Genomic DNA, 230,686 nt, shown 5'->3' with positions numbered 1-230,686 from the left:
CGCGACGGCCGGGGTGACGTACTCGTCCCGGTCGTAGAGGCCGACGTGCGTCGCGCCGTCGATCCAGTGCAGTTCCTTGGGGCCGGTGACCCGCTGGAACGCGGCCACGCTCATCCAGGAGGTCACCGCCTCTCGTCCGACGATCATCAACAGGGGGCGTGGGGCGAGCAGTTCGAGGGCGTGGAAGGCGTCGAAGCCGGTGATGCGGTCGACGCTGTTCCAGGTGAGCTCCTCGGCGGCGCGGGGGTGTCGGCCGCGTGGGGTGCGGTAGTACTCCCACCCCTCGTGGACGTGCGGCCCGCCGGCGCGTGCCTCGTCCTCGGTGCCGGGGAAGAGCGGGAAGGCCCGGACACCCTCGCCGCGGGCCTCCGCGGTACGCGCCGCCGCGGCCGCGGCCAGCATGCCCCGGAGAACGGCGGGGTCCTGGCCGCCGTCGGCGCCGTGCCGGAACTGGCGGGCGATGTCGACGGCGCTGACGGTGGCGACCGCCCTGATCCGCTGGTCGGTCGCGGCGGCGGCGAGGGCGTACCCGCCGGAGGCGCAGATCCCGAGCGCCGAGATCCGGTCGGGGTCCGCTTCCTCCCGGGTGGTGAGGAAGGAGACGGCGGCCCTGAGGTCCTCGACCCGCTGGGCCGGGTCCTCCAGACCCCGCGGCTCGCCCTCGCTCTCCCCCTGGTGGGCGGCGTCGAAGGCCAGGGTGACGAACCCGTGCTCGGCGAGGCGCCGTGCGTACACCCCGGCGGCCTGCTCCTTCACCCCGGAGCCGGGGTGCCCGACGACGACGGCGGGACGCGGCCCGGTGGTGTCGCCGTCGGGCGTGTACAGGTGGCCGGCGATCTTCAGTCCGGCGCTGGGGAAGGTGACGTGAGTCTGCATGGCCCCCACCGTCGCGCCGCCCGCACCCGGGTGCCAGGGAGGGCCTTGCCTGTGCAAGCCAGTACCAGGCACGGGGGGACGACGGGGCCGACACTGGACCCATGACCCCCGCCGCTCCTACTCCCGCTCCCGCCCCCGGCAATGAACTGGGCGAGTTCCTGCGCGCCCGCCGCGCCGCCCTGACCCCGGAGCGGGCGGGCCTGCCGGACGACGGCCGCCTGCGCCGCGTACCCGGCCTGCGCCGCGAGGAACTGGCCCAGCTGGCGCACGTGAGTATCGACTACGTGGTCCGCCTGGAGCAGGGCCGTACCCGCAGGGTCTCCCGCCCGGTCCTGGACGCCCTGGCCGACGCCCTCCAACTCGCCCCGGACGAAAGGGAGTACCTCCTCACCCTGGCCGACGTCGCCCCCACCGCCGCACCGCGCCGCCCGGGCCGTCCCGAGGTGGCCCCCGGCCTGCGCCAGCTGCTGGCGACGATGCCCGACGTCCCGGCGATGATCCTGAACCGCCGGATGGACGTACTGGCCTGGAACGCCGGGGCGGCCGCCCTCCTCACCGACTTCGCGGCGCTGCCCGGGCCCGAACGCAACCTCATCCGCCTCACCTTCCTGGACGAGGACGTCCGCGCCCGGTACGCGGACTGGCCGCGGGCGGCCCGCGCATGCGTGGCGGTCCTGCGCATGGAGGCGGGCCGCGCCCCCGACGACCCGGCCCTGGCCGCCCTCATCGCCGAACTGACCGACCGCGACCGGGACTTCCGCACCTGGTGGGCCACCCACCAGGTGCGCGGCCCTCGTCAGCTCACCAAGACCTACCACCACCCCCTGGCCGGCCCCCTCACCCTGGACGTCCACCAGTTCTCGGTCGACACCCACCCCGACCAGCAACTCATCGCCTACACCCCACCCCCGGACTCCCCGTCCCAGGAGGCCCTGCGCTTCCTGCTCCAGTGGTCGTCCACGGCCCACACCCGCTGACACCGGACGACCGGAGAGGGCCTCGGCGGACCGGTCACGTCCGGCCGACCGTGTCCTGGTCGTCGAGCGGCGTGGCCGGGGTCGGCAGGGGGAGGGGGTGGGCGGTGTTCGTGCGGGTGGTCAGGCGGCGGGCCAGGGGTTCGGTGTAGCGGGCGGTGAGGGGGCCCACGATGACGAGGATCAGGACGTAGGCCGTGGCCAGGGGGCCCAGGGAGGGTTCGATGCCGGCGGTGACGGCGAGGCCGGCGATGACGATGGAGAACTCGCCGCGGGCGACCAGGGTGCCGCCGGCCCGCCAGCGGCCCTTGGCCGGGATCCCGGCGCGTTTCGCGGCCCAGTAACCGGTGGCGATCTTCGTCAGGGTGGTGACGGCCGCCAGGGCGAGCGCGGGCAGCAGGACCGGCGGGATGCTCGACGGGTCGGTGTGCAGGCCGAAGAAGACGAAGAAGACGGCGGCGAACAGGTCGCGGAGGGGAGCGAGGAGGTGGTGGGCGCCCTCGGCCACCTCGCCGGAGAGCGCTATGCCGACGAGGAACGCGCCCACCGCGGCGGACACCTGGAGCTTCTGTGCGATGCCCGCGACCAGCAGGGTCAGGCCCAGGACCACCAGGAGCAGCTTCTCCGAGTCGTCGCTGGAGACGAAACGGGAGATGTGCCTGCCGTAGCGGACCGCGATCAGCAGGACCAGTCCGGCGACGCCGAGGGCGACGGCCAGCGTGAGGCTGCCCGCCGCGAGGCCGACGCCGGCCAGCAGGGCGGTGATGATCGGCAGGTAGACGGCCATGGAGAGGTCTTCGAGGACCAGGATGCTCAGTATCACCGGGGTCTCGCGGTTGCCGAGCCGCCCCAGGTCCCCGAGGACCTTGGCTATGACACCGGAGGAGGAGATCCAGGTGACGCCGGCCAGCACCACGGCCGCCACCGGGCCCCAGCCCAGCAGCAGGGCCATCGCGGCGCCGGGCAGCGCGTTCAGCGCGGCGTCGACCAGGCCCGCCGGGTACTGCGTCCTGAGGTTGGAGACGAGATCGCTGGCCGTGTACTCCAGGCCGAGCATGAGGAGAAGGAGTACGACGCCGATCTCGGCGCCGATCGCGACGAACTCCTCGCTGGTGCCGAGCGGGTAGAGCCCGCCCTCGCCGAAGGCGAGCCCGGCGAGCAGGTAGAGGGGGATGGGCGAGAAGCGGAGGCGTCCGGCGAGCCGGCCGAGCAGGCCGAGACCGAGGATGATCGCACCGAACTCGATCAGGAACACGGAGGAGTCGTGCACGCGGACTCACTCCCGCCCGAGTATCGCGGCGGCCGCGTCGACGCCCTCACGGGTGCCGATCACGATGAGCGTGTCCCCGCCGGCCAGCCGGAAGTCGGGTGTGGGGGAGGGCACCGCCTCGGCGCGGCGCAGCACGGCGACGATGGAGACGCCGGTGTCGGTCCGCATCCGGGTCTCGGCAAGGAGCCGGCCGTTCCAGTACGAGGTGGCGGAGAGTTCGATCCGCTCGGCCACCAGCCCCAGGTCGGTGGTGGACAGCAGGTTCGGGCTGTGGTGCGTCGGCATCAGCGCGTCGATGAGCGCCGCCGTCTCACCCGAGGACAGCCGCAGCGACAGGGCGCAGGCGTCGGGGTCGTCCCGGTGGTAGGCGCTCAGAATCCGTGATCCGTCCCGGTGCGCGACCACGGACACCCTGCCCTGCTCCCGCGTGGCGAGGTCGTAACGAACCCCGATTCCCGGCAACGGCGTCCTGCTCAGGCGTGGAGCCCCCAAGGCTGTCTCCCCCTGTCTCGTCGTGTCGTCCCGCTGTCTCTTTGCTCTTTCTTTAACAACACCTTAACGGGAACAGGGGGAGAGACGGGCCGGGGGCGGTTCAGGACGGGTACGGGACGTAGCAGTCCAGGGCCGGGTGGTACAGCACGTGCCAGGTGCGGCCCTCGACGACTCCGCTGGCCGGCAGGCCGTGGCAGGTCTGGATCCACTCGATCTTCTTCTGCATGACCGTGCCGTAGAACCCGTCGGGGGCGACTTTGGGCGGCTGCCCGCCCCACGCGTTGCTGAGGCACTGAGCCTGTCTGACCGCGGCTCCGGTGGCGCCGTACGTGAGCGTGGGCCGGTAGCCCGATGCCACGTAGGAGCAGCTCTGGCCGGAGGCGGCCGTAGCGGTGTGGGGCACCGCCGGGCCCAGGGCGACGGCCGCGCCCAGTACCGCGGCCGAGGTGAGCAGTCGGTTTCGTCTCATGCCCGCTCCTTCAGGGGCGACTCGACTTCTGCCCATGGTCGCGCGGGAGCGGTGGCCCCCGCGAGTCGGGAGCCCCCGGTCACCTGGAGCCGGGCATGCCCGCCGGCTCCGGTGCTTCCGCCGTCTCCGCCCTCTCCGCCGTCTCCGCCGTCTCCGCCGCCTCGGGGCGTGCCGAACGCCGGTCGCGTACGGCGGTGAGCGCGCCGAGCAGCGCCATGGCCAGGCACCCGAGCAGGACCACGGTGGACGACGCCTTCAGCATCGCCAGCCCGGACCCGGTGAGCAGCACGACCAGGGCCCAGCGCACCGTGGATCCCGCGACCCGGCTGGAGACCAGGGAGCCGAGCAGCACCCCGGGGACGGCACCGATCAGGAGCGTCGCCGCGAGCCCCAGGTCGGCGTCGCCGACGAGCAGGTGGCCCAGGGCGGCCGCGGCCACCATGGGGATGGCCTGCACCAGGTCCGTGCCGACGAGGTGGTTGGCCTTGAGCCGCGGGTGGGCGAGCATCAGCATCACGATGATCAGGGAGCCCGAGCCGACCGAGGTCATCCCGACGATCACCCCGCCCACCAGCCCGATGAGCAGCGTGGCCACCGGCCGTACGGGGACCCGGGCGTCCTCCCCGTCCTCCCCGGCCTCGCCGTCCGCTGCGCTGCGGCGGCGGTCCAGCCACATGCGGGCGAGCATGCCCACGACGGCGAGCATCAGGGCCGTACCGACGACGTACTTGACGCGCTGTTGCAGGTCGTCGCCGTCGCCGAGCGCGCGGAGCAGGAAGACACCGCCGAAGGCGGCCGGGACGGCGGTCGGCAGCAGCCAGCGCACGATGTCCCAGCGCACCGTGCCGGCCCGCTGGTGGACCAGCGCGCCGAACGGCTTCATGAACACGGACGCGGCCAGGTCGCTGCCGATGGCCGCGGTGGGATTCACCCCGAACACCATCACCATGATCGGCGTCATGAGCGCTCCGCCGCCCATGCCGGTGAGCCCCACGGCGAAGCCGACCAGGGCTCCCGCGATGACGATCGGAAGGGTGGAATCCATGGTGGGGGACCTTAGCCACCATTCCTATGGGAAACGTATGGAACCCCTCCGGTTTCAGTGCCCGCAAGCCGTCCCGCCCGACTGAAACCGGGCTGAAGCCGCGCTGAACCGCCGCGGCCGCACGCTCTGCGGCATGACGACGAACGAACACGAACACGAACTCGCGATCGCGGCCACCGGGCTGCGCAAGGCCTACGGGGACAAGACCGTCCTCGACGGCATCGACATCCGGGTGCCCGCCGGCACGATCTTCTCCCTCCTCGGGCCGAACGGCGCGGGCAAGACCACGGCGGTCAACATCCTGTCCACCCTGATCTCCGCCGACGGCGGCGAGGCCCGGATCGCCGGGCACGATCTCACCGCCGAGGCCCAGCAGGTACGGGCCGCCATCGGGGTCACCGGCCAGTTCTCCGCCGTGGACGGACTGATCACCGGCGAGGAGAACATGCTCCTCATGGCCGACCTGCACCACCTCTCCAAGCAGCGGGGACGGCAGGTCACCGCCGAACTGCTGGAGCGGTTCGACCTCACCGAGGCCGCGAAGAAGCCCGCCTCCACCTACTCCGGCGGCATGAAGCGCCGGCTCGACATCGCCATGACCCTGGTCGGCAGCCCGCGGATCATCTTCCTCGACGAGCCGACCACCGGCCTCGACCCGCGCTCCCGCCACACCATGTGGCAGATCATCCGCGAGCTGGTCTCCGGCGGCACCACCGTCTTCCTCACCACCCAGTACCTGGAGGAGGCCGACCAGCTCGCCGACCGCATCGCGGTGCTCAACGGCGGCCGGCTCGTCGCCGAGGGCACCGCCGAGGAGCTGAAGCGGCTGGTGCCCGGCGGTCACGTACGGCTGCGGTTCACCGACCCGGTGGCGTACGAGCAGGCGGCCACCGCGCTCCGCGAGACCACCCGCGACGACGAGGCCCTCACCCTGCAGATCCCCAGCGGCGGAAGCCAGCGCGAGCTGCGCGCCATCCTCGACTGGCTCGACGCCGCCGGCATCGAGGCCGAGGAGATGTCCGTGCACACCCCGGACCTGGACGACGTGTTCTTCGCCCTGACCGGCAACCCCGTGACCGCCACCGACAAGACCGACAAGACCGGCAAGGAGACCGTCCGATGAGCACCGCTTCCTACGCCCTCCGCGACAACCTCACCATGCTGCGGCGCAACCTCCTGCACGCCCGCCGCTACCCCTCCCTCACCCTGAACCTCCTGCTCACCCCGGTCATCCTGCTGCTGCTCTTCGTCTACGTCTTCGGCAACGTGATGAGCGCCGGCATCACCGGCGGCCACGCCGACCGGTCCGAGTACGTCGCCTACCTGGTCCCCGGCATCCTCTTCCTGACCGCGGCCATGACCTCGCTCGGCACCGCGGTGGCCGTGGCCACCGACATGACCGAGGGCATCATGGCCCGCTTCCGCACCATGGCGATCTCCCGCGCCTCCGTGCTGATCGGCCATGTCATCGGCAGCGTGATCCAGACGATGATGGCCCTGGTCCTCGTCCTGGGCATCGGACTGGCCATCGGGTTCCGGCCCGACGCGTCGCCGGTGGAGTGGCTCGCGGCGGCCGGCCTGATGGCCCTGGTCAGCCTCGCGCTGACCTGGCTCGCCGTCGGCATCGGTCTGATCAGCCCCAACGCCGAGGGCGCCAGCAACATCGGGACGCCGCTGGTGATGCTGCCGTTCCTGTCCAGCGCCTTCGTGCCGGTGGACGCCATGCCGGGCTGGTTCCGCTGGTTCGCCGAGTACCAGCCCTTCTCGCCCTTCATCGAGACCCTGCGCGGGCTGCTGCTGGGCAGCGGGATCGGCACGAAGAACGCGGTGCTCGCCCTCGCCTGGGGCCTGGGCCTGACCGTGCTCGGCTACCTGTGGTCCAAGGCGCGGTTCAACCGTGAGCCCCGGCAGTGAGCTCGTGCAGCACCTGCCGGGCCGCCGGCCGCAGCTGATCCCGCCCCAGGGCCGCGTACTCCGACCTCGCGTCGGCGTACGCGGCCCCGTCCGCGTTCTCGGCCGCCTCCCGGGACCTGGCCGAGGAGAGGGTGGGCAGGTCCCGCATCACCGGCAGCCGCTCCGCCAGCGCCAGCAGCCGTACCGCCGCCGTGTCGCCACGGGCCAGCCCCGCGTGGCCGAGCGCGAGCAGCACCGCGCCGTAGACCGGCAGTTCCAGCAGGTCCCCGGCACCGGAAACGTCGCCGGACAGCATCCCGAGCAGCCGTTCCCGCAGCTGCCCGGCCAGCTCGGCGACCGGCTCCAGCCGGCCGTGCTGCGCGTGCGCGGCGAGCGCGGCCGCCTGCAGGTGGAGAGACCACGAGTCCAGGAAGGGATCGTCCGCGGCCTGCGCACTGGCCTCCCGGATCCCGAGCGCCGCCTGCCGCCAGAGGCCGAGGCCGACCTCGGTCAGCCCCCGGGCCAGCGCGATCTCCGCCCGGGCCTGGAGCAGTTCGGGTGTGAAGGCCTGCGGGGAGTCCGGCAGCCGGTCAGGGGCGGCGCGGCCCAGCCAGTACTCCGCCTCCTCGATCTCCCCGCGCTGCAGACAGGCGGACACCAGCGCGTAGCGGACGCCGATCGCGTCCGACCAGGTACCGGCCTCACCGAGCGCGTCCGCGGCCCGGAGATGGTCGTACGCCTCCGCGCCGCGCTCCGTCTTGAGGCACAGCTCGCCGATCCGCCCATGGCTGAGCAGCATCATGATCGGGTTGCCGAGCGGCCCCACCGCGGTGACCATCCGGCGCGCGTACTGGAGGGCGCGCTCCGTCTCGTGCGCGGATTCCCACAGGTAGCTGGCGACGCCCGCCGCGATGCCCGCCAGCAGCGGCTCGCCGGCGTCGCACAGCTTCTCCAGCCGCTCGTACCGCGGCGGGTGCATGTCCGGTACCGCGCACAGCACGGCGGCCAGCGCCCGCGGCACGGTGTCCGCCGGGACCGGCGGCAGGCGGCGCAGTGTGACGAGCTGGCGTACGGCGTGCGGGCCGTAGCCCATGAAGAGACCGGCCGCGCATATCGCCGCCGCGCTCCGGGCCGCCTCCACGTCCTCGGGATGCTCCGGTCCCGGGCGGAAACGGGACAGCGGCCCGCCGGTCTCGGCGGCGAGGGTGACGAACCGGGAGTAGCTGTTGCCGACGGACCACAGGGAGGCCAGTACGGCGGTGACGGCGGCGGTGGCCGGCCCGTCGGCGCGGGCCAGGGCGTGCCGCAGCGCGAGGACGAGGTTGTCCTGCTCGGCGCGGACGCGGTCGAAGGAGGACAGCGCGTCGCTGCCGTACATCCCGGCGTGGTGCGCCCGGCCGAAGTCCCGGGCCCAGGCGAGGAACCGGCCCGTCACGGCCTCGCTCTCATCCGCCTCCGCCCGCCGGGCGGCGCCGAACTCCCGCAGCGTCTCCAGCATGTGGAAGCGCACCCCGGCAGGGCCCTCACCCACCTTGAGCAGCGACTGACCGGCCAGCTGCTCCAGCAGATCCATCGCGTCGCCGCCCCCGCCCCCGCCCCCGCCCCCGCCCTCGCCCCCGCCTTCGGTCTCGGCCTCGCCGAGCACGTACTCCGCCGCGGCCGCGTCGAAGCCGCCGGGGAACACCGACAGCGCACGGAGCGCCGCCCGTCCCTCGGGCTCCAGCAGGTTCCAGCTCCACTCGACCACGGCCCGCAGGGTGCGATGCCGTTCGGGCGCGTCCCGGGCGCCGCCGCGCAGCAGCGCGAAACGGTCCCGCAGCCGGTGCGCGATGTCGGCCACCGAGAGCACCCGCACCCGGGCCGCGGCCAGCTCCACGGCCAGCGGCAGCCCGTCCAGATGACGGCAGATCTCGGCGACCCGGTCGGCGGGCAGGTCCACGCCGGGCCGGGCGGCCCGCGCCCGCTGCCCGAAGAGCTCGACGGAGGTCGCCAGGGACAGCTCCGGCAGGGCGTACACGGACTCCGAGGTCAGGCCGAGCGGGGCCCGGCTGGTGGCGAGCACCCGCAGCTCCTTCGACCGCGACACCAGCGCCTGTACGAGAGCGGCCGCGCCGGCGAGCACGTGCTCGCAGTTGTCGAGGACCAGCAGCGCGGGGCCGGGCCCGAGCGCGGCGACGATCCCGCTCACCGCGTCCTTGCCGCCGCCCGGGAGCTGACGGCCCTCCCCGCCGCCGACGGCCGAGGCGACCTCGTCGGCCACGTCGTCGTCGGTGACACCGGCCAGCGTGACGAAGTGGACGACGGGCTGTTCGGCCGCCCGGCTCACCGCGTGCGAGAGCCGGGTCTTGCCGAGCCCGCCCGGCCCGACGACGGTGACCACCCGGGCGCCGCGCAGCAGCCCGGTCACGGCGGTGACGTCGGCGTCCCGGCCCAGCAGCGGGTTCGGCTCGTGCGGCACCCCGTGCCGGACCGGTGCCACGTCCGCACTCAGCAACTCCTGGTGCACAGCCCGGAGTTGCGGCCCCGGATCGCTCCCCAGCTCGTCCCGCAACCGGCGCCGGTAGCCGTCGTACCGGGTCAGCGCCGCGGCCCGCCCCGCGCCGGCGGCCTCGCAGCGCAGCAGTTCCGCCAGCACCTCCTCGTCCCGCGGGAGCTCCCGGTTCAGCTCGGCCAGCGGTGCGGTGGCCGCCGCCCGCCGACCCAGCCGGGCGAGGGCGAGGGCGTGGGAGCGCACCAGCGCCCGGTGCGCCCGCAGCCGCTCGGCCCGCAGCGCGACCACCGGGTCGTGCAGCTCCTCGTCCGCCCCGGCGCCCACGCTCCCGTCCCACAGCGCCAGCCCCGCCCCGGCCTCCGCCAGGGCGCCCTCGTGGTCCCCGGCCCGCGCCCGCTCGGCGCTCGCGGCCTCGTGCACGAGCAGCGCGGAACTGTCGACCTGCGTCTCGTCCAGCCCCAGCCGGTACCCCGTCGGCGTGCTCAGGACCAGCTCGGCACCCAGCTGCGACCTGAGCCGGGACACCAGGATCTGCACCGCCTTGCCCGGCCGCTCCGGCAGCTCGTCCGGCCACAGCCCCTCCACCAGCCGGCCGGTGCTGCAGCCGGTGCGCAGATCCTCCGCGAGCAGCGCCAGCAGCCCGCGCAGCCGGGGCGCGGTGATCTCCCGTCCACGACAGGCGACTCGGGGCAGGAGGGTCAGCTCGGGGGTCTCGGTCACCCGTGCAGACTAAGCGGGTCCGGCGAAGTCCGCTGCGGTTCTGCAGCGCCCCGAAGGGGCGCGGGGCTGTATCCATATGCGGCTCCGCCGCGTGGGCGCGACCAGCCACGACGGCGCCGCGGTCGGCACACGGCCTATCGCAGCACTTTCAGCGGAGCGCTCAGTTGCGAGCCGTGCGCCGGCCGAAGGTCCGCTCGAACGACACCGACGCGGCCTCCTCACGCCACTGCACCGCGGCCTTCGCGCTCGCGTCGAGCAGGGCCCGGCACTCCGCGCCCGGCGCACGCCCGCTGCCGGGGAGCTGCCCGGCGCAGGCGGCGACCGGGCGGTAGCCGTCGCGGGTGGGGTTGCCCTGCCAGAGGCTGCGGCCGGGAAGGAAGGCGTACTCCAGGGAGGCACGGGCCAGGTCCTTGAGCTCCGGGTACGTCAGGCCGTAGGTCTCGGCGGCGTACTGGTACTCGTGGCTGATGTCGGTGCGGGAGACGCCGGGGTCGTCGGTGGCCAGGACGACCGGCACCCCGTACGACCGGTAGGTGTTGAAGGGGTGCGCGGCGCCGCGCACCCCGAGGATCTGCGCGTTGCTGGTGAAGGGCACCTCGACGGCGATCCGCCGGGCGGCCATCGTGCGGGCCGTGCGCTGCCAGTCGTCCTCGTGGCGGAGGTCCACGCCGTGGCCGATGCGCTCGGCGCCGGCGATGTCCACGGCTTCCCGGATGTGGAACCGCAGGTCCTCCGGTGGCACCAGTCCGGGCCGCAACTCGCCCGCGTGCAGGGTGACATGGGCCTTCGGGTAGACCGTGTGCAGGTATCTCACCATGCGCATCTGCAGGGTGTAGTCGGCCAGCGCGACGGGCCCGTCCTCGGGCTGGACGAGGTTGACGGCGAGGAAGCGGGGATCGCGTTCGGCGAGCCGCATGCCGAGGGCCAGCTCGGTGAAGACGCGTTCGCGGGACTCGCCGCGGAAGGCCTGGTAGACGAAGCGCACGGTGAGCCGGCAGCCGGGGCGGGGGCGGTCGGTGCCGCAGCGGGCGGCGGCCCGGAACTCGGCGTCGGCGTCGTCCGTCGCCCGGCGCGCGTCGGCGACCACCTCGTCGAGCCGGCCGCCGTCGAGGAGCCTGGCGTGCAGGGCGGCGAGGTCGGGGTCCCAGCCGACCTCGTCGGCGAGCTGCTCGGCGCGGTCGGAGGCCGGGTTGACCATGGTCTCCAGATAGAACTGGTGCTGCGCCGCGACCGAGTCGGCGACCTGGGCGAGCACCTTGCCCGGGTGGAGCGCGGGCACCAGCCCGAACTTGTCGAACGTGGCGAAGAAATGGTCGTGGCCGCTCTGGTCCGGCGGGAAGTCGTACATGGACCAGGCCCGGAGGATCGCCTCGCGGAAGTCACGGTCGCTGCGGGCGTCGACGGCCGGCCGGGTGCCGGGGCCGCAGGGCGGTACGACGGCGGTCAGCGTCGCGGTGTCGACGCACAGCCCGTCCTCGGCGGCGAGCGCGATCAGGTACTCGGTCCTGACCGCGCCGAAGAGGTGGTTGTGCAGGTCGCCGCCCTTGGGCAGCTTCAGGAAGAACCTGCGCAGGGCTCGGGGGTCCGGGGCCGTCGTCCGCACCGACGCCAGGTACGCGTCCGTGCGGGCCTCGGCGTCCGTCGGCGGGCGTTGTCCCGATCGGGCCTCGGTCTGTGCGACCGCGGGCGGTGCGGCCGACAGACAGGCCAGCAGGCAGCAGCAGAGCAGGGTCAGGGCCGCGGCGAGAGCGCGGGCAAGAACGCGGGCGAGGACCGGGTGCCGGGCGGCGGCTGCGACGGCGGGCGCCGTGCGGCGGGGGCGGTCGGCGGTGCGGGTGCCGTCGTAGGTCGTCACGGACCGATGATCATCAAGTCGGTCCGGCCGGGACGGGACAGCCACGCGGCACGCACCGCGGAGCCACCCGAGCGGGCGCAGCGGTGCGTGCCCGGCGACCGTCCCGTGGGTCAGACGCCGGCCGTCCCGTGGGTCAGACGCCGGCCGGCGGGCGGTCCGCCGTGACGACGTAGTAGTCCAGCAGGCCGTCGCGGTAGGCCGGCAGGAAGTTGCGCGGCCACTGCACGGGCAGGTCGACGCCGGCCAGGAAACGGTCCAGGCCCGGCCAGACATGGGCGCCGATCGACTCGGCTCGTACGGCGGTCAGGCCGGCGGTGTCGAGGGCGTCGAGCAGGGACACCAGCGGGTGGGCCACGTCCAGGCCGGACGCGAAGCTCTCCAGCCGCGCGGCCAGTTCCCCGCCCGCGTTCTCGGCACCGGCCGGCAGGAAGAAGCTGGTGACGGCCAGCCGGCCGCCGGGGCGCAGCACGCGGGCGGCCTCGCGGACGAACGCGGGCAGGTCGCGGAAGTGCTGGGCGGCCTCCACCGAGTACAGCAGGTCGAACCGGCCGTCCTCGAACGGCATCCGCTCCGCCGCCCCGTGCGCGAAGCCGAGCCGCTCCGGCGCGCGGGCGAGCAGGCCGGCGTTGGCCCGGCGGGCCCGCTCCAACTGCTCGGGGTGGATGTCCAGACCGGTCACGGCGGCGAACCCGAACTCCTCCAGCGCGAGCGCGGCGCCGATCCCCAGCCCGCAGCCGACCTCGACCCCACGGGCGTTTGCCCCGTCGAGGGTGCCGAGCACGTGACGGTAGAGGTTGCGCTGGCTGCGGACCCGGTCCTCGGCGGTCAGCGGGCGGTCCAGCGGAATCCCGTCCCAGTGGCCGAAGTTGATGAATCCGCCCGCGAACGCCGGTGCGGAGCTGAGGTCCTGGGGTCCGTAGACGGCACGCACGGCGGGCGCGACGGCGAGGTCGCGGATGGGGTCCACGTGATCTCCTTCTCCACGATTTCTCCGGGACGAATGTGCCCGACCCGGACGTTCTCCCCCGGTCGGCGCCCGCTCAGTCCGCGTCGTGCTCGTGCTCGTGCTCGTGCTCGTGCTCGTGCCCGTGCCCGTGTCCGTGCTCGTGCCCGTGTGCCTCCCCCTGCTCCCCGCCGTCCGGCGAACCCCCCATCATCCGCAGCATCGCCGGGCCGCCGGTGCGCAGGAACCGTACGACCAGCGCTGCGGCCAGCAGCAGGAAGGCGATGTTGAGGTACGTGGTGTAGTTCCAGCTGATCCCGTCGTCGGGGATCTTCGCGTCGGCCTGGTCGGGGACCAGCCCCAGGCCCCCGAAGACGAGCTCCACGACATAGCCGGCCACCGCCATGGACACGAAGAAGGTGCCCAGCAGGAAGGCGGCCATCCGGGCGCCGTAGTACTTCCGGTAGATGTTGAGGATCGGCAGGATCAGCAGGTCGGCGTAGATGAAGGCGATGACGCCGCCGAAGCTGATGCCGCCCTTCCAGAGCACCACGGCCAGCGGCACGTTGCCGATGGAGCAGACGAACGAGGCGATGGCCACCAGCGGCCCGATCAGCGGTCCGGTCAGTTTGGCCGCGAGCGGATGGCCGGCCAGGAAGAAGCTCCGCCAGAAGTCGTCCGGCACCCAGGCGGCGATCGCCCCGGCGATCAGCAGGCCCGCCACCAGGTCGCGCAGGATCGCCGCCCACTCCATGACGAAGATGTGGGAGACGGACGTGAACCCGTCCCGGGAGAGCAGCCGGCGGACGAAACCGCCCTCGCCGCCCACGGACATGTCCATCGCCGCGTGCCCCTCCATGGAGCCCGCCAGCCCGCGTTCGGCCTGATCCCGCGCCCGGCGCAGCAGCCGCTCCCGCAGCAGGACGCGGAACAGCACGGCGAGGACGACGATCATGATCGGGCCGCCGACGAACTCCGCGGCGGTGAACTGCCACCCCATCAGCAGGGCCAGGATCACGCCCAGTTCGATCACGAGGTTGGTGGAGGCGATCTCGAAGGCCATGGCCGCGGTGAAGTCCGCGCCCTTGCGGAAGAGGGAGCGGGCGAGGGCGACGGCGGCGTAGGAACAGGACGAGGAGGCGGCGCCGAACCCCGCGGACAGCGCGAGCGTACGGGGCCGGTCGTCCCCGAGCAGCCGGACGACCGTCTCCCGGCGCACCACGGCCTGCACGACCGCGGAGAGCGTGAAGCCGAGGATCAGCGCCCAGGTGATCTCCCAGGTCATCGCCCCGGCGATGGAGAGCGCGTGCCCGACCGCATGCATGGTGTCCGCCCTTCGCAGCCGACCGCGACCATTTATATACCCCTGGAGGGTATGAGGCCAGTGGTGTCACGGCATCCGGGTGGTGGACATCTCCTGCCCGCGCGCCGGCGGCAGTAGACTCCGGCTGCCGTCCCGGCTGCCACGGCCGCCAGGGGCTTCGCAGGTCTTCGGGGGTCGTCGGGGGTCTTCGGGGGGAGAGTCGCATGCTCTGGTCTCGGTTGCGCCGCGGGCGGTCGGCCCCCAGGCTCCCGCTGCCCGGCCCCTGCTGGCACCGGCGGCACACCCTGCGTACGGAGCGACTCCTGCTCTACACCCCGGAGACGATGCTGGACTTCCTCGCCGCGGTGGCCGCCGCCTCGGACCCCGAGGCCCAGCGATGGCTCGGCTGGGGCGTACGCAACGTCGTCGACGCGCCCGCCCGTGAGGAGCTGCTCCGGCTGCGCCCCGGTGACACCGACGCGCTACGGGCGTCCAGGACGGCCGGGCGCCTGCTGGCCCAGCCCTACGAGCCCCGCCCCGGCGGGGAGGAGATGCTGATCGGCGTATGCCTGGACGACGGCAGATACGCCGGGGCCACGGGGCTGGCCCCCGGCACCGGGGAGGTCGGCGGATGGCTGGCGCCCCACGCCCGTGGCCTGGGGCTCGGCACCGAACTGTTCCGGGCCGCCGTGGTCCTCGGCCACGCCCACCTGGGGCTGCGGACGCTGCGGGCGGGATACGAGCCGGCGAACACAGCGAGCGGCCGGGCCCTGGCGAACGCCGGCTTCGTGGCGGCCGACGGACCGCCACGCCACACCCTCCCGGACGGCCGCGAGATCGACGCCCGCTGGCTCCAGCACACGACGACGGCCCCGCCCGTCCGCTGCCCGGGCGCCGCCCCGCTACCTGCGTGAGCCGCACCCCGGGCAGAAGGCCGCCCCTTCCGGCACCACCGCGGAGCAGGCGGAACACCGCTCGGACTGGGCCAGTTGATGCCCGCAGCCGGGGCAGAACGCGGCTCCGCGGGTCTCGGTACGGCAGTGCGGGCAGACCAACTGGCGGGGCGTGCTGGGGTCGTAGCCCTGTCCGGCCTGCTGCCCCGCGGCGTACGCCCGTTGCGAGGCCATGTCGTTGAGGCCGCGCTGCTGGGCCGCCATCGCCTCGGCCGCCGTGTCCGGAGCGCAGCGCAGACACAGCCCCTGGGCCGCGTTCCAGCAGCGGCCGCACACGTAGTCGGTGCAGCGCGCGCAGCGGTTGAAGTGCCCCTGGGCATTGTCGATCGCCCGCTGGAACGCCTCGTCGCGGGCCCGCCCGTAACCGGCCCCCGCCAGCCCGTCGGCCGCCGACGTCAGCCCGGTACCGGTACGGCCGAGCATCCCCCAGGCCACGTCGACCCCCTTCTTGAGCCAGGTGGCGGCCCGCTCTCCGGTGTACGGCTCGAAGGGCGAGCGCCAGGTGTCGTAACAGCGCGCGCAGGAGAACTCGAACTGGAACCCGGCACCGGTCCCGTTGCGCTCGCACAGGTCCCGGTAGTTGTTGCTGAAGTAGATCTCGGCGCTCATGTGGTCCCCCCACAGGTCAGGCCATCGGCACACATGCCGTACGACGCAGGGGAAACGGTACTGGTTCTGGCCAAAGGTGCCGAGATCAGGCCATGGCCTGAGACCGTGATCTCAGGCCATGGCCCTTGTACGGCCCTTGTGGCGGAACCGGCCGGAGTGGCTACCAGCCGACGGCGACCAGGAGCCACTGCGGGTTGGCGTGGGAGACGAAGGAGGACTGGCCCGCCACGTCGTCGTAGGGGAAGCCGTAGGCGAGGTGGTTGATGGCGTTGTCGTGCCAGAACTTGGCGTAGTAGTTCGCCGGTGCCGCCGTGTAGAACTGGGCCGGGTCGGACTGCTGAGAGGCCGGCAGGGTGGCGACGTGGCGGTTGAGGGCGGCGCACGTGTTCGGGTCGGCCGCCAGGGAGGCCGCGCAGCCGAAGATGTCGGAGGTGGCCGCGGTCACGCCCACCGACTGGGCGTACGACGTGAAGTAGTTCGCGTTGGCGCCGCCCGCGCGGAAGCTCGGGTCGCTGCCGGGCGCGATGATCCGGTACGGGGCCTGGGTCTGGGCCAGCACCTTGAACTGGCTGGGAACGGCGTCGGTGAAGCGCTGGAAGGTGGTGGCGCGGTCCTCGGCGAACGTCTGCCGGTTCTCGCCGACCTCGGTGTCGTAACCGTCCTTGGTGTGCAGGCGCATGGCCAGCTTCAGGCCGAAGGCGTCGACCCGGGTGGTGTTGCCGTTGAAGACGTTGTTGCCGACCGTGAACTCGATGAAGTCGTAGTACGCGCTGGTCGGCGAGCCCAGGTAGAAGTACATGCGGCCCGCGGAGTTGGCCGGCATGTCGAGGTAGGGCTGCTCGGCGATGGAGTGCGTCTGGCCGTTGAAGCTCCAGTACACCTGGCTGTCGGGGTACTTGCCGTTGGTGCGGTTGAGGATCTTCACCTCGACGGCGTTGTTCGCGGCGGGGATGTCGCTGGTGCCGCCCCAGAAGTCGTCCGGCGGGGTGGTGGATCCGGGGCCGTAGACCTGGAACTCCCACAGGGAGTAGCCGTACTGGGTGCCGCGCGCGGTGCCGTAGAGGCGGACGTAGCGGCCGCTGCCGGTGACGGCCAGGCTCTGGGTTCCGCCGGTGGCGGTGGTGGTGGAGTAGACGGTGGTCCAGGTGGTGGCGTCGGTGGAGGTCTGGATCTGGAAGGCCTTCGCGTAGGCGGCCTCCCAGTTCAGGGTGACGCTGCTGAGCTGCTGGACGGACCCGAGGTCGACCTGCAGCCACTGCGGGTCGGAGAAGGCCGACGACCAGCGGGTGCCGGTGTTGCCGTCGACCGCCGCGCTCGCGGGGAAGGACGCGTTCTCGGTCGAGGAGGCGGTGGCCGGCCTGCCCTGGGACAGCAACTGGTCGGCGGCGTGCGCGGCGGGCGCCGGTGCGAGCACCGCGAAGAAGGCGGCGATCAGGACGACGACCAGTCCGAGAGCCGTGCGCGGGCGTACGGCGCCGGCCGGTGGCCTGCGGGTGGGTGCGCCGACGGAACTCTGCATGCGGGTCTCCTCAAGCCGGTTCGGCGTGCGTGGGGATGGAGCAACAGCAGACATGAGAGCGCTCCCTCGGGTTGTAGACCCAGCACTGCCCGCCGTCAACAACTGAAGCCGAAATCAATCGGGTTGAGCCTCACGGACGGCGCGACGCAGATCCCGGCCCTCCTGCGGCGCGCGGCACGCCCGCCGAATTCAGCTTCCGACCGCTTGGGCGGCCCCAAGTCGCCGCGTTTTTACAACCCTTGACGCAACCGGTACGGACCTTTCCACGCGCCGCCACACTGCCGCTCGGGGAGGCGGGGAGGCGGGGAGGCGGGGAGGCGGGGAGGCGGGGAGGTGGGGCGGCGGGGCGGCGGGGCGGCGCGGCGGGGCCCGGTGTCTGCCGCCGCCGGCGTCGTCGTGCCGGTCGCCTTCCGGCGTCCGGTGTGACGCGGGATCAGTCCTTCTCGTCCTCGCCGCGCTTGTTCTTCCCCTTCTTGGGGTCCTGCTGCTTGTCCGGGCCGTTGCCGCCGCCGGTCGGCGGAGGGGTCAGGGCCGAGGGCGTGGCCGCCGGGTTCGTGGCGCTGGGCGGATCGGTCGGCGGTGTGTCCGCCGAGCTGTGGTCGGGGGAGAACCACGCGATGCCGACCAGCAGCGCCGCGAGGAAGACCACCACGGCCGCGACGGCGCCCACCGCCCTCGACCGCCGTACGCCGCCGAAGGCCCGGCCTCCCGTTCGCTGACGACGCCGCGCCCGGTGGGCCGGAGCGGTGCCGCCGGCGGCGGACGGGAAGGCGTAGGTGGTGACGGAGCCGGGGGGTGCGTTCGTTCCGGGCCACGCCTCCGCGAGCTCCCCGGAGGTGTTGGTACGCGGCTCCGGCCCGGGGCGCGGCGCGGCTGCCGGGAGCGGCTCGGGACGTCCCCGCCAGGAGCCTGCGGCGAACCATTCGGCCGTCTGCCGCGCCGTGGGGCGGTCCTCGGGCCGCTTGGCGAGGAGACCGAGCAGGTAGTTCTCGAAAGCGGGCGGCAGCCCGACGCCCAGCTCGCGCGGCGGCACGGGGGCCGTGTCGAGGTGGTGGTGGAGGACGGCGATCGGGCTGTCGGCGTGGAACGGCGGCTGTCCGGTGAGGAGCTGGTAGAGCACGCAGCCGAGCGAGTAGACGTCGGACGGCGGTCCGGCGGGCTGACCGAGGGCACGCTCGGGGGCGATGTACAGGCTGGTCCCGACGATCTGACCGGTCGCGGTGAGTGCGCCACCCGGGTCGTCCATGAAGCGGGCGATACCGAAGTCACCGATCTTCACGGATCCGACGGCGTCGAGGAGGAGGTTGCCGGGTTTGATGTCGCGGTGCACGATGCCCTGTTCGTGTGCGACGGCGAGCCCGGCGGCCGCCTGCGCGGCGATGCGGGCCACCTCCTCGGCCGGCAGGGTTCCCATCTGGGCGAGCACGCGGTGCAGACTGTCGCCCTCGACCAGCTCCATCACCAGGAACAGGCGGCCCTCCTGCTCGCCGAAGTCGACGACGCCGACCACGTTGGGGTGCCGGAGCCGGCCCGCGGTCTGGGCCTCCAGGCGGAAGCGGGCGGCGGCGGTGGGGTCGGTGTGCTGGGCGAGCAGGAGCTTGACCGCCACCGGTCTGCCGGACATCTCGTCGTAGGCCCGCCAGACCTCGCCCATCGCGCCTCGCCCGATGGCGGTCTTCAGCCGGTACCGGCCCGCTATCAGCACCTGTTCCTTCATCCTCACACAGTGAGACGACTCGACCGCTGTCGGCCATGTCCCGGTGAGAGGACGGATGTTGGTGGGTTGCCGCAGCCTCCCCACTCTACTGGCGGACGGACGGCGACCGACCGCGAATCCGCACTGGCGTGTGAGCTGATCCGGGACGTGAAAGGGCCGCCGAGACTTCCGGGATCATGCACTGCGCTGTCGTTGGCGCGGTGTCACCCTTGCGCCTGCGGCACACGAAGCGTGGCCGTCGGGGGATCTGCAGAGGCGGGCGAGTGCAGTGGGGGACTTTCTGGGGGCGGTCACGGCGTTTCCGACCGTGGTCTTCAGCTTCGCGCTCTTCGTGGTGGCGGTCTACTGGCTGCTGGTGCTCCTGGGGGGTGCCCACTTCCATGGGGCGCGCGGAGGACACCACGGCCACGGCCACGGGCATGGCGGGGGACGCCATGGCCACGGGGGACTGCAGAAGGTGCTGGGCCTGGGCGGGGTACCGATCACCGTGGCGGTGTCGCTGGTGGTCGCCTTCGCCTGGTTCAGCGCGCTCAGCGGCCGGGTCGTGTTCGGCAGCGGTCACGGGGGAGTGCTGCTGCCGGCCGCCCTGGCCGGCGGGTGGGCGGGGGCGCGGCTGCTCGCGTGGCCGTTGCGGCGGCTGATGCCGGCCCCCGCCCCGCCGCCCTCGCGCCGGGACTTCGTCGGCCTCGGCTGCGTGATCCGCACCGGACGGGTCGGCCCCGACTTCGGACAGGCCGAGGTCCGTGCGGCCGACGGCTCCTCCGCGGTCGTACAGGTCCGGCAGAGCCTCGACGACGCGGCAGGGCCGGGCGGCGTGCTCCGCACCGGGGCGTCGGCACTCATCTACGACTACGACGACGCGGGCGAGTACTTCTGGGTCATGCCCGCGGTGCCTGCCTCCGGCTGACGCGACAACACCCCGCGCTCGTCAGGGCGTTCCGCACGCCCGTCGTTCTCTCATCCATCCACGGCAAGGTCGTCCAAGGGAACAGCCATGTCTGTCGTCACTATCGGAATCGGCGTGCTCGTCGCCGTCCTGCTGCTCATCGGCCTGGGCACGCTGCTGCTCTTCGGCCGGCTGTTCCGCAAGGTGGTCCAGGGCGAGGCCCTGATCGTCTCCCGGCCCAAGAGCGTCGACGTCACCTTCACCGGTGCCCTGGTGCTGCCGATGATGCACCGGGCGGAGGTCATGGACATCTCGGTGAAGACCATCGAGATCATCCGCACCGGGCGGGAGGGCATGATCTGCAAGGACAACATCCGTGCCGACATCCAGATCACGTTCTTCGTGCGGGTCAACAAGACGGTGGAGGACGTCGTCAAGGTCGCCCAGGCGATCGGCACGGAGCGGGCCAGCCACCAGGAGACCCTGCAGAACCTGTTCAGCGCGAAGTTCGCCGAGGCGCTGCGGACGGTCGGCAAGCAGCTCGACTTCGCCGACCTCTACACCAAGCGCGAGGAGTTCAGGGACCGCATCGTCGCGGCCATCGGTACCGACCTGAACGGCTACCACCTTGAGGACGCCGCGATCGACCACCTCGAACAGACCCCGCTGAACCAGCTCGACGCGTCCAACATCCTGGACGCCCAGGGCATCCGGAAGATCACCGAACTGACGGCGCTGGAGCACATCCGCACCAACGACTTCCAGCGCAACGAGGAGATGGAGATCACCCGCCAGAACGTGGACGCGCGCGAGGCCGTCCTTGAGCTGGAGCGGCGGCGCGCGGAGGCGGAGATCCGGCAGCGCAAGGGCATCGAGACCCTGCGCGCCCAGGAGGAGGCGGCCACCGCGCAGGTCCAGGAGGAGGAGCGGCTCAAGGCGCACAGCGCCCTGCTGCGGACCGAGGAACTGCTCGGCGTCCAGCGGGAGAACCAGGTGCGGGAGATCGCGGTCGCCGAGAAGAACCGGGAGCGGGTCCTCGCGGTCGAGAGCGAGCGCATCGAGAAGGACCGGCTGCTGGAGGTCGTCAACCGGGAGCGGGAGGTCGAGCTCGCCCGGGCGGAGAAGGAGAAGCAGGTCGAGGTGGAGCGCCGGAGCGTGGCCGACGTGGTGCGCGAACGCATCGCGGTGGACCGCACGGTCGCGGAGCAGGAAGAGGAGATCAAGCGGGTCCGGGTCGTCCAGGAGGCCGAGCGCACCCGGCAGACCGTGATCATCGCCGCCGAGGCGGAGGCGCAGGAGCAGCTGGTCAAGGACATCAAGGCGGCCGAGGCCGCCGAGCAGGCCGCGCACCTGCGGGCCAGGGAGCAGCTGGTGCTGGCCGAGGCCGGGCAGAAGCGCGCGGAGCTGGAGGCCGCCGCCGACATGCGCCGGGCGGAGGGCGAGCGCGCCCTGGCCGGGGCGGCCGGCCTGGCCCAGGCGGAAGTGGCGGAGCGGCAGGCCATGGCCGAGGCGGCCGGCGTGCGGGCCCGGCTTGAGGGCGAGGCCGCGGGTCTGAAGGAGAAGGCGGAGGCCGTCGAGAAGGTCGGGTTCGCCGAGGCCGCGGTCGCTCAGAGCAAGGCGAACGCGGAGGCGGCGGGCATCCGGGAGCGGCTCCTCGGCGAGGCCGCCGGTCTCAAGGAGAAGGCGGCGGCGATGGCCGCGCTGGACGAGGTGTCCCGGACCCACGAGGAGTTCCGGCTGCGGCTGGCCGCGGACAAGGAGGTCCGGATGGCCGCGCTGGAGGTCCAGAGCAAGGTGGCCGAGGCCCAGGCGGCGGTGCTGGCCGCCGGACTGGAGAGCGCGGACATCGACATCGTCGGCGGCGACAGCGTGTTTCTGGAGCGGCTGGTCGGTGCGGTGTCCTTCGGCAAGGCCATCGACGGCGCGGTACAGGGCTCGGAGACGGTGCAGGCCCTCGGGGCGGACTGGCTGAACGGCGAGAAGAGCTTCAGCGGCGACGCGACGGAGGTACTGCGCTCACTGGCGGCCGGCGGCCCGTGGAACCTGGCCCTGCTGATGAAGCTGCTGGGCGGACAGGCGGCCGACGGCACCGCGCCGGTCGACCCCGTACAGCTCGCCAACGGTTCAGCCAAATAGCGCGACGACGGGGGCGCCCTCGAACGAAGGCGCCCCCGAAGGGGCGCGAGGCTGTATTGATATGCGGCTGCCGCCGCGCGGGCGCGACCAGCCACAACGGTGCCGCAGACAATCGACGGCGCAACGCGGCAACGGTTCAGCGAAATAGCGCGATCACGACAGCGCCCCGTAAGGGGCGCGGGGCTGTAATGATATGCGGCTGCCGCCGCGCGGGCGCGACCAGCCACAACGGCGCCGCAGACGACCGACGACGCAACGCGGCCAGGAGGAACGGAAAGCAACCATGGGCGTCGAGGACGGCACCTACCAGATCCTGCGGGCAAGGCTCGCCGACCGCGCCGCGGAACTCGGCCGACAGGCCGCCTCGCTGAACTCCCGGCGACAGGACGCCTTCGGCTCCCGCCCGCTGGAGCTGGCGGGCTCGGCCCGGCCGCGCACCGGCGGCGAGGGCACCGCATGCGGCGTGGTCGCCGTACGGCCCGACGTCCTCCTGCTGGGGACCTCGGCGCCCGGCCTCGACGCGGGCCTGCTGTCGCTGCACACCCCGGACGGCTCGGCCCTGGGGCCCGAGAAGGTCCCCGGCCTGCTCGACGACGAGCGGTTCCACCGCGACCTGGCCGAGCTGCTGCGCTACTACCGGGACGCGCGCCTCACCGATCTGCGGCGTACGGCGTCGGGGCGGCTGCTCGCCGTGTTCCGCACCGGCGAGAACGAGGGCGATCTACGGGTCCTGAGCTGGCAGTTGGCGGCGGACCGGGTCGAGTACCTGGGCAACCACGGTGAACGCGACCTGCCGCAGCCGCCCGTCTCCGAGTTGCCGTGGACGACCACCGGACGCGAGCACCACGCGGACGGCAGGATCCTGATCGAAGGCGGCGAGGGCGCGGTCTCGGTCGCCACCACCGGCGGCAGCCTCACGGTCCGGGCACACCCCGGCGACCGGCCGCTGTTCCAGGAAGCGGTCGACGAACCGCTGCAGAGTCTGGCCGACGCCACGGTCGCCTACGCCGCGACCGGCCCCCTGCTGCTCCTGCGGATCCGCCCCTACAACGAACCGGCGGACCGCTACCTGGTCGTCAACACCCGTACCGGTTCGGTGCGCCGCCAGGACTCCGTCGGCCGCGGTGCCAGGCTGCTGCCCGCCGAACAGGGCCTGATCTTCCCCGGCGGCTACGAGCTGGCGGACGGAAGTCATCGGGCCTTCCGCATCGGCGGCGGCGCGGGAGGCGCTGCCGCCGATGCGGGCGCCGGTTCCGCCGCGGACGAGCTGCGCTTCGACGCGGTGCTCCCCTCACCCAACGGCGAGGACCTGCTCTACGTCCTGCGCCGGCCGGGCCGTGCCCAGGTCCTGCTGCTGCCATGGAACACCGTCCGCCGCGAGGCCGCTAGCGCCCTGCAGGGCGCGGCGTACGCCCTGCTGCCGGACGGCACCCTCGTCCTGCTCAGACCGGACCACGAGCCCGTGCGCACGCACGAACTCCAGCTGTGGCAGACCCCTTTCCAGTCCGCCGAGTACGCCGCCGCCCAGCCGGTCGGCGACGGCCCGCTGGCCCGGATCGGCAACGCCGACCTGGTCGGAGGCATCGCCGACTGCCTGGACGTGGTCCGCAGCGCGACCGCCGCCGCACAGGAGAACCGGACGACGGCATCCCCTGAGCTGATCCTCGACGCCTGCGCCAAGGCGGCGGACCGCCACTACTGGCTGGCCGACACCGGCCTGCTCGAACCGCTCACCGAACTGCGGGACGCCGCCGAGCAGTTGGCCGCCGAGCAGGCCAGGGTCCGCCAGCTCGCCGCCCGCGCCGCGCAGGCGCTGGACGAGGCGCGTGCGGAGGCCGCCGCGCTGGTCCGCCGCTCCCACGGCGAACCGCCCGCCGACGCGGACGCCTGGACCGTACTCCTCGCCGAACTGCGCCGGGCCCAGGGCCGCACCCGCACACTGCGCGAACTGCCCCAGCTCGACCTGGCCGCACTGGAGCGGGTCGAGGCCGACCTGGCCGCCGAGCTCGCCGCGGCGACCGAGCGCGCCTTCGCCTTCTTCGCCGGTCCCGACGCCTTCGCCGCCCCCCTCGCCGCCGCGCGGCACGCCGCCGGGGAAGCCGCCTCGATCGCCACCGCCGCCGAGGCCGCACGGCTCGCCGACCGCCTCACCGAGCAGGCGGACGCCCTGGCCACCGTCACCGACCTGGTCACCGGCGCGGCCGATGCCGATCCGGGTGCGGGAACGGCCGTACTGCTGGCCATCGGCGAGGTCCTGGCGGCGGTCAACCGGGCCCGGGCGGTGCTGACGACCCGCCGCCGCGCCCTGCTCGACGCCGAGCACCGCGCCGCGCACGCCGCCGAGTCGGCGCTGCTCGCCCAGGCGACGACCGCCGCCCTGTCCGCCGCCGACACCCCGGCCGCCTGCGACGACCAGCTCGCCCGCCTGCTGCTGCGGGTGGACGCGCTGGAGGCCCGCTTCGCCGAGGCCGAGGACCTCGCCGCCGACCTGGCCCTGCGCCGGGAGGAGATCCGGCAGGCGTTCGCCGCCCGCCGCCAGACCCTGCTGGACGAGGCCGCCGCCCGCGCCGACCGGACCGCCGCCTCCGCCCGGCGGGCCCTGGACGCGCTGCGCCGCAGGCTCGCCGGGCTCGGCTCGGCGGTCGACATTCACGCCGCGCAGGCCGCCGACCCGATGGCGCTGCGCATCCGCGCCGCCGCCGGGGAGCTGCGCGACCTCGACGACCAGGTGCGCGCCCAGGAACTGGAGGACGGCCTGCTCGGCGCCGTCCGCACCGCCCTGCGCGAGCTGCGCGACCGGGCCGACCTGTCCGAGGACGGCGGCGCCACCGTCCGCCTCGGCCGCCACCGCTTCGCCGTCCGCCGCGAACCGGTGGAACTCACCCTCCAGCCGGACGGCGACGGCCTGGCCTTCGTCGTCACCGGAACCGGCTACCGCCGGTCCGTCGGCCTCCCCGAGCTGCTGGCCGGCCGCGAGTTCTGGACACAGCCCCTGGTCAGCGAGTCACCGACGCTCTACCGCGCCGAGTACCTGGCCGCCTCGCTGCTGTCCACGGCCACCGGTGAACCGGGTGAACCGCTGCTCGACCAGGTCCGCCGCGCGGCCGAGCGGGGCTACGACGAGGGGTACGAGCGCGGCGTCCACGACCACGACGCTGCGGCCATCCTCGACGCGCTGCTGCGGCTGCGGGCCGGCGCGGGCCTGTTGCAGCACCCCGCCGAGGTGCGCGCCACCGCCCAGCTGTTCTGGGCCCACGGCGCGACCGACGCCCAGCGGGCCGCCTGGCAGCGCCGCGCCCGCTCCCTGGCGCTGGCCCGCGTCCACTTCGGCCCCGCCGGCGCGGCGACTGCTTCCTCCGACCTCGCGGCCGAACTCACCGACGCGGTAACCGAGTTCACCGCCGCCACCGGCCTGCCCCCGGCGCCGCGGGCGGGCGACTACCTCCAGGCGGAACTCGCCGACCCGCACGACGGATTCGCCACCGGCATCGCCGCGCGCACCCTCCTCGACGGCTTCCGCCACACCGCCGCCGCCCCCCTCCTCACCGCGGACCTGGCCGCGCTCGACACCGACCTGCCCGCACGGCACCAACTCGCGGCCGCCTGGCTGGGCTCGTACGCGGACACCTATGTGGACGACGGCGAGGGCGTGCCGGAGGCCGTGGCGCACCTGTGCGCACCCGACCTGCCGCGCTACGAGATCACCGCGCCCGTCGGCGAGACCGTCGACGGCCTCCTCGGCACCCACCCCCGCGTCCACGAGGGCCGGCTGACCGTACGCATCGACGAACTCCCGCACCGGGCACGGACGTTCCGGGAGGTGCGAGCCCCGGCCTTCCGAGCCTTCCAGCGACAGCGCGCGGACGTCCTGGCCGCCGAGCGGGCCCGGCTGCGCCTGGACGACCACCGCCCCCGCCCGCTCGCCGGCTTCGTCCGCAACCAGCTCATCGACCGGGTCTACCTCCCCCTGGTCGGCGACAACCTGGCCAAGCAGCTGGGCACGGTCGGCACACTCGACACCACCGCCGTCCCCACCGACCACAGCGGCCTGCTGCTGCTCCTCTCCCCGCCCGGCTACGGCAAGACCACCCTGCTGGAATACGTCGCCGACCGCCTCGGCCTGCTCATGGTCCGCGTCGACGGTCCCGCGCTCGGCACCGGCACCACCTCACTCGACCCGGACCGCGCCCCCGACGCGGCGGCCCGCCGCGAGGTCGAGAAGATCGTCTTCGCTCTGGAGGCAGGCAGCAACGTCCTCCTCCACCTCGACGACATCCAGCACGTCTCGGCCGAACTGCTCCAGAAGTTCATCCCGCTGTGCGACGCGCAGCGCCGCGTCGAGGCCGTCAGCGACGGCGTCGCCCGCAGCTTCGACCTGCGCGGGCGCCGTTTCGCCGTCTGCCTCGCGGGCAACCCCCACACCGCGAACGGGCAGCGCTTCCAGATCCCCGACATGCTCGCCAACCGCGCCGACGTCTGGAACCTCGGCGAGGTGCTCACCGGCCACCAGGAACTGTTCGCCCTCTCCTTCCTGGAGAACGCCCTCGCCGCCAACCCGGTGCTGGCCCCCCTCGCCGGAACCGGCCCGGCCGACCTCGGCCTGCTGACCGCCCTGGCCGCCGGCGACCCGGGCGCACAGGCCGACCAGCTCACCCACCCGGTGCAGGACCTGGACCGAGTACTGGCGACTCTCACTCACCTGCGCCGAGTCCAGCGGACCGTCCTGGCCGTCAACAGCGCCTACATCGCCTCCGCCGCCCAGGAGGACACCGACCGCCTCGAACCGCCGTTCCTGCTCCAGGGCTCCTACCGCACCATGGCCCAGCTCGCCGCCCGGATCGACCCCGTCCAGAGCGACACCGAGGTCGAGGCCCTGCTCGACGACCACTACCTCGCCGAGGCACGGACCCTGGGCAGCGCCGCCGAGGCCAACCTCCTCAAACTCGCCCGACTCCGCGGCAGGTCCACCCCCGAACAGACCTCCCGCTGGCACGCACTGTGCGCCGCCTACCCCTCCGCCACCTAGCCGTCCGCCGACTGGTCCGGCTAGCCGTCCGCCGACTGATCCGGCCACCCCAGCAGCCGCGCACCGAACACCGCCGTCTCCAGGGTGTAGCGCTGCAGCGCGTCGTCCGGATCCAGTCCCGTGAGCCGTACGATGTGCGCGATGCGGTACGCCAACGCGCGCACACTCAGCCCGAGCCGCCGCGCCGCCTCCGCCGCGACATAGCGCGACTCCGCGTAGGCGGTGAGGGTCTCCAGCAGCAGCTGAGCCCCTCCGCGCGCCTTCCGCAACGGGCCCAACACCCCACGCACCAACTCCTCCAGGGCCTCCCGGTCGCGCAGCAGCACCGGCAGGACCAGCAGATCGGCCGCGTTCAGCAACTTCCCGTCCAGCCCCAGCTGGGCCGCCTGCTCCAACGCGTTCCGCGCCTCCTCGTAGGAGTGCACGACACCGCCGGGCCCGCTGTGCGGACGGCCCACCACGACCCGCCGCCCCTGCGTCAGCTCCGCGAACGCCCTGATCGCCGCGGGCTCACCCGGGCCGGCGGGCACGATGCACACCAGCCGCCCGTGCTTGACCGCGAGCAGGACCTCCTCCTCACCGAACCGGCCGAGCAACTGCCGCTCCAGCGCCCGCACCTGAGGGTCCTCCAGGTCGTAGCCATCCCCCTCGGCGACCGCGACGACATGCGCACACGCCAGATTGAGCCCGAAACGCTCGGCGTGCTCGGCCAGCCGCCCCAGGTCGCTGCGGCTGCTCAGCAGGTCCGCCACGAACTCCCGCCGCCCGGCCTCCTCCCGGCGCAGCCGCTCCCGGTAGGCCCGGCCGTGCCCCGTGGCGAGCGCGGCCACCGCCGCCCGCAGCGCCGCCATCGACGCCGCGTCCACCGGCTGCCCCTCCCAGACCCTGCCGGTAGCGGCAAGCCGCTCGTCCACCAGCTCGGCAAGCCCCCGCCCCTCCTCGGCGGCCCGGTCGCCGTACTCGCGAAGCGACTCCAACTCCGCACGTCGCAGCCGCCGCCCGCTCCTGGCCACGTCCTCCAGCAACCGCGCCCACGAACCGTCCTCGGCCCCGGCGGACACACCGGAACCCGCTCTGCCCGTAGCCAACTCCCGCTTCCTCCCCCACACCCTGCGACAGCGACCTGCCAGCGTACGCCGCACCGCGAACACACAACACCCGAGGTGACGTTCGCGCATCCGGCCGCGTCCGTCCACCGCCCCCCGGCCGTGGTCCGTCGCAGGGGCGACGCCCGCCCCGGCCGTCCTGTCCGTGTGCGACGGTCTTCCCGAGCCACGGCCTCAGGCCTCGCTGCGTTACCCGCAGCACCTCACCCGGGGCAGCTCGTCAGCTCGTTCGATCACCACGAGACCCCAGCCTTCCCGACGGACCGCGCCGAACGTGCCGCTCACGGCTCGGGGATCCATTCCACGGGAGGGGGTGTGCGGCTGTAGCGGGCTCCCCTGGTGCCGTAGTGGGCGAGGTGGAGGGTCTCACCGTCGATCTGGATCTCTTCCGGCGGAGGGTTGGGAACGGAGATCCGCGGGTGGGCGTAGGGGTGACCCTCGATGAAGAGAGGCTCCCGGTGACCGTTCTGGCCGTCCGCCCAGCTCTGGGCCCGCTCGCGGGTCCACGGGTTCTGCAGGGTCCGCGGGGCGGCCGGATCGTGGTCGTAGCCGTTGAGGCTGCGCACCAGAGCTTCGCTGTAGACACCCTTGACCCGGAAGTTCTCCAGGTCCTCCGCGCGTACGATCATCCTGACGTACCGGCGGCTGTTGCCTCGATGCCGGCCCACCGCAGGCCAGCGGCCCCAGCCGGGGTCCCAGCAGACGGGCGGGAGCCACAGCAGGGCACCTGCGCGGAAGTGCTTGGTGCCGTGCTGGATGTCGAGGCCGCTCTCGCCGTGCGTGGTTTCGCGCGCCACGTTGGCCACCAGGCACCAGCCCAGCAGCCCGTCCGGCGTCTCTTCTCCGGCGGGTCCCGTGTCTGTCACGCCGAGAATCCTGCGGCACGAGACGGGCCGCGATCCACCGCTTATCAGCTGAGCCGACCGGAACGCCCCCTCCGCTGGCCACCAGCCGCAGAGGACATCGCCCTGACGGCACGACGGGACGCCTTTGCGGACGGTGCAATCGTCGACGTGGGCGACCCTCGTCCGTGAGATCCTCGGCCGCCCCCCCCCGGATGCCCAGGACGGGCGGGGGAGAGGATGCGACGCTGGAGTGGGGGGCCTGCGAGTGGAGGTCCGAGTGCGTCTCATCCGGTCCGGGGCCCTCTCCTTCGGCCTGGCGACCATGTCCCGGTGCGGCTCGATGGATGCGACGCAGAATCGTGCGGTCAGTCTGTGAGCCCGCTGACCAGGGCACCGCTCACCGAACGTCGCCAGGCGGCCTTACCGCGCGGATCCGGCCCGCCGGGACCAGGACCGCGCGACAAACCCGGAAGGCAGGTGCGTCCCATGCGCACGTCGATCCGTATCGCCGGTGCCCTCACCGGCCTGACCCTCACCCTCGGTGGTGCGGTCCTCGCCGCTCCCGCGGCCCGGGCGGACATCCCCGCCTGCACGAAGATGGCCGAACTGGCCGGTGCCACCGCTTCCGACTCCGTCACGGCGGCCTGCAGCCGTGGCGTGGTCGGAGACCTGCAGAGTTGTGTGTCCGGGCTGACCGGGGCCGGAGTGGCGGGCGGCGCCGCGACCGGTGCCTGCCGGGCGGCGGCCCACGAACCGCGTTAGACGACCGCGCGCGGCAGCCGCCCCCCTCACCCCCCGGCCTGCCCGGACACAGCGCGGCCCAGGTGGGCAGTCTCGACGCCAAGGGACATCGACGCCGTCGCCCCGCTCCTGCCGACGCGGCCGGTCGAGGTCGGTGACGTCATGCCTCTCCGGGGCCGGGCAGTCACCGCCAGGGCGCGGCGCCCAGCCTCGCCTCGCGGGCCTCATGCGGAGCGCCCATGCTGAGTAGGAGGGCGCCGTCGTCCTGAGACTTGTCCTTCCCGAAGGCCGAACGAAGGCGCCTGAGAGGACGAGGAAGTCATGCGCATGCGAAGAATCCTGGGCCTCGCCCTGGCCGCGGCAACCCTTGCCGGCGTGAGCGCCGTCGGCGCTGTCAGCGCCGCGGCCGCCTCGTCTCCGAACATCTCCAGAGACGACTGCACGGCCGCCGGCGGACAGATCGTTTCACGCCCCTACGCGGGCTACTCCTGCGCGCTGCCCGACGGGACCACGCAGGCGATCACTTGACGGCGGTGAGAGCGGTGTTCAGGACGGCGCCTGAACGGCCTCGGCCATGTCGTCATACAGTGACCGACGTGGTCGTTCGCATGCCCTGGCTGTATTGATGCGGATTTCCCAGCGGCATTGACCACGAGGGTCGTTGACACTCGGCAGGTCTTGAACAGGCGCAGAAGAACGAGCAGTGTGACCGCCCCGCTGCCCGCATCGAGGTGCCGGCATCGCCGACCGGCACGCGGCCCACGGCCCTCTCCGGGGACCTACGAGACGGCGACGTAACAGCACGGCCAAGGAGCCGACCGGCACGGTGCACCCGCCGGTCGGCTCCGCCGTGCTCCTCTCCTCGACGATCCCGGGGACGACTCCGTCCTTCGGCCCATCAAGGGCACCGGCTGCAACGCCGAAAAGGACCAGGCGGAGTCGCCCCACCCTCGTGTTCCGGTACGCCTCCGCGCCCCAGGCCGCCCCGATCCCGGCCGACAGGCCCGGAGGAGATCCCGCATGCGCGTCTTCCTGCCCCTGACCGCCGCAACCGCCGCCGCGCTCCTGCTCGTCACGATCACCGGCGCGACTCCCGCCGCAGCAGACGCAGCAGACCGGAACCCCGACGACACACCACTGGTCAAGGTGTCCCACGGCGACCCGTACGCGAAGTGCACCATCGGAGCGAGGTCCCCCGACAGCGTCGTCTACCCGGCCACCGAGGTCGAGCCGTACCTGTCCGTCGATCCGCGCGACCCCAAGCGCGTGGTCACGGTGTTCCAGCAGGACCGCTGGAACGACGGCGGCGCCCGTGGCCTGGCGGCCGGCTGGACCACGGACGGCCGCACCTTCCACCAGAGCACGCTGCCGTTCAGCCTGTGCGCCCCCGGCGGCGCGGACTACGAACGGGCCACCGACCCCTGGGTGAGCACCGGACCGGACGGCACGGTCTACGCCGGCGGGGAGGGCGTCGACTTCACGAAGAGCACGCGCACCGCCCTCCTGGCAGTCACGTCCCGCGACGGCGGCCGCACTTGGCAGAACCTCACCACCACGCACGTAGACGAGCAGCCGTTCTTCAACGACAAGCCCTCACTCACCGCCGACCCGATCCGCAAGGGCACCGCCTACCAGGTCTGGGACCGCCTCGACAACGACCCACCCGGCCCCAGCTCCCTCGACGGTCCCGGCTACATCTCCCTCACCCGCGACGGCGGCCGCACCTGGAGCAGGGCCCGGCCGTTCGTCGACACCAGCGCCGTGCCCAACACCCAGACCATCGGCCATCTGATCGTCGCCGACCGGCGCACCGGCACCCTGTACGACTTCTTCGACCGGATCACCCACTCCGACGACCTGAGCACCGTCGTCGAGGCCCGCTACGAGGTGGTCACCTCGACCGACGCCGGAGAGACCTGGAGCGCCCCGGTCACCGTGGCCCGGGACACCTCCGTACCGGAGGTCGACCCGAACGATCCCACCAAGCTGCTGCGCGACGGGACCACCCTGCCGAGCCCGGCCGTCGACCCCGAGACAGGCGCGCTGTACATGGCCTACGAGGGCTCGGACTTCTCCGGCGGAAAGTTCGACTCCGTCCAGCTTGTGCGGTCCACCGACGGCGGACGCACCTGGGGGACCCCGGAGCTGATCAGCCCCAAGGGCGTTCCGGCCTTCTCACCGTCGATCGCGGTCGCCGAGCGGGGCACGGTCGCGCTCACCTACTACGACCTGCGCTTCCTCAAGCCCGGCAACACCACCACCCTGCCCACCGCCTACCAACTGGCCACGCTGCAGCACGGAAACCCGAAGCTCCGGACCGAACGACGGATCTCGCGGGTCTTCGACTGGCTGCAGGCACCGTTCTCCGGGGGCTACTTCCTCGGCGACTACCAAGGCCTGGCGGCAGACGGCAAGGGAGTACGGCCGGTGCTCACCGTGACCAACTCCGGTGCACCACAGAACCGTACGGACGTGTACACCAGCAGTCTCCGCACCGGCTGACCGACCCGGACGCCGTCGGCCCGACCGCCGACGGCTGCACTGGCCTCTCCCGGCCACGCTCGTGCGGGAGCGCCCCGCGGCGCGTGGCTGCGGGGCGCCTTGTGGGGTTCAGTCGACCGTCTCCCCGTCGTGCGTACCGCCCTTGCAGAGGTTGCCCGGCTCATTGATCGCGGGAATTCCGCCGCCCTGCCTGCACTCGGAAGGGGTGACGGAGGATGGGGCACCCTGTGCGGTGGCGGCGCCTGTGAGGCCGATTCCGGCGAGGGCTGCCGTGGCGAAGACGGCGGCGAGGATTCGTCGAATGCGCATGTGGTTCCCCTTTCACGCATTGCCTCGATTGGGGCACTAGCCAGCTTGATCTTCACCCATGTGGGTGGCACGTCATGTTGGGCCATTCGGGTGACAGTGCCGTCGGGTGCGGGGTCGGTCTCGGTGTACTCGAAGAGCACCTGCGCTGGCAGAAGCAGGAGCGGGCTTTCGTGTCCCTGCTCTCCGGCCACGGCATCCCGCTGGAGCGCATCGCGCTCCTGGTCGGCCACAGCAGCCAGGCCACCACAGAGGCGGTCTACCGGAAGCAGCACCGGCCCGTGATCACTGAGGGGGCCGAAGCGACGGATGGCATCTTCGCCGAAGACGCGACAGAGGCCAGGGAGTAAATCTACTCCCTGGCCTCTGACCAGCGTCGGGGTGGCGGGATTTGAACCCACGACCTCTTCGTCCCGAACGAAGCGCGCTGCCAAGCTGCGCTACACCCCGGTGTCGCTGCTTTGCTGCTTGTCGCGGCGACGTCGTTTACTTTAGCCCACCGGTGGCCGGAGACGAAATCCGGTTTAGGGGCGGCGTCCGACCGGGTTCGGGCGGGCGTGGTCCAGGGCTACCAGGAGGACTGCCAGGGCGTAGACGGAGAGCCCCAGGAGGAGGGCGTTGGCGAGGATGGCGCGGTAGCTGTGCTGCTCGGCGTCCAGGAAGGGATAGAGGTAGCGGCCCGGCGTGCCGGGGAGGACCAGCTCCGCCCGGACGAGGGTGAAGGTCAGGTACGCCAGGGGGTACAGCATCCACGCCGGCGTCTGGCGGAGGTGGAGGCGGCCCGGGGGTGTGAGGACGAGCCAGTCCAGGACTGCTGCCGCGGGGGCCGCCGTGTAGAGGAGCTGCAGGGCCAGCCACTGGCCGTGCCAGGCCGCCGGGAGGTGTGTCGAGCCCGTCATCGAGAACGGGGGTGTGGTGTGGCCCAGGAGCAGGTGGTAGACCAGGGCCGAGATCACGGCGTAGAGAAGTGCCGCGCCGGTCAGGGACGAGGGCAGGGGGCGGCCCGCCTGCCAGGCTCGGCGGGCCGAGGCGAGGCTGACCAGGATCAGGAGCACCGCCGCCTGGACTCCGAAGTAGCTCATGATCCGGTCCGGGCTGCCCAGCAGCAGCTCCAGGGCCACGCCCGCCGCTGCCAGCGTGGCCGTCACGAGGCGGAACACCGCGGTCACGGGGCGGCGGACGGGAGCGACCACCGCCGTCGCCGGAACGTATCCCGGCAGTAGTACGGGCGTGCCCGGGACCGCGGGGAGGTCGGGTATGTCCCTGGGTATCGGAGGAGTCGTCGTCATGCCCTCAAAGTAGGGAGAAAAGGGCATTTCTGGCGCGTTGGTCTACGCCGGGCGGGTTATCCCCCGGTTGTTTCGCCCGGGGCGGGGCGGGGCGGGGCGGGGCGGGGCGGCCGCGGCCGGGTCACCGCTACTCCCGGCCCACCAGTGTCAGCAGCGTCGCCTCCGGTGGGCAGGCGAAGCGGACCGGGGTGTAGCGGTTCGTGCCGCAGCCCGCGGAGACGTGGAGGTAGGACGTACGGCCCTCCGCCGTGTGCGTGGACAGGCCCTTCACGCGGTCCGCGTCCAGGTCGCAGTTGGTGACCAGGGCGCCGTAGAACGGGACGCAGAGCTGGCCGCCGTGGGTGTGGCCGGCCAGGACCAGGGGGTAGTTGTCCGCCGTGAAGGAGTCCAGGACGCGCAGGTAGGGGGCGTGTACGACGCCCATCGAGAAGTCCGCCGTACCGGACGGGCCGCCCGCCACCTGCGGGTAGCGGTCGCGCTTGATGTGCGGGTCGTCCAGTCCCGTCAGCTCCACCGAGACGCCCTCGATCTTCAGGGTGCCCCTCGTGTTCGTGAGGTTCAGCCAGCCCGCCCCGTCGAAGCCGTCCCGCAGGTTCTCCCAGTCGATGTGGATCGCACCGACGACCGGCGGGTTGCCGTTCAGGCCGTGCTTGCCGCTCACCTTCTCCAGCAGGTAGCGGGCGGGGTTGCGGGGCCTGGGGCCGTAGTAGTCGTTGGAGCCGAAGACGTACGCGCCCGGGAACTCCATCAACGGACCCAGCGCGTCCAGTACCTCCGGGATGGCTTCCGGGTCGGACAGGTTGTCACCCGTGTTGATCACGAAGTCCGGGCGCAGGCCCGCCAGCGACTGCAGCCACCGCTGCTTCTTGCGCTGGCCGCCGACCATGTGGATGTCGGAGACCTGGAGCACCCGCAGCGGGCGCATCCCCGGCGGGAGGACCGGGACCGTCACCCGGCGCAGGCGGAAGGAACGGACCTCGAAGCCGGCCGCGTACAACACACCCGCGGCGCCGAACGCCGCGACTCCCAGGGGTACTCCGTATCGAGCGCGCATACAGCCATCGTGTCAGACCGAGCGAGCGCTCAGAGACCGGGCGGTACGTGAAGCGGGTAAATCGGCGGGCGTTGAGCCTGCGGCACCTGCGACAATCGGTGCCATGACCACCACGCTCAAGTCGAAGCTGCAGGACGACCTCAACGCCGCGATCAAGGGACGCGACGAGCTCCGCTCGGCCACGCTCCGGATGACGCTCGCTGCGATCACCAACGAAGAGGTCGCGGGCAAGGAGAAGCGCCAGCTCTCCGACGACGAGGTGCTCAAGGTGATCGCCAAGGAGGCGAAGAAGCGCCGGGAGGCGGCCGAGGCCTTCGCCCAGGGCGGCCGTGCCGAGAGCGCCGAGCGGGAGAAGGCGGAGGGCGGGGTCCTCGCCGAGTACCTGCCGAAGCAGCTCAGCGACGAGGAGCTGGAGGGGATCGTCGCCGCGGCCGTCGAGGAGGCGAAGGCGGCGGGCGCCGAGGGGCCGCGGGCCATGGGCGCCGTGATGAAGATCGTGAACCCGAACGTGGCCGGCCTGGCCGAGGGCGGCCGCGTCGCCGCCGCGGTGAAGAAGCGGCTCCAAGGCTGACAGGCCTGAGGGCAGAGCAGGCAGTACGACGGTGGGGCCGCACCTCAGAAGAAGAGGTGCGGCCCCACCGTCGTACCAGGAGATCCGGGAGTACCGGGAGTACCCGAAGATCAGCCCCGGTTCCCGCCGTTCCCGTTGTTGCCGCCGTTTCCGTTCCCCTGGATGAAGCCGTCGGGGAGGGAGAAGGTCGGGGACGGGGTGGTGCCGCCGTCCGTCGTGCCGGCCGTCGTGCCGCCGTCCGTCGTCAGGCCGCCGATGAGACCGCCGATCAGGCCGCCGGTGTTGTCGCCCCCGTTGGTGTTGCCGTTTCCATTGCCGTTTCCGTTGCCCTTGTCGTTCTCGTCCGGGATGTCGACGAGGTTGAAGGACTCGGACGGCTTGCCCTCCAGGGCGCCCGTCATGGCGTCCTTCCAGATCGGGCCCGGGGTGTCGGCGCCGTAGACCTCGGAGTGGTAGACGCCGCCGATGGTGATGTTGGTCATCTCGATGTTCTGCTTGGCGCTGCCGACCCAGACCGCGCCCGCGAGGTTGGGCGTGTAACCGACGAACCAGGCGTTCTTGCGGGAGTCCGTCGTACCCGTCTTGCCGGCGCTCTCCCGGTCGTCCAGGCCGGCCTGCTGACCGGTACCGGAGTCGATCACGCCGCGCAGCAGGGTGTTGATCGTGTCGGCGGTCTTCTCGCTCATCGCCCGCGAGCAGGTCGACTTCGGGACGGCCAGTGACTTCTGCTCGTTGCCGACCTTCTGGGTGATCGACTCGATGGCGATCGGCGTGCAGTACATGCCCCGGTCGGCGAAGGCGGCGTACGCGCTCGCCATGGTCAGCGGGGAGAGGCCGATCGCGCCGAGGGCGATGGACGGGGTCTGCGGGAGCTTCGAGCCGTCACCCTGGTGGACGTTGAGCGAGTCGGTCATCTTGACCACCGGGCACAGGCCGATGTCGGAGATCAGCTGGACGAAGTAGGTGTTGATGGACTTCGCCATCGCCTTCTTCATCTGGTACGGCCCGACCTCGGACTCGTTCTCGTTCTCGACCTGCTCGTTGTCCGTGTTGACCCACTGCTTGCCGTTGCACTGCTGGACGGGGCTCGGGTAGTTCATCTTGTACGGCGACGAGTACTCCTGCGTCGCCGACTTGCCGCCCTCGATGGCGGCCGCGGCCACGAACGGCTTGAACGTCGAACCCGTCGGGAAGCCGTAGTTGGAGCCGCCGTAGTCCCGGTCGACCGAGAAGTTGTACTCGGTCTCGTTCTTGTTGTAGCCGTACGGCTTCGACTGGCCCATCCCCAGGATCTTGCCCGTGCCGGGCTCGACCAGGGTGGCTGCGGCCGCGACCGAGTCGGACTTGTAGACGTGGTCCTTGATCGAGGACTGCACCGACTCCTGGGCCTGCGGGTCCAGCGTCGTACGGATGGTCAGACCGCCCTGGTTCCAGAGCTTGGCGCGCTCCGCGCTGGTCTTGCCGAAGACCGGGTCGGTCAGGAAGACGTTCTCGACGTACTTGCAGAAGAACCCGGCACCCTTGACGGCGGTGATGCAGCCGTTCTTCGGCTGGGTGACGTGCAGCCCGAGCGAGGTCTCCTTGGCCTTGTCGGCCTCCGCCTGGGAGATGTCGCCCAGTTGGGCCATGCGCTCCAGCACGACGTTGCGCCGCTTGGTCGCCTCGGCTTCGTCGTTGACCGGGTCGTAGCGGCTGGGGGACTGGACGATGCCGGCCAGCAGGGCCGACTGCTGGAGGTTCAGGTCCTTGGCGTGCTTGGAGAAGTAGCGCTGGGAGGCGGCCTCGATGCCGTAGGCCTGCTCGCCGAAGAAGGTGATGTTCAGGTAGTTCTCGAGGATCTTCTTCTTGCCGAGCTTCTCCTCCAGCTGGATCGCGTACTTCAGCTCCTTGACCTTGCGGCCGAGGGTCTGCTGGGTGGCCTCGGCGACCTTGGTCGGGTCGTCGCCGGCCTCCTCGATGAAGTAGTTCTTCACCAGCTGCTGGGTGAGCGTGGACGCGCCCTGGGCGACCCCGCCGCTCACCGCGTTCTTGTTCAGCGCGCGCAGCACGCCCTTCAGGTCGATGGCGCCGTGCTGGTAGTAGCGGGAGTCCTCGATCGCGACGATCGCCTTCTGCATGTACGGCGAGATGTCCTTGAGGTCCACCACCGTGCGGTCACGGGAGTAGACCTGGGCGATCTGGTTGCCCTTGCTGTCGAGGATCGTGGTCCGCTGGCTGAGCTGCGGGCTCTTCAGGTTGGCCGGGATGTCGTCGAAGCCCTGGACCGAACCCTTGGCCGCGAGGCCCAGGGCCCCGGCCGCGGGCAGTGCGATGCCCGCCATCACGGCTCCCGCGAGCACACTGACACCGAGGAACTTGGCGGCCTGCTGCGTGGTCGACAGACCACCGCCCGAGCGCTTCTTTGGCATGGGGGCAGCCTAATCCGTAGTGATGACCGTTCCGGGGGAGCGGGTGGCTCTCGGGATGTTCGAGTGCCGGATCGTGACATACGGGACCAGGCGCATGGAGCGGGCGTGACTCGGCGCACGGCACGACGACATGAACGGTCTACCTTGCCATTCGCCGGACACACGTACAGGCCTTGGCCTAAGCTGCTCTCAACTGTCACAGCAGTGCGGCCACGTATCAATACGTCCGGCGACCCCGAATCGTTCCGGAACCCGCCCACTTTTTTCGGGTGATGTGTTGGTCGCGTGTCCGAATCCGCCTCGTGTGTCACTTGGCGTCCGTTGTGGCGAGCCGCAGCTGTCCGGGTTTGTCGTGATCATCACGCATGTCGTCAGCTCACTCCCGCGGGTGATCTGCCGCTTACCCATAGTCCGTTCGGGCCATTCAAGATTGGGCCCGAAGGGGGTGTTGCGCTGTGCCCACCTTCCGTAACGTCCTCAACTGGCGGCGGTGAATATGCCGCTGCCGCCGTGGGGGAGCCTCGATTCGGGAGAGGACGGCGCCGGTATGGGCTGGGTAACCGACTGGAGTGCGCAGGCTGCCTGCCGCACTACCGATCCGGATGAACTGTTCGTTCAAGGAGCAGCGCAGAACAGGGCCAAGGCGGTGTGCACCGGATGTCCGGTACGCACTGAATGCCTGGCCGATGCGCTGGACAATCGCGTCGAGTTCGGCGTGTGGGGAGGCATGACGGAGCGGGAGCGCCGCGCACTGCTGCGCAGGCGGCCCACCGTGACCTCCTGGCGCAGGCTCCTGGAGACAGCGCGCTCGGAGTACGAGCGGGGGACCGGGATCGTCCCCCTCGACAGCGACGAGGTGTACGAGAACTACGCAGCGGTGAGCTGAACCGGGTATCGCTACGGCGCTACGGCAGCTCCGGCCGGCCGGCCGCGAGCCGGTCGCCGATGTCCCGCAGTCCAGCGAGGTCGTGCACATCGCCGGGCAGCGCGGCCACTTCGACCACGGCCACTTCGGGGTGGCGCGCGGTGAAGCGGTCACGTGTGCGCTGCTCGCGGGAGAGCAGCTGCATACGTTCGGCGTGCAGCCTCAGCAGGCCTGCGGTGAGCTGGTCGACGGTGCGGTCCGGGGTCTCTGACGAGGGGGATTCGTCAGTCATGTCCTCAGGCCCGGACGAGGGGGATTCGTCGGGCCGGGACGCGGACGGCACAGGCGCGGGTGATTCAGAACTGCCGTACGTGTCGGGAGAGTTACGAAGTCCAGCTTTCCCGCCACCCTGATCGACAATGCGGGGCTCTTCAAGATTTTCCGCAGCTTCGACAAATGCGGCCTCAAGATTTTCCGCGGCGGCGAGCGCACGCTCGGCCGACAACCGGTCGGCGCCGCTGCCGTGGACCCGGTTGAGGACCAGACCGACCAGCGGCATGTCCTCCGCGGCCAGCCGCTCCACGAAGTACGCGGCCTCCCGCAGCGCGTCCCGCTCCGGAGCCGCCACCACCAGGAACGCCGTACCGGGCGCCTGAAGCAGCTTGTACGTCGCGTCCGCGCGCGTGCGGAACCCGCCGAACGTCGTGTCCATCGCGGACACGAACGTCTGTACGTCCTTCAGCAGCTGCCCGCCGAGGAGCTTGCCGAGGGTGCCGGTCATCATCGACATGCCGACGTTCAGGAAGGCCATGCCGGCCCGGCCGCCGAGCTTCGCGGGGGCCGTGAGGAGGCGGATCAGGCGGCCGTCCAGGAAGGAACCAAGGCGCTTCGGCGCATCGAGAAAGTCCAGGGCGGAGCGGGAGGGCGGGGTGTCCACCACGATCAGGTCCCACTCGTCCCGGGCCCGCAGCTGGCCCAGCTTCTCCATCGCCATGTACTCCTGCGTGCCCGCGAAGCCCGCCGAGAGCGACTGGTAGAACGGGTTGGCCAGGATGGCGGCCGCCCGCTCGGCGTCCGCGTGCGCCTCCACGACCTCGTCGAAGGTGCGCTTCATGTCGAGCATCATGGCGTGCAGTTCGCCGCCCGCCCGGCGCTCACCGTCAGCCGCGGCCGAGTCGCCGCGCGATGCCGCTCCCCGGTCCTCGGTGCCCTTCACCTTCCGCGGGACGTTGTCCAGCGAGTCGATGCCCATGGACTGCGCCAGCCGCTTGGCCGGGTCGATGGTCAGCACCACCACCTTGCGGCCGCGTTCTGCCGCCCGCAGGCCCAGGGCCGCCGCGGTGGTGGTCTTCCCGACGCCGCCCGAGCCGCAGCACACCACGATCCGGGTGTTCGGGTCGTCGAGCAGCGCATCGACGTCGAGCGCGGGCGCGTGGGCCAGCCGGCGCGCGCCGTCCTGCGCCGGTTCCTGGGCCGGGTCCGGATCCGGAGTCATGACATCCCCTGTTCCCGCAGCTCGGTGGCGAGTTCGTACAGGCCCGCCAGGTCCATCCCCTCGGCGAGCAGCGGCAGTTCGTGCCGCGGCAGGTCCAGCTCGGCGAGGACCGCACGCTGCTCGTGCTCCAGCGCGTACCGCTCGGCGTACTCGGCGGCCTGCGTGAGCAGCGGGTCCACCAGCTGCTCGGCCTTCCCGCCGCGCCGCGCCCCGCCGAGCCCGGCCGCCGACAGCGCCTGCGCCACGGCGGTGCGCGGCACGGTCCGTACGAGTTCCAGGTCGGTCGCGTCCAAAACCTCCGGCCGGACCATGTTCACGATGACCCGGCCCACCGGCAGCCGGGCGGAGCGCAGTTCGGCGATGCCGTCGGCGGTTTCCTGGACCGGCATCTCCTCCAGGAGCGTGACCAGGTGCACGGCCGTCTCCTCGGACTTCAGCACCCGCATCACGGCCTGCGCCTGGTTGTGTATCGGGCCGATCTTGGCGAGTCCGGCCACCTCGTCGTTGACGTTCAGGAAGCGGGTGACGCGGCCGGTCGGCGGGGCGTCCATGACGACGTAGTCGTACACGAACCGGCCCGCCTTGTCCTTCCTGCGCACCGCCTCGCACGCCTTGCCGGTCAGCAGGACGTCCCTGAGGCCCGGCGCGACGGTGGTGGCGAAGTCGATCGCGCCGAGCTTCTTCAGCGCCCGGCCGGCCCCGCCGAGCTTGTAGAACATCTGGAGGTAGTCCAGAAGGGCCAGTTCGGGATCGATGGCGAGGGCGTAGACCTCACCGCCGCCCGGCGCTACGGCGATCTTCCGCTCCTCGTAGGGCAACGCCTCCGTCTCGAAGAGCTGGGCGATGCCCTGCCGGCCCTCGACCTCCACGAGAAGCGTCCGCTTCCCCTGGGTCGCGAGGGCCAGCGCGAGTGCGGCGGCGACCGTCGTCTTTCCGGTCCCGCCCTTGCCGCTGACGACCTGGAGCCTGCTCACGCCTTCGAGACTAACCAGTCGGCCCGACACTCACGCGGGAGGCTGTGGATAACCGTGCGTGCGGTGGGCCACGTGTCCCGTGCGTCACAGCGGATAAAGTCGGCCCCATGACCAAGTGGGAATACGCAACCGTGCCGCTGCTCGTCCATGCCACGAAGCAGATTCTGGACACCTGGGGCGAGGACGGCTGGGAGCTCGTCCAGGTCGTGCCCGGGCCCAACAACCCCGAGCAGCTCGTGGCCTACCTGAAGCGGGAGAAGCCGTAATGAGCGCCGTCGAGGCCAAGCTGGCCGAACTCGGTCTTGCGCTGCCGGCGGTCGTCCCGCCGCTCGCCGCCTACCAGCCGGCCGTCCGGTCGGGCGTGTACGTCTACACCTCCGGCCAGCTGCCGATGGTGGACGGCAAGCTTCCGGTCACCGGCAAGGTCGGCGCCGAGGTCACCGCGGAGGAGGCCAAGGAGCTGGCCCGCACCTGCGCGCTGAACGCCCTGGCCGCCGTGAAGTCCGTCGCAGGCGACCTGGACCGTGTCGCGCGTGTGGTGAAGGTCGTCGGCTTCGTCGCCTCCGCGACCGACTTCACCGGCCAGCCCGGCGTGATCAACGGTGCCAGCGAGCTGCTCGGCGCGGTCCTCGGCGACAAGGGCGTGCACGCGCGCAGCGCGGTGGGCGTCGCGGTGCTGCCGCTGGACGCGCCGGTCGAGGTCGAGGTCCAGGTCGAGCTGCTCCCGTAGCCGGCCGGAGCCGGAGCGGTGGCCCACCACAGCCCCTCTCGAACATTCGCTCCCTACGGGATAGCCTCCGGTAATGGCCGATGGACAGTGGTATCCCCCCGAGTGGCCGGACCGCATCCGCGCACACGCGGAGGGCACCCTCGTGCCGGTGGCCCCGAAGCGCGCGGCCACCGTGCTGCTGCTGAAGGACACCCCGGACGGTCCCGTCGTCCACATGCTGCGCAGACGCGCCTCCATGGCCTTCGCCGGAGGCGCGTACGCGTATCCGGGCGGCGGTGTCGACCCGCGCGACGACGACCACCAGGTCCGCTGGGCGGGCCCCACGCGCGCGTGGTGGGCCGAGCGGCTCGGTGTCGACGAGGCGGGCGCCCAGGCGATCGTCTGCGCGGCGGTGCGGGAGACCTACGAGGAGGCGGGCGTCCTGCTCGCCGGGCCGACCGCGGACGCCGTGGTCGGGGACACCACCGGGGACGACTGGGAGGCCGACCGCGCGGCCCTGGTCGCCCGTGACCTGTCCTTCGCCCAGTTCCTGGACCGGCGCGGCCTGGTCCTGCGCTCGGACCTGCTGGGCGCCTGGACGCGCTGGATCACCCCGGAGTTCGAGAGCCGCCGCTACGACACCTGGTTCTTCGTCGCCGCCCTCCCGGAGGGCCAGCGGACCCGTAACGCCTCCACGGAGGCCGACCGCACGGTGTGGATCGGCCCGGCGGAGGCGGCCGCCGGCTACGACAAGGGCGAGCTGCTGATGATGCCGCCCACCATCGCCACCCTGCGCCAGCTCCTGCCGTACGCCACGGCCGCCGACACGCTCGCGGCGGCGCCCGCGCGGGACATGACGCCGGTACTGGCCCGCGCCCGCCTGGCGGCCGGTGAGATCGTCCTGACCTGGCCGGGCCACGACGAGTTCACCAAGCACATACCGACCGACCTGACGACCGGGGGAGCCTGACGATGACGGACGCAGCAGCCCTGCCCGGCCAGCCGCGCGGCGGAGTCCTCTCGGGCCCCGCCACCGCGCGGGCCGTCAACGTGCTGGCGCCCAACGCCTCCGCGATGACCCTGGACGGCACCAACACCTGGATCGTCGCCGAGCCCGACTCCGACCTGGCCGTGGTGATCGACCCGGGCCCGCTGGACGACGGCCACCTCAAGAACGTCGTCGACATGGCCGAGAAGGCCGGCAAACGGATCGCGCTCACCCTCCTGACCCACGGCCACCCGGACCACGCCGAGGGCGCCGTACGCTTCGCGGAACTGACCGGCACGCGCGTGCGTGCCCTCGACCCGGCGCTGCGCCTCGGCGACGAGGGCCTGGCCGCCGGCGACGTGATCACGACCGGCGGGCTGGAGCTGCGGGTCGTACCGACCCCGGGCCACACCGCCGACTCCCTGAGCTTCCACCTCCCGGCCGACCGCGCGGTCCTGACCGGCGACACCATCCTGGGGCGCGGTACGACGGTCGTGGCGCACCCCGACGGCCGGCTGGGCGACTACCTGGACTCGCTGCGACGGCTGCGCTCGCTGACGGTCGACGACGGCGTCCACACCGTCCTGCCGGGCCACGGACCCGTACTGGAGGACGCCCAGGGCGCCGTCGAGTTCTACCTGGCCCACCGCGCCCACCGGCTGGCCCAGGTCGAGACGGCCGTCGAGAACGGCCACCGCGCCCCCGCCGAGGTCGTCGCCCACGTCTACGCCGACGTGGACCGCTCCCTGTGGCCGGCCGCGGAACTGTCCGTCCGGGCCCAGCTGGACTACCTGACCGAGCACGGGCTGATCCAGTCGGAGATCTAGTCCCAGCCCTCGGGTCTGGGCGCCTTCACGCCGTGCACGCGCGCGTACTCGTCGGCGAGCCACGGGCCGAGGTTGTCCACGTACGACCGCAGTACGGCGCGGTCACCGACCGGCTCGTACCCGGACCCGGCCGCGCGGCGCAGCTGTTCGGCCCGCTCCGGGTAGTAGCCGGCGAACGCCTCGGCCATCTCGTGCAGATCGCTGGTCCAGCCGTTCCAGCGGGGCATGACGAGGGTGAAGCCGGTGCGGACGAGATGCCGTGACATGAGGCGCACCAGGGGGCGCAGGGCCTCCTCGGTGTCGTCCGCGGCCGCGATCCGGTCCCGCCAGCGCGGCAGCCACCGGGCCAGGTCGCCGTTGGTCTCGCGGGCGAGCAGGGAGTCGGGGCGGTAGCGGGGCAGGAACTCGGCGAGGTCCTCGCCGAGGAGCGGGGTGCACTGGCAGGCCACGAACCAGCCGATGTCGTACCGCTCCAGCTCGCTGAGCACCCGCGCGCGGGAGTAGAGCAGGGTCCCGACCCCGTCGATCTCCGGGAACTCCTTGTCGACGGCCTCACCGAGGGCACGGGCCGCGTCCCGGTCGGCGCCGGTCGGCTCCTCTGTGAGGACGGCCACCAGGTCCAGGTCGCTGCGCCCCACGCGCGCGGTGCCGCGCGGGATCGAACCGTAGAGGTAGGCGCTGTCCAGCCGCGCCCCGAAGGTGTCCAGGAGCCGGTCGCGGGCGGCGGCGACCACGGGGCGGAAGACGTGCGGCACGCGCGCGTGCGAGCCCTCGCGCTCGATGAAGCCCAGAGGGTCGAGGCCCCGGGACGCGACTGTTTCAGACATGGGGAACCACATACCAGCCTGTCCGGCGTTTGAGGACGAGGCCGAAGGCCGATGATGCGGGGGTCTGGGGGCGGCAGCCCCCAGAAACCGGCGCCTACCGGGACCGCTTCGCCAAACGCTCGACGTCCAGCAGGATCACGGCCCGCGCCTCCAGCCGCAGCCAGCCACGCTGGGCGAAGTCCGCCAGGGCCTTGTTCACGGTCTCGCGGGATGCGCCGACCAGCTGGGCCAGCTCCTCCTGCGTGAGGTCGTGGACGACGTGGATGCCCTCCTCGGACTGCACGCCGAAGCGGCGGGAGAGGTCCAGCAGAGCGCGCGCGACCCGGCCCGGCACGTCGGAGAAGACCAGGTCGGACATGGCGTCGTTGGTCTTGCGCAGCCGGCGGGCGACGGCGCGCAGCAGGGCCGTGGCCACCTCGGGGCGCGCGTTCAGCCAGGGCTGGAGGTCGCCGTGGCCGAGGCCCAGCAGCTTGACCTCGGTCAGCGCGGTCGCGGTCGCCGTGCGCGGGCCGGGGTCGAACAGCGACAGCTCGCCGATCAGCTCGCCGGGGCCGACCACGGCGAGCATGTTCTCGCGGCCGTCGGGGGAGGTGCGGTGGAGCTTGACCTTGCCCTCGGTGACGACGTAGAGCCGGTCGCCCGGGTCGCCCTCGTGGAACAGGGAGTCGCCACGCGCGAGGGTCACCTCACTCATGGAGGCACGCAGCTCCGCGGACTGCTCGTCATCGAGCGCCGCGAAAAGCGGGTTGCGCCGCAGAACGTCGTCCACGAGTTCTCTCCTTGTCGACCTGCTCAGGGGATCTTGCTCCCCCTTGGTACCAGGGGACCGTGCTCCCCATTTTGCCGGACGGTCCAAACAGTGTGATCTGTCACAAGGATGCCGCACAGGTGTGCCGAGGTAAGCGGCAGGGGTCCAATCGGGGGCTGATCTTCCGGGTCCGGGGCGGATGTCGGCGCCGGGCTTTAGGCTGGCCGGGTGTCCAAATCGCCGGTGAGAGCACAGGCCAAGGGGGCTGGGCGGGTGGTTGTACGAGGTGATTCCGCCGTGGGCGAACAAGGGTCCGATGCCGCCTCCGGTGGGCCGAAAAAGGCGGCAAAAGCCGTGAAAGCAGTGAAGAAGGCGGCGGTGAAGAAGACGGCGACGAAGAAGGCGACGGCGACGAAGCAGGCGGCGAAGGCGACGAAGACGGCACCGGCAGCGAAGGCGGCGCCGGCGGAGACCGCGGCCAAGCGCGTCGCGTCCAAGAAGGCCGCGTCGAAGAAGGCCGCGGTCGGGAAGGCCGCCGCCGCGAAGCCGCAGCCGGCCGGGAAGCCCGAGTCGCAGACCTCGCTCGTCCGCCGGGCCCGCCGGATCGACCGCGAGCTCGCCGAGGTGTACCCGTACGCCCACCCCGAGCTGGACTTCGAGAACCCCTTCCAGCTCCTGGTCGCCACGGTGCTGTCCGCACAGACCACCGACCTGCGCGTCAACCAGACCACCCCGACGCTGTTCGCGAAGTACCCGACCCCCGAGGACCTGGCCGTGGCCAACCCGGAGGAGGTCGAGGAGATCCTGCGGCCGTGCGGGTTCTTCCGGGCCAAGACCAAGTCGGTGATAGGGCTCTCCAAGGGGCTGGTGGAGGAGTTCGGCGGCGAGGTCCCCGGCCGGCTCGAAGACCTCGTCAAGCTGCCCGGCGTCGGCCGCAAGACCGCGTTCGTCGTCCTCGGCAACGCCTTCGGGCGCCCCGGCATCACCGTGGACACGCACTTCCAGCGCCTGGTCCGCCGCTGGCGGTGGACCGCGGAGACCGAACCCGACAAGATCGAGGCGGCCGTCGGCGCGCTGTTCCCCAGGAGCGACTGGACCGACCTCTCGCACCACGTGATCTGGCACGGCCGCCGGATGTGCCACGCTCGCAAGCCGGCCTGCGGGGTCTGTCCCATCGCCCCGCTCTGCCCCGCCTACGGCGAGGGCGAGACCGACCCGGAGAAGGCGAAGAAGCTGCTCAAGTACGAGAAGGGCGGCTTCCCCGGCCAGCGGCTCAATCCGCCGCAGGCGTATCTGGACGCGGGCGGCCGCCCGGCGCCGCCGCTGGGCGGCGTATCAGGAACATGACCCAGGGGTCTTCTCAGGGACGGGGAACGGAACGATCAAGGAGACTTCGGGCGTTGGAACGGGCAGGACGGGGGAGCAGGGCAGGACGGGGGATGCCGTGACACACAGCAGCAAGGAGCAGACCGGTGAGGCACGCGCGGGCGTGGCACTCGGCAAGGAGGGCCTGCCGGAGTGGCTCGACCCGGTGGTGCGGGCCGCCGAGACGATCCAGCCGCTCCAGCTGAGCCGCTTCCTGCCGCCGGAGAACGGCGCGGGACGGCAGTCGGCCGTGCTGATCCTGTTCGGCGAGGGCGAGCAGGGGCCCGAGCTGCTGCTGATGGAGCGGGCCGGCTCGCTGCGCTCGCACGCCGGGCAGCCCTCCTTCCCCGGCGGCGCCCTCGACCCCGAGGACGGCGACCCGAAGGCCGACGGGCCGCTGCGGGCCGCTCTCCGCGAGGCCGAGGAGGAGACCGGGCTGGACCCGGCCGGCGTCCAGCTGTTCGGGGTGCTGCCCAGGCTGTACATCCCGGTGAGCAAGTTCGTGGTCACCCCGGTGCTGGGCTGGTGGCGCGAGCCGAGTCCGGTGGGGGTGGTGGATCCGAACGAGACGGCGCGGGTCTTCACCGTTCCCGTGGCGGATCTCACGAATCCGGCCAACCGGGCCACCACCGTGCACCCCAGCGGCCACCGAGGTCCGGCATTCCTGGTCGAATCGACCCTGGTGTGGGGGTTCACGGCCGGGGTGATCGACCGTCTGCTGCACTACGCGGGATGGGAGCGCTCCTGGGACCGCGAGAAGCTGGTCCCGCTCGACTGGCGGTCATGACAGGGTGTCGTTCGTGAATGTGCTGGACATCCTGTTGCTGGTCGCCGCCGTGTGGTTCGCGATCGTCGGCTACCGCCAGGGGTTCGTCGTCGGCATCCTGTCGGTGATCGGCTTCCTGGGCGGCGGACTCGTCGCCGTCTACGTCCTGCCGGTGATCTGGGACGCGGTGACCGACAACGCCGAAGTGGGCACCACCGCCGCGGTCGTCGCGGTGGTCGTCGTCATCGTCTGCGCCTCCGTCGGCCAGGCCCTGACCACCCATCTGGGCAACAAGCTGCGCCGGTACATCACCTGGTCCCCGGCCCGCGCCCTGGACGCCACCGGCGGCGCGCTCGTGAACGTGCTGGCGATGCTGCTGGTCGCCTGGCTGATCGGCTCCGCCCTCGCGGGCACCACCCTGCCGACGCTCGGCAAGGAGGTGCGCAACTCCAAGGTGCTGCTCGGGGTGTCCAGAGCGCTGCCCAACCAGGCCGACACCTGGTTCGCGGACTTCTCCAAGGTCCTCGCGCAGAACGGCTTCCCGCAGGTCTTCAGCCCGTTCGCCAACGAGCCGATCACCGACGTCTCGCCGCCCGACCCGGCCCTGGCGAACAGCGTGGTGGCGACCACCGCCAAGCAGTCCATCGTCAAGGTGACGGGCACCGCGCAGAGCTGCGGGAAGATCCTGGAGGGCACCGGCTTCGTCTTCGCCGACCGCCGCGTGATGACCAACGCCCACGTGGTCGGCGGCGTCGACGAGCCCACCGTCCAGATCGGCGGCGAGGGCCGCAAGTACGACGCCAAGGTCGTCCTCTACGACTGGCAGCGCGACATCGCCGTACTGGACGTGCCGGACCTGCGGGCCAAGGCGCTGAAGTTCTCCGCCGCGGACGCCGAGACGACCGACAGCGCGATCGTCGCCGGGTTCCCGGAGAACGGGTCGTACGACGTCCGGCCCGCCCGGGTGCGCGGCCGGATCACGGCGAACGGCCCGGACATCTACCACCGCGGCACCGTCCGCCGTGACGTCTACTCGCTGTACGCGACCGTCCGCCAGGGCAACTCCGGCGGCCCGCTGCTCACGCCCAAGGGCAGGGTGTACGGAGTCGTCTTCGCGAAGTCATTGGACGACGCCGACACCGGGTACGCCCTCACGGCCGACGAGATCCAGCCGGACATCGCCCGGGGCCGTACCGCGAGCCAGCAGGTGGGCACCGACAGCTGCGCCCTCTAGAGCCCCTTCAGAGGTCTTCTCAGAGATCTTCGGGGGCCCTGCGGGGCCGTGTGAGCCGTCAGCCGCGGGTGTGGCGCAGGCGTACCGAGACCCAGCGGGCCCGGCGGCGCAGGATGCGCGGAATCCCCACCCTGAGGTCCGTGCCCGGCGGCTGCGGAGCACCCCCTCGGTGGGAGTTCAGGCCGCCTGTCGTACGGCGGTTGCGGGGTGCGTCACTGTAGTCGTGCGTCCAGCCCATACCCCGACGTCTGCCCCTGCCCCAAGGTCGATAACCTCCCGCGCGCCCCCGAATCGGCCTATGCGCCGGGCATGTGGCCGTTCGTAGAACAGGTGTGCAGGTCCGGATACCGGGCGCATCGGCGCGGTCACCGATCGGGTTCGGGGTCTTTCAGCCAGTTGACGAGTTCGGCGGAGAACGCGACCGGGTCCTCCTCGTGCGGGAAGTGCCCGAGCCCGTCGAACAGCCGCCAGCGGTACGGCGCTTCGACGTACTCGCCGGAGCCGGCCGCGCTGCGGGTGCGGGTCACCGGGTCCAGGGAGCCGTGCAGATGGAGCGTCGGGACGCGCACCGGGCGTTTCATCCTGCGGTTGAACTGGATGCCGTCCGGGCGCGCCAGCGAGCGCACCAGCCAGCGGTACGGCTCGATCGAGCAGTGCGCGGTGGACGGGATGCACATGGCCTGCTGGTACGTCTCCACCGCCTCGTCGTCCGGCAGCCGCGGCCCGGACCAGTCCCGGATCAGCCGGCCGACCAGCGCGCCGTCGTCGGCGGTGAGCTGCCGCTCCGGGATCCAGGGCCGCTGGAAGCCCCAGATGTAGGAGGCGGCGGCGGTCTGCCTGCGGTCCCGGAGCATCGCCGAGCGCCAGCGCCGCGGGTGCGGCATGGACACCACCGCGAGGCGTCGTACCAGCTTGGGGCGCATCGCGGCCGCCGTCCACGCCAGGTAGCCGCCCAGGTCGTGGCCGACCAGCGCGGCGTCCGGCTCGCCGAGCGAACGGATCACGCCGGTGATGTCGAGCGCGAGGTTCGCCGGGTCGTAGCCCCGCGGGGTGCGGTCGCTGCCGCCGACGCCGCGCAGGTCCATGGCGACGGCCCGGAAGCCCGCGTCGGCGAGCGCGACCAGCTGGTGCCGCCAGGTCCACCAGAACTGCGGGAAGCCGTGCACCAGCATGACCAGCGGTCCGTCGCCGAGCTCGGCGATGTGGAAGCGGGCGCCGTTCGCGGCGACGTCCCGGTGCGTCCAGGGGCCCTCCGGCCGTACGGCCGAGGGAGCGGGATCCGTCATGACGTCGAGCGTGCCACAGCCTCGATGGCCGGCACCTCGTCCCGGGGGAGTTCCGGGCGCGGATGCGGCTTGGCGTTCTGGAGGACGCCCGCCGTCTCCTTCATCGACGCGGCCACCTTCTGCGGGCCCTTGCCCTTGCTGGCCTTCTTCGCGAACACCACGCCGATCAGCGCGAGGACGGCGGCCACCAGGACGTTCGCCGCGAAGGAGAGCAGGAAGCAGATCGCGAGATTCCAGTGGCTCCAGGTCCGAATGCCGTACGCCAGCGCGAAGTTGAGCATCGGCAGGGAGAACAGCAGCAGCACTCCGGCAGCCGAGAACGCGCCGCCGCTCGTCGCGCCCCGCTTGACGTCCTGCTTCAGCTGGGCCTTGGCCAGCGCGATCTCGTCGTGCACCAGCGCCGACATCTCGGCCGTGGCCGAGGCGAACAGCTGGCCGATGCTGCGTTCGGCACCGACCGGGCTGCCGTCGGGTGCGCTCATCGCGGTCTCCCTCTGCGTCTTCGTCATCGTCTTTTCGCGCCGGTCTGTTGTACCGGTCTTTTTTGTACCGTCTCGTCAGATCATGCCGGACGGTCGCCCTGCTCGCCTGCCCCGCCCGGTACTTCGGCGGGCGCGTCCCGCCTGCCGGTCTCCTAGGGGGCGGCCTTCTCCGCGGCGATCCTGCGGTGTTCGGCGGCCTTCCGCTCGTAGATCTCCGCCATCCGCAGGTGGTACGCCGGGTTGTCCTCCTCGTAGACGTCCGGGATGCCGTCGAGGTCGTCGTCCCGCTCCTCGGCCTCGACCAGCCTGCGGTAGCGGGTGTTGCGTATCTTCAGCAGCACCGTGGCGCACAGGGCCGCGATGAGCGAGCCGGTGAGTACCGCGGCCTTGACCTCGTCCGTCAGCACGGCGTCGCCGGCGAAGGCGAGTTCGCCGATGAGCAGCGACACGGTGAAGCCGATGCCGGCGAGCGCGGCCACCGCGAAGACGTCGGCCCATTCGAGGTCCTCGCTGAGCGAGGCCCGGGTGAAGCGGGCGGTCAGCCAGGTCCCGCCGAATATCCCGGCCGCCTTGCCGACGACCAGCCCGAGGACGACTCCGAGCGTCTCCGGCCTGGTGAAGACGTCGCCGAGCGCCCCGCCGGACACCGTCACGCCGGCGCTGAAGAGCGCGAACAGGGGCACGGCCAGCCCTGCCGACAGCGGCCGCACCAGATGCTCGACGTGCTCGCCCGGGGAGTGCTCCTCACCCTCACGAGTGGTGCAGCGCAGCATCAGGCCCATGGCGACACCGGCGATGGTCGCGTGCACGCCGCTGTTGTACATCAGCGCCCAGATCACGACCGCGAGCGGTACGTACACGTACCAGCCGCGCACGCCCCTGCGCAGCAGCAGCCAGAAGACGGCGAGGCCGAGGACCGCCCCGCTCAGCGCGGCGAAGTCGATCCGCTCCGTGAAGAAGACCGCGATGATCAGGATGGCGAACAGGTCGTCGACGACCGCGAGGGTGAGCAGGAAGGCGCGCAGGGCGCCCGGCAGCGAGGTGCCGATCACGGCGAGCACGGCCAGCGCGAAGGCGATGTCGGTGGCCGTGGGCACCGCCCAGCCGTGCGTGGAGCCGCCGCCGGTGAGGTTGGTCAGGGTGTAGACGAGCGCCGGTACGGCCATCCCGCACAGCGCGGCGACCACCGGGAGGACGGCCGCCTTCGGGTCCCGCAGGTCGCCGGCGACCAGCTCGCGCTTGAGCTCGATGCCGGCGACGAAGAAGAAGACCGCGAGCAGGCCGTCGGCGGCCCAGTGGGCGACGGAGAGGTCCAGGCCGAGGGCACCGGGGCCGAAGTGGAAGTCGGCGACGCTCTCGTAGCTGTGGTGGAGCGCGGGTATGTTCGCCCAGACCAGCGCGGCTATCGCTGCGACGAGCAGCAGCACACCGCCGACGGTCTCGGTCCGCAGCGCGTCCGCCACGATGGTCCGCTCGGGCAGCGAGAGCCGGCCGAGGACCTTCCTCACGGGGGCGGTGCGGGGCGCGGACACGGGGACCTCCGGTCGGTGGGCAGGACGGGGCTACTTGCCGACCAGACTTCCCGGCACACCTTGCGAGCACGCTACTTTGCTTAGTTTACCTAAGGTGTGGCGGGAGTTGCCAGGTGAGTTTCACGGTAGGTGCAAAAAGGGCGTCCGGCGCGTTTCGCGCCGGACGCCCTTCGGGCCCTTCGTGGCTGTGCCGGTCGGGGTCAGTCCTCGCTGGGCGCCGCCGGGAGCTTCGCCTGGATGAGGTCCATGACCGTCGAGTCGGTCAGCGTCGTCACGTCACCGAGCTGCCGGTTCTCGGCGACATCGCGCAGCAGCCGGCGCATGATCTTGCCGGAGCGGGTCTTCGGCAGCTCCGCCACCGGCAGGACCCGCTTCGGCTTGGCGATCGGGCCGAGCGTGGTGCCGACGTGGTTGCGCAGCTCGTTGACCAGCCCCTCGTCCTCGGCGTTCGCCGTACCCCGCAGGATCACGAAGGCGACGATCGCCTGTCCGGTCGTCTCGTCCGCCGCGCCGACCACGGCCGCCTCGGCGACCGACGGGTGGGACACCAGCGCCGACTCCACCTCGGTGGTCGAGATGTTGTGCCCGGAGACGAGCATGACGTCGTCCACCCGGCCGAGCAGCCAGATGTCGCCGTCGTCGTCCTTCTTCGCGCCGTCACCGGCGAAGTACTTGCCCTCGAACCGCGACCAGTACGTGTCCAGGAACCGCTGGTCGTCGCCCCAGATCGTGCGCAGCATCGACGGCCACGGCTCGGTCAGCACCAGGTAGCCGCCACCGCCGTTGGGCACCTCCTGCGCCTCGTCGTCGACGACCGTCGCCGAGATGCCGGGCAGCGGGGTCTGCGCGGAACCGGGCTTGGTCGCGGTGACGCCCGGCAGCGGCGAGATCATCATCGCGCCGGTCTCGGTCTGCCACCAGGTGTCCACGATCGGCGTCCGGTCGGCACCGATGTGCTTGCGGTACCAGATCCAGGCCTCGGGGTTGATGGGCTCGCCCACCGAACCCAGCACCCGCAGGCTGCTCAGGTCGAACTTCGCGGGGATGTCGTCGCCCCACTTCATGAACGTGCGGATCGCCGTCGGCGCCGTGTACAGGATCGTCACCCCGTACTTCTGCACGATCTCCCAGAACCGGCCCTGGTGCGGGGTGTCCGGGGTGCCCTCGTACATCACCTGCGTCGCGCCGTTGGCCAGCGGCCCGTACACGATGTACGAGTGGCCGGTCACCCAGCCGACGTCGGCCGTGCACCAGTACACGTCCGTCTCCGGCTTGAGGTCGAACACCGCCCAGTGCGTGTACGACGCCTGGGTGAGGTAGCCGCCCGAGGTGTGCAGGATGCCCTTCGGCTTCCCCGTCGTACCGGACGTGTAGAGGATGAACAGCGGGTGCTCGGCGTCGAAGGCCTCCGGCGTGTGCTCGGCCGACTGCCGCCCGACGATCTCGTGCCACCACACGTCCCGCGAGTCGTCCCAGGCCACTTCCTGCCCGGTGCGGCGCACGACCAGCACGTGCTCGACGTTGTCCACCTTGCCGATCGCCTCGTCCACGGCCGGCTTGAGCGCGGACGGCTTGCCGCGCCGGTAGCCGCCGTCGGAGGTGATGACGACCTTGGCGTCCGCGTCCTGGATACGGGTGGCGAGCGCGTCCGCCGAGAAGCCGCCGAAGACCACGGAGTGCGCGGCGCCGATCCGGGCGCAGGCGAGCATCGCGACCGCCGTCTCCGGGATCATCGGCATGTAGACCGCGACCCGGTCGCCCTTCTGAACTCCGAGCTCCAGCAGCGCGTTGGCCGCCTTGGAGACCTCGTCCTTCAGCTCGGCGTAGGTGATCGCACGGCTGTCGCCGGGCTCGCCCTCGAAGTGGATGGCGACCCGGTCGCCGTGCCCGGCCTCCACATGCCGGTCCACGCAGTTGTACGCGACGTTGAGCGCGCCGTCCTTGAACCACTTGGCGAACGGCGGGTTCGACCAGTCCAGTGTCTCGGTCGGCTCCTTGGCCCAGGTCAGCCGGCGGGCCTGCTCGGCCCAGAAGCCGAGCCTGTCAGCCTTGGCCTGCTCGTACGCCTCGGCCGTGACATTGGCTTTCTCGGCCAGGTCAGCGGGCGGCGCGAAGCGTCGCTCCTCCCTCAAGAGGTTGGCCAGGCTTTCGTTGCTCACGACATCTCCCTTTCGAAGGGTGTCCGTTGTGTCCCAGGCCACAGCTCATCAGACCTGGGGCCCCGGTGACAAGGGCCGCCGAATAATTGGTTTAGACCTATCAGGTGCGGCAGGGCGTGCCGCCGTCGGGCGTGTCACCGTCGGGCTTGCCGCCGTCGGGCGTGCCGAGCCTGCCAGTGCCGGGTGTGCCGCGACACACCGGGCCCGCCGATGCCGGCCGGTGCGGCGCCGGCAGGCATCGGCCGCCCTTGCGCTCACGCCGGGCTGGGCAGCTCCTCCGCTCCGGGTACCCCCTGGAACACCCCTCCCGCTCCGTCCGCGCCGCGCCGGCTCAGCAGATACGCCTGCGCCTCGCCCACATGGAAGTACATCCCGTGCAGCTCCAGCTCACCCGCCGCCAGCGCCCGCGCCACCGAGTCGTGCGCCCGCAGATGCTCCAACTGCTGGACCACATTGGTCAGGCACAGCCGCTCTGCCGTGTCCGCCGGTGCCCGCCCGGCCAGCCGGACCCCCGTACGGCCCTCGTCGGCCAGCCGGGCCAGGCTCGGCAGCCCGTGCCGCAGCCACCGCCCGAGCGGGGTCGCCGCACCCCCGGTCCCGGAGCCGAGCAGCGCCTGCATCGCCCCGCACCCGGAGTGCCCGCACACCGTGATGGACCGCACCTTCAGCACGTCCACCGCGTACTCGATCGCGGCGGCCACCGAGTCGTCCCCGTTCTCCTCACCCGGAAGGGGGACCAGGTTGCCGACGTTGCGGACCACGAACAGGTCACCCGGGCCACTGGAGGTGATCATCGAGGTGACGAGCCGGGAGTCGGCGCAGGTGAGGAAGAGCTGCGACGGCTGCTGTCCCTCGCGCGCCAGCCGGGCCAGCTCGTCCCGGACCAGAGGCGCGGTGTCGCGCTGGAACGCGCTGATCCCGCGGGCGAGTTCATGTCCCGCCCCGCCCGATCTCCCGAGCCGGCGTCCGGGGCCGTGACTCCCGCGCGGCCCGGGACGGTGGCTGTTCGCCGGTCCGTGGCCGTGCGCTGGTCCGTGAGCGTGCTCCTGTCCGTGGTCGTGTTCCGGTCCGTGAGCGTGTCCCGGTCCCTGGCCGTGTGCTGGTCCGCGACTGTCCTTCGGCCGGTGGTCGTGTTCCGGTCCGCGGCTGCGTTCCGGTGTGTGGCCGTACTCCGGTGAGCGGACGCCCGCGCGGCAGCCGGTCAGTTCGGCGGAGCCGCCCTGGGCGGTGTGGGCCCTGCGCCAGTCCCGCAGTGACTCGTACGCCGCGTGGTCCATGAACGAACCGTCCAACTCCACCACGGCTTGCGCGCCCTGGGGTACGAGATGCAGGACTCTGCTGAGCCGGGGCACCGCGAGGAACGTCAGCTGTCCTCTTACGTGTACGTGATGGACTCCTCCCTTCTCTTCGTGGGTGATGCGGGTGCGGGCGAGGCGGCGCAGGGCGACGGCGACGGCCACGGCGACCCCGAGGACCACGCCCTCCAGGACGCCGAGGAGAACCACCCCGAGTGTGGTGACGGCGTACACTGGCACTTCGCGGTGGCGGGTCACGGTGCGGATGTGGTGCAGGGACACCATCTGGATGCCGACGGCCATCACCAGGGCGGCGAGCGAGGCGAGCGGGATGAGATCCAGGACCGGGACCATCAGCAGCGCGGCGGCTACTACGAAAACGCCGTGCAGCATCGTGGAGTTCCGGCTCACGGCACCGGATTGCACATTCGCCGAACTGCGCACCGCGACCCCCGCGACCGGCAGCCCGCCGAGCGCCCCCGACACGATGTTGGCCGTGCCCTGTCCGAGCAGCTCCCGGTCGAGGTCGGCCCGGCCGAGGCGGGACTGGGGCCCGGTGTGGCCGGCCACCAGCTTGTCCACGGCGACCGCGCCCAGCAGCGACTGCACGCTGCACACCAGCGTGGTGGTGAGCACGGCGGCGACGATGCCGAGCACCGGCCCCTCGGGCAGCCCCGCCAGGGCATGGCTGCTCCAGGACGGCAGGTCGACCCGGGGCAGGGCGAGCCCGGTGAGCGAGGCGGTCGCGGTGGCACCGGCGACGGCGACCAGGGCGGCCGGGACCGTGTGCAGCAGGCGGCCCGCTCTGCCCGGGATCCGGGGCCAGCCGAACAGCAGGGCCAGGGCCAGTGCGCTCATCGTCACGGCGGCCGGGTGCAGGTTGGCCAACTGGGCGGGCAGCGCCCGGACGTTGGCGAGGACCGAGCTCTGCGGGTTGCCGCCGAGGACGATGTGCAGCTGGGCGACGGCGATGGTGATGCCGATGCCGGCGAGCATGCCGTGCACCACGGCCGGGCTGACGGCGAGCGCGGTCCGGGCCACGCGCAGGCAGCCCAGGCCCAGCTGGGCCAGTCCGGCGAGGACGGTGATGCCGCAGGTGGCCCGCCAGCCGTAGCGGTGGATCAGGTCGGCGGTGACCACGGTGAGTCCGGCGGCGGGGCCGCTGACCTGGAGCGGGCAGCCGCCGAGCCGGCCGGCGACCAGTCCGCCGACGGCCGCCGCGACCAGGCCGGCCTGGAGCGGGGCGCCGGTGGCGAGGGCGATGCCGAGGGACAGCGGCAGCGCGATCAGGAACACCGCGACGGACGCCGACAGGTCGGCACCCGCGACGGGGAAGCGGCGGCGCGGGGGCATGGACGGGTGCCCCGGCTGGTCAGCGCCGTTGGCGGCCTGGGGAGTTGTGGCCCGGGCGAGGCCGAGGCTCTCGGGGTGGGTGGGTACGCAGGCTGATGACATGTTTCCCGTCTCCTCCGGGGCAGCGCGGTCGCGGATCTGGGGGTCCCCTCACCTGGAGGCGGGGGCTCGGTCGCGGCCGTGGGTCACGGCGTGCAGTGGCGGGATGAATCAACACTCAGTAAATGAATCGTAATGCAGAGTAAAGGTCAGGCATGGATTTTCTGTGCAAATGGGGCACCCGTTCACCCCCATGGGTGAACTGAGCAGTTCATCGGCTTGTCGTATTAATCCCTCTCTCGGTCCTATGCGACCTTGGCCGCGCTGTCGGCAGATACCCGGCACATCGCCATAAAACGCCGTCACCGGCGTTCGCCGAGAGAAGGAAGAAGGTGAGCGGAATTGGCCGCCACCCAGAGGATTGCGGTCGGCGCCGTGGCCGCCGCGGCCTGTGCCGCGTCGGTCGCCGGTTGCGCGACCGGTACCAACTCCGAACAAGGGGCGTCCGGGCCGCAGAAAGGAGCGCCGGCGCCCCAGAGCGTGGTCCGTCTGATCGGCGACGGGTCCACCGCGTACACCGGGGCGCAGCCGCATCTGCCCCGGCCCGAGCGGCTCAAGGCCGGTGAGAAGCCGCCGCAGTTCGTGGTGTTCTCCTGGGACGGCGCGGGCGAGGACAGCCAGAAGCTGTTCTCGCACTTCCGCAAGGTCGCCAAGGAGAACAACGCGAACATGACGTTCTTCCTCAGCGGCGTCTACATGCTGCCCGAGGAGAAGCGTGACCTCTACCGGCCCCCGCAGCACTCGCCCGGCAGCTCCGAGATCGGCTTCAACGACGCGCAGGGCATCGCCGACACCGCCGAGCAGCTACGGCTGGCCTGGCTGGAGGGCAACGAGATCGGTACCCACTTCAACGGGCACTTCTGCGGCCCCGACGGCGGGGTCGGCGAGTGGTCGGTGGCCGAGTGGAAGAGCGAGATCACCCAGGCCAAGCAGTTCGTGAAGACCTGGAAGACCAACACCGGCATGAAGGACGCCGCACCGCTGCCCTTCGACTACGACAAGGAGCTCATCGGCGCCCGAACCCCCTGCCTGGAGGGGCAGAAGAACTTCGTGAAGGCGGCGAGCGAACTGGGCTTCCGCTACGACACCAGTGGCGTCAACGACCAGGTCTGGCCCAAGAAGAGGGAAGGGCTGTGGGACCTGTCGATGCAGCTCGTCCCCTTCCCCGGCCACTCCTACGAGCAGTTGACCATGGACTACAACTTCATGGTCAACCAGTCCGGCACGTCGACGCAGGGTGACCCCGACAAGTACGACTACTGGGGCGACCAGATGCGCGACGGGCTGCTCCAGGGCTTCAACCGGGCCTACAACGGCAACCGCGCACCGCTCGTCATCGGCAACCACTTCGAGTCCTGGAACGGCGGCACCTACATGCGCGCCCTCGACGCGGTCGTCGAGAACGTCTGCAACAAGCCCGAGGTGCGCTGTGTCTCCTTCCGGCAGCTGGCCGACTGGCTGGACGCCCAGGACCCGCAGGTCCTGGCGAGGCTGCGCACCCTGAACGTGGGCGAGGCCCCGCGGCAGGGCTGGGAGCCCTTCCTGTCCGGACGTCCCGCCCCGGCACCGAAGGGGGTGCCCGGGGCGCCGGCGGTCAGGCAGTAGGCGCAGGACCAGGGGTGGCCGCCCGTCAGACGGGGGCGGCCACTCCCTCGCCGAGTACGAAGCCGGGGTCGATCTGCGCCGCCAGGTCGGCCCCGGTGCGCTCGTTGCCCCACGACAGGGCGTTCTTCAGGTGGAAGTGGGCCATCTGCCGGGTGTAGCGCTCCCAGTCACGCAGCTCGTACGTCGCGTCGGTGGCCACCTTGAGGGCGTGCAGGGCGCGGGAGTTGGGGTTCTCCAGGAGCTCGAACCGGGGCGGGCGGCCCTTCTCCATGGCGCGCACCCAGTCCGAGTGCCCGACCGTGACCAGCAGGTCGTCCCCGACCTCCGAGCGCAGGAAGTCGATGTCCTCCTGCCCCTGCACCTTGTTGCCGACGACCTTCAGCACGACGCCGAAGTCCCGGGCGTACTCCTTGTACTGGCGGTAGACGGAGACCCCCTTCCGGGTCGGCTCGGCGACGAGGAACGTGATGTCGAAGCGGGTGAACATGCCGGAGGCGAAGGAGTCCGAACCCGCCGTCATGTCGACCACGACGTACTCGTCGGGGCCGTCGACGAGGTGGTTCAGGAACAGCTCCACCGCTCCTGTCTTGGAGTGGTAGCAGGAGACCCCCAGATCGGCGTCCGTGAAGGGCCCGGTGACCATCAAACGGACGGCGCCACCGTCGAGTTCCACCGGCCGCGCACACGCGTCGTACACCGGGTTGGGCTCCCGCACCCGGACCAGCCGCGAACCCTCGCCGGGCGGGGTGGTCTTGATCATCGTCGCGGCGGAGGCGATGCGCGGGTTGTTGCCGCGCAGGTAGTCCTTGATCAGGGAGAGCCGCTCGCCCATCGCGGGCAGCGCCTCCGCCTCCGTCTCGTCGAGACCGAGTGCGGGGCCCAGATGCTGGTTGATGTCGGCGTCGACGGCGACGACCGGCGCGCCGGCGGCTGCGAGATGGCGGATGAACAGGGAGGAGAGCGTGGTCTTGCCGCTGCCGCCCTTTCCGACGAAAGCAATTTTCATGTTCACGAAGGGTAGTCGAGTGATAGCTGTACGTGTCACGTGAAGTGAAGAAGACCACTCCTTCGTGGAGTCCCCGGGCGGGGTGCGTACTGTCGTACTCATGAGTACGACAGGTGCGACCGCTGACCCGCTCGCGGCCCTGGGCTCGCTGCCCGGGGTGGCGGAGTCCGTGGAGTCCGTGCGCAAGGCCGTGGACCGGGTCTACGGGCACCGGATCATGCGGCGCCGCAGCAATGCCGTCACCTCGGAGGCGGCGCTGCGCGCCGCTCGTGGCAGTGCCGCGCTGTCCGGTGCCGACTGGGCGCTGGAGGAGGTGCGGCGGCGTTCCGACTTCGGGGTGGACGACGACGCGCGCGTGGTGGGCGCGGCCCTGCGGCTGACGGCGGAGGCGGGCCAACTGCTGTCCATCTGGCGGCAGTCGCCGCTGCGGGTGCTGGCCAGGCTGCACCTGGTGGCGGCCGCGACGGCCGGCGACGAGGTCGGCCGGCCGCGCCGGGCCGGCGAGGGCGTCGACGAGCCGCTGCTGGAACTGCCGCTGCCGGATGCCGACGAGGTGTCGGGGCGCCTGGAGGGGCTCGCCGAGCTGATCGTCGCGGGGAGCGAGGCGCCTGCACTGGTGACGGCCGCCGTGGTCCACGGCGAACTGCTCGCGCTGCGGCCCTTCACCTCGTGCAACGGACTGGTCGCGCGCGCGGCCGAGCGGATCGTGCTGATCGGCAGCGGCCTGGACCCCAAGGCGATCTGTCCCGCCGAGGTCGGCCACGCCGAACTGGGCCGCGCCTCCTATCTGGCGGCCCTGGACGGCTACGTCTCCGGCACTCCGGAAGGGGTGGCGGCCTGGATCGCGCACTGCGGGCGTGCGGTGGAACTCGGGGTGCGCGAGTCGACGGCGGTGTGCGAGGCGCTGCAGCGCGGGGCAGCCTAGGGCCCGGGCGGAAGGCCGCGCGGGGCTTCGGAAAAGGGTTGCGGCGGTACGAGTTCTCGTACCGCCGCTGGCATGCTCACCGAGTTACCAAGCGTCCTCGATATGTCGCCCATCAGGTCGGGTACTTTGCCCGTCACCTGGTGCGGCTGGCCCGTAATCGACGGGTCGACGTCGCGTGGGTGCCCAGTGTCCATGCTGGGTCCGTGGGGCCAAATGCGTTTTAAAGGTGATCCTCTCGGATGTCCTTTGGTCTCGCGGGCCGCTAACCCCTTTGTACTGCAAGCCCGGAGCAAGCGGAAGCCCTGCCTACAGTTCTTTACTTTTAGGTTCAAAGAGGCACTAAAGGGGCGCCGGTTCAGGCGAGCGTGCTCCGGCGTCGGCTCGCGTACCAGACCAGGCCCGCGGTGGCGGCCGCGGCTCCTATGGCCGCCGCGGCGACCAGGGCCGGGCGCGGGGGCGTGGAGATCCGCTGCTTGAGCCGTACCGGCCGGTGGAAGTCCAGGATCGGCCAGCCGCGGGCGAGTGCCTCGCGGCGCAGTGCGCGGTCCGGGTTCACGGCGTGCGGATGCCCGACGGCCTGGAGCATCGGCACGTCGGTCGCCGAGTCGCTGTAGGCGTAGCAGCGGTCCAGGTCGTACCCCTCGGAGGCGGCCAGCTCCCGGACGGCCTCGGCCTTGGTCGGGCCGTACGCGTAGTACTCCACCTCGCCGGTGTAGCAGCCGTCGTCGCCGACGACCATGCGGGTGGCCACCACCCGGTCCGCACCGAGGAGTTCGCCGATCGGCTCGACCACCTCGGCGCCCGAGGTGGAGACGATGACGACGTCCCGGCCGGCCCGGTGGTGCTCCTCGATGAGGGAGGCGGCCTCGTCGTAGATGATCGGGTCGATCAGGTCGTGCAGGGTCTCGGCGACGATCTCCCTGACCTGCTGGACATTCCAGCCACGGACGAGGCCGGACAGGTACGCGCGCGTGCGCTCCATCTGGTCGTGGTCCATACCGCCGAGCAGGAACACGAACTGGGAGTACGCGTTGCGCAGCGCCGCCCTGCGGTTGATCAGACCGCCTTGGTAGAACGACTTGCTGAAGGTGAGCGTGCTCGACTTCGCAATGACCGTCTTGTCCAGGTCAAAGAAGGCCGCTGTGCGAGGCAAGGAGTGGTTTTCCACGACCCCGAGCATAGGCGCCCACCATTCGGCGTAAGGTGGGGCGCGTGGGTTTGCCTGAGAGGGCTCTCGGGTACACCATGGAAGTCACGGATCGTTCGCGACCGTGCTAACCCGGTCCGGCTCCTCCCCCCCCGAGTCGGCCGTGGAGACGACCCCCACTCTCCCCCCCGGTGGGGGTCGTCGCATGTCCGGACGGGTTTTTCCCCTCTCTCGCAGGCCGTGAGGCCTTGATCGGGCGGCCTCGGCCGCCCTTTTCGTTTGCCCATGATCCGTCACGTTGGGTAGTCGCAGCGCTGCGCTGTGGAAGCCGCGCAGGGCCCGGAACGGGCCTCACGGGTAGGGGTGACAGCGATATTCACAACCATCGGGTTGTCCACAGTTTTGGACCAAGATCCACACGATTTCCGGGTTCGCTGCACCGTGATTCCAGCGCGCTCCGGCGGCGGCGAGTTCATGGCCGGTTCCGTTTGTCGGGCGCCAATGGCCGGTTTCTGTCGGCCGTGCATATGGAGGCCGCTTGCCGGTTCTCCGCACGTTTGGGAATCGCGTGGCCGCAGGGGCCATGCGGGAGAACGCAGCCAAGGGGGAAGCTCACGTGGCCGGAACTGTCACCCAGGACCCGCCGTCCGCCGCCTCGGGACGGCCCGGACGCCCGATGATCGTCACCGAGGACGCCGAACTCCTCGACGACCTGTTGCGCCTGTGCGCGGCGGCCGGCGCCAAACCGGAGGTCCACCACCGCCCGCCGGAACGCGGCGGCGGCTGGGAGTCCGCCCCGCTCGTCCTGGTCGGCGACGACGCCGCGCGGCGGGTGCGCGGCGCCGCACGCCGGCGCGGGGTGGTGTTGGTCGGCCTCGACCAGGACGACCCCGACGTATGGAAACGGGCCGTGGAGATCGGCGCGGACCACGTCCTGATGCTGCCCGACGGCGAGCAGTGGCTCGTGGACCGGATCGCCGACGTCGTCGAGGGCGTGGGCCGCCCGGCCCTCACCGTCGGCGTCATCGGCGGCCGGGGCGGGGCCGGCGCCTCCACGCTGGCCTGCGCGCTCGCCGTCACCTCCGCGCGGGAGGGACTGCGCACCCTGCTTGTGGACGCGGATCCGCTGGGCGGCGGAATCGACGTACTCCTCGGCGGCGAGACGGCCGAGGGCCTGCGCTGGCCCGCCTTCGCCGCCTCGCGCGGCCGGCTGGGCAGCGGAGCCCTGGAGGAGTCGCTGCCCGAACTGCACTCGCTGCGGATCCTCAGCTGGGACCGCGGCGACTGCGTGGCGATCCCGCCGCCCGCCGTCCGCGCGGTGCTCGCGGCCGCCCGGCGGCGTGGCGGCACGGTCGTCGTCGACCTGCCGCGCCGCCTGGACGACGAGGTCGCCGAGGTCCTCACCCAGCTCGATCTCGCCGTCCTGGTGGTCCCCGCCGAACTCCGCGCCATCGCGGCGGCCGGCCGGGTCGCGGCCACCGTCGGCATGGTCGTACGCGATCTCAGGGTGGCGGTACGGGGGCCGTACGCGCCGGGACTGGACGACCGCGAGGTGGCCCGGCTGCTCGGCCTGCCGCTGGCCGGCGAAGTACCCGCCGAACCCGGTCTGTCCCGTCCGGGCCGGAAACCGCCGGGGTCCGTCGCACGCGGACCGCTGGCCCGCTTCTGCAAGGGCTTCTGGGAACGCACGCTGGTCGAGGCGGGGGGCGCCGTATGAGGCCCGGCACCGCGGGCGCGGACGGCCCGGCCCTGCTCGACGGGGTACGGCGCTGGCTCGCCGAGAGCGGCGCCGAACCGACACCCGCGCGGGTGGCACAGGCGCTGCGCGCACAGGGCCGGGTCCTCGGTGACGCCGAAGTCCTCGGCGCGGCCGAGCGACTGCGCTCCGAACTGGTCGGCAGCGGCCCCCTGGAGCCGCTGCTGGCCGACCCCACGGTCACCGACGTCCTGGTGACCGCCCCGGACCGGGTCTGGGTGGACCGCGGCGGCGGCCTGGAACTCACCAGTGTCGCCTTCCCGGACCCGGCGGCGGTACGACGCCTCGCGCAGCGGCTGGCAGCGGTGGCCGGCCGGCGCCTGGACGACGCGCGGCCCTGGGCGGACGCCCGGCTGCCCGACGGCACCCGCCTGCACGCCGTCCTGCCCCCGGTGGCCATTGGCTGCACCTGCCTTTCCCTGCGGGTGGTCCGGCCCCGGGCGTTCACGCTCGACGAACTGGTCGCGGCCGGGACCGTGCCCCCGGGCGGCGACCGGATCCTGCGGGCGCTCATCGCCGCCCGGCTCTCTTTTTTGGTCAGCGGCGGCACCGGTACCGGCAAGACGACCCTGCTGAGCGCGCTGCTCGGCCTGGTCGGACCGGGGGAGCGGATCGTGCTCGCCGAGGACTCGGCGGAGCTCAGGCCCGAACACCCGCATGTCGTACGGCTGGAGACCAGACCCGCCAACCAGGAGGGGGCCGGCCTCGTCACCCTGGAGGACCTGGTCCGGCAGGCCCTGCGGATGCGGCCCGACCGGCTTGTCGTCGGCGAGGTCCGCGGGCCCGAGGTGGTCCACCTGCTGGCCGCGCTCAACACCGGCCACGAGGGCGGCTGCGGCACCGTGCACGCCAACGCGGCAGCGGACGTACCGGCCCGCCTGGAAGCCCTCGGCACGGCCGCCGGGCTCGACCGGGCCGCTCTGCACAGCCAGCTGGCGGCCGCACTGTCGGTGGTGCTGCACCTCGTACGGGACCACGCGGGCCGGCGTCGGATCGCCGAGGTGCATGTCCTGGAGCGGGACCCCTCCGGTCTGGTGCGGACGGTGCCGGCACTGCGCTGGGAGGCGGAGGCGTTCGCGCGGGAGCCGGGGTGGGAGCGGCTGCGGAGGCTGCTCGGGAGTCCGGAGTGATGTGAGTGATGTGAGTGATGTGAGCGACGTGGGTGAGCTCTGAGCTCCCGGACGCGGCTGACCGATTCCGGTCTGAAGTGACTTCAGTGATCTATGAGTTGAAAGGGGCATGTGTGATGGGTGAGATGACGGTCGGTGCGGCCGTGGTGTGCGGCGGGGTCATGGCCTGGCTCCTGGCCGAGCGGCAGCGTGAGGTACGGCGGACGCGGCTGCTGCTCGCCGGCGGTGGGGTGGTGGCCACCGGGCCGCCCTCCTGGGAGCAGGCGCTCGGGGAACTGCGGCGACTGCGCGGCCGTTGGCGGGGTGAGTGGTGGGCCCTGGCCGCCGGTGTCGCGCTCGCGCTCCTTGCCGCCTCGGTCCTGCCGGTCCTCGCGGGCGCGGCCGGGGTGCCGGTGCTGCGCCGGGTGCGGCTGGCCCGACAGGCGCGGCGGACCCGGCAGGCGCGCGCCGATGCGGTGATCGTGCTGTGCGGGGCGCTCGCAGGCGAGGTGCGCGCGGGACGGCAGCCGGGCGAGGCCCTGTTGCGGGCCGCGCGGGACTCCGGTGCCCTCGGCGAGGCCCAGCCGGCCGTGGTCGCGGCGGCACGCTTCGGCGGGGACGTGCCGGGCGCGCTGGCGGTGGCGGCGCGGCAGCCGGGCGCCGACGGCCTGCTGGGGCTCGCGGCCTGCTGGCGGGTGGCCGTCGACCAGGGCGCCGGTCTTGCGGCCGGCCTCGACCGCCTGGACGCCGCCCTGCGCGCGGAGCGGGACCAACGTGCCGACCTGCGTGCCCAGTTGTCGGGCGCCCGGGCCACCGCGGTGATGCTCGCCGCCCTGCCCGCCCTCGGTCTCCTGCTCGGTTCCGCCATGGGCGCCGACCCGTTGCGGGTGCTGCTGCACACGGGGGCCGGTCTGGGCTGCCTGGTCGTCGGCGCGGCGTTCGAGGGCGCCGGGATGTGGTGGGCGGCCCGGATCGTGCGGGGAGCTGAGGCGGCATGAACGCGGAGGCCGTCCACAGGCTGTGGGTGGTGGTCGCGGTACTCGCGGTCCTGGGCTGGTCGGCATGGCGGCTGGAGCGCGCCAGGCGCAGGCGCTGGGCCCGGCGGAAGGTGGCCGAACTGCTCGGCCTGGAGCGGGCTGAGAGGCAATCCGACGTCAGCGGTGCCGTCCGCAGGTGGCTGCCGGTCGTCGGTGTGGTGTGCGGCGGCTGGGTGCTGGTCGGCGGGCTCGTCGGGGCGCTGCTGGGGCTGGGTGTCGCGGCGGGGCTGTGGCGGTGGCGGGGCAGGGCTGGTGACGAAGGCCGGGCGGCCGAGACGGAGGCGGCCGAGGCCGCGCGCCAACTCCCGCTCGCCGCCGACCTCCTGGCGGCCTGCATCGTCGCCGGGGCCGGTCCGGTGGTCGCCGCCCAGGCCGTGGGAGAGGCCCTCGGCGGTCCTGTCGGGGAAGGGCTGGCGCGGGGCGCCGCGGAGGTGCGGCTGGGCGGTGAACCTGCGGCAGCCTGGCGGCGGTTGGCCGGGCTGCCGGGTGCCGCGGCCCTGGCCCGGCTGCTGGAGCGTGCGGACGAGTCCGGGCTGCCGGCGGCCGCGCCCGTCGCCCGGCTCGCCTCGGACGCCCGCGCCGAGTGGGCGAGAAGCGCGACCGCGCGGGCGCGGCGGGCGGCCGTCATGATCTCGGCGCCCGTGGGGCTGTGCTTTCTGCCCGCGTTCATCGCGATGGGCGTACTCCCCGTGGTGATCGGACTCGCGGGCGGGGTGCTGCGAGGGGGTGGTGGATGAAGGGCGTGACAGCGGGGCCGTGAACAGGGACTGAAGTCAATTCCAAGCGAGTTCAAGGGAGTCGAGATGCGTGAGATGTACTGGAAGATGTGGAAGCTGGTGCGCCGGGACGCGGGAATGGTCACGTCCGAGTACGCGATGGGGATCATCGCCGCCGTCGGGTTCGCGGCGGTCCTCTACGCGGTCGTGACGAGTGGGCAGGTCAATGCGGAGCTCCAGGCCATCGTGAAACGAGCCCTCAGTGCACGGATGTGAGCGGCGACGCGGGGCGGACCGGGGGTTCGTGACAGCGGAGGCGGCCATGGTGCTGCCGGTGCTGGTGGCGTTCACGATGGCGCTGGTGTGGGGGCTGCTCGTGGTGGCCGCCCAGATCCGGTGCGTGGACGCCGCCCGCACCGGGGCGCGGGCGGCTGCGCGGCAGGACCCCGAGGACGCGGTGGTCGCGGTGACGAAGGAGGCGGCGCCGGCCGGGGCGACGGTGACGGTCGGCCGGGAGGGCGACGAGGTGCGGGTGACGGTGGTGGCGAGGCCGCCGGTGCTGGGCGCGTTGCCGTTCGAGGTGCGGGAGTCGGCGGTCGCCTTGGCGGAGGGGCCGACGGAGGTGGGGCCGTGAGGGGGCTGGGCGTGGTCGGATGGCTGCGGGTGCGTGGGGGCTGGTCGCGCAGTTCCCCGCGCCCCTTTGGGGCGCGTTGCAGCGGGGCGCGTGATCAAGGTTCTGCCACCGTCTGGGGCGTGGGGGCGATCGCCGTCCTGTGCGTCGTTTTCAGCGTCGTGCTCGGGCTCGGGCAAGCCGTCGTTGTCCGGCACCGAGCGGCCGGTGGTGCCGATATGGCAGCGCTCGCGGCGGCGGACCACTGGGCCGAGGGGGCCACGGGGGCCTGCGCCCAGGCCGACCGGGTGGCACGGGCGCAGGGCACGCGGCTGACGCGGTGCGTGGTGGTGGGGGACGTCTCGGATGTGTCGGTGGCGTCAGGCGGTGGGCCGTTCGCGGCAGAGGTCCGGGCCAGAGCCGGCCCCGCTGCAACGCGCCCCCAAGGGGCGCGGGGCTGTGACATTTGCGGCTCCGCCGCGCGGGCGCGACCAGCCCCCACCGGCCCGCAGCCAGGCGTCTGGCCTCCCGTGGGCCCTATTGCGCCTCCGGCGCATCAGGCGCCCCCTTCAGCAGCACCGTGAGGAGTCGCACCGCCCCCCGCTTGTGCAACGGCTCGTTCCCGTTCCCGCACTTGGGGGACTGGATGCACGACGGGCACCCGGCGTCGCACTCGCACGCGGCGATCGCCTCCCGTGTCGCCGTCAGCCACGTGCGGGCCGTGTGGAAGGCGCGCTCCGCGAAGCCCGCGCCGCCGGGGTGGCCGTCGTAGACGAAGACCGTCGGCAGGAGCGTGTCGGGGTGCAGCGGGATCGACACGCCGCCGATGTCCCAGCGGTCGCAGGTCGCGAAGAGCGGGAGCAGGCCGATGGAGGCGTGTTCGGCGGCGTGCAGGGCGCCGCCGAGGATCTCCGGGTTGATCCGGGCCTCGTCGAGCTGGTCCTCGGTGACGGTCCACCACACCGCGCGGGTGCGCAGCGTACGAGGAGGGAGGTCGAGTTTCGACTCGCCCAGGACCTCGCCGGTGATGAGCCGGCGGCGCAGGAAGGAGACCACTTGGTTGGTGACCTCGACGGAGCCGTAGCAGAGGCGGCCGTCGCCCCAGGGGACCTCGATGTCGGTCTCCAGGACGGAGATGGCCGTGGTGTCGCGGGCGACCGTGGAGTACGGCGGCTCGGCCTGCTCGACCAAGGCCACCGAGTCCTCCAGGTCGAGGGAGCGCACGAGGTAGGTGCGGCCCTGGTGGAGGTGGACCGCGCCCTCGTGGACCGTGGAGTGCGCGGCGCTCGCGTCCACCGTGCCCAGCAGCCGCCCCGTGCCCGCCTCGACGACCTGCACCGGCCGGCCGCCCTCGCCCCGGATGTCGGTCAGGTCGGCGGCCCGCTCCCGGCGGGTCCAGTGCCAGGCCTTCGTCCGGCGGCGCAGCAGCTTCGCGGCCTCCAGCTGCGGGAGCAGCTCCTTGCAGGCGGGGCCGAAGAGGTCGAGGTCGTCGTCGGTGAGCGGGATCTCGGCCGCGGCGGCGCACAGGTGCGGGGCGAGGACGTACGGGTTGTCGGGGTCGAGGACGGTGGATTCCACCGGTTGGTCGAACAGGGCCTCGGGGTGATGGACCAGGAAGGTGTCCAGCGGGTCGTCGCGGGCGACCAGGACGGCCAGCGCGCCCTGCCCGGTGCGGCCCGCCCGGCCCGCCTGCTGCCACACAGAGGCCCTCGTACCGGGGTACCCGGCGATCAGTACGGCGTCCAGCCCGGAGACGTCCACGCCCAGCTCCAGGGCCGTTGTGGCGGCAAGTCCGAGGAGCTCCCCGGAGTGCAGCGCGCGTTCCAGGGCGCGGCGCTCCTCGGGGAGGTAGCCGCCGCGATAGGCCGCGACACGCCGGGCGAGGGAACGGTCCACCTCGGCCAGCCGCTCCTGGGCGATGACGGAGATCAGCTCCGCCCCGCGCCTGGAGCGCACGAAGGCGACCGAGCGCACGCCCTGCACGGCGAGGTCGGTCAGCAGGTCGGCGGTCTCGGCGGTGGCGGTACGGCGGACGGGGGCGCCCTTCTCGCCGTGCAGCTCGGTCAGCGGCGGCTCCCACAGGGCGAAGACCAGCTCGCCGCGCGGGGATGCGTCGTCGGCGATCTCCACGACCGGCAGGCCGGTGAGACGGCCGGCGGCCCCGGCCGGCTCGGCGGCGGTGGCGGAGGCCAGCAGGAAGACCGGGGAGGAGCCGTAGCGGGCGCACAGGCGGCGCAGCCGGCGCAGCACCTGGGCGACGTGCGAGCCGAAGACGCCCCGGTAGGTGTGGCACTCGTCGACGACGACGTACTTCAGCGCCTTCAGGAAGGAGGACCAGCGGGCGTGCCCGGGCAGGATCCCGCGGTGCAGCATGTCCGGGTTGGTGAGCACGTAGTTGGCGTACTGGCGGACCCACTCGCGTTCCTCGTACGGAGTGTCGCCGTCGTACACGGCCGGGCGTACGGCGTTGCCCAGAGGTTGTGAAAGTTCCTTCACCGAACGGCACTGGTCTGCCGCCAGCGCCTTGGTGGGCGCCAGGTAGAGGGCGGTGGCGCCGCGGCCGTTGGCGGCCTCGGAGCCGTCCAGCAGGGTGGACAGGACCGGTACGAGATAGGCCAGCGACTTGCCGGAGGCGGTGCCGGTGGCGACGACGACCGACTGGCCGTCCAGGGCGTGCTCGGCGGCCAGCGCCTGGTGCTCCCAGGGATGCTCGATGCCGCACTCCTGCACGGCCGCCACGACTTCCGAACGAATCCGGTCAGGCCAGACGGCATGCCGACCCGCACGCGGGGGCAAGTGCTCCGTATGAGTGATGCGCGAAGCCCGGCTCGGCCCCGAGGCGAGCCGGTCCAGGACCGTGCCCGGGGAGAACCCGGAGGCGGCCGGAACCGAGGGCCGATCGGATCGGTGATTTATGGCCATCGGGACCGAGTGTGTCACTGGAGTGACGGACAATGGGGCCAAGGCGTCGTGCACGCCTGCCGGTAAGTGATTGAATGCCATCGCGGCTGGCGAACCGTCCCTGGGACTGCAAGCCGAGGTGTCCCGAGGGGCGACCGCTCGATAGCAAGGTGCTGGAGGATCCGTGGACCTGTCCCTGTCGACCCGTACCGTCGGCGATCGTACGGTCGTCGAGGTCGGTGGCGAAATCGACGTATATACCGCGCCCAAGCTGCGCGAGCAGCTGGTCGAGCTGGTGAACGACGGCAATTTCCACCTCGTCGTCGACATGGAGGGCGTGGACTTCCTCGACTCCACCGGGCTCGGCGTGCTGGTCGGCGGCCTGAAGCGGGTGCGTGCCCATGAGGGCTCGCTGCGCCTGGTCTGCAACCAGGAGCGCATTCTGAAGATCTTCCGTATCACCGGCCTCACCAAGGTGTTCCCGATCCACACCTCGGTCGAGGAAGCGGTGGCGGCCACCGACTGACCCCGGGTCGGCCGACGTACCCCGGACCGCCGATCGGTCCGTGGCGTCCGGCCGGCCCTCGGCAGGGGCTCGTACGCGCTGTACGGACGCTCTTGCCACCCCCGCCCGTTCGGGCCCGCATGCCCGTGCCGGAAGCCGCGCACGGGCCGCAGTGCCCGCCGCGCACGCAATTCATCGGGGGTCCGGGTTCTTCGGCGACCCGGCCCCCAACCGCACGCCCGTAGTTCCGAGGGGGACGTATGGCCACCGTTGAACTCCGCTTCAGCGCGCTGCCCGAGCACGTCCGCACCGCCCGACTGGTGGCGGCGGCGGTGGCTCGCAGGGCCGGAGTGGACGAGGCCGTCCTGGACGAGGTCCGGCTGGCCGTCGGCGAGGCCTGTTCCCGCGCGGTGGGTCTGCACCAGGCCGCCGGTGTCACCGAGCCGGTGCGGGTGGCGCTGATCGAGGAGGAGAAGCAGTTCTCCATCGAGGTCGGCGACGAGGCACCCCGTTCCGCTCCCGGTGACCGGGCGTCCGGTGGCGCGGCGGACACGGACGTGGAGACCGAGGAGGACGAGATGGGCCTCGCGGTCATCAGCGGCCTCGTCGACGACGTGGAGGTCACCGCAGGGGATTACGGCGGGCTGATCCGCATGACCTGGCCGACGACCCCGCCCGGAGTCGCGCTCACCTGAGAACCATCCCGTTTTGTGTACCGAAGGGCCCTACTGAGTAGGGCCCTTCGGCATGTCCGCGTCGTCGGCGGCCGGTCCTACAGTGATCTCGTCCGATGGATTTAGTGAATGCCTTCACGATCAATCAGGGGATAATTCGATCAAGTAAACGCCGCCGTCAATGCTTTTAGGGCGTTACTGCTTTCGGGTTGGCCCACGTGACCTCGATCATTTGCTGAAGAGCACGAGAAGGCCAATTCCGTTTGCCGTCCCCTGTTTAGATCACTCGCTGGTACCTACAATCCGTCCACATCTTGAGCTCAGCCCAAGCGTCAAGGAGGACGAATGGCGGGGCTTTCTACCCCTCATCAGTTTGGCCACACCACAACCTTCGCGGCCGCAGTCCTGACCGACGACAACCGGGTCCTGGTGGCGGTCATCGCCGCTGTGGCGCTGGCCGCGCTCGTGGTCGCCTGGATCCTGGTACGCCAGGTGCTCGCGGCCGGCGAGGGCACCGACAGCATGAAGAAGATCGCGGCGGCGGTCCAGGAAGGCGCCAACGCCTATCTGGGCCGGCAGTTGCGCACTCTCGGCGTATTCGCCGTCGTGGTGTTCTTCCTGCTCCTGCTGCTGCCCGCGGACGACTGGAATCAGCGCGCCGGACGGTCGATCTTCTTTCTGATCGGCGCGGCGTTCTCGGCGACCACCGGTTATATCGGCATGTGGCTCGCCGTACGCAGCAATGTGCGCGTCGCCGCGGCGGCCCGCGAAGCCACTCCGGCGGCAGGCGAACCGGAAAAGGATCTCACCGCCGTCTCGCACAAAGCCATGAAGATCGCTTTCCGTACGGGCGGCGTCGTCGGCATGTTCACGGTGGGGCTCGGCCTGCTCGGCGCCTCCTGTGTGGTGCTGGTGTACGCGGCCGACGCGCCGAAGGTGCTCGAAGGCTTCGGTCTCGGTGCCGCCCTGATCGCCATGTTCATGCGTGTCGGCGGCGGCATCTTCACCAAGGCCGCCGACGTCGGCGCCGACCTGGTCGGCAAGGTCGAGCAGGGCATTCCGGAGGACGACCCGCGCAATGCCGCGACCATCGCCGACAACGTAGGCGACAACGTCGGCGACTGCGCGGGCATGGCGGCCGACCTCTTCGAGTCGTACGCCGTGACCCTGGTCGCCGCGCTGATCCTCGGCAAGGCGGCGTTCGGCGACTCCGGACTGGCCTTCCCGCTCCTGGTACCGGCCATCGGTGTGATCACCGCGATGATCGGCATCTTCGCGGTCGCCCCGCGCCGCAGCGACCGCAGCGGCATGACCGCCATCAACCGCGGCTTCTTCATCTCCGCGGTGATCTCGCTCGTGCTGGTCGCGATCGCGGTCTTCGTCTACCTGCCCGGGAAGTACGCGGACCTGCACGGCATCTCCGACGCGGCCATCCGGGCCAAGGACGGCGACCCGCGGATCCTCGCGCTCGTCGCGGTCGCCATCGGCATCCTGCTCGCGGCCGTCATCCAGCAGCTGACCGGCTACTTCACCGAGACCAACCGGCGTCCGGTCATGGACATCGGCAAGTCCTCGCTGACCGGCCCGGCCACCGTCGTCCTCGCCGGCATCTCGCTCGGCCTCGAATCGGCCGTCTACACCGCTCTGCTGATCGGTCTCGGCGTCTACGGCGCGTTCCTGCTCGGCGGTACGTCGATCATGCTCGCGCTGTTCGCGGTGGCGCTGGCCGGCACCGGCCTGCTCACCACGGTCGGCGTCATCGTCGCCATGGACACCTTCGGGCCGGTCTCCGACAACGCCCAGGGCATCGCCGAGATGTCCGGCGACGTCGAGGGCGCGGGCGCACAGGTGCTCACCAACCTGGACGCCGTCGGCAACACCACCAAGGCCATCACCAAGGGCATCGCCATCGCCACCGCCGTCCTCGCGGCGTCGGCGCTCTTCGGGTCGTACCGGGACGCGATCACCACGAACGTGCAGGACGTGGGCGCGAAACTCACCGGTGCGGGCGCCCCGTTGACCCTGTCCATGGACATCTCGCAGCCCAACAACCTGGTCGGCCTCATCGCCGGCGCGGCGGTGGTGTTCCTCTTCTCCGGACTCGCCATCAACGCCGTGGCGCGGTCGGCTGGTTCGGTGGTCTTCGAGGTGCGGCGGCAGTTCCGCGAGCACCCCGGGATCATGGACTACACGGAGACGCCCGAGTACGGCAAGGTCGTCGACATCTGCACCAAGGACGCCCTGCGCGAGCTGGCCACGCCGGGACTGCTCGCCGTGATGGCGCCCATCTTCATCGGGTTCACGCTCGGTGTCGGCGCCCTCGGTTCCTACCTCGCGGGCGCGATCGGCGCGGGCACCCTGATGGCCGTCTTCCTGGCCAACTCCGGTGGTGCCTGGGACAACGCCAAGAAACTCGTCGAGGACGGCCACCACGGCGGCAAGGGCAGCGAGGCCCATGCGGCCACGGTCATCGGCGACACCGTCGGCGACCCCTTCAAGGACACCGCGGGACCCGCGATCAACCCGCTGCTCAAGGTCATGAACCTGGTCTCCCTGATCATCGCGCCCGCGGTGATCAAGTTCTCCTACGGCCATGACAAGAGCATCGGCATCCGGATCACGATCGCGGTCCTCGCGCTGATCGTGATCGTCGGCGCGGTGTACGTCTCCAAGCGGCGCGGTATCGCCGTCGGCGACGACGAGGACAGTGCCGAACACGTGGCCAAGACGGCCGATCCTGCGGTGGTTTCGTAGGCGGTCTTACGGCGGCCGCCGGGGCCTTCACGAGAGGTCCCGGTCAACGAGCGGGCGGATGGCGTGTGCTGACACGCCGTCCGCCCGTTTCGCGTGCCAGGACGCTCGCCGCCGGTCGTACGCCGGAGTGCGCCGGAGTGTGCTCGGGGGGCGGGGGATGTGCGCGTCGTCTCGTCGTGAGCCTTCTCTCCCTTGGTGCAAAGATGCACAAAAGCGTACTTAATGGGTGCTTCCATGAGGGTGCTGTCCGTACGCCGTGTAGATTCCGGGGGCCGAGAGCCATGGAAGGGACCGATCCGGTGAACAAGAAGCTCGCGGCCGCACTGTCCGGCGGTGCGGTAGTGGTGGTGGCGCTGTCCGGGTGCAGCAGCAACAACAAGGGCACCGACCCGAAGCTGATCGCCTGGGCCAAGACCGTGTGCGACGCGGTGCCGGCGCAGGACGCGAAGATCAAGGCGGCGAACGAGGCGATCTCCACGGCGGTCTCCGACACCACGAGCTCGCCCGCGACCATCCAGAAGACCGACTCCAAGGCCTTCCAGGACATGTCCGACGCCTACAAGGCGCTCGCCTCCGCCATCAGCGGCGCCGGCGCGCCCCCCGGGGTCGACGAGGGCGCCAAGCGCCAGCAGAACGTCGTCACGACCCTCAACAGCCTCTCCGCGTCCTATGCCGACCTGAAGAAGAAGGTCGACGCGCTCGACACCAAGAACCAGGCGAAGTTCGCCTCGGGCCTGCAGGACATCGCCTCCCAGACGACACAGCTGGAGACGCAGAGCAAGAGCGGCACCGCGGCGCTGAACGCCCTGGAACAGGGCGAGGTCAAGGACGCGATCGCCGAACAGGCCAGCTGCAAGAAGGTCTCCGCGACGACGACGGATCCGGCGTCGACACCCGCGTCGGGATCCACGTCGTCCGCGTCTGCGTCCGCGTCGACCGCGGGCTGAGGCAGGGGCCGCTGAGCCGCTGGGGCCGGGTCCGGGGCCAGGGCCAGGGGCCGGAGTCAGGGGCGGAGCCGGCGCTGCGCGCCGAGCCCCGGCGCCGAGGCCCGGTGGTCCGGGGCCGTGTGCCGAGTCCGGTGGTCCGGGGCCGTGTGTCGGGGCCGTGTGCCGAGTCCGTCGGGTGGAGTTCGTTGGGTCGGGTCCGCTGGGTTGAGTTCGTTGGGCCGAGTCCGTCGGGCCGGGTCCGTTGGGCTGAGCAGAGTCCGGTGGTCCGGGGCCGTGTGCTGAGTCCGCGGACGGGTGGGACCGCGGGCCACAATGGAGGGCGTGACTGACTCCGGCCTCGCCACTCTGCCCGCCTCCGACCGCCCCGACGTCGCCGCCCGGCTGCGCACCGCCCTGCTGGGCGCCTCCTTCACCGCCGACGGGCTGCTCGACCTGCTCGGCGCACCCGCGTACGCGGCGTTGGCCCGCAGCGAGACGGTGCCCGCGCTGCGCGCGACCCGCGGGGACACGCCCCTGGAGACGCTCGTCCGGCTGTTCCTGCTCCAGCAGCCCGTGCCGTACGCGCGAGTGGCCGGCGTGCTGCCCGCCGACGACCTCCTGGACAGCGGCTGGCTGAACCGCGTGGGCGGCGACGAGGTCGCGGCCACCGTGGACGTACGGCCGTACGGCGGGTCCGACGGCGAGGACTGGTTCATCGTGTCCGACCTCGGCTGTGCCGTCGGCGGGGCCGGTGGCATCGGGCGGCGGCACGAGGGTGTCGTCCTCGGGGTCGGCGGCGCGTCCACGACACTCGCCGGCATCACCGTCCGTACGCCCGTCGCCGCCGCCCTCGACCTCGGCACCGGCTCCGGGATCCAGGCGCTGCACGCCGCCCAGCACGCCACGCGCGTGACGGCGACCGACCTCAACCCCCGTGCGCTGCACATCACGGCGCTCACGCTGGCGCTCTCCGGCGTACCGGCGGCCGAGCTGCGCGAGGGCTCGCTGTTCGAGCCGGTCAAGGAGGGGGAGACGTTCGACCTGATCGTGTCCAACCCGCCGTTCGTGATTTCTCCCGGCGCCCGGCTGACGTACCGGGACGGCGGGATGAGCGGGGACGATCTGTGCCGCTCGCTCGTTCAACAGGCCGGGGAGCGGCTGAACGAGGGCGGGTTCGCGCAGTTCCTCGCCAACTGGCAGCACGTCGCGGGGGAGGACTGGCAGGACAGGGTCAGGTCGTGGGTGCCGCGCGGCTGCGACGCGTGGATCGTGCAGCGCGAGGTACAGGACGTCAACCAGTACGCCGAGCTGTGGCTCAGGGACTCCGGCGACCACCGCGGGGACCCGGCGGAGTATCAGGCGCAGTACGACGCGTGGCTGGACGAGTTCGAGGCGCGCAAGGTGAAGGGGGTGGGATTCGGCTGGATCACGTTGCGAAGGACGAGTGCCGCCGTGCCCTCGGTCACCGTGGAGGAGTGGCCGCATCCGATCGAACAGCCGCTCGGTGAGACGATCCGCGCGCACTTCGACCGCCTCGACTACCTCCGTGACCACGACGACGCGGATCTCCTCGAAGGCCACTTCAGGCTCGCCGTCGAGGTGGTCCAGGAGCAGGTCGGACTGCCCGGCGCCGAGGACCCGGAGCACGTGGTGCTGCGCCAGCACCGCGGGATGCGCCGCGCGACCAAGGTGGACACGGTCGGCGCCGGGTTCGCAGGGGTGTGCGACGGCACGCTGAGTGCGGGTCGGATTCTCGACGCCATCGCGCAACTGATGGGCGAGGACCCGGTGTTGCTGCGCGACCGCACGCCCGCACAGATCCGGCTGCTGGTGGAGCAGGGTTTCCTGGAGCCGGCGGTCTGACGGACCGGAAGGCATGCCCGACGGACCCGTGCCGGGACCTGGACGTGCCGGAGGAGTACCGGTGAGTGCCCGTAGGTACTTGTGGGTGCCCGTAGGTACCCGTGGGTATCCGCGGGTACTTGTGGGGGCACCCTCGGAAAGGCCCGGAGGGTGCGCGGGAGAAGAGCCCGTAGGACACGCCGGGAGAAGAAAAGGGCCGGAAAAATCTGGCCGGAACCTTCGCCCCGTGATCCGTCCGCAGTCCGTCCGTGGTCCGTCGCCGGTCCGTCTCTAGTCAGTCGATCGGATGTTCGAGAAGCTTACGGCCGCCCGTTCACCTCGATTTAGCCCGTCGGCCTCCCGCCCGCCGCCCGTACGTGCCAGTCTCCGGGCGCTGGGCAGTCGCAGGCGGCAGGGAAGGGGTGCGCGGGCCATGGAGAGCGGACCGGCGATCTTCGCGGGAGTGGTGTTCGCCCTGTTCGGGGGTGCACTGCTGGTGTGGACCGGGACCCGGCTCCGGCGTGGCGAACCCGTCGCCCAGGGTGTGAGCCAGGTCGCATCCGCGACCCTCGCGAGCCTCGCCGCGGTGGTCGCGCTGGGCCTCGCGGCGTACTGCCTGACCCGCCTCTGAAGGCATCCCTCCGGTAATCGGAGCATCACGCTCCGGACAGGGCCGGAAGAGCGACCTGGGACTCCGGGCGGCAGGAATGGCGGTAGTCGGGTTACCGTTCGAGTGGCCGTTGTGAGCTTTTCCCGTTTGACACGGGGGCGGGATGTACCGTCACACTCCGCAGCGTCACCAAGTGAGCGGGCACCCCTGCCCGTGCCACGACCCCGGGAGCAAGGCCTGGGGAGGCCACAGCGTCGACCGGAGAGAAGAGCGAAGTTGTCCCCGACCAGCGAGACCGCACAGGGCGGCCGCCGACTCGTCATCGTCGAGTCGCCCGCCAAGGCGAAGACGATCAAGGGCTATCTGGGCCCCGGATACGTCGTCGAAGCGAGCGTCGGGCACATCCGTGACCTTCCCAACGGCGCCGCGGAGGTGCCCGAGAAGTACACCGGCGAGGTCCGGCGCCTCGGCGTGGACGTCGAGCACGACTTCGAGCCGATCTATGTGGTCAACGCCGACAAGCGGGCCCAGGTCAAGAAGCTCAAGGACCTGCTGAAGGACTCCGACGAGCTCTACCTCGCCACCGATGAGGACCGCGAGGGCGAGGCGATCGCCTGGCACCTCCAGGAGGTGCTCAAGCCCAAGGTCCCGGTCAAGCGGATGGTCTTCCACGAGATCACCAAGTCCGCGATCCAGGCCGCCGTCGCCAACCCGCGCCAGCTCAACCAGAAGCTCGTCGACGCCCAGGAGACCCGCCGCATCCTCGACCGCCTCTACGGCTACGAGGTCTCGCCGGTCCTGTGGAAGAAGGTCATGCCGCGCCTGTCGGCCGGCCGTGTCCAGTCCGTGGCGACCCGGCTCGTGGTGGAGCGGGAACGCGAGCGCATCGCGTTCCGTTCCGCCGAGTACTGGGACCTGACGGGCACCTTCGGGACCGGCCGGGCGGGCGATCCGTCGGACCCGTCGTCGCTCGTCGCCCGCCTGCAGGCCGTCGACGGCAGGCGCGTCGCCCAGGGCCGTGACTTCGACTCGCTCGGGCAGCTCAAGACCGCGAACACCCTCCACCTCGACGAGGCGAACGCCCGTGCCCTCGCCGTGGCCCTGGAGAACACCCGGTTCTCGGTCCGCTCGGTCGAGTCCAAGCCGTACCGCCGCTCGCCGTACGCCCCGTTCCGTACGACGACCCTCCAGCAGGAGGCCTCGCGCAAGCTCGGCTTCGGCGCCAAGGCCACCATGCAGGTGGCCCAGAAGCTGTACGAGAACGGCTACATCACGTACATGCGTACGGACTCCACGACGCTGAGCGACACCGCGATCGCGGCCGCCCGCGCCCAGGTCACGCAGCTGTACGGCGCCGACTACCTGCCGGCCCAGCCGCGCACGTACGCCGCGAAGGTCAAGAACGCCCAGGAGGCCCACGAGGCGATCCGCCCCTCGGGTGATCGTTTCCGCACGCCCGCCGAGACCGGCCTCACCGGTGACCAGTTCAAGCTCTACGAGCTGATCTGGAAGCGGACCGTCGCCTCCCAGATGAAGGACGCGACCGGCAACAGCGTGACCGTCAAGATCGGCGGCACCGCCGCCGACGGCCGGGACGTCGAGTTCAGCGCCTCCGGCAAGACGATCACCTTCCACGGCTTCCTGAAGGCCTACGTCGAGGGCGCCGACGACCCGAACGCCGAGCTGGACGACCGCGAGCGCCGGCTGCCCCAGGTCACCGAGGGCGACGCGCTCAGCGCCGAGGAGATCACGGTCGACGGGCACGCCACCAAGCCCCCGGCCCGCTACACCGAGGCCTCGCTCGTCAAGGAGCTCGAAGAGCGCGAGATCGGCCGCCCTTCGACGTACGCGTCGATCATCGGCACGATCCTCGACCGGGGTTATGTGTTCAAGAAGGGGACGGCCCTGGTGCCCTCCTTCCTGAGCTTCGCCGTGGTCAACCTGCTGGAGAAGCACTTCGGCCGACTGGTCGACTACGACTTCACCGCCAGGATGGAGGACGACCTCGACCGCATCGCGGCCGGTCAGGCCCAGGCGGTGCCGTGGCTGAAGCGCTTCTACTTCGGTGAGAGCGGCGAAGGCACGCCCACGGGCGGCGCGGCCGACGCCGGCAACGGCGACGGGGACCACCTCGGCGGCCTCAAGGAACTGGTGACCGACCTGGGCGCGATCGACGCGCGCGAGGTGTCGTCGTTCCCGGTGGGCAACGACATCGTGCTGCGGGTCGGCCGCTACGGCCCCTACATCGAGCGCGGCGAGAAGGACTCCGAGGGCCACCAGCGGGCGGATGTGCCGGACGACCTGGCCCCCGACGAGCTGTCCGTCGAGCTCGCGGAGGAGCTGCTCGCCAAGCCGAGCGGCGACTTCGAGCTGGGCGCCGACCCGGAGACGGGCCACCAGATCATCGCCCGTGCCGGCCGCTACGGCCCGTACGTCACCGAGGTGCTCCCCGAGGGCACCCCGAAGACCGGCAAGAACGCGGTCAAGCCGCGCACCGCGTCGCTCTTCAAGTCGATGGCCCTGGACACGGTCACCCTGGCGGACGCGCTCCGGCTGATGTCGCTGCCGCGCGTCGTCGGCACCGACGCCGAGGGCCAGGAGATCACCGCGCAGAACGGGCGCTACGGGCCGTACCTGAAGAAGGGCACGGACTCGCGCTCGCTCACCTCCGAGGACCAGCTCTTCACGATCACCCTCGAAGAGGCGCTCCAGATCTACTCCCAGCCCAAGCAGCGCGGCCGGGCCGCCGCCAAGCCGCCGCTGAAGGAGCTGGGCACCGACCCGGTCAGCGAGAAGCCGGTCGTGGTGAAGGACGGCCGCTTCGGGCCGTACGTCACCGACGGGGAGACCAACGCGACGCTGCGCTCCGACGACAGCGTCGAGGCGATCACCCCGGAGCGCGGCTACGAGCTGCTCGCCGAGAAGCGGGCCAAGGCGCCCGCCAAGAAGACGGCGAAGAAGGCGCCCGCGAAGAAGACGGCGGCCGCCAAGAAGGCCGCGCCGGCCAAGAAGGCGGCGGCCAAGAAGACCGTCGCGAAGAAGACGACGACCACGGCGAAGACGGCGGCCAAGAAGGCGACGGCTTCCCGGACGGCGTCCGCGGAGGACTGAGAGGGCCGAGAGGGCTGAGAGGGCTGAGAAGTACTCTCGGCCCCTCACATCGGCTTCGCAATGTGCACGCCCCGGCATCAACTTGGTGTCGGGGCGTGTGTACCTGTGGACGGTCGCGCCAGGCTGTCCGTGGCTGCCGATAGGCTGAAAGCATGACGCGAGCCGAGCAGCCAACGGCCCCCCAGACAGATCCGGACGACGCGCTGGTAGCGGATTCCCGCGAGCGCGCCGTTCGCTCGCTGCTGCGCCGACCCGAGCTCAGGCGCTTGTGGAGCGCCCAGCTCGTCAGCGGTATCGGCGACAGCCTGGCATTGCTGGTGCTTGTCGTGCTCACGCTCCAGGCGGCCGTCGCCCAGAGTTCGTTCGGCGGCGGTTACCGCGGTGCGGCGCTCGCGGTGGCGGTCGTCTTCGGGGTGCGCATTCTCGCCACTCTGCTGTTCGGCGCGGTCCTGCTGGGCCCGCTCACCACGCTGACCGGGCAGGACGGCCCGCTCGACCGCCGCTGGACCATGGTCGGCGCCGACGGTCTGCGCACCGTCCTGCTGATCATCGCGCCCCTGTGGATCGACTGGACGCCGGCGAACGCACTGACGCTCCTCCTGGTGACCGCCTTCGTCATCGGAGTCGCCGAGCGCTTCTGGACCGTCTGCCGGGAGAGCGCGGCCCCCGCGCTGCTGCCCGCCCCGCCCCCGGAGGGCGCGACGGTACGACCGCTGCCCGACCACCTGGACGCCCTGCGCCGCCTGTCGCTGCGGACGACGTTCCTGGCGATCCCGCTCGCGGCCGCCGCCCTGGTCGTCGCGTCGCTGGTCAACAACCTGCTGGGCACGGGCATCGCCTGGTTCGCCCAGCACCAGGCGGCCCTCGGGTCGTACGTGGCGGCGGGCCTGTTCGCCGCGTCCCTCTCGGTGCTGGTCTACCTGGAGGTGCCCGGCACCCGCACCCCCCGCGCGCGGTCCCCGCTGGAGGGCCTGCGCCGCCCCAAGACCGCCGCCGGCACCGACACGGGCCGCACCGGCGTCATCCCGCTCCTGGTGCTGGCCTGCGCCGCGGTCGCGGGGGCGATCTCCGCCGCCGTCGCCGTCGCCGTACTGCACGCCAGGGAACTGCACGGCGGCCCGGTGCTCTACGGCCTGCTGGTGCTCTCCCTGACCGGCGGGGTCGCCGTCGGCATCCGTACGGCGCCCTCGCTGCTCCCGACGCTCTCCCGCCGCCGGCTGCTGTCGCTCGCGATCGCCTTCACCGGCATCGCGCTGCTGGCCGCAGGGCTGGTGCCGGACGTCACCACCGTGCTGCTGATCGTCGCGCTGGCCGGCATCGGCGCGGGCGTGGCCGCCAACACCGGGCACACCCTGCTCGACCAGGAGACCGAGGAATTCCGCCGGACGCGGACCACCGAGCACCTGCACGCGGTGGTCCGGGTCGCCATAGCGCTCGGCGCGATCGTCGCACCCCTGGTGGCCGCGCTGATCGGGCCGCACCGGCTGGAGAACGGCAAGTTCGTCTTCGCGCACGGCGGCGCCGCCTTCACGCTGATGCTGGTCGGCGCGCTGCTGCTGCCGGTGGCCGCGCTGGTGCTCGCCAAGGTCGACGACCGCGCGGGCGTACCGCTCCGCCACGACCTGCGGGACGCGCTGCTCGGCGGTGACGACCCGGCGCAGGCACCCACGGCGAACGGTTTCTTCATCGCCCTGGAGGGTGGCGACGGCGCCGGGAAGTCCACCCAGGCCGAGGCCCTCGCCGAGTGGATCCGAGCCAAGGGCCACGAGGTCGTCCTCACCCGCGAGCCCGGCGCCACCCCGGTCGGCAAGCGGCTGCGCTCGATCCTCCTCGACGTCTCGTCCGCCGGTCTGTCGCACCGCGCGGAGGCGCTGCTGTACGCCGCCGACCGCGCGGAGCACGTCGACACCGTCGTCCGGCCCGCCCTGGAGCGCGGCGCGATCGTCATCTCCGACCGGTACATCGACTCCTCCGTCGCCTACCAGGGCGCGGGCCGCGACCTGTCCCCGACCGAGGTCGCCCGGATCAACCGCTGGGCGACCGCCGGACTCGTCCCGCATCTGACCGTCCTGCTGGACGTGGTGCCGGAGACCGCCCGCGAGCGGTTCACCGAGGCGCCCGACCGGCTGGAGTCGGAGCCCGCCGAGTTCCACGCGCGCGTGCGGGCCGGTTTCCTGACCCTGGCCGCCTCCGACCCCGGCCGCTACCTGGTGGTCGACGCCGGCCAGGAGCCCGAGGCCGTCACCACCGTCATCCGGGCCCGGCTCGACACCGTGCTGCCGCTCTCCGAGGCCGAGATCAAGGCCGCCGAGGAGGCGCGCAAGAAGGCCGAGGAGGAGGCCCGCCGCAAGGCCGAGGAGGAGGCCGCGCGCAAGGCCGAGGAGGAGCGCCTGGAGCGCGAGCGCCAGGAGCAGCTCGCCAAGCTGCGCGCCGAGGAGGAGGAGCGCAAGCGCCGCGAGCTGGAGGAGGCGCAGCGCCGCGAGGCCGAACGGCAGGCGGAGGAGGCCCGGCTGCGGGCTGAGGAGGCGCGTAAACGGGCCGAGGAGGAGCAGGCCCGGCTGCTCGCCGAGGAGAAGGCCCGCGCGGAGGCCGAGGCCCGCCGCAAGGCCGAGGAGGAACAGCGCCGCAAGCAGGCCGAGGAGGAGGCCCGGCTGCGGGCCGAGGCCGAGGAACGGCGCCTGGAGAAGCAGCGCAAGGCCGAGGAGGCTCTCCTCAAGGCCGAGCAGGCGCGGCGCGCCGCGGCGGAGGCGGCGGCAGCGGCCGACGTGGCCGCCCAGCAGTCCGCCGCACGGCAGCCGACGGCTCCCGGCGTCACACCGGAGGCGATGACTGTGCCGACGCCGGTGGTGAGGCCGGAGGCCGGGCGAGGGGAGCCGGAGGCCGGGCGGGGGGAGCCGGAGGCCGGGCGGGGGGAGCCGGAGGCCGGGGCCGACGAGACGAAGGTGCTGCGCCCGGTGCGGGACGAGCGGGCGTCCGCGGCCCGGGAGTCCGACGCCGAGGTGACGGCGGAGCTTCCGCAGCCGCCGGTGCAGCCCGCCGGGGCGGCCGACGAGACGGCGGTGCTGCGGCCGGTGACGCCGGGCGCGGCGGACGAGACGGCGGTGCTGCCTCCCGTGGGCGCGGCCGACGAGACGGCCGTCCTGCCGCCGGTGCCGTCCGGTGCCGCCGACGAGACCGCCGTACTGCCTCCCGTGCGCGGCGAGGCCGCCGCTCCCGACGATGCCCCGGCGGACCGGATGCCGCCCGGGTTTTTCCGGGACGAGCGGGCGGGCGGGGACCCCGACGGCTCCGAGGGCCGTACTCGCGAGCTGCCGCAGGTCGACACTGACACCGGCGGCCCGGCCCGGCGGCAGCGGCCCCGGCCCGACTGGGCCGAGGAGACCCCGCTGGACGACCTGCCGTCGCTGGCGGACGAGCTGCTGGGGTCGTACGAGGAGCCGGATCACGACGACGAGCGGGGCCGCCGGGGCCGCGGCCGGCGCGGCTGAGTCTCCGGGTGCGGGGGCGGTGCGGGTCGGGGACGCCGGCCGGTGCCGCCCCCGTTGCCGTGGGCGGGCGGGAGACGAGACAACCGGCCGCGGACCGCGTTGTCAGTGGGCACCCGCACAATGGACTCCGGACCACGGAACCGGTGGACTCCGGACCACGGAAGCGGTGGGCTCCGGACCGGTGTGTATGACGAAAGGGCGGCGTGACCCATGACCGTGTGGGACGACCTCGTCGGGCAGGAGCGGGTGAGTGAGGTGCTCACCGCCGCCGCCCGGGATGCCGACGCCCTCGTCACCGCCGCCGCGACCGGCGGGCCGCCGCCGGAGTCGTCGAAGATGACGCACGCCTGGCTGTTCACCGGCCCGCCCGGCGCCGGCCGCAACCAGACGGCGCGGGCCTTCGCCGCCGCCCTGCAGTGCGTGAGCCCGGACCGTGCCCTGGGCGGCGTCCCCGGCTGCGGCTTCTGCGACGGCTGCCACACCGCGCTGGTCGGTACCCACGCGGACGTCACCACCGTCGCTGCCGTCGGCGCCGAGATCCTGGTCAGGGACATGCGCGACACGGTCCGCAAGTCGTACACGTCCCCGGCGACGGGCCGCTGGCAGATCATCCTGGTCGAGGACGCGGAGCGGCTGAACGAGAAGTCGGCCAACGCCGTCCTCAAGGCCGTGGAGGAGCCCGCCCCCCGCACGGTCTGGCTGCTCTGCGCGCCCTCCCTGGAGGATGTGCTGCCCACGATCCGCTCCCGTTGCCGCCACCTGAACCTGAGCACGCCCTCGGTGGAGGCGGTTGCCGACATGCTCGTCCGGCGCGAGGGCATCGAGCCCCAGGTGGCCGCGGCCGCCGCCCGTGCCACCCAGGGGCACGTCGACCGGGCCCGCAGGCTGGCCACCGACCCGGCCGCCCGCGAGCGCCGCGCGGCCGTGCTGAAGCTGCCGTTGCGGCTGGACGAGGTCGGCGCGTGCCTGAAGGCGGCCCAGGAGCTGGTGGACGCGGCGGCGGAGGACGCCAAACAGCTCGCCGAGGAGATGGACGGCAAGGAGACCGAGGACCTGAAGGCGGCACTCGGCGCGGCCCAGGGCGGTCGGCTGCCGCGCGGCACGGCGGGCGTGATGAAGGACCTGGAGGACATGCAGAAGCGCCGTCGGACCCGGACCCAGCGCGACAGCCTCGACGTCGCCCTCACCGACCTCACCGGCTTCTACCGCGACGTCCTCGCCCTCCAGCTGGGTTCCAGGGTCGCGATCGCCAACGCGGACGCCGAGGACGTCCTGGAGCGGCTGGCCAGGGCCGGCTCGCCCGAGGCCACGCTGCGCCGGATCGAGGCGATCGCCGCCTGCCGGGAGGCCCTGGACCGCAATGTGGCGCCGCTGCTGGCGGTGGAGGCGATGACGATGGAGCTCAGAGCGGGCTGACGACGACACCCGGGGTGCCCGTGTGGCGGGGCGGGGTGATCTCCGTACGACGCCGTGGGGGAGACCATCTGCCGCAGGTGCACGGCGTTGACCGGGGTCACCCGTACGAGCCACAGTCACCACGCACGGCACGGAGATCATTTCTCCGCGTTACGCTCGATTGATGCACATCAGGCGAATCCCCCGCCAGACCCGAAATCGGCCCCGGACCCACACCCGGACCATGGCGGCCGCCCTGCTCTCGGCCGCCGCCCTGCTCGTCTCCGGGTGCTCCTCCTCGGGCAGTGCGTCGACGTCGGCGGCCACGTCGGCCGGCACCGCCCAGCTGGCCGCGCTGCCCCGCTCGACGCCGTCCGTGCTGGCGCCGTACTACGACCAGAAGCTCACCTGGCGCGACTGCGGGGTCCCCGGTTTCCAGTGCGCGACGATGAAGGCCCCGCTGGACTACGCCAGGCCCGGCGCGGGTGACGTCCGGCTGGCGGTCGCCCGGAAGAAGGCGACCGGCAAGGCGAAGCCGCTCGGTTCGCTGTTGGTCAACCCGGGCGGACCGGGCGGCTCGGCGGTGGACTACCTCCAGCAGTACGCGGGCATCGGCTACCCGGCCGAGGTGCGGGCGCGCTACGACATGGTCGCCGTGGACCCGCGCGGAGTCGCCCGCAGCGAGCCCGTCGAGTGCCTGAACGGGCCGCAGATGGACAGGTTCACCGAGACCGACATGACCCCCGACGACCAGAAGGAGACGAACCAGCTGGTCGGCGAGTACAAGACGTTCGCGGAGGCCTGCGGGACGCATTCGGCGCAGCTGCTGCGCCATGTCTCCACCGTGGATTCGGCGCGGGACATGGACATCCTGCGCGGGGTGCTCGGCGACCCGAAGCTGAACTACGTGGGGGCGTCGTACGGCACGTTCCTCGGCGCGACCTACGCGGGCCTGTTCCCGGAGCGGGTCGGCCGGATGGTCCTGGACGGTGCGATGGACCCGTCCCTGTCCGCGCGTGAGCTGAACCTCCAGCAGACGGCCGGGTTCGAGACGGCGTTCCAGTCCTTCTCCAAGGACTGCGCGAAGCGCACCGACTGTCCGCTCGGCGCCAAGGGCAGCACGCCGACGCAGATCGCCGACAACCTGCGGACGTTCTTCCTGAAGCTGGACGCGCACCCCGTCCCGACCGGCGACCCGGACGGCCGCAAGCTGACCGAGTCCCTCGCGACGACCGGCGTGATCGCGGCGATGTACGACCAGGCGGAGTGGGAGCAGCTGCGCGACGCCCTGCGCACGGCGATGAAGGACAACGACGGGGCGGGTCTGCTCGCCCTCTCCGACAGCTACTACGAGCGGGACGCCGACGGCCGCTACTCGAACCTGATGTTCGCCAACGCCGCGGTGAACTGCCTGGACCTGCCGCCCGCCTTCACCAGCCCCGAGCAGGTCGAGAAGGCACTGCCCGAGTTCGAGAAGGCGTCCCCGGTGTTCGGCCCGAACCTGGCGTGGGCGTCGCTGAACTGCGCGTACTGGCCGGTGAGGGCGACGGGGGAGCCGCACCGGATCAAGGCGCAGGGCGCCGCCCCCATCGTCGTGGTCGGCACCACCCGCGACCCCGCGACCCCCTACCCCTGGGCCCGGTCCCTGGCCCACCAGCTCTCCTCGGCCCGCCTCCTCACCTACGTCGGCGACGGCCACACCGCCTACGGCCGGGGCAGCACCTGCATCGACTCGGCGATCGACACCTACCTCCTCGACGGCACCCCACCGGCGGACGGAAAGCGCTGCTCATAGCCCCTGCGGCACGCCCCGGAGCCCCCGCTCCGGGGCGTGTACGGAGCACCCCCGGAAACTGTGTAGACTTACCGACGTCGCTGATCGCACCATAGTGCGGGCGACGCGCCGCTTTAGCTCAGATGGCCAGAGCAACGCACTCGTAATGCGTAGGTCTCGGGTTCGAATCCCGAAAGCGGCTCCAGAAGGCTCCAGGTCAGATCGTCTCTGACCTGGAGCTTCTTTGTTTCAAGATCTTGTGTGGTGTAGACCTGCCGGCTTTCGCCTCATGCGCGAGCCCGACGGCCAGGGACCGGCGTCCGGGAGTGGCGAGGACTTTCAGCGGGGCTCTCTCCCGTGCCCGGTTGCGTGGGTCGGCCTTCGCCTCCGTCGACCCGACCGGTATCGGAAAACCCGCCACCAGTAATCTCAACTGGGGCGCCGGCGACACCCTGGACAATTTCGTGCGCACCCCGGCTGACACCGGTCGGACAAAACGGCATCTACAGCGACAGTGGCGGCACCGCCGACGGCATCGCCGATTCCAGCTGCTGCTGCACCTGGCAAAACGCATCCCACCTCGAAGTCCCCGGCCCGTTTTCTCAGAGCCTGGCCCTTCGGTCCCGGATGGTCGAATTGCTTGCCCCTCGACGCGAGTTGTGCGGGGATCATTTCTTTGTCTTGAATCGCCTGTGCGGAACTTTCCTGTTGGTGCAGTGGGGCTGCCTGTTCGCGCAGGTCCCACTGCCCCCGATCGCCTGCCTGTTCCGCCGGGACTAGCCTGCCGGGACCGATGGAGCGGGACGTGGCAGCCGTCATTGCTTTCGCACAGCAAATTGAAATGATTTCGGGATGACTCCTTAACGCCCATGACTTCTGATGGCCTTCTCGTTGTACCGATCAATCTGCTCCGGTAGAACGTCAGACAGCAGCCTCCAATACTGAGCGGAGTTGTCGATGCGTAATCAGGCAATGGGCCAGTTATGCGAACACCTGGTGTCCGGTGCCCGGTGAAACTCCTCGTGCTGGGTTCGCTGGGTGTGGAACTGTCGGACGGCGATGTCGTCCATGTGCGGGGCCTGCAGGCCACGCTCATCGCGGAGTTGTTCGCCGCGGAATCCATGGTCGTCTCCACCGACCGGCTCGCGGATGCGCTCTACGGTGAGGACATCCCGCGCCAGCCGCTGAGGGCCGTCCACGCCCATATGACGCGGCTGCGCCGGGCGTTACGGCAGTGGGAGCCCGAAGGGCCCGGCGCGGAGCGCCTGTTGGCCAAGGCGACGGGGTACGTCCTGAAGGTCTCGCCCCTGGAGTCGGACGCCGGACAGTTCCTGGCCGAGCTGGCGCGGGTGCGAACGCTGGAACCCGCGGATGCCGGTGCCGCCATGGAGATCCTCGAACCCGCCCTGGGCCTGTGGCGTGGCCCGGTGCTTGAGGGCACGTCGACGGGCACGGGGGGCGGCCGTCTGGTCACGCGGCTGGAGGCGGCCCGGCGGGAGGCGGCCGAGCGGCTGGCCTCGGTCCGGCTGGCCCTCGGGCACCACACGCGGGTCATCACGGACCTGCAGGACCTGCTCCTGGAGAACCCCTACGACGAGTCTCTCGCCCGTCTCCTGGCGACGGCGTTGTACCGGTCGGGCAGGCCGCACGAGGCCCAGCGGGTGGAACAGCGCATCCGAAGGGCGCTGCGTGACGATCTCGGCGTCGGCTCGGGCACGGTTCCGCCCCCCGCACGCCCCGGTGGCCGCGGTCGCGTTCAGCGGCACCTGTCCTCGACCCGGCTGCTGGAGTTGATCGTCGACGGTGAACCACCCGTGTGTCTGAGGAGCCCGTCCCCGCCACGGACGTCCGGACCGTCGGCCCCCGTCGCGGGTATCTACCGCGTCGGCGGCTTTCCTGTGGCCGTGTTCCGCGACACGTACCCCGAGCACTCGCCCGATGTCCAAAGTGTTCTGCGGACGCTGGAGTACGCGCGAAAGGCCTGCCTGCCGGTGGCCCTCCTCGTCGGGGAGCCCGGTCGCCACCCCGCCGTCGACTCCGAGATCCCCGCGCACCGGGTGACGCTGTTGCGCTCCCTCGTGCAACTGCGAGGTGTGGTGCCCCGGGTGGTGATCTCGTTCGACGACGCGGTGATACGTTCCCTCGGCGCGGCGGCACTGGGGGACGCCTTCGTCCTCGTACGGCCGGACCGTCCGGGCGGAGCCGACGGGCATCCGGCGGCCGAGATCGAGGCGACGAGCGTGGTCGAGGCGGCGGCCAGCGCGCGTGAGCTGCTGGACTATCTGACCCGGCAGTGGGCTCCCGCGTCGCCGCCCCGTACCGCGATCGAGCACTTCAGGGCCGACGGGGCGCCTGTCGACATGCGTGGGGTCATCGCCGGGATCGCCGACGGAGGCGACTGGCTCGAACTCATGGCCGAGCGCGGTCCGAGTGCCCTGACGGGTCTGGCCCGTATCGAGGGCAAGCGGGTCGGCGTCATCGCGAACAACCCCGTGGTGGGCGACGGCGCGCTCACTCCGCAGGCGGCGAGCAAGGGGCGGCGGATGGTCGACCTCTGCGCGCTGTGGAACATCCCCCTGCTGGTTCTGGTCGACACTCCGCAGGTGCCGGGCACCGGTACGTCCGGTGTCTGGCACTCGCCGGCAGTGGCGGGCGCGGAGCTGCTGAACGCCTTCCTGGAGGCTCGGGTGCCACGTGTCACCGTGCTCGTGGGCCGGGCCGAGGGCTGGCCGCGGCTGGTCATGGGGGCGCGGGAGTCCGGCGCGGACGCCGTCTACGCCTGGCCGCGGGCCCGGACCGACCTCGCGGACGGGGCGCTGGACGGTGTCATCGCTCCCCAGGCCACACGAGCGGTGGTCAGTACGCTCCTCGCGGCCTGCCTGGACCGGCGGGCGGGTGCCTGATCGTCAAGCGGTCCGCCGCATCACGGGGCCCCAGCCGCACGGGCAGGGACGCCGGGCCGCGCAGGGCGGACGGGCGCCAGGGCACCTCGGCGGGGCTGCAGGCCAGTTCCAGGTGCGGATGCCGCTGAAGGAGTGTGGAGAGGACCACCTGGAGTTCGAGCCTGGCCAGGGGTGCGCCCAGGCAGTAGTGGGGGCCGTGCCCGAAGGCCAGGTGGGGGTTGTCCCGGCGGGCGACGTCCAGTCGGTCGGGCTCGGGGAAGCGGCGGGGGTCGTGGTTGGCCGACGAGACCCCCACGAAGACCAGGTCGCCTCGGGGAATGGTCACGTCGGCGAGGGTGATGTCCTCGGCCGCGTACCGGATGAGCCCGAGCGTCACGGGGCTCTCGAACCTCAGCAGTTCGTCGACCGCCGAGGGGATCAGGTCGGGTGACTCGACGAGCCGGGCCAGTTGTCCGGGGTGACGCAGGAGCAGCAGCAGTCCGGAGCCGATCATCTGGGTGGTGGTCTCGGCGCCGCCGGCGAACAACACCCCCGCCATCGACGTCAGTTCGGTGTCGGTGAGCCGCCCCTCGTCGTCGTGGGCGGAGATCAGGGCGCTGAGCAGTCCGTCGTCGGGCTTGTGCCGCTTCTCCTCGATCATGCGGGAGAGATACGTCCACACCGCGTCGCGTGCCTTGTCCACCCGGGCCGCCACCTCCGGGTCCACCGGCAGCTCGGTCAGTACCGAGACGAAGGGGCCCAGGTGGGCGGCGTCCTGCTCGCTCAGCCCCAGGAGGCGGCAGATCACCATGGTCGGCAGCGGCTCCGCCAGGACGGACACCAGGTCGGCCGTCCCGTCCGGCGGGAGCGGGGCCAGCAGCTTGCGGACCGTCTCCTCGATGTAGGGGGCGAGGGCGGCCACCCGGCGGGGGGTGAACTCCCGGGCCACCATCCGGCGCAGCCGGGTGTGCTCCGGCGGGTCCATGACGAGCATGGTCTCGGGGAGGCAGTCGGCGAACCGGAACTTGAACCGGTCCAGCCGGCAGCGCAGTTCGGGGCCGGCGTGGCGGTCCTCCACGCTCAGGCGTGGGTCTCCGGCCAGGCGCTGGGCGTCCTCGTGGCGTGTGATGAGCCAGCCCTCACCCGCGAAGGCCGTCCGGATCCGGACCACGCGGCCGACCTCGCGCAGTCTCCCGAAGTACGGGTACGGGTCGAGGTACTGGTTCAGGGTCCTGCCCCTCGACGGCTTGTCCGGCACCGTTCCTCCAACTGCAGACGTGTACCGGGGTCCGCCCGGCCGCGGACAGCCAGCTTGCGGGGCCGCCGTGACGGTCCGGTGACAGCCCGCATATGCCGGGTCCGGCGACCGGGGGCAGCTGTCGCAGCCATGTCACACGGCGTCTCTAGCGTGGCGAACCCCGAGCTTCACGAGGAGGTCCGTATGAACGCCGAGCCGCACGTCCCCGAACCCGTCGCCGTCATCGGGCTGTCCTGCCGTACCGCAGGAGCCGACGACGCCCAGTCGCTGTGGCAGTTGCTGCGGGCCGAGCGGCGGCTCATCGGTCCGGTGCCCGAGCAGCGGGTGCCGTCCGTCGACGCGGGGCCCGTCGACGCGCGGCCGATGCAGGCGGCGCTGCTCGATGACGTCGCCGGCTTCGACGCGGCCTTCTTCGGTGTCTCCCGGCGCATGGCCGCCTGGATGGACCCGCACCAGCGCCTGCTCCTCGAACTGACCTGGCACGCCCTGGAGAACGCGGCCATCGCACCGGACCGGCTGCGCGGCGAACCGGTGGCGGTGTTCGCCGCGGCCCCCATGGCCGACTACCGGGAGCGCATGATCCGGGCGGACGTCGTGGACAGCGCCGCATTCCCCGGCACCCTGATCACGTTCACCGCCAACCGGATCTCGTACCAGTTCGACTGGACCGGCCCGAGCTACGCCGTCGACTCCGCCTGCTCCTCCGGCCTCTCGGTACTGGCCCCGGCCGTGCAGGGGCTGCGCGCAGGTGAGTTCTCCCTGGCCGCCGTGATGGCCGCCAACATCACCTGCAACGGCTTCTACACCAGCAGCGCCTATCAGGCGGGCGCGCTCTCCCCGACCGGCGACTCCGTCCCGTTCAGCACCCGACGCGACGGCTATGTGCGAGGCGAGGGCGGTGCCTGTCTCCTGCTCAGGCGTCTCGCCGACGCGCGGCGGGACGGCGATCCGGTGTACGCGGTGATCCGCGGTGTCGGCGTCGGTCACAACGGCAGGGCCGGCGGCCTGACCGGCAGCGACGCCCCGGCGCAGACCCAGCTGTTCCTGCGCACGGCCCGCGCGGCGGGAGTCCCGCTCTCCTCCGTCGGTTACGTCGAGGCCCACGGCACCGGTACCGGAGGCGACCTCGCGGAGGCCGCGGCCGTGACCGAGGCCCTCCGCACGGCACTTGAGATGCCGCAGGCCCAAGTGGCCGGACCCGAGGGAAAGTTGTGGATCGGCTCGGTCAAGTCGAACATCGGGCACCTGGAGGCCGCCGCGGGGCTGCTCGGCATCGTCAAGGCGGTGCTCATCCTGCGGCACGGGCTCATCCCGCCGATCGCGGGTCTCGACCGGCCCGACCCCGCCCTGTCGTTCGGCGACCTGCCGGTCGCCCTCGCCGACCGTCCGGTCGCCTGGCCGCGCGGTGCGGAGGTCCGCCGTATCGGGGTGAACTCCTTCGGCGTGGGCGGCGCGTTGGCACACGCCATCGTCGAGGAGGCGCCCGAGGAGACGGTCGGCGCGCCGACGTGGACCGGTACCGGCCCGCTGGCCGTCCCCCTGTCCGCCATGAACCGGACGGGCCTGTCCGCCCTGGCCGCAGACCTGCTACGGACCGTGCGCGGGCCGCGGCCGCCCGATCTGGCCGCCCTCGCGTGGACGACCCAGACGGGCCGGGCCGGCCTGCGGGAACGACGGGTCCTGGTGGCCGCCGGCCTCACCGGGCTGGCGGAGGCGCTGGCAGCCGTGGCGGCGGAGCAGCCGCACGGACAGGTGGCGGCGACGGACCGCAAGGACGCGCTCGGGCACCTGCCCACGCCCATGGCCCACACCGCCGGCGACTGGCTCGACGGACTCCCCGCCGACTGGGCCAAGCACTGGCCGCACCCCCGGCCACACTGCCCGGACCTGCCCGGATACCCGTTCCAGCGCAGCCCGCACTGGTTCGACGCCCACGGCCCGGCAGCCCGCTGACCATCGTGACAACCGCTCACCACGACAGGAGAACTCCCATGTCCCAGACCGTTACCGCCGACGAGGTCCGTGAGGTACTGCGCACGCATCTGGCGGAAGTCCTCTACTGCGAGCCCGAGGAGATCGGCGACGACACCGCCTTCCAGGACCTGGGCCTGGACTCCGTGCTCGGTGCCGAGGTCACGGCGGTGATCAACTCCCGCTACGGCCTGGCGGAGAAGGTCGAGGCGCTCTACCAGAACCCCACCCTCGCCGAGCTCGCCGAGCACGTGGCGCAGTGCGCCGGCCTGCCGCAGGGCGCGCGCTGACCCGGCCGCCCCGGCACTCGGCAGAAGGCAGGGTTCCATGACACACGACGAGATCTGGGAAGTGCTGTGCCGGCACGTCCGGGACGTACTGGGCGACCTCCAGGACGACGAGATCCACCCCAGGCAGAAGCTGCGGGACCTGGGAGCCAACTCCCTCGACCGCATGGACATCCTGGTCGGTACCGTCGACGAGCTGCGGCTGACCGTGCCCACGGGGGCGCTCGCCGCCGAGCCCACGCTCGGTGGTCTCGCGGAACTGCTCCACGCGCACTGCGAGCAGCCGTGAGCCCCTCACCGGTGCCGGACCGGCGGCAGGGGACCGGCATCGCGGTGACCTCGGCCGCGGTGCTGCATCCGGCCGCCGCCACCGTCACCGAACTGGACCGGGTGCTCCGCCGCGGCGAGCCGACGCTGCGCCCGACTCCCGTGCCTGGCGCGGGACTTGTGGTCCCGGCCGCCCATCTGGACGGCTTCGACCTGCGGTCCTGGGCCCGGTCCCACTGTGCCGACCCGGCGGGCCGCGACAGGCTGCGCCGGGTCGCCGGACGGGCCACCCTCCCCGTGCGGACGGCCTGTTGTGTCGCGCTCGCCGCGTGCACCGCCGCCCGGCTGACCGAGGCCGAAGCCCGTGACACGAGCGTGGTGATCGCGGGCAACAACCTGGCCCTGGGCCACCAGTCCCGCTCCGCCGCCGCCTACGCCGCCGACCCGGCCACGGTCCGCGCCGGGCATCTGCTGGACTGCTTCGACACCGACGCGCTCGGCGCCGTGGGAGAAGTGACCGGGTGCCGCGGGGAAGGCTGGCCGATCGGCGGTTCGTCGGCCGCCGGCGCGCTCGCCCTGATCCACGCCACCCGTATGGTGGCGGCCGGACAGGCACCCCGTTGTCTGGTCGTCGCGCCGGTCAACGACCTTTCCCCGGTGGAGATCGGCGCCTTCGTGAAGGCCGGGGCCATGACCCCGGTCACCGCGGGCGGGGACGCCGCCGCGGCCTGCCGCCCCTTCGACGAGAGCCACGACGGCATCGCCGTGGCCCAGGTCGCGGCGGCCGTACTCGTCGAGCCGGCGTCCGAGGCACACCGGCGCGGCATCAGGCCGCTGGGCCGGATCCTCGGCTCCGGCACGAGCACCGACGCCCGACGCGGCACCCGGCCCGACACCGACGGCCAAGTCCGTGCGATGCGCAAGGCGTTGTCCGACTGCGGTCTCGCCCCCTCGGACATCGACTACGTCAACGCCCATGCCACCGGGTCGGCCGTCGGCGACGACAGCGAGGCGGCAGCCCTGGCCGAGGTGTTCGGCGCCGGCGGATCAACGGCCTTCGGATCAACGGACGCCGGATCAACGGCCTTCGGATCAACGGCCTTCGGATTAACGGCCTTCGGATTAACGGCCTTCGGATCAACGGACGCCGGATCAACGGCAGTTGAATCCACAGCCGCCGGTGCAACAGGCATCGACGGGCCGTGGGTCAACTCGACCAAGGCCCTTCTCGGCCACGGGCTGGGAGCCGCGGGGCTCGTCGAGGCCGTCGCGACCCTGCTGCAACTCGCCGGCGGCTACTGCCACGCCAATCCCCACCTGGCCAAACCGGTGCGGACCGACCTGAGGTTCGTCACCGACACGATCACGCGTGCGCCGCTGCGTACCGCGTTGAGCAACAGCTTCGCCTTCAGCGGGATCAACGCATCCCTCGTCCTGGGGCGAGCGGAGGAGGACTGCCCATGAAGCCGGTCGGCATCGAGGACATCAGCGCCTATCTCGGCCTGGCCTATGTCGAGGTCGACGACCTGTTCCGGGCGCGGGGCATGGACACCTCCCGGATGGCGAACCTGATGATGCGGCGCAAGACGGCCGCGCTGCCCTGCGAGGACGTCGTCAGCTGTGCCGTCAACGCCGCGCGCCCGCTCCTGGACCGTCTCGGCGAAGGCGAGCTGGAGACGATCGAACTGCTGGTGGTGGGCACCGAGTCGGGGATCGACCTGTCCAAGTCGGCCGCGACGTGGATCCACGAGCTCCTGGGGCTGCCCCGCACCTGCCGCCTGTACGAGGTCAAACAGGCGTGTTACGCGGGTGTCGCAGCACTCCAACTCGCCGTGGCACAGACGGCGATCGCCTCCCGCGAGGACGCCCGCGCCCTGGTGATCGGCTGTGACGTGCCGCGTCTCATCCGCGGCAGCACGGCGGAACCCAGCCAGGGGGCGGGCGGGGTCGCCGTCCTGGTCGGCTCCCGGCCCACGCTGGCGACAGCCGAGCTGGGCGCTGCCGGATACTGCGGCTTCGACGTGACCGACGTCCGCCGTCCCACTCCGTCGGATCACATCTGGGACCCCGATCTGTCCCTCATGTCGTACGTGGAGTGCCTCCGGACCGCCTACGGCGACTACGTGCGGCGGCGCCCGGACACCGACTTCCTCGACTCCTTCGACCACCTCGTGTTCCACACCCCCTTCCCCGGAGCGGTCCGCGGGGCACACCGCTCCCTGCTGCGCAGCCTGGGGCGCTTCGCACCGCAGCAGGTCGCGGAGGACTTCGGGCGCCGTCTGGAGGCCTCCGTCCGGTACCCGGCGCAGGTCGGCAACATCTACGCCGGGACCACTCTCCTCGCCCTGCTCAGCCTGTTCGACCACGCCGGGACCGGCCCCGCGGCCACCCGGCGCGTCGGGATCTTCTCCTACGGGTCCGGGTGCTCCTCGGAGTTCTGCAGCTACCTGCTCAACTCCCCGGGGGCGACGGGCACGTCGGGCGTGGCGGACGCGCTCGCCGCCCGCACCCGCCTGGACGTCGACGCCTACGACGAGATCGCCGACGCCTGTGACCCGTTGTGCGCCGGTGTGGCCGACTTCGAGGGCGACCTGTCGCTGGCGGAGAAGCTGGCGCCGGCCGTGAGCCCGGATCGCCCGCTGACGATGCTCGAACACATCGACGACCACGAGCGCCACTACGTCCAGCTCGGCGGGGGACGGCAATGACCGCCGTCACCCTGACCCACCGGCCCGGACAGCTGCGGGCCACCCTCACCGGTCCCGTGCTCGCCGAGGACGTGGTCAAAGCGCTGATCTCGGCCCTGGAACAGGCCGAACGCACGCCCCGGGCAAGGGCGTTCGTGATCGACTCCCACGGTCCGGCGTTCTGCACCGGAATGCCCCTGAGCGGCGACCGGTCCACGGGCGACGTCCTCGGCGGCCTCGCGTCGGCACACGACCTCTTCACCGGCCTGGCGCGCAGCCCCCTGGTCACCGTGGCACTCGTCGACGGGCAGGTCACCGGCGGCGGCGTCGCCCTCGTCGCCGCGTGCGACCAGGTCGTCGCCGGTCCCGGAGCCACGTTCAGGATCACCGAGTTGCTGGTGGGGCTGCTGCCGGCCGTACTGCTCCCGGTCGTCGCCGAACGCGTCGGTCACCACCGCGCCTTCTCGCTGGCGCTGACCGCACACCAACTGGACGCCGCCGGCGCCGTCGGCATCGGCCTCGCCGACCGCGCGGCCCCGGAGCCGGAGGCCGAACTGACCCGGGTCATGCGCGAGGTGGGACGCACCACCCCGTCGGCCGTGGCGGCCCTCAAGCGGTACCGCGACGCCCTTCGGTCCGGGCCCGGCAGCCTGGAGCAGGCGGTGGAAGCGATGCGTGAGCGCCTCGACGATCCGGCCGGCCGGGCCAGGATGTCCCTGCTCGCGGAACAGGGGCTGCTGCCATGACACGCACGGTCGGCCCCGTGACGATCCGCCTGGAAGCACCCCTGGCCCATGTGACCCTCGACGACGCCGCCCACGGCAACCGCATCACACCCGCCGCGCGCGCCGCCCTGCCCGCGGCTCTGGCGGAGGCGGCAGCGGATCCCGGTACCCGCGTGATCGTACTGAGCGGGCTGCCGGACGTCTTCTGCGCCGGCGGCACGCGCGAGGACCTGACCGCCGAAGGCGAGGCCCGCACCCCGCACGGCTGGGACTTCGTACGGGCCGCCGCCGACTGTCCGCTGCCCGTCGTCGCGGCGGTGCAGGGTCATGCGATCGGGGGCGGACTGCTGCTGGCGCTCTACGCGGACGCGGTGGTCCTCAGCGATCGCTCCAGCTACTCCGCCAACTTCCTCACCTACGGCTTCACCCCCTGTCTGGGCGCCACCCATGTGCTCCCCGCGGTCCTCGGACAGGCGCTGGGCACCGAGTTGCTCTACACCGGCCGTCCCTACCGCGGCCGTGAACTCGCCGCCCGCGGCGCCGCGGTGAACATCGTCGCGCACGACAAGGTCCCCGCCCGCGCAGCCGCCCTCGCCCGACGGATCGCCCAAGCGCCCCGTACGACACTCCAGTTGCTCAAGCAGGAACTCGCCGAACCGGCGCGGGACCTGGCGCTGGCAGCCCTGGAGCGTGAGCTTCCCCGCCACACAGCCACCTTGGACGACCCGGAGACCCGGCGCCGTATCGGCACGCTCTACCCGCCCACCCAGTCCCGGCAGTCCGAAGCGGGGAGCCCGCTGTGACCGTCGCTCCGACCACCTTCCGGAGGCAGACCATGCTCGCGGTATACGCCCAACACCCCTCGTCCGACGACCCGTTGGGCACCCTGCGCTTCGGGGAGCGCCCGGCGGCCACCGCCCCCGACGACACCTGGACCGTCGTCACCGTCAAGGCCGCCGGCCTGAACCACCACGACCTGTGGACGCTGCGGGGCGCCGGACTGCCCGCCGACCGCTACCCGATGATCCTCGGCGGCGAAGCCAGCGGCATCGACGAAGAGGGCAACGAGGTCATCGTCGGCACCATCATCGCCGCACCCCACTGGAGCCACGAACCCGTCCGCGACCCCGCCCACACCCTCCTCAGCGAGGGAACCCCCGGTACGTTCGCCGAACGCGTCGCCGTTCCGCGCCATGTCCTCGCCCCCAAACCGGACGGGTTCACCCATGCCGAGGCCGCCTGTGTCACCGGTACCTGGCTGACCGCGTACCGCATGCTCTTCACCAAGTCCGGCCTCGCCCCGGGAGACACGGTCCTGATCCAGGGAGCCGGCGGCGGTGTGTCCACCGCGCTGATCCGGCTCGCCCGCACGGCCGGATTCCGCGTCTGGGTCACCAGCCGCAGCGCCGAGAAGCGCGCCGCGGCCGAACGGCTCGGCGCGCACGCCGCGTTCCCCTGCGGCAGGCCGCTGCCCGAGCCCGTGGACGCGGTCATGGAGAGCGTCGGACGCGCCACCTGGTCCCACTCCCTGCGCTCGGTCCGCCCCGGAGGCACGATCGTCGTCACCGGCGCCACCTCGGGCGCCGACCCGATCGCTCACCTGAACCGGATCTTCTGGAACGAACTCAGGATCGTCGGCTCCACCTCCGGCACCCTCGACGAACTCCGCCGGCTCCTGGCCCTCATGACCCGGCACGGCCTGCGTCCGGACATCGCCGACGAACTCCCCTTCGCCGACGCCCGCAAGGGCTTCGAACGGCTCCTGGACGGCGATGTGGTCGGCAAGATCGCCTTCCACTGGTGACCCGCGAAAGGGGTCTCGTATGAACCGCTCCGTCCTGATCACCGGTGGCAACCGCGGTATCGGCCGCGCCATCACGGAAGCCTTCCTCAAGGCGGGCGACCGCGTCGCCGTCGCGCACCGAGGCGGCGACGAGCTGCCGGGCGCCCTCGACCTGCGGTGCGACGTCACGAGCACCGAGCAGGTCGACGCCGCCTTCACGGCCGCGGAGTCGGCGCACGGGCCCGTGGAGATCCTCGTCTCGAACGCCGGGATCACGGACTCCGCGCCGCTGGCCGCCATGGCCGAGGACCAGTTCGGCCGTGTCCTGGACACCAACCTCACCGGGGCCTATCGCGTCGCCAAGCGAGCCAGCCGCGGCATGGTCAGGCTCCGGAACGGCCGGATGATCTTCATCTCCTCGGTGCTCGGCACCGGGGGCCGGCGCGGTGCCGCCAACTACTCCGCGTCCAAGGCCGGCCTGGTCGGCCTCGCCCGCAGCATCGCCCGGGAGTACGCCGGTTACGGCATCACGGCGAACCTCGTGACGCCCGGCCTGGTCCGCACCGAGATGATGGCGGACATGCCTGAGGACATGCGCCGCCAGCTCCTGGACCGGACCCTCCTCAGGCGTCCGGCGGAACCGGAGGAGATCGCCGACGCCGTGCTCTGGCTCGCCGACGACAGATCCCGCTACGTCACAGGAGCGGAGATCCACGTCGACGGCGGCCTGAGCCTCGGCGCCTGACGCGCGGTCGGCCGCCGGGGACGCTACCGAGCGGGGTGCGGGGGGTGGGTGATCGTGATGACCGCGCCGTGGGGGGAGTCCTGGGTGTCCTGGGCGGGGTCCGGGACGTGGGGCTCGGCGGTGATGGTGAACGCCTCGGAGGTGAGGGGGGAGCCGAGGTCGTGCAGGTGGGTGTCCAGGCGGTGGATGAAGGACTCGCGGATGTGTGCGGCGCGTTCGGTGGCGAGTTGGATCGACCTGCCGAAGTGGGGCCGGCCGGAGAGGGACACGGTGGCGTGACCGGTGATCTGGACGGTGGGCAGTCCGTCTCCGGTTTCGGTGCGCTGTACGGCGTTCCGCGCGACGCCGCCGGCCAGCGCGTCGAGGTGGGCGGTCTGGGCGGGGTCGAGGGTGGGGGTGTCCTCGGTGGTGAAGGTGATGTCGTGGGTGAGCGCCGGGGCGGGTGGGGGTGCGGGTGAGACCGGGCGCGGAGGGGCTTCAGGGGACGCGGTCCAGTGGAAGACGTGGCCGGTCAGGGTGCGGGGGGTGCCGTAGGGGCCGGTGTCGTCGTGGGGGTGGAGGGTGATGCGGACGGGCTGGCGCATCAGGGATGTGGGGCCCGTGAGCTTGGCCTTGCCGGGTTCGGTGGCGGGCCGGGCGTGCGGCAGGGACGCGTCGGGCGTGGGGCGGTGCGGGGTGCCGGGGGCGCGGGTGACGGGGCGGGCGGAGTCGTAGGTCTGGTCGCGGGTGAGGCGGGTGCTGGAAAGAGGGACGGAGAGGACCGGGTCCTCGGTGAGGACCGCGAGGTCGGCGGGGGAGACGGTCCAGTTGTAGGAGTTGGTGGCGGCCGTGGCCGACTCGTCCTTGACGGCGACGGAGAGCTCGTCGTCGGCGGCCTCACGGCGGGTCAGCTCCTCGGCGGGGCCGACGGCCTCCATGGACACGGCGAGCGAGGTGCCCGGCACCCGGTAGGGGGCGGCCGAGTTGCCGAGTTCGTGGAAGAGGGCGGGGAGCGACTGGCCGGAGAACATCTGGCGGATCGCGAACTGCTCCTCCAGCGTGAGGCGTTGTTCCTGGCTCAGGTCGTGGCCGGGGCCGAGCCGGGGGTCGGCGGTGAAGGTGGCCAGGAAACGGGAGACCGTGGCGGTCAGGTGCGGGGGGAGCACGGTGTGGGCCGCCCAGTGGGCCGCGCCGGCGCTCTGGGCGAGGGCCCAGGAGTAGTAGGCGCCGGTCTGGCCCAGTACGCCGTCGCCCCAGGGGCGCGGGGTCGCCTGGACCTGCACGGCGGTGTCGTGCAGGGCCTTGGTGTTGTCGAAGCCGACCAGGTCGTGCGCCCCGCGCAGGGCGTTCTGCCAGGCGGCGTACCGGGCGGGGTCGCGGAGGCGGCCGAGCTCGACGTCGAACGGCCGGCCGGCCGGCGGGGCGGCCGGATCGTCGGGGGCGTGCGGGGCGCCGGGGTGGGGTGCGGCGGCCGCGTCCTGGGTGAGGGACTCCGGCACCCACGCCGTGACCCGGTGCGGGCCCACCGCCTCCGGCTCCTTCGGCAGGTGCACGAAGCGGCCGGTCTCGGTGCGCCGGGTGACCGTCACCTCGTACCGCAGGTCCGTGGTGAACCGGGCGTTCGTGTCGCCGTATCCGGACGTCTTGTGGCCGACGGTGGTGGTCACGCCGGACTCGGCGCTGCTGCCCCGGCCGCCCTCCAGCGCGCCGGACGGGGTGGCGGAGGCCGAGTTGAAGTGGGGCACCGGGGGGCGCACGGAGGCCCGCAGGTTGCCGTCGACACCGAGCGTGCCCTTGGCGCCGGCCTTGCCCTTGACCGTGTGCGCGGCGGTGACGTCACGGGTGAGGGGGCGGTCGGAGCGGGAGCCGTCGTCGCGCCAGCCGTCGGTGATCCCGCGCACCAGCACCTCGGTGACGACATGTCCGGCGCGCGTCACCTCGACGTGCCGGTCCAGGACGCCGGGGCCGACGAGTTCGTCGTAGCGGGCGGCGAGGGCGTCCGGCGCGTAGGTGTCGGCGAAGGGGAGGGCGGCCACCGGGACGGCCTCCTCGCCCGGTCCGCGCAACTGCTGGTCGATCTCGCGGAGCACGGGGTCGGTGTCCGGGAGTTCCACCAGGGCACCGCCCGAGACGCCCTGGTCCAGGAGGGTGGCGCGGAGTTCCGGGGGCGCGGGGGACGGGGCGGCGGGCATGGGGGTGGTGGTCGCGGTGTGCAGGCGGGTCACGTCCTCGTCGGAGAGGAGGACGTGGATCTCGTGGTCGCGGCGGACCGGGCGGCCCACGTGCGAGGTGCCGGACGCCTCGGTGAGGCGGCCGGCGACGCTCAGCTCGGCCGTGGCCCGGTAGACGTGCCAGGTACCGGTGTGGCTGACCTTGCGGGTGGTGCTGGTCTGCTGTTTGAAGGTGCCGACGTCGTCCCACTGGCCGCCGGCCTTGAGCTTGCCGCCGCCGCGCACCTGGAACGTGGTGGTCAGCGCACCGGTCGCGGTCTCCGGGAACCGGCCGAAGTCCGGGCCGATGTTGCCCTTGAGGGACAACGACGTCTGGTCGGCGAGGGCGGTGGCCCCGCTCGCCTTCAGCTCCAGGTCGAGGGTGCTGTCCCCGGACAGCGTCTCCTGGTACGTCAGGTCGATCAGCCGGGTGCGCACCGACAGGCCCACGGTGTCGGGGGCCCGGCCGTCGCCGACGTGCCGGTCGAGCGTGTTGGCCCAGCCGGAGTGCGAGGCGGAGACCAGACCGGGCAGCTGGGCGTGGCCGGCCAGCGCCTCCACGGCCTCCTCCAGCCGGGGCACGGGTGACGCTTCGGCGTCGCCCGGCCTACGGGTCTGGTACGCCTGCTCCAGCGCGGTCCGCGCCTGGCGCTGGAACCCGGCCTCGTCGGCGACCCGCGTGACGGCGTGCAGCTGGGGCAGCCGGGTGGGCCGCAGGTACCGGGGCGCGGTGGCGGACAGCTCCGGGCGGCGCACCTCGACCCGCAGCCGGTCGTCGGCCGCGGTGGCCACGTCGCGCACCGTGTCCGGGCCCTGGCCGTCGGCAGGGCGCTCGGCGGGCAGGGTGCTCGGCGTGTCGCCCTCCCGGTGCGGGGCGACCAGGACCCGGTACGCCACCGGGTAACTGAACGCGTCCGCCGGCCCCTTGTGCTGGAACGTGCGCTTGGCCTGCGTCTCGCTGGACGCCACGGTCTGCCGGGACGGGCCGTACGAGCCGTCGACACCGGCGTTCCCGAACGCCCGTACGCTGTCCGGCGGGTTCAGCGCCCTGCGCACGTTCCCGCTGACACCGAGGGTGTGCTTGCTGCCCCGGGTCACCCCCTTGTCGGCGGCGTGGCCCCGGGCCACCGTGTCCTTCGCGGTTCCCGCCGCCGCCCCGTCGTGGCGGCCCGCCCCGGTGTCGGCGCGGACCACCACCTCGTACGTACGACCCGGCAGCCCCGGCAGGTGGGACGCGTCCAGGGTGATCCGGAAGGTGCCGTCGAGGAGCCGTCCGCCGTCGGCGCGCAGCCCGGACCGGGAGACGCGTTCACGCAGCAGGCGCTGGTTCTCCATGGCCTGCGGGGTGACCCGGCCCGCCCCGCCGTCGGGCGGCGGCAGGATACCGGGGGCCAGCTCGCGCAGCCGCTCGGTGATGTGCCGCTCCAGCTCCCGGGAGCCGGGCACGTCGACGAAGGCGGTGCGCTGGGCGGTCAGGGGCTCACGGAGGCTGACGGGGGCGTCGGCGGCCGGGGCGGGAGCGTGGGTGCCGGGGACGCCGGATGCGTCGGCGGCCGGGGCGGGAGCGTGGGTGCCGGGGACGCCGGATGCGTCGGGGGTGGGGGCCGGGGTGTCGGCGGGGGGTGCGGCCGGCTGGTGGCGGACGCGGATGACATCGCCGGTGCGTACGGCGGGCGGGTTCTCCTCGTCGCGCGGGGCCTCGCCGCGCGCGGGGTCGGGTTCCGCGCGGACCGCGTGCAGGCCGTCCGCGCCCGGGGCCAGCCGCTCGCGCAGCACCTCCAGCCGGAACCGTACGCCCGTCCTGACCAGGTCGCCGGTGCCCTTGTGCTCCAGGCTCCGCTCCAGCGAGAAGGTCTGCTTGCCCTTCTCCTGGTGGGCCTGGCTGTACGCGTAGGAGTAGCCGCCGGTGACCGTCAGCCAGCTCGACTCCTTCGTCGTACCGCTCTGCCACAACCGCCGCGCGCCGCCGCCGTTCAGGCCGAGGCCCCAGCCGGAGGTGTCGGTACGGCCCGAGGCGTGCTCGCCGGTCTCCTTGCTGGTGACGGTGTCCTTGTCGGCGACCGTGCCCTCCCGCACCGATGCCTCGGGCTCCAGGGTGAGCCGGAGCCAGGCGTGGCCGCCGCCGGTGAGGTCGAGCCGCTTGGAGGTCAGGCCCCAGCCGGCCGCGTGCTCGAAGCCGTCCACGACGTTCTTCGGGGACAGGAACTCCAGGATGTCGTTGTGCGCGGTGCCGTCGGGGCGGGCCTCGCCCGGGAGATGCCGGAAGACGTCCTCGCGCAGCGCGCCCAGGCCGGTGACGTCGAGCGGACGGCCCTCCGCGCGGTCGGGGCGGTCGCTCTCCCAGCCATTCCACTCGGTGGCGCGGCCGTCCGCCGGGGCCGGCTCCGGGCGGGTGATCTCCGCGGTCACGTCGGCGGCGACGGGGGCACCGGCGGGCCGGGGGAGCGGGCGGCCGTCGGGGCCGGTGACGGTCGCCTCGTAGCGGAAGCGGGAGACGTAGGTGGCGGTGGGGCCGGTGAGCGAGGTCTTCGTGCCCGTCTCGGCACCCGTCTTCACCGAGGTGTCGGTCGCGTGCGTGGCGCCGCCCGCCTTGACGGAGGGGGTGATCAGGGCCAGCCGGTCGCCCCGGGAGCCGTCCGGGAGGATCACGGTCGGGGCCAGGTCCAGGCCCGCCTCCGAGGCGGTGAGCGAGGTCTTCTTCGGCTCGGCCGCGCGCTTGGCCTCGGCGGACCGGTCGAAGCTCTTGCCGTTCCTCTCCTCGGCCGTCGCCTGGTCCGCGCGCAGGTGCCAGCGGCCGGGGCGGGCCGTGAGCGTCACGTCGTGCAGGGCGCCGGCCACCCGGATCTGGAAGCGCCAGCCGCCGTTGACCATCTGCTCGTGCCGGGTCCGGAAGTTGGCCGGGTCGAACTCCGCGTCGAGCTTCTGGACGACCTGGCGGTCGGTTCGGTGCGCGGCGGGCAGCGTCGCCAGGACCTGGGCGCGCAGGTCCTCGGGGCCGGGGGCGTCGGTGATCCGGATGCCGGCCAGCGACCGCTGGTGCCGGTCGCCGAGCCGGGCGGGCGGGCCGGGCGGCTCGGGGGGCTCAGGGGACGGCGCGGTGTGGTCCACGGTCTCGGGGGCACCGGCCCGGTGGGGGTCGTCGTCCGGCGGACGGGGGGTCGCGGGGTCGCCCTCCGGCTCCACGACGATCGGCTCGGACCCGGCGGCTTTGACGGCATCCTCGGTGACCGGCCCGGCGACCGTCTCGGTGACCGTCTCGGGGTCCACGACGGGTCTGACGACGGGGTCCACGACAGGTTCGACGACGGGTAGCACCTCGGGCTCACCGGGCCGCACAGCGATCGCGGCCTCGGGCTCCGGCGAGGGGAGGACGGGGTACTCGACACGGGGGAGGGGAGATGCGTGCGTGAGGGGCGAGTCGGCGCGGGTGAAGGTCGGCGGTTCTGCCTCGGCGGTGGTGAATTCGGTGTGCGCGAGCGGTGGCGGGGGCTCGGCCCGACGGGTGGTGGATTCGGCGTGCGGAAAGGGGGAGTCGAGGTGCGAAAGGGAGGCGTCGGCGTGGGGGAGCGGTGAGTCGGTGTCGGTGAGGGGTGGCTCGGGCTGCCGGATGGGTGACTCGGCCCGGGTGATGGGCTCCGTCGGCGGGAGCGGTGACTCGGGGTGGCCGGTCGGTGGTTCGGGGTGGTTGGTCTGTGGCTCGGGACGGTCGGTCGGTGGTTCCGCCGGGACCGGCCGTGGCTCCGGGGCCGGGCCTCTGAAGCGGAACTCGGCCGGGGCGTGGACGAGTTCCGCGTCGTTGAGGCCGGGGCGGAAGCGGAGGAGGGGTTCGCCGCCCTCCTGGTGGGACTCCACGATCTTGCTGAAGATGCCCTTGCTGAAGGGCGTGGCCGGCTCCCAGTCCATGTGCGCGCCGTGCATGACGCCCATGTCGCCGGCCATCATGGTGTTGACGACGTCTTGGTAGGGGTCCCCCTGCAGCCGCGTGCCGCCCGGCGTGCTGATGTCGAACACGTCGTGGTCGCCGGTGATCTCCCGCCACTCCCCCTGGCCGTCCCGGCCGAACACCAGGCCGTCCTCGACCTTGAACCGGCCCTCTTCGGTGAGTTGCTCCATGACCGGCGCCAGCGTCCTGAACTCCTCGTCGCGCTGGGTGTGCCGCGCCTGGAGCTTGGTCCAGGTCGCGTCGTCGAGGCTGCCGCGCTCGGGCAGCACCGGCTTGAAGTAGCCGATCAGGCCGCGGTGTTCGTCCTTGGCGCCCAGCAGTACGTCCAGGTCGTTGACGGACTTCGCCTTGATGTCCTTGGGCTTCGGCAGCTTCCCCTGATCGAGCCATTCCGGGGCAGCCGTGTTGGTCGGCCGGACGTCGATCACGAGATTGTGCGTCCGCGCCAGACTCTTGAACCTGTCGAAGTTCTTCTCCGGCATTCCGTAGTGCGACCGTGCCACGGCAGGGGCCACCGCCCGCGAGGATTCGTGCCCCGGCGCGGGCTCGGGTGCGGGCGTCTGCGCCGTCGTGTCCGTGATCTGGATGTCAGGTACGGACGAGTGCTCCGTACCGGTGTCTCCCTGCTGAACGGTGTCCGGAGAGTGCGTCTGCAGGCCGCTGCCACCGGCCACGGGGGCGCGGGGTGCGGCCTCGTCGGAGGGCGGAGCGGACGCCTCTCGGGCCACCTGCAGCACGGGGGGCGTGTCCGTTCCGTGGAACACGGCCTCCACGCCGTCGGACATCGCGAGGAACTCGTTCTCGGACTCGTACAGGAAGAGGGTGTGCTCGGGCTCCCCCTTCTCCGGTGCTCTGCTCTGCAGGTACGTTCCGAAGACCTGGTGCAGCGGAATCTCCTGCGAGGTGACCCAGAACGCCCCCAGCGTGTGGTTCTCGGTGTCGTTCTGGTCCTTGTACGGTGACATGAGGCTGTACGAATCCGCGGGCCCGCGCCGCAGATTGATCCGGGCGCCGATGTCCGGGGTCCGGTCACCGTTGGCATCGTCCACCACGGATCGCTTGTCCAGGCGCAGGAGTTGGACGACGCCCCGCTCCGGGTCCACGTTCGGCATTTTCACCCGGGTCAGGATCTCGTGGGTGAAGACGTGCTGGGCCACCATGCTCCGCACGTATGTCGGGGCGAAGTTCAGCACCGGCATGGCGTCCTCGTGGCCCGTGTAGGGGGCATCGCTGTCCTTGACCCCCGAGCCGTCGAGGCGGGACATGTAGAAGCCGTCGGCATGCTTCGCCGGACGGAAATGGCTCGTCATCACCTTGAAGCGGAGCGCCTCGCTGGTATTGGAGCCGGCCGACTGGCCCACAGCCCAGTGCGCCAGCCAGTCGCTGTCGCCGCCGTTCCTGTTCAGCCAGGCGTGGAACTGCGCCGACACACCGCCAGGCCCATGCAGTGATCCGCCGATCGGCCCCGACGGATCGGTCGGCGAGACCAGGGCATACGACGTCACGACGCCCGCATCGGTCCCGGGCTGGTCACCCCAGCGCTCGTTCACGACCAGCTCCCGCGGCAGGTTGTCCAGGAAGCCGTCCTCCGCCATCAGCATCTGCACGTGCAGGAACTCACTGCGGTACTCGGGCCGCCAGCCGTCCTGCTTCAGCGACGACTCCACCTTCAGCAGACGTTCGGCACGCTCTCGTTCCGGATCGCCCGGCTCCTTCGCACGGACGGTCTCCTCCGCCCGTTCGGTGATCAGGCGAAGCCGGTGCTCGGCCGCATGCGCCATGGCCTGGTACGCGTCATTCCGGTAACCCCACTGCGGCCAACTGCCCTGCTCGTTCTCCCCCAGGAGAACTGCCGCCTCACTTTCGTGGGAGTACGCCGCCGGAGTCGTACTGATCGTCTGCGCGGACCGGTGCTCTTGGACGGCCAGACCGAAATAGACGAAGGGATCGTCTCCCCACAACGTGGGTGCCTCGAACGGCCCGGACGGCAACGACTCCAGCAGGGGAACGTCCGGGGCGGGCACGGTTGCCTCTTCCGGGACCGCCTGGTGTCCGGCGGCATCGGTGTGCTCGGTGTGCTCGGTGTGCCCCGTCTGCTCCTCGGTCTCCGGTGTCCCCGGGCGGTCCGGGCCCTGTCCCTCGGCGCTCGTCCCCGTCCCGTTGCCGTGCTGCGCCATGTCGTGGGCGGGAGCCGGTGCTGTCCAGCGGGACGGCCCCGGCAGAGCAGTGGCGCCGCGGGTGGCCGGCGTGTCACTTTCGGCGTCGCTCCAGTCCGTCTCCGGCTCCGACTCCTCGTCGGAGTCGTGCTGCTGCCGCCGATTCCTCATTGCGTTGTCGAAGGCCCTGGCGAGATCTGCCTGGGTCGTGGTGCGCGGTTCCGTGGCCGCCGACGCCTTCTGCCCGGAGCCGTCGAGCGGCTCGTAGCGTGACGGATCGGAGACCGGGTCGACCCAGGTGTGACTGCGCTTGTGGGGCGTCGCCGTGCGGCGCGTCTGCTCCCACTCGGCCTCGTGCGCGAGCCCCGGGCCCTCGCGGTGCAGGTCGCCGACGACGGCGGCGACCAACTGCAGATGACGGTCGCGCAGACCACCCCTGCTCAGCCCCTCGGGCGAGTCGGCGTGGAAGTTGCCCATCAGGCTGCCCTCGACCTGGGGGCGGTGCGGAACGGCCTCGTCACGGTACTCGTCACGCAGCCCGAGCACCTGGTGACTCAGCTCATGGGCGTATTCGACGGGTTCCGCGTCCGCCCGCCACCTCCGCTGGTCCATGACCCCGTCACGGCCGACGAGATCGACCGTCAGGTGCGCCTCCTCATGGGGCGCCGCACGCTCCACGGTGACATGCAGCCGGTCACCGCCACCGGGAAGGTGGTCCGGGCCGGGCAGGCGGTACCCCGGCGCGTTGAGGTACTGCTCGACGCCGGCCGTCACCTTGGCCCAGACGGCATCCGTGTCGTGCCCCTGGCCGCCGTCGCGGAAGGCGACCCGCACCGTCAGATCGGTGACCGGCTCGCCCCGGTACACGAACCGGCGGGCCTCGAAGGTGGAGCGCACGACGAAGCGGGGCGTACGGTCGAGCGTCATCCGGGGCGCCGGATCCCGTCCGGCCCGGTGGCCGCCGGGGGGCGGGGTGGGGTCCGGAGTGGGGTCGGGGGTGGCGGCGTGGGCGGCGGCCTGCCGGTGGGGTACGGCGGTGCCGTCATGGCCGGGTGCGGCGGTGGCGCCAGCGGTCGCGGTCGCGGTCTCCGACACGGCGGCGGTCGTACGCGAGGTGCCCTCGGTCTCGGTCTCGGTGGTGGTTGCGGTGGCCGACGAGGACGTGGTGGCGGTGGTGGACTGCGTGGGCCTGGACGCGTCCGCGGTACCGGTGGCCTGCGTGGTCCTGGCGGATTCCGGGCCGGTCGTCTGGGTGCGGGTGGCGGCGGACGGAGGCGTGTTCGTCTCCGTCTGGGTACGGACCGATGTGCTGGGCTCGTTACGGGCGGACACGCCGGTTTCCGTACGGACGGACGGCGCCGACCCGGTCGTACCCGTACTTGTCCCCGTGCCGGTGCTGATCCCTGTGCCGCGCTGTCCGCCCGCGCTCGTCGTCGACGGGCGGGCGGTTCCGGCGGTGGTGGTGGTGCTGACGCCGCCTGTCGTCACACGGGTCTGCGAGGTGGCCGCCGTACTGGTGCGGGTGGCCGTCCCGCCGTCCGCGTGGGATGTCGTCGCGCTCGATGTGGACGTGACGGTGGTCGTGAACCCCGGCAGCCCCTGCTCGTACTGGTGCTCGTGCTCGTGCTGGGCGGTGGCGACCGAGGCGGACGACGACGTGGCGGTCGTGGTCGACGTGGTCGTGGTCGTGCCGTGGGTCGTCTCGGTGGTGTGGTGGGTGGTGGAGCTCTGCCCGGTGGTTGTGGCTGTGGCGGTCCCGTTCTTCTCCGCGGTGCCCGTGCCCGGCGTCGAGTCCTTGAAGGTCGCGGTGTCGGACAGGTGTTCCGTCTTCTCGGCCGAGACCAGGCCGGTCAGGTCGGGAAGGCCGGACAGGTTGATCTTGAGCGCGTCCGGAACGTTCACATGGACGGGGTCCACCCTGACCGTGTCGTCCTTGCCGCCGAACCGCCGCTTGCCGCCACCGCCCAGCGCGCCCAGCGCACCCGCGCTGATGGACGTGCCGAACTCGTCCGCTCCGCTGTGGTAGATGCCGTACATGATCCCGGAGGTGCCGATGCCGGTGGCCGCGCCGAGGACGGCCTTGCCGAGCAGCGAGTGCGCGAACTTCGGTGCGAGGACGCTGCCGGCGCCGAAGAAGAGGCCGCCCACGGCCCCGCCGATGGCGCCCGACACCACGGCGGAGACGGTGTTGTCGGTGGACCACTCGGTGCGGTCGCCCTTGAGGAACTGGATGGTCTGGACGGCGACGTCGAGGCCGACGTTCATGGCGACACCGGTCGCGACCGAGATGAGCAGCCGGCGCAGGATCATCTTCACCGCGACCCGGGCCGCCGTGATGGCCAGCGGGATGACCTCGGGCGCGAAGAAGATCCACTCGGCGATCTGCGCGGCCAGCAGGATGAGCTGGCCGAGGATCATGTACTTGGAGTACTCGACCTGGACGGCGGTGTGCTTGCCGAGCTTGCCCAGCTGGTTCGCCGACTCGGCCATCTCCGGGAGGCTGGCCTCCAGTTGGGTCACGAAGGCCCGGAACTCGTCGGCGACCTGTCCGCCCACGCTCTCCAGGACCCCGTTGCCGGACGCGCCGATCTGCCCGCTGATGCCCTTGAGTTCCTGGGCGGCGTCGTTCCACGCCTGGCCGAGGGCGTGCAGGTTGTCCTCGTCGCCCTTGGGCCAGGCCTGACCGACCGCCAGCCGGGCGACCCAGGCCAGCTCGGGGGGCATCTCGACGCTCATACCGGGGAGTTCACCGCCGGGTGCGGTGCGGCGAGGAGTCGCCGCCGCCCGTCGTCACGGAGTCCGTGGACGGTGTGATGGCGTGCAGCGCCTCCACGTTCGCCTCCTCGGTCCGGGCGAAGCCCTTGGCCATGGTGCGGATGCCGTCGACCGTGCTGTCCAGCACGTTGCCGACGCCCGTGATGCCCGCGCTGAGCTGCCGCTTGGGCTCCGCGTACTGCTCCAGGAACTGCCGTCCGCTCTCGTCGTCGCCCCAGCACGCGCCGAGCGACTCCAGCCGGCCGTCCAGCTTGGTGGCGATGGAGCGGATCCGCGCGGCCAGCTCCTGCATCTGCGGGGCGGACTGGCCGAGCCTGGCGGTGTCGACGGAGAAGGTGCCGTCACTCATGGGTCTCTCCCTGGAAGCCGTGGTCGACGTAGTCGCGTACGGAGTCCGGCATGGCCGGGTCCTCGGGCAGTACGGCGGCCGGGTCGACCCGGCCCTGGAGCAGGTCCGGCACGGTCACCCCGGGCGGCAACTGCTCGGCGAGCACGCCGGCGACGCCCTCCAGCGCCTCGGCCCTGGCCTGCCGCAGGGTGGTGAGCAGCACGTCGGCCAGCTCCTTGGGCGCCATCCGGCGGTAGGCGCCGGTGGGGAACTCGATGGCGGTGACCTCCCCCTGGGCGCCGACGGTGATCTTCACCGTCTGCCGCGGGGCGGTCACGGTCGCCGTCGTCTCGTTGATCCGGCGCCGGGTCGCGGCGGCCTCGTCGCGCTGGCGGCGGTACTGGTCCAGCAGGTCCTCGATCTGCTGGTCGTACGGGCTGGGCACGGGAACTCGTCTCCTCTAGGGCCGGGTCAGAGGGTGGCGGTGGAGTCGCCGGGGACGGTGCCCCAGGTGCTCTGGGGCTGGACCAGCAGGTCCGCGATGCCGCGGGCGGCCGGTTCCTCGTCCGGCTCCTCCCCGGCCGCCGCCGACTCCTCGGGCGCCTCGGGCTCCTCCGGCGCGGGGCCGCCGTCGCCGCACATCGCCTCGCCGAGGGCGGCGGTGCCGGTGCCGGCCGGTGACCCGGCGGCGGTGCGGTCCGGCTGCCAGGTGGTGCGCGGCTCGGCGGACTCGGCCTGCTCGGGGTCCGCCTCCCGCACGCGGTCACCGCGCAGCGCCCACAGCAGGGGGACGAACCCGGCGGCGCCGGTCCCGGCCTCCCACGCGGAGAAGTCCTCCGCACCGTCGTCGACGTCGTCGCCATGGTCGCCATGGTCGCCATGGTCGCCGGGGTGGTCCGCGGTCAGCGGCAGACCGTCGGATCCGACGGCGACCGGTGCGGTGCGGGGGGCGGTCGCGGTCGCGGTCTCGGTCTGGGTCTCTGGGGCGGTGCCCGTCGCAGGCTCCGCCGCCGTGCCCCCTTCGGCCGCTGCCGGCTCTACGGCGCCCTGCCCGGCGTTCACATCGGTGCTCTCGGTGGTGCTCTCGTCCGCGTTCCCGTCGGCGTTCTCGGCGGTGCTCGTGTCGGCCCGGTCGTCCGCGCGGCCCCTGGTGGCGCGGGTCGCGGAGCCCGTGGTGATGCCGAATCCGGGCAGGTACGGCACTCCGGGCAGGGCTCCGGTGGGCGAGCCGGCCTCGTCGTCGGACTCCTCCGCGCCTTCCCAGGGTTCGGCGCTGCCGTCGAGCAGCCCGGAGGCGTCGCTGCGTTCGCCGGCGCCGTCCCGGCCCGCGCCGGGGGCGCCGCCCATGCCGCCCATGGCCGGCATGTACGGCATCCCGGCCGTGCCGAGGCCCTCGCCGCCGGCCGCCGTGCCCAGCTCCGAGCCGACCTCGTCGCCGGGGGCCTCCTCGCCCTCCCAGGGATCCGCACTGGAGTCGAGCAGCCCCGAGGCGTCCGTGGGCTCGGAGGTGAGACCGGCGCCGTTCGCCCCGCTGCCGCCCATCCCCGGCATGTACGGCATCCCGGAGGACGTCGCCAGCTGGGACGGGGAGAGGGCGTCGGAGGACAGGCCGTCGGCGAGGCCGTCGCCCAAGCCGTCGGTGAGACCGTTGCCCAGTCCGTCGCCCAGCCCGTCGTCCAGCCCGGTGTCGCCGAAGGCGGCCGGGTCGGCCGTGGACAGACCGCCCAGCGAGCTCTCCCCGTCGGCCCCGAGGCCGCTGCTGCCCAGCCCGGACAGGCTGCCCAGGCCGGGAAGGGAGAGCGGATTGAGCGCGCTGTCGATGGCCGAGGGGTCGAGGCTGCCGAGAGAGCCCAGATCACCGAGATCGCCGATACCGTCACCGCTGCCGAGCCCGCTGTCCGCACCGCCGTCCAGGCCGAGGTCGCCGGGGTAGGAGGTGGGGTCGCCGGAGCCGTCCAGACCGGTGAGGTCCCCGACGCCGCCGGTACCGTCGCCGATGCCGTCGCCGGTGCCGAGCCCGCTGCCCAGGTCGGTGTTGGGGTAGCCGGAGAGGTCCGACAGGTTTCCGTTGTCGCCGAGGTCGCCGAGGCCGGAGTCGGACCCGCCGCCCAGGTTTGCGTCGGTGTTCGGATCGCCGTTCGGGTCCGGAAGACCGTTGTCGTCACCGGAGCCGTTCGGGTTGTCGGTCGGCGAGGTCACCGGGGTCGGGTTCACGATGGCGTCGGTGGTGACCTGGTACGAGTGCGCCAGGTTCTTGAGCACGGCGCGCATGTCGTCGGTCATCATCGCGACGAGTTCGGGCTTCTGGCTGATCGGGATCAGCCCGTCGGACATCGGCGTGACGCCCATCTGCTGGGCCTCGTTGGCGTAGAACACGTCGATCTCCGCGAGCTTGTTCTGCGCGCTCTGGAACGCGATCGCGTTGTTGGCCAGCTGGTGCGGGACGGAGTGGTCGCCGGTCGAACCCCCGGACAGCACATCGGCGTTGGCCTTCACCTGCCGGGAGAAGTTGGTCATCATGTCGAGGAACGAGTCGGCGGCGGTGCCGCCCCACGGGCCGTTGTCGCCGGCGAGCGCCTTGGCCTGGTCGACCAGGCTCTTGGTGACGCCCTCCAGGGTCAGCTGGATGTGGTAGAAGGCGTTGGCCGCGTCCAGCAGCGACTGCGGGTTGGCGATGGAGCGGGCGTGGGCCAGGTTGGCGTCGGTCGAGACTCCGGACGACATGCCGTAGACGGCGGCCTTGATCTGCTTCCAGTCCCAGTTGTCGTAGTCCGTGACGCTTCCGTTGGACGAGCCGTCGGGATCACCGAAGATCGCTCCGTCATCGCCCTGGTGGAAGCCGCCGCTGTTGTAGTCCGGCACTTTCGCCCTCCCGCCGAGCGCGCCTAGGTGGTGCTGTTCGAGTTGCCGTTACCGGTGTTGCCGTTGCCGTTGCCGGTGTTGCCGTTACCGGTGTTGCTGTTCGAGTTGCCGGTACCGGTGTTGGTGGTCATGTTGTTGCCGCCGTTGGACGTCATCATCGTGTTGAAGTCGGCGGTGGTCGTCGTGAAGGCGTCCGCGAGGTCCTGGGCCGTCATGTCGTTGGCGTCCTCGGTCGTCGCGTACTTCTGGCTCAGCCCCCGCACGCCGTCCCGCAGGTCCGTCAGACCGCGGACCAGGGCCGACAGGGCGTCGCTGTAGCTCTTCTTGAGGCCGGCGTCGGCGTTCGGGCCGTTGACCGTCGTGCGCATCACGTTGGCGTGGTAAAAGGCGCCCGGCGCGACCGAGACATCGGTCAGATCGGTGGCGACCTTGCGCACCGGCTGGATCAGCAGGTCGATGTTGGAGGCGAACAGGTCCAGCGACGGCGTGCTGACCGAGGTCCCGTTGTGCCCGTCGCCGCCCGGTACCGGCGGGGGCACGAAGGGGTGCAGGTCGGAGAGGATCCCCTGGCTGTGCAGGACGTCCGTGCCGCCGTGGTAGTGGTGGTCGTCGCTGTTGCTGTTCCCGGTGCTGCTGTAGCTGTTGTTGTAGTCGTTGGGGTTGTAGTTCGGGTCGTTGTTGCCGCCGTTGTCGTCCCTGTTGACGCTGTCGGCGTCCGTCTTCGCCATCTCACTGGTCCCAGAGACTCACGCCGTGCCGCTCACCCGCGTAGTAGGACTCGTTGATCTGGCCGAGGGCGTTGGTGGCGTTCTGGGCCTGGGTCACCATGTCGGCTGCGGCGGCGTCCCACTTGGCCTTGGCGACGTCGTAGGTGGCGCGGGCGTCGCTGGTCCACTCGCTCAGGTGCACCTTGGCGCTGTCGTCCAGCTCGCTCAGCGCCGCCTGGATCTTCCCGCTGATCGCGGTCATCTCGCCGATCACGTACTCGACCTGGTTCATGTTGACGGTGTACGTAGGCATGGGTCGCTCCTCGTGTGTGGGGGTGGTGGGGACCGGGAGTCAGAAACCGGGCAGCGGGGCCGACATGGTCTTGCTCAGCTGGCTGGCCGCGTCCGTGGTGTTCTGGTGCGTGGTGTCGTAACTCCCGGTGTTGGCCTGGAGCTTCTGGAGCATCAGCTCCAACTGCTGCTTCACCGCGCCGAAGTCGGTGAGCCAGGTGTCCATGGCGCTCTGGAAGGTGGCGGAGGCGTCACCGGTCCAGCTGGAGCGCAGCGCGTCGATCTGGCTCTGCATCTGGGTGTACGTGCCGTTGACCTCGTCCAGGGCGGTCTGGAAGCTGCCCTGGGCGGTCCGCATGCCCGAAGTGTCGACCGATGTGTTCGTGTTGGCGGCCATGGCCGTTCCTCTCGTGGCGGGGACGATGGGGGTCGTCGTTCGTGATGGTTGTCCGGGGTGGCGCCGGTCAGGGGGCGGATGCCGGACTCACTGCCCCACCGGCCGTGATTTTCTGTCCCTGCGGCCCGTCAGCCGGCCACCAGCGCGTCCTCCAGCGGGAGTTCGCCCGCCAGGTCGGCGAGGACCAGCGCGGGGGCGCCCGCGCGGGCGGCGATCCGGTCGGCGAGCCGGTGTGCGCCGTACGCGCCGTGCGCGGGGTCCTGCGCGGCGAGCGCCGCGAGGACGTCGTCGGGTACCTCGAAGCCGAGGACCGTGAGCCGCCGCCGGGTCAGCTCCGCGAGACCCGCGCCGGTCCAGGCAGGCAGCCGCAGGTACTCGGCGAACGCCCCGGCCAGATCGGTACGGGTGCGCAGCAGCTCCATCAGGCGCGGGGCGCCGCCGCAGAGCACGAGCACCGGGCCGTACGGGCCGCGGGCCGCCGTCTCCGCGGCCAACGCGTCGACCACCGCGTGCCGTTCGGCCTCCGGCCGGGACTCGAAGGCGGGGTCCGCCGCCACCGTCAGCAGGCCGCCGGCCGCGCGCCGGAACGCGTCGGCGAGAAACGCGCGCGGCTGCGGGGTCCAGCGGGCCGGGACGGCCGACAGCGGTACGTGCGTGAGCGCGCCGGATGCCACGATCCCGAGCTCGGCCAGCGCCCTGCCGTATGCGGCGGCCACGGCCCGGCGTCCGCTGCCCGGGGGGCCCTCCAGCACCACGTCCGCCAGCCCTGCGGTGCCCTGCCCGAGCTTGACGAGTGTGTCCAGGCGGGCGGCCAGGGCGTCGGTGACGGGGGTGAGGGCGGTGAGGGCGGTGAGGTGGCGGGTGGCCTCGGCTTCGCCTTCGGCCTTTGTGGTCCCACCCGCACCACCCGTGACAGTTTCGTGGTCGGGTGCGGGTGGCCCCTGTGGGGCGGATTCGCCGTCGGCGGCTGCGGCTGCGGCTGCGGGCGCCGGGGACGGAGCCGGAGGCGGAGTCGGTGCGGGTGCGGGTGCGGGCGCTGGGGACGGAGCAGGAGGCGGTGGCGGAGTCGGTGCGGGTGCCGGAAGCGTAGGCGGAGTCGGTGCGGGGGTGAGTGTGGGTGGGGGAGTGGGGGTGGTGGCCGGGGGACGGGTGTCCGTCGGGTCGGTGGTGGGGCGGGGGGACGGTGGCCGGGGTGCCGGGGTGACGTCCGCTGCGGTCAGGAGGCTCAGTTCGCTGTCGTGGCCCGGGGGGTGGGTGGCCAGCCGGGACGCCTGGGAGCCGATCATCGACTCGAAGACCTGGCGGGCGACCCGGCCGTTGCCGAAGGTCGGGCCCTTGGGGACGTCCTCGAAATAGCGGGACAGCGCGTCCAGGGCGTCGTCGGAGAGCTCGTAGTAGTGCTTGGCGCACAGGCCGCGGACGATGGTGACCAGTTCCTCCGGGGCGTAGTTGGGGAACTCGATGGTCCGGGCGAACCGGGAGGCCATACCGGGGTTGGAGGCGAGGAACCGGTCCATGTGCTCCGAGTAGCCGGCCGCGATGACGACGATCTCGTCGCGGTGGTCCTCCATCAGCTTCATCAGCGTCTCGACGGCCTCCTGGCCGAAGTCGGGGCCGGTGCCGCGGGACTGGTTGGTGAGGGTGTACGCCTCGTCGATGAAGAGCACCCCGCCCAGGGCCTTGTTGAAGACCTCGGTGGTCTTGATGGCGGTCCCGCCGATGATCTGGGCGACCAGGTCGGCGCGGGCCACCTCGACGATGTGCCCCTGGCCGAGGATGCCGAGCTCGGCGAGGACCGCGCCGTACAGCCGGGCCACGGTCGTCTTGCCGGTGCCGGGCGGCCCCGCGAAGACGAGGTGGCGGCTCATCGGCGGCATGGGCAGGCCCATCTCGGTGCGCCGCTTGGTCATCTTGTTGAGGTTGATCAGCCCGGTGACCTCCAGCTTGACGCTCTCCAGGCCGACCAGCGCGTCGAGTTCGGCGAGCGGCCCGGTGGCGGAGCGGGAGCCGCCCGAGCCCGCCGGCGGACCGGGGTTCCCGGGGTCCCCGGACGCGCCCGGGCCGCCCTCTCCGCCGAAGCCTTCGCCGCCTCGGCCTCCGCCTCCGCCGCCGTCCCCGCCGAAGCCTTCGCCGTCCCTGTCTCTGCCTCCGCCTCCGCCTCCGCCGCCGTCTCCGCCGAAGCCGGCGCGCCTGCCGTCGCCCGCGCGGTCGCCCGCCCGGTCGGCCGCACGCTGACCCGCGCCGTCGGCAGGCCTGTCGCCGGCGTTGTCCTGGACCGCGCAGTTGCCGAGGTCGGTACGGGCGTCGGCGTGGGCGTTGACGCCCTGACCCCGGGCGCCGGTCATGCGGCAGCCGACGGCGGTGAACGAGCCGCCTGCCAGCACCCGCACCGCGTCGCCCGGCGAACCGGTGAACTCGGAGTCGTGCGCGGTCAGTTCCGCGTCCTCGCCGATGACCGCACCGCACCCGCGCAGGACGGAGCCGGCCACGAACGCGCTCGCCGACCCGGTCAGCCCCAGCCCCGGCCCCGGCCCCGTCGTCCCCCGGCCGCCGCCGCTCATCGCGATCTCGGCGTCCCGCAGGGTCACCCGGGCACCGCCCTGGGCCCGGACCCCGGCACCCGCGCCGCCGGTGACGGTGAGCCGCTCCAACTCGGCCGTACCCGAGTCGGCGGCCTGCACGGCGGCGGTCGCGGCGTCCCGGACGACGAGCCCCGTCGCCCTGACGGCGGTCGCCGCACCGGTGACATGGAGCCCGACCGGGGTGCCGGTGATCTCGCAGTCCTCCAGGCGGGGCCGGGCGCCCCCGGTGACCTGGACGCCGCTGCGGGCCGCGCCGGTGACCGTGCAGCCCCGCAGATGCGGAGCGGCGCCGTCGGCGATGTGCACGGACTGCCCGCTCGAACCGGAGAACGCGCAGTCGGTGAGCGTGGTCTCGCCCCGGCCGGTCAGGTACGCGTCCAGCGCGGTGCTGCCGGTCACGGTGACCCGGAGCAGGGCGGCGCGCGCCTCCTGCTCGACGGCGACGGCGGGCTTGCCGCTGCCGGTGATCAGGGTGGCCTCGACGGTCGCGGAGGCGTTGCCGTTGACGCAGACGCCGTTGCCCCGGGGGCGGTCGAACCGGCAGTCCCGTACGTCGAGGCGGCCGTGCTCGGCGACCACCACCGCCGAGGAGCCGACCTCGGTGATCTCGGTGCCGGACAGCACGTTGCCGCCGGGCGAGGTGACCACCACGCCCGCGCCGTGCGGGTTGGTCACCCGGCAGCCGCGGGCGGCCAGCGTGCCCTCGTCCCAGGCGAGTACGGCCGTCCACGCCGCGCCCTCGATCCGGCAGCCGTCCAGCGCAGACTGCCCGCGCCGCAGGTCGAGAACCGGGGCCTCCCGGTCGTCGCCCGACAGGACGAGCCCGGACAGCTGCACCGCCTCGGCCCGCACCACGACCGTGCTCCCGGCGGGCGCGTGCACCCGTACGGTCCCGGCACCGCCCTCCGCGGCCAGCGTCACGGGCCAGACGATGTCCAGCGCCTCCTCGTACCGGCCCGGGGCGACCGTGATCAGCGCCCCTTCCGCGGCCTCGGCCAGCGCGCCGGCGATCGTACGGTGGGCGCCCGGGCGGTCCGGGGAGACCAGCAACATCTGCCTGCTCACTGCTCGGCTCCTTCTGTACGGATCGCACGGGGGGTCACGATCAGTCCGGGCGGATCGGCGCTCTCGGCCGCGGCGTCGGTGCCGGTCCGCTCCAGGGCGTCCAGAATCTTCTCCAGGCCCTTGACGGCGATCTCGTCGAGCTTCGCCGCCACGTCGCCCCCGCCGCCCCGGCCGCCCCGGGTGTTCGCGGCGGCCGCGGCGGCCTCCGCGGCCTCCGACGGCGACAGCTCCCGCATGAGCACGGCGGAGCCCTCGGCGCGCAGCACCCTGAAGACGGTGCCCGGCAGGAACACCACCCGGTCGGGGACGGCCGGGTCCAGCGAACTGGTCCGCCGCGCGGTCATCGACCAGATCAGGACGTCGGTGGCGCCGCTGCCGCGCGGGCCGGGGTGCAGCGACGTACGGGCGTGGCAGAACGCCCACTCGGTGGCCAGCCCGCCCTCCCGGTACCAGGCGCGCTCGGCGTCACCGAGCCGGGTGCGCAGCAGGGCCGGGCCCCGGTAGGAGGGCAGCCGCCGCAGCCCGGCCGTCACACAGCGCGCCAGCGGCACGTGCGGTCCGGGTACGGCCTCGCGCACGGCTGCGTCGGCCTGGCGGGGATCGCCGGACAGGTACAGGCGTACGGCGACCAGGTCGGTCAGCGCGTCCGCCGCCTCCGTCCTGGACCGGCCACGCAGTCCGGGCGACTCCGACATCACGCGCGAGACGGAGCCGGCCAGGGCGTTGTACTGCTCGCTGAAGGTCCGGCGCATCCAGTCCCGCTCCTGCGCGACACCCCGCTCCGGCGGCAGCGCGCAGGCCGCGGCCCGCGGCACGGGCTGCACCCGGACGGCACCCGCACCCGCTCGCGCGGAGGCCGACGGCACAGCGGCAGCGCTGGCGCTGTGGCCGGCGGCGTGGCCCGGGGCGGGACCGGCGGCCGGGCCGGGACCGGGGTCCGGGGCGGTACCGGCGGTCGGCGCGGGAACGCCGACGTCGGCCATTACGTCGACCGCGTCGACCGCGTCGATGACGTCGATTACGTCGGTTTCGTCGATCTCCGGCTCGGGCGCGGCGGACTCCAACCGGAACCGCGGCGAGGCGGGCGGTGCGGGCCGCTGCACGGGGGCGGGAGAGGGGGCGGCCGGGGCGGCTTCGGCAGGGGGCGCGACGTCGGCCGAGGGCATGGGTCCGGCCGCGGGGACGGGTTGGGGCTGAGGGGCCGCCTGCGATGCCGGCGCCGACACGGTTGCCGGTACCCGCGCCGACGCCGACTCCGCTTCAACTTCCGCTTCCGCTCCCGCCTCCGGCGTGCTGGCCGGGGCCCCGTTCCGTACGGCCCGCGATCTGCTGCGCACGGTGGGCGCCTCGCCGAGGTCCGCCGCGCCGCTGCCGTGCCCGGGGCCGGAGCCGGAGCCGGGTTCCTCGGCCGGATCCCCGCCGCCGCTGTCGCCACCTGCCTCGCCACCTGCCTCGGCCTCGGCCCCGGCGTCGGTGCTGCTCGCGTTGCGAACGGTCGGTGCCTCCGAGAGGTCCGTCGCACCCTCGGTGCCGGGCCCGGCGGACCGCTCCGAAGGATCCGCCGCGTCGGCCTCCTCGTGCCACGGGGGTGACGCGGCGTCCGGTGCGGAGGCGTCCGGCGGCACCGCCGACGCGTCGGCGCCGGACTCCGTGCGGAGGGGCGGCCGGAGCGGAAGGGGCGGCAGGGGCGGTACGGCGGCCTCGCCGGGGTCCGGTGCCGGTGCCGGTGCCGGTGGTACGAAACCGGTGGGGAGGCAGGTCGTCTCGGCCGGGACGGTCCGGTCGCCGGGATCGGTGCAGGGCAGGCCGTCGTACAGGACGGCCGGGTGGCCCAGGGCGTCGGCCAGTGCCTGCCCGGGGGAGGCGTGGTCGCCGGGGACGTCGAGGGTGCCGTACAGGACGAAGCGCACCGCGGGGCGGGCGCCGGGGAGCACGGTGTCCCAGAAGCGGGCCACGTCGTCGGGGGACAGCGGCGGGGTGCCGGGGCTGCCGAGGACGACCAGGTAGCGGTGCGGGTCGGTGGGCACGGCCTCGACCGCCCGCCGGTGGTGCGCGGCCAGGGGGTCCGGGTCGGCGTCGCGCAACCACACGCCGGCGGGCAGCGGTTGGGCGACGATGCGGGTCCCGGCCGGCCGGGTGGTGCGGATCGGCGCGGAGAACTCCCAGTGCGGTTTGGGGAAGCGCTGCGCCACCGGCTCGGGGTCCTGGCCCGGCCGGAACCGCAGCCAGGCGGCGCCGTCGTCGCCGGGCACGAACAGGCCGCCGCCGACGGTCGGCACGAGGTCGCCGTCGGCGGCGAGCACCTCGCGTTCGAGCCGGTCGGCGATGCGGCGGCACGCCGTACGGATGTCGTCCGGGGTGCCCCGGCCGAAGACCAGCCGCGGGCTGCCGTACCGGGCGGCCGACAGCAGCCGGGCCACCGCCTGCCACTCGGTGGCGAGGGAGCTGCCGGGCAGGTCCACCACGGCGAGGGTGTGCAGCGGGTCCTCGGCGATCCCCCCGGCGAACGCGGCCGCCCGGTCATCGAACCTGCCCTTGGGGTGGATGAGCAGGGCGTCGCCCACGAGGGTCGAGCGAAGGCGGAGCCGGGCCACCGGGATCAGCCCTTCGCCGCGGCGGCGCGGCTGAGCGCCGGACCGTCGGGGACGAGGGCGAGGACGCCCGCGGGCAGCGTGAGCCGGCGCTTGCCGTCGCCGAACCCGAGGGCCCGCTCGGCGTCGGTGTCGGCGATCCGGTACTTCAGGCCCTGCTCGGTGATCAGGTACTCGGTCCGGTCGCCCGCCGGGGAGCCGTCCGGGACGGCCAGCACACCGCCGCCGGCGGGCAGGACGATCCCCCCGGCGCCGGGGGTGCCCACGGTGATCCGGGCCCGGCCGTCCGACGCCTCCGTCAGACAGACGGTGCCGCCGGCCAGGGCGCGGACACCGGACAGGTCCGGTACCCGGCCGGTCGTGGCATCGTCCGCCGAGACCGGGGCGACCGCGATGTCCGACTGCCCTACCTGGCGCGGTGCGGGAGCGCCGGGGCGGGCGGCGAGCAGGGCGTACTCGGTGGCGTTGACGCGGGCGAGTCCGTCGGAGCGCATCACGTAGTAGTGCACTGTGCCGCCGGTGTTGCCGGTGCCGTCGGTGCTGGTGCGGAAGAGCTGGCCGACCTTCGAGGTCTGCCCGGCGACCTGACCGGCCGCCTTCCCGGCGCCGGCCGGTACGGGTGCGGCGAGCGCGGCGCCCGTGGGCACGGCGGCCAGCCAGTCGGCGGTGGCGGGGAGGGCCGCCTGGTCGTCCAGGCCGAGGGCGATCAGTGTCGAGTCGCCGGGGACGGGGTACTTGACGCCGCGCAGCAGCAGATACCGGGTGTCTCCGGGCCCGGTGAGCAGCACCTGGCGGTCGGCGGGCAGGGCGACGAGCGCGGCGGCGGAACCGCCGAAGAGGAGCGCCTGCCCGTGGCCGGCCGCCTCCTTGGCGCCCTGAGCGCCCTGCCCCGGCAGGCACCGTGCCCACGCGCCGGTCGCCAGTGCGGACGCGGTCGGCACGGTGTCCGGTGCGCCCTGGATGCCGACCGGGGTGCCGTGCGGGACCCCGGCCAGGGACTTCGCGGACGCCGTCTCCGGCGCGGTGCGCTCGCCCGCGATGAGCAGCGCGGAGGCGTAGTTGCGTACGGGGCGCAGCTCGCCGTTCGCGTACACGTACCGGTTGCCGGTGTCCTCCTCCAGGACGATCGCCCCGTCCTTGCGCCAGTCCTCCTTGGCGGCGGGCGAGATCAGCCCGTACACCCCGAACCCGGCGCACAGCAGCACCGCCATGCCCACCCCGAAGACCGAGCCGAGCGCGGACCGCCGGGTCGGGCTGTCGCCCCGGCCGGGGTCGCCGCTGACCAGGGCGGAGGCGAGGCGGCCCATGGCGAACTGGTAGGCCTGTACGTGATCGCGTCGCGTCTGCATGGCTGCCGCCGCCCCTAGCCCGCGAGGCCGCGGAAGTAGCCGTACGCGTGCAGCACCTGGAGCAGCAGCGGCAGCAGCGCGATCGCCGTGACGGTCTCCAGCAGGTCGCCGAAGTGTCCCCACACCGGAAGGAGCCGGGCCCGTGGCAGCCGCCAGGCGCCGACCAGCAGGAGCAGGGCGGCCGCCAGCAGTACCGCGAGGACGGCGGCCCGGCCGCCGGGGCCGGTGGGCGCGACCCGGACGATGAGGACGAGCCCCAGGCCGTAGGCGCCGGCCAGCACGGCGGGGACCCGCTGGAGGGTGCCGTTGGTGCCGCGCGCACGGAGCAGGACGGCGAGGCTGAGCGAGAGCGGCAGCAGCCAGCCGGCCCAGCCGTGCTCCCGGTCGGCGAGCAGCCACAGGGCGACCGCCCACACCAGCGCCGAGGAGATGCCGATCATGTCGAGGCAGGCGGTGGCGACGGCGACCCGGTTCGCCACGGCCTCGCCGGGCTCGGGCTCGATGTCGAGCTGGAGTTCCTCGGCGTCGTGGGGGAGTTGGGGTACGCGCAGCCGGGCCGTGCGCAGGGCGAGGCGGGGGGCCAGGTGTCCCAGGACGAACAGGCCCACCGCGACCACCGCGGCGGCCTGGACGCCGTGCAGGCCGGTGGCCCGGGCGAGTCCCGCGCCGATCGCGGCGGCGACGGCCGTGAGCAGCACGGTGCCGGGTACGACGAGGGGCAGCGCGCCCAGCGCGAGCAGCAGGCCGGCCAGCGCGACCACGAACCCGGCGGCCAGCAGCGTGCCCGTGGTGCCCGGGGCGAACCCGCCGGACGGGCCCTCCCGCAGGGTCGTCCCGGCCAGTGCGGCGAAGCCGAACGCGCCGACCCCGGTGACCAGGACGCCGCCGCGGTCGGCCTGCGCGCGGGCCGCCGTCGCGCAGGCCGCGGCCAGGACCAGGGCGACCGCCCCGGCCGCCGCCGAGGTGAGCGGACCGGGGCCCGCGCCGAGCAGGGTGGCGGCGAGCGCGGCCAGCGCCAGGCAGGACAGGGCGAGACCGAGGTTCCGGGTGAGTCCGGGGTGCCAGCGGCCGGAGCCGGTGCCGACGGCGTGCGCGACGCCGTCGGAGACGTCGTCGAAGTGCAGGGCGGGCAGCGCCGCGTCGGCCGGCCGCAGGTGCAGCACATCGCCGTCCCGCAGCCCGGCGCTCTCGGGGGTCGCCTCCGGGTCGAGGGGTTCCGCGCCGAGCCGTTGCAGGACCCAGGGCGTGCCCTGGAGGTCGTCGCCGACGGCCTGGCGCAGCAGCACCGGCAGCAGGGCGGAGACCGGGGTGGTGACCGGGACGGCGAGGTCGGCCCGGCCGGCCGGCGCCTCGACGGTGAGCCGGCAGACCTCGGTGACCCGGACGGGCGGCGCCGCGCCGGCGGTGCCGGTGGTGGTCGGTCCGGTGGTGGCCGGGGCGGTGGTCATCGTGCTCCTGTGGGGACGGGGGCCGCCGACACCAGGCCGGTCTGGACGAGCTGGACGGTGCGCCGGGTGACGAGCTGGGCCCGGCCGGCGGGCAGGGTGCGGGGCTTGGCCTCGCCGATGAACTTGCCCTCCTCCTTGGGGTAGGAGAACAGCAGCGCCGGGTTGCCGAGCTCCCACATCCGGCGGATCAGCGGGTCCATCACGGACCGCATGGCGCCGGAGGTGGAGCGGGCCACGACCAGGTGCAGCCCGATGTGGGCGCCCTGCGCGAGCAGCGGAACCAGCGGCATCATCGCGGAGGGCGTGCCGGGCGCGCCGGCGAAGAGGTCGTAGTCGTCGACGAGGACGAACAGCAGCGGACCGGTCCACCAGTCCCGCTTCTCCAGCTGCTCCGGGGTGACGTCGGCGCCGGGCTGCCGCTTGGCCACGGACACCGCGGCGCTGTCGGCGAGCTTGCCGAGGGCGTCGTTGTCGACGACGTATCCGACCCGGTACTCCTCGGGGACGTCCTTGAGGAGTCCGCGGCCGGGGTCGGCCAGCAGGATCCTGGCCTCCTCCGGGCGGTAGCGGGCGGTGATGGCGCGGATGGCGAGGCGCAGGGCGTTGGTCTTGCCGGTCTCGCCGTCGCCGTAGACCAGCAGGTGCGGGGTGGCGCCGAAGTCGTGCCAGACGGGGGCGAGGCGCTGCTCGTCCCAGCCGAGGCAGAACCTGAGGTCGCGGGCGTCGGCGGGGGCGGGCAGCCGGCGGGCGTCGAGGCTGGTCGGCAGCAGCCGTACGCCGGGGGCCCGGGGGCCGGTCCAGAACGTGTCGATCTCGGCGACCGCGGCCTTGGTGGCGGCCGTCAGGTCGTCGGTGCGCGAGGAGCTGTCGAGCCGGGGCAGCGCGGACAGGAAGTGGTGTCCCGAGCTGGTCAGACCGCGTCCCGGCCGGTGCGGGACACCGGCCGCGGCACGGGAGCCGACCTCGGACTCCATCGAGTCGCCGAGCCGCAGTTCGAGCTTGGTGCCGAGCATGTCCCGCAGCCGGGGCCGTACTTCGGACCAGCGGACCGCCGAGGCGACCACGTGCAGGCCGAACGACAGGCCGCGCGCGGCGAGTTCCATGACCCGTTGCTCCAGCTCGTCGAAGTCCTGGCGCAGCGTGGCCCAGCCGTCGACGACCAGGAAGACGTCGCCGAACGGGTCGTCGATGGTGCCGTCCGCGCGCAGCGCCCGGTAGGCGGCCATCGACTCCAGCCCCCTGGACGTGAACAACTGCTCGCGCTGTTCCAGGAGCTGGGTCAGCTCTTCGACGGTGCGCAGCACCCGGTCGCGCTCCAGGCGGGTGGCGACGGAACCGACGTGCGGCAGGCCGGCGGTGGAGACCAGACCGCCGCCGCCGAAGTCCAGGCAGTAGAACTGCACCTCGCGGGGCGTGTGGGTCAGGGCCAGCGACAGCATCAGGGTGCGCAGCAGGGTCGACTTGCCGGTCTGCGGCGCGCCCACCAGGCCGAGGTGGCCGTCGGCGCCGGACAGGTCGGCGGTCAGCAGTTCGCGCAGCTGCTCGAACGGACGGTCCACCATGCCCAGCGGAACGCGCAGCGCGCCCTGCACCTGCGGGTCGGCGGCGCCCATGCCGCGTTCCGGGTCCGGCACGATGCCGGGCAGCAGCTGGTCCAGGCCGGGCGACTCGGACAGCGGGGAGAGCCAGACCTGCCGGGCGGGCGGGCCGCTGTCCTCCAGCCGCCCGACGAACACCTCCAGCAGGCTGTCCTCGCCGTCCTCCGTCTCCTCCTCGGCCTCCGCTCCCGGGTCGCGCAGGTTCTCCTCGGCGAGCGAGACCAGCCGGGCGGCCTCCTCCGCCTCCCGGGCCCCGGCGGGCGGGCCGTGCCGCTCCAGTCCGAACGCGGTCACCTCGCGTGCGACGCCCTGCCGCCCGGCCGTCTCCTCGGGACCCGGCGCCGCGGGCGCGGGCCCGGAGACGTACGCGGCCTTGAACCGGACCAGGTTGGTGGTGTCGACCTTGAGGTAGCCGTTGCCGGGCGCGGACGGCAGCTCGTAGGCGCTGGAGGTGCCGATCACGCTGCGCGACTCCATCGAGGAGAAGGTGCGCAGCGCGAGCCGGTACGACAGATGGCCCTCGACCCGGTGGATCCGGGACTCGTCCAGCCGCTGCGAGGCCAGCAGCAGATGGACGCCGAGGCTGCGCCCGAGCCGCCCGATGGAGACGAACAGCTCCACGAACTCGGGCTTGCTGGCGAGCAGTTCGGAGAACTCGTCCACGATGACCAGCAGCGAGGGCAGCGGCGCCAGGGTGCCCGCCCCGGCGGCGCGCGCCTTCTCGTACTCGTAGAGCGAGGCGTAGCCGGCCTCCCGCAGCAGCTCCTGCCGCCGGATCATCTCGCCGTTGATGGAGTCCCGCATGCGGTCGACGAGGTGGAGTTCGTCGGCGAGGTTGGTGATGACGGCGGAGGTGTGCGGCAGCCGGTCCATGTTGAGGAAGGTGGCGCCGCCCTTGAAGTCCACCAGGACCAGGTTCAGGATCTCGGAGGAGTGGGTGGCGGCCAGGCCCATCACCAGGGTGCGCAGCAGTTCGCTCTTGCCGGAGCCGGTGGCGCCGATCAGCAGCCCGTGCGGGCCCATCCCGCCCTGCGCGGACTCCTTCAGGTCCAGTTCGACGACCTCGCCGTCCTCGGTGACCCCGATCGGCACCTTCAGCCGGGCCTCCTGGGCCAGCCGGGGACGCCACTTGGCCGCGACGTCGAAGCCGCGTACGTCACGGATGCCGAGCATGGTGGCCAGGTCGAAGTCGGACTCCAGCGGCTGGTCCACCAGGTCGACGACGCCGCCGGTGCGCATCGGGGCGAGCGCCCGCGCCAGGTTCTCGGCCTCGACGGGGCCGAGCCGGTCGGCCCGGCCGCTGACGTTCTCGGCGCCGCTCGGGAAGTCGACCCGGCCGCCGCGCACCGTGAGCCGCAGCACCTTGGGGCCGCCGGGCACCGCGCCGGTGAGGTCCAGCAGCACCACCCCGCGCAGCCCGGCCCCCAGCAGCCGCGAGGTCGACGGGAGCCGCACGCCCTGGGCGACGATCACCGTGAACGGCTCGGCCACGCTGGGCGAGGAGGCGGCGTCGTGGTCGGGGCGGTCGCGGACGTCCGGACCGAGCAGGTCGAGCAGCTCGTCATGGTCCCCGGCGGCCAGCCGCACCGCCCCCGCCGCGTCCTCCTCCGCCGGATGGGCGTTGTGCGGCAGCCACTTGAGCCACTCCCACTCGCGCCGTGCGGCCTCGTCGCCCAGCACGGCCACCCGCAACTCGTCCGGGGAGTGGAGGACCGCCAGCTGCCCGAGCATCGCCCGGGCGAGGGCCACCGCCTCCGCGGCCTCGCCGGTGAACTCGACGCTGGTGAAGCGCCGCAGCGAGACCGGCACGGGCAGCAGCGGCACGGTCTGGTGGGCCTTGGTGAACCGGCGCAGCGAGATCGCGCACAGCGGCTCCAGGTCCTCCACCGGCCGGGTCTGCGGCGGCAGGAACTCCAGCGCGGCCCGGCGGGTCGCGAGACCGATCCGGACCCGGCCGAAGTCCTCGTGCCCGGGCCGGCGTTCCCACAGCCGGGGCCCGCTCGCCAGCGCCCACAGGTCGGAGGCCTCGGGGTTGTCCCAGAGCAGCGCGGCCCGCTGTCCGTCGGCCGCCTGCCGGGCCTGGACCCGCTTCTGGCCGAGGTAGCGCAGATAGTCCCGGCGTTCGGCGCGCATCCGGCGGCGCCGCTCCGCGCCGGGCCGGCCGATCTGGGTCAGCGTCATGCTGACCATGGCGATGCCCATCATCCCGGTCATCATGTACATGGACGTACCGCCGCTGCCGACCGAGTACATCAGCACCATGGCCCCGGCACCCAGGCCCATCGGCAGGTACGTCATCACCGAGCCGAAGTCGGCGGTGGCCGGTTCGCCGAGGACCGGGGGCTCGGCCAGTTCCACCTGACCCTCCGGCATCGGGGGGCCTTCGGCACGCGGCGAGCGCTTGGCGACGACGGTGCTCAACGTGCTCTCTTCTCTTCTGCTTCTGCTCTGCTGCTCTGCTGCATTTCCTGGCGTGCGCGCGGTGGGATCCGCGCGTGGAGCGTAGGCAGGAGGCCGCTCGCGCCCGCGGCGCACGAGCCGATGTCCGCCCCCGCGGACAGCGAAGCCTGGCCGGAGGGGCAGCTTCGCCAAGTACACGCCAAGTCGGCGTTAAGGCGGTCCGGTGACGATCTCCGTACGCCGCTTCGGAACGACGGTCCACTCCCGGAAGGAAAACAGGAACGTTGGGGATGATCTCGATCGCAGTCCTCGCCGGTGACCCGATGACCGGCGAGGGGGCAGTCTCGTGCCTGCGCAGATACCCGGGGCTGAAGGTGCTGCCCCAGGAGGAGCACCGGCACGCGGACGTGGTCCTCGTGATCACGCCGGACGTCACCGAGGAGACGGTCCTGCTGATGGAGTCGGTGACCGCCCGCTCGGCCAACCCCGGTGCGGGGATCGTGCTGGTCACCGGCCACATCGGCGACGCCCACCTGCTCCGGGCGGTGCGCCACGGCCTGCGCGGGGTGATGTGGCGTCAGGACACCACGTACGACAAGGTCGTGGAGGCGGTGCGCGCGGTGGCCGACGGCGGGGCCGCGCTGCCGCTCCCGGTCCAGGGCCGGCTCGTCGACCACATACGGGAGGTCCAGCGCGACGTCCTGGGGCCGCTCGGGCTGACCGCGTCCGGTCTGGAGACCCGCGAGGTCGACGTGCTGCGGCTGCTGGCCGAGGGCCTGGAGACGACGGAGATCGCGCAGAAGCTGAACTACTCCGAGCGCACCATCAAGAGCATCGTCAGCGTCATGATGAACCGCCTCGGCCTGCGCAACCGCACCCACGCGGTCGCCTTCGCCCTGCGCTCGGGAACGCTGTAGCGGGCGGGGGCCCGGGGGCCGACGGGTTTGCGGACGCTTACCGGCGCTGGCAGGGTGCCTCCCCCAGCCTTCGGCCGGGGGGACCCCCAGCGCCCACCCGTGCCGCCCTGCGGCACGCCTGCCCGCAGCTAGGTAGCTGACGCGACTGCAGCGCCCCGTAAGGGGCGCGGGGAACTGCGCGACCAGCCCCCACCGGCCCGCAGGGGAAGGCTTTCCGGTCCTGCGGGGCAGAGTCCGCGGCGATCGGCGGAACGCCCGCCGCCGCCCCCCTAGATTCGCGCGCCGGGGAACGACACACGCGGAGACGGGCAGGCAGACATGGAGCACACCGCAGGGCAGCCGGAGACGCCGGAGGAGCCGGCCGTCTGGGAACGGCCGCTGCCGTGGCTCCGGGAAACCGGCTCCGAGACCGGGTCACCGCGAGCGACCGGGACGGAGCCCGCTTCCGAAGCGCCGACTGCGGAACCGGCGGCACACAGCGGGGCAGGGTCCGCCCCGGATGACGGAACCGCACCCACGCCGACGCCTGCACCGACGCCCACGCCGACGCCCACGCCGACGCCCGCGGCCGCGCCCGGTACGGCCGGGGTGCCCGGGCAGCCCGGAGGGTTGTTCCGGTCACCGGCGGCGCGGCCGGACTCGCCCGGCGCACCGGACCAGGCGGACTCCGGGGAAGCCCGGCCGGAGCGCGGTGCGCGGGTCGTCGGAGCCGTGGTCGCCGCCTGCGTCCTGCTGGTCCTCGGCCTCGGCAGCGCCGCGTTCATGGCACTGCCGGACCACGACGACGCCACGCCGCACGCCGCGGCCGTCGGCGACGGCGTCGTGCCCCAGCTCACCGAGGGCGCCTCGGCGTGGCCCACCGGCTCCGGGTCCGCGTCGGCCTCCGGCAGCGGCCGTCCGGCACACGACCCGAAGGGCACGAAGCCCGGCAAGGCCAAGGGCGCGCACACCAACGGGGGTTCGTCCACGGCGGCGGACTCCGTCCACCCGGACAAGGCGTCCGGCACCAAGGCCACCCACGCCACCGGTACCGGCGCCACGGCGACGGGCAAACCGGCCTCCAAGCCCGCCGCCACCCATGCCGCCTCCTCGGCCACCGTGTCCGGCGACGCGATCGTCGGCTACGCCTCCTCGAAGTGCGTCGAGGTGAGCGCCCACGCCGGCGCGGACGGTTCCCCGCTGCGGCTGTGGGGGTGCGACGGCGACGCCTGGCAGAAGTGGGTCTTCAAGTCCGACGGCAGCGTGCGCTCCATGGGCCTGTGCCTCGACATCGCCAACGCCTCCCAGGACAACGGCGCGGCCATCCAGCTGGCGACCTGCAACGGCGGCTGGGCCCAGAAGTTCAACCTCAACAGCTCCCACGACCTGGTCAACTCGGTCATCGGCAAGTGCGTGGACGCCAAGGACTCGGGCACCGCCAACGGCACCCGGCTCCAGTTGTGGGACTGCGCCGGGACGTCCAACCAGAAGTGGCGGCTGGCCTGAGTCCGGCAGCCGTCGTGTCAGCTCCGCGGGGCCCCGTCCTCCGCGGCGGCCCGGGCGGCCGCCACCAGGTGCCGGGAGCCCCACTGCCCCGCCACCTCCTCCGCGCGAGCGAACTGCCGTCGCGCCTCCGCCTCGTCACCCAGCAGCCGGTACAACTCGCCCAGCGAGTGGGCGAACGGGCGGGTGGCGAAGGTGACGCTGGCGGCACCGGCGAGCTGGGTGCGCAGCGGCAGCAGCAGCGGGACCAGCTCCAGCGCGGTGGTCATGTCGCCCAGCAGGAACGCCAGTTCGGCCCGGAGGGACAGGGCGATGCCGTACAGGTGGTCGGGTACGAGGGGTACGGCGGCCTCGGTGCGCCGGCCGAGCGCGTGCGCCTGCTCGTGCTCGCCCAGCCGGGCGAGGACCACACCGAGGGCGAGCTCGGCGGTGGGTTCGGGTTCGGTGAGGAGGGTCCGCAGCAGCGGTTCGGCCTCCCGCGGGCGGCCCTGCGCCAGCCGTACGGTCGTCAGCCCGAGGACGTGCACGAAGTCGCCGTACGGCGAGCCACGGGACCGCAGCCGCTCCCGCACCCCCGCGTAGCCGGCCTCGGACTCGGCGAAGCGGCCCTCGACATGGGCCAGCATCGCCAGGGTGGTCAGGTTGATGGCCTCCGCCTCCGCCAGCCGGTGCCGCCGCGCGACGGTCCGCCCCTCCCCGGTGTGCCGGCGGACCTGGGCGACGTCGTTGCGGGCGCCGGCGGCCATGGCCCCGATGTGCTCCCGCACCCAGCTGTTGGCGGGCAGGTCGTGCGCGTACCCGAGCACCCGCAGCTCGGTCGCCAGCGCCCCGCGGCGGTCCGGGAACCCGTCGGGCGTGACGACGGACGCGACGGTCAGCGCGGAGGAGAGCAGCAGCGGGTCCCCGACCGCCCGGGCGACGGCCAGCCGCCGCCCCGCCTCCACCACCCGCTCCACCCGCCCACCGGCACCCGCCTCGCCCCCGTCGCCTGCGCCGGCCGCGACACCTGCGCTCGCTCCGGCACTCGTGCTCGTTCCGACGCCTGCGCCCGCTCCGGCCCCGGCGCTGGCCGCGGCACCCGTGCTTGGCCCGGCACCCGTACTCGCCCCGGCACCCGTGCTTGGCCCGGCACCCGTGCTTGGCCCGGCACCCGTACTCGCCCCGGCACCCGTGCTTGGCCCGGCACCCGTGCTTGGCCCGGCACCCGTACTCGCCCCGGCACCCGTACTCGCCCCGCCGCCGTTGCCTACATCGCCCCCGCTGCCGTCGGCGTCCTCGCGGCCCCGCTCGTCCGCAGGGGCGGGCGGCAGGATGCCGAGGACGGCCGGGTCCAGGTCGGCGCGCGCGATCAGCCGGTCGACGAACGTGTCGACCGCCGCCGGTTCGACCAGCCCCCACGGCCCGCTGAGGGCCCCGCTCAGGGCCGGCTCCGGTCCGATCCACGCGCCGAGGGCCGCCGCCGCAAGTTCGTCGCGCCCGACGCCCTCGGCCGCCGCCAGGGCGCGCTGCCGGGTGTGCCGCGCCGCCACGATGGCCCCCGCCCGTATCTCCGCCCGCAGCAACCGCCCGAGCAGCGCGACCAGCCGCCCGGCCCGGCCGCCGGCCGTGTCGCCGTTGATGCTGCCGGTCCCGTCGCCGGCCGCGTCGCCGGTCGTGTCGCCGTCCACGGCGGCGGCGGGTATCAGCGCGAAGGACTCGATCGCCTGCGTGAGCAGTTCGACCGCGGTGTCGTGGGCGTAGCGCCGTTCGGCGAGGTCGGCCGCGCCCAGCGAGTACTCGACGGCGAGTGCCGCCGTCCGCGCGTTCGCCGCCCGGGCGAAATGGTGCGCGAGAGCCGCCAGGTCGTCCGGACGGCGCCGCCGCAGGACCTCCGCCAGACGGGCGTGCAGCCGTGCGCGTCGCACGCCGACCAGGTCGGTGTAGAGGGTGTCGCGGACCAGTGCGTGCGCGAACCGGACCATTCCCGGCGCCGGTTCGGTCAGCAGCCCGGCCACGACGGCCGCCTCGACGGCGTCGAGCACGTCGTGTTCGCCGTGCCGTGCCGGGTCCGCGGCCTCGACGAGCACACCGACCTCGGTCTCGCGGCCCACCACCGAGGCCAGCTGGAGGACGGCCGGGGCCCCCTCGGGCAGCTGCCGCAACCGTCGGCGCAGCACGTCGCGCACGCCCTGCGGCACCTCGGAGACCGCCACCAGGGCGCCCTCGCTGGCGAGCAGCCGGGCGCTCTCGCGGACATAGAAGGGGTTGCCCCCCGTACGCTCGGCGAGCGCGGTCACGATGGCCGTGTCGACCGGCTCCCCGCACACCGCGCCGACCAGGGTGGCCACGTCCGGCAACGGCAGCCCGCCGAGCGCCAGCCGGAACGGCGAGCGGTGGGCGAGTTCGGCGAGGGTCTTGGTCAGCCGGTCCGCCGCGTCGGCCGGACGGTACGCGGCGATCACCAGCACCGCTGAGCCGACCAGCTCGGCGGCGCGTTCCAGCAGGGCCAGCGTCTCGCCGTCCGCCCGGTGCAGGTCGTCGAGGACGACCGCCAGCGGCTCGTCCGCGGCGGCCTCCCGCAGCCAGGCGGCGAACGCCCGGTGCAGCCGGAACCGCCCGGCCGACGCCGCCCCGCCGTCCGGGCCCGGGAACCCGGTGCCCCCGTGGCCGTCCGCTCCCCGTTCGCCGTAACCGGCCTCCTGGAGCAGCGCGCCGAGCGCGTCCGGGTCGGTGGGCGGCACGCGGCGGGCGAGCGCGCCGAGTGCCTCCACCCAGGCCCAGGCGGAGGGAGCGCCGTCGAACTCGGGGCAGCGGCCGACCACCACGGTCCAGCCCTGCTCCCGCAACCACAGCCGGTACCGGCCGAGCAGCGCCGACTTGCCCGCACCGGCCTCCCCGGTCACCAGGACGACGCCGCCACCCCGCCGGGCGGCACGCGCGACCTCGGCCAGGGCTCGCAGTTCGCCGTCCCGGCCCACGAACAGCTCCTCGGCCGGCCGGTCGACGACGACCGTGGCCACGGAGTCCGCGAACGGCACCGGCGGGCCGACCGGGGCCGGTCCGGAACCCGTGAACGGCGCGGGGAGACCGACGGCCGTGGCCGCCGTGGCCGCCGTGGCCGCCGTGGCCGCGGACTCCGCGGAGGGCACGGAGGGCACGGAGGGCGCAGAGACCGCGGAGGGAACGGCGGGAGCCGCCTCGGCGTCCGCGAGGGGCGTGGGGAGGCCGACCCGGGTCGCCCCGGAATCCGCGAAGGGCGCGGGCAGGAGGGCCGGAGCCGGTACGGGCGCCGACGGCACCGACGGCACCGACGCGCGCAGGATCTCGGTCCGCCCCGTCAGCAGGGCCCTCTCCAGCTCGGTCAGGGCGTCGCCCAGGCCCAGGCCGAGTTCGTCGGCCATGACGGCGGCGGCGCGACGCAGCTCGGCCAGTGCGTCGGCACGGCGCCCGCCGGCCCACAGCGCGAGGGCCAGCAGCCGCCAGCCCTCCTCGCGCAGCGGATGCTCCCGCACGAGCGCCTCGGCCGCCGGCACCGCCTCCGCCGGGGTTCCGGACGCGAGGGCCGCACCGATCGCCAACTCCCGTGCCGCCAGGTGCAGGTCACCCAGCCGGGCCGCCTCGGCGACCGCCCACTCCTCGTCGGCCCACTCGCCGTACGCGGCCCCGCGCCACCACCCGATGGCCTCCTCCAGGAGACGCCGGGCCTCGGCCGGAGGCGCGGTACGGGCCCCCCGCACCGCCGCCTCGAACCGCCAGGCGTCGACCGCCTCCTCGGGCAGCCGCACCGCATACCCGGGCGCGACGCTGACCAGGACGCCGGCGGGGGTGCGCGGCGCCCGGCCGGGTTCGAGCGCGCGGCGCAGGTTCGACACGTAGACGTGCAGGGAGGCCGCCGCCTTCTGCGGGGGCCGGCCCCGCCACAGGCGGTCGATGAGCCGGTCGACGGGCACCACCCGGCCGCGGTTCGCCAGCAAGAGGGCGAGGACCGCACGTTGCCGGGGGCTTCCCAGGTGGACCGGTGCACCGTCGATGTCGGCACCGATCGGCCCCAGGACCTGAACAGAGAGCATGAACGGGCAATTTACAGCGCCGCTTCGTCCCCTCGGAGGCGCTCCGTGGCGTGTCCGAGCGCTTCCCGGGGCGTGGTGGGGAGCGGCCCGCGTCCGGTGCGCGTCCGGTGCGCGTGGGCGTCGGCGCGCCGCCACGAGGCAGGCCCATTTATGGAGTATCGACCTACCTGTGGTGACGCCTTGGTGAACAATGGCCATCCTTGGGGACAGGTGCGGCTGCCGCCGTCGGCCGGATGGGGTGAAGGGCATGCAGGAGCCGAGACTCGGGGTTGCCGTCGTGACCATGGGGAACCGGCCCGACGAAGTCGAAGCCCTGCTCGGGTCAGTCGCCAAGCAGGACCTCGCCCCCGACCGCATCGTGATCGTCGGCAACGGCTGCCGGCTGCCCGAGTTCGCCGGCCGTCTCGACCTGCCCGGTGAAGTCACCACCGTCGACGTCGAGGACAACCTCGGCTGCCCCGGCGGCCGCAACGTCGCCCTCGCCGCCCTGCGCGCGTTCGGCGACGTGGACGTCGTCGTCGAACTGGACGACGACGGACTGCTCGTCGACGTCGAGGTGTTCCGGCAGGTCCGGGATCTGTTCGCCGCCGACCCCCGCCTCGGCATCATCGGCTTCCGTATCGCGGACGAGCACGGCGTGACCCAGCGCCGGCACGTGCCCCGCGTCGGCAACGCCGACCCCCTGCGCGGGGGTTACGTCACCGGGTTCCTCGGCGGCGGCCATGCTCTGCGCATGGACATGCTCGCCGAAACCGGCGACTGGCCGGCCGAGTTCTTCTTCGCCCATGAGGAGACCGACCTCGCCTGGCGGGCCGCCGACGCAGGCTGGAAGATCCTCTACGCGCCCGAACTGCTCCTCCAGCACCCCCGGACCTCGCCCGCCCGGCACGCCGTCTACTTCCGGGTCACCGCCCGCAACCGGGTCTGGCTGACCCGCCGTCGGCTGCCCCTGCCGCTGATCCCGGTCCACCTGGGCGTCTGGATACTGATCACTCTTCTGCGCACCCGTTCGACGGGCGGCCTGCGGGCCTGGTTCGCGGGCTTCGCCGAGGGATTTCGCGAGCCGGCCGGGGAGCGCCGTCCCATGCGCTGGCGCACCGTCTGGCGACTCACCAGGCTGGGCCGCCCGCCCGTCGTCTGAACCCGGGCCACCGGGCCACCGGGCCACCGGGCCACCGGGAATCCGAGACGGGACGAGGGCCCCAGTCGGTCACCTCCGCCGACCGGGGACCCTCTTGCGTCCCCGGATCCAGGCCTGCGGCGACACTCCCCCGAGTTACGCGATCTACGCGTGCACCGTCCGACCCGATCCGATGCGAAGATCACATCAGGGCTCGCCAACGGATCGCTAACATGTGGCCAGCGGTTCTCCCGGAGGTCGCGAACCCGTTGGCGTGAAGTCGTCGTACGGCTCCGGGGACAGCCCGGAATCCCAGCGGATTCCGGCTCCGGCCGGCACAGAGAAGGTGGCGGGAAACCATCCCATGCGGGATGGAATTCCGCCAGCGCGGGAAGGCGATGGGCGGAGTGATGCGGCGGTACGAGCTGCGGTTCGGACTGCTGGGACCTCCGGTTCTCTACGACGCATCCGACGTACGCCCCATCGGCAGCCCCAAGGTGCGCGCGCTGCTCGCCGCGCTGCTCCTGGAGGCCGGGCGGGTCGTCTCCGTCGAGTCGCTCAGGGAGGCCCTGTGGGGCGGGGCGCCTCCGGTGTCGGCGCGCGCCTCGCTGCACAACCACGTCACCCGGCTGCGCCGGCTCCTCGACGACCCGGAGCGGCTGCGGGCCGTACCGCCCGGGTACCTGCTGCGTGTCGACGACGGTGAACTGGACGTCGACGTGTTCGACGCCCGAGTGGCCCAGGCGCGCGTGGCGCACGGGCGGCGGGAGTGGGTGCCGGTGCTGCGCGCCTGCGCCGACGCCCTCGCGCTCTGGCGCGGCAGCCCGCTCGGCGGCCTCCCCGCCGACTTCGGCGGCCGCGCGTTCGTACAGCGCCTGGAGGAGGCCCGGCTGCTTCTGCTGGAGTGGCGCTACGACGCGGAGCTCGCCCTCGGCGGGTCCCGACTGGGCGGCGTCGTACCGGAGTTGGCGGCGCTCGTCGCGGAGTTCCCGCTCCGTGAGGCCTATCACCGCCAGCTGATGCTCGCCCTCCACCACACCGGCCGACAGGCCGAGGCCCTCGCCGTCCACCGCGACCTGCGCAACCGCCTGAGAGACGACCTGGGCATCGAGCCCGGCCCGGCGGTCCGCCGGGCCCATGTGCAGGTGCTGCGGGGCAGCGGGACGACGGAGGAGGCGCTGCCGCACGAGGGCGGGCCCGGCGGGGGCGCGGGGTACGAGGGCGGGTCCGGCGGAGGTGCGCTGTACGAGGGCGGCTCGGACGAAGGCATGCCGTACAGGGGTGCGTCGGACGAGGACGCCTCGGGTGGCGGGGTGCGGGACGGGAGTGGGGCGGATGCGGATGCGGATGACGGCGCGGGTGCAGGTGCGTCGTGGCCGGTCGCGCAGTTCCCCGCGCCCCTGAGGGGCGCGTCGACGGGCCGTCGGCCGAAAACCGAGGGCGTCGACGAACGAGACGCACGAGACGCACGAGATGAACGAGATGAACGAGATGAACGAACGGGGCCTGCCGCAGCCCTGGCCGTATCCGTCGCGCCTGGTTCTACGCGCGACGACCCGCCGGCCCCCCGCCCCGCCCAACTCCCGCCACCCCCTGCCCACTTCACCGGCCGCACCACGGTCATCGAAGAACTGAGCCACACCCTCGCCCCACCACCCTCCGCCTACTTCACCGCCCACCCCGAACCCACGCCAACACCCCTGCCCCCGGCAACTACCCCCCACCCCGAACCCACGCCAACACCCCGTCCCCCCGCCTCCGCCGAGCCCCGTCCCCCCGCAGCCGCCGACGGCGCTTCCGCCCCACAGAGGCCACCCGCACCCGCCTCCGCCGAACTCCGTCCCCCTGCCTCCGCAGAGCCCCGTCCCCCTACTTCCACCGAACCCCGTCCCCCCGCAGCCGCCGACGGCGCTTCCGCCCCACAGGGGCCACCCGCACCCGACCACGAAACTGTCACGGGTGGTGCGGGTGGGACCACAAAGGCCGAAGGCGCAGCCGAGGCCACGGTCACCCCCACCCCCACCCTCACCGTGATCACCGGCATGGCCGGCGTCGGCAAGAGCGCCCTCGCGCTGCACGTCGCGCACCAACTGCGGGATCGTTTCCCCGACGGCCAGCTCTACGTCAACCTGCACGGCGCCACCCCCGGCAGGCCCCCGCTCGCCCCCGGCCAGGCGCTCGCCGCGCTGCTCAGGGACCTCGGCGCCGACCCCCGCCACATCCCCGAACACCCCGACGCGGCCACCGCGTTGCTGCGCTCCCTGCTCGCGCCCACCCGCACCCTGTTGCTGCTGGACGACGCCGCGAACGCCGCCCAGGTGCGGCCGTTGCTCCCCGGCGGCCCCGGCTGCGCCGTGATCGTCACCAGCCGCTCACCGCTCACCGCCCTCGACGGCGCCCGCCGCTTCCCGCTCGGGCCGCTGACCGGCGAGGACAGCGCGGCGTTGCTGCGCGCGGTCAGCGGGCGTGCGGAGATCGGCGCCGGCCACCCGCTGGTCGGCCTCACCGGCCGGCTCCCGCTCGCCCTGCGCGTCGTGGCCGCCCGGCTGGCCGCCCGCCGCGCCCTCACCCCCGAGGTGCTGGCCGGTCAACTGGCCGCCACCGAGAGCAGGTTGCACCACCTCGAATACGACGACCTGAGCGTCCGGCGCTCCCTCGCCGTCGCCCATGACGCCCTCGCCGCCTCCGACCGGGCCCCCGATCGCGACGCCGCCCTCGTCCTGCGCCACCTCGGCGCCCTCGACCTGCCCACCTACGGCGCCCCCCTGATCGCCCGGCTCACCGGCACCGACGAGCGCCGCGCCGAGGCCGCCCTGGACCGGCTGGTCGACGTGGCCCTCCTGGAGGAGACCGCGTACGGTCGCTACACCCCGCACGACCTGGTCCGGGACTTCGCCCGCGAGCTGGCGGAAGAGACCGACGGCCCCGACGGCCCCGACGGCACTGAGGCCGCTCTCACCGCCCTCCGCTGGTTCGCCGCCGTCGCCGAAGGCGCCCTCGTCGCGATCCTCGAACCCGGATTCGACCAGGGCGACCGCCGCCGGCCGACCTCCGCCCAGCCCCCCGAACACCAGCCGTACGCCGCCGCCCTGCCGCCCTTCGAGTGCGCCGAGCACGCCTTCGCCTGGGGCGACATGGAGCTGGAGAACATCGTCGCCCTGGTGGAGCGGTACGCCGGCACCACCGACGCACGGATCAGCGCCTACCTCTCCACGCTCGTCCGCCTCCTCTACCCCTACGCCCTGCGCAGCGGCCGGGTCGCCGAGATGGAGGTGCTCGGCACCGCAGCCCTGGCCGCCGCCCGGCGCCTCGGTGACGAGCCCGCCGAGGCCTACGCCCTGGGCGACCTCGCCGGCCTGCGCTTCCTCACCGGCCGGCAGCGGGAGGCCCTCGCCCTGACCGACGGGGCGCTGGCCCTGTGGCGGCGGCTGGGCGCGGCGTCCTGGATCCGGCGCGCCCTGAACAACCGGGGGCTGCTGCTTGAGGGGCTCGGCCGGTACGACGAGTCCGGCGAGGCGCTGCGGCAGAGCCTGGACTACTCCCGGCAGCTGAACGACCCCTACGGCGAGGCCGTCACCCACAGCCATCTCGGCAACCTCTACGAGCACACCGACCCGCGCGCCGCCATCGAGCAGCACCGGCGCTCACTGGCGATCGGGGACGCGATCGGCGCCGTCATCCTGCAGCACTCGGCGCACTGCAACATCGGCTACGCCCATCTCAGCCTCGGTGAACCGGCGGCCGCCACCGCGCACTTCGAGGAGAGCCTGCGCATCCTCGGCGGCCACGGCGACTGGCACGGCGAGTCCCAGACCCGGCTCGGCCTGGTCCGCGCGCTGCGCGCCCTCGGCCGCACCGACCGTGCCCACCACGAGTGCGCCGAGCTCCTGCGCCGCGCCGACGCCCGCGCCGACCGCTACATCGGCGGTCTCGCCCGCCACCAACTCGGCCTGCTGCTGCGCGAGCAGGGGCGCACGGGCGAGGCGTACGGCGTCTGGCGCGAGGCCCTCACCGCCCTGGACGGCACGGACGAACCGGACGTCCTCGCCGAGCTGCGCGCCCTGCTGGCACCCGGTGACCCATCCGACCCATCCGGCCGATCCGACTGATCACTCCGATCCGGCCGATCCGACTGATCATTTCGCGTCGGCATAGCACTCCACCACCGCCGTCGTGAACGGGAAACGTACCGGCGTCTGCCCGAACGTCAGCCGCCCCGCCAGCTCGGCCGCCTCCCGTATCGCCGCCACGACGGCCTCGGTCTCCTTCTCGGGACAGTGCACGATCACCTCGTCGTGCTGGAAGAAGACCAGCTCGGCCGCCATCTCCGCGCAGGTCCGGCGCAGCGCCGCGAGCATCAGCAGGGCCCAGTCGGCGGCGCTGCCCTGGACCACGAAGTTGCGCGCGAAGCGGCCCCGGGCCCGGGAGTTGGTGGAGGCGTACCCCGGCACCCAGCCCTCGGCCGTCTGCTCCTCCGGCTCCTCCTGGGGCATCCCCGCCTCCTCCGTGCCGTCGCCCGCACCGGTCGCCGGCGGACAGGTCCGGCCCAGCCAGGTGCGCACCAGCCGGCCCTCCTCGCCGGCCCGCGCCGCCTCGTCGACGTACGACACCGCCTTGGGGAACCGGCGGCGGAGCGCGGCCAGGTTCTTCAGGCCGTCGCCCGAGGTCTGCCCGTAGACCGCGCCGAGGACAGCGATCTTGGCCTGCTGGCGGTCGCCGGAGAAGGCATGGTCGGAGACGGACTGGTAGAGGTCGGTCTCCCGCCCGGCGACCTCCATCAGCCCGGGGTCGCGGGAGATCGCCGCCAGCACGCGCGGCTCCATCTGGTCGGCGTCGGCCACGACCAGCCGCCAGCCGGGGGCGGCGACCGCGGCCCGCCGGATGACCTTGGGGATCTGCAGCGCGCCCCCGCCGTTGGTCACCCAGCGCCCGGTGACCGTACCGCCCGCGTGGAACTCGGGCCGGAACCGGCCGTCGCGCACCCAGTCCTGGAGCCAGGTCCAGCCGTGCGCCACCCAGATCCGGTACAGCTTCTTGTACTCCAGGAGCGGTTCCACCGCCGGATGGTCGACGGTCGACAGCTCCCAGCGGCGGGTGGACCTGACCTTGATCCCGGCCTGGGCGAAGGCCTTGATCACATCGGCCGGGAGATCCGGCCGCACCCGCCTGCCGAACGCCGCCGACACCTCGTCGGCCAGCTCGGCCAGCCGGCGCGGCTCGCCGCCGCCCGCGTACCGCTCGCCGAGCAGTTCGCGCAGCACCTCGCGGTGGACCTCGGCGCTCCAGGGCACGCCCGCGCGGTTCATCTCGGCGGCGATCAGCATGCCCGCCGACTCGGCGGCGGTCAGCAGCCGCATCCGCTCCGGGTGTTCGGCCCGGTCGTGCCGGCGCTGCTGCTCGGCGTAGACCGCGAGGAGCTCGTCGAGCGTCAGGCGGGCGGTGCCCTGCGGCTCGAACAGCGGTGACTGCGCGCCCGGTTCGGCCGCCCGCTGCGGCGGATCGGGCGGTACGGGACCGCCGCGGAGGCGGGCCAGGGCGGCGGCGGCCGAGTGCGGCTCGCCGGACCGTCCCTCGTGGCCCAGCAGAAGTGTCTCGGCGTCCTCGATGTCGTAGCACCGCTCCACTCGCACCCCCGTGGCGAGCAGACGCGGGTAGACCTCGGCGGTCGACCGCCACACCCAGCGTGTGACCTCCGGGCGGCCCCTGACCGCCCCGGCGAGATCGGGCTCCCGCCGCACCGGCCCTGCGGGCAGCCCGTCCGGACCGAGGGGGGCGACATCCACGCCACCGTCCTCGGCCGGAGCGAGAGCCCACCGGTCGGTCATGCTGCGAGTGTGGCACCCACCACTGACAATCGCTCTGACCTGCGAGTTCAGCGCTCCGAGGGGTCTCTCAGCCCACCTTGCCCCCCTCCTTCGGCTCGTCCGCCGCCGTGCCCGCCGCCTCCGCCGCGGCCTTCTTCTGTTCCAGCAGCAGTCCCAGCACCTTGGCGATGTACTCCTCGGTCGCGGGCTTGGTGATGCCCAGTCCGCTGAGGACGCCCTCGCCGTTCTCGTGTTCCAGGAGGGCCAGCAGCAGGTGTTCGGTGCCGACGTAGTTGTGGCCGAGGCGGAGGGCCTCGCGGAAGGTGAGTTCGAGGGCCTTCTTGGCCTCCGGGCCGTAGGGGACGAGGTCGGGGACGTCGTCCGAGGCCGGCGGGAGCGCGGCGGTGGCCGCCTGGCGCACTGTGTCCAGCAGGACGCCCTGCGCGAGGATCGCCTTCGCCGCGATGCCGTCCGGTTCGGCCAGCAGACCGAGGACCAGGTGCTCGGGGCGGCCCTCGGGGTTGCGTGCCGCGACCGCCTCGTTGTGCGCCGCCATCACCACGTTCCTCGCGCGCGGGGTGTAGCGGTCGAAGCCCTGGCTGGGGTCGAGTGCGGTGGACTCCTTCGGCACGAAGCGCTTCTGCGCCGCCTGCCGGGTCACGCCCATGCTCTTGCCGATGTCGGTCCAGGACGCGCCCGAGCGCCGGGCCTGGTCGACGAAGTGGCCGATCAGGTGGTCGGCCACGTCGCCCAGGTGGTCGGCGGCGATCACCGCGTCCTGGAGCTGGTCGAGGGGTTCGGGATGCACCTTCTTGATCGCCGCGATGAGGTCGTCGAGGCGCACGGATGCCGTGATGTTCGGGTCGGTAGCCATATGTCAACCGTAGGTTGACACCCTGCCACTGTCAACCGTCGGTTGACACTCGGGCGGCCGCTGTCACGGATGGTTATCCACAGGGTGTGGACGGCCGCCGACCGCTGTCGGCGCCGCATGGCACGATCGACACGTGACCAGCAGCCAGCCCAGCACCGTCGACCGAGCCTTCCAGAGCGCCCTGTACGATGACACCGACTCCGGCCTCGACACGGGCGCGTCCCTCCTCGCGGCCGACTCCGGCGCGGACGCGGAACTCGTGCGCCGGGGCCGGGAGTTCGTCGCGGCGGCCTGGCGGCGCGGCTGGCAACCCGCCGACGTCGTACGACTGGTGCGGCGCGAGCTGGACGACCCGCACGTCCGGCTCGCCGCCGGGCTGATCCGGGCGCAGATACCGGACGACCGGCCGCGGGGCCCCCGCTGGCAGGCGCAGCTCGACGCGCTGCCGCAGGAGGACGGCCACGCACGCGTGGGCGACCGCTTCTCGCACGCCACCGCCGTCCTGGAGCTGTACCGCCTGCTGCTGCGACTGCCCGCCCTGGAGCCCCTGGACGAGCCAGGACCCCGCGCGACCGCGCACCGTCCGCAGTCCCGCATGCTCACCCGGATCCGCGCGCTGCTCGCCAAGGCCGAGGCGACCGGGTACCCGGAGGAGGCGGAGGCGCTCAGCGCCAAGGCCCAGGAACTGATGGCCCGGCACAGCGTCGACGAGGCGCTGCTCGCCGCGGGGGCGCCCGCACCGGACGCGCCGGGCGCCTGCCGGATCGGGGTCGAGCCGCCGTACGAGCAGGCCAAGGCGGTGCTGCTGGACGCGGTCGCCACGGCCAACCACTGCCGCGCGGTGTGGAACGAGCCGCTGGCCTTCTCCACGGTGGTCGGTTTCGAGGCGGATCTGGAGGCGGTCGAGCTGCTCCACACCTCGCTGCTGGTGCAGGCGACACACGCGATGGCCAAGGCGGAGGCCGCGCAGCGGGCGGGCGGCCGCAAGCGTACGAAGACCTTCCGCCAGTCCTTCCTGGCGGCGTACGCCCACCGGGTCGGCGACCGCCTCAGAGCAGCGGCGCGGTCGGCCGTGGCCGAGACCGAGACACCCCAGGCCCTGCTCCCGGTCCTGGCCACGAGAGAGCTGGCCGTGACCGACCGCATGCAGCAGATGTTCCCGGACACCACCACGACCCGCCTGCGCGGAGTGACCGACGAGGCAGGCTGGACAGAGGGCACAAGAGCAGCAGACCAGGCCCAGGTCCACGCACACACCCAACTACCCTGACCCCCAACGCGCCCCCCCCACAAGGGGCGCGAAGCGCCCCGCAAGGGGCGCGGGGAACTGCGCGAGAACCCCCTCCGGCGGTCAGCCGAAACCGAACCGCACCACCCCCCGTCAGGGGCGCGGGGAACTGCGCGAGAACCCCCTCCGGCGGTCAGCCGAAACCGAACCGCACCACCCCCCGTCAGGGGCGCGGGGAACTGCGCGACAAACCCCCACCGGCGGTCAGCCGAAACCCAACCGCACCTCCCCCGAATCGGCCCCCCCGAATCAGTCCCCCGCCTGCTGAAACGCCCCCACCGCAGCGTTCGGCTTCTCCGCAGCCCCCTTGCCCGCCACCACCCCGTACTTCCACGGGAAGCTCTGCGTCGTGTCACTCCCCGGCAGCGACACCGTCATCGACGTGGCCGCGAGGCTCGCCCCGTCGCCGTCCTTGCCGCGCACATAGCTGATCGAGAACGTCGCCGAGTCCCCCTTGGCGAGCTTGAGCTTGTCGGCCCTCGCGCCGGCCTGCGTGGCGACCGCCGCCGACGTGCCGCCCGCCTTCAGCGTGACGCCGGCGAAGCCGTCCAGCGTGCACGGCGCGCTCTGGTTGGTGATGCTCACCGGCACCTCGCCGGTGTCCCCCGCGGCCGGCGCGACGCTCGCGGAGCCGACCTGGATGGAGACCTTGCCGATCTCGCAGGCCGAGCTGTTCTTGCCGCTGGAGCCCGAGCCGCCGTTGTTGCAGGCGGTCAGGGCGAGGGCGGCGGCGACAGCGGTGACGGTGGTGACGGTGAGCGGAATGGCGCGCATGAGCAGTTCCCCATCGAGGTCGTGACGGTGTCCCAGCATCATCACGCCCCGGCCCGGTCCCCGCGCGCCCGCCCCCGCCCTCGACCGCTTCAGGTGTGTTTCCGCCGACCCGCGCGGGCCGGCGAAAACACACCTGAAGCGGTCCTATGCGGCCCTACTGACCAAGGCTCGCCGTCGGGAGCCCCGACGGCAGCTTGCCGCCCTCGGCCTTGGTGTAGGTCTCCTCGCCGGATTTTCCGGACCAGGTGACCTTCATGCCGCTCTTGCTGACGGAGTCGACCATTCCGGTGACCCGGTCCTTGCTGCCGTTCGTGCAGGTGAGATGGATCATCCGCATCCCGGCCTCCTCACCGGCGGTCCCGCTGCACACGGCCCCACCGGTCTCGAAGAGCCCGGCCTCCTTGCCGGTGACCACCAGCGCGACGATCTTCCCGCCGCTCGTGGTGATCCAGCTGCCCTGCAACGCGTCGGAGGAGGCCGTGGAGCTGTCCGAACCGGACGTGGCGGTGGCGGCTGCGGACGACGTGCCCGACGGGGTGGCCGAGGAGCCGCTGCCGGAGCCGCCGCCGCTGCTGCACGCGGTCAGCGCGAGCGCGCCGGCCAGTCCCGCGGCGGCGGCCGCGATCCGCAGAGCCGGCCGCGTGGTCGCCGCAGTCGTCCCCGCCGAAGCGGTCTCCGCCGACGCCGTTTCCGTGTGCGTCGTAGCCGTGCTCGCCGTAGCCGTGGTCACCGCAACGCTCCCAAGCTCTAGGGGGTCGGCCGCCCGGCCGCCCGAACGACAGCGGCAAGCTACCAGGACTCACCAGGAGGACTTGCGTACGCCAGGTAGGTATCCGCTGTGGGCCTGGTCCCGCAGATTCACCCGGGACAGGCCGAACGCACGGAAGTAACCGCGCGGGCGGCCGTCCACCTGGTCGCGGTTGCGTACGCGCGTGGCGCTCGCGTCGCGCGGCTGCCCACGCAGCTCACGCGCGGCGGCGAGACGCTCCGCGTCGGTCGAGGAGGGCCGCCGGAGGATCTCCTTCAGTTCGGCCCTGCGCACGGCGTACCGCGCGACGACCTCCTGCCGCCGTTCGTTCTTCGCGATCTTGCTCTTCTTCGCCATGTCGGTGCCCCGCCCCCGTCAGACCTTCACGCCCCGTGCGCGGTCCCAGGCCGGGTCCGGGAGGGAGGCCAGCCACGGCCCCGCGCTCTCCACGCACAGGGCACCGCCCGCCGCGTCCCAGTGCAGCAGCGCGTCGGGCCGGTCGGCGGTCTGACCCCGATGCCCCGCAGGACCGACCGCAAGCCGGTGAAGAGCCGGCCGAACCTGCTGGACCAGGCGGAGGTGACGTACATCGACTACAAGGACACCGACCTGCTGCGGAAGTTCCTCTCCGACCGCGGCAGGATCCGCAGCCGGCGCGTCACCCGCGTCTCCGCCCGGCAGCAACGACTGCTGGCCAGGGCGATCAAGAACGCCCGCGAGATGGCACTGCTGCCCTACGGGACCGCCCGGTAGAGCGCTCGCGCGGCCCTCGTCGATGTGCGGGTCAAGGTACGGTTTCCCGCCGGTACGCGGAGCGGACGCCGGCCGTCCAGTGGTCCGATCCCGATCCGGTCAATCTCGCTCACCGGACCATCACATGGACGCCGGAACACGAGGGCCGGTGTACGCGTCCTTTCCTAGTGCATGGAGGATTCGATCCGGACGTCCTGCGCAGGTGACAGTGCGCGGGATCATGGACGGGGGCCGGCGGTCGCATGTCCTGCGGAGGCCGGGGCAGACGCTGGAACGGGTTGAGTAAAGCGGACGTCAAAGCTGTAACCGCAGGAACACCCCCCGTGCACGTGCATCTGCTCATGCATCTGCACGTGAACAAGGTTATGATCCGGGTCAGTTGACCGCTGCATCAATGGTCACATCAGCCAGTTAGTGCACCACCGGGGAGCGACCTGTGAACCTCGACGTTGACGGCGTGTACGGGGGGTTTGACGTGTACAACGGCATGGCTGCCACGCAGCTGGACGGAGTGGCCTGGCAGAAGAGCAGGCACAGCAACTCGCAGGGTTCCTGCGTGGAGTTCGCCCGGCTGCCGGGAGGCGACGTGGCGGTCCGCAACTCGCGCTTCCCGGACGGGCCGGCACTCGTCTACACGCGCGCCGAGATCGAGGCGATGCTCCTCGGCGTGAAGGACGGCGAGTTCGACCACCTGATCACGAGCTGACGCCGGCCACATCTGGGTCAACTCGGTGCGTTCGGCGTATAACGCACGGTAACGCGCGTAGAAACCCGGCGTCCGAAGACGCCGGGTTCGTCATTCGACGGGCTGCAGCCGGAACAGCGCCCACACGACCTTGCCGCTGAGGGTGCCCGCCAGCGGGTGCCAGCCCCAGCTGTCGCTGAACGAGTCGACCAGGAACAGCCCGCGGCCCGACTCCGCCGAGAAGTCCTCGGAGTCGCGGGGCACGGGCGTCTCGTGGCTCGGGTCGCGTACCGCGCACACCAGCCGTCCGGTCCACCGCATCAGGTGCAGCCGCACCGCCGGCGCCTGCGCCGCGGCGAGGCACTCGGTCTCGCCGGACACCGCGTGCCGCAGGGCGTTGGTGACCAACTCGGAGACGACGAGACAGACGTCGTCGAAGCGGTCGCCGACGTCCCACTGGCCGAGCGTTCTCCGGGTGAACTGACGGGCTTCGCGCACCGCTTCGTAGCGGGCGGGCAGGGCGCAGGAGGCGGCGTTGGACACGGCCGCGGGATCAAGCGGCGGAAGGCCCTGCCGTAATGGCTTGAGCATGGTCGATCCATTCGTCCCCATGCGAGGCACTCCCGGGAATTCGCGGTCGTTGCGATGCAGCGGTGGCGCGGGACCATGGTTTCGGATGCGCACAGCAGATGCAAGGGCAGATGCACGTGCACGCGACCGAATTGGACCCTCCCGTACCGCTTGTTGGCCATTTTTTCCGCCAACTTGCTGCCCTTGGCTCACTACCTGCTTGCAACTTCCTGTGCTTAAACTTTGGCCGCTTTCCGTTTCCGTAACCGGACGAGTACTGCTCGAAGTGTTTTAGTGGCAGACTGCGGGCCCTGAAGACGGTTGGGGAGGCTGGCGAACGTGAGCGCGGGAGAGCCCGGATCGGTGGTGCGGCGAATGCTGCTCGGCTCGCAACTCAGGCGGCTGCGGGAGGCCCGGGGGATCACCCGCGAGGCCGCGGGGTACTCGATCCGTGCCTCCGAATCGAAGATCAGCCGCATGGAGCTGGGCCGGGTGAGTTTCAAGACGAGAGACGTGGAAGACCTGCTGACGCTGTACGGCATCACCGACGAGGCCGAACGCCAGCAGCTCCTCTCCCTCGCCCGCGAGGCCAACGTGGCCGGCTGGTGGCACAGTTACTCCGACGTCCTGCCGACCTGGTTCCCCACCTATGTCGGCCTGGAGGGCGCGGCACATCTGATCCGCGCCTACGAGGTGCAGTTCGTCCACGGCCTCCTCCAGACCGAGGACTACGCGCGCGCGGTGGTGCGGCGCGGTATGAAGGGGGCCAGCGAGGCCGACGTCGAACGCCGGGTCACGCTGCGCATGGAGCGGCAGAAGTACCTGGTGGCCGAAAACGCCCCCGACTTCCACATCGTCCTCGACGAGGCCGCCCTGCGCCGCCCCTACGGCGACCGCGAGGTGATGCGCGGTCAGCTCCAGCACCTCGTCGAGATCTCCGAGCGCTCCAACGTACGGCTGCAGATCATGCCGTTCAGCTTCGGCGGGCACTCCGGGGAGGGCGGCTCGTTCACCGTGCTGAGCTTCCCCGAGTCGGACCTCTCCGACGTGGTCTACCTGGAGCAGCTCACCAGCGCCCTCTACCTCGACAAGCGCGAGGACGTCGCCCAGTACGAGCAGGCGCTGAAGGAACTCCAGCAGGACAGCCCGGGACCGGACGAGAGCCGGGACCTGCTGCGCGGACTGCTGCAGCTGTCGTAGATATATCGATGCACCAGGGGATTTCCCTAGATCATCGAACTGACGCCCCAACTCCTGTGTGACGCAAGTACCATGACGCGTGATCAGACCGTGATGTGGATGTGGACCGGGTGTCCGCGTCGACTGCCGTCGCAGCAGGGGATCGAGGGATCACATGTCGTCCTATTTCACCGACCTGGCCCAGCAGTACATCGACGGCGAGTGGCGCCCGGGCAGCGGTTCCTGGGACATCATCGACTTCAACCCGTACGACGGTGAGAAGCTCGCGTCGATCACGATAGCCGCGGTCGAGGAGATAGATCAGGCCTATCAGGCCGCCGCGCGTGCCCAGAAGCAGTGGGCCGCCACCAACCCCTACGCCCGCCGCGCCGTCTTCGAGAAGGCCCTGCGCCTCATCGAGGAGCGTGACGCGGAGATCACCGAGGCGATCATCGCCGAGCTCGGCGGCACGCGTCTGAAGGCCGCCTTCGAGCTGCACCTCGCCAAGGAGTTCCTGCGCGAGTCGATCCAGTGGGCGCTGCGCCCCGAGGGCCGGATCCTGCCCTCCCCGGTGGACGGCAAGGAGAACCGCGTCTACCGCGTGCCGGTCGGTGTGGTGGGCGTGATCAGCCCCTTCAACTTCCCCTTCCTCCTGTCGATCAAGTCGGTCGCCCCGGCGCTCGCGCTCGGCAACGGCGTGGTCCTCAAGCCGCACCAGAACACCCCCATCGTCGGCGGCACCCTGGTCGCGAAGATCTTCGAGGACGCGGGCCTGCCCGGTGGCCTGCTCAACGTCGTCGTCACCGACATCGCGGAGATCGGCGACGCCTTCATCGAGCACCCGGTCCCGAAGGTCATCTCCTTCACCGGTTCCGACAAGGTCGGCCGGCACGTGGCCACCGTCTGCGCCTCGCTCTTCAAGCGCACGGTGCTCGAACTGGGCGGCAACAGCGCGATCGTGGTCCTCGACGACGCCGACATCGACTACGCGGTCGACGCGGCGGTCTTCAGCCGGTACGTCCACCAGGGCCAGGTCTGCATGGCCGCCAACCGCGTCCTGGTCGACCGCTCGATCGCGGACGAGTTCACCGAGAAGTTCGTCGCCAAGGTGAAGACCCTCAAGGCCGGCGACCCGAGCGACCCGCAGACCGTCATCGGCCCGCTGATCAACTCCCAGCAGGCGGAGTCGGTTTCGGCCACGGTCGCGCAGGCCGTCGCCGAGGGTGCCACGGCCCTGCTGCACGGCACGACCACCGACAACCTGGTCGAGCCCTCGGTCCTCACCGGTGTCCCGGCCGACTCCGACCTGCTCCGGCAGGAGGTCTTCGGCCCGGTCGCCTTCCTCATCCCCTTCGACGGCGAGGAGGAGGCCGTACGCCTGGTCAACGACACCCCCTACGGCCTCAGCGGCGCGGTCCACACCGGCGACGTCGAGCGGGGCGTGGCCTTCGCCAAGCAGATCGACACCGGGATGTTCCACGTCAACGACGGCACCGTGCACGACGAGCCCGTCGTCCCCTTCGGCGGCGAGAAGCACTCCGGGATCGGCCGCCTGAACGGCGAGACGACGGTGGAGTCCTTCACCACCCTGAAGTGGATCTCGGTACAGCACGGCCGGAGCGGCTTCCCGTTCTAGCCCCGGAAGTTCCTCGGCCACGACGGGCCCTTTAGGACGCGATCTGTCCTAAAGGGCCCGTAGCTTCGGTCGTGTCAGGGAAACACGACCCAGGAAAGGCGGCCGGCCATGGTCACTCACGTTCGCGCGGAAGTACAGGGCGACGAGCGCGGAGCACTGCTCTCCTTCATCGAGGAACAGCGCGGCGGCATCCGCCGGGCGCTGCTCGGCCTGACGGACGAGCAGGCGGCGAGCAGGCCGAGCGTGAGCCAGCTGTCCCTGGCAGGCCTGCTCAAGCACGCCGCCGAGGTCGAGCAGAGCTGGATCGCCCGCGCCAAGCAGGAGCCGCCGGCGATCGAGCGGGACCAGTCGAACTGGCACGAGACCTTCCAGCTGGTCGGCGACGAGACGGTGGCCTCGCAGCTGGCGTACTGGGAGCAGGTCGCCGCCGAGACCGAGAAGTTCATCCGCTCGGTCCCCAGCCTCGACGACACCTTCCCGCTCCCGCCGCAGCCCTGGTTCCCGCCGGAGGGCCGGGTCTCCATGCGCTGGGTCTGCCTCCACCTGATCCGCGAGACCGCCCGCCACGCGGGTCACGCCGACATCATCCGCGAGTCCCTGGACGGGAAGACCGCCTTCGAACTCGTGGCGCTGGAACAGTCCGCCTAGGTCTGACAGCGCCCCGTAAGGGGCGCGGGGAACTGCGCGACCAGCCACAACGGCGCCGCAGACGGCGGACGGGGCACATCGCGGCACCCTCCAGCAGAGCGCTCAGTGGTGGAAGCTGGTGGCCGCACCCTTGTCATGGGTCAGCGGGTGCGGTTGCCGGCGCAGTTCCGGCAGCAGCCGGGACAGGTCCTCGACGAACAGGTCGGCCAGGTCCTTCGAGAAGCCGTTGCGGCACACCACCCGGAGCACCGACAGGTCCTCCCGGTTCGCCGGGAAGGTGTACGCCGGCACCAGCCAGCCGTTCTCGCGCAGCCGCCGCGACACGTCGAAGACGTCGTACGCCGTCACGTGGTCGGCGGTGGTGAAGGCGAACACGGGCAACTCGTCGCCCCGGGTCAGCAGCCGGAAGTCGCCGAGCGCCTCGATGCGTTCGGCGAGCCCGACGGCCACGTCCCGGGACGCCTGCTGCACCGCGCGGTAGCCGTCCCGGCCGAGCCGCAGGAAGGTGTAGTACTGCGCGACGACCTGGGCGCCGGGGCGGGAGAAGTTGAGGGCGAAGGTGGGCATGTCGCCGCCCAGGTAGTTGACCCGGAAGACCAGTTCCTCGGGCAGCGCCTCCTTGTCCCGCCACAGCGCCCAGCCGACGCCCGGGTAGACCAGCCCGTACTTGTGCCCCGAGGTGTTGATCGACGCCACGCGCGGCAGCCGGAAGTCCCACACCAGGTCCTCGTCGAGGAACGGCGCGATCATCCCGCCGGACGCGCCGTCCACGTGCACCGGGACGTCGACTCCGGTGCGCTCCTGGAGGGCGTCCAGAGCGGCACAGAGGTCGGCGACCGGCTCGTACGACCCGTCGAAGGTGGAGCCGAGGATGGCGACCACCCCGATGGTGTTCTCGTCGCAGAGGTCGGCGGCGGCCTGCGCGTCCAGGTGGTAGCGGTCGCCCTCCATGGGCACGAACCGGGGCTCCACCTCCCAGAAGTTGCAGAACTTCTCCCAGCAGACCTGCACGTTGATGCCCAGGACGAGGTTCGGGCGGGCGCTTCCCGGATAGCGGTCGCTGTTGCGCTGCATCCAGCGCCGCTTCAGCGCCATCCCGGCCAGCATGCAGGCCTCGCTGGAGCCGGTCGTCGAACAGCCGATGGTGCCGGCCGGATCCGGCGCGTTCCACAGGTCGGCGAGCATCGCCACACAGCGCCGTTCCAGCTCGGCGGTGCGCGGGTACTCGTCCTTGTCGATCATGTTCTTGTCGTCGCACTCCGCCATCAGGATCCCGGCCTGGGGCTCCATCCACGTGGTGACGAAAGTGGCCAGATTCAGCCGGGCGTTGCCGTCCAGCATCAGCTCGTCGTGAACCAGCTGGTAGGCGGTCGAGGGCGGCAGCGGGCCGTCCGGCAGCCGGTGCGTGGGCGGGGCCTCGGCCATGCCGGCGACCGGGTTCGCCTCACCGAAGAACGGGTTGACGGACATGGGTCGCTCTTGGTGCTTCTGGGAGCCTTTGTGGAGCGGCATGAAGAGTGCCTCCTGAACGGCATGAGGGAATTCACAAGGATCAGCGCAGGGCCGTACCGTCCGCCCGCAACTGCATTCTCGGCCGCCCGGTCACCAGCAGCCACGCGGGCAGCGACGCGACGCACAGCAACGCGATGATGCTGGGCGAGGCCACCAGCACCGCGGCCGTGAACAGGCTCACCCAGCCCTGGCGGGTGATCGCCAACAGCATGCCCAGCACTCCCGCCGCCACGCCCACCGAGGGCTGGACCGCGGGCACCAGGGCGTGGGCGCACAGCCCGAGGGCGGCGCCGATGAACACCGACGGAAAGATCCGGCCACCGCGGAAACCGCAGGCCGAGGCCACCAGTAGGGCGGCCAGCTTGACGACCGTCATCACGGCGAACTGCCCGGCGGACCAGCCCTCCGGGTCCTTCGCCAGCTCCGCGACCTCGTCCAGCCCCTTGAAGAGCGTCAGATGGCCGCCCAGCGCCCCCAGAAGGCCGAGCACCAGCCCGCCGGCCGGAAGGGCCACCATGGGGTGCGCGAGGCGCCGGAAGACGCCGTGGACGTACGGGAAGGCGTACACGGCGCACATGCCGAGCAGCGCGGCCGCGGAGGCGACCACGACGGCCGCCAGCTGATCGGGCCAGTGCGGGCGGCCGAGCGCGGGCAGCCCGAGGTCCAGGGTCGGACGGGACACCAGGGCGGTCGTCATCGCGCCCGCCCCCGCGGCCATCAACGGCCCGAAGAGGTTGTCCCACAGCGCCCCCTTCAGCGGTTTCCCGGCCAGCGCCTCGGAGATCACCAGGGCCGCCGCCACCGGCGTCCCGAACAGCGCGCCGAGCGTCGCCGCGTCGGCCAGCGCGGGCCACAGCGAGCCCGGCAGCCGGGGCATCGCGAGCCGCCCCAGCCACAGCGCGAGCCCGACATTGACCGCGATGAGAGGGTTCTCCGGACCGAGGCTCGGCCCGCCCGCCAGCATCAGCACGGTCGCCAGCACCAGCCCCGGCAGCACGGCCGGCGGCAGCGCCACCGCCTCCAGGCCCAGGGTGGCCGGATCGGGCCCCGCGTGCCCGGGCACCTTCCACACCACCAGCCCCACCGCGATCCCGGTGGCGGTGAGCATCACCAGCATCCACAGCACGGAGTACCGCCCGATGCCGAGCGCGGCCGGCAGGTCGGTCCACAGCACGTGCTGCAACCGCTCGGCCAGCGAGCTCACCAGCATGAACAGCAGACTGCTGCAGACGCCGACGACGAGTGCGGGCAGGATCAGCGGCAGCAGGGCACGCGCGGGAGCCGCGGGCGGGGTGGGAAGCGCCTGCTGCGCGGTGTCCTGGGCCACGGGCCCACGATAAGCGGGCAAAACCGACGCAACATCCCGAAGGTCGCCGATCGAAACGGGCTTGCACCTCACGTGACGTGAGGACCCAGGGTGGAGCGCGGAAAGGAGCGGACTTGAGCTACTCCGTCGGACAGGTCGCCGGATTCGCCGGGGTCACGGTGCGCACCCTGCACCACTACGACGAGATCGGCCTGCTGGTCCCGGGCGGGCGCAGCCACGCCGGCCACCGGCGCTACGGCGACGCCGACCTCGACCGGCTCCAGAAGATCCTGTTCTACCGGGAGCTCGGCTTCCCGCTCGACGAGGTCGCGGCCCTGCTCGACGACCCGGAAGCGGACCCGCGCGCGCACCTGCGCCGCCGGCACGAACTGCTGACCGCCCGGATCGAGACGCTGCAGAAGATGGCCGCGGCCGTGGAACACGCCATGGAGGCACGCAGGATGGGTATCAACCTCACCCCGGAGGAACGCTTCGAGGTCTTCGGCGACAAGGACCCCGAGCAGTACGCCGAGGAGGCCGAGCAGCGCTGGGGCGGCACCGAGGCCTACGCCGAGTCGCAGCGCCGGGCCGCCCGCTACACCAAGGCCGACTGGCAGCGCATGAAGGCCGAGGTCGACGACTGGAGCGAGCGTTACGCCGCCCTGGTGACCGCGGCCGAGCCGCCGGCCGGTGAACCGGCCATGGACATGGCCGAGGAACACCGGCGGCACATCTCGGCCTGGTTCTACGACTGCCCGCCCGAGATGCACCGCCGCCTCGCCGCGATGTACGTCTCCGACGAGCGCTTCAAGGCCTTCTACGACTCGATGGCCCCGGGCCTGGCCGAGCACCTGAAGGAGGCGATCGAGGCGAACGCGGCCCGGCACACGGTGTGACAGGGCGCTCCGGCTACTCCTTGTCGAGGATGACGGCGGTGCCGTACGCGCAGACCTCGGTCCCCGCGTCCGCCGCCTCGGTCACGTCGAACCGGAAGGCCAGCACGGCGTTGGCACCACGCGCGCGTGCCTGCTCGATCAGCCGCTCCATGGCCTGGTTGCGGGTCTGGACAAGCGTTTTCGTCAGCCCTTTCAGTTCACCGCCGATCATCGACTTCAGACCCGCGCCGATCTGGCTGCCCAGGTGCCGGGAGCGCACGGTCAGCCCGAAGACCTCGCCGATGACCTCCCGCACCCGGTACCCGGGAACGTCGTTCGTGGTGACGACCAGCACATCGGCCTGCGGTCCCTGACCGCCGCCGTACTCTTCGATACCCATGTCCACAGCCATTCCCCAGGCCGGGCACAGTCCATCCAGGTTCCACCGGTGGAACCTGGGGCGGACACATTACGTTGATAGCTTTGTGCGCCCGCACAAGGATCCCGACGTGCCTTCCCCCTCTGGAGCCCGGAACCGTGATGACGCTCGCCCTCGGCCCGAGCTGGCTGGACCCGAACCAACTTCTCGACTCGTTCGGTATCTGGGGCCTGCTCCTGGTCGTCTTCGCCGAGTCCGGCCTCCTGATCGGCTTCTTCCTCCCGGGCGACTCGCTCCTCTTCACCTGCGGCCTGCTGATCACCTCGAACCAGCTGGACTTCCCGCTGTGGGGTGCCGTCGCCCTGATCTGCGTCGCCGCGATCCTGGGCGACCAGGCGGGCTACATGTTCGGCAAGAAGGTCGGCCCGTCGCTCTTCAACCGCCCGGACTCCCGCCTCTTCAAGCGGGAGAACGTCACGAAGGCACACGAGTTCTTCGAGAAGCACGGCCCGAAGTCCCTGATCCTGGCCCGCTTCGTGCCGGTGATCCGCACGTTCACCCCGATCATCGCCGGCGTCAGCGGCATGGCCTACCGCTCGTTCCTCACCTTCAACGTCATCGGCGGCGTCATGTGGGGCGCCGGCGTCACCCTGCTCGGCTCCTGGCTCGGCAAGATCGACTTCGTCAAGAACAACATCGAGGCGATCCTGATCCTGATCGTCCTCGTCTCGGTGGTCCCGATCGTCATCGAGTTCCTGCGGGCCCGCGCGAAGGACAAGAAGGCGGCGGCCCGCACGGAGCAGCCGCTCCAGCAGCAGCCGGCCCCGCCGACGATGGACGACGCGACGACCCAGCTCCGCCGCATCGAGCCGACGTACACCCCCCAGCAGCCCCAGCAGCCCCAGCAGCAGTACGACCAGCAGCCTCACCAGCAGTACGGCCAGCAGCACTACAGCCAGCAGCCCTACTACGACCAGGGCGGCTACAGCCAGAACGGCTACGGCCAACAGCACAACCCGTACACCGAGGACCACTACGGAGCGCCGTAAGCGGAATGCGCCCCGTAAGGGGCGCGGGGAACTGCGCGACAAGCCCCTACGCACCCGCACCCGCCGACGCACCTCATCGGTCCCCACTGACGGCGCTCAGAACCCCCTGGTCCGCTTCGCAGCGCTACGCTTCCCGGCCGACCCCACCCGAAGGGTCAGCCGGGAGATCTCCGACCCCAGATTGACCCCGATGGCGATCGCCATGGCCAAGGACGCCGCCTTGGCCAGCGACACCAGCCCCTTGTCGACCTCGTTCTGAGCCATCGACAGCAGCCCGAAATAGGTCGCCGACCCCGGCAGCAGGGGCCCGATCGCCGCCGTCGTGTACGGCAGCGCGGACGCGAACCGGTACCGCGACAGCAGCTGCCCGAACAACCCCACCAGCCCGGCTGCCACCGCCGTGGAGGCGACCGGCGAGATCCCCCCGGCGTAGTGCATCGCGCCGTAGACGGACCACGCCACGCCGCCGTTGAGGGTGACGGCCAGCACGGTGGATCGTTCCTGCTGGAGCAGCACCGCGAAGGTCAGCGACAGCACCATGGACGCGGCGATCTGCAGCAGCGGCCGTTCGGAGGTGTTCAGCGCCACGTCGGGGTTGAGCCGGCCGCCCAGCTTCACGCCGAAGTACAGGACCGTCAGCACCCCGATGACGATGCCCACGAAGAAGTACATGACCTCCAGCAGGCGCGCGGAGGCGGTGATGTAGAAGCCGGTCAGCCCGTCCTGGACGCTCGCGACCAGGGCCCGCCCGGGCAGCAGCGCGAACAGCCCGCCGGTGACGACGGCGGACGCCGCGACGTCGATGTGGGCGAGCGAGAAGGCGACCCCGATCGCGGCCGGCGGCATCGCGGCGATCATGAACTGGTAGAACTCCGGCAGCCCGCGCCCCGCGCACAGCCACGCCAGCCGGTCACCGAGCATCGCGCCGACCGCGGCCGCCACGAACACCAGCAGGTCACCGCCGACGAGCACGGAGGCGGCCCCGGCGAGCAGCCCGCTCGCCGCGGTCAGCGCCCAGCCGGGGTACGGGTGCCGGTTGCGGCGGATCTCCGCGAGCCGCCGGTAGGCCTCCTCCAGGGAGACATGGGTCTCGGGGTCGGTGAGGTCGTCCACGAGCCGGAAGACGGCCGCGAGGCGCGTGTAGTCGGTCCCGCGCCGCCGCACCGTCCGGGACGCCGTCACCGGGTCGTCGACGAGCGAGGGCTGGTACGAGATCGCCAGCAGCGTGAAGGTGACGTTCGGCTCGCACCGGTCGAGGCCGTACGACCGGCAGACCGCGAACATCGCGGCCTCCACGTCCTCCGAACCCTCCCCGCCCGCCAGCAGCAACTCACCGATACGCAGCGTCAGGTCGAGCACGCGCGGGACGGCGGGGCCGCCCTCCTCCTCGGCCTTCTGCACCGGCTCCGGCGCCGGCCGCTCGGTCACCGGCATGCGCAGCATCGTGCGCATCCGGTCCTGCCAGGGCGCGTCCTTGACGAGGCTGACCATGGGGAACCCGGAGGCGGGCGTGAAGGCGGGCGGGGCGTCGTCGGCGCTGTAGGTGCGCGGCGTGCTGAACGCCGACCCCTCCGGCTCGCCGCTCACCGGCTGCGGCGCCACCAGCCCCTGAGGCACGGTGAACTCCGACGTGGACTCGGACTCGCCGCCGCCCTCGGGGACCGCGATGCCCGCCGGAACCGCGAACTCGGACGTGATCTCCGGGTCGTACCGCGCCTCGTCCGACCGGGGCTTGCGGTCCTCCGCCTCCGTCACCGTCGTAACGCTCCCTGAACGACATCTGCCGACATCTGCCACGCAAGCCTCAGTATGCGCGTGACCACACAGCGGACACGAAAAACGGGCCGCACGCGTGCGTGCGGCCCGTTTCCCGGTCACTGACCGGGCGGGGTGGTCTCAGTGACCGCCCGACTCCTTGAAGCGCTTGTACGACCGCTCGATCTCGACCTCGGCGTCGGTGCGGCCCACCCAGTTGGCGCCCTCGACGGACTTGCCGGGCTCCAGGTCCTTGTAGACCTCGAAGAAGTGCTGGATCTCCAGGCGGTCGAACTCCGACACGTGGTGGATGTCGCGCAGGTGCTCCACGCGCGGGTCGGTGGCCGGGACGCACAGCAGCTTGTCGTCGCCGCCGGCCTCGTCGGTCATCCGGAACATGCCGATCGCGCGGCACTTGATGAGACAGCCCGGGAAGGTGGGCTCGTCCAGGATGACCAGCGCGTCCAGCGGGTCACCGTCCTCGCCGAGGGTGTTCTCGACGAAGCCGTAGTCGGTCGGGTAGGCGGTCGAGGTGAAGAGACGACGGTCCAGGCGGATCCGACCGGTCTCGTGGTCCACCTCGTACTTGTTCCGCGAACCCTTCGGGATCTCGATCGTGACGTCGAACTCCACCGGTGGCTCCTCCATGATCAACACATAGTTCTGGTGGTTAAGTGTCCCTCACGCTGGTGTGTGATCGCGAAAGGGGCTGGTGGTCGTGCCAGAGCTGAGGCCTTGGCAGTCCGCGAAATCGCGTGTGCGGAAGATCGCGGGGGCCGTGCGACCGCGTCTGGCCCGCCTTGCGACCGCCACGAAACCGCAGATCGCGCGGTTGTGGCGGGCAGTGGGACCACGACTCGCACGCGTCACGCGCGCGACGGGACCCCGGCTGGCCACCCTGGTCCGCTCCCCTCGACCTCGATCTCGGACCCTCAGGACCTGGCAGTACACCGCGGGCGCCGCCACGGCCGGGCTCGCGCTGGCCGCCGGTGTGGTGACCGCGGCGGGCCCCTGGGACGCCGACGGCCAGCGTACGGCCGAGCGGGACCGGGCCGCCGCCCTGGAGCGGACGGGTGGCACAGATCACGGTTCCGGTGCGGACTCCGTCACAGCCGACGGCGAGCCCAGCCCCGCGCCCAGCGCCGGATCCGTCCTGACGGGCCTGGGCAGCGCCACGAACACCGTGAAGTCGGCGCCCGCCGGAAAGTCCGCCGGAATCTCCGGAACGGCCGTCAGGGACCTCCTGGTACCCCTGCTGGGCTCCTCGGCGCTCGGCAGCACCCGCACCGCCGTGGTCGTCGACGTGGCCACCGGCAGCCGCCTGTACGGCTCCGGCGCCGACACCGCCCTCACCCCCGCCTCCACCACCAAGATCGCCACCGCCGTCGCCGCCCTCTCCGCCCTCGGCGCCGACCACCGCATCACCACGCGCGTGGCCCTCGAACCCGGCACCAGGGAGGTCGTCCTGGTCGGCGGCGGCGACCCCACCCTGACCGCCCGCAAGGACGCGGCGGGCTGGGCCAGCCTGCGCACCCTCGCCACCGAGACGGCGAAGTCGCTGACCGCGCGGGGCATCAAACAGGTCACCCTCTCGTACGACACCACGCTCTACTCCGGCCCCGACCTGCACTCCATCGGCGTCAACGACAACCTCGCGCGCGTGAGCCCCCTGACGGCCGACGAGGGCCGCACCAACGACTCCGTCGAGGGACCCGTGCTCCGGGTGAGCGACCCGGCGGCCGACGCGGCACGGAAGTTCGCGGGCTTCCTGGCGGACGCCGGCATCAAGACCTCGGCACCGGGCACCTCCAAGGCGAGCAGCCGGGCCGAGACCCTCGCCACCGTCTCCTCGCCGCCGCTGTCCTCGATCGTCGAGCGCATGCTGACCAACAGCGACAACGACATCGCCGAGGCCCTGGCCCGCCAGACCGCGCTGGCGAGCGGCAAACTGGCGAGTTTCGACGGGGGAGCGGCCGCGATCGACGCCCAGCTGACCAAGCTGGGCCTGCCGATGACCGGCGCCTCCTTCCACGACGGCAGCGGCCTGAACCGCGACGACCGGCTGACGGCGAACCTCCTCACCGCCCTCCTCGTCAAGGCCGCCGACGCCGACCGGCCGGGCCTGCGCGCGGTCCTCACCGGCCTCCCCGTCGCCGGCTTCACGGGCACCCTGACCAGCCGCTACACGGACGGCGCGGCGGGCGTCGTACGCGCGAAGACCGGCACCCTGACCGGCGTCAACACCCTCGCGGGCACGGTCGTCGACAAGGACGGCCGCCTCCTGGCCTTCGCCTTCCTGACCTCGAACACGACAAGCCCGACGGAGGCCCAGAAAGCCCTGGACGAAACGGCAACGGCCCTCGCGGGCCTGTAACACCGCCTGCTGCCCACCACCGCCCACCGCCCCCGTCCGCCACCGCCCACCGTCCACCGCCCCCGTCCACCGCCCCCGTCCGCTGCCCACGGCCTCCGCCCCCGGCCCGCCGCCCGCGGCACCGCCGTGGCGCGGCCGCTCCTCAACCGCCGTGGGCAGGCGTTCCGCAGGGCGGAACGGGTGGGCACGGCCGACAGCGCCGGGCACCGCGAAACCGACGCCCGCCCCTGCCGACGCAAGCACCCCAACCCCGCCCCACCGCACAAGTCACGCCAACCTCACCAACCTCCACGGCCTGCCCCAAGTGGGAGCGCTAACGTACGGTTGACGCATGACGAGCATCGGTGGCGCTGCTTCTTCTGGGATGGTCGACTGGAATCTCGCGGTGGCGACCGCGACGCGGCTCGTGCGGCCGGGGCCCGAGGTGAGCCGCGACGAGGCCCGGGTCATCGTCGCGGAGCTGCGGCGGCACGCGAAGGCCTCGGAGGAACACGTCCGGGGCTTCACTCGTATGGGGACCGACGACGTGCACGACACCCCCGTTCTGGTGGTGGACCGCCCCGGTTGGGTGAAGGCCAACGTCGCCGGGTTCCGGGAACTCCTCAAGCCGTTGCTCGACAAGATGCAGGAGCGGCGGGCCGGCACCCCCGGCGGCACGGTCCTCGGCGCGGTCGGCGGCAAGGTCACCGGCGTGGAGCTCGGCATGCTCCTGTCGTTCCTGTCGTCCCGGGTCCTCGGCCAGTACGAGACCTTCGCCCCCTCCTCCCGCGACCTCCCGGCGGACGAGCACGGCGGCGGCCGGCTGCTGCTGGTCGCCCCCAACATCGTCCACGTGGAGCGCGAACTCGACGTACAGCCCCACGACTTCCGCCTCTGGGTGTGCCTGCACGAGGAGACGCACCGCACCCAGTTCTCGGCGGTGCCCTGGCTGCGCGCCCATCTGGAGGGCGAGATCCAGTCGTTCCTCTCGGAGACCGACGTCGACCCGATGACCGTCCTCGAACGCATCCGGGACGCCGCCCAGTCCCTCGCCGGCAGCCGCCCCGAGGCCGAGGAGGACGACGGCGGACGGTCGTTCGTCGAACTGGTGCAGACCCCCGCCCAGCGCGAGATCCTCGGCCGGCTCACCGCCGTGATGTCCCTCCTGGAGGGCCACGCCGACTTCGTCATGGACGGTGTCGGACCCGCGGTCGTGCCGACCGTCGCCGAGATCCGGGAGAAGTTCCAGCAGCGGCGCGCCAAGGGCGCCTCCCGGCTCGACATGACCCTGCGCAAGCTGCTCGGCCTGGATGCCAAACTCCGTCAGTACCGGGACGGCGAACGCTTCGTGCGGGCCGTCGTCGACCAGGTCGGCATGGACGGCTTCAACCGGGTGTGGACCTCCCCGAACACCCTGCCGACCAAGGCGGAGATCGCCAAACCGGCGGACTGGGTCGCGAGGGTGCACCGCAAGGCCGAGTCGTGAACCAGCGGATGTGTGGTGAACCGAAACCGGCCGACGGCAGGCGAACGCCCCTCCAATCACCCGTCCGAGGGACCGTGAGCGATGGGTAGGCGTGCGATGCTCGGGGAACGGCCCGTCTCTGTCACCATCTACACACTCTGAGTGACCGATCTCGGGTTCACCCCCCGAAAACTTCATGAAGGGAACCGGACATGGGTCCCCATCCTGCGGTCGCGGCGATACGCCTGGCGGTCCGCCGCGTCCTCCACGACATCCTCACCGACCACAGCAGCCGCAGCCCCCACAGCCGTACCACCGGCGAACGCGCCGGTGAGCGCGTCGGCGCGCGCCTCGCACGCCCCGTCGGCGGCATCCAGGCGATCCCGGAGATCCCGGAGCAGACACCGAACGAGCGGCCCCCCTCCCCGCTCGTCCTCGTCGCGTGCTCCGGCGGCGCCGACTCCATGGCGCTCGCCTCCGCCCTCGCCTTCGAAGCCCCCAAGCTCGGCATCCGCGCGGGCGGCGTCACCGTCGACCACGGCCTGCAGCCCGGCTCCGACCTGCGCGCCGACGAAGTCGCCCTGCGACTGCGCGAACTCGGCCTCGACCCGGTCGAGTCCATCACCGTGACCGTCGGCCGCGACGGCGGACCCGAAGCCGCCGCCCGCGACGCCCGCTACGCCGCCCTGGACGCCGCTCTCGAACGGCACGGCGGCACCGCGATCCTGCTCGGCCACACCAGAGACGACCAGGCCGAAACCGTCCTGCTCGGCCTCGCCCGCGGCTCCGGCATCCGCTCCCTGTCCGGAATGGCCGCGGTCTCGGGGGCCGGCGGCCGTTACCGCCGTCCGTTCCTCCAGCTGGACCGGCAGACCGCCCGCAAGGCCTGCATGGTCCAGGCCCTCCCCGTCTGGGACGATCCTCACAACGCGGACCCGGCGTACACCCGCTCCCGGCTCCGCCACGAGGGCCTGCCCGCCCTGGAGAAGGCCCTCGGCAAAGGCGTCGTCGAGGCGCTCGCCCGCACCGCCCAGCTCTCCCGCGACGACGCCGACGCCCTCGACACCTGGGCCAGCCAGGCCGAGGCCTCCGTACGGGACGCCGCAGGCCTGCTGGAGTGCGCCAAGCTCTACGCCCTGCCCCCCGCGGTACGCCGCCGGATCCTGCGCCGGGCCGCCATCGAGGCGGGCGCACCGGCCGGTTCCCTGTTCGCCCGGCACATCGAGGAAGTCGACCGCCTGATCACCGGCTGGCGCGGCCAGGGAGCCATCAATCTCCCCGGCAAAGTCGTCGCCCAGCGCCAGGGTGGCAGACTGGTGATTCGGCAAGGCTGAATCCCGACCTCACGGAGAGCTCCTCGGCGCTCCTCCGAAGGGCCGGGTAGGCCGGTGGGACGACCGACCGAAAGTGATGCGGGTGGACGCGAAAGACATGGGTGCCGACCTCCAGCAGGTGCTCATCACCAAGGAAGAGATCGACGCGAAGCTGGCTGAGCTGGCCGCGAAGATCGACGCGGAGTACGCGGGCAAGGACCTGCTCATCGTCGGAGTCCTCAAGGGCGCCGTGATGGTCATGGCGGACCTCGCCCGGGCGCTGTCCACCCCCGTCACCATGGACTGGATGGCCGTGTCCTCGTACGGCGCGGGCACCCAGTCCTCCGGTGTGGTGCGGATCCTCAAGGACCTCGACACCGACATCAAGGGCAAGCACGTCCTGATCGTCGAGGACATCATCGACTCGGGACTGACCCTGTCCTGGCTGATCAACAACCTCGGCTCCCGTGAGCCCGAGACCCTGAAGATCTGCACCCTGCTGCGCAAGCCGGACGCGGCCAAGGTCGCCATCGACGTCGAGTGGGTCGGCTTCGACATCCCCAACGAGTTCGTCGTCGGCTACGGCCTCGACTACGCCGAGAAGTACCGCAATCTCCCGTTCGTCGGTACGCTCGCGCCTCACGTCTACGGCGGCTGACCCCCGGCTGATACGCCGGAGGGTCCACTTACGTAAGACGATCGGGAACCCCAGCGGGTTTCGCGCCGTTGGAGCATGCAGAGACGGGTTCACCAGCCGTCCGAGCAGCTTCGTGCGACTTCGGGCCACAATGCTGGGGTACCGTCAGAAGAACTGTCTTATCAAACTCACTATGGCAGGAGGGACGGGGCTAATCGCTCCGTATGGATGGACGTGAAGCGATACTTCCGTGGGCCGGTCATGTGGATCGTGCTGGCCGTCCTTGCCGTGGTCGTGTTGATGCAGGTCGTCGGCTCGTCCGGCGGCTACAAGACGGTGGACACCGGCCAGGTCGTGGCGGCGATCAATGACAACAAGGTGGAATCGGCCAAGCTGACCACCGGTGACGAGCAGACCATCAAGGTCACGCTCAAGAACGGCGAGAAGGTCGACGGCAGCTCGAAGATCCAGGCGAGCTACATCGGCGACCAGGGCGTCACCATCGCCAACACGCTGCAGACCAAGTACCAGGACAAGCAGATCCCCGACGGCTACACCGTCGCGCCGACCAAGCAGAACGCGTTCGTCAGCGTCCTGCTCTCCCTGCTGCCCTTCGTCCTCATCGTGGTCGTCTTCCTGTTCCTGATGAATCAGATGCAGGGCGGCGGCTCCCGGGTCATGAACTTCGGCAAGTCCAAGGCGAAGCTCATCACCAAGGACACCCCGAAGACGACCTTCGCGGACGTCGCGGGCTGCGACGAGGCCGTCGAGGAACTCCACGAGATCAAGGAGTTCCTGCAGGAGCCGGCCAAGTTCCAGGCCGTCGGCGCCAAGATCCCCAAGGGCGTGCTCCTCTACGGCCGTCCCGGCACCGGCAAGACGCTGCTCGCGCGTGCCGTGGCCGGCGAGGCAGGGGTCCCCTTCTACTCGATCTCCGGTTCCGACTTCGTCGAGATGTTCGTCGGTGTCGGTGCCTCCCGAGTGCGCGACCTCTTCGAGCAGGCCAAGGCGAACGCCCCGGCGATCGTCTTCGTCGACGAGATCGACGCGGTCGGCCGCCACCGCGGCGCCGGCCTCGGCGGCGGTCACGACGAGCGCGAGCAGACGCTGAACCAGCTGCTCGTGGAGATGGACGGCTTCGACGTCAAGGGCGGCGTGATCCTCATCGCCGCGACGAACCGGCCCGACATCCTCGACCCGGCGCTGCTGCGCCCCGGCCGTTTCGACCGCCAGATCGCGGTCGACCCGCCGGACCTGCAGGGCCGTCTGGAGATCCTCAAGGTCCACCAGAAGGGCAAGCCGGTCGCGCCCGACGTCGACCTCGCGGCGGTCGCCCGCCGCACGCCGGGCTTCACCGGCGCGGACCTGTCGAACGTGCTGAACGAGGCGGCGCTGCTCACGGCCCGCAGCGACCGCAAGCTCATCGACAACCAGATGCTCGACGAGGCGATCGACCGCGTGGTCGCGGGCCCGCAGAAGCGGACCCGGATCATGTCGGACAAGGAGAAGAAGATCACCGCGTACCACGAGGGCGGTCACGCCCTGGTCGCGGCGGCCTCGCCGAACTCCGACCCGGTCCACAAGATCACGATCCTGTCCCGCGGCCGCGCCCTCGGTTACACGATGGTCCTGCCGGACGAGGACAAGTACTCGACCACGCGCAACGAGATGCTCGACCAGCTCGCCTACATGCTGGGCGGCCGCGCGGCCGAGGAACTGGTCTTCCACGACCCGACCACCGGCGCAGCCAACGACATCGAGAAGGCCACGGCCACCGCCCGCGCGATGGTCACGCAGTACGGCATGACCGAGCGTCTCGGCGCGATCAAGTTCGGCGGCGACAACACCGAGCCCTTCCTCGGCCGTGAGATGTCCCACCAGCGCGACTACTCGGAAGAGGTCGCCGCCCTGGTGGACGAGGAAGTCAAGAAGCTCATCGAGAACGCGCACAACGAGGCCTGGGAGATCCTGGTCGAGAACCGCGACGTCCTCGACAACCTCGTTCTCCAGCTCCTGGAGAAGGAGACCCTGAACAAGGAGGAGATCGCCGAGGTCTTCGCGGCGATCCACAAGCGGCCCGCACGGCCCGCCTGGACCGGCTCCTCCCGCCGTACGCCGTCCACCCGCCCGCCGGTGCTCTCCCCCAAGGAGCTCGCACTGACCAATGGGGCGAACGGCTCGACGCCGGCGATCAGCACGGTGAAGTCCACGGCGGTCGAGTCCGCCACCGCGGTCGAGAAGGCCCCGGAGGACCGACCCGAGAGCTGACTCACACCGGCCTCACCCGGCTCGGAATGGATGCCGCGCCCCCCAGGTTCTAGCCTGGGGGGCGCGGCTTTTCGGTATGCCCGCAGATGAGGCGCGCGGCCCACGTGCGCCGCCCCGAAGGAACGAGGCACCCCAGATGACCGACCCCGTGACCCTGGACGGCGAGGGCACCATCGGCGAGTTCGACGAGAAACGCGCCGAGAACGCCGTACGCGAACTTCTGCTCGCGGTCGGCGAGGACCCGGACCGCGAGGGCCTCCGGGAGACTCCGGCACGGGTGGCGCGGGCCTATCGCGAGCTGTTGGCGGGGAATCACCAGTCGCCCGAGGAGGTCCTGACGACGACGTTCGACCTCGGGCACGACGAGATGGTCCTGGTGAAGGACATTGAAATCGTAAGCTTGTGCGAGCATCACATGCTGCCGTTCCATGGTGTGGCCCATGTCGGCTACATCCCGGCGGAGACCGGCAAGATCACGGGCTTGTCGAAGCTCGCGCGCCTCGTCGAGGTGTTCGCCCGCCGCCTGCAGGTGCAGGAACGACTCACCACGCAGGTCGCGGACTCGCTCATGCGGATCCTGGAGGCCCGGGGCGTGATCGTCGTGGTCGAGGCCGAGCACATGTGCATGTCGGTGCGCGGGATCCGTAAGCCGGGTGCCAAGACGACGACGTCGGCGGTCCGCGGCCAGCTCAGGGACGCCACGACCCGAGCCGAGGCGATGAGCCTGATACTGGCGCGCTGACCCTTTGGAGAGCGGGGCTCAGGCGACCGGCTCGGCCCCGCTGTGGTTGTTGTCGTCGTCCTCCGGGAGCTTGCACACGCGCTCCAGGAACATCGCCGCCGCTATCACGGCGATGCCGGCGACGACCGAGAAGGCCGCGTAGAGGGCCTGGTCGCGGCGGGTGGGGAGGTCGAGGAGCTCCAGCAGGAAGACGCCCGTGCCGCCGTACATGCCGGCGACCAGGGCCGCGACCAGGGCGCTCGCCTGGCCGAAGACCACGGCGCGGGCCGCCATCAGGGGGTCGACGCCCTTGGCGCCGGGGCGGCGCTCGCGCTGGGCCTTGAGGCGGGCGCGCAACGAGAGCGCCGTGGAGAGCAGGACCACGGCGATCAGCGCGAGGACGATGGGCGCGGCCACCGGCACGCTGGGCAGGGTCCCCACCGCGTTCCAGAGACGGGCGCCCGCCCAGGACAGCACTCCGGCCACGACGAAGACGCCGGCCAGCACCCTGATCCGCAGCTCTTTCACTGTGTTCCTTCAGCTCCCCCGCAGCGATGTGGTCGTCTCGACCTTAACGACTACTCGGGCAGTCGGAGTTCCAGGTCCCCGCGCGCTTCCACACCGTGCCGGGTGACGGCGGCCAGCAGCTCCGCGACCGTGCCGCGGCCGGGCACCAGGGCCTCGGGGTCGATGTCGAACCAGGGCGCGAGCACGAAGGCGCGCTCGTGGGCGCGCGGGTGCGGGAGCGTGAGCTGCGGGTCGTCGGAGACGACGTCGGCGTACGCGACGATGTCGACGTCGAGGGTGCGCGGCCCCCAGCGCTCGTCCCGCACCCGGTTGAACGCCTCCTCGACCGCGTGCGCCCGCTCCAGCAGGGAGGACGGCGGGAGGGTGGTCTTCAGCACCACGACCGCGTTGTAGTACGTCGGCTGGCTGCCGGGCTCGACGCCCCACGGCTCGGTCTCGTACACCGGCGACACGGCCTTGATGCGGACGCCCGGGGTGTCCTCCAGCGCGTCGATGGCGCCCTGGAGGGTCTCCAGGCGGTTGCCGAGGTTGGAGCCGAGGGCGACCACGGCTCGCTTGGGGTTGGACAGGGTGGTGTCGGCGGCGTCGACCTGCTCCACGACGGAGGCGGGCACCGGCTGGACGGTCGGGTCGCTGGGACCCCGCAGGGAGGATGCGGTCATACTCGGCTCCGGGTGATGGTGACGGTGACGTCGTCGAAGGGGACGGTGATGGGCGCGTCCGGCTTGTGGACCTGCACCTCGACCTCTCTTACCCCCTCGTGCTTGAGGCAGACCTGGGCGATCCGCTCGGCGAGCGTCTCGATCAGGTTCACCGGCTCCCCCTCGACCACGGCGACGACCTCCTCGGCCACGACGCCGTAGTGCACGGTCTTCGCCAGGTCGTCGTCGGCCGCCGCCTGCCGGGTGTCCAGGCCAAGGACGAGGTCCACGATGAAGGTCTGGCCCTCCTCGCGCTCCTTGGGGAAGACACCGTGGTGCCCGCGGGCCCTCAGGCCGCGCAGCGCGACACGATCCACGCGAATCACTCCTGCAATCGTCGGTGTGGCGGCCGGGCGGCATCGCGTGCGGGCGACGGACCGGCCACACACGAATCTACCTGCGAGCACTGACAGAGCCGGGGTACGGGGCCTGGGGGGCCGCCGGGGCGCGGCAGGGTTCATCGCGTGTTTCCCCTGGAGAACCCGGCGGCTCATGGGCCGGTGGCCTTGCCTACTCGCGAGTTCGTGATTCCAGCCACTTCTGGGCCGCGAGGGGCCCGGAAGGGTGTGCCGTGCTCAGGAGGGCGTGTCGTCTTCCTCGTCCTCGTCGGTCTCGGACAGCACCGGGGAGGCGTGGTGGGACCAGAGCTTCCAGCCGTCCCGGGTGCGCCGGAACACGTTCGTGGCGACGACCAGCTGCCCGACCAGCGGGCCGAGCTCCTGGCTGCCCTCGGGGGCGGGACCGCCGCTGAGGATGTTCTCCGTGCAGGTCACCAGGGCGGTGTCGCCGGTGACGGAGACGTGCACGTCGGTGAGGAAGAACTGGATGTAGTCGGTGTTGGCCATGATCAGCGCGTACGACCGCAGGACCTCGCCGCGGCCGGTCAGCACCGGCCAGCCCGGGTGCACGCAGGAGATCACGCCGCTGTCGGCCGGGTCGTGGTACTCCTCGTCGACGCCCAGGTCGGCGGGCGTGAGCCAGAGGGAGGAGACCGTCTCGAAGTCGCCGTTCTCCAGTGCCTCGTAGAAGGCGGTGTTGGCCGCCTCGACCTGCTCGACGTCGGTGTGGGGGGCGCTCACCGGGCTCCTTCTGCGCGGTGGGGAAGGTTCTGCGTGGCCTGCGTGGCCTGTGCGCCCGGCGCGTTCGTTCCGGTGCGCGCCTCCTCTATGGCGCGCGCGACCCGTACCGCGTCCGCCGTGGCGCGCACCTCGTGCACGCGCACCGCCCATGCGCCGGCGTGCGCCGCGAGCGCCGAGACGGCGGCCGTCGCCGCGTCGCGCTCCCGGGCCGGCGGGGGTGCCCCCTCGGGTCCGGCCAGGACCCGGCCGAGGAACCGCTTGCGGGAGGCGGCGACGAGCAGCGGGTGGCCCAGGGCGTGCAGCCGGTCGAGGTGGGCGAGCAGCGCCAGGTCGTGCTCGGAGTTCTTGGAGAAGCCGAGGCCGGGGTCGACGACGACGCGGTCGGGGGAGATGCCGCCGGCCAGGACGGCGTCCACGCGCGCGTGCAGTTCGTCGAGGACTTCGCGGACGACGTCGTCGTACACGCCCTTGACGTTGCCGCCCTCCAGGAAGCCGCGCCAGTGCATGACGACGAAGGGGGCGCCGGAGTCGGCGACGACGGGGATCATGTCGGGGTCGGCGAGGCCGCCGCTGACGTCGTTGACGAGGGCGGCGCCGGCGGCGAGGGCCTGGGCGGCGACGGAGGCGCGCACGGTGTCGACGGAGACGACGACGCCTTCGGCGGCGAGGCCGCGGACGACCGGGACGACCCGGCGCAGTTCCTCGTCCTCGTCGACGCGGGTGGCGCCCGGGCGGGTGGACTCGCCGCCGACGTCGACGAGGTCGGCGCCCTCGGCGACGAGGACGAGGCCGTGCTTGACGGCGGCCGTCGTGTCGAACCAGCGGCCGCCGTCGGAGAAGGAGTCGGGGGTGACGTTCACGACCCCCATGACCGCGCACCGGTCCCATGCCGGAAGCCCTGTCACCTGGCCACGTCCGCTGTGGTTGCTCATACGTTCAGCGTAGGCCCAGGGCCCCGCGGCCAGCCCCCGTGGCCCGAGCGGCGCCCCCGGGCCGGAGGGGGAGGGGCGGCCGCTCGGGCCGGTCAGGGGGTCAGGCCGCTCGTACACCCTGTTCGGCGATGCTGTGGGCGCACGGGCGGGGGGCGGTCGGCCGGCGGCGCAGGAAGCGCGGCAGCGGCAGGGCGAGGCTGACGAAGCCCTCGGCCTGCATGGCGGCGAGGCCGATGCGCGGGAGGTCGCCGGAGGCCCGGTAGACCACGAAGCGCGGCTCCCAGCGGGGCTGGAACTTGGCGTTGAACTTGTACAGGGACTCGATCTGGAACCAGCGCGAGAGGAACACCAGCAGTCCGCGCCAGGCGCGCAGCACCGGTCCCGCGCCGATCTTCTCGCCGCGCGCGAGCGCCGAGCGGAACATCGCGAAGTTGAGCGAGATCCGGGTGATGCCGAGCTTCGGGGCCGCCTGGAGGGCGGCCACGATGAGCAGTTCGTTCATCCCGGGGTCGGCGGAGCGGTCGCGGCGCATCAGGTCGAGCGAGACGCCGTCGGTTCCCCAGGGCACGAAGTGCAGGATCGCCTTGAGGTCGCCGTAGGGACCGGGTGTCTCGTCGGTCTTGTGGGCGGTGGCGATCAGGCAGTCGCCGTCGGCGGGGTCGCCGATGCGGCCGAGGGCCATCGAGAAGCCGCGTTCGGTGTCGGTGCCGCGCCAGTCCTCGGCCGCCCGTCGGATGCGGTCCAGCTCGGCCTCGCCGACGTCACGGATGCGCCGTACCCGGGTTTCGTAGCCGGCCCGCTCGATGCGCTTGACCATCTGGCGCACGTTGCGCATCGCGCGTCCGGCGAGCGAGAAATCCGCCACGTCCACCACCGCCTCGTCGCCGAGTTCGAGCGCGTCCAGGCCGGTCTCGCGGGTCCACACCTCGCCGCCCGTCTCCGAGCAGCCCATGACGGCGGGGGTCCAGGAGTGGGCCTTGGCCTCGTCCATGAAGCGTTCGATGGCGCCGGGCCAGGCCTCGACGTCGCCGATCGGGTCGCCGCTGGCGAGCATCACGCCGGAGACGACGCGGTAGGTGACCGCCGCCTTGCCGCTGGGCGAGAAGACGACCGCCTTGTCGCGGCGGAGCGCGAAGTGGCCGAGGGAGTCGCGGGCGCCGTGCTTCTCCAGGAGGGCGCGCAGCTGGGTCTCGTCCTCCTCGGTGAGGTGCGCGGCGGGGTGTTCGGGGCGGAAGGCCAGGTAGATGGTGGTGACCGCGGTGATCAGGCCGAGCGCGCCGAGCGAGAAGGCGACCGTCCAGGAGGTGGAGCCCTCGTAGTCGACCGGGCCCTCGAAGCCGAACAGGCCGTACAGGACGTGGGTGATGCGGTCGGCCAGGCTCGGGTCGCCGATCGTGCGCTTCGGGTGGGCGCTGACGATGACCAGGCCGAGGGCGAGGGAACCGGCGCTCATGAGGACGAAATTGGCGAGCGCGCGCCACCGGCTGCGCGGGTCGGGCAGCGCCTTGAACTCGTCGCGGTGCAGCACGAGCGGCACGAACAGGGCCAGCGAGATCAGCGCGCCGATGACCGAGTGCCGGTACACGAACTGGGACACAGCGCCGGCCGGCAGCAGCGCGACCGCGGCCCGCCACGCCCGGCGCTTGCGCCGCTTGAGCCCGTGTGCGAGCAGCAGCAACAGCACGCCGACGCTGAGCGAGAGCGCGGCGGCGAACGGGCCGAGCGAGCCGGGCAGTACCTCGGCCATGGCGTGCATTCGGCTGTGACGGAAGCGCGGGAACACACCCGCGGCGATGTCCAGGACGCCTACGACCGCGCACGCCCTGCCGACCAGAGCGGGGACGGCCTCAGGGCGCGGGCCGCGGACTATGCGCCGCGCCCGGCCTGATCGGCTCGGAACCTCGCCCGACATTTCCCCATCTATCCTGACAGACATCGCATCCCGTAGTTCTGCGAGAGACCTTGAATCCGGGCCCGATTCGGGCATCCGGCGACATTGCGCCCTCTAGGACGGTGTCTCGGGGGGAGAGGTTCACTCCCCACCGGAAAGCCGGTTCAAAGGCCAGGGAAAGCCCGGGGCAAGCCTTGCCGAAAGCGGCGGTGGCCACGGGGGAAAGCGCAGGCAGGAAGCACCTCATGGGTCTCACGAGCAATAAAACGCTGGCAATGGCGATCTTGTTCGCCGTACTGCTGTTCGTCGGCACGGTGTGGTTGTGGCCTCGGCTGGCCCGGCGGAACTGGCAGGCCGTCAGCGGCCGCGTCGGCCTTTTGCTGGCGACCCAGTTGGCGCTCTTCGCGTGCCTGGGGATAGCCGTCAACCAGGCTTTCGGTTTCTATGCGAGCTGGGCCGACCTGCTCGGCACGGAGACCGACCAGGGCGTCGTGGTCGACCACGCGGCGGGCGGCCCGCCCGGCAGCCCGGTCCAGGTGGTGTCCACGTCCGAGGTGCACGGCATGGGCGGCTCGCTGCCCCGGACGGCCGGACAGATCCAGCAGGTCGACATCGCCGGCCGTACGACGCACATCGCCACGCCCGCGTACGTGTACCTGCCGCCGGAGTACTTCCAGCCGCAGTACCGCACGCGCACGTTCCCGGTGGTGGTCGTCCTCAGCGGCTATCCCGGCACCGCGCGGGCGCTGGTCGACAAGCTGCACTACCCGCGCACGGCACAGCACCTGGTCCGGGCCGGGCGGATGCGGCCCGCGATCCTGGTGATGCTGCGGCCCACCGTCGCACCGCCCCGGGACACCGAGTGCGTGGACGTCCCGCACGGTCCGCAGACCGAGACCTTCTTCGCCCGGGACCTGCCCGACGCCGTACGCGCGCACTACCGGGCCGGGAAGCCGGGCGGCTGGGGGATCGTCGGCGACTCGACGGGCGGGTACTGCGCGCTCAAGCTCGCGATGCACCACCCCGACGTGTACGCGGCCGGTGCCGGACTCTCCCCGTCGTACAAGGCGCCCACAGACGTCACGACCGGAGATCTCTTCCAGGGCGACCGGAATGTCCGCAACCGCGCGGACCTGTGGTGGTTCCTGCGGCACGAGCCCGCCCCGGACACCTCCCTGCTGGTCACGAGCAGCAAGGTCGGAGAAACCAACTACAAGGCCACACTGAAATTCATCGCGTCCGTGGAGGCCACGAAGGCGACCCGGATCTCGTCGATCATCCTCGACAGCGGCGGCCACAACTTCAATACCTGGCGCCGCGAGATCCCCGCGACGCTCCAGTGGATCAGCAGCCGAATGAGCGACCGCTGAGTCCCGGCCCTGCCGATACCGGGTGAAGACTTCGTTGTCGCTGTGTTTTTACGGCCCGGGGCACCACGATTCGCCTACGCGCGGTAAGTTTCTGGCCATGCCACGTGGACGTCACCGTCATTCCCCGCCTTTGCACAGGCTGTTGCCTCCCTCGGCGATCGCCGGTGTCTCCCTCGTCTGCGCTCTGGGCCCCTGGTTGTTCTCCCAACCGACGGTGCTGCGCACCCTGGCCGCGATAGCCGCGGCCACCGCGGCCGTCGGCGCCGCCGTCATGCGGCGCTGGGACACCGACGCGGGCAAGCAGGTGGCCGACCTGTCACGCGCGCGTGCGAGCGACGAGTGGCGCCACGAGGAGCGGATCGCCGAGCTGGAGACCGACCTGGAGGAGTCGCGGGAGCTGCGCGCCAAGCTGGAGCAGCGGCTGCGCGCCAAGCGGGCGGAGCTGGCGGGACTGCGCAACGAGCACGCGTCCCTGCTGCGCCGCTACGCCACGGCCGAGACCGAGCGTGCGAGCGCCCTGGAGGGCCGCCGCCTGCTGGAGATCGAGGCCACCGCGCCGTCGAACGAGCTCCCCGCCGCCCGGAGTGCGGAAGAGGCCGAGGAGCCCGCGGCGGCCGTCGACGAGAAGTCCGGGGAGCCGACGGTCGAGGAGACGACTCCCGCGGTCTTCTCGCCGGAGGGTTCCAAGCTGTTCCTGCGGGCCAAGGTGGCATTGGCCCGCTTCGACGAGAAGGACGCCCCGGCGGCCGAGGCCGACGCGGGCACCGAGGGCACGGCGGAGACGGCCGCCGAGCCCGAGGCCCCGAAGGGCGAGACCGCGCCGGAGGACGAGGCGCAGGGGCAGCCCGAGGCGGCCGACGGGCACACGCGCGCGGCCGCCGCCACCACGGCCGGGCCGGAGGACACCACCCCGGAGCCGGCCGAGCAGGACGTCCACCCCACGACGGCACCGTCCGTCAACTCCGTGAAGCCCTCGGGGCACTTCACGGTGCCGACCGCGGTGGCGGTCCTGCCGGCCGCGCCGATCCCGCGCCCGCTGGTCACCGGCGGCTTCGACTTCTTCGGCACCCAGAAGGGCTCGCCCGCGGGCGGGCTGGACGCCATGCACAACGAGGACCTCGCGGACGTCGTCGGCCAGGAGGCGCTCGCGCTCCACAAGGCCGAGTCCGAGGCCGAGTTCAAGCCCGCCGACGCGCAGGCGCGGGGCGTCGGCCAGGTCATCGACCTGACCGCGCACGACGAGACGGAGCAGATCAACCTCGGCGGCCTGCGCAGCGCCGCGTCCTGAACACGCGGCGGTTCTGAGCCGGGGACGGTCGGTCGGTGGTCGGGTGCGGGTGCGTGGGGGCTGGTCGCGCCCACGCGGCGGCAGCCGCATATCAAATACGGCCCCGCGCCCCTAAAAACAGGGCGCTGCGGTGAGCGCCCCTTCAGGGGCGCGGGGAACTGCGCGACCAGCCCCACCCACCCGCACCCGACCACCGGCCGGGCCGGCCGTCACGCCATCCAGCGGTCCGGCCGCGCGGTCCGGCGCCCCGTCCGTGACCGCTCGGCCTGCTCCCGCAGCAGCGACGCGGCCTCCTCGGCGCCCCGCAGGCGGGCCGTCACGGTCTTGTTGGCCCCCGTGTCCACATGGACGTCCGCGAGCCGCCACAGCCGCCCCCAGGGCCCCTGGGTCAGCCGTACGCTCTGGACCTTGGCGTGCGGGACGAGCGCGAGGCGCCGGCGCAGCAGCCCGTGCCGCGCCGCGAACACCGCGTCCGTGACCGCGAGCCCGTACCCGCGCCACCACAGCGGCACGCACCACCGGGCCCGTCCCGGCGGCCGCAGCAGCTCACGGGGGACGGTCACACCGGGCAGCACGCGCGCGACGACCGACTCGGCGACCGCGCGCGGGGCGACCGGCACCAGTACGGAGTTCGCCGACCCGGCCACGTCCAGCTCCACCCGCACCCAGCGCAGCGGCCGCCACAGCAGCGGCTCCACGATCCGCACCGTCTGCACCCGCCCCGGCGGCACCGTCTCGTGCGTGCGGTCGAGCAGCCCGTGGTCGATGCGCAGCCCGTCCGGGGACTCCCCGACCGTCCAGTCGTACTCCCCGACGAACCGCCCCACACTGGTCGTGGCCGCGGCGCCGAGCAGCGGCACGGCGGTGGCGAGGACCGTCCACACGCTGTGGGTGGTCAGCCAGAGGAACGGCGGGGCGACGAGGGCGGCGGCCAGCGAGCCCCAGGTGGCGCCCGTCAGCAGGATCGAGATCGCGAGCTTGTTCGGGGGCACGCGCATCAGCTCGTGCGCCGGCGCCTCGCCGACCTCGTGCGCCGTCTCGGGCGCGAACCCGGCGGCACGCGCGAGCAGCTCCGCGCGGAGCCGACGCGCCTCGCCCTGGCCCAGGAAGGCCAGTTCGTCCTTCTTGTCGGTGCCGACGACGTCTATGCGCAGCTTCGCGACGCCCGCCACGCGCGCGAGGAGCGGCTGGGTGATGTCGACGGCCTGGATCCGCTCCAGCCGGATGTGCGCGGTGCGCCGGAACAGCAGGCCGGTGCGTATCCGAAGTTCGCTGTCGGTCACCGAGAAGTAGGTGAACCACCAGGTCAGGAAGCCGTAGAGGGCCCCCGCCGTGACCAGGACGGCGAGTCCGCCCAGGACCATGGTCGTGGTCAGCTTCGTCAGCTGCTCCTGCGCCTGGTTCGGGTCGTGCACCGCCCAGCCGGTGAGCACCGCGACCGGCGCCCACGCCCGCCGGAACGGCGTCACCGGGTGCAGCCGCCGCTCGCCCACGGCCTTGCCCGCGCCTATGGCGCCCTCGACGCCCGGCGCGGTCACAGCCCCGCCGATCGGGCCTCGCCGAGCTCGGTGAGCCGGTCACGCAGCCGTTCCGCCTCGGCCGGGTCGAGCCCGGGGATCGTCGCGTCGGTGGCCGCGGCCGCGGTGTGCAGCTGCACACTGGCGAGCCCGAAGTGCCGTTCGACCGGCCCCGAGGTCACCTCCACCAGCTGCATCCGCCCGTACGGCACCACGGTCTCCTCGCGCCACAGCACCCCGCGCGTGATCAGCAGGTCGTCGGCGCGCTCGGCGTACCGCCAGGAGCGCCAGTTGCGGCCCAACAGCACCCAGCCCCAGGCCAGCACGGCCAGCGGCAGCAGCGCGAAGGCCGCCCACACCGGGCCCGCGAACAGGCCCAGCAGCAGTCCCACGGCCAGGGCGAGCAGCCCCAGCCACACCACCAGCAGCAGCCGGCGCATCCGCAGCAGCCCCGGCGGCAGCCCCGTCCACTCCGGCTCGGTCCCCGTCGTCTCGGCGCCGGCGGCGCTCCCCGTCTCCATAGGGCCAGCGTACGTAGGGGAGACTGGAACCATGACGCCTACGACGGAGACCACGGTCGGGATCGGCGGCGCCGCGGAGAGCACCGACATGGTGCTCAACATCGGCCCCCAGCACCCCTCCACGCACGGCGTGCTGCGGCTGAAGCTCGTGCTGGACGGCGAGCGGATCGTCTCCGCGGAGCCGGTGATCGGCTATATGCACCGCGGCGCGGAGAAGCTCTTCGAAGCACGCGACTACCGGCAGATCATCATGCTCGCCAACCGCCACGACTGGCTGTCGGCCTTCTCCAACGAGCTGGGCGTGGTCCTCGCCGTCGAGCGCATGCTGGGCATGGAGGTGCCCGTCCGCGCGGTGTGGACGCGCACCCTGCTCGCCGAGCTGAACCGGGTCCTCAACCACCTGATGTTCCTCGGCTCCTATCCGCTGGAGCTGGGCGGGATCACCCCGGTCTTCTACGCGTTCCGCGAGCGGGAGGTGCTGCAGAACGTCATGGAGGAGGTCTCCGGCGGACGCATGCACTACATGTTCAACCGCGTCGGCGGCCTCAAGGAGGACCTGCCGGCCGGCTGGACCGCACGCGCGCGTGGCGCCGTGTCCGCCGTGCGCTCCCGCATGGACGTCTTCGACGACCTGGTCCTCGGCAACGAGATCTTCCGCGGCCGCACCCGCGGCGTGGGCGCCCTCGCGCCGGAGGCCGTGCACGCGTACGGCGTCAGCGGGCCCATCGCGCGCGCCTCGGGGGTCGACTTCGACCTGCGCCGCGACGAGCCCTACCTGGCCTACGGCGAGCTCCAGGACACCCTGAAGGTCGTCACCCGGACCGAGGGCGACTGCCTGGCCCGCTTCGAGTGCCTCCTGGAGCAGACGCACATCGCCCTGGACCTGGCCGACGCCTGCCTGGACCGGCTCGCCGACCTGCCGCCGGGACCGATCAACCAGCGGCTCCCCAAGGTCCTCAAGGCGCCCGAGGGCCACACCTACGCCTGGACCGAGAACCCCCTCGGCATCAACGGCTACTACCTCGTCAGCAAGGGCGAGAAGACCCCGTACCGGCTGAAGCTGCGCTCGGCGTCGTACAACAACATCCAGGCCCTGACCGAGCTGCTGCCGGGGACGCTGGTGGCGGACATGGTCGCGATCCTCGGGTCGATGTTCTTCGTGGTGGGAGACATCGACAAGTAACGACAAGTAACGGCAAGTAACGACAAGTGGCGACGAGTAACGGCAAGTAGCGGACAACGGGCGGAAAACGGGCGGCAAGCAGGCGGCAAGCAGGGCCGAGGGCTAGAGCAGCGGGTTCTCGATGCCCACCGGCTGGAGCAGCCAGCCGAAGTCGCCGAGGCCGCCGGGGGCGGTGAGTTCGGCGGCCTCTCCGGCGGTCGACAGGGCGCGCACATAGGCGGTGGGGTGCGTGGAGGCGAGCGTGAGCGGGGGGCGCGCGCCGATCAGGCCCAGGGCGCGCAGGGCGTTGCGTTGCGTGCACAGGAGTGCCTCGGGCAGCCTCAGCGCCGGGTCGAGCGCCGCGCAGGCGTCCAGTGCGACGTGCGCCGTGATGTCGCACGACCCGTCCGGCACGGGTGCCGTCCCGCGCCCCTCCCGGAAGCCGGTGAGCGTCCCGAACGGGGGGCGCGCGGCCACGGTGTGCGCATAGTCCACGGCCACCGCGAGGCCTCTCTGGAGGCTGGTGACGGCGGTCGCCCACGCCTGGTCCCGGGGCAGCCCGATCTCCGCGCGCAGTCCCGGCTCGGCACCCAGCGGCCACCACCGCGCGAGCCACTCCGCCTCCGCGCCCGACACCGGCCGCCCCAGCAGTTCGGCGCCGTCCCGCCGGACCAGCACCAGCCGGGGCACCCCGGCCGCGTCCACCTCGGCGACCTCGACCGGCACGTTGTCCAGCCACTCGTTGGCGAAGACCAGGCCGCTGACCGTGCGCGGGAGCTCGGCCAGCCAGGTGATCCGGTCGGGAAGGCCCGACGGGCGGTCGGCGAGGTCGACGGCGTACGCACGCACGCGTGCCGCCACGCCGGCGGGCAGGGCCGCGAGCACGCCGGTGACCAGCTCGCCCCGGCCGGCGCCCATGTCGACGAAGTCCAGCGTCCCGGGGCGGTCCAGGGCCTCGTCGACCCGGCACAGCAGTTCGGCCACGGCCTCGGCGAACAGCCGTGAGGCGTGCACCGACGTACGGAAGTGCCCGGCCGGGCCCTCCGGGCGGCGGTAGAAGCCGCCGGGGCCGTACAGGGCCGCCTCGGTGGCCGCCCGCCAGCCACGGGCGTCCTCTGCCGTCTCTCGCGTCGCCTCATCCGTCACCGGGCCAGACTAGGCGCACAGGTGATCACCTTCTCCACCTTGCGGAGTACGCGTGCGGAACAGGGATCGGCCCTCCGGTTGACCCCTGCACCTATCACGCTTCCCTACTCTGGGTTACGTGCAGCGCCTCTATGACTTCCTCCGCAGGCACCCGACGTGGGTCGACAGCTTCTGGGCCGTCGCCCTGCTCGGGATCTCCGGCGCGAGCATCTGGAAGCTCGGCGGGAACGAGGGGCACCACGGACCCAGGGCCGCCATGCTGGCCGTGTCCGTCGTGATGAGCGTCGTCGTCGCGCTGCGCCGCCGGTTCCCGGAGCCGATGCTGCTGCTGGCCGCGGCCACCGGCCTGGCCCAGCTGGTGCTGGACGTGGAGACGACCGTCTCCAACTTCGCCATGCTGGTGATCGTGTGTACGAACGCCGCCGTCGGCGCGCGCTGGGCGTCGCGGTTCGGTCTCTACGCCGGGCTGTGCGCGGCGCCCCTGGCGCAGATCAGGTGGCCGCAGCAGGAGGCGAGTTTCCCGGGGCACATCGCGATCGTGCTGTTCCAGACGGTGCCGTTCGTGCTCGCCTGGGTGCTCGGTGACTCCATGCGCACCCGCCGTGCCTACTTCGCGCAGCTGGAGGAGCGTGCCGCCCGGCTGGAGAAGGAGCGCGAGGCGCAGGCCAAGGTCGCGGTCGCCGCCGAGCGCGCCCGGATCGCGCGCGAGCTGCACGACGTGGTCGCGCACAACGTGTCCGTGATGGTGGTCCAGGCCGACGGCGCCGCCTACGTCCTCGACGCCGCCCCCGACCAGGCGAAGAAGGCACTGGAGACGATCTCCTCGACCGGCCGCCAGGCCCTCGCCGAGATGCGCCGCCTGCTGGGCGTGCTGCGCACCGGCGAGCACAAGGAGGTCGGCGAGTACGTCCCGCAGCCCGACGTCGAGCAGATCGACGACCTCGTCGAGCAGTGCCGCAGCTCCGGCCTGCCCGTCGACTTCAAGGTCGAGGGCACCCCGCGCCCGCTGCCCAGCGGCGTCGAGCTCACGGCGTACCGGATCGTGCAGGAGGCGCTCACCAACACCCGCAAGCACGGCGGCCCCAACACGGGCGCCAGCGTGCGGCTGGTCTACTTCGACGACGGACTCGGACTGCTGGTCGAGGACGACGGCAAGGGCGCCCCGCACGAGATGTACGAGGACGGCGGCGCCGACGGCCAGGGTCACGGCCTGATCGGCATGCGCGAACGGGTCGGCATGGTGGGCGGCACCCTCGACGCGGGCCCCCGCCCTGGCGGAGGATTCCGCATCAGTGCCCTGCTGCCGCTCAAACCGGCGCACTGACAAAGACGCGCGCCCCCGGTTGACACCTGTCACGCCCGGACAAAGCCAGAACAAACAGACGAACGGAAACGGAAGAGGACCCGATGACGATCCGCGTGATGCTCGTCGACGACCAGGTGCTGCTGCGCACCGGGTTCCGGATGGTGCTCGCGGCCCAGCCGGACATGGAGGTCGTCGCGGAGGCGGGCGACGGCGTCGAGGCCATCCAGGTGCTGAGGACCACCGCCGTGGACGTCGTCCTGATGGACGTGCGCATGCCCAAGCTGGACGGGGTGGAGGCCACCCGCCGCATCTGCGCCGAGCCCGACGCGCCCAAGGTGCTCATCCTGACCACCTTCGACCTCGACGAGTACGCCTTCTCGGGGCTGAAGGCGGGCGCCTCCGGCTTCATGCTCAAGGACGTGCCCCCGGGCGAGCTGCTGGCCGCCATCCGCGCCGTGCACAGCGGCGACGCCGTCGTCGCGCCCTCCACCACCCGGCGCCTCCTCGACCGCTTCGCGCCGCTGCTGCCCTCCGCCGGCAAGGAGCCCCGGCAACAGGAACTGGACCGCCTCACCGACCGCGAGCGCGAGGTGATGGTGCTGGTCGCGCAGGGCCTGTCGAACGGCGAGATCGCGAGCCGGCTGGTGCTGTCCGAGGCGACCGTGAAGACCCACGTGGGCCGCATCCTGACCAAGCTCGGGCTCCGCGACCGCGTGCAGGTGGTCGTACTGGCCTACGAGACCGGGCTGGTGCGGGCGGGCGGCGGACTCGGCTGACGCCGGCCTGGCAGCGCCCCGAAGGGTCAGCGGAGTATCCCCTCCAGGAAGTCGCTGCCGAGCCGGGCGACGACCGTGACGTCCAGCTGGTGCAGTACGTAACGCCCACGGCGGCGCGTCGTGACCAGGCCCGCCTTCTTGAGCACGCCCAGATGCCGGGAGACCTCCGGCGCCGACAGGCCGTGCACCTGCGCCAGCTCGCTGGTGGTGCAGGCGCTGCGCGCCAGATGCCGGCACAGCCGCATCCGGACGGGGTGGGACAGCGCCGCCATCCGCAGCGTCAGCTCCTCCACGGACGCGGGCGAGGCGAGCTGCGGCGAGCCGACCGGGTAGTGCAGCACCGGCTGCCAGCCGTAGCGGTGCAGCACCATCAGATGCGGCCGGCCCAGGCTGGTGGGCACCAGCAGCAGGCCGTCGGCCGCCACGCGCGCGTGGCCGTCGGTGAGCTTGTCCACGGTGATCCGCGCGCCCGCGCCGTCGAGCGTCACGGCGGGGGAGACCGCCGCCAGCGCCTCGGCCAGCCCCTTGCGGCGCAGCAGCTCCGTCTTGTGCCGGGCGTCGGCCGCCAGCTGGTGGCGCAGCCGTGACCAGGTCTCGTCGAAGAACGCCTCGGCGCAGTCCGTCAGGAACCGGCGCAGCCAGGCACGCACGCTCGCCGGGTCGTCGAGCAGCCGCTGGGCGAACCGGACCTGCTGCGGACCGCGCGAGGCGGCCACCTCCAGCGCCCGCCGCCGCGCGGCGGGGTCCGACAGCAGAGCCGGTGCCTCGACGCCGTACGACAGCGCGCACGTGAACTCCAGCGCCGCGTCCACGAACTGCTCGTCCGACAGCTTGTCCAGCTGGTCCAGCTCGTCCATGAGCGTGCCGCCCGGGACGGCGCCCGGCAGAGCCGCGTACGGCAGGAACAGGTCCGAGAACGTCGTCCGCCACAGGAAGTCCGCCTCGCACATCCGGTCGGCCAGATGCGGCTCCATGCGGGCGGTCACGCCGGTCGCCCAGCCCTGGAGGCCGGGGTGGTGCCCCGGCTCGGACAGCGCGTGCAGTGCCATGCCGAGCTCGGCGAGCGGCGAGGGCACGACGGCGACGCTCTCGGGGCGCAGCCCCGGGATGTCGATACGTACGCTCATGTCGCCATCGTGCACCTCGCCACGGGGTGGGTGGGCCGGGCGCCTATTGGGGTGCCGGGTGCGGTCCGGGGGCGGGTGCGGGTGGGTGGGGGCTTGTCGCGCAGTTCCCCGCGCCCCCGGGGCGCTTCAGAGCGGGGCGCTCAAGAACGGGAGCCTTTCAGCAGTCGCCCGGCGAAGTCCGCGACCGCCGCCTTCACGTCCTGCGCCGTCCACTCCAGGCCCGCCGCCGTCACCGTCAGCTCCGTCATCGACAGTCCCGGGCCCTTCGTGTCCCACAGGCTCGTGAAGAGGTAGGTTCCGGTCTCCTCGGCCTGGCCCACCGCCGCTTCCACCAGTGTGTCGGCGTCGTACGGCAGCCAGAGCTGGAACTGGTGGGTATGCGGTTCCTCGGGGTGGACGCGGGCCCAGGGGACGCCTGCCTCGGCGAAGCCCTCGCGCAGGGCCGCGGCCACCACGCGCGCGTGCCGTACGTAGTCCGGGAGGCGGGGGAGCTCGCGCTCCAGGCCGATCAGGGCCGCGAGCGCCGTCGGGAACTGCTGGAAGACCATGCCGCCGTAGCGGTGGCGCCAGGTCTTCGCCTCCTCGACCAGGGACTTCGGGCCTGCCAGCGCGGCGCCGCCGAAGCCGTCGAGGGACTTGTAGAACGACACGTAGACGCTGTCCGCCAGGTCCGCGATCTCGGACAGGGAGCGTCCGAGGTGGACGGTGGACTCCCACAGGCGCGCACCGTCGAAGTGCACCACCGCGTCGCGCTCCCGCGCCGCCTCCACCAGCTCCGTGAGCTCCTCCCAGGTGGGCAGGACGAAACCGGCGTCCCTGAGGGGCAGCTCCAGCATCAGCGCCCCGAAGGGCTCCGCGAAGTCGCGTATCTCCTGCGCGGTGGGGAGCCGGGGCTCGCCGGTGACGCGCACGGTGCGCAGGCCGGCCACCTCGCGGAAGGCGTCGCGTTCGTGCACCTCGGGGTGGGCGAGGGCGTGCAGGGCGACCGTGGGGTTGCCGGTGCGGGCCGCCCAGCAGCGCAGGGCGACCTGCTGGGCCATCGTGCCGGTCGGGAAGAACGCGGCGGCCTCCGTGCCCAGCAGGGCCGCGACGCGCCGCTCCAGGGCCTCGACGACGCCGTTGCCGTAGAGGTCCGACGGTTCGTCCAGGTCGTACACCTCGGGGGCGGCCTCCTGGAGCCGCGCGAGCCGTTCGCGGAGCGGGGCCCGCAGGCCCATGCGCGCGAGGACGCGGGTGGCCCGCCGGTAGGCGGCGGCGCGCCGCTCCCGCATCTGCTCTTCCGCCGACAGGGGTTCCTTCGGCTCTTCGTCCTGGGCCGTCGCCGTATCACTCATGCCGTGGATGATGCCGGGCGCGTCGACCGGGTGCCTCGCATTTTCCGTGCCGCCGGTGGGACGGGCCGCCGGTGTGACGGGTCACCCACAGCCTGTGGACGACCGATCGGCCCCGGACCGGATAGCGTTAACATGACGAGAAATCGTCCGGTACCCAGAGCGGACTGGAACGGGAAGGCCACCCTCGCGTGAGTACAGTCCAACAGCCAGACATCGGTGACCGCCCCGCGCGGCTCACCGTCGGTGTCGTCGGCGCCGGCCGGGTGGGCCCCGCGCTGGCCGCGTCGCTGCAGCTCGCCGGGCACCGCCCGGTGGCCGTCTCCGGGGTCTCCGACGCCTCCCGGCGCCGCGCCGAGGCGATGCTGCCCGGCGTCCCGCTGGTAACCCCCGCCGAGGTCCTCCGGCGCGCCGACCTGGTCCTGCTGACCGTCCCCGACGACGCCCTGCCCGGCCTGGTCACCGGCCTCGCCGAGACCGGTGCCGTACGACCCGGCCAGCTGCTCGTGCACACCTCCGGCCGGTACGGCGCGAAGGTCCTGGACCCGGCCCTGCGCGCGGGCGGGCTGCCGCTGGCCCTGCACCCGGCGATGACCTTCACGGGGACGCCGGTGGACGTGCAGCGGCTGGCGGGCTGCTCGTTCGGGGTGACCGCGCCCGAGGAGCTGCGGCTGGCCGCCGAGGCCCTGGTCATCGAGATGGGCGGCGAGCCGGAGTGGATCTCCGAGGAGAACCGCCCGCTCTACCACGCGGCCCTCGCCCTCGGCGCCAACCACCTGGTCACCCTGGTCGCCCAGTCCATGGAGCTGCTGCGCACCGCCGGCGTCGAGGCCCCCGACCGGATGCTCGGCCCGCTGCTCGGCGCCGCCCTGGACAACGCCCTGCGCTCCGGCGACGCGGCGCTGACCGGGCCGGTCGCGCGCGGGGACGCGGGCACCGTCGCCGCGCACGTCACGGAGCTGCGCAGGCACGCCCCGCAGGCCGTCGACGGCTACCTGGCGATGGCCCGCGCGACGGCCGACCGGGCGCTCGCGCACGGCCTGCTGAAGCCGGAGCTCGCCGAGGACCTGCTCGGCGTCCTCGCCACCGGGACGCACACGCCGCAGAACGGGGAAGACCGATGAGCCGCCGCCCCTTCGAACTCGCCCCCACCGTCGACGACCTCAGGTACGTGCAGGACCACTTCGCGGACTCGGGCCGCACCGCCGTCGTCATGACCATGGGCGCCCTGCACGAGGGACACGCCACGCTGATCAGGGCGGCCCGCGAGCACGTCGGCCGCAAGGGCTTCGTGATCGTCACCGTCTTCGTGAACCCCCTGCAGTTCGGGCAGGGCGAGGACCTCGACCGCTACCCGCGCACCCTGGAAGCCGACCTGAAGATCGCGGAACAGGCGGGCGCGGACGCCGTGTTCGCCCCGTCCGTCGACGAGGTCTACCCGGGCGGCCAGCCCCAGGTGCGGGTCACCGCGGGGCCGATGGGCACGCTCCTGGAGGGCGCCTCCCGCCCCGGGCACTTCGACGGCGTCCTCACCGTCGTCGCCAAGCTGCTGCACCTCACCCGCCCCGACGTGGCCCTGTTCGGGCAGAAGGACGCCCAGCAGCTGGCCGTGATCCGGCGCATGGTGCGCGACCTGAACTTCGGCATCGAGATCGTCGGCGTACCGACCGTGCGCGAGTCCGACGGGCTCGCGCTGTCCAGCCGCAACCGCTACCTGTCGGCCGACGAGCGGCGCACGGCGCTCACGCTGTCCCGCGCGCTGTTCGCCGGCCATGACCGGCACGCGGCACAGGAGGCGCTGCGTGCGCGGGCGCGCGAGGTGCCGTCCACGCGGGCGCGCGCCGAGGCGCTCAGCGCCATAGGCGAATCCCGCGCGGCCGCCGACGCGCACGCCGTCGCCAAGGCCGTGCCGAACGCCGCCGCGGCGGTCCGCGCGGCCGCCCGCCAGGTCCTCGACGAGGGCGTCCACTACGACCCGCCGCTCGAACTGGACTACCTCGCCCTGGTCGACCCGTCCGACTTCACCGAGATCGACGACGACTTCACCGGAGAGGCCGTCCTCGCCGTCGCCGCCCGGGTCGGGACGACCCGGCTGATCGACAACCTTCCTCTCACCTTCGGAAACCTCGGAGCCGCCTCGTGACCAGCACAGGCACCAGCAGCACAGGCACCAGCACCGGCATACGGCTGCACGCGCCCGCCCCGGGGTGGAGCATCTCGGCGGACGTGGTCGTCGTCGGGTCCGGGGTGGCCGGCCTGACCGCGGCCCTGCGCTGCCAGGCCGCGGGGCTGACCACGGTCGTCGTCACCAAGGCCCGCCTGGACGACGGCTCCACGCGCTGGGCGCAGGGCGGCATCGCCGCGGCCCTCGGCGAGGGCGACACCCCCGAACAGCACCTCGCGGACACCCTGGTGGCCGGCGCCGGCCTCTGCGACGAGGACGCCGTACGGATCCTCGTCACCGAGGGGCCCGGCGCGGTCAGGCGGCTCATCGACACCGGCGCGATCTTCGACGAGTCCTCCGAAGGCGGCCTCGACCTCACCCGCGAGGGCGGCCACCACCGGCGCCGGATCGCGCACGCGGGCGGTGACGCCACCGGCGCCGAGGTCTCCCGGGCCCTGGTGGAGGCGGTACGCGCGCGTGGGCTGCGCACGTTCGAGAACGCGCTCGTCCTGGACCTGCTGACCGACGCCGAGGGCCGTACGGCCGGTGTCACCCTGCACGTCATGGGCGAGGGCCAGCACGACGGCGTGGGCGCCGTGCACGCCCCCGCGGTCGTCCTCGCCACCGGCGGCATGGGCCAGGTGTTCTCCGCGACCACCAACCCGTCGGTGTCGACCGGGGACGGCGTGGCGCTGGCACTGCGCGCCGGCGCCGAGGTCAGCGACCTCGAATTCGTGCAGTTCCACCCGACCGTGCTCTTCCTCGGCCCGGACGCCGAGGGCCAGCAGCCGCTGGTCTCCGAGGCGGTGCGGGGCGAGGGCGCCCACCTGGTCGACGCCGACGGCGTGCGCTTCATGGTGGGGCAGCACGAGCTCGCCGAGCTGGCGCCCCGGGACATCGTCGCCAAGGGCATCATGCGGCGCATGCAGGAGCAGGACGCCGAGCACATGTACCTCGACGCCCGGCACTTCGGCGCCGACATGTGGGAGCACCGCTTCCCGACCATCCTGGCCGCCTGCCGCGCCAACGGCATCGACCCGGTCACCGAGCCCATCCCGATAGCACCCGCCGCCCACTACGCCTCCGGGGGTGTACGCACCGACGCACGGGGGCGCACGACCGTCCCCGGGCTCTACGCCTGCGGCGAGGTCGCGTGCACCGGCGTGCACGGCGCGAACCGGCTCGCCTCCAACTCCCTCCTCGAAGGCCTCGTCTACGCCGAGCGCATCGCCGCCGACATCACGGCGGCCCGCGCGGAGAACGGCCTCCACGCGCGCGTGCCCGCACCGGTCCCGCACCCCGAGAAGCCCGCGCACCCGCTGCTCGCCCCCGAGGCCCGCTTCGCCATCCAGCGGATCATGACCGAGGGCGCCGGCGTGCTGCGCTCCGAGGAGTCCCTCGCCAGGGCCGCCGAACAGCTCCAGCGGCTGCACACGGACGCCCGCGACGCCCTGGACGAGAACGGCAAGACCGCCGAACCCGGCGTCGACACCTGGGAGGCCACCAACCTCCTGTGCGTCGCGCGCGTGCTCGTCGAGGCGGCCCGCCGCCGCGAGGAGACCCGCGGCTGCCACTGGCGCGAGGACCACGCCGACCGCGACGACGCCCGGTGGGGGCGCCACATCGTCGTACGGCTGAATCCCGACCGGACGCTGGCCGTGGGCACCACCGACACCGCAGACTTCCCCCCTACCCGGCCCCACCAGCCACACCAGGAGCAGTGACAGACGTGAGCACCAACGACCTTCCCCTCGCCGACGGCGGCGGCTGCGGCGACGGCTGTGCCTGCGGCGCCGAGGGCGACGAGGAGTACCTGGAGTGCGGGCTCGACCCCGCGCTCGCCGAACTGCTGGCCGCCGCCGGCCTCGACCCCATCGAGGTCGAGGACATCGCCAACGTGGCCATCCAGGAGGACCTGGCGGGCGGCGTGGACGTGACGACCGTCGCGACCGTCCCCGAGGAGGCCGTGGCGACCGGCGACTTCGTCGCGCGCGAGGCCGGTGTCGTCGCGGGCCTCCGGGTCGCCGAGGCCGTGGTCTCCGTGGTCTGCACCGACGAGTTCGAGGTCGAGCGGCACGTCGAGGACGGCGACCGGGTCGAGGCCGGGCAGCGCCTGCTGTCGATCACCACCCGCACCCGCGACCTGCTCACCGCCGAGCGCAGCGCCCTCAACATCCTGAACCGCCTCTCCGGCATCGCGACGGCCACGCGCGCGTGGGCGGACGAGCTGGAGGGCACGGCCACGCGCGTGCGGGACACCCGCAAGACCACCCCGGGGCTGCGCTCCCTGGAGAAGTTCGCGGTGCGCAGCGGCGGGGGCGTCAACCACCGCCTGTCGCTCTCCGACGCGGCGCTGGTCAAGGACAACCACGTGGTCGCCGCCGGCGGCGTCGCCCAGGCCTTCAAGGCCGTCCGCGAGGCCTTCCCGGACCTGGCGATCGAGGTCGAGGTCGACACCCTGCACCAGCTGCGCGAGGTCGTCGACGCGGGCGCCGACCTGATCCTGCTGGACAACTTCACGCCGATGGAGTGCGAGGAGGCCGTCGCGATCGTCGGCGGGCGCGCGCTCCTGGAGGCGTCTGGACGGCTCGCGCTGGACAACGCGCGGGCGTACGCCGACACGGGCGTGGACTTCCTGGCCGTCGGCGCCCTCACCCACTCCTCGCCGATCCTGGACATCGGCCTGGACCTGCGCGAGGCGGAGTGACCCCATGCTCCTCACGATCGACGTCGGCAACACCCATACCGTCCTCGGGCTCTTCGACGGCGAGGACATCGTCGAGCACTGGCGCATCTCCACGGACGCGCGCCGTACCGCCGACGAGCTGGCGGTGCTCCTCCAGGGCCTGATGGGCATGCACCCGCTGCTCGGCGACGAGCTCGGCGACGGCATCGACGGGATCGCGATCTGCGCGACCGTGCCGTCCGTGCTGCACGAGCTGCGCGAGGTCACGCGGCGCTACTACGGCGACGTGCCGGCGGTGCTGGTGGAGCCCGGGGTGAAGACCGGGGTGCCGATCCTCACCGACAACCCCAAGGAGGTCGGCGCCGACCGGATCATCAACGCGGTCGCCGCCGTCGAGCTGTTCGGGGGGCCGGCGATCGTCGTCGACTTCGGTACGGCCACGACCTTCGACGCGGTGTCCGCGCGCGGGGAGTACGTCGGGGGTGTGATCGCGCCCGGTATCGAGATCTCCGTGGAGGCGCTGGGCGTCAAGGGCGCGCAGCTGCGGAAGATCGAGGTGGCGCGGCCGCGGAGCGTGATCGGGAAGAACACGGTGGAGGCCATGCAGGCGGGCATCGTGTACGGGTTCGCCGGGCAGGTCGACGGGGTGGTCGGGCGGATGGCGCGGGAGCTGGCGGACGATCCGGACGATGTGACGGTGATCGCGACGGGTGGGTTGGCGCCGATGGTGCTCGGGGAGTCGTCGGTGATCGACGAGCACGAGCCGTGGCTGACGCTGGTGGGGTTGCGGCTGGTGTACGAGCGGAACGTGTCGCGGATGTGAGCGGCCGGTGGGGGCGGGCGTGGGTTTCTCGCCCCCACCGCCCCTACCCGTCCCGTCCTCCAGGGGGTGGGCCCCCTTCGACCGCCCGTTCCGGGGGCTGCCGCCCCCGCACCCCCGCTTCGGCCTGAACGGCCTCGTCCTCAAACGCCGGACGGGCTGGGAGGGGGGCGCGGGCCGGATCTCGTCCTCGAACGCCGGACGGGCTGGGAGGGGGGCGCGGGCCGGATCTCGTCCTCGAACGCCGGACGGGCTGGTGGGTGGGGGTGCGGGCCGGCTCTCGTCTTCAAGCGTGGGGCGGGCTGGGAGGGAGGGCGCGGGTCGGCTCTCGTCTTCAAGCGTTGGACGGGCTGGGAGGGAGGGCGCGGGTCGGCTCTCGTCTTCAAGCGTTGGGCGGGCTGGTGGGTGGAGGCGCGGGTCGGCTCTCGTCCTCAGGCGGCGGGCGGGCTGGGAGGGGGTGCGGGCCGGGTCTCGGATTCCGGTGCTGTCGGTCGGCGGCGGCCAGGTGGGTGGCCGTGTTGCGCCACACCCGCGCGGTATGTCGAGTTTGTCTGATTTACGCGTATCTTCGGACCATGCCCACGCCATACGGATCCCGCGGCGGCATGGCGTTCGGTGCGGAGGAGCTGCGTGTGCTCCGCCGTGCTCTCGCCCTCGCCCTTCACCCCGGTCCCGTCTCCGCCGAGGACGTCAAGGACTGTCATCGGCTCGCCGAGTCGCTCGACGAGGCGATCGGCGAGGGGGCCCGGCTTCGTGCCTTCCTGGTGGCCGATCTGGCCCGGTACCGCGCCGCCCTGCCGGGGACCGTCGCCGGTTACCTCGCCCTCCTGGGGGAGGCGCTGGGTGCCGGGCACCGGCCGACCCCGGACGACCTCGCCGCGCTGCGGGCGCTGCGGGGGAACGCCGGCGCCGCCGCACTGCTCGGCCGCTGCCAGGACCTCGCCGAGCGCGATGTGCGGGCCCGGCTCGCCCAGGGGGCCCGCAAGGTGCCGGCACCCGCCGTTCCGGCCTCCAGGGTGCGGCTGACGGCCCTGCCGGGCGGCGTGGCCGAGGAGCCGGAGAGGAAACCCAAGGAGAAGCCCGCCGAACGGCCCGCCCCGCAGCCCGCGGCTCCCGAGCCCGACGCGCCGAAGCGGCCCATTCCCACTCCGGGTGAGGTCTTTCCCCGGCGCCGGCCCGCCTCGCCGCCGGCCGGGCCCCCGCAGCAGCTCGCCGCCGGCTGACCGGCCGTCCGGGGCGGTTCGCCCACCCCGCCCCTTTCGCCCGGTCCCCCGTGGCTACCCTGGACGCATGGACTACGTCTCCGCGCTGCTGCCCCCGGTCGTCATGGCCGTCTTCTTCATCGGTCTGGTCCGGGTGATCGTGAAGACCCAGGGCGGGGCCGCCAAGGCCAAGGAGGACGCCGCCGTCGACGCCGCCCTTGAGCGCGCCCGCCAGACCGCCGTCTCCAAGGCCGACGGCGTCTGACGCGGCCGCGCCCGCCCCGGGCGTACGACTCGCCGCGCATCCCCCGCAGCACCCCTCGCGTCCCGAATTTTTTGAGCCGTACGCCCCTTTTGATCGCCTTTGCTGGTGAAAGTGCACGTCCGGCACGCGATTGGCGAGATCTCCCACTATTGTTCTGGCTGTGCCTCGCCCATTGGGAGAACTCGAAGACGCGGTCATGACGCGGGTGTGGAAGTGGAACCGCCCGGTGACCGTTCGAGAAGTCCTGGAAGACCTTCAGCAGGAACGGTCGATCGCCTACACCACGGTGATGACCGTTTTGGACAATCTCCATCAGAAGGGCTGGGTCCGGCGGGAGGCCGAAGGGCGCGCCTATCGATATGAGGCCGTCTCCACCCGGGCCGCCTACGCCGCCGCCCTGATGAACGACGCCTGGTCGCAGAGTGACAACCCGGCCGCCGCGCTCGTCGCCTTCTTCGGGATGATGAGCGACGAACAGCGGCAGGCTCTGCGGGACGCCGTACGCATCGTGCAGGGTCCGGATAGCCGGGAACAGCGGGAAGAGAGGGAAGACCGGGAAGCTCCGCGAGGGGAGAACCCCGGCTCCGTGGCGGACACCGGCGGGCGATAGCGTCCGCTCATGTCAGCGACGCGCCCCGAAGTCACCGCAAAAGCCATCACCGTCCGGCGGGCCCGGACCAGCGATGTCCCGGCGGTGCGCCGCCTCCTCGACGCGTACGTTCGCGACCGCATCCTGCTCGACAAAGCCACGGTGACGCTTTACGAGGACATCCAGGAGTTCTGGGTCGCGGAACGAGACGACAACGCCGAGGTGGTCGGCTGCGGCGCACTGCACGTGATGTGGGAAGACCTCGCGGAAGTACGCACTCTCGCGGTGAACCGGAGCCTCAAGGGTGCCGGTGTCGGTCATCAGTTGCTGGAGAAGTTGCTGGAGACCGCGCGTTGGCTTGGTGTTCGCCGCGTTTTCTGTCTGACCTTCGAAGTCGAGTTCTTCGGGAAGCACGGCTTCGTGGAGATCGGCGAGACGCCCGTCGACACCGATGTCTACGCGGAGCTGCTGCGTTCCTATGACGAGGGTGTCGCGGAGTTCCTCGGACTCGAACGAGTGAAACCGAACACCTTGGGCAACAGCCGGATGCTTCTGCATCTGTGATCGCCGAGAGGGATCGCGGCGGACAAGGGTCGACAAGGTTCGACAAGGGTCATCGGGGCAGAGATGGGCGGGAGATCGGGCCGCTATTCCGGACGACCCGCCTTGCCCAGGTGCCCTATGTCCGAAACGCGCATGTTTCCGGGCGGGAGCGGGCCCCTCGGTCTCTCCCAGGGGTTTGTGTTTTTCCCGCAAAAGCGGTTTGCTTTCCGACGTACTGCAGTACTGCATATAACAGGGGGCGGCGAAACGGCGGACGCCGCAGACCCCCGGCCCTGAAGTTATCGATGAAAGGAAATCCGGTGGCACAGAAGGTTCAGGTCCTTCTTGTCGACGACCTCGACGGCGGCGAGGCGGACGAGACCGTGACGTTCGCGTTGGACGGCAAGACGTACGAGATCGATCTCACGACCTCCAATGCGGACAAGCTGCGCGGCCTTCTCGACCCGTATGTCAAGGGCGGCCGGCGTACCGGTGGCCGTGCTGCGGGCGGACGTGGAAAGGCCCGTGCGGCTTCCGGCGGCAGCCAGGACACCGCGCAGATTCGCGCGTGGGCCAAGGAGAACGGTTACGAGGTCAACGACCGCGGCCGTGTTCCCGCGACGATTCGCCAGGCTTACGAGGACGCCAACGCCTGACAACCCTCCGGCCCGCGGCCCGCGCGCCGCAGCCGGATGCGGTGGCACTCCGTGGCCACCGTGTTCACCAGCCGTACGAGATCGGGGGCGCCTCCGACGCCCCCCATGGCCGACAGTGTCGGCAGCGAGGCCTCGACCTCGCACCCCGACTCGGGGGGCCGCAACCAGACGGCGGCCCCCTGCACGGGCCCGCCCGGCCCGTCGGCGGATACGGAAGGCGGCCGGATCCCATCGACCGCCGGCTCGGGCCGTGCCGGCGCGTCCATCGCGCCCCCGGCGCCCAGCGCCCGCAGGTCGAGATCGAGGGCCGGTGCGCCCCACTCCAGCCAGTCCAGCAGCCCCGGCAGCTCCTCCGCGCTGCCCGCGGCCACCAGCAGCCGCATCCGGCCGCCCTGAAGGGCCACCGGAGAGCCCGGCGCCAGCCGCCCGAGCGCCCGTACGCCCGCTCGCGCCGGCATCTCCAGCACGTCGAAGCGCCCGCCCGTGACCAGCCTCAACGGCTCTCCGGGCGCCGCGGGCACTGTTGCCCATCCCAGATCGTTCTCGTACCAGTGCCGGAGCCGGCCCCACTGCCGGCCGCACTCGGAACCGGAATCGAACGGACGACGGGGGTGAGGGACCGTGGAAGCCGCCGGAGGTGCTGTGCCAGCCATGCCAGGTGCAACCGTCCCGACTCCACCCGAGTTACGCTGGGTGTGCGTGCGACTGCACAGAGTGCCGGAAAAGGGGTCGGGCGGGGGTCCGGCGAGACGCAAGGTTGTTCGCCCGTAGCGGAGGGACCGGGGGCCTACGGCATGGACTGTCAGTCGCTGCGGGTAAGACATCCCTAGTGGGAGGGGGCGACACGCAGGCGAGGGCGTCTCACGTTCGCCATCGGCGTACTGGCGGAAGGGGTAACTGCCTGGCCTGCGGGAACATCGTCTCGCACCATCGGGTTGGAGCAGATGTCGGCGTTCGGGGTCAGGAGGCCATCGACGGTGTCGGCAGTTGGAATGAGCGGTCCCTGCTTGCGGGACTAAGCTGCGGTAGGACAGAGAGGGGAAGTTCCCCCCACTGCCTGACCGCTCTGAGGAGCGATTAACGATGTTCGAGAGGTTCACCGACCGCGCGCGGCGGGTTGTCGTCCTGGCTCAGGAAGAAGCCCGGATGCTCAACCACAACTACATCGGCACCGAGCACATCCTCCTGGGCCTGATCCATGAGGGTGAGGGTGTCGCCGCCAAGGCCCTTGAGAGCCTCGGGATTTCGCTCGAGGCGGTCCGCCAGCAGGTGGAGGAGATCATCGGCCAGGGCCAGCAGGCCCCGTCCGGGCACATCCCCTTCACCCCCCGTGCCAAGAAGGTCCTGGAGCTGTCGCTCCGCGAGGCCCTTCAGCTGGGCCACAACTACATCGGCACGGAGCACATCCTGCTCGGCCTGATCCGTGAGGGCGAGGGCGTCGCCGCCCAGGTCCTGGTCAAGCTGGGCGCTGATCTCAACCGGGTGCGGCAGCAGGTCATCCAGCTGCTCTCCGGTTACCAGGGCAAGGAGACCGCCACCGCCGGCGGCCCTGCCGAGGGCACCCCCTCGACGTCCCTGGTCCTCGACCAGTTCGGCCGGAACCTCACCCAGGCCGCTCGTGAGTCCAAGCTCGACCCGGTCATCGGGCGCGAGAAGGAGATCGAGCGGGTCATGCAGGTGCTGTCCCGCCGTACCAAGAACAACCCGGTCCTGATCGGTGAGCCCGGCGTCGGCAAGACCGCCGTCGTCGAGGGCCTCGCCCAGGCCATCGTCAAGGGCGAGGTGCCCGAGACCCTCAAGGACAAGCACCTCTACACCCTGGACCTCGGCGCCCTGGTCGCCGGCTCCCGCTACCGCGGTGACTTCGAGGAGCGCCTGAAGAAGGTGCTCAAGGAGATCCGCACCCGCGGTGACATCATCCTGTTCATCGACGAGCTGCACACGCTGGTCGGTGCGGGTGCCGCCGAGGGCGCCATCGACGCCGCTTCGATCCTGAAGCCGATGCTGGCCCGCGGTGAGCTGCAGACCATCGGTGCCACCACCCTGGACGAGTACCGCAAGCACCTGGAGAAGGACGCGGCCCTGGAGCGCCGCTTCCAGCCCATCCAGGTCGCCGAGCCGTCCCTGCCGCACACGATCGAGATCCTCAAGGGTCTCCGTGACCGGTACGAGGCCCACCACCGGGTCTCCATCACGGACGAGGCGCTGGTCCAGGCGGCCACCCTGGCCGACCGCTACATCTCGGACCGCTTCCTGCCGGACAAGGCGATCGACCTGATCGACGAGGCCGGTTCCCGGATGCGCATCCGCCGGATGACCGCTCCGCCGGACCTGCGCGAGTTCGACGAGAAGATCGCCGCCGTCCGCCGGGACAAGGAGTCCGCGATCGACTCGCAGGACTTCGAGAAGGCCGCCTCCCTCCGCGACAAGGAGAAGCAGCTCCTGGCCGCCAAGGCCAAGCGGGAGAAGGAGTGGAAGGCCGGCGACATGGACGTCGTCGCCGAGGTCGACGGCGAGCTGATCGCCGAGGTGCTGGCCACGGCCACGGGCATCCCGGTCTTCAAGCTCACCGAGGAGGAGTCCTCGCGTCTGCTGCGCATGGAGGACGAGCTCCACAAGCGGGTCATCGGCCAGGTCGACGCCGTCAAGGCGCTGTCGAAGGCGATCCGCCGTACGCGTGCCGGTCTGAAGGACCCGAAGCGCCCCGGTGGCTCGTTCATCTTCGCCGGCCCGTCCGGTGTCGGTAAGACCGAGCTGTCCAAGGCCCTCGCCGAGTTCCTCTTCGGTGACGAGGACGCGCTGATCTCCCTCGACATGTCGGAGTTCAGCGAGAAGCACACGGTGTCGCGTCTCTTCGGCTCGCCCCCCGGCTACGTGGGCTACGAAGAGGGCGGCCAGCTGACCGAGAAGGTCCGCCGCAAGCCGTTCTCCGTCGTCCTCTTCGACGAGGTCGAGAAGGCCCACCCGGACATCTTCAACAGCCTGCTGCAGATCCTGGAGGACGGTCGCCTGACCGACTCCCAGGGCCGGGTCGTGGACTTCAAGAACACGGTCATCATCATGACGACCAACCTCGGCACCCGGGACATCTCCAAGGGCTTCAACCTGGGCTTCGCGGCCACGGGCGACACGAAGTCGAACTACGAGCGCATGAAGAACAAGGTCTCGGACGAGCTCAAGCAGCACTTCCGCCCCGAGTTCCTCAACCGCGTCGACGACGTGGTCGTCTTCCCGCAGCTGACCCAGGAGGACATCCTGCGGATCGTCGACCTCATGGTCGGCAAGGTGGACGAGCGCCTCAAGGACCGGGACATGGGCATCGAGCTCTCCCAGTCCGCCAAGGAGCTGCTGTCCAAGAAGGGCTACGACCCGGTGCTGGGCGCGCGTCCGCTGCGTCGCACGATCCAGCGCGAGATCGAGGACACGCTCTCGGAGAAGATCCTCTTCGGCGAGCTGCGCCCCGGTCACATCGTGGTCGTCGACACGGAGGGCGAGGGCGACACCGCGACCTTCACCTTCCGCGGCGAGGAGAAGTCGGCCCTCCCCGACGTCCCGCCGATCGAGCAGGCGGCCGGCGGTGCCGGACCGAACCTGAGCAAGGAGGCGTAAGCCTCAGGGCTGTGCCTTGAAGGGGCCGGTGCTTTTCGGAGCACCGGCCCCTTCAGCGTTTCACCAGGCTGATGTCCACTCCGGGGAAGTACTCGGAGAACCGGGACGTGGGAAAAGCGTGCCCCGGCATGTTCTGCAGGATCACTGCGCGCACCGCGGGCAGCCGGCGTGCCAGGGCGGAGAAGTCCTCGGTGCCGAGCAGCCCGGGGACGCGCAGTACCTCGACGCCGGAGAGCTTCGGCATGCGATCGACGGAGAGCGGCAGCTCCCGCAGAATCCGCGCGTTCAGATGCAGGGTCCGCAGCCCGGGCAGTCGGGCCACCGCCTGCCAGTCGGCCGCCGTCAGCTCCGCGGTCAGCGGTCCGAGGCTGAGTTCCGTGAGGCTGGTCCAGTGCTCCAGGCCGCGCAGCCCGGTGCGGTTCGTGCTGTTCCGGCCGAGGAAGAGGAACTCCAGTGCCGCGTCGACGGGCAGCACCTCGCCGAGGCTGTCGCCGGGGAGCTCCTGTTCCACGGTGAGCCGGACGAGCGAGCCCAGCGACTTCAGGCCCGTGACGTCGGCGATCTGCCCGCAGATCAGCTCGGCGAGCGGAAGCTCCGCGAGCCGCTCCAGGCCGTGCGCCGCCGGACAGCGGGCCAGCAGCAGATCGTGCAGGGACCCGAAGGGCAACAGGTCGCCCAGGTCCGTGAGGAGCGGGTTGTCCCGCAGGTCGAGGAGGGTCACGGCCCCGGGCTCGGGGACCGCGTCCAGGATCTGTCCGACCGAGTGCCTGCCCAGGAACGCGAGACCGCGCCAAGGCCGCATCCCGCTCAGAGCGGCACGCTGCTCGGCGGACTCACAGGTGAGGTAGAGGCCTGTGCGACGCAGCTCGTCCAGCACCTCCGACGCGTAGACCGTGGTGTCGAAGCGGCTCCAGGTCCCCACCAGCTGCCGACGCACCTTGAGGTCCCGGTGGTCGCGGAACCGGCGCAGCACGCCGAGGGCTCCCTCCGGTTCCTCGGTGCCGAGCAGGGAGGCGGTGACGGTGACGCTCTGCGCCTCCTCCGCGGTCAGCCCCTCGGGCCCCGGCAGCAGCTCCAGCACCAGGGGCCCGGCCTCCGCGAGCGTCTGCGCGTCCTCCCTGGTCCGCGGCGGGATCAGCTCCGCCGCCCGCCTCTCCACCTCCGCCCGCACGCCCGCGTCCAGCGCCACCGCATGCTCCAGGCAGGCAAACGCCAGCAGGGTCAGCCGGGGCGACCGGGCCGCGAGCAACCGCCGTAGCAGCGATGCCCGTTCCCCGGGCCGGGCATGGGCCACGGCCATGCGGATCACGTCCTCCCACTGGGTGTCGTCCGCATGGTCGGCGAGGACGTTCACGTGGCCTTCCTCCACCGCGTACCGGGCGCCGAGATAGTCCTGGAAGGTGCGGTGGACGAAGTCCAGGACCCCGTCGGCGGGTTGGCGGATCAGGCCGCTGCGCAGGAGCAGGGTGCGCAGCACGGTCGACGCGTCCGACCGTCCGCGCGGCAGTGCGAGGGAGGGCAGACTGCGGTCCACGATCGTTTCCGCGGTCTCCAGGTCCATCTCCGTGCGGTTGCTCAGCACGAGCGCGTAGGCGAGCCGTTGCAGCAGCTCCAGCTGGGCCTCCTCGCTCAACTCCACCTCGTCCACCGAGCCCATGCCCCGCTCCCGGTCGCGGCGGGCCAGCAGCATCGTGAGGGCGGCGTCGTAGAGCTCCTTGCGGCCGGTGGGGAGGTAGCCCCGGCGTTCCCGGTGCAGGGCGCAGATCAGGCCGCACATCAGGGGGTTGGTGGCGAGGCGGGCCAGGTCGCGTTTGGTGCGCAGGGAGTCGAGGAGCGGGCCCTCGAACTGCGGGGCATCGGCCGCCGAGTGCCAGCGGTGGACGAAGGTCGCCACGTCCGCGCGGCGCATGGGGGCCAGGGTCAGTTCGCGGAAGCCCTGTGCGGCGAGCCAGTCCGGGCGGACCGCGGAGGGGCGGGAGGTCAGCAGCCAGCGGTTGCCCGGGTAGGCGTTGATGAGGGAGAGCAGCCAGTCACGGACGTAACGGCGTTCGACGGCGGGGATCTCGTCCAGGCCGTCGACGAGGATCATGGCGCGGCCTGCTCCCAGGACGCGTTCCGTCCAGCCTTCGGGCGCGGACAGGGGGGCGCTCACCGCGGACACGAAGGCGGAGGGGAAGGGGAAGGGCAGAGCGCCGTTGCCGCGGATCACGGTGCGCAGCGGAAGGACGTACGGGATGTGCGTGCCCTCGCGTGCCGCCGTCACCGCCAGCCACTGCACCAGCGTCGTCTTGCCGGAGCCCGCGTCGCCGCGCAGCAGGACGCGGTCGTGGGCGAGCAGGGCCTCCTCGGCGGGGAGCTGGACGGTGACCGGGGCCGCGCCCGGGCCGTCACCGGGGAGGGCGCCGTCGTCGGCGGCGGTCGCCTCCAGGCTGAGGTAGGCGACCTCTAGCGGCCAGCGGTCGGGGGATTCCCGCAGATCGATGCCGTAGATGGTGATGTGGTTGTGGCGTTCGGCGACGTAGGAGCGGTAGCGGCGTTCGAAGGCGGTGTCGCGGCCGTCGGGGCGTGGGGTGCGGGCAAGCAACTCGTCGATCTTCGCGATGAGTTCGGTCTGGTCCCGGGTCTGTTCCACGAGGGTGCGGGCGACAAAGGTGGAGCGGCGGGTGAAGAACTCCAGGATCTGGAGACAGGCCCACTCCGCCGCGGAGTCGAGGAAGTGGCCGGCGTCGGCGGAGAGTCCGTCGGGTGCGGGTGCCGAGCGCGCGAGGGTCCGGGCGAGTTCGCGGTGGCCGAGCCGTACCGCCTGGACGTCGTCCATGTCCAGGTCGCCGAGGGCGAGCAGCCGGCGGGCGAGGGCGTCGGCGACGGCCATCCGCTCGCCGGCCCGGAAGGGCGGCTCACCGGGTGAGTCGACCGCCTGGCCGACCAGGTGCTCCGCGAGTCTGTGCACGTCCTTCTCGACGAGCACGCGTTTCTCGCCGCGGAAGGAGACCAGGCTCTTCAGCCGTACCGGTCGGTCGACCAGCCCCGCGCCCGGCCCGTCCGCCACGAACAGCTTCTTCAGCAGCGGGCCCATCAGGCTCGACGCCAGCTTCCCGCCCAGTACCGTCGGCTCCATCCGCCACCCCCGTGAGTCCCGTCAGCGGATGGAGCCTATCGGCGGCCTACGACAACTGGCCGTTGTAGTCAGGCAGCTTGAACGTCTTGTCGGCGTGGCCGCCCGAGAGGTCGGTGGCGCTGTTGCCGATGTTCGCGATGATGTCGTAGCCCTTGTTCTCGATGTCGACGCGCTGGGCGGTCTTGTAGGCGGCGACATCCTTGAACAGGTCGAGGAAGCCGCGCACGTAGAGGCCGGAGACCTGGTAGCCGTCGTGCTCCAGGTTGTACTCGGTCGGCAGGTAGATGATGCCGGGGCGCGCGGTGACGAAGAACAGGGAGACGCCGTGCTCCTGGGCGTACCTGGCCACGTTCAGGACCGGCTTGTTGGCCGGCTGGGGGTAGCTGAAGCCGTAGTCGGTCTCCAGCGTGGTGTTGTCGATGTCGAAGACGATCGCCTGCTTCTCGCCCGGCTGGGCGGCGGCGATGCGCTGCTTCAGGTAGGGCAGTGCCTGGTCCATCACGGACTGGCAGTCCTGCTGCCAGGTGGCGTAGTCGACCGTGGTGGAGCTGCTCTCCGTCGCGGCCTGGGCCGGCGCGGCCATCCCGGCGAGCGCGGCCACGGAGACGGCGGTGACGGATATGCGGCGGGTCCAGGTGCCTGTGGTCATCGGTGGGGGTGTCCTCTCACGTCCGGCTATGTCAGGGGCATGGTGAGCGAGGGAGGTGGCGCGAGGGGAACGGTAGGGTTACTGGGGAGTAGGTGGCTAGGGGTGTGCATCACGCGATGTGCGGTCGGAAGAGGTTGAGGGAGAACCCACCGGCGTGGTGCCCGTCACATTCCGGTGGCTGTGGATCTCGGTCTCCGGTGACATAGCGCACGGGCGAAATGCCCGTTACTAGCCGGCATAGTGGACCTTTTGAAAGAGTAAAAGGGGCTTTTTGCTCCACGGGCCGCATGCGGCGCGATTGCCGGGAATGGCCAGCCCGGCCGGGGCGGCTCTGTCAAGAAACGGTCAATTCTGGGCATGGTTACTAGGGGGCCTCGTAGACGGCGGGGTTTGAGAGGGGCCCGGCCTCCGGGTTACCAAGGGATGCCCCGTTCGGCGGCCGCCCCCACGCGGGCCGGTGCCGGAGGGGAGTCCTGTTGTCTACTCCACGAGGTTCCGATGTCCCTGCGCGCCGCTCTCCGTGCCCCCCGTACGTCCTCGCTCCGCAAGCGGGCCGCCGTTCTGGCCGCCGGTGTCGGGGTCACGGCCGTGGTGGGGTCCGGGGTCGCGTCGGCCGCCACCTCCAGCGCCGCGGCCTGGGTCGACCCGGTGAAGAAGTACACGCTCTCCGCGACCTTCAACCAGGCCGGCGGCATGTGGGCCGCCAGGCACAGCGGTCAGGACTTCGCGGTGCCGAGCGGCACCGAGGTCGTTGCGGCGCACGGCGGCACCGTCGTCAAGGCCGGCGGCAACGGTGCCGGTGACGGTCCCGCGTACGGCAACGCCATCGTCGTCAGGCACGGCAACGGCCAGTACTCGCAGTACGCCCACCTGTCCCGCATCGACGTCAGGGTCGGCCAGATCGTCAGGACCGGTCAGCACCTCGCCCGCTCCGGCAACACCGGCAACTCCTCCGGCCCGCACCTGCACTTCGAGATCCGCACGACCCCTAACTACGGCTCCGCGGTCGATCCCGTCGCCTTCCTGCGCGCCAAGGGCGTGAGCCTCTAGGGGTCGAGGCGTCCTCTAAGCGCTTCGCTGATTGTGCCGTTCGTTTACCGCGGGCCGGTGGGGGCTGGTCGCGCAGTTCCTCCCCCAGCCTTCGGCTGGGGGTACCCCCAGCGCCCCTGACGGGGCGCGGTTCCGCAGCCGACTTCACCGGGTCCGCTTGGAGGGCGAAGTGTCAGACAGGCCCTAGGCCGGGTGTGTGCCCCGGTGGGCCTGGGTCACCAGGTCCACGGCGACCTCCAGGACCGCCTCGCGCTTCTGCTGGGGGTCGCCCTCGACGTCCTGCATCACGAACATGCCGGCGTGCAGGGTGAAGAGCGCGCTGATGCAGCGGATCTGGTCGGTCAGCGCCGCGTCCGGGTCGATGATGATGTTCCGCAGGCCGCGCATCCGGTCCTTGAAGGTGTCGCCGATCCGCAGCTCCCGGACCGTCGCCTGGTTCTCCTGCATGAACCGGAACAGCGGTTCGGCGTCGGCGAGCGCCTTGTGGTACCGCCGCACGATCTCCTGCTTGGTCTCCAGGGTGTGCGGCTGGCCCTTGCCCCACTCGATCAGGTCCTCGATCGGCCGCGTCAGGTCCTCGAAGACGCTGACCAGGATCTCTTCCTTGGTCTTGAAGTGGTAGTAGAGGGCTGCCTTGGTCACGTCGAGGCGCTCGGCGATCTCCCGCAGGGAGGTCTTCTCGTAGCCCTGCTCGGCGAAGAGTTCGAGCGCCACGTCCTGGATGCGCTGGCGGGTGTTCCCGCGGCGCTGCTGCTTGGTGCCGTCCATGGTGACGCTCATCCTCTTACTCCTCGTACTCCCGCGGAAACTTGCTTGCCGCCCGGCTAGTAAACTTACTTGACGCCCGGCTAGCAACGGGTCTAACTTCCGAGTGTACTGAACTAGCCGGGCGGCAAGTAAGTAGCTGTCGTCAGGGGGAGTGGGAGAAATGGCGGACACCCAGGCGGCCGGCACCGGCCAGGAGACACCTGAGGCACCGGAGGCGGCCCAGCAGCCGCAGAAACAGTCGGAGAAAGAGCCGAAGAGCGTACGGGTCGTGATCCTCGCGCTCATGGTCGCGATGATGCTCGCGATGCTCGACAACATGATCGTGGGCACGGCGATGCCGACGATCGTGGGCGAGTTGGGCGGTCTGGAGCATCTGGCGTGGGTCGTGACCGGGTACACCCTGGCGACCGCGGCGTCCACCCCGATCTGGGGCAAGCTCGGTGACATGTACGGGCGCAAGGGCGCCTTCATGACCTCCATAGTCATCTTCCTGATCGGCTCCGCGCTCAGCGGCATGGCCCAGGACATGGGTCAGCTGATCGGGTTCCGTGCCGTCCAGGGCCTCGGCGCCGGCGGTCTGATGGTCGGTGTCATGGCGATCATCGGCGACCTCGTGCCGCCCCGCGAGCGCGGCAAGTACCAGGGCATGATGGCCGGCGTCATGGCGCTCGCCATGATCGGCGGTCCGCTGGTCGGCGGCACCATCACCGACAACTGGGGCTGGCGCTGGGCCTTCTACATCAACCTGCCGCTCGGCGTGGTCGCGCTGGCCGCCATCAGCGCCGTACTGCACCTGCCGAAGAAGCGGAACAAGACGCGCATCGACTACCTCGGCGCCGGTCTGCTGACCCTCGGCATCACCTCGATCGTGCTGGTCACCACCTGGGGCGGCTCCGAGTACGCCTGGACGTCCGCGCGGATCATGGAACTGATCGCCATCGGCGTCGTCGCCCTGATCGGCTTCGTCTTCTGGCAGACCAAGGCCGCCGAGCCGGTCCTGCCGCTGCACATCTTCCGCAGCCGCAACTTCACCCTGATGTCGATCATCGGCTTCATCGTGGGCTTCGTGATGTTCGGCGCCACGCTGTTCCTGCCGCTCTACCAGCAGTCCGTGCAGGGCGCGTCCGCGACCAACTCCGGTCTGCTGCTGCTCCCGATGCTCGGCGCGATGCTGGTGACCTCGATGGTCGCCGGCCGGGTCACCACCAGCACCGGCCGCTACAAGATCTTCCCCCTCGCGGGCGGGGTGCTGCTGACCGTCGGGCTGTACCTGCTGTCCACGATGGACACGGACACCACCCGGTTCACCTCCGGTGTGTACATGGCCGTGGTCGGCCTCGGCATGGGCTGCCTGATGCAGATCACCATGCTGGTCGCGCAGAACAGCGTGGAGATGAAGGACATGGGCGTCGCGTCCTCGTCCACCACCCTGTTCCGTACGCTCGGCTCGTCCTTCGGTGTCGCCATCATGGGCGCGATCTTCAACAACCGGGTCAAGGACGTCATGGCCGAGCGGGCCGGCTCGCTGGGCTCCAAGATCACCGAGCAGTCGGCGCAGCTGGACGCGAAGAGCCTGGCGAAGCTGCCGGCCGCGGCGCGCGAGGCGTACCAGCACGCGGTGTCGGCCGGCACCCACTCGGCGTTCCTGCTCGGCGCCGTGATCGCCGTGCTGGTGCTGGTGGCGGCGGTCTTCGTGAAGGAGGTCCCCCTGAAGGGCGGACCGCAGAAGGCGGACGAGACGGCACCGATACCGATGGTCGAGGCGGTCTGAGCGGAGTCCGGGTGGCCGGGATCGGCTGAGCGACGTGCGGGTGGTCTCGGGGCTGCGGCCCCCGGGACCACCCGCTTCGCCGTTCCGGGCCGAGAATTGACGGCGTGGACAAGTTGCGGCAGCTACGCCTCGCCAAGGACGCCATGGACCGGGACTGGGCCGACCCGGCCCTCGATCTCGACGCGGTCGCCGCGCACGCCGGGTACTCGCGGTACCACTTCCTGCGCGCCTTCAAGGAGGCGTACGGCGAGACACCCGGCCAGTACCTGACGCACCGCAGGATCGAGCGGGCGGAGGAGATGCTCCGCGGCGCGGACCTCAGCGTCACCGAGATCTGCCACCTGGTCGGCTTCAGCAGCCTCGGCGCCTTCTCGGCGACGTTCAAGGCCCGCACCGGCCTCAGCCCCACCGAGTACCGGACCGCACACGTCGGCCGCGGCGCCTCCCTCATCCCCGGCTGCTACGCCCTGCTCTGGGCCGGCGGGTTCCCGAACAGAAGCGCAACTTCCGAGAAGCGCGGCCCGGACCCGGCTGCCTACCGTGACGGACAGGAACACGGACAGGAACAGCGACCGTCCGGCGGCAGCGGCCGGGCAGGCAGGAGAGCGGAGCCATGATCCAGGGGCTGGCCATCACCACCGTATGGACCTTCGACCAGCAGCGCACCAAGGCGTTCTTCACCGAGAAGCTCGGCTTCGAGCTCCGCGACGACATCGCGATGGGCGACATGCGCTGGGTCACCGTCGGCGCCAAGGACCAGCCCGGTGTCGAAATCGCCCTGATGCGCCTGGACGGTCCTGGCCTCGACCCCGAGTCCGCCGAGGCGCTGCGCAAACTGGTCGCCAAGGGGGTCATGGGGGCCGGCGCGTTCCGCACGGACGACTGCCGCGGCGACTACGAGACCTTCAGGGCGCGGGGCGTCGAGTTCGTCCAGGAGCCCAAGGAACGCCCGTACGGCATCGAGGCGATCTTCCGCGACGACAACGGCAACTGGTACTCGCTGACAGAGCGCAGCGAAGAGCTCGACTTCTCCAAGGAGTTCTGAGCATGCCGACGGAGACCGGGCCCGACCACACCGCCGTCCGCACCGCCCTGTGGCGGGCGCTGCACCTGCGGGCCGATCCGCCGCCGTACGTCATCGAGGACGAGGTCGGGCTGCGGCTCGCCGAGCCGGGCGAGGGCGCGGGCGCGGACGCCGGGGACGGCTGGCGGGCCCGGCCGGACATGGATGTCGAGGCCACCCGGCGGACCCGGGCGTCCATCGTGGCCCGGGCGCGGTTCGTCGAGGACCTGGTGCTGGCGGAGGCCGGGCGCGGGGTGGACCAGTACCTCGTCCTCGGCGCCGGGCTCGACACCTTCGCGCAGCGCCGGGCCGCCGACGCGGTGGCCGCCGGGCTACGGGTGTTCGAGGCCGACCGGGCCGGAGCCGTGGCCTGGAAGCGGCGGCGGCTGACCGAGCTGGGGTACGGCGTGCCCGACTGGCTGACACCGGTGCCGGTGGACTTCGAGGGGGACTGGTGGGGGCAGCTGGCCGCCGCCGGGTTCGATCCGCGCCGTCCGGCCGTGGTCGCGTCCGCCGGGGTCACGATGTACCTCACCGAGGACGCCGTCGCCGCCACCTTCCGGCACATCGCGGGGCTCGCCCCCGGGTCGACGCTGGTCACGACGTTCCTGCGGCCCGTCGAGGACGTCGAGCCGGACCAGCAGGAGCAGCTGCGGGTGGCCCAGCGGGGCGCGCGGGCCGCCGGCACGCCCTTCCTGAGCTTCTACGCACCCGAGCGGATGGCGGCCCTCGCCCGCGAGGCCGGTTTCCGGGACACCCGGCACGTCCCGGCCGAGGAACTCGCCGACCGCTACTTCGCCGGCCGCACCGACGGCCTGCGGCCGTCACGCGGCGAGGAGGTCCTCGTCGCCCGCACCTGAAGGCCACTGGATGGGGGCCGAGCGGCGAGTGGTGATCCGCGGGCCGGTGGGGGCTTGTCGCGCAGTTCCTCCCCCGGCCTTCGGCCGGGGGTACCCCCAGCGCCCCTTACGGGGCGCGTCAGGGCCGCTGTGTCGGTTGTGTGGAGTGGCTCATCGGCCGCCCGCCTTTGTGGGCCCCGGCAGCATCGGGTAGCTGCCCGTGGTCGTCGGCGCGTGCTCCGGGAGCCAGAGCACGGCCACCGCACCCTCCGCCGGGATGTGCTCGGGGGAGCCCGCCGGGCGGATGTTGCGGAAGGTCAGACGGGCGCCCAGGACGCGTGCCTGACCCGCCGCGATGGTCAGACCCAGGCCGTGGCCCTGGCCCGCACGGTCCGTGCTGCCGGTGCGGAAGCGGCTCGGGCCCTCGGCGAGGAGTTCCTCCGGGAAACCCGGGCCGTGGTCGCGGACCCGGATGACCCGGCCCTCGACGGTCACCTGGACGGGCGGCTTGCCGTGCCGGGCCGCGTTGGCGAGCAGGTTGAACAGCACCCGCTCCAGCCGGCGCGGATCGGTGGTGACCTCCGACTCGTGCACCACCCGCACCTCGATCTCCGGGTCCTTCGCGGCCACCCGCCGGGCGACGAACTCGCCCAGCATGATGTCCTGCAGCTCGGCCCGCTCGGAGGCACTGTCCAGACGGGCCACCTCCAGCACGTCCTCGACGAGGGTGCGCATCGCCTTCGCCCGGTCCAGGACCAGTTCCGTCGGCCGGCCGGGCGGCAGCAGCTCGGCCGCCGTGAGCAGGCCGGTCACCGGCGTACGCAGCTCGTGCGCGATGTCGGCCGTCACCCGCCGCTCGGCCTCCAGGCGCTGCTGCAACGCGTCCGCCATGGCGTCCACCGCTCGCGCCAGGTCGTCGGTCTCGTCCCGTACGACCCCGCCGATCGCCTCCCGCACCCGCACGTCCGGCTCGCCCTGGGCGACCTGGTTGGCCGCGGCCGCCGCCTTGCGCAGCCGCCGCGAGAGCTGTCCGCCGATCAGCACGCCGAGCGCGCTGCCGCCGAGGACCACCGCGATGGAGCCGATGACGAGGGCCTGGTCGAGGTCCTTCAGCACATTGCTGCTGCGGTTCGCGAAGGTGCTGTGCAGGGACAGCACGCGCCCGTCCTTGGCCTGCACCGCCGCCCAGATGTCCGGCGCGCCGGTGCCGTGGTCGATGACGTCGGTCGCCCGGCGGCCCGCGTCGACCCGCTCGCGCAGGGCCGGCGGCAGCCGGGGGTCGTCGACCTTGACGTCCGGGAAGTTCGCCCTCCCGTACAGCTCGTAGTTGCGCTGCGCGATCTGCAGCCGCTCGTTGGCCAGATCGCGCGCGTTGTCCAGCATCGAGACCCGGGCGGCGTTGTGCACCACCAGGCTCAGCGCGATCGCGACCAGCGCGCCGACCAGCGCGATCGCCGCGCTCAGCTTCCATCTGAGTCCGGTGCGCAGTCCCGGACCCCGGTAACGGCTGAAGAACCCCCGCATGACCGCCTCGCTCAGGCCTTCAACTTGTAGCCGAAACCACGGACCGTCTCGATCCGGTCCTGGCCGATCTTGGTCCGCAGCCGCTGCACATGCACGTCGACGACCCGGGTGTCCCCGCCCCAGCCGTAGTCCCAGACGCGTTCCAGCAGCTTGTCGCGGGAGAGTACGGTGCCCGGTGCCGAGGAGAACTCCAGGAGCAGCCGCATCTCGGTGGGCGTCAGCGCGACCGGCTGCCCGGCCCGGCGCACCTCCATGCCCTCGGTGTCGATCTCCAGGTCGCCGAAGACGAGCAGGCCGCCGGAGACCGGAGCCGCGTCCTCGTGCGGCTTCTCGCCGCCGCTCGCGTGCCCGAAGCGGCGCAGCACCGCCCGGATCCGGGCGACCAGTACGGCGCCGTCGAACGGCTTGGTGACGTAGTCGTCGGCGCCCGCCTCCAGACCCAGCACCACGTCGATCGAGTCGGCGCGCGCCGACAGCATGATCACCGGGACGGTCGACTCGTCACGGATGCGCCGGCACAGGCTCACCCCGTCCAGGCCCGGGACCATCACGTCCAGCAGGGCGATGTCGGGCCGGTCGGCGCGGAAGGCCTCAAGCCCCGACAGGCCGTCGGGCATGGCGGTGACCGCGAAGCCGTCCCGCTCCAGGGCGAGCTGGGTGGCCTCGCGGATGACGTCGTCGTCCTCGACGAACAGCACGTGGGTCTGGTCTGCCATCCCGGCTCTCTCGGTGGTCGGTGGGCGGTGGTCGGTGGGGTGGGTTCAGTTGCCGGGGGAGGGCTCCGGCGTGGCGTCGCCGCTGCCGGCCGCGTTGCCGTAGTCCGTGTGGTGGAAGTCCTCCTGGACGAAGCGTCCCGAGGCCCAGCCGTAGGTGATCACGTTCTCGCCGGAGGGGCTCGACACGGGGTCGCCCTTCTCGTACACCTGCTTGGTCACGCTCAGGTCGCCCCTGTCTATCTCCGCGTAGACCGGGGATTCCTCGGCCTTGAAGACGTTCTTGTAGGCGCCGCTCTCGCTGCGGTACACGTACGCCCCCACCCCGACCGCGTCTCCGCAGGTCAGCACGTTGACGACGATATCCTCGACCGGGCCGCCGGTGAGGTCGCCGTAGGTCACGTCGACCGGGTACTCGTCGCCCGAGCAGGGCTTGAGGTCCCGCTTCACCGTGGCCGAGACCACCGGGTCGGCCTTCACCAGGGCGACCGCGTCGACCTTCTCGTACGTCTGGGACGGGTTGGGCGAGGGGACCGCGGCGGCCGGGGCGTTCCCGACCGAGTCGGCGTGTGCCGGGCCCTCGTCACGGGCTCCGGTGCCACCGGTGCCGCAGGCCGCGGCGAAAAGGGCGAGGGCGGCGAGCACGGCCGTCGCCGTGATCACCGCCTGTGCACTCGCCGGGCCCCTGCTGGGCCCCGTGCCGGTCAGGCCGCGCAACGCTCCCGCTCCTCACGCTCCAGCGCGCGTGCGTCGAGATCGCGTGACTCCAGCTCCTCGCGGAGCCGGGCGAGCGCCCGGTGCAGCGTGCTCTTGACCGTTCCGGCCGACATGCCGAGGGCGGCGGCCGTCTCCTCCGTGGACATCTGCTCCCAGTGTCGCAGCACCACGACACTGCGCTGCTTCGGAGCCAGAACCTTCATGATGTCCATGAGCAGAGCGCGGTCCGCGTGCTGCTCGGTGGAGTCCGCCACGCAGGCGTCCGGCAGCTGCTCGGTGGGGACCTCCTCCAGCTTGCGGGCCCGCCACCACTCGGTCCTTGTGTTGATCATGACCCGGCGCAGGTAGGCGTCGGCGAGCTTCTTGTCCTCGATGGTCTCCCAGCGGCCGTACGTCCGGACCAGCGCGGTCTGCAGCAGGTCCTGGGCGTCCGTCGGGTCCGGGACCAGCCGGCGGGCGCTGCGCAGCAGCGCGTCCTGCCGGGTGCGGACGTACTCCTCGAATTCGAGCACCTCGCCCTGCGCCATGATCAACCGCCTCCCGATCCCCGTTTTCCCCGGCCCTGTGCCTGAGTTCCTGCCGTCCCGCGGTCCTGGCGGGCACAGAAACGAAGCTACGGACTCGTTGTCACGGGCCTGTGCGGAGCAGCCTGCGGGTAGCAATCGGCTGTCCGTCGGTTGTGTAACGGAAGTAGGTGCGGGGTAAGCGGGTGCGGGTTTATGACCGGCTATACGGTGATTTGCCCTGCCGGTGAGGCCGTAACAGAGCCCCTTCCGCTGTGATGTGGCTGTACGTCAGCCCAGCGGAAGCCGGTACAGGCCGCCCGCGAGCGGCTCCACCAGCCCGTCCGAGACCAGCCCGTCCAGCGCGCGCGCCCGCTGCACCGGCTCGTGCCACACCCGGTCGAGCGCCGTCTGCGGTACGGGGGTGTGCGCCTCGCGCAGGACGGCGAGCAGCTTGCCGCGCACCTGGCGGTCGGTACCGGCGTACGTCTGCCCGCGCCGCGGCGGCCCCTCGTGCTCCGGCTTGCCGGCCAGCCGCCACGCGCACTCCCCGGCGATCGGACACCGCTGGCACGTCTCGTTCTTCGCCGTGCACACCAGGGCGCCCAGCTCCATCGAGGCGGCGGCCCAGCGGGCGGCGGTCCGCTCGTCCTCGGGCAGCAGTTCACGGGCGAGCCTGCGCTCGGCGGCGGTGGTGGCGTTCGGCGGGTACTGCACGCCGGTCACGGCCCGTGCGAACACCCGCCGCACATTGGTGTCGAGCACGGCGTGCCGCTGCCCGTAGGCGAAGGAGGCGACGGCCGCGGCGGTGTACTCGCCGATGCCCGGCAGCGCGAGCAGCTGCGCGTGATCCGTCGGTACGTCACCGTCGTGGCGTTCCGTTATGGCGACGGCGGCGCCGTGCAGCCGCAGGGCGCGGCGCGGGTAGCCGAGCCGGCCCCAGGCGCGGACCGCCTCGCCGGGCGCCTCCTCGGCGAGGTCGGCGGGGCGCGGCCAGCGGGCCAGCCACTGCTCGTACACGGGCTGCACCCGGCTCACCGGGGTCTGCTGCAGCATGAACTCGCTGACCATCACCCCCCACGGGCCCGCCTCCGGGCGGCGCCAGGGGAGGTCACGGGCGTGGGCGTCGAACCAGGCGATCACGGGGGCGTGGAGCTTCTCAGTCATGGCCCTCCCGATCCTGCCACGTCCGGCGACGGGTGGGGTGGACGTGGTCCGCGGCGGGGTCGGGGTTGACGGCTCTCGTGACACCGCTCGTGACACCGCTCGTGACACCGCTCGTGGTGACTCACGGCGGCTCACGGCGGCTCACGGTGAAGAGGGGCCGTGTCGACGGGAGTTGCCGGAATGATGATCCGGAAAAGTTGAGGTTTGGGCGGCGGGTGGGGCGAGGAAGTGCACGGATCTCTCGTACAGTTTGCGCCGTGGGATCTCTGCGCAATCCGGTCGGGCCGCTTCCCTCCTCCATCTACTGGCGACGGAGGGTCTTCATGCTGTCGGCGCTCGTCGTCCTGGCGCTGCTGATCGCATGGATCGTGACGTCGAACAACGGGGGCGGCAAGAAGAACGCCGGCGGGTCGGACGGCAAGAACCCCGTGTCCACGATCACGCCGGGGCCGTCCGGCAGCGGGCCGGCGATCAGCCAGGCACCGGGCGGACGGGACGGGTCGAGTTCCGGTTCCGACGGCGGGAGTTCGGGCGGGACGGGCGGTGCCCCGTCGACCGGCTCGGGCAGCGCGTCGGCCTCCTCGGGTACGTCGGGTTCCTCCGGTTCCTCCGGCTCCTCGTCCGGCTCGGGTGACGACGTCACGTCGGGTTCCGGCGGTACGGTCGCCTCGCTGCCGGGGTCTTCCGCACTGCCCAACTGCACTGCCGGGTCCGTGGCGTTGAGCCTGAAGAGCCTGCGCAACTCGTATTCGCCGGAGCAGACGCCGACCTTCGAACTCGCCGCGAGGAACACCTCGTCCAGCGACTGCAAGATCGACCTCGGGCCGAAGAACGCGGTGCTGACCATCACGCAGGCCAGCGCGGACGACAGCTACTGGTCGTCGGCGGACTGCCCGAAGGCGGCGGGGAGCCGGTGGTACCGGGTACCGGCCGGGAGCAGCATCACGTACACCCTGAAGTGGGACCGGAAGCCGAGCGCCGCGCAGTGTGCGACGCCTTCGGCGGGGTCGGCCGGGGCGGGCACGTACCTGCTGGAGGCGGCGGCGCCGGGGTACCCCAAGACCCAGGCGTCGTTCGTGCTGGCGGCGGACTAGCGCCCCGTAAGGGGCGCGGGGAACTGCGCGGCCAGCCCCACCGGCCCGCGGCTGAGCAGCTGGCGCGCAGGGGGTTTCGCTTACCGGCGCTGCCAGGGTGCCGCTGCGCCCACCCGTGCCGCCCCAGCGGCACGACTGCCCGCAGCTGGGTGGCTGAAGCGGTGCCTACACATACCGCTCAAGGATCGAAGACTCCGCCAGTCGCGACAGGCCCTCGCGGACGCTTCGGGCGCGGGCCTCGCCGACGCCGTCCACGGTCTGCAGGTCATCGACGCTCGCAGCGAGCAGCTTCTGCAGGCCCCCGAAGTGCTCCACCAGCCGGTCGATGATCGCCCCCGGCAGCCGCGGCACCTTCGCCAACAGCCGGAAGCCGCGCGGCGACACCGCGGAGTCCAGCGCCTCCGGCGAACCCGTGTACCCCAACGCCCGCGCCACCGTCGGCAGTTCCAGCAGCTCCGCGTGGCTCAGGGCGTCCAGCTCGGCGAGCGCCTCGTCGACCGTGCGGGAGCGCTTCGCCGTCGGCTCGGGCACGTAGTCCCGCACCACCAGCTCGCGCTCGGGCTCGACCCCGGCGATCAGCTCGTCCAGCTGAAGGGCGAGAAGCCGCCCGTCGGTGCCCAGTTCGACCACGTACTCGGCGATCTCCGTGGCGATCCGGCGGACCATCTCCAGGCGCTGTGCGACCGCCGACACGTCGCGGACCGTCACCAGGTCCTCGATCTCCAGCGCCGACAACGTTCCCGCGACCTCGTCCAGGCGGAGCTTGTACCGCTCCAGCGTGGCCAGCGCCTGGTTCGCGCGGGAGAGGATCGCCGCCGAGTCCTCCAGGACGCGGCGCTGACCGTCGACGTACAGCGCGATCAGCCGCATCGACTGGGAGACCGAGACCACCGGGAACCCGACCTGCTTGGAGATACGGTCCGCCGTGCGGTGCCGGGTGCCCGTCTCCTCCGTGGGGATCGTCGCGTCGGGTACGAACTGCACGCCCGCCCGGAGGATCTTCGACAGGTCCGAGGAGACCACGATGCCGCCGTCGAGTTTGCACAGCTCCCGCAGCCGGGTCGCCGTGAACTCGACATCCAGGACAAAACCGCCCGTGGACATCGTCTCGACCGTCTTGTCGGAGCCGAGGACGATGAGTCCGCCGGTGTTGCCGCGGAGGACCCGCTCCAGGCCGTCCCGCATGGACGTGCCCGGAGCCACGGCGCTCAGCGAGGCGCGCATCAGGCCATCGGAACCGGCACTCCCACCGGACTTTCCGGGAGCTCCTGCCCGGTCGTTGGCTGCCACTGCACTCCTCCGGTCGCAGGTTCTGAGGCGCTGCCGTTTCCGCACTCGGTTCGTACGGACGGGCGAGACCAGGGCAAAGTCTACCGGCGCTCTTCCGCCTCCCGTGGGGCCTCTCGGTGACGGGAGCGCGGCAGCACCCGCAGGGCGTCCCCCATGTCGGCGACTTCCAGGACCTTCATGCCCGGCGGGATCTTGCCGGGGTCGCCCGGCACGAGCGCGTGCGTGAAGCCGAGCCGGTGCGCCTCCGCGAGCCGGCGCTGGACCCCGGTGACCCGTCTGACCTCGCCCGCGAGGCCGACCTCGCCGATGGCGACCAGGTTCTTGGGGAGCGGGGTGTCGCTGGCCGCGGAGGCCAGGGCGAGGGCGATGGCCAGGTCGGCGGCGGGCTCGGAGAGCTTCACCCCGCCGACGGTCGCGGAGTAGATGTCCCGCTTGCCGAGCGCGCTGATCCGGCCGCGCTGCTCCAGCACCGCCAGCATCATGGACACCCGGGAGGTCTCCAGGCCGGAGGTGGTCCGGCGCGGGGAGGGGATCTGCGAGTCCACCGTCAGCGCCTGGACCTCGGCGACCAGCGGGCGGCGGCCCTCCAGGGTGACGGTCAGGCAGGTGCCCGGGACCGGCTCGGCACGTCGTGTCAGGAAGAGTCCGCTCGGGTCGGCGAGGCCCGTGATGCCCTCGTCGTGCAGTTCGAAGCAGCCGACCTCGTCCGTGGTGCCGTAGCGGTTCTTGACGCCCCGGACCAGGCGCAGGCGGGCGTGCCGGTCGCCCTCGAACTGCAGGACGACGTCCACCAGGTGTTCGAGGAGCCGCGGTCCTGCGATCGCGCCGTCCTTGGTGACATGGCCCACGAGCAGGGTGGACATGCCGCGCTCCTTGGACGCGCGGATGAGCGCCCCGGCCACCTCGCGGACCTGGGCCATGCCGCCCGGGGCGCCGTCGATCTCGGGAGAGGCGACCGTCTGGACGGAGTCCAGGATCAGCAGCGACGGCTTCACCGCGTCCAAGTGGCCGAGGACGGCGGCCAGATCGGTCTCGGCGGCGAGATAGAGGTGGTCGTCGATGGCGCCGATGCGGTCGGCGCGCAGCCGGACCTGGCTCGCCGACTCCTCGCCGGTGACATAGAGCGTGCGGTGCTCGTCGCTGGCCGCCTTGGCCGCCACGTCGAGCAGGAGGGTGGACTTGCCGACGCCGGGCTCACCGGCGAGCAGCACCACCGCGCCGGGCACCAGGCCGCCGCCGAGGACCCGGTCCAGCTCCGGGACGCCGGTGGTGCGGGCGGTGGCCTGACGGCCGTCGACCTGGCCGATGGGCACCGCGGAGGTGGTGACCCGGCCGGGCGCCGTCGTACGGACCGCGGGGGTGCCGTACTCCTCGACCGTCCCCCACGCCTGGCACTCGGCACACCGGCCGAGCCACTTGGCCGTCTGCCAGCCGCACTCGGTGCAGCGGTAGGACGGACGGTCCTTCGAGGTCTTGGTACGGGCAGCCATGCGGAAACCGTAGCCCCCGCCACTGACAGTGGGTCCACCGTGGCCCGCGTGACAGGTGTGGGTGGACCGCTCCCGGCCACCCCGCGACGGGTACGAGCCGCGGAAGAACAGGTTCCTGTCCCCTATTGAGGGATCGTTTCACCCGTACGGATTAAAAGTGCTCAAGCCGCCAGAAGGGGCCGTACAGCGCCGCCTACGGTCGCACGGGTGATGAGCATCAGTCCGGAGACCTCGGCCCGAACGACCGGCGCACACCGGGCGCACCGGGAGGCGCGCGCGGCGCGTGATCGCACGGCGGCGCGTGCGCTGGCGCACCGACCGCCGGCGCGCTACGAGCCGTACCTGGACGGGCTGTTCACCTACTGCCTCTCGGTGCTGTGCGACCACGACACGGCCACCGCCGCGCTCGGGGACGTCCTCGCCCTCGCCGAGCGGCGCGGCCAGCGGGTCCCGGAGGCCGCCGGGGACCGCAGGGCCTGGCTGTACGCGCTGGCCCGCTGGGCCTGTCTGCGCGGGCTCGCCCAGGCCAAGCAGAAACGTCAGGCCACCCACGCGGCCGGCCGGCACATCGCCCCCGCCTCCCCCGACCACGCCGCCCCCGCCGACACCCAGGAGCAGCGGCGCGGCGAACTCGCCCTGCTCGCCTGGCCCGAGGCCGCCGGCACCACCCCCGAGCAGCGCGAGGCGCTCGAACTCGCCGTACGCCACCACCTCGCCGCCCACGAGGTCGCCGCCGTCCTCGGCATGGACCTGGCCGGCGCCCGGGATCTGCTCGCCTCCGCCGCCTGCGAGGTCGAACGCACCCGCGCGGCCCTCGCCGTCGTCGAGACCGGCGGCTGTCCGAGCGTCTCCCACCTCACCGGCGACAGCCAGCTGGTCCTCAGCAGCGCCCTGCGCCGGGAACTGGTCCGGCACGTCGACGACTGCCCGCGCTGCCGCCGTACCGCCGAACGCGCGGCCCCCGGCCGGTGGCCCGGCGCGATGACCACGCCCGCCGAGCTGCCCGTCCTGGAGGCGCCCCGCGCGGCCCTGCACATGGCCATGGCGCACCAGCCACGCGCGCGTGGCGCCGCCGCCCCGCGCTTCGACCGGCGCGGCTTCCCGATGGACCCCAAGGACCGCGCGGCCCGCCGCGACCGGATCCGCGCGCGTGCCGTCACGACGACCGTCGTCGCCACGGTGGTGGCCGCGCCGGTGCTGGCCCTGTGGGCCGCGTACCGGGGCTCGCCGGCGGGGGATAGCCACGACGGTCCGTCCGCGACCGCGCGTGAGACCGCCGGCCCCGATGCGCTCGACGGCGACACGGCAGGGGGATACGAGAACGCCGGCAACGCCAGCCCCAGACCCGGGCCGCGCATCGGCAAGGACGGCAAGGCCGACGTGTCGGTGGAGGTGGTCAGCGTCTCCGGGGCCGGCCGGACGAAGGCCGGTGCGGGGCACCTCGCGGTGACGGCCGCGAACGACGGCGACACGACGCTGATCACGCTCGCGGCGTCCGGGGACGCGGCGGTGCGGTGGTCGGTGTCCACCCCGGCGGGCTGGCTCTACTTCTCCCGGCCGTCGGGAACGCTCCGGCCGGGCGAGTCGTTCACGATCAAGGTGTACGTCGATCATCTGCGGGAGCCGGCCGGGTACTGGAGCGCACAGGTGGCGGTGGCGCCGACGGGGGCGGTCGTGTCGATCGACGGGTACGGGACGGCTCCGCCGACGCGCGGGGGCCCGAAACCGCCCCCTGCGGGGAGGCCGACGCCGACACCGACACCGACGGCATCCGACCCGACGCAGCCGTCACCGCCGGTCAGCGATCCACCGACGTCGGCTTCGCCCACGCCGACGCCCACGGAGTCGGACACCACCGGCCCGACGGGGCCGCCTTCCCCGACGACCCCCGGCAGCGAGAGTCCGCCCCCGACTCCGTGAGGTGAGCACCGTCACCGGCCGCCCTCTTTCCACCGGTCCGTTCCCTCTGCCGCCCTCTTTCCGCCGGTCCGTTCCCTCTGCCGGTCTCTTGCTTCCGCCGGTCCGTTGCCTCTGCCGGTCTCTCGCTTCCGCCGATCCGTTGCCTCTGCCGCCCTCTTTCCGCCGGTCCGTTCCCTCCGGCGGTCTCTTGCTTCCGCCGGTCCGTTGCCTCTGCCGGTCTCTTGCTTCCGCCGGTCCGTTCCCTCTGGCGGTCGCTCGCTTCCGCCGGTCCCTTGCCTCTGCCGGTCTTCTCTTTCCGCCGCGACGGTGCTCGGCCACGACGGTGGAATTCGGCGGTGCCGGGCTGGGCGCGCTGCCCGCCGTTGCGGGTGCGGTGCCGTCGTGGCTGGTCGCGCCCGCGCGGCGGAGCCGCATATCGATACGGCCCCGCGCCCCTAGGGAGTCGGGGCGCAGGTCAGTTCGAAGGATCCGCCGGGTGCGGGGCCAGCAGCGGGAGCTGGGAGGCGAGCCGCGCCTCGCACAGCTCCGCCAGGCGGTCGTAGCCCGCCTTGCCCATCAGTTCGGTCAGTTCCGGCCGGTAGGAGACGTAGACCGGGTCGCCCGCGCCGTGGGCCGAGGTCGCCGAGGTGCACCACCAGTGCAGGTCGTGGCCGCCCGGGCCCCAGCCCCTGCGGTCGTACTCGCCGATCGAGATCTGGAGGACGCGCGTGTCGTCGGGGCGGTCGATCCAGTCGTACGTGCGGCGGATCGGGAGCTGCCAGCAGACGTCCGGCTTGGTCTCCAGCGGCTCGCGGCCCTCCCGCAGCGCCAGGATGTGCAGCGAGCAGCCCGCGCCGCCCGCGAAGCCGGGCCGGTTCTGGAAGATGCACGAGCCGTTGAAGGGGCGGGTCTGGCGGGAGCCCTCGTCGTCCTCCGAGACCCAGCCGTTCCGCGTGCCCTCGGCGTGGTGCTGCCAGACCTCCGGCGTGAGCCGCGCCACATGACCGGCGACCCGCTTCTCGTCGTCCTCGTCGGAGAAGTGCGCGCCCAGCGTGCAGCAGCCGTCGTCCGCGCGGCCCGCCTGGATGCCCTGGCAGCCGCTGCCGAAGATGCAGTTCCAGCGGGAGGTCAGCCAGGTCAGGTCGCAGCGGAACACCTGCTCGTCGTCCGCCGGATCAGGGAATTCCACCCAGGCGCGCGCGAAGTCGAGGCCCTTCTCGTCCGCGGCCAGGGCCTTCTTCGACAGCGTCGACGTCTTTGACGCATTCGACGCCTTGGCCGGCTTCACCTGCGAAGAACCATCGGCGGATTTGGCACCCTTGTGGTCCTTCGTCTTTTTCGTCTTAGGCACCCGTCCAGGGTAAGTCGCCGAGGGCGGCTCCGGGGACTGCTCAGGGCCCGCGGTCTGCGGTGTTCCGTAGAGTTCCGTACATGAGACTCGGTGTCCTCGACGTGGGATCTAACACGGTGCATCTGCTGGTGGTGGATGCGCACCCCGGCGCGCGCCCGCTTCCGGCGCACTCGCACAAGGCGGAGTTGCGCCTTGCCCAACTCCTCGACGGCAACGGGGCGATCGGCCCCGACGGGGTCGAGAAACTGGTCGATGTCGTCCAGGACGCCCTGCAGGCCGCCGAGGACAAGGGCGTCGAGGACCTGCTGCCGTTCGCCACCTCCGCCGTGCGCGAGGCCAGCAACGCCGACGACGTCCTCGCGCGCGTGAAGGCCGAGACCGGTGTCGAGCTCCAGGTCCTCAGCGGCGCCGAGGAGGCCCGGCTGACCTTCCTCGCGGTCCGCCGCTGGTTCGGCTGGTCCGCCGGAAAGCTGCTGGTCCTGGACATCGGCGGCGGCTCCCTGGAGATCGCGTACGGCATCGACGAGGAGCCCGACACGGCCGTCTCGCTGCCGCTCGGCGCCGGCCGGCTCACCGCGGGCTGGCTCCCCGGCGACCCGCCCTCCTCCGACGACATACGGGCGCTGCGCCGCCATGTACGCGCCGAGATCGCCCGTACGGTCGGCGAGTTCAGCCGCTTCGGCGCCCCCGACCACGTGGTCGCCACCTCCAAGACCTTCAAGCAGCTGGCCCGCATCGCCGGTGCGGCCCGCTCCGCCGACGGCCTCTACGTCCAGCGCGAGCTCAAGCGGGGCTCGCTGCAGGCCTGGGTCCCGAGACTGGCGGCCATGACCACGGCCCAGCGCTCCGCACTCCCGGGGGTGTCGGAGGGCCGGTCGGGCCAGCTGGTGGCGGGTGCGCTGGTGGCGGAGGCGGCGATGGACCTCCTGGAGGTGGAGAACCTGGAGGTGTGTCCTTGGGCCTTGAGGGAGGGCGTGATCTTGCGGCGCCTTGATCACATGGGTTCCGCGTAAGCGCCCCCTCAGGAGCGCGGGGCTGTATTCGATATGCGGCTCCGAGGCACCCCGCAAGGGGCGCTGGGGGGAAGGCTGGGGGAGGAACTGCGCGACCAGCCACGACGGCGCCGCAGCCGCCACCGCACCGCACCCGCAACGGCGAGTAGGCGCCCGGCCCCCTCTCCCCGCACCCGCCCGACGCGACCCTGGTCACAACGGCGAGTAGGCGCCCCCTGCCCACTCACCCCCACCCCGTAACCTGTCCCTCGTGGCAAACCCAAGGGACGTCGTCCGCATCCCGGATGCGAAGGTCGCGCTCTCCACGGCCTCCGTCTACCCGGAGTCGACGGCGACGGCCTTCGAGATCGCCGCGCGCCTCGGTTACGACGGCGTCGAGGTCATGGTGTGGACCGACCCGGTCAGCCAGGACATCGAGGCCTTGCGCCGGCTGAGCGACTACCACCGCATCCCGATCCTCGCCGTCCACGCACCCTGTCTGCTGATCACCCAGCGGGTCTGGTCCACCGACCCCTGGGTGAAGCTCCAGCGGGCCCGGGCCGCCGCCGAGAAGCTGGGCGCGAGCACGGTCGTCGTGCACCCCCCGTTCCGCTGGCAGCGCCAGTACGCCCGCGACTTCGTCGAGGGGATCTGGCGCATGGCGAACGAGACGGACGTGCGGTTCGCGGTGGAGAACATGTATCCGTGGCGCTACCGGGACCGCGAGATGCTCGCGTACGCCCCCGACTGGGACGTCACCAAGGACGACTACCGGCACTTCACGATCGACCTCAGTCACGCCTCGACGTCCCGCGTCGACGCGCTCGCCATGCTCGACCGCATGGGCGGCCGGCTCGGCCATGTCCACCTCGCCGACGGCCGCGGCTCCGCCAAGGACGAGCACCTGGTGCCCGGCCGCGGCACCCAGCCCTGCGCCGAACTGCTGGAGCGGCTCGCGGTCACCGGCTTCGACGGGCATGTCGTCATCGAGGTCAACACCCGGCGCGCGATGTCCGGCGCGGAGCGCGAGGCCGACCTCGCGGAGGCCCTGGCCTTCACCCGGCTGCACCTCGCCTCGGCGGTGAAGGTACCCCGCCGATGACGGACGTCCCCGCTGGAAGCGACCCCGGCGCCCGCCGCCGCGGCCGCCCGCCGCGTACCGAGTCGGCCGACACCCGGGACCGTATCCTCGTCACCGCCCGCGGGGAGTTCTCCGAACACGGCTACGAGAAGACGTCCGTACGCGCCATCGCCAAGGCCGCCGGGGTCGACTCCGCCCTGGTCCACCACTACTTCGGCACCAAGGAACAGATCTTCGAGGCCGCCATCTCGGTCGCCTTCGCCCCCGCGCTCAACGCGCCCGTCGCCATCGCCGACGGCCCGCTGGACGGCGTCGGCGAGCGTCTGACCCGGTTCATCTTCGGCATCTGGGAGAACCCCACCACCCGTACGCCCCTCCTCGCGATCGTCCGCTCCGCCGTCACCAACGACACGGCCGCCGCCGTCTTCCGCCGCCTGATCGCCTCCCAGCTGCTGCGCCGTCTCGCGGAGCAGCTGGAACTCCCGGACGCGGAACTGCGCGCCGAACTGGCGGCGGCACAGCTGGTGGGCTGCGCGATGCTCCGCTACGTGATCAAGGTGGAGCCGCTGGCGTCGGCGGACCTGGAGCAGATCGTGGTGCGGATCGCGCCGGTGGTGCAGGGGCATCTGACCGGGCCGTGAGACCCGGCTGTGCGAGACACTCGTCCCGCATTCCGGACACCTCGTCCCGAGGCCTGAACATCGGGCGTACGCTCAATAGCAGCCCTATCTGTCTGAAGGAGCGAGCGACGATGCCCGAGCTGAGGTCCCGCACAGTCACCCACGGCCGCAACATGGCGGGCGCCCGCGCCCTTATGCGCGCCTCCGGTGTACCCGGTGCGGACATCGGCCGCAAGCCGATCATCGCCGTCGCGAACTCGTTCACGGAGTTCGTGCCGGGCCACACCCACCTCCAGCCGGTCGGCCGGATCGTCTCCGAGGCGATCAAGGAGGCGGGCGGCATCCCGCGCGAGTTCAACACGATCGCGGTGGACGACGGCATCGCGATGGGCCACGGCGGCATGCTGTACTCCCTCCCCTCCCGCGACCTGATCGCGGACTCGGTCGAGTACATGGTCGAGGCGCACTGCGCCGACGCCCTGGTCTGCATCTCCAACTGCGACAAGATCACCCCGGGCATGCTCATGGCCGCCCTGCGCCTGAACATCCCGACGGTCTTCGTCTCCGGCGGCCCCATGGAGGCCGGCCGCGCGACCCTCGTGGACGGCACGGTCCGCACCCTCGACCTGATCGACGCGATGGTCGACGCGGCGAACGAGAACGTCTCGGACGAGGACGTCCTCAGGATCGAGGAGAACGCCTGTCCGACCTGCGGCTCCTGCTCCGGCATGTTCACCGCCAACTCGATGAACTGCCTGACGGAGGCGATCGGCCTCTCCCTCCCCGGCAACGGCTCGGTCCTGGCCACCCACACGGCCCGCAAGCAGCTCTACGTCGACGCGGCCCGCACCGTCATGGACCTCACCCGCCGCTACTACGAGCAGGACGACGAGACGGTCCTGCCGCTCAACATCGCGACCTTCGCCGCGTTCGAGAACGCGATGGCCCTGGACATCGCGATGGGCGGCTCCACCAACACGATCCTGCACCTGCTGGCCGCCGCCCAGGAGGCGGGCGTCCCCTTCGGCCTGGAGGAGATCAACGAGGTCTCGCGCCGGGTTCCCTGCCTGGCCAAGGTGGCCCCGAACGTCGCGAAGACCCGCACCTACTACATGGAGGACGTGCACCGCGCCGGCGGCATCCCCGCCCTCCTCGGCGAACTGCACCGCGGCGGCCTGCTCAACGAGGACGTCCACTCCGTCCACAGCCCCTCCCTCGCGGACTGGCTGAAGACCTGGGACGTGCGCGGCGGCTCCCCGTCCCCCGAGGCCGTCGAGCTGTGGCACGCGGCCCCCGGCTGCGTCCGCTCCGCCGAGGCGTTCTCGCAGTCCGAGCGCTGGGAGGCGCTGGACGAGGACGCGGCCGAGGGCTGCATCCGCGATGTCGAGCACGCGTACTCCAAGGACGGCGGCCTCGCGGTCCTCAAGGGCAACCTCGCCGTCGACGGCTGCGTGGTGAAGACGGCCGGCGTCGACGAGTCCATCTGGACCTTCGAGGGTCCCGCAGTCGTCTGCGAGTCCCAGGAAGAGGCCGTGGAGAAGATCCTCAACAAGCAGGTGACGGACGGCGACGTCGTCGTCATCCGCTACGAGGGTCCCAAGGGCGGCCCCGGCATGCAGGAGATGCTCTACCCGACGTCCTTCCTCAAGGGCCGCGGCCTCGGCAAGAGCTGCGCGCTGATCACCGACGGCCGCTTCTCCGGCGGCACCTCGGGCCTCTCCATCGGCCACGCCTCCCCGGAGGCGGCCTCCGGCGGCACCATCGCCCTCGTCGAGGACGGCGACCGCATCCGCATCGACATCCCGGGCCGCACGATCGAGCTCCTCGTCGACGAGGCCGAGCTGGCCCGCCGCGAGCAGGCCCTCAACGGCGTGTACGCCCCGAAGAACCGCGAACGCAAGGTCTCCGCGGCGCTGCGCGCCTACGCCGCGATGGCCACCAGCGCCGACAAGGGCGCGGTGCGCGACGTGTCGAAGCTGGGCTGAGCCGCCGTAGTCGTCGAAGGGGCCGCCTCCCGCACGGGGGCGGCCCCTTCGACGTCGGCTGTCATCCGCCGCCCGCCGTCACCAGCCGCCGGGATCCCCCGCGTCCACGGCGAAGACGGTGCCGTCGGGGGCGGCGGCGTAGAGGTGGCCGGTGAGAAGCATGGGCGCGGGTACCGAGGTGGTGACTCCGCCCGGGGCCGTTCCGAAGCGGGACGAGGTCTGCCCGGCGGCCGCCCCGCTGTGCGCGTCGACGGCCATGAGCCGGCCGTCGGCAGCCGAGAAGTACACGTGCCGGTCGTCGGCGACGGGGGCCGAGCCCCGGCTCACCGAGGTCTCCGTGTGCCACCTGCGCCTGCCCGCCGTCATGTCGACGGCGTCCAGCGAGCCGGTGGCGGCCAGCACGTAGACCATGCCGTCGTGCACCCCGGCCTGCGCGTCCGCACGAGGCACGGGCAGCTTGACCCGGCGGGTGGCCCCCGACTCCGGCGTGTAGCGGACCACGGCATCGGTGTCGCCGTACACCGGATCGGCGGCCAGCAGGAAGACCGTCCCGTCCTGGGCGCCGACCGGTGTCAGCAGTCCCTGCAACCGGGTGTCCTCCTGCACGTCTCCGGTGGCCGGGTCCAGGACGGTGACCTGAGTGCTGGTTCCGTCCGCGGACGTACTGGTCACGAACGCCGACGACGGATCCGCGGGGAAGAAGTCGATCCGCGCCGTGCCGTGACCCCCTGTCGACCGGCTCCACCTGGTGGTGCCGGTCGCGCTGTCCACCCCGGTGACCGTGCCGTCCGCGCGCGTGAGCAGGAGCATGTCGCCCGCGTACTTCATCCCCTTGTTCTCGGGCAGTTCCCGCTGCCATCGGCTCCTGCCCGAGTCCGGGTCGAGCGCCGTCACGTACCGGGCCTCGTCCGTGACGAGCTGGACGAGCCCGCCGGAGAGGACAGGCGGCCGGTCCCAGAGGGCGTTCGCGACGGAGTGCCGCCAGAGCACGGCACCCGTCACCGGGTCCAGGGCGAACGCCACCGACGCCTCGGTGCAGAACAACATCCCCTCGCCGGCGGCGCATTGAGGCGTGGTCGCCCCCTTGGCGACGGGCTTCGCCTGCCAGGCCGAGAAGGCGGCGGACGTCGTCCTCGGACTGCTCACCCGAGGGTGCGGGGTGCTCCCGCCGGCCCACTCGACCAAGGCCGCGACCGCGCCGAGCGCGAGGACGACGGCACCCGTGGCCAAGGCGACCCGCCTGCGGAGCCGTCGCCGGCGCACCTGCTGCGGATGCCCCTCCCTCGGATCCTCGTCCTGGGGATCCTCGTCCTTCGGCGACTCCGGCTCCGTTGCCACGCCGGTGTCCTCACCGACTGCGGCACCGGCCGTGGCCCGCTGTGCCGGTATGAACGCCTGCGTGTCGTACGACGCCGACAACGACCGCAGCCCGCGCGTCAGTTCGTCGGGTGTGGGCCGGTCCTCGGGCTCCTTGGCGAGGCAGCGCAGCACCAGCGGAGCGAGCTCCTCCGGAACACCGGTGAGGTCGGGCTCGTCATGGACGACCTGGTAGGCGACGACGTAGGGACTGTCGGAGTCGAACGGTCCCCGCCCGGTCGCCGCGTGCACCAACACCGACCCGAGCGCGAAGATGTCGGCGGCAGGCCCCACTTCACGCGGCCGCCGGAACTGCTCCGGCGCCATGAACGGCGGCGTACCGATCAACTTTCCGGTCTCGGTCCGCAGTTCGCTGTCTTTCGGCCGGGAAATACCGAAGTCGATGACCTTGGGCCCGTCCTCGGCGAGCAGCACATTGCTCGGCTTGAGATCCCGGTGCACCACGCCGACCCTGTGAATGTCGCGCAGCGCCTCCGCCAGTCCGGCCATCAGCCGGCGCAACTGGGCAGGAGGCATCGGCCCGTTCCGTTTCACATGCTCGGAGAGGGTCGGGCCGGGGATGAAGAGGGTGGCCATCCAGGGCCGATCGGCCTCGGGGTCGGCGTCCACGACGGGGGCGGTGAAGGCACCGCTGACCTTGCGCGCGGCGGCCACCTCCTGCCGGAAACGGCCCCTGAACTCACGGTCCTTGGCATACTCCGCATGCACGACCTTCACCGCGAGCTTCAGCCCCGAGGTGCTGCGGGCCAGGTGCACCACGCCCATGCCACCGGACCCGAGGCATGACTCCAGGCGGTAGTGCCCGGCGTACTCGGGAAGTTCCGCTTCCGCGCCCGCTCCGGTGTTGCGCTGTGGCGTCAAGGGACCACCTCCGTGCTGTTTCCGCGGAGCGCGACGCACGGAGCCTAGTCGATGACTCGTACGGGACAGAGGCGGCTTGCTAGCCTCCGCGTGCGAGTTACGTACATGTGTTTCGTGGCTCGAATGCGGGGAATCAACGGGACTCCATGGCACTCATGGGTCCAGTGGGGGGAGCAGTACATGTCTGTCGATCAAGCACAGGAAGCCGGGGGCGGCGGCGAGGAAGAGGCCGTCACGACGCTGGCGGCAGCCACCGGCGTCCGTTATTACTCGGTCGCCCCGGGCGTCCGCCTGAACGTCCGCAGCGGCCCGGGCACCAGCTACGACATCACCCGGACCCTCCCCGAGGGCGCCAAGGTCCCGGTCTACTGCCAGACGCCCGGTACCTCGGTGTCCGGCTACTACGGCACCTCGAACATCTGGGACAACATCAGCAACGGCGAGTTCGTGGCAGACGCCTACGTCAACACGGGCAGCGACGGCTACGTGGCCGACCGCTGCTCCTGACCGGTCCAGGAGGATTGGGATGACACCCTTGAGACGCGCTTCCGTCCTTCTCGGGGGCTCCGCAGGAGCCTTCCTCATGATCCTGGGGTCGGCCTCGACCGCCGCCGCCGTATCGACGTACTCGGTCGCCCCGAACATCCGCCTGAACGTCCGCAGCGGCCCGGGCACCAGCTACAGCATCACCCGCACCCTCCCCGAGAACACCAAGGTCCCGATCTTCTGCCAGACGCCGGGTACGACGGTGTCCGGCTACTACGGCACCTCGAACATCTGGGACAACATCGACAACGGCGAGTTCGTCTCGGACACCTACGTCAACACGGGCAGCGACGGCTATGTGGCCGACCGCTGCGCCTGACCGCACTCCTGAAGGGACGACCCCGACCATGACTCCGCCGAGACGCCGGGCACTGATGCTCGCGGGCACAGCCGCCACGTCGGCCATGATGGTGCTGGGCTGGGCCACGACGGCGACAGCCGCGGCGTCCTACACCACCGCCCCGGTCGAACTGAACGTCCGGAGCGGGCCGGGCACCTCCTACAGCATCGTCCGCATCCTGTCCCCGAGCTCCCAGGTGACGCTCTTCTGCCAGACGCCGGGTACGACGGTGTCCGGTTACTACGGCACCTCGAACATCTGGGACAACATCGGCGGCAGCGCGTACGTCTCGGACACCTACGTGCACACGGGCAGCGACGGCTACGTCACCGCCCACTGTTCCTGACCGGTCGCACCAACCCCGTCCCGGAGCCCGCGGGCCCCCGGCGCCATAATCGTCCCGTGAGCGACGAACCAGGCACCCCGGACACCCCCGCGGGCTCCACCGGCGGACCCCGCCCCGAGCCCCTCCGCTTCTTCGGCACGACCTGGGTGAACCACGACGACGGCTACACCGCCCGCCGGATCGGCGTGGCCACGGGCTCGCTCGCCGCCGCCGTCGTCTCCTGCCTGGTCCTCCGCCTCGCCTACGAGGGCGTCCAACTCGCCGACACCGGTGCCTTCGTGTCCGTGCTCGTCGTCGCGATGTTCGCCATCTGCAGCGCCCTGGCCTTCCGCAACACCTGGGAGTCCTTCGGCAAGCGCCCCGACCCCGAACGCCAGGCCTCCCTGCGCGGACTCCTCGCCATCGGCTTCGTCGGCTCGCTCCTCGCCTACTTCTTCCGCTCCCTCACCGAGGCCCCCGGCGAGAAACTCCACCGAGCCGAGTACGACACCGCCGTCCAGGAGCACGAACACCGCACCACCCGCCGCTCGGGCAACCCGTCGAAGAAGAAGCGGAAGCGATAGGGCCGACGGGCAGACCGCGCCGGTCGCGAAGGAGAAACGCAGGCGCCGTCGCCGACGCGCCGGTCGCACAGAAGAAGCTCAGGCGCAGGGGCCGGGCCGGCTGCCGGTCGTAGGCAGGCAACAGGCCCGGGCACCGAGGCCGCGCATCGGCCGACCGTGACATCCGGCCCACCCCTCGGAAATCTCTGTCTCCCCCGCCCCGCCCCCGGGACCATGGCCGCATGATCACAGGCCAGTCGCAGTCGCATCCCCAGAACCCGACCCCGACCCCCGCTCCCTCCCACGCCGACCGCGCCCGCTCCTTCGACGCCGCCGCGGCCCAGTACGCCGAGAACCGCCCCTCCTACCCGCCCGCCCTTCTCGACGCCGTCGAGGAGGAGGCCGGCCGCTCCCTCAGGGGCGCCCGGGTGGTCGACGTCGGCGCGGGCACCGGCATCGCGACCGCCCTTCTGCACGCGCGCGGCGCCGACGTGGTCGCGGTGGAGCCGGGGGAGGGCATGGCGGCGCAGTTCCACACCACCCTCCCCGGCGTCCCGATCGTCCGCGGCAACGGCAACGCCCTCCCGCTCGCCGCCGCCACCGCCGACTTCCTCACCTACGCCCAGGCCTGGCACTGGACCGACCCGGCCTGCTCCGTGCCGGAGGCGCTGCGCGTGCTGCGTCCCGGCGGAGCGCTGGCGCTGTGGTGGAACACCGACGCGCTCGACGTCGACTGGATCGCCGACTCCGCCGACCGCATCAGCCGGTTCTTCGGTATCGACGTCAGGTCGGAGCAGAGCAAGTCCGCCGACCGCACCGGCCTCGCCGACCCCAGCGGCCGCCTCCGCTTCGCCCGCCGCGAGGTCCGCTGGAGCCGCCGCGTCCCGGTCGACACCCACCTCGCCAACATCGGCAGCCACTCGGCGTTCCTCGTCACCCCCGAGGACCGCCGCACCGCCTTCCTCGCAGCGGAACGCGCCCACCTCCTGGAGACCTTCCCCGACGGCATCGTCGAGGAGACGTACGTCGTCCTCCTGCTCGTCGCCCTCAACACCTGAGCGTCGCCGCGCACGCACCGGCCCGCGGCAGCGACTTGGCCGCGGGCCGGTGGGGGTTGCGCGCGCCCACGCGGCGGTAGCCGCACATCAAACACAGCCCCGCGCCCCTTACGGGGCGCTGTCGCGTCGGCTTCCCAGCTGCGGGCAGTCGTGCCTCCCCACCCCCTCCCCTTGACGCCCCACCCCCTCCCGAGCATTATTCATCACATGGTGAATTATTCGCCGGAGCCGCCCCAGGCTCCCGGCAACTCCGCCCTGCCCCCCGCCGTCCAAGCCGCCGGACTCACCGCGGTCCGCGGCCCCCGTACCGTCCTCCGCGGCCTCGACTTCACCGTCCCGCGCGGTCAGATCACCGGCCTCCTCGGCCCCTCCGGATGCGGCAAGTCCACCCTGATGCGCTCCATCGTCGGCACCCAGGCCAAGGTCACCGGCACCCTGAACGTCCTCGGCCGCCCCGCCGGCCACCCCTCCCTGCGCACCCGCATCGGCTACGTCACCCAAGCCGCCTCCGTCTACGACGACCTGACCATCCGCCAGAACCTCGACTACTTCGGCTCGGTCCTCGACCCCACCCGCCCCACCTCCGACCGCCGGGCCGACGTCGACCGCGTCCTCGGCGAAGTCGACCTCACCAGCCACGCCGACGCCCTCGCCGGCAACCTCTCCGGCGGCCAGCGCAACCGCGTCTCCCTCGCCGTCGCCCTGCTCGGCAGCCCCGAACTCCTCGTCCTCGACGAACCCACCGTCGGCCTGGACCCCGTCCTGCGCCGCGACCTCTGGAACCTCTTCCACTCCATCGCCGCCACCCGCGGCGCCACCCTCCTCATCTCCTCCCACGTCATGGACGAGGCCGAGCGCTGCCACCGCCTCCTCCTCATGCGCGAGGGCGAGATCCTCGCCGACGACACCCCCGAGGCCCTGCGCACCCGCACCGGCTCCGACACCGTCGAGGCCGCCTTCCTCCACCTCGTCGACGAAGCCGCCGCCAACTCCCGCACGAAGGAAACGGCCCGATGACCACCCAGACCGCGACCACCACCGCCGACACCATCCCCGTCGGCGCCCTCAATCTCTCCCGCACCACCGCCACCGCCGCGCGCGTCCTGCGTCAGCTCCGCCACGACCCCCGCACCATCGCGCTGCTGATCCTCATCCCCTGCCTGATGCTGGTGCTGCTCCGCTACGTCTTCGACGGCAGCCCGCAGACCTTCGACAACATCGGCGCCTCACTCCTCGGCATCTTCCCGCTCATCACGATGTTCCTGGTGACCTCCATCGCCACCCTCCGCGAACGCACCTCCGGCACCCTCGAACGCCTCCTCGCCATGCCCCTCGGCAAAGCCGACCTCATCGCCGGCTACGCCCTCGCCTTCGGCATCCTCGCGATCATCCAGTCGGCCCTCGCCACCGGCCTGGCCGTCTGGCTCCTGGGCCTCGACGTCACCGGCTCCCCCTGGCTCCTGCTCCTGGTCGCCCTGCTCGACGCCCTGCTCGGCACGGCCCTCGGTCTCTTCGTATCGGCCTTCGCGGCCTCGGAATTCCAGGCGGTCCAGTTCATGCCCGCGGTGATCTTCCCCCAGCTCCTCCTCTGCGGCCTGTTCACCCCCCGCTCCGAGATGCACCCCGTCCTCGAAGCCATCTCCGACGTCCTCCCCATGTCCTACGCGGTCGACGGCATGAACGAGGTCCTCCACCACACCGACATGACCGCCACCTTCGTCAGGGACGTCCTGATCGTCGCCGGCTGCGCCCTGCTGGTCCTGACCCTCGGAGCGGCCACCCTGCGGCGCCGGACGGCCTAAGCGCTCCGCTGGAAATAGCCGCGATGTGCCGTCTGCCGACTGCGGCGCCGTCGTGGCTGGTCGCGCAGTTCCTCCCCCAGCCTTCGGCCGGGGGTACCCCCAGCGCCCCTTCGGGGCGCCGGCCGGACCCGCTTGGCCACCACCGATGCCCACCGCCGACGTCCACCACCGAAGTCCGGCCAGCGGACAGACGACCTCTGCCCCGACCCCCGGTGCCAGACTGAACCGCATGAGTCAGAAAGTCGCAGTCCTCGGCACCGGCAAGATCGGCGAAGCCCTGCTCAGCGGAATGATCCGCGCCGGCTGGGCCCCCGCCGACCTCCTGGTCACCGCCCGCCGCCCCGAACGGGCCGAAGAACTCCGCACCCGCCACGGAGTCACCCCGGTCACCAACCCCGAGGCCGCGAAGACCGCCGACACCCTGATCCTCACGGTCAAGCCGCAGGACATGGGCACCCTCCTCGACGAACTCGCCCCGCACGTCCCCGCCGACCGCCTCATCATCAGCGGCGCCGCGGGCATCCCCACCTCCTTCTTCGAGGAACGCCTCGCCCCGGGCACCCCGGTCGTCCGTGTCATGACGAACACCCCCGCCCTCGTCGACGAGGCGATGTCCGTCATCTCCGCCGGCAGCCACGCCACCGCCGCCCACCTCGCCACCGCCGAGGAGATCTTCGGCGCCGTCGGCAAGACCCTCCAGGTCCCCGAGTCCCAGCAGGACGCCTGCACCGCTCTGTCCGGCTCGGGCCCGGCGTACTTCTTCTACCTGGTCGAGGCCATGACCGACGCCGGCATCCTGCTCGGCCTGCCCCGGGACAAGGCCCACGACCTCATCGTCCAGTCCGCGATCGGCGCCGCCGTGATGCTCCGCGACAGCGGCGAACACCCCGTCAAGCTCCGTGAGAACGTCACCTCGCCCGCCGGCACCACCATCAACGCCATCCGCGAACTGGAGAACCACGGCGTCCGCGCCGCCCTCATCGCCGCGCTCGAAGCCGCCCGCGACCGCAGCCGCGAACTCGCCTCCGGCAAGAAGGACTGAGGCCCGCGGGCCTACCGCGCCACGTGCAACGCGGGCTCGGCCGTCACTGCTCCGGTGCCCGACGCCGAGCCCGAGCCCGAGCCCGAGAAGTCGCCGGGCGGCAACAGCCCGATCGCCCGGTAGGCCGTATCGACGATCGGCCGGGCGATCGCCCGAGCCTTCTCCGCCCCATGCCGCAGCACCTCCTCCACATATCCCGGATCGGCACACAACTCCCTGTGCCTGGCCCGCACGGGCCTGAGCGTCTCCAGCACCGCCTCCGCGGTGGCCTGCTTCAGAGCGCCGTACGAATCGTGAACGGCTGCCAGTGACTCAGGGTTCCCGTCCGTGCACGCAGCGAGAATCTCCAGCAGATTCGCGACCCCGGGCCGCTCCTCCCGGTCGTACACGACCTCCCGCCCGCTGTCGGTCACGGCCCGCATGACCTTCTTCCGGATCACGTCCGGCTCATCGAGCAGATAGACGATCCCGGGTCCCGATTCGTCGCTCTTGCCCATCTTCGACGTCGGATCCTGCAGATTCATCACCCGCGCCGCCACCGCAGGCACGGTCGCCTTCGGCACCACGAACGTGTGCCCGTACCGCTGGTTGAACCGCACCGCCAGGTCCCGCGTCAGCTCCACGTGCTGCGCCTGATCGTCCCCGACCGGCACCTCGTCCGCCCCGTACGCCAGGATGTCCGCCGCCATCAGCGCCGGATACGTCAGCAGGGACAGCCGCACACCCCGTCCACGCGCCCCCTCGCTCGCGACCTTCTCCTTGTACTGGACCATCCGCCGCATCTCACCGTCGGTCGCCACGCACTCCATGACGTACGACAACCGGGTGTGCTCGTCGACATGGCTCTGCACGAACACGGTGCACAGCTCCGGATCCAGCCCCGCCGCCAGCAGCAGCGTCGCCGCCTGCCGGGTGAGCCTGCGCAGCCGGGCCGGATCGTGGTCCACGGTCATCCCGTGCAGATCGACGACGCAGAACAGGGCGTCAGCCTGGTGCTGGTCCACGGCGGCCCACTGCCGCATCGCTCCCAGGTAGTTCCCCAGTGTCAGGTGCCCGGTCGGCTTGATCCCGCTGAAGACCCGTGTCATTCCCTCGCCACCTTCTGGTCGAGACCGCCGTCCCAGGCGGCCGGCCCTCAGAGGTTCTGGAGGGAGATACACGAACGGCCGCCGAAGCGGCGGCCGTTGAATACGTACGTGAGCGCGGCCGCCGTCAGGCGGGCCACCACTGCTGGGTACACGTACGCGTAGTCATGCCGCCCACCCTACGCTCCGGGGGCCCGTCCCGCCGCGAGTTGACACGCCCTACCCGGGTACGTAGTGTTCTCCGGGTTGTCCGACGTGAGCGCCGACTCCGGTCGGTCCCCGGGCAGCCATTCCGCAAGTACCTGCCAGCAATCGGCGACACGTCGTCGGGGGCTTTGGCGTGCGTATTCGCGTAATGAGGAATCCACGTTCGAAAGGACGCGGCGCCGATTAGCTCGGAGGCCGGGAATCCGCTAAAGTCTCACTCGTCGGAACGGCCCAGCGGCCGGGAAGA

At 72.2% G+C, this 230,686-nt stretch carries 181 protein-coding genes, 2 tRNA genes and 2 pseudogenes (1 of these 185 cut by a window edge); 103 read left to right on the top strand and 82 right to left on the bottom strand.

The features are described from left to right. Positions 1-876 carry the 5' portion of an alpha/beta hydrolase gene (locus SSP29_RS09000; protein ID WP_089100022.1) on the bottom strand. 30 nt of this gene lie to the left of the window's left edge, so 876 of the gene's 906 nt are visible here — the first part of the coding sequence; it begins with the start codon at positions 874-876; its stop codon lies off the left edge, out of view. 101 nt (positions 877-977) lie between these two features. On the opposite strand from SSP29_RS09000, the gene SSP29_RS08995 reads away from it, so the two are divergent. After that, positions 978-1,853 carry a helix-turn-helix transcriptional regulator gene (locus tag SSP29_RS08995; protein ID WP_089100021.1) on the top strand — a complete coding sequence of 292 codons (876 nt, stop codon included), beginning with the start codon at positions 978-980 and terminating at the stop codon, positions 1,851-1,853. Between the two features lie 34 nt (positions 1,854-1,887). On the opposite strand, the gene SSP29_RS08990 is transcribed toward SSP29_RS08995, so the two are convergent. From SSP29_RS08990 to SSP29_RS08975, 4 genes are all read right to left on the bottom strand, one after another. Further along, positions 1,888-3,120 (bottom strand): cation:proton antiporter, encoded by a 1,233-nt coding sequence (locus SSP29_RS08990; RefSeq protein ID WP_089100020.1) that lies wholly within the window; start codon positions 3,118-3,120, stop codon positions 1,888-1,890. A gap of 6 nt (positions 3,121-3,126) precedes the next feature. Continuing rightward, entirely contained in the window at positions 3,127-3,612 is a 486-nt protein-coding gene (locus SSP29_RS08985; protein WP_089100019.1) for a cation:proton antiporter regulatory subunit, read from the bottom strand. 100 nt (positions 3,613-3,712) lie between these two features. Next, on the bottom strand, positions 3,713-4,081 hold the full coding sequence (locus SSP29_RS08980) for a peptidoglycan-binding domain-containing protein (RefSeq protein ID WP_167449887.1): 369 nt from the start codon (positions 4,079-4,081) through the stop codon (positions 3,713-3,715). 79 nt (positions 4,082-4,160) lie between these two features. Continuing rightward, positions 4,161-5,126, bottom strand: coding sequence for a sulfite exporter TauE/SafE family protein (locus SSP29_RS08975; RefSeq protein ID WP_089100017.1), 966 nt, complete (start codon positions 5,124-5,126; stop codon positions 4,161-4,163). A gap of 133 nt (positions 5,127-5,259) precedes the next feature. Here SSP29_RS08975 and SSP29_RS08970 point away from each other — a divergent pair, with 133 nt between their 5' ends. Together SSP29_RS08970 and SSP29_RS08965 are read left to right on the top strand one after the other, a co-directional pair. Beyond that, positions 5,260-6,249 (top strand): ATP-binding cassette domain-containing protein, encoded by a 990-nt coding sequence (locus tag SSP29_RS08970; protein ID WP_089100016.1) that lies wholly within the window; start codon positions 5,260-5,262, stop codon positions 6,247-6,249. Continuing rightward, positions 6,246-7,040 carry an ABC transporter permease gene (locus tag SSP29_RS08965; protein WP_089100015.1) on the top strand — a complete coding sequence of 265 codons (795 nt, stop codon included), beginning with the start codon at positions 6,246-6,248 and terminating at the stop codon, positions 7,038-7,040. The genes SSP29_RS08970 and SSP29_RS08965 overlap by 4 nt, the downstream gene beginning before the upstream one ends. On the opposite strand, the gene SSP29_RS08960 is transcribed toward SSP29_RS08965, so the two are convergent. The 4 genes from SSP29_RS08960 to SSP29_RS08945 form a co-directional block, all read right to left on the bottom strand. After that, positions 7,018-10,230, bottom strand: a complete 3,213-nt coding sequence (locus SSP29_RS08960) for an ATP-binding protein (protein WP_089100014.1) — start codon at positions 10,228-10,230, stop codon at positions 7,018-7,020. The genes SSP29_RS08965 and SSP29_RS08960 overlap by 23 nt on opposite strands. Positions 10,231-10,390: 160 nt before the next feature. Beyond that, on the bottom strand, positions 10,391-11,965 hold the full coding sequence (locus SSP29_RS08955) for an adenosine deaminase family protein (RefSeq protein ID WP_174855954.1): 1,575 nt from the start codon (positions 11,963-11,965) through the stop codon (positions 10,391-10,393). Between the two features lie 253 nt (positions 11,966-12,218). After that, positions 12,219-13,052, bottom strand: coding sequence for a class I SAM-dependent methyltransferase (locus SSP29_RS08950; RefSeq protein WP_089100012.1), 834 nt, complete (start codon positions 13,050-13,052; stop codon positions 12,219-12,221). Positions 13,053-13,125: 73 nt separating this feature from the next. Next, a complete protein-coding gene (locus SSP29_RS08945) occupies positions 13,126-14,352 on the bottom strand; it encodes a permease (RefSeq protein ID WP_089100011.1) in 1,227 nt (408 codons plus the stop codon). Between the two features lie 203 nt (positions 14,353-14,555). On the opposite strand from SSP29_RS08945, the gene SSP29_RS08940 reads away from it, so the two are divergent. Next, positions 14,556-15,245 carry a GNAT family N-acetyltransferase gene (locus SSP29_RS08940; RefSeq protein WP_089100010.1) on the top strand — a complete coding sequence of 230 codons (690 nt, stop codon included), beginning with the start codon at positions 14,556-14,558 and terminating at the stop codon, positions 15,243-15,245. Here SSP29_RS08940 and SSP29_RS08935 read toward each other — a convergent pair. The 3 genes from SSP29_RS08935 to SSP29_RS08925 all read right to left on the bottom strand — a co-directional run bounded on the left by SSP29_RS08935 (position 15,234) and on the right by SSP29_RS08925 (position 19,117). After that, positions 15,234-15,893, bottom strand: a complete 660-nt coding sequence (locus SSP29_RS08935) for a zinc ribbon domain-containing protein (RefSeq protein ID WP_089100009.1) — start codon at positions 15,891-15,893, stop codon at positions 15,234-15,236. The two genes, SSP29_RS08940 and SSP29_RS08935, sit on opposite strands and share 12 nt — an antisense overlap. A 160-nt stretch (positions 15,894-16,053) precedes the next feature. Next, positions 16,054-17,412 carry a beta-1,3-glucanase family protein gene (locus tag SSP29_RS08930; RefSeq protein WP_089100008.1) on the bottom strand — a complete coding sequence of 453 codons (1,359 nt, stop codon included), beginning with the start codon at positions 17,410-17,412 and terminating at the stop codon, positions 16,054-16,056. A 433-nt stretch (positions 17,413-17,845) separates the two neighbouring features. Beyond that, positions 17,846-19,117, bottom strand: coding sequence for a serine/threonine-protein kinase (locus tag SSP29_RS08925; RefSeq protein ID WP_174855953.1), 1,272 nt, complete (start codon positions 19,115-19,117; stop codon positions 17,846-17,848). Between the two features lie 280 nt (positions 19,118-19,397). On the opposite strand from SSP29_RS08925, the gene SSP29_RS08920 reads away from it, so the two are divergent. The 3 genes from SSP29_RS08920 to SSP29_RS08910 all read left to right on the top strand — a co-directional run bounded on the left by SSP29_RS08920 (position 19,398) and on the right by SSP29_RS08910 (position 27,177). Then, complete coding sequence (locus tag SSP29_RS08920) at positions 19,398-20,036, top strand: hypothetical protein (RefSeq protein WP_089100006.1); 639 nt, start codon at positions 19,398-19,400, stop codon at positions 20,034-20,036. Between the two features lie 87 nt (positions 20,037-20,123). Beyond that, positions 20,124-22,151: an SPFH domain-containing protein gene (locus tag SSP29_RS08915; protein WP_150133810.1), complete on the top strand. Its 2,028-nt coding sequence runs from the start codon at positions 20,124-20,126 to the stop codon at positions 22,149-22,151. 283 nt (positions 22,152-22,434) lie between these two features. Further along, positions 22,435-27,177: a DNA repair ATPase gene (locus SSP29_RS08910; protein WP_167449886.1), complete on the top strand. Its 4,743-nt coding sequence runs from the start codon at positions 22,435-22,437 to the stop codon at positions 27,175-27,177. Between the two features lie 20 nt (positions 27,178-27,197). Here SSP29_RS08910 and SSP29_RS08905 read toward each other — a convergent pair whose 3' ends face one another. Both SSP29_RS08905 and SSP29_RS08900 read right to left on the bottom strand, forming a co-directional pair. Beyond that, the gene (locus SSP29_RS08905) at positions 27,198-28,265 is read right to left on the bottom strand and encodes a PucR family transcriptional regulator (RefSeq protein WP_245883051.1); all 1,068 of its coding nucleotides are present in this window, start codon (positions 28,263-28,265) and stop codon (positions 27,198-27,200) included. Between the two features lie 299 nt (positions 28,266-28,564). Beyond that, entirely contained in the window at positions 28,565-29,149 is a 585-nt protein-coding gene (locus tag SSP29_RS08900; RefSeq protein WP_089100003.1) for a hypothetical protein, read from the bottom strand. Between the two features lie 465 nt (positions 29,150-29,614). Between SSP29_RS08900 and SSP29_RS08895 the strand changes: the two genes are divergently transcribed. The 3 genes from SSP29_RS08895 (at position 29,615) to SSP29_RS08880 (ending at position 32,371) form a co-directional block, all read left to right on the top strand. Next, positions 29,615-29,890, top strand: a complete 276-nt coding sequence (locus tag SSP29_RS08895; protein WP_089100002.1) for a hypothetical protein — start codon at positions 29,615-29,617, stop codon at positions 29,888-29,890. Positions 29,891-30,190: 300 nt separating this feature from the next. After that, on the top strand, positions 30,191-30,397 hold the full coding sequence (locus tag SSP29_RS08890) for a hypothetical protein (protein ID WP_089100001.1): 207 nt from the start codon (positions 30,191-30,193) through the stop codon (positions 30,395-30,397). Positions 30,398-30,889: 492 nt separating this feature from the next. Further along, positions 30,890-32,371 (top strand): sialidase family protein, encoded by a 1,482-nt coding sequence (locus SSP29_RS08880; RefSeq protein WP_089100000.1) that lies wholly within the window; start codon positions 30,890-30,892, stop codon positions 32,369-32,371. A 108-nt stretch (positions 32,372-32,479) separates the two neighbouring features. Here SSP29_RS08880 and SSP29_RS08875 read toward each other — a convergent pair whose 3' ends face one another. Then, a complete protein-coding gene (locus tag SSP29_RS08875) occupies positions 32,480-32,680 on the bottom strand; it encodes a hypothetical protein (protein WP_089099999.1) in 201 nt (66 codons plus the stop codon). A 125-nt stretch (positions 32,681-32,805) separates the two neighbouring features. Here SSP29_RS08875 and SSP29_RS08870 point away from each other — a divergent pair. Beyond that, positions 32,806-33,027 (top strand): annotated as a pseudogene (locus tag SSP29_RS08870) (site-specific integrase); the annotation flags it as partial. A 26-nt stretch (positions 33,028-33,053) separates the two neighbouring features. Here the strand turns inward: SSP29_RS08870 and SSP29_RS08865 are convergent. From SSP29_RS08865 to SSP29_RS08855, 3 genes are all read right to left on the bottom strand, one after another. Beyond that, positions 33,054-33,127, bottom strand: a tRNA-Pro gene (locus SSP29_RS08865). A gap of 74 nt (positions 33,128-33,201) precedes the next feature. Beyond that, on the bottom strand, positions 33,202-33,966 hold the full coding sequence (locus tag SSP29_RS08860) for a Pr6Pr family membrane protein (protein ID WP_089099998.1): 765 nt from the start codon (positions 33,964-33,966) through the stop codon (positions 33,202-33,204). Between the two features lie 127 nt (positions 33,967-34,093). Further along, positions 34,094-35,020: a metallophosphoesterase gene (locus SSP29_RS08855; RefSeq protein ID WP_089099997.1), complete on the bottom strand. Its 927-nt coding sequence runs from the start codon at positions 35,018-35,020 to the stop codon at positions 34,094-34,096. A gap of 103 nt (positions 35,021-35,123) precedes the next feature. On the opposite strand from SSP29_RS08855, the gene SSP29_RS55190 reads away from it, so the two are divergent. Beyond that, positions 35,124-35,591 (top strand): GatB/YqeY domain-containing protein, encoded by a 468-nt coding sequence (locus SSP29_RS55190; protein ID WP_089099996.1) that lies wholly within the window; start codon positions 35,124-35,126, stop codon positions 35,589-35,591. A gap of 110 nt (positions 35,592-35,701) precedes the next feature. Here the strand turns inward: SSP29_RS55190 and SSP29_RS08845 are convergent, their stop codons facing one another. Next, entirely contained in the window at positions 35,702-37,999 is a 2,298-nt protein-coding gene (locus SSP29_RS08845; RefSeq protein ID WP_089099995.1) for a transglycosylase domain-containing protein, read from the bottom strand. A 547-nt stretch (positions 38,000-38,546) separates the two neighbouring features. On the opposite strand from SSP29_RS08845, the gene wblA reads away from it, so the two are divergent. Continuing rightward, the gene (gene wblA / locus SSP29_RS59065; RefSeq protein WP_132856581.1) at positions 38,547-38,885 is read left to right on the top strand and encodes a transcriptional regulator WblA; all 339 of its coding nucleotides are present in this window, start codon (positions 38,547-38,549) and stop codon (positions 38,883-38,885) included. A 19-nt stretch (positions 38,886-38,904) separates the two neighbouring features. On the opposite strand, the gene bagB is transcribed toward wblA, so the two are convergent. Both bagB and bagA read right to left on the bottom strand, forming a co-directional pair. Further along, positions 38,905-40,359: an ATPase BagB gene (gene bagB / locus SSP29_RS08830; RefSeq protein ID WP_089099993.1), complete on the bottom strand. Its 1,455-nt coding sequence runs from the start codon at positions 40,357-40,359 to the stop codon at positions 38,905-38,907. Continuing rightward, on the bottom strand, positions 40,356-41,333 hold the full coding sequence (gene bagA, locus SSP29_RS08825; RefSeq protein WP_089099992.1) for an ATPase BagA: 978 nt from the start codon (positions 41,331-41,333) through the stop codon (positions 40,356-40,358). Before bagA ends, bagB begins: the two co-directional genes overlap by 4 nt. A 107-nt stretch (positions 41,334-41,440) precedes the next feature. Here bagA and sp36 point away from each other — a divergent pair, with 107 nt between their 5' ends. The 4 genes from sp36 (at position 41,441) to SSP29_RS08805 (ending at position 43,857) form a co-directional block, all read left to right on the top strand. Next, a complete protein-coding gene (gene sp36, locus SSP29_RS08820) occupies positions 41,441-41,599 on the top strand; it encodes a Sp36 family protein (protein WP_019992579.1) in 159 nt (52 codons plus the stop codon). Continuing rightward, positions 41,599-42,063, top strand: a complete 465-nt coding sequence (locus tag SSP29_RS08815) for a RidA family protein (protein WP_089099991.1) — start codon at positions 41,599-41,601, stop codon at positions 42,061-42,063. The genes sp36 and SSP29_RS08815 overlap by 1 nt, the downstream gene beginning before the upstream one ends. Positions 42,064-42,136: 73 nt before the next feature. Next, entirely contained in the window at positions 42,137-43,012 is an 876-nt protein-coding gene (locus tag SSP29_RS08810; RefSeq protein ID WP_089099990.1) for an NUDIX hydrolase, read from the top strand. Between the two features lie 2 nt (positions 43,013-43,014). Beyond that, the gene (locus SSP29_RS08805; RefSeq protein ID WP_089099989.1) at positions 43,015-43,857 is read left to right on the top strand and encodes an MBL fold metallo-hydrolase; all 843 of its coding nucleotides are present in this window, start codon (positions 43,015-43,017) and stop codon (positions 43,855-43,857) included. Here SSP29_RS08805 and SSP29_RS08800 read toward each other — a convergent pair. Further along, positions 43,854-44,684: a nucleotidyltransferase domain-containing protein gene (locus tag SSP29_RS08800; protein WP_089100714.1), complete on the bottom strand. Its 831-nt coding sequence runs from the start codon at positions 44,682-44,684 to the stop codon at positions 43,854-43,856. The two genes, SSP29_RS08805 and SSP29_RS08800, sit on opposite strands and share 4 nt — an antisense overlap. A 94-nt stretch (positions 44,685-44,778) precedes the next feature. Continuing rightward, positions 44,779-45,453 (bottom strand): Crp/Fnr family transcriptional regulator, encoded by a 675-nt coding sequence (locus SSP29_RS08795; protein ID WP_018547939.1) that lies wholly within the window; start codon positions 45,451-45,453, stop codon positions 44,779-44,781. A 252-nt stretch (positions 45,454-45,705) separates the two neighbouring features. On the opposite strand from SSP29_RS08795, the gene nth reads away from it, so the two are divergent. The 3 genes from nth (at position 45,706) to SSP29_RS08780 (ending at position 48,797) form a co-directional block, all read left to right on the top strand. After that, positions 45,706-46,779 carry an endonuclease III gene (nth, locus tag SSP29_RS08790; RefSeq protein WP_438363783.1) on the top strand — a complete coding sequence of 358 codons (1,074 nt, stop codon included), beginning with the start codon at positions 45,706-45,708 and terminating at the stop codon, positions 46,777-46,779. 97 nt (positions 46,780-46,876) lie between these two features. After that, positions 46,877-47,584 carry an NUDIX hydrolase gene (locus SSP29_RS08785; protein WP_438363782.1) on the top strand — a complete coding sequence of 236 codons (708 nt, stop codon included), beginning with the start codon at positions 46,877-46,879 and terminating at the stop codon, positions 47,582-47,584. Positions 47,585-47,597: 13 nt separating this feature from the next. Beyond that, the gene (locus tag SSP29_RS08780; protein ID WP_089100712.1) at positions 47,598-48,797 is read left to right on the top strand and encodes a MarP family serine protease; all 1,200 of its coding nucleotides are present in this window, start codon (positions 47,598-47,600) and stop codon (positions 48,795-48,797) included. Between the two features lie 58 nt (positions 48,798-48,855). Here SSP29_RS08780 and SSP29_RS59590 read toward each other — a convergent pair whose 3' ends face one another. The 6 genes and pseudogenes from SSP29_RS59590 to SSP29_RS08750 form a co-directional block, all read right to left on the bottom strand. Further along, positions 48,856-49,035: a hypothetical protein gene (locus SSP29_RS59590; protein ID WP_089099987.1), complete on the bottom strand. Its 180-nt coding sequence runs from the start codon at positions 49,033-49,035 to the stop codon at positions 48,856-48,858. Positions 49,036-49,162: 127 nt separating this feature from the next. Continuing rightward, positions 49,163-50,083, bottom strand: a complete 921-nt coding sequence (locus SSP29_RS08770) for an alpha/beta fold hydrolase (protein ID WP_089099986.1) — start codon at positions 50,081-50,083, stop codon at positions 49,163-49,165. After that, the gene (locus SSP29_RS08765) at positions 50,080-50,565 is read right to left on the bottom strand and encodes a phage holin family protein (protein WP_089099985.1); all 486 of its coding nucleotides are present in this window, start codon (positions 50,563-50,565) and stop codon (positions 50,080-50,082) included. The genes SSP29_RS08770 and SSP29_RS08765 overlap by 4 nt, the downstream gene beginning before the upstream one ends. 80 nt (positions 50,566-50,645) lie before the next feature. After that, positions 50,646-52,097, bottom strand: a pseudogene (gene nhaA, locus SSP29_RS08760) (Na+/H+ antiporter NhaA). A gap of 200 nt (positions 52,098-52,297) precedes the next feature. Continuing rightward, the gene (gene acs / locus SSP29_RS08755; protein ID WP_089099983.1) at positions 52,298-54,256 is read right to left on the bottom strand and encodes an acetate--CoA ligase; all 1,959 of its coding nucleotides are present in this window, start codon (positions 54,254-54,256) and stop codon (positions 52,298-52,300) included. 254 nt (positions 54,257-54,510) lie between these two features. Further along, a complete protein-coding gene (locus SSP29_RS08750; RefSeq protein ID WP_150133800.1) occupies positions 54,511-57,006 on the bottom strand; it encodes a SulP family inorganic anion transporter in 2,496 nt (831 codons plus the stop codon). Between the two features lie 339 nt (positions 57,007-57,345). On the opposite strand from SSP29_RS08750, the gene SSP29_RS08745 reads away from it, so the two are divergent. Then, positions 57,346-58,608, top strand: coding sequence for a polysaccharide deacetylase family protein (locus SSP29_RS08745; RefSeq protein WP_089099981.1), 1,263 nt, complete (start codon positions 57,346-57,348; stop codon positions 58,606-58,608). A 25-nt stretch (positions 58,609-58,633) separates the two neighbouring features. Here the strand turns inward: SSP29_RS08745 and SSP29_RS08740 are convergent, their stop codons facing one another. Then, positions 58,634-59,614 carry an ATP-binding protein gene (locus SSP29_RS08740; RefSeq protein WP_174855938.1) on the bottom strand — a complete coding sequence of 327 codons (981 nt, stop codon included), beginning with the start codon at positions 59,612-59,614 and terminating at the stop codon, positions 58,634-58,636. A 100-nt stretch (positions 59,615-59,714) separates the two neighbouring features. Here SSP29_RS08740 and SSP29_RS08735 point away from each other — a divergent pair, with 100 nt between their 5' ends. Next, positions 59,715-60,539 (top strand): Fic family protein, encoded by an 825-nt coding sequence (locus SSP29_RS08735; protein ID WP_089099979.1) that lies wholly within the window; start codon positions 59,715-59,717, stop codon positions 60,537-60,539. Positions 60,540-60,894: 355 nt separating this feature from the next. Here SSP29_RS08735 and SSP29_RS08730 read toward each other — a convergent pair whose 3' ends face one another. After that, positions 60,895-61,719 (bottom strand): HAD family hydrolase, encoded by an 825-nt coding sequence (locus SSP29_RS08730; protein ID WP_089099978.1) that lies wholly within the window; start codon positions 61,717-61,719, stop codon positions 60,895-60,897. Positions 61,720-62,302: 583 nt separating this feature from the next. On the opposite strand from SSP29_RS08730, the gene ssd reads away from it, so the two are divergent. The 7 genes from ssd to SSP29_RS55175 all read left to right on the top strand — a co-directional run bounded on the left by ssd (position 62,303) and on the right by SSP29_RS55175 (position 67,498). Next, positions 62,303-63,403 (top strand): septum site-determining protein Ssd, encoded by a 1,101-nt coding sequence (gene ssd / locus SSP29_RS08725; RefSeq protein WP_089099977.1) that lies wholly within the window; start codon positions 62,303-62,305, stop codon positions 63,401-63,403. Next, positions 63,400-64,572: a TadA family conjugal transfer-associated ATPase gene (locus SSP29_RS08720; protein WP_089099976.1), complete on the top strand. Its 1,173-nt coding sequence runs from the start codon at positions 63,400-63,402 to the stop codon at positions 64,570-64,572. The genes ssd and SSP29_RS08720 overlap by 4 nt, the downstream gene beginning before the upstream one ends. A 116-nt stretch (positions 64,573-64,688) precedes the next feature. Then, positions 64,689-65,549, top strand: a complete 861-nt coding sequence (locus SSP29_RS08715) for a type II secretion system F family protein (protein WP_150133797.1) — start codon at positions 64,689-64,691, stop codon at positions 65,547-65,549. Next, positions 65,546-66,325, top strand: a complete 780-nt coding sequence (locus SSP29_RS08710; RefSeq protein WP_089099974.1) for a type II secretion system F family protein — start codon at positions 65,546-65,548, stop codon at positions 66,323-66,325. Before SSP29_RS08715 ends, SSP29_RS08710 begins: the two co-directional genes overlap by 4 nt. Positions 66,326-66,391: 66 nt before the next feature. Next, positions 66,392-66,580: a DUF4244 domain-containing protein gene (locus SSP29_RS08705; protein ID WP_089099973.1), complete on the top strand. Its 189-nt coding sequence runs from the start codon at positions 66,392-66,394 to the stop codon at positions 66,578-66,580. A 28-nt stretch (positions 66,581-66,608) separates the two neighbouring features. Continuing rightward, positions 66,609-66,938: a TadE family type IV pilus minor pilin gene (locus SSP29_RS08700; RefSeq protein WP_089099972.1), complete on the top strand. Its 330-nt coding sequence runs from the start codon at positions 66,609-66,611 to the stop codon at positions 66,936-66,938. Further along, entirely contained in the window at positions 66,935-67,498 is a 564-nt protein-coding gene (locus SSP29_RS55175) for an Rv3654c family TadE-like protein (RefSeq protein WP_438363781.1), read from the top strand. Before SSP29_RS08700 ends, SSP29_RS55175 begins: the two co-directional genes overlap by 4 nt. Here SSP29_RS55175 and SSP29_RS08690 read toward each other — a convergent pair. Beyond that, positions 67,452-69,917, bottom strand: coding sequence for a DEAD/DEAH box helicase (locus tag SSP29_RS08690; RefSeq protein ID WP_150133796.1), 2,466 nt, complete (start codon positions 69,915-69,917; stop codon positions 67,452-67,454). The two genes, SSP29_RS55175 and SSP29_RS08690, sit on opposite strands and share 47 nt — an antisense overlap. 82 nt (positions 69,918-69,999) lie before the next feature. On the opposite strand from SSP29_RS08690, the gene bldG reads away from it, so the two are divergent. The 12 genes from bldG (at position 70,000) to SSP29_RS08630 (ending at position 89,797) form a co-directional block, all read left to right on the top strand. After that, positions 70,000-70,341, top strand: a complete 342-nt coding sequence (gene bldG / locus SSP29_RS08685) for an anti-sigma factor antagonist BldG (RefSeq protein ID WP_010986038.1) — start codon at positions 70,000-70,002, stop codon at positions 70,339-70,341. Between the two features lie 239 nt (positions 70,342-70,580). Beyond that, the gene (locus SSP29_RS08680) at positions 70,581-71,015 is read left to right on the top strand and encodes an ATP-binding protein (protein ID WP_089099970.1); all 435 of its coding nucleotides are present in this window, start codon (positions 70,581-70,583) and stop codon (positions 71,013-71,015) included. Between the two features lie 324 nt (positions 71,016-71,339). After that, positions 71,340-73,748 (top strand): sodium-translocating pyrophosphatase, encoded by a 2,409-nt coding sequence (locus SSP29_RS08675; RefSeq protein WP_089099969.1) that lies wholly within the window; start codon positions 71,340-71,342, stop codon positions 73,746-73,748. A 281-nt stretch (positions 73,749-74,029) separates the two neighbouring features. Continuing rightward, positions 74,030-74,695, top strand: coding sequence for a small secreted protein (locus SSP29_RS08670; protein ID WP_174855937.1), 666 nt, complete (start codon positions 74,030-74,032; stop codon positions 74,693-74,695). Between the two features lie 312 nt (positions 74,696-75,007). Then, the gene (locus SSP29_RS08665; protein ID WP_150133795.1) at positions 75,008-76,537 is read left to right on the top strand and encodes a DUF7059 domain-containing protein; all 1,530 of its coding nucleotides are present in this window, start codon (positions 75,008-75,010) and stop codon (positions 76,535-76,537) included. Positions 76,538-76,949: 412 nt separating this feature from the next. Continuing rightward, positions 76,950-77,147: a hypothetical protein gene (locus tag SSP29_RS08660; RefSeq protein WP_089099967.1), complete on the top strand. Its 198-nt coding sequence runs from the start codon at positions 76,950-76,952 to the stop codon at positions 77,145-77,147. Between the two features lie 255 nt (positions 77,148-77,402). Then, a complete protein-coding gene (gene topA / locus SSP29_RS08655) occupies positions 77,403-80,237 on the top strand; it encodes a type I DNA topoisomerase (protein ID WP_089099966.1) in 2,835 nt (944 codons plus the stop codon). Between the two features lie 152 nt (positions 80,238-80,389). Continuing rightward, positions 80,390-83,725, top strand: a complete 3,336-nt coding sequence (gene tmk / locus SSP29_RS08650; RefSeq protein WP_089099965.1) for a dTMP kinase — start codon at positions 80,390-80,392, stop codon at positions 83,723-83,725. 210 nt (positions 83,726-83,935) lie between these two features. Continuing rightward, positions 83,936-85,141 (top strand): DNA polymerase III subunit delta', encoded by a 1,206-nt coding sequence (locus tag SSP29_RS08645; protein WP_089099964.1) that lies wholly within the window; start codon positions 83,936-83,938, stop codon positions 85,139-85,141. 163 nt (positions 85,142-85,304) lie between these two features. Next, positions 85,305-86,915, top strand: a complete 1,611-nt coding sequence (locus SSP29_RS08640) for an alpha/beta hydrolase (RefSeq protein WP_089099963.1) — start codon at positions 85,305-85,307, stop codon at positions 86,913-86,915. A gap of 107 nt (positions 86,916-87,022) precedes the next feature. Further along, positions 87,023-87,099, top strand: a tRNA-Thr gene (locus SSP29_RS08635). 805 nt (positions 87,100-87,904) lie between these two features. Beyond that, a complete protein-coding gene (locus SSP29_RS08630; protein WP_167449885.1) occupies positions 87,905-89,797 on the top strand; it encodes a carboxyl transferase domain-containing protein in 1,893 nt (630 codons plus the stop codon). Here the strand turns inward: SSP29_RS08630 and SSP29_RS08625 are convergent. Next, positions 89,751-91,034 (bottom strand): cytochrome P450 family protein, encoded by a 1,284-nt coding sequence (locus SSP29_RS08625; RefSeq protein ID WP_089099961.1) that lies wholly within the window; start codon positions 91,032-91,034, stop codon positions 89,751-89,753. The genes SSP29_RS08630 and SSP29_RS08625 overlap by 47 nt on opposite strands. Before the next feature lie 183 nt (positions 91,035-91,217). Between SSP29_RS08625 and SSP29_RS08620 the strand changes: the two genes are divergently transcribed. From SSP29_RS08620 to fabG, 9 genes are read left to right on the top strand one after another with little or no spacing between them, the layout of a single operon-like run. Further along, positions 91,218-92,987 carry a polyketide synthase gene (locus SSP29_RS08620; RefSeq protein ID WP_167449884.1) on the top strand — a complete coding sequence of 590 codons (1,770 nt, stop codon included), beginning with the start codon at positions 91,218-91,220 and terminating at the stop codon, positions 92,985-92,987. 38 nt (positions 92,988-93,025) lie between these two features. After that, positions 93,026-93,295 (top strand): acyl carrier protein, encoded by a 270-nt coding sequence (locus tag SSP29_RS08615; RefSeq protein ID WP_089099959.1) that lies wholly within the window; start codon positions 93,026-93,028, stop codon positions 93,293-93,295. A 37-nt stretch (positions 93,296-93,332) separates the two neighbouring features. Further along, positions 93,333-93,581: a phosphopantetheine-binding protein gene (locus SSP29_RS58370; protein WP_167449883.1), complete on the top strand. Its 249-nt coding sequence runs from the start codon at positions 93,333-93,335 to the stop codon at positions 93,579-93,581. Further along, entirely contained in the window at positions 93,578-95,023 is a 1,446-nt protein-coding gene (locus SSP29_RS08610) for a beta-ketoacyl synthase N-terminal-like domain-containing protein (RefSeq protein ID WP_167449882.1), read from the top strand. Before SSP29_RS58370 ends, SSP29_RS08610 begins: the two co-directional genes overlap by 4 nt. Further along, positions 95,020-96,267, top strand: coding sequence for a hydroxymethylglutaryl-CoA synthase family protein (locus SSP29_RS08605; protein ID WP_089099957.1), 1,248 nt, complete (start codon positions 95,020-95,022; stop codon positions 96,265-96,267). Before SSP29_RS08610 ends, SSP29_RS08605 begins: the two co-directional genes overlap by 4 nt. Then, positions 96,264-96,992 carry an enoyl-CoA hydratase-related protein gene (locus tag SSP29_RS08600; RefSeq protein ID WP_089099956.1) on the top strand — a complete coding sequence of 243 codons (729 nt, stop codon included), beginning with the start codon at positions 96,264-96,266 and terminating at the stop codon, positions 96,990-96,992. Before SSP29_RS08605 ends, SSP29_RS08600 begins: the two co-directional genes overlap by 4 nt. Continuing rightward, the gene (locus SSP29_RS08595; protein WP_089099955.1) at positions 96,989-97,774 is read left to right on the top strand and encodes a polyketide synthase; all 786 of its coding nucleotides are present in this window, start codon (positions 96,989-96,991) and stop codon (positions 97,772-97,774) included. Before SSP29_RS08600 ends, SSP29_RS08595 begins: the two co-directional genes overlap by 4 nt. Before the next feature lie 32 nt (positions 97,775-97,806). Continuing rightward, positions 97,807-98,775 (top strand): zinc-binding dehydrogenase, encoded by a 969-nt coding sequence (locus SSP29_RS08590; RefSeq protein WP_089100709.1) that lies wholly within the window; start codon positions 97,807-97,809, stop codon positions 98,773-98,775. 19 nt (positions 98,776-98,794) lie between these two features. After that, a complete protein-coding gene (gene fabG, locus SSP29_RS08585) occupies positions 98,795-99,499 on the top strand; it encodes a 3-oxoacyl-ACP reductase FabG (RefSeq protein ID WP_089099954.1) in 705 nt (234 codons plus the stop codon). Positions 99,500-99,522: 23 nt separating this feature from the next. On the opposite strand, the gene SSP29_RS08580 is transcribed toward fabG, so the two are convergent. The 12 genes from SSP29_RS08580 to eccCa all read right to left on the bottom strand — a co-directional run bounded on the left by SSP29_RS08580 (position 99,523) and on the right by eccCa (position 128,153). Next, the gene (locus SSP29_RS08580; protein WP_089099953.1) at positions 99,523-110,523 is read right to left on the bottom strand and encodes a WXG100-like domain-containing protein; all 11,001 of its coding nucleotides are present in this window, start codon (positions 110,521-110,523) and stop codon (positions 99,523-99,525) included. Between the two features lie 10 nt (positions 110,524-110,533). Continuing rightward, positions 110,534-110,911: a WXG100 family type VII secretion target gene (locus SSP29_RS08575; protein ID WP_089099952.1), complete on the bottom strand. Its 378-nt coding sequence runs from the start codon at positions 110,909-110,911 to the stop codon at positions 110,534-110,536. Continuing rightward, positions 110,904-111,335 (bottom strand): YbaB/EbfC family nucleoid-associated protein, encoded by a 432-nt coding sequence (locus tag SSP29_RS08570; protein WP_089099951.1) that lies wholly within the window; start codon positions 111,333-111,335, stop codon positions 110,904-110,906. Before SSP29_RS08570 ends, SSP29_RS08575 begins: the two co-directional genes overlap by 8 nt. Positions 111,336-111,361: 26 nt before the next feature. Further along, positions 111,362-113,752, bottom strand: coding sequence for a WXG100 family type VII secretion target (locus SSP29_RS58365; protein ID WP_150133792.1), 2,391 nt, complete (start codon positions 113,750-113,752; stop codon positions 111,362-111,364). Between the two features lie 23 nt (positions 113,753-113,775). Then, entirely contained in the window at positions 113,776-114,480 is a 705-nt protein-coding gene (locus tag SSP29_RS08560) for a hypothetical protein (RefSeq protein ID WP_089099950.1), read from the bottom strand. Position 114,481: 1 nt separating this feature from the next. After that, the gene (locus tag SSP29_RS08555; protein WP_089099949.1) at positions 114,482-114,772 is read right to left on the bottom strand and encodes a WXG100 family type VII secretion target; all 291 of its coding nucleotides are present in this window, start codon (positions 114,770-114,772) and stop codon (positions 114,482-114,484) included. Positions 114,773-114,811: 39 nt separating this feature from the next. Continuing rightward, complete coding sequence (locus SSP29_RS08550) at positions 114,812-115,147, bottom strand: WXG100 family type VII secretion target (RefSeq protein WP_089099948.1); 336 nt, start codon at positions 115,145-115,147, stop codon at positions 114,812-114,814. 128 nt (positions 115,148-115,275) lie between these two features. After that, positions 115,276-118,794, bottom strand: coding sequence for a right-handed parallel beta-helix repeat-containing protein (locus SSP29_RS08545; protein WP_150133791.1), 3,519 nt, complete (start codon positions 118,792-118,794; stop codon positions 115,276-115,278). Then, positions 118,791-121,358, bottom strand: a complete 2,568-nt coding sequence (locus SSP29_RS58355; RefSeq protein WP_150133790.1) for a hypothetical protein — start codon at positions 121,356-121,358, stop codon at positions 118,791-118,793. Before SSP29_RS58355 ends, SSP29_RS08545 begins: the two co-directional genes overlap by 4 nt. 35 nt (positions 121,359-121,393) lie before the next feature. After that, on the bottom strand, positions 121,394-122,734 hold the full coding sequence (eccB, locus tag SSP29_RS08535; protein WP_089099946.1) for a type VII secretion protein EccB: 1,341 nt from the start codon (positions 122,732-122,734) through the stop codon (positions 121,394-121,396). A 14-nt stretch (positions 122,735-122,748) separates the two neighbouring features. Further along, a complete protein-coding gene (gene eccD, locus SSP29_RS08530; RefSeq protein WP_089099945.1) occupies positions 122,749-124,182 on the bottom strand; it encodes a type VII secretion integral membrane protein EccD in 1,434 nt (477 codons plus the stop codon). Continuing rightward, on the bottom strand, positions 124,179-128,153 hold the full coding sequence (gene eccCa / locus SSP29_RS08525; protein ID WP_438363789.1) for a type VII secretion protein EccCa: 3,975 nt from the start codon (positions 128,151-128,153) through the stop codon (positions 124,179-124,181). The genes eccD and eccCa overlap by 4 nt, the downstream gene beginning before the upstream one ends. A 317-nt stretch (positions 128,154-128,470) precedes the next feature. Here eccCa and SSP29_RS08520 point away from each other — a divergent pair, with 317 nt between their 5' ends. Continuing rightward, entirely contained in the window at positions 128,471-129,097 is a 627-nt protein-coding gene (locus SSP29_RS08520; protein WP_089099943.1) for a response regulator transcription factor, read from the top strand. Between the two features lie 609 nt (positions 129,098-129,706). Next, a complete protein-coding gene (locus SSP29_RS60880; protein WP_275539753.1) occupies positions 129,707-130,582 on the top strand; it encodes a ricin-type beta-trefoil lectin domain protein in 876 nt (291 codons plus the stop codon). 17 nt (positions 130,583-130,599) lie between these two features. On the opposite strand, the gene SSP29_RS59585 is transcribed toward SSP29_RS60880, so the two are convergent. Beyond that, a complete protein-coding gene (locus tag SSP29_RS59585) occupies positions 130,600-134,628 on the bottom strand; it encodes an ATP-binding protein (RefSeq protein ID WP_245883050.1) in 4,029 nt (1,342 codons plus the stop codon). 247 nt (positions 134,629-134,875) lie between these two features. On the opposite strand from SSP29_RS59585, the gene SSP29_RS08505 reads away from it, so the two are divergent. Together SSP29_RS08505 and SSP29_RS59580 are read left to right on the top strand one after the other, a co-directional pair. Then, positions 134,876-135,769, top strand: coding sequence for a glycosyltransferase family 2 protein (locus SSP29_RS08505; protein ID WP_089100707.1), 894 nt, complete (start codon positions 134,876-134,878; stop codon positions 135,767-135,769). 389 nt (positions 135,770-136,158) lie between these two features. Then, positions 136,159-139,857, top strand: a complete 3,699-nt coding sequence (locus SSP29_RS59580) for an AfsR/SARP family transcriptional regulator (protein ID WP_438363788.1) — start codon at positions 136,159-136,161, stop codon at positions 139,855-139,857. 27 nt (positions 139,858-139,884) lie between these two features. On the opposite strand, the gene SSP29_RS08495 is transcribed toward SSP29_RS59580, so the two are convergent. Continuing rightward, the gene (locus SSP29_RS08495; protein ID WP_089099941.1) at positions 139,885-141,573 is read right to left on the bottom strand and encodes a bifunctional 3'-5' exonuclease/DNA polymerase; all 1,689 of its coding nucleotides are present in this window, start codon (positions 141,571-141,573) and stop codon (positions 139,885-139,887) included. A 67-nt stretch (positions 141,574-141,640) separates the two neighbouring features. Next, the gene (locus tag SSP29_RS08490; RefSeq protein ID WP_089099940.1) at positions 141,641-142,426 is read right to left on the bottom strand and encodes a Clp protease N-terminal domain-containing protein; all 786 of its coding nucleotides are present in this window, start codon (positions 142,424-142,426) and stop codon (positions 141,641-141,643) included. A 133-nt stretch (positions 142,427-142,559) separates the two neighbouring features. Here SSP29_RS08490 and SSP29_RS08485 point away from each other — a divergent pair, with 133 nt between their 5' ends. Then, complete coding sequence (locus tag SSP29_RS08485; RefSeq protein WP_089099939.1) at positions 142,560-143,696, top strand: DUF2786 domain-containing protein; 1,137 nt, start codon at positions 142,560-142,562, stop codon at positions 143,694-143,696. Between the two features lie 267 nt (positions 143,697-143,963). On the opposite strand, the gene SSP29_RS08480 is transcribed toward SSP29_RS08485, so the two are convergent. The 3 genes from SSP29_RS08480 to rpsN form a co-directional block, all read right to left on the bottom strand. Next, positions 143,964-144,488 (bottom strand): DUF4232 domain-containing protein, encoded by a 525-nt coding sequence (locus SSP29_RS08480; RefSeq protein WP_089100706.1) that lies wholly within the window; start codon positions 144,486-144,488, stop codon positions 143,964-143,966. Positions 144,489-144,642: 154 nt separating this feature from the next. Continuing rightward, positions 144,643-145,119 (bottom strand): hypothetical protein, encoded by a 477-nt coding sequence (locus SSP29_RS08475; RefSeq protein ID WP_089100705.1) that lies wholly within the window; start codon positions 145,117-145,119, stop codon positions 144,643-144,645. A 168-nt stretch (positions 145,120-145,287) separates the two neighbouring features. Further along, positions 145,288-145,593, bottom strand: coding sequence for a 30S ribosomal protein S14 (gene rpsN / locus SSP29_RS08470; protein ID WP_089099938.1), 306 nt, complete (start codon positions 145,591-145,593; stop codon positions 145,288-145,290). Between the two features lie 159 nt (positions 145,594-145,752). On the opposite strand from rpsN, the gene rpsR reads away from it, so the two are divergent. Both rpsR and SSP29_RS08460 read left to right on the top strand, forming a co-directional pair. Next, positions 145,753-145,989 carry a 30S ribosomal protein S18 gene (gene rpsR, locus SSP29_RS08465; RefSeq protein ID WP_089100704.1) on the top strand — a complete coding sequence of 79 codons (237 nt, stop codon included), beginning with the start codon at positions 145,753-145,755 and terminating at the stop codon, positions 145,987-145,989. Positions 145,990-146,476: 487 nt separating this feature from the next. Continuing rightward, a complete protein-coding gene (locus tag SSP29_RS08460) occupies positions 146,477-146,695 on the top strand; it encodes a DUF397 domain-containing protein (RefSeq protein ID WP_089100703.1) in 219 nt (72 codons plus the stop codon). Between the two features lie 90 nt (positions 146,696-146,785). On the opposite strand, the gene SSP29_RS08455 is transcribed toward SSP29_RS08460, so the two are convergent. Continuing rightward, a complete protein-coding gene (locus SSP29_RS08455) occupies positions 146,786-147,265 on the bottom strand; it encodes an ATP-binding protein (RefSeq protein ID WP_089099937.1) in 480 nt (159 codons plus the stop codon). A 342-nt stretch (positions 147,266-147,607) separates the two neighbouring features. Here SSP29_RS08455 and SSP29_RS08445 point away from each other — a divergent pair, with 342 nt between their 5' ends. The 3 genes from SSP29_RS08445 (at position 147,608) to SSP29_RS08435 (ending at position 150,707) form a co-directional block, all read left to right on the top strand. After that, entirely contained in the window at positions 147,608-148,444 is an 837-nt protein-coding gene (locus tag SSP29_RS08445; protein WP_491590781.1) for a Sco1979 family transcriptional regulator, read from the top strand. Between the two features lie 154 nt (positions 148,445-148,598). Next, a complete protein-coding gene (locus SSP29_RS08440; protein ID WP_089099934.1) occupies positions 148,599-150,059 on the top strand; it encodes an aldehyde dehydrogenase family protein in 1,461 nt (486 codons plus the stop codon). A 108-nt stretch (positions 150,060-150,167) separates the two neighbouring features. Further along, positions 150,168-150,707, top strand: coding sequence for a DinB family protein (locus tag SSP29_RS08435; RefSeq protein WP_089099933.1), 540 nt, complete (start codon positions 150,168-150,170; stop codon positions 150,705-150,707). A 102-nt stretch (positions 150,708-150,809) separates the two neighbouring features. On the opposite strand, the gene gad is transcribed toward SSP29_RS08435, so the two are convergent. Both gad and SSP29_RS08425 read right to left on the bottom strand, forming a co-directional pair. Further along, positions 150,810-152,219 carry a glutamate decarboxylase gene (gene gad / locus SSP29_RS08430; RefSeq protein ID WP_089099932.1) on the bottom strand — a complete coding sequence of 470 codons (1,410 nt, stop codon included), beginning with the start codon at positions 152,217-152,219 and terminating at the stop codon, positions 150,810-150,812. 40 nt (positions 152,220-152,259) lie between these two features. Then, entirely contained in the window at positions 152,260-153,546 is a 1,287-nt protein-coding gene (locus SSP29_RS08425; protein WP_089099931.1) for an ion channel protein, read from the bottom strand. A 113-nt stretch (positions 153,547-153,659) separates the two neighbouring features. On the opposite strand from SSP29_RS08425, the gene SSP29_RS08420 reads away from it, so the two are divergent. After that, on the top strand, positions 153,660-154,421 hold the full coding sequence (locus SSP29_RS08420) for a MerR family transcriptional regulator (protein ID WP_089099930.1): 762 nt from the start codon (positions 153,660-153,662) through the stop codon (positions 154,419-154,421). Positions 154,422-154,434: 13 nt separating this feature from the next. On the opposite strand, the gene SSP29_RS08415 is transcribed toward SSP29_RS08420, so the two are convergent. Continuing rightward, positions 154,435-154,800, bottom strand: a complete 366-nt coding sequence (locus tag SSP29_RS08415; protein WP_089100702.1) for a YbjQ family protein — start codon at positions 154,798-154,800, stop codon at positions 154,435-154,437. A gap of 137 nt (positions 154,801-154,937) precedes the next feature. Between SSP29_RS08415 and SSP29_RS08410 the strand changes: the two genes are divergently transcribed. Further along, entirely contained in the window at positions 154,938-155,828 is an 891-nt protein-coding gene (locus SSP29_RS08410) for a DedA family protein (protein ID WP_089099929.1), read from the top strand. Positions 155,829-155,924: 96 nt separating this feature from the next. On the opposite strand, the gene SSP29_RS08405 is transcribed toward SSP29_RS08410, so the two are convergent. Both SSP29_RS08405 and SSP29_RS08400 read right to left on the bottom strand, forming a co-directional pair. Next, positions 155,925-157,583: a threonine/serine exporter family protein gene (locus tag SSP29_RS08405; RefSeq protein WP_089099928.1), complete on the bottom strand. Its 1,659-nt coding sequence runs from the start codon at positions 157,581-157,583 to the stop codon at positions 155,925-155,927. Between the two features lie 141 nt (positions 157,584-157,724). Continuing rightward, positions 157,725-158,216, bottom strand: coding sequence for an inorganic diphosphatase (locus SSP29_RS08400; protein ID WP_089099927.1), 492 nt, complete (start codon positions 158,214-158,216; stop codon positions 157,725-157,727). Between the two features lie 124 nt (positions 158,217-158,340). Between SSP29_RS08400 and dacB the strand changes: the two genes are divergently transcribed. The 6 genes from dacB (at position 158,341) to folE (ending at position 166,361) form a co-directional block, all read left to right on the top strand. Beyond that, entirely contained in the window at positions 158,341-159,957 is a 1,617-nt protein-coding gene (dacB, locus tag SSP29_RS08395; protein WP_245883049.1) for a D-alanyl-D-alanine carboxypeptidase/D-alanyl-D-alanine endopeptidase, read from the top strand. A gap of 331 nt (positions 159,958-160,288) precedes the next feature. After that, positions 160,289-161,422, top strand: a complete 1,134-nt coding sequence (locus tag SSP29_RS08390) for a zinc-dependent metalloprotease (RefSeq protein ID WP_089099926.1) — start codon at positions 160,289-160,291, stop codon at positions 161,420-161,422. 191 nt (positions 161,423-161,613) lie between these two features. Then, positions 161,614-162,735: a tRNA lysidine(34) synthetase TilS gene (gene tilS, locus SSP29_RS08385; protein ID WP_089099925.1), complete on the top strand. Its 1,122-nt coding sequence runs from the start codon at positions 161,614-161,616 to the stop codon at positions 162,733-162,735. A 76-nt stretch (positions 162,736-162,811) separates the two neighbouring features. Next, a complete protein-coding gene (gene hpt, locus SSP29_RS08380; RefSeq protein WP_046730905.1) occupies positions 162,812-163,372 on the top strand; it encodes a hypoxanthine phosphoribosyltransferase in 561 nt (186 codons plus the stop codon). Positions 163,373-163,579: 207 nt separating this feature from the next. Beyond that, positions 163,580-165,619: an ATP-dependent zinc metalloprotease FtsH gene (ftsH, locus tag SSP29_RS08375; RefSeq protein WP_089099924.1), complete on the top strand. Its 2,040-nt coding sequence runs from the start codon at positions 163,580-163,582 to the stop codon at positions 165,617-165,619. 136 nt (positions 165,620-165,755) lie between these two features. Continuing rightward, positions 165,756-166,361, top strand: coding sequence for a GTP cyclohydrolase I FolE (folE, locus tag SSP29_RS08370; protein ID WP_089099923.1), 606 nt, complete (start codon positions 165,756-165,758; stop codon positions 166,359-166,361). Between the two features lie 18 nt (positions 166,362-166,379). On the opposite strand, the gene SSP29_RS08365 is transcribed toward folE, so the two are convergent. The 6 genes from SSP29_RS08365 to SSP29_RS08340 form a co-directional block, all read right to left on the bottom strand. Then, complete coding sequence (locus SSP29_RS08365; protein WP_089099922.1) at positions 166,380-166,868, bottom strand: DUF3180 domain-containing protein; 489 nt, start codon at positions 166,866-166,868, stop codon at positions 166,380-166,382. A 50-nt stretch (positions 166,869-166,918) separates the two neighbouring features. Beyond that, on the bottom strand, positions 166,919-167,530 hold the full coding sequence (gene folK / locus SSP29_RS08360) for a 2-amino-4-hydroxy-6-hydroxymethyldihydropteridine diphosphokinase (RefSeq protein WP_089099921.1): 612 nt from the start codon (positions 167,528-167,530) through the stop codon (positions 166,919-166,921). Beyond that, positions 167,527-167,886 (bottom strand): dihydroneopterin aldolase, encoded by a 360-nt coding sequence (gene folB / locus SSP29_RS08355; RefSeq protein WP_089099920.1) that lies wholly within the window; start codon positions 167,884-167,886, stop codon positions 167,527-167,529. Before folB ends, folK begins: the two co-directional genes overlap by 4 nt. A gap of 258 nt (positions 167,887-168,144) precedes the next feature. After that, positions 168,145-168,648, bottom strand: a complete 504-nt coding sequence (locus SSP29_RS08350; protein ID WP_089099919.1) for a nuclear transport factor 2 family protein — start codon at positions 168,646-168,648, stop codon at positions 168,145-168,147. Next, positions 168,645-169,580, bottom strand: coding sequence for a dihydropteroate synthase (gene folP / locus SSP29_RS08345; RefSeq protein ID WP_150133770.1), 936 nt, complete (start codon positions 169,578-169,580; stop codon positions 168,645-168,647). Before folP ends, SSP29_RS08350 begins: the two co-directional genes overlap by 4 nt. A 100-nt stretch (positions 169,581-169,680) precedes the next feature. Next, positions 169,681-171,492 carry a phosphatidylglycerol lysyltransferase domain-containing protein gene (locus SSP29_RS08340; RefSeq protein ID WP_089099917.1) on the bottom strand — a complete coding sequence of 604 codons (1,812 nt, stop codon included), beginning with the start codon at positions 171,490-171,492 and terminating at the stop codon, positions 169,681-169,683. Positions 171,493-171,716: 224 nt separating this feature from the next. Between SSP29_RS08340 and SSP29_RS08335 the strand changes: the two genes are divergently transcribed. Then, on the top strand, positions 171,717-172,841 hold the full coding sequence (locus SSP29_RS08335) for an alpha/beta hydrolase (RefSeq protein ID WP_089099916.1): 1,125 nt from the start codon (positions 171,717-171,719) through the stop codon (positions 172,839-172,841). Positions 172,842-172,938: 97 nt separating this feature from the next. Further along, positions 172,939-174,129: a hypothetical protein gene (locus tag SSP29_RS08330; protein ID WP_089099915.1), complete on the top strand. Its 1,191-nt coding sequence runs from the start codon at positions 172,939-172,941 to the stop codon at positions 174,127-174,129. Between the two features lie 209 nt (positions 174,130-174,338). Here SSP29_RS08330 and SSP29_RS08325 read toward each other — a convergent pair whose 3' ends face one another. Together SSP29_RS08325 and SSP29_RS08320 are read right to left on the bottom strand one after the other, a co-directional pair. Then, entirely contained in the window at positions 174,339-175,667 is a 1,329-nt protein-coding gene (locus tag SSP29_RS08325; RefSeq protein WP_089099914.1) for a PH domain-containing protein, read from the bottom strand. Next, on the bottom strand, positions 175,664-176,167 hold the full coding sequence (locus SSP29_RS08320) for a PH domain-containing protein (protein WP_089099913.1): 504 nt from the start codon (positions 176,165-176,167) through the stop codon (positions 175,664-175,666). The genes SSP29_RS08325 and SSP29_RS08320 overlap by 4 nt, the downstream gene beginning before the upstream one ends. 31 nt (positions 176,168-176,198) lie before the next feature. On the opposite strand from SSP29_RS08320, the gene SSP29_RS08315 reads away from it, so the two are divergent. Beyond that, positions 176,199-177,350, top strand: coding sequence for an NADH-quinone oxidoreductase subunit D (locus SSP29_RS08315; RefSeq protein WP_089099912.1), 1,152 nt, complete (start codon positions 176,199-176,201; stop codon positions 177,348-177,350). Positions 177,351-177,452: 102 nt separating this feature from the next. Here SSP29_RS08315 and SSP29_RS08310 read toward each other — a convergent pair whose 3' ends face one another. Next, the gene (locus SSP29_RS08310) at positions 177,453-178,475 is read right to left on the bottom strand and encodes an SAM-dependent methyltransferase (protein WP_089099911.1); all 1,023 of its coding nucleotides are present in this window, start codon (positions 178,473-178,475) and stop codon (positions 177,453-177,455) included. A gap of 118 nt (positions 178,476-178,593) precedes the next feature. Between SSP29_RS08310 and SSP29_RS08305 the strand changes: the two genes are divergently transcribed. Both SSP29_RS08305 and SSP29_RS08300 read left to right on the top strand, forming a co-directional pair. After that, a complete protein-coding gene (locus SSP29_RS08305) occupies positions 178,594-179,799 on the top strand; it encodes a sensor histidine kinase (protein ID WP_089099910.1) in 1,206 nt (401 codons plus the stop codon). An 83-nt stretch (positions 179,800-179,882) separates the two neighbouring features. Continuing rightward, a complete protein-coding gene (locus SSP29_RS08300; RefSeq protein WP_089099909.1) occupies positions 179,883-180,557 on the top strand; it encodes a response regulator in 675 nt (224 codons plus the stop codon). A 26-nt stretch (positions 180,558-180,583) separates the two neighbouring features. On the opposite strand, the gene SSP29_RS08295 is transcribed toward SSP29_RS08300, so the two are convergent. After that, positions 180,584-181,684 carry a DUF5937 family protein gene (locus tag SSP29_RS08295; RefSeq protein ID WP_089099908.1) on the bottom strand — a complete coding sequence of 367 codons (1,101 nt, stop codon included), beginning with the start codon at positions 181,682-181,684 and terminating at the stop codon, positions 180,584-180,586. Between the two features lie 140 nt (positions 181,685-181,824). Continuing rightward, the gene (locus tag SSP29_RS08290; RefSeq protein ID WP_089099907.1) at positions 181,825-183,018 is read right to left on the bottom strand and encodes a threonine aldolase family protein; all 1,194 of its coding nucleotides are present in this window, start codon (positions 183,016-183,018) and stop codon (positions 181,825-181,827) included. A 188-nt stretch (positions 183,019-183,206) separates the two neighbouring features. On the opposite strand from SSP29_RS08290, the gene SSP29_RS08285 reads away from it, so the two are divergent. The 10 genes from SSP29_RS08285 to SSP29_RS08240 all read left to right on the top strand — a co-directional run bounded on the left by SSP29_RS08285 (position 183,207) and on the right by SSP29_RS08240 (position 191,940). Continuing rightward, on the top strand, positions 183,207-184,139 hold the full coding sequence (locus SSP29_RS08285) for a Rossmann-like and DUF2520 domain-containing protein (protein WP_089099906.1): 933 nt from the start codon (positions 183,207-183,209) through the stop codon (positions 184,137-184,139). Further along, positions 184,136-185,158 carry a pantoate--beta-alanine ligase gene (panC, locus tag SSP29_RS08280; protein WP_089099905.1) on the top strand — a complete coding sequence of 341 codons (1,023 nt, stop codon included), beginning with the start codon at positions 184,136-184,138 and terminating at the stop codon, positions 185,156-185,158. Before SSP29_RS08285 ends, panC begins: the two co-directional genes overlap by 4 nt. Next, the gene (locus SSP29_RS08275) at positions 185,155-186,903 is read left to right on the top strand and encodes an L-aspartate oxidase (protein WP_089099904.1); all 1,749 of its coding nucleotides are present in this window, start codon (positions 185,155-185,157) and stop codon (positions 186,901-186,903) included. Before panC ends, SSP29_RS08275 begins: the two co-directional genes overlap by 4 nt. A 5-nt stretch (positions 186,904-186,908) precedes the next feature. Then, positions 186,909-187,886 carry a carboxylating nicotinate-nucleotide diphosphorylase gene (gene nadC, locus SSP29_RS08270; protein WP_089099903.1) on the top strand — a complete coding sequence of 326 codons (978 nt, stop codon included), beginning with the start codon at positions 186,909-186,911 and terminating at the stop codon, positions 187,884-187,886. A 4-nt stretch (positions 187,887-187,890) separates the two neighbouring features. Continuing rightward, positions 187,891-188,688: a type III pantothenate kinase gene (locus tag SSP29_RS08265; protein ID WP_089099902.1), complete on the top strand. Its 798-nt coding sequence runs from the start codon at positions 187,891-187,893 to the stop codon at positions 188,686-188,688. A 602-nt stretch (positions 188,689-189,290) separates the two neighbouring features. Continuing rightward, positions 189,291-189,908, top strand: a complete 618-nt coding sequence (locus tag SSP29_RS08260) for a hypothetical protein (protein ID WP_089099901.1) — start codon at positions 189,291-189,293, stop codon at positions 189,906-189,908. A 67-nt stretch (positions 189,909-189,975) separates the two neighbouring features. Next, positions 189,976-190,152: a hypothetical protein gene (locus SSP29_RS58350; RefSeq protein ID WP_089099900.1), complete on the top strand. Its 177-nt coding sequence runs from the start codon at positions 189,976-189,978 to the stop codon at positions 190,150-190,152. 196 nt (positions 190,153-190,348) lie between these two features. After that, positions 190,349-190,762 (top strand): BlaI/MecI/CopY family transcriptional regulator, encoded by a 414-nt coding sequence (locus SSP29_RS08250; protein WP_245883082.1) that lies wholly within the window; start codon positions 190,349-190,351, stop codon positions 190,760-190,762. Between the two features lie 9 nt (positions 190,763-190,771). Beyond that, positions 190,772-191,305, top strand: coding sequence for an amino-acid N-acetyltransferase (locus tag SSP29_RS08245; protein ID WP_089099898.1), 534 nt, complete (start codon positions 190,772-190,774; stop codon positions 191,303-191,305). A 299-nt stretch (positions 191,306-191,604) separates the two neighbouring features. Continuing rightward, a complete protein-coding gene (locus SSP29_RS08240) occupies positions 191,605-191,940 on the top strand; it encodes a histone-like nucleoid-structuring protein Lsr2 (RefSeq protein WP_089099897.1) in 336 nt (111 codons plus the stop codon). On the opposite strand, the gene SSP29_RS08235 is transcribed toward SSP29_RS08240, so the two are convergent. Continuing rightward, complete coding sequence (locus SSP29_RS08235; RefSeq protein ID WP_089099896.1) at positions 191,919-192,593, bottom strand: SCO3374 family protein; 675 nt, start codon at positions 192,591-192,593, stop codon at positions 191,919-191,921. The two genes, SSP29_RS08240 and SSP29_RS08235, sit on opposite strands and share 22 nt — an antisense overlap. Positions 192,594-193,023: 430 nt before the next feature. On the opposite strand from SSP29_RS08235, the gene SSP29_RS08225 reads away from it, so the two are divergent. Next, complete coding sequence (locus SSP29_RS08225) at positions 193,024-195,549, top strand: ATP-dependent Clp protease ATP-binding subunit (RefSeq protein ID WP_089099894.1); 2,526 nt, start codon at positions 193,024-193,026, stop codon at positions 195,547-195,549. A 52-nt stretch (positions 195,550-195,601) separates the two neighbouring features. Here SSP29_RS08225 and SSP29_RS08220 read toward each other — a convergent pair whose 3' ends face one another. Next, complete coding sequence (locus SSP29_RS08220) at positions 195,602-198,667, bottom strand: NACHT domain-containing protein (RefSeq protein ID WP_089099893.1); 3,066 nt, start codon at positions 198,665-198,667, stop codon at positions 195,602-195,604. A gap of 46 nt (positions 198,668-198,713) precedes the next feature. Further along, positions 198,714-199,316, bottom strand: a complete 603-nt coding sequence (locus SSP29_RS08215) for an HAD family acid phosphatase (protein WP_089099892.1) — start codon at positions 199,314-199,316, stop codon at positions 198,714-198,716. A gap of 498 nt (positions 199,317-199,814) precedes the next feature. Between SSP29_RS08215 and SSP29_RS08210 the strand changes: the two genes are divergently transcribed. Continuing rightward, on the top strand, positions 199,815-200,366 hold the full coding sequence (locus SSP29_RS08210; RefSeq protein ID WP_089099891.1) for a M23 family metallopeptidase: 552 nt from the start codon (positions 199,815-199,817) through the stop codon (positions 200,364-200,366). A 183-nt stretch (positions 200,367-200,549) separates the two neighbouring features. Here the strand turns inward: SSP29_RS08210 and SSP29_RS08205 are convergent, their stop codons facing one another. Next, positions 200,550-201,146, bottom strand: coding sequence for a TetR/AcrR family transcriptional regulator (locus tag SSP29_RS08205; protein ID WP_089099890.1), 597 nt, complete (start codon positions 201,144-201,146; stop codon positions 200,550-200,552). A gap of 148 nt (positions 201,147-201,294) precedes the next feature. Here SSP29_RS08205 and SSP29_RS08200 point away from each other — a divergent pair, with 148 nt between their 5' ends. The 4 genes from SSP29_RS08200 to SSP29_RS08185 all read left to right on the top strand — a co-directional run bounded on the left by SSP29_RS08200 (position 201,295) and on the right by SSP29_RS08185 (position 204,828). Next, positions 201,295-202,905 carry an MDR family MFS transporter gene (locus SSP29_RS08200; RefSeq protein ID WP_089099889.1) on the top strand — a complete coding sequence of 537 codons (1,611 nt, stop codon included), beginning with the start codon at positions 201,295-201,297 and terminating at the stop codon, positions 202,903-202,905. A 143-nt stretch (positions 202,906-203,048) separates the two neighbouring features. After that, positions 203,049-203,522, top strand: a complete 474-nt coding sequence (locus SSP29_RS08195; RefSeq protein WP_089099888.1) for a helix-turn-helix transcriptional regulator — start codon at positions 203,049-203,051, stop codon at positions 203,520-203,522. Further along, positions 203,519-203,950 carry a VOC family protein gene (locus SSP29_RS08190; protein WP_089099887.1) on the top strand — a complete coding sequence of 144 codons (432 nt, stop codon included), beginning with the start codon at positions 203,519-203,521 and terminating at the stop codon, positions 203,948-203,950. The genes SSP29_RS08195 and SSP29_RS08190 overlap by 4 nt, the downstream gene beginning before the upstream one ends. 2 nt (positions 203,951-203,952) lie before the next feature. Then, a complete protein-coding gene (locus tag SSP29_RS08185; RefSeq protein WP_089099886.1) occupies positions 203,953-204,828 on the top strand; it encodes a class I SAM-dependent methyltransferase in 876 nt (291 codons plus the stop codon). Positions 204,829-204,978: 150 nt separating this feature from the next. Here SSP29_RS08185 and cseC read toward each other — a convergent pair whose 3' ends face one another. The 5 genes from cseC to SSP29_RS08160 all read right to left on the bottom strand — a co-directional run bounded on the left by cseC (position 204,979) and on the right by SSP29_RS08160 (position 209,431). Continuing rightward, positions 204,979-206,331 (bottom strand): two-component system sensor histidine kinase CseC, encoded by a 1,353-nt coding sequence (cseC, locus tag SSP29_RS08180; protein ID WP_089099885.1) that lies wholly within the window; start codon positions 206,329-206,331, stop codon positions 204,979-204,981. Positions 206,332-206,342: 11 nt separating this feature from the next. Next, complete coding sequence (gene cseB / locus SSP29_RS08175) at positions 206,343-207,047, bottom strand: two-component system response regulator CseB (protein ID WP_089099884.1); 705 nt, start codon at positions 207,045-207,047, stop codon at positions 206,343-206,345. Between the two features lie 45 nt (positions 207,048-207,092). Then, positions 207,093-207,761, bottom strand: a complete 669-nt coding sequence (locus SSP29_RS08170; RefSeq protein WP_089099883.1) for a hypothetical protein — start codon at positions 207,759-207,761, stop codon at positions 207,093-207,095. Next, positions 207,749-208,288 carry a SigE family RNA polymerase sigma factor gene (locus tag SSP29_RS08165; RefSeq protein ID WP_089099882.1) on the bottom strand — a complete coding sequence of 180 codons (540 nt, stop codon included), beginning with the start codon at positions 208,286-208,288 and terminating at the stop codon, positions 207,749-207,751. The genes SSP29_RS08170 and SSP29_RS08165 overlap by 13 nt, the downstream gene beginning before the upstream one ends. A gap of 267 nt (positions 208,289-208,555) precedes the next feature. Beyond that, complete coding sequence (locus tag SSP29_RS08160) at positions 208,556-209,431, bottom strand: HhH-GPD family protein (RefSeq protein WP_089099881.1); 876 nt, start codon at positions 209,429-209,431, stop codon at positions 208,556-208,558. 257 nt (positions 209,432-209,688) lie between these two features. Between SSP29_RS08160 and SSP29_RS08155 the strand changes: the two genes are divergently transcribed. Further along, positions 209,689-210,525 (top strand): hypothetical protein, encoded by an 837-nt coding sequence (locus SSP29_RS08155; protein WP_150133759.1) that lies wholly within the window; start codon positions 209,689-209,691, stop codon positions 210,523-210,525. Between the two features lie 165 nt (positions 210,526-210,690). On the opposite strand, the gene disA is transcribed toward SSP29_RS08155, so the two are convergent. Both disA and radA read right to left on the bottom strand, forming a co-directional pair. Beyond that, entirely contained in the window at positions 210,691-211,815 is a 1,125-nt protein-coding gene (gene disA, locus SSP29_RS08150; RefSeq protein WP_089099879.1) for a DNA integrity scanning diadenylate cyclase DisA, read from the bottom strand. A gap of 80 nt (positions 211,816-211,895) precedes the next feature. Next, positions 211,896-213,305, bottom strand: coding sequence for a DNA repair protein RadA (gene radA / locus SSP29_RS08145; RefSeq protein WP_089099878.1), 1,410 nt, complete (start codon positions 213,303-213,305; stop codon positions 211,896-211,898). 210 nt (positions 213,306-213,515) lie between these two features. Here radA and SSP29_RS08140 point away from each other — a divergent pair, with 210 nt between their 5' ends. Beyond that, the gene (locus SSP29_RS08140) at positions 213,516-215,225 is read left to right on the top strand and encodes a BACON domain-containing protein (RefSeq protein WP_150133757.1); all 1,710 of its coding nucleotides are present in this window, start codon (positions 213,516-213,518) and stop codon (positions 215,223-215,225) included. Positions 215,226-215,679: 454 nt separating this feature from the next. Here SSP29_RS08140 and SSP29_RS08135 read toward each other — a convergent pair whose 3' ends face one another. After that, the gene (locus SSP29_RS08135) at positions 215,680-216,492 is read right to left on the bottom strand and encodes a DUF3109 family protein (RefSeq protein WP_438363787.1); all 813 of its coding nucleotides are present in this window, start codon (positions 216,490-216,492) and stop codon (positions 215,680-215,682) included. Between the two features lie 143 nt (positions 216,493-216,635). Between SSP29_RS08135 and SSP29_RS08130 the strand changes: the two genes are divergently transcribed. From SSP29_RS08130 to ilvD, 4 genes are all read left to right on the top strand, one after another. After that, a complete protein-coding gene (locus tag SSP29_RS08130; protein ID WP_089099875.1) occupies positions 216,636-217,568 on the top strand; it encodes a Ppx/GppA family phosphatase in 933 nt (310 codons plus the stop codon). Between the two features lie 250 nt (positions 217,569-217,818). Next, positions 217,819-218,649: a sugar phosphate isomerase/epimerase family protein gene (locus SSP29_RS08125; RefSeq protein WP_089099874.1), complete on the top strand. Its 831-nt coding sequence runs from the start codon at positions 217,819-217,821 to the stop codon at positions 218,647-218,649. After that, positions 218,646-219,269 (top strand): TetR/AcrR family transcriptional regulator, encoded by a 624-nt coding sequence (locus SSP29_RS08120; protein WP_089099873.1) that lies wholly within the window; start codon positions 218,646-218,648, stop codon positions 219,267-219,269. Before SSP29_RS08125 ends, SSP29_RS08120 begins: the two co-directional genes overlap by 4 nt. 110 nt (positions 219,270-219,379) lie before the next feature. Continuing rightward, positions 219,380-221,233, top strand: coding sequence for a dihydroxy-acid dehydratase (gene ilvD, locus SSP29_RS08115; protein WP_089099872.1), 1,854 nt, complete (start codon positions 219,380-219,382; stop codon positions 221,231-221,233). A gap of 78 nt (positions 221,234-221,311) precedes the next feature. Here the strand turns inward: ilvD and SSP29_RS08110 are convergent, their stop codons facing one another. After that, positions 221,312-223,471: a serine/threonine-protein kinase gene (locus tag SSP29_RS08110; RefSeq protein ID WP_089099871.1), complete on the bottom strand. Its 2,160-nt coding sequence runs from the start codon at positions 223,469-223,471 to the stop codon at positions 221,312-221,314. Positions 223,472-223,651: 180 nt separating this feature from the next. Between SSP29_RS08110 and SSP29_RS08105 the strand changes: the two genes are divergently transcribed. The 8 genes from SSP29_RS08105 to proC all read left to right on the top strand — a co-directional run bounded on the left by SSP29_RS08105 (position 223,652) and on the right by proC (position 229,147). Further along, the gene (locus tag SSP29_RS08105; protein WP_089099870.1) at positions 223,652-223,978 is read left to right on the top strand and encodes an SH3 domain-containing protein; all 327 of its coding nucleotides are present in this window, start codon (positions 223,652-223,654) and stop codon (positions 223,976-223,978) included. 76 nt (positions 223,979-224,054) lie between these two features. Then, a complete protein-coding gene (locus tag SSP29_RS08100; protein WP_245883048.1) occupies positions 224,055-224,336 on the top strand; it encodes an SH3 domain-containing protein in 282 nt (93 codons plus the stop codon). A 28-nt stretch (positions 224,337-224,364) separates the two neighbouring features. Continuing rightward, positions 224,365-224,703: an SH3 domain-containing protein gene (locus tag SSP29_RS08095; protein ID WP_107436155.1), complete on the top strand. Its 339-nt coding sequence runs from the start codon at positions 224,365-224,367 to the stop codon at positions 224,701-224,703. Between the two features lie 56 nt (positions 224,704-224,759). Then, positions 224,760-225,266 (top strand): hypothetical protein, encoded by a 507-nt coding sequence (locus SSP29_RS08090; RefSeq protein ID WP_089099867.1) that lies wholly within the window; start codon positions 224,760-224,762, stop codon positions 225,264-225,266. A 221-nt stretch (positions 225,267-225,487) separates the two neighbouring features. Next, a complete protein-coding gene (locus tag SSP29_RS08085; protein ID WP_089099866.1) occupies positions 225,488-226,303 on the top strand; it encodes a class I SAM-dependent methyltransferase in 816 nt (271 codons plus the stop codon). 207 nt (positions 226,304-226,510) lie between these two features. Next, the gene (locus tag SSP29_RS08080; RefSeq protein ID WP_089099865.1) at positions 226,511-227,320 is read left to right on the top strand and encodes an ABC transporter ATP-binding protein; all 810 of its coding nucleotides are present in this window, start codon (positions 226,511-226,513) and stop codon (positions 227,318-227,320) included. Beyond that, on the top strand, positions 227,317-228,105 hold the full coding sequence (locus SSP29_RS08075) for an ABC transporter permease (RefSeq protein WP_089099864.1): 789 nt from the start codon (positions 227,317-227,319) through the stop codon (positions 228,103-228,105). The genes SSP29_RS08080 and SSP29_RS08075 overlap by 4 nt, the downstream gene beginning before the upstream one ends. Before the next feature lie 229 nt (positions 228,106-228,334). Then, complete coding sequence (gene proC / locus SSP29_RS08070) at positions 228,335-229,147, top strand: pyrroline-5-carboxylate reductase (protein WP_089099863.1); 813 nt, start codon at positions 228,335-228,337, stop codon at positions 229,145-229,147. A gap of 11 nt (positions 229,148-229,158) precedes the next feature. Here proC and trpS read toward each other — a convergent pair whose 3' ends face one another. After that, positions 229,159-230,235: a tryptophan--tRNA ligase gene (gene trpS / locus SSP29_RS08065; protein ID WP_089099862.1), complete on the bottom strand. Its 1,077-nt coding sequence runs from the start codon at positions 230,233-230,235 to the stop codon at positions 229,159-229,161. Positions 230,236-230,686 lie beyond the last annotated feature (451 nt).

Source organism: Streptomyces hyaluromycini, assembly GCF_002217755.1.
Lineage (GTDB): Bacteria > Actinomycetota > Actinomycetes > Streptomycetales > Streptomycetaceae > Streptomyces > Streptomyces hyaluromycini.
The sequence above is the reverse complement of the archived record's forward strand: the minus strand, read 5'-3'. Positions and strand labels throughout refer to the sequence as shown.

Excerpts from the sequence above, each read along its gene's own strand:
- SSP29_RS08995 (WP_089100021.1), top strand. The coding sequence starts at position 978 with ATGACCCCCGCCGCTCCTACTCCCGCTCCCGCCCCCGGCAATGAACTG.
- SSP29_RS08980 (WP_167449887.1), bottom strand. The coding sequence starts at position 4,081 with ATGAGACGAAACCGACTGCTCACCTCGGCCGCGGTACTGGGCGCGGCC.
- SSP29_RS08975 (WP_089100017.1), bottom strand. The coding sequence starts at position 5,126 with ATGGATTCCACCCTTCCGATCGTCATCGCGGGAGCCCTGGTCGGCTTC.
- SSP29_RS08970 (WP_089100016.1), top strand. The coding sequence starts at position 5,260 with ATGACGACGAACGAACACGAACACGAACTCGCGATCGCGGCCACCGGG.
- SSP29_RS08965 (WP_089100015.1), top strand. The coding sequence starts at position 6,246 with ATGAGCACCGCTTCCTACGCCCTCCGCGACAACCTCACCATGCTGCGG.
- SSP29_RS08945 (WP_089100011.1), bottom strand. The coding sequence starts at position 14,352 with ATGCATGCGGTCGGGCACGCGCTCTCCATCGCCGGGGCGATGACCTGG.
- SSP29_RS08940 (WP_089100010.1), top strand. The coding sequence starts at position 14,556 with ATGCTCTGGTCTCGGTTGCGCCGCGGGCGGTCGGCCCCCAGGCTCCCG.
- SSP29_RS08935 (WP_089100009.1), bottom strand. The coding sequence starts at position 15,893 with ATGAGCGCCGAGATCTACTTCAGCAACAACTACCGGGACCTGTGCGAG.
- SSP29_RS08930 (WP_089100008.1), bottom strand. The coding sequence starts at position 17,412 with ATGCAGAGTTCCGTCGGCGCACCCACCCGCAGGCCACCGGCCGGCGCC.
- SSP29_RS08915 (WP_150133810.1), top strand. The coding sequence starts at position 20,124 with ATGTCTGTCGTCACTATCGGAATCGGCGTGCTCGTCGCCGTCCTGCTG.
- SSP29_RS08910 (WP_167449886.1), top strand. The coding sequence starts at position 22,435 with ATGGGCGTCGAGGACGGCACCTACCAGATCCTGCGGGCAAGGCTCGCC.
- SSP29_RS08895 (WP_089100002.1), top strand. The coding sequence starts at position 29,615 with ATGCGCACGTCGATCCGTATCGCCGGTGCCCTCACCGGCCTGACCCTC.
- SSP29_RS08890 (WP_089100001.1), top strand. The coding sequence starts at position 30,191 with ATGCGCATGCGAAGAATCCTGGGCCTCGCCCTGGCCGCGGCAACCCTT.
- SSP29_RS08880 (WP_089100000.1), top strand. The coding sequence starts at position 30,890 with ATGCGCGTCTTCCTGCCCCTGACCGCCGCAACCGCCGCCGCGCTCCTG.
- SSP29_RS08875 (WP_089099999.1), bottom strand. The coding sequence starts at position 32,680 with ATGCGCATTCGACGAATCCTCGCCGCCGTCTTCGCCACGGCAGCCCTC.
- SSP29_RS08860 (WP_089099998.1), bottom strand. The coding sequence starts at position 33,966 with ATGACGACGACTCCTCCGATACCCAGGGACATACCCGACCTCCCCGCG.
- SSP29_RS08855 (WP_089099997.1), bottom strand. The coding sequence starts at position 35,020 with ATGCGCGCTCGATACGGAGTACCCCTGGGAGTCGCGGCGTTCGGCGCC.
- SSP29_RS55190 (WP_089099996.1), top strand. The coding sequence starts at position 35,124 with ATGACCACCACGCTCAAGTCGAAGCTGCAGGACGACCTCAACGCCGCG.
- SSP29_RS08845 (WP_089099995.1), bottom strand. The coding sequence starts at position 37,999 with ATGCCAAAGAAGCGCTCGGGCGGTGGTCTGTCGACCACGCAGCAGGCC.
- wblA (WP_132856581.1), top strand. The coding sequence starts at position 38,547 with ATGGGCTGGGTAACCGACTGGAGTGCGCAGGCTGCCTGCCGCACTACC.
- bagB (WP_089099993.1), bottom strand. The coding sequence starts at position 40,359 with ATGACTCCGGATCCGGACCCGGCCCAGGAACCGGCGCAGGACGGCGCG.
- sp36 (WP_019992579.1), top strand. The coding sequence starts at position 41,441 with ATGACCAAGTGGGAATACGCAACCGTGCCGCTGCTCGTCCATGCCACG.
- SSP29_RS08815 (WP_089099991.1), top strand. The coding sequence starts at position 41,599 with ATGAGCGCCGTCGAGGCCAAGCTGGCCGAACTCGGTCTTGCGCTGCCG.
- SSP29_RS08810 (WP_089099990.1), top strand. The coding sequence starts at position 42,137 with ATGGCCGATGGACAGTGGTATCCCCCCGAGTGGCCGGACCGCATCCGC.
- SSP29_RS08805 (WP_089099989.1), top strand. The coding sequence starts at position 43,015 with ATGACGGACGCAGCAGCCCTGCCCGGCCAGCCGCGCGGCGGAGTCCTC.
- SSP29_RS08800 (WP_089100714.1), bottom strand. The coding sequence starts at position 44,684 with ATGTCTGAAACAGTCGCGTCCCGGGGCCTCGACCCTCTGGGCTTCATC.
- SSP29_RS59590 (WP_089099987.1), bottom strand. The coding sequence starts at position 49,035 with ATGGGCTGGACGCACGACTACAGTGACGCACCCCGCAACCGCCGTACG.
- SSP29_RS08770 (WP_089099986.1), bottom strand. The coding sequence starts at position 50,083 with ATGACGGATCCCGCTCCCTCGGCCGTACGGCCGGAGGGCCCCTGGACG.
- SSP29_RS08765 (WP_089099985.1), bottom strand. The coding sequence starts at position 50,565 with ATGAGCGCACCCGACGGCAGCCCGGTCGGTGCCGAACGCAGCATCGGC.
- SSP29_RS08750 (WP_150133800.1), bottom strand. The coding sequence starts at position 57,006 with ATGTCATCAGCCTGCGTACCCACCCACCCCGAGAGCCTCGGCCTCGCC.
- SSP29_RS08740 (WP_174855938.1), bottom strand. The coding sequence starts at position 59,614 with ATGAAAATTGCTTTCGTCGGAAAGGGCGGCAGCGGCAAGACCACGCTC.
- SSP29_RS08735 (WP_089099979.1), top strand. The coding sequence starts at position 59,715 with ATGAGTACGACAGGTGCGACCGCTGACCCGCTCGCGGCCCTGGGCTCG.
- SSP29_RS08730 (WP_089099978.1), bottom strand. The coding sequence starts at position 61,719 with ATGCTCGGGGTCGTGGAAAACCACTCCTTGCCTCGCACAGCGGCCTTC.
- SSP29_RS08720 (WP_089099976.1), top strand. The coding sequence starts at position 63,400 with ATGAGGCCCGGCACCGCGGGCGCGGACGGCCCGGCCCTGCTCGACGGG.
- SSP29_RS08715 (WP_150133797.1), top strand. The coding sequence starts at position 64,689 with ATGGGTGAGATGACGGTCGGTGCGGCCGTGGTGTGCGGCGGGGTCATG.
- SSP29_RS08710 (WP_089099974.1), top strand. The coding sequence starts at position 65,546 with ATGAACGCGGAGGCCGTCCACAGGCTGTGGGTGGTGGTCGCGGTACTC.
- SSP29_RS08705 (WP_089099973.1), top strand. The coding sequence starts at position 66,392 with ATGCGTGAGATGTACTGGAAGATGTGGAAGCTGGTGCGCCGGGACGCG.
- SSP29_RS08690 (WP_150133796.1), bottom strand. The coding sequence starts at position 69,917 with ATGGCATTCAATCACTTACCGGCAGGCGTGCACGACGCCTTGGCCCCA.
- SSP29_RS08680 (WP_089099970.1), top strand. The coding sequence starts at position 70,581 with ATGGCCACCGTTGAACTCCGCTTCAGCGCGCTGCCCGAGCACGTCCGC.
- SSP29_RS08675 (WP_089099969.1), top strand. The coding sequence starts at position 71,340 with ATGGCGGGGCTTTCTACCCCTCATCAGTTTGGCCACACCACAACCTTC.
- SSP29_RS08670 (WP_174855937.1), top strand. The coding sequence starts at position 74,030 with ATGGAAGGGACCGATCCGGTGAACAAGAAGCTCGCGGCCGCACTGTCC.
- SSP29_RS08665 (WP_150133795.1), top strand. The coding sequence starts at position 75,008 with ATGGAGGGCGTGACTGACTCCGGCCTCGCCACTCTGCCCGCCTCCGAC.
- SSP29_RS08660 (WP_089099967.1), top strand. The coding sequence starts at position 76,950 with ATGGAGAGCGGACCGGCGATCTTCGCGGGAGTGGTGTTCGCCCTGTTC.
- tmk (WP_089099965.1), top strand. The coding sequence starts at position 80,390 with ATGACGCGAGCCGAGCAGCCAACGGCCCCCCAGACAGATCCGGACGAC.
- SSP29_RS08645 (WP_089099964.1), top strand. The coding sequence starts at position 83,936 with ATGACCGTGTGGGACGACCTCGTCGGGCAGGAGCGGGTGAGTGAGGTG.
- SSP29_RS08640 (WP_089099963.1), top strand. The coding sequence starts at position 85,305 with ATGCACATCAGGCGAATCCCCCGCCAGACCCGAAATCGGCCCCGGACC.
- SSP29_RS08620 (WP_167449884.1), top strand. The coding sequence starts at position 91,218 with ATGAACGCCGAGCCGCACGTCCCCGAACCCGTCGCCGTCATCGGGCTG.
- SSP29_RS08615 (WP_089099959.1), top strand. The coding sequence starts at position 93,026 with ATGTCCCAGACCGTTACCGCCGACGAGGTCCGTGAGGTACTGCGCACG.
- SSP29_RS58370 (WP_167449883.1), top strand. The coding sequence starts at position 93,333 with ATGACACACGACGAGATCTGGGAAGTGCTGTGCCGGCACGTCCGGGAC.
- SSP29_RS08605 (WP_089099957.1), top strand. The coding sequence starts at position 95,020 with ATGAAGCCGGTCGGCATCGAGGACATCAGCGCCTATCTCGGCCTGGCC.
- SSP29_RS08600 (WP_089099956.1), top strand. The coding sequence starts at position 96,264 with ATGACCGCCGTCACCCTGACCCACCGGCCCGGACAGCTGCGGGCCACC.
- SSP29_RS08595 (WP_089099955.1), top strand. The coding sequence starts at position 96,989 with ATGACACGCACGGTCGGCCCCGTGACGATCCGCCTGGAAGCACCCCTG.
- SSP29_RS08590 (WP_089100709.1), top strand. The coding sequence starts at position 97,807 with ATGCTCGCGGTATACGCCCAACACCCCTCGTCCGACGACCCGTTGGGC.
- fabG (WP_089099954.1), top strand. The coding sequence starts at position 98,795 with ATGAACCGCTCCGTCCTGATCACCGGTGGCAACCGCGGTATCGGCCGC.
- SSP29_RS08580 (WP_089099953.1), bottom strand. The coding sequence starts at position 110,523 with ATGAGCGTCGAGATGCCCCCCGAGCTGGCCTGGGTCGCCCGGCTGGCG.
- SSP29_RS08575 (WP_089099952.1), bottom strand. The coding sequence starts at position 110,911 with ATGAGTGACGGCACCTTCTCCGTCGACACCGCCAGGCTCGGCCAGTCC.
- SSP29_RS08560 (WP_089099950.1), bottom strand. The coding sequence starts at position 114,480 with ATGGCGAAGACGGACGCCGACAGCGTCAACAGGGACGACAACGGCGGC.
- SSP29_RS08555 (WP_089099949.1), bottom strand. The coding sequence starts at position 114,772 with ATGCCTACGTACACCGTCAACATGAACCAGGTCGAGTACGTGATCGGC.
- SSP29_RS08550 (WP_089099948.1), bottom strand. The coding sequence starts at position 115,147 with ATGGCCGCCAACACGAACACATCGGTCGACACTTCGGGCATGCGGACC.
- eccB (WP_089099946.1), bottom strand. The coding sequence starts at position 122,734 with ATGCAGACGCGACGCGATCACGTACAGGCCTACCAGTTCGCCATGGGC.
- eccD (WP_089099945.1), bottom strand. The coding sequence starts at position 124,182 with ATGACCACCGCCCCGGCCACCACCGGACCGACCACCACCGGCACCGCC.
- eccCa (WP_438363789.1), bottom strand. The coding sequence starts at position 128,153 with ATGCCGGAGGGTCAGGTGGAACTGGCCGAGCCCCCGGTCCTCGGCGAA.
- SSP29_RS08520 (WP_089099943.1), top strand. The coding sequence starts at position 128,471 with ATGATCTCGATCGCAGTCCTCGCCGGTGACCCGATGACCGGCGAGGGG.
- SSP29_RS59585 (WP_245883050.1), bottom strand. The coding sequence starts at position 134,628 with ATGCTCTCTGTTCAGGTCCTGGGGCCGATCGGTGCCGACATCGACGGT.
- SSP29_RS08505 (WP_089100707.1), top strand. The coding sequence starts at position 134,876 with ATGCAGGAGCCGAGACTCGGGGTTGCCGTCGTGACCATGGGGAACCGG.
- SSP29_RS59580 (WP_438363788.1), top strand. The coding sequence starts at position 136,159 with ATGCGGCGGTACGAGCTGCGGTTCGGACTGCTGGGACCTCCGGTTCTC.
- SSP29_RS08495 (WP_089099941.1), bottom strand. The coding sequence starts at position 141,573 with ATGACCGACCGGTGGGCTCTCGCTCCGGCCGAGGACGGTGGCGTGGAT.
- SSP29_RS08490 (WP_089099940.1), bottom strand. The coding sequence starts at position 142,426 with ATGGCTACCGACCCGAACATCACGGCATCCGTGCGCCTCGACGACCTC.
- SSP29_RS08480 (WP_089100706.1), bottom strand. The coding sequence starts at position 144,488 with ATGCGCGCCATTCCGCTCACCGTCACCACCGTCACCGCTGTCGCCGCC.
- rpsN (WP_089099938.1), bottom strand. The coding sequence starts at position 145,593 with ATGGCGAAGAAGAGCAAGATCGCGAAGAACGAACGGCGGCAGGAGGTC.
- rpsR (WP_089100704.1), top strand. The coding sequence starts at position 145,753 with ATGCCCCGCAGGACCGACCGCAAGCCGGTGAAGAGCCGGCCGAACCTG.
- SSP29_RS08460 (WP_089100703.1), top strand. The coding sequence starts at position 146,477 with ATGGCTGCCACGCAGCTGGACGGAGTGGCCTGGCAGAAGAGCAGGCAC.
- SSP29_RS08455 (WP_089099937.1), bottom strand. The coding sequence starts at position 147,265 with ATGCTCAAGCCATTACGGCAGGGCCTTCCGCCGCTTGATCCCGCGGCC.
- SSP29_RS08440 (WP_089099934.1), top strand. The coding sequence starts at position 148,599 with ATGTCGTCCTATTTCACCGACCTGGCCCAGCAGTACATCGACGGCGAG.
- SSP29_RS08435 (WP_089099933.1), top strand. The coding sequence starts at position 150,168 with ATGGTCACTCACGTTCGCGCGGAAGTACAGGGCGACGAGCGCGGAGCA.
- gad (WP_089099932.1), bottom strand. The coding sequence starts at position 152,219 with ATGCCGCTCCACAAAGGCTCCCAGAAGCACCAAGAGCGACCCATGTCC.
- SSP29_RS08415 (WP_089100702.1), bottom strand. The coding sequence starts at position 154,800 with ATGGGTATCGAAGAGTACGGCGGCGGTCAGGGACCGCAGGCCGATGTG.
- SSP29_RS08390 (WP_089099926.1), top strand. The coding sequence starts at position 160,289 with ATGACGAGCATCGGTGGCGCTGCTTCTTCTGGGATGGTCGACTGGAAT.
- tilS (WP_089099925.1), top strand. The coding sequence starts at position 161,614 with ATGGGTCCCCATCCTGCGGTCGCGGCGATACGCCTGGCGGTCCGCCGC.
- hpt (WP_046730905.1), top strand. The coding sequence starts at position 162,812 with ATGCGGGTGGACGCGAAAGACATGGGTGCCGACCTCCAGCAGGTGCTC.
- ftsH (WP_089099924.1), top strand. The coding sequence starts at position 163,580 with ATGGACGTGAAGCGATACTTCCGTGGGCCGGTCATGTGGATCGTGCTG.
- folE (WP_089099923.1), top strand. The coding sequence starts at position 165,756 with ATGACCGACCCCGTGACCCTGGACGGCGAGGGCACCATCGGCGAGTTC.
- folK (WP_089099921.1), bottom strand. The coding sequence starts at position 167,530 with ATGACCGCATCCTCCCTGCGGGGTCCCAGCGACCCGACCGTCCAGCCG.
- folP (WP_150133770.1), bottom strand. The coding sequence starts at position 169,580 with ATGAGCAACCACAGCGGACGTGGCCAGGTGACAGGGCTTCCGGCATGG.
- SSP29_RS08340 (WP_089099917.1), bottom strand. The coding sequence starts at position 171,492 with ATGTCGGGCGAGGTTCCGAGCCGATCAGGCCGGGCGCGGCGCATAGTC.
- SSP29_RS08335 (WP_089099916.1), top strand. The coding sequence starts at position 171,717 with ATGGGTCTCACGAGCAATAAAACGCTGGCAATGGCGATCTTGTTCGCC.
- SSP29_RS08330 (WP_089099915.1), top strand. The coding sequence starts at position 172,939 with ATGCCACGTGGACGTCACCGTCATTCCCCGCCTTTGCACAGGCTGTTG.
- SSP29_RS08320 (WP_089099913.1), bottom strand. The coding sequence starts at position 176,167 with ATGGAGACGGGGAGCGCCGCCGGCGCCGAGACGACGGGGACCGAGCCG.
- SSP29_RS08315 (WP_089099912.1), top strand. The coding sequence starts at position 176,199 with ATGACGCCTACGACGGAGACCACGGTCGGGATCGGCGGCGCCGCGGAG.
- SSP29_RS08300 (WP_089099909.1), top strand. The coding sequence starts at position 179,883 with ATGACGATCCGCGTGATGCTCGTCGACGACCAGGTGCTGCTGCGCACC.
- SSP29_RS08295 (WP_089099908.1), bottom strand. The coding sequence starts at position 181,684 with ATGAGCGTACGTATCGACATCCCGGGGCTGCGCCCCGAGAGCGTCGCC.
- SSP29_RS08290 (WP_089099907.1), bottom strand. The coding sequence starts at position 183,018 with ATGAGTGATACGGCGACGGCCCAGGACGAAGAGCCGAAGGAACCCCTG.
- panC (WP_089099905.1), top strand. The coding sequence starts at position 184,136 with ATGAGCCGCCGCCCCTTCGAACTCGCCCCCACCGTCGACGACCTCAGG.
- SSP29_RS08265 (WP_089099902.1), top strand. The coding sequence starts at position 187,891 with ATGCTCCTCACGATCGACGTCGGCAACACCCATACCGTCCTCGGGCTC.
- SSP29_RS08260 (WP_089099901.1), top strand. The coding sequence starts at position 189,291 with ATGGCGTTCGGTGCGGAGGAGCTGCGTGTGCTCCGCCGTGCTCTCGCC.
- SSP29_RS58350 (WP_089099900.1), top strand. The coding sequence starts at position 189,976 with ATGGACTACGTCTCCGCGCTGCTGCCCCCGGTCGTCATGGCCGTCTTC.
- SSP29_RS08250 (WP_245883082.1), top strand. The coding sequence starts at position 190,349 with ATGACGCGGGTGTGGAAGTGGAACCGCCCGGTGACCGTTCGAGAAGTC.
- SSP29_RS08245 (WP_089099898.1), top strand. The coding sequence starts at position 190,772 with ATGTCAGCGACGCGCCCCGAAGTCACCGCAAAAGCCATCACCGTCCGG.
- SSP29_RS08235 (WP_089099896.1), bottom strand. The coding sequence starts at position 192,593 with ATGGCTGGCACAGCACCTCCGGCGGCTTCCACGGTCCCTCACCCCCGT.
- SSP29_RS08225 (WP_089099894.1), top strand. The coding sequence starts at position 193,024 with ATGTTCGAGAGGTTCACCGACCGCGCGCGGCGGGTTGTCGTCCTGGCT.
- SSP29_RS08220 (WP_089099893.1), bottom strand. The coding sequence starts at position 198,667 with ATGGAGCCGACGGTACTGGGCGGGAAGCTGGCGTCGAGCCTGATGGGC.
- SSP29_RS08215 (WP_089099892.1), bottom strand. The coding sequence starts at position 199,316 with ATGACCACAGGCACCTGGACCCGCCGCATATCCGTCACCGCCGTCTCC.
- SSP29_RS08210 (WP_089099891.1), top strand. The coding sequence starts at position 199,815 with ATGTCCCTGCGCGCCGCTCTCCGTGCCCCCCGTACGTCCTCGCTCCGC.
- SSP29_RS08205 (WP_089099890.1), bottom strand. The coding sequence starts at position 201,146 with ATGAGCGTCACCATGGACGGCACCAAGCAGCAGCGCCGCGGGAACACC.
- SSP29_RS08200 (WP_089099889.1), top strand. The coding sequence starts at position 201,295 with ATGGCGGACACCCAGGCGGCCGGCACCGGCCAGGAGACACCTGAGGCA.
- SSP29_RS08195 (WP_089099888.1), top strand. The coding sequence starts at position 203,049 with ATGGACCGGGACTGGGCCGACCCGGCCCTCGATCTCGACGCGGTCGCC.
- SSP29_RS08190 (WP_089099887.1), top strand. The coding sequence starts at position 203,519 with ATGATCCAGGGGCTGGCCATCACCACCGTATGGACCTTCGACCAGCAG.
- SSP29_RS08185 (WP_089099886.1), top strand. The coding sequence starts at position 203,953 with ATGCCGACGGAGACCGGGCCCGACCACACCGCCGTCCGCACCGCCCTG.
- cseC (WP_089099885.1), bottom strand. The coding sequence starts at position 206,331 with ATGCGGGGGTTCTTCAGCCGTTACCGGGGTCCGGGACTGCGCACCGGA.
- cseB (WP_089099884.1), bottom strand. The coding sequence starts at position 207,047 with ATGGCAGACCAGACCCACGTGCTGTTCGTCGAGGACGACGACGTCATC.
- SSP29_RS08165 (WP_089099882.1), bottom strand. The coding sequence starts at position 208,288 with ATGGCGCAGGGCGAGGTGCTCGAATTCGAGGAGTACGTCCGCACCCGG.
- SSP29_RS08160 (WP_089099881.1), bottom strand. The coding sequence starts at position 209,431 with ATGACTGAGAAGCTCCACGCCCCCGTGATCGCCTGGTTCGACGCCCAC.
- radA (WP_089099878.1), bottom strand. The coding sequence starts at position 213,305 with ATGGCTGCCCGTACCAAGACCTCGAAGGACCGTCCGTCCTACCGCTGC.
- SSP29_RS08140 (WP_150133757.1), top strand. The coding sequence starts at position 213,516 with ATGAGCATCAGTCCGGAGACCTCGGCCCGAACGACCGGCGCACACCGG.
- SSP29_RS08130 (WP_089099875.1), top strand. The coding sequence starts at position 216,636 with ATGAGACTCGGTGTCCTCGACGTGGGATCTAACACGGTGCATCTGCTG.
- SSP29_RS08120 (WP_089099873.1), top strand. The coding sequence starts at position 218,646 with ATGACGGACGTCCCCGCTGGAAGCGACCCCGGCGCCCGCCGCCGCGGC.
- ilvD (WP_089099872.1), top strand. The coding sequence starts at position 219,380 with ATGCCCGAGCTGAGGTCCCGCACAGTCACCCACGGCCGCAACATGGCG.
- SSP29_RS08105 (WP_089099870.1), top strand. The coding sequence starts at position 223,652 with ATGTCTGTCGATCAAGCACAGGAAGCCGGGGGCGGCGGCGAGGAAGAG.
- SSP29_RS08100 (WP_245883048.1), top strand. The coding sequence starts at position 224,055 with ATGATCCTGGGGTCGGCCTCGACCGCCGCCGCCGTATCGACGTACTCG.
- SSP29_RS08095 (WP_107436155.1), top strand. The coding sequence starts at position 224,365 with ATGACTCCGCCGAGACGCCGGGCACTGATGCTCGCGGGCACAGCCGCC.
- SSP29_RS08085 (WP_089099866.1), top strand. The coding sequence starts at position 225,488 with ATGATCACAGGCCAGTCGCAGTCGCATCCCCAGAACCCGACCCCGACC.
- SSP29_RS08080 (WP_089099865.1), top strand. The coding sequence starts at position 226,511 with ATGGTGAATTATTCGCCGGAGCCGCCCCAGGCTCCCGGCAACTCCGCC.
- SSP29_RS08075 (WP_089099864.1), top strand. The coding sequence starts at position 227,317 with ATGACCACCCAGACCGCGACCACCACCGCCGACACCATCCCCGTCGGC.
- proC (WP_089099863.1), top strand. The coding sequence starts at position 228,335 with ATGAGTCAGAAAGTCGCAGTCCTCGGCACCGGCAAGATCGGCGAAGCC.
- trpS (WP_089099862.1), bottom strand. The coding sequence starts at position 230,235 with ATGACACGGGTCTTCAGCGGGATCAAGCCGACCGGGCACCTGACACTG.